Origin of the sequence: Citrobacter sp. TBCP-5362 (assembly GCF_005406305.1) — a bacterium.
GTDB classification, from domain to species: domain Bacteria; phylum Pseudomonadota; class Gammaproteobacteria; order Enterobacterales; family Enterobacteriaceae; genus Citrobacter_B; species Citrobacter_B koseri.
Genome location: NZ_CP040234.1, coordinates 1,093,491 through 1,324,176, shown reverse-complemented (window position 1 = coordinate 1,324,176; position 230,686 = coordinate 1,093,491). Strand labels below are relative to the sequence as shown.

Sequence of the window (230,686 nt, the reverse complement as noted above, 5' to 3'; positions counted from 1 at the left end):
CAGTGGATGCAGGATGCCATACCTGGCGAAGGCGAGATTGATATCACCAGTGGGGCGATTGACGCCATCGAGCGTCTGCTGTGCGCCCATTTGCTGCCGGGTGACAGCGTGGCGGTGGAAGATCCCTGCTTTTTAAGCAGCATCAGTATGCTGCGCTACGCCGGGTTTTCCGCCATCCCCGTCGGCGTCGATAGCGAAGGTATGCAGCCTGAGATGCTGGAACAGGCGCTGAAAAATGGCGCCCGCGCCGTCATTTTAACCCCGCGCGCCCACAATCCTACGGGGTGCAGTTTGAGCGCCTCCCGCGCCGCCGCGCTACAGAACATTGTGGCGAAATACCCGCAAGCGCTGGTTATTATCGACGACCACTTTGCCCTGCTCTCTTCATCTCCCTGGCACCCGGTGATCGCCCCGGAGACGCTACACTGGTCAGTGGTTCGCTCGATGTCAAAGACGCTGGGGCCGGATCTGCGTCTTGCCATTGTCGCCAGCGATCCCGCCACCTCAGCCAGACTGCGCCTGCGCCTTAATTCCGGCAGTCAGTGGGTCAGCCATCTGTTGCAAGATTTAGTGCATGCCTGTCTGAGTGACAAAAACTATCAGCGAACGCTGGCGCAGACCCGGCAATTTTATGCTTCGCAGCAGCAGAAGCTGGCCTGCGCGCTCCAGCGAACCGGTCTTACACACGCCCCCGGCGATGGGCTGAATGCGTGGTTGCCGTTGAAAAGCCACAGCCAGAGCATCGCGTTTATGCTGGCGAAAGCGGGCTGGCTGGTACGGGAAGGCGAAGCATTTGGCGTCAACGCGCCCGCCCACGGTCTGCGCATTACGCTGTCGACGCTGGGCGACGGCGATATCAACAAACTGGCGGCTGATATTCATCAGGCGTTAAAACGTTAACAGGAGAGAAAAAGTGCGAGTTCATTTTGTCGTTCATGAGTCTTTCGAATCTGCCGGAGCCTATCTGCAATGGGCTGAGGATCGCGGTTATCCCCTCTCCTGGTCCCGCGTGTATGTCGGTGAACCTGTTCCCGCCAATGCGGATGGTTTCGATATGCTGGTGGTGTTTGGCGGCCCGCAGTCACCGCGTACTACGCTCGAAGAGTGCCCGTATTTTGACTCTTTAGCGGAGCAGCGGCTTATTAATCAGGCGATCTCTGCGCGTCGTATTGTGATCGGCATCTGTCTTGGTTCCCAGTTGATTGGTGAGGCGCTGGGCGCAAAAGTACGCCAGAGCCCGGAAAAGGAGATCGGCCACTACCCGATTACGCTAACGGAAGCCGGGAAACAGAATCCGCTGCTCGCTCATTTCGGCTCTCCGCTTGTGGTCGGGCACTGGCACAACGATATGCCAGGGTTAACCGATCAGTCGGTCGTTCTCGCGACAAGCGAAGGATGTCCGCGCCAGATCGTGCAATACGGTAACGCCGTTTACGGTTTTCAGTGCCATATGGAGTTTACCGCCGAGGCGGTAGAAGGGCTGATCCAGCATTCAGAACAGGAACTGGCTGCGGCAAAAGGGAAGCGCTTTATTCGCTCGAACGCCGAAATGCGCGAGTGGAATTATCAGGAGATGAACGAGAAACTGTGGCGCTTCCTCGACCTGCTGGTGGAGAAACGTAACGCTTGACGTTGCAGGCCGGATGAGACGCTTTGCGTCGTCATCCGGCGATCGTACTTTACGGTTGCCGGATGGCGCTACGCTTATCAGGCCTACAGGCTAAATCCCTGCCCCCTGGCTGAAGTGTTCTTCGCCAAAGACGCCGGTAGAAAGATAGCGATCGCCGCGATCGCAGATGATCGCCACCACCACGGCCCCCGGCGTCGCACGGGCGACGCGTAACGCACCGGCAACCGCGCCGCCGGAACTCACGCCGCAGAAAATACCTTCGCGTACCGCCAGTTCGCGCATGGTGTTTTCCGCCTCGCTCTGGTGAATATCCAGCACCTGATCCACAAGCTGAGCATTAAAAATACCCGGCATATATTCTGCGGGCCAGCGACGAATCCCCGGAATGCTGCTGCCCTCTTCCGGTTGCAGGCCAACAATCGTTACCGGTTTTTCCTGTTCACGCAGGAAGCGCGACACACCGGTAATCGTACCGGTTGTTCCCATACTGGAGACAAAGTGGGTGATGCGACCTGAGGTTTGCTGCCAGATTTCCGGCCCGGTCGTGGTGTAGTGCGCGTAAGGGTTGTCGGGATTGTTAAACTGGTCGAGCAGCTTACCTTCGCCGCGTTCGGCCATTTCCAGCGCCAAATCGCGCGCGCCTTCCATCCCTTGCTCTTTAGACACCAGAATCAGATCCGCGCCATAGGCGCGCATCGCCGCGCGGCGCTCCTGGCTCATGTTGTCCGGCATCAGCAGTTTCATGCGATAGCCTTTCAGTGCGGCAATCATCGCCAGCGCAATACCGGTATTGCCGCTGGTCGCTTCAATCAGCACATCGCCGGGCTTAATTTCCCCGCGTTTTTCCGCCTGGACGATCATCGACAGCGCCGCCCGGTCTTTCACTGACCCGGCAGGGTTATTGCCTTCCAGCTTGACCCAAATTTCACTGCCGTTATCCGGCGCCATCCGCTGCAATTTCACCAGAGGCGTATTGCCAATTGTTTGTTCTAATGTGTTCACTTCTCTGTCCAGTAAAAAGCCCGGTGGCGCTTCGCTTACCGGGCCGACGCAGATCATATTGTAGGCCGGGTCAGCGCAGCGCCACCCGGCAAAACTACGTGATATTAACCTATCAGGCCGATTCTGCCAGAGCAAGCTCCTCTTCGCGCGTCTCAATGCGCTGGTTGCCGTTGTACAACCGCGCATTTTGCAGCCCGACAAACAGCCGCTCGCCGCGCTGTGGGGGATTATCCCCCTGCATCACCACCGTCAGCGGTTCGTTATACCACCCCAGAGGCTGCACGACTAATTGGGTGTAGTGACCTTTCGGACTGGCCTCCAGCACCTGTACCGGCAGCGGGGAATCCAGACTGGTGCGGCGGCTGACATCCACCTCCCACGGACGCAGGAACAGATCGACCGCTCCCTGGTACGCTGGCGTATACCCCAGCGGCCAGCGATGCGCGCCAACGTGGAACTGACCGCCGCGAACAGTCCCCTGCAAACGGTTCACTTCGCCCATAAACTCCAGCACAAAGCGGGTGGCGGGTTCACGCCACACCTGATCCGGCGCATCGGCCTGTTCAATGTTGCCCTGGCTCATCACCACCACGCGATCCGCCACTTCCGTAGCCTCTTCCTGATCGTGGGTGACAAACACGCTGGTGAATTTCAACTCTTCATGCAGCTGACGCAGCCAGCGGCGCAGCTCTTTACGCACCTGCGCATCAAGCGCGCCAAACGGTTCATCCAGCAGCAGGATCTGCGGCTCAACCGCTAACGCGCGCGCCAGCGCCACGCGCTGTTTCTGCCCGCCGGAAAGCTGTGCCGGAAAACGCTCCGCCAGATGGGCCAGTTGCACCATTTCCAGCAGTTTCGTCACTTTCGCTTTAATGGCCGCCGCATTCGGACGTTCGCGACGCGGCAGAACCGTCAGGCCAAAGGCGATATTGTCGAACACCGTCATATGACGAAACAGCGCATAGTGCTGAAAAACAAAGCCGACTTTACGATCGCGCGCGTGCAGACGGCTTACGTCTGTACCGTGAAAACGAATGTGCCCGCTGGTCTGATGCTCCAGCCCGGCAATAATACGCAGCAGCGTGGTTTTACCGGAACCGGACGGCCCCAGCAAGGCAACCATCTGACCTGAAGGAATATCCAGCGAGATATCGTTCAGCACCTGGGTGCGACCAAAAGACTTCTTAATATTGGCAATCTCAATGCTCATGATTTTCCTCCTGTTGCGCGCGTTTTTCCTGATTTTCCAGGCGCCATTGCAACATACTCTTCAAAAACAGGGTAATAATCGCCATCAGCGTCAGCAGCGCGGCGGCGGTAAAGGAGCCGACGGTGTTGTAGTCCTGCTCCAGTAATTCAATCTGTAACGGCAGCGACAGGGTTTCGCCGCGAATCGAGCCGGAAACCACCGACACCGCGCCGAACTCGCCAATGGCGCGCGCGTTGGTCAGCACCACGCCGTACAGCAGCGCCCAGCGAATATTAGGCAACGTAACGCGACGGAACATTTGCCAGCCGGAAGCGCCAAGCAGAATCGCCGCTTCATCTTCCTGACTGCCCTGACTCAGCATAACCGGCACCAGTTCACGCACCACAAACGGACAGGTGACGAAAATAGTGACCAGCACCATTCCCGGCCAGGCGAACATAATTTGCAGGTTGTGTTCATCCAGCCAGTCGCCCAACGGGCCGTTCGAGCCGTAAAACAGCAGGTAGACCAGACCGGCCACCACCGGCGAGACGGCAAACGGAATATCCAGCAGCGTCAGCAGCAGCTGGCGACCGGGAAAATTAAAGCGCGTTACCAGCCACGCCAGCAGTACGCCAAACACCAGGTTTACCGGTACGGCAATCAGCGCAATCAACACCGTCAGCCAGATCGCGTGCAGCATGTCCGGGTCGGCCAGGTTCTGTAAGACCGGCATCAGCCCTTTGCTGAAGGCCTGTACGAAGATATAAATCATCGGCACCAGCAAAATAAACGCCGAAACCAGCATCCCGGTGCCAATCAGAAACCATTTTCCCCAGTTAATGCGGGGGGCGTCATAACGCTTCAATTGGGTAACTTCCGCCATTAGTGACCTACCACACGTCGACCAAAGCGACTTTGCAGGGTGTTAATCGAGAACAGCAGCAACAGCGACGCCGCGAGGATCACCGACGCAATCGCGCTGGCTGCCGGATAGTCAAACTCCTGCAAACGAACAAAAATCATCAGCGAGGTCACTTCGGTTTTCCACGCGATGTTCCCGGCAATAAAAATCACCGCGCCGAACTCGCCGAGGCTTCGGGTAAACGAGAGCGCAATACCCGCCACCAGCGCAGGAGACAGCTCCGGCAACACCACTTTACGGAAACTTTGCAGGCGCGTTGCACCGAGCGTTTCCGCCGCTTCTTCATATTCCGGGCCTAACTCTTCCAGTACCGGCTGCACCGTGCGCACCACAAACGGGATGCTGGTAAAAGCCATCGCTACCGCGATGCCAAGCCAGGTGTAAGTCACTTTGATATCAAACTTCGCCAACCATTCGCCGTAAAAACCGTTCACGGAAAACAATGACGCCAGCGTCAGACCCGCCACCGCCGTCGGCAGGGCAAACGGCAGATCCATCAGCGCATCCAGCAGCGTACGTCCCGGAAAGCGATAGCGGGTTAAGATCCACGCCATCAGCAGGCCAAATACGCCGTTGAAGATCGATGCCACAAACGCCGACAACAGCGTGACCTTGTAGGCCGCTACCACCTGCGGGTTGGTGATAACCTCCCAGTATTGCGCCCAGCTCATTTGCGCCAGCTGCATCACCAGCGCGCTCAACGGAAGCAGCAATATCAGGCAGACGAACAACAGGCTGGTTCCGAGGCTTAAGGTAAAGCCGGGCAGCACACGTCTTGTCGATACTGCGAACATTACTTACGCCCCGCCGCCAACAGTTTGTCCAGCTCGCCGCCGCTGCCGAAGTGGGTTTTCATCACTTCCGGCCAGGAGCCAAACTGGTCTTCCACGCGGAACAGTTCGGTCTGTGGGAATTTATCTTTCAGTTTGTCCATCACTTCCGGGTTATTCACGCGGTAGTAGAAGTCAGTGATGATGGTCTGCGCCTGCGGGCTATAGAGCCAGTTCAGGTAAGCCTTCGCCGCTTTTTCAGTACCGTTGGCCTGTACGTTTTTATCCACCCATGCCACCGGGAATTCGGCCAGAATATTGGTTTTCGGGATAACGACTTCAAATCCCTGTGCTTCATACTGTTTACGGATGTTATTCACTTCCGATTCAAAGCTAATCAGCACATCGCCCAGGCCGCGTTCCGCAAAGGTGGTGGTCGCGCCGCGACCGCCGGTGTCAAACACTTCGACGTTCTTCAGGAACTGGGTCATAAACTGCTCGGTTTTGGCTTTGTCGCCACCGTCAGCTTTATCCGCCGCGCCCCATGCAGCCAGATACGTGTAACGGGCGTTGCCTGAGGTTTTCGGGTTCGGAAAAATCAGTTTTACATCGGAACGCACAAGGTCATTCCAGTCATGGATATTTTTCGGATTCCCTTTGCGCACCAGGAATCCCATCGTGGAATAGAACGGTGAGCTGTTATTCGGCAAACGGCTTTGCCAGTCGGCAGGGATCAGCTTGCCTTTGTCATGCAGGATCTGCACATCCGTGACCTGGTTATAGGTCACTACGTCAGCTTTCAGCCCTTGCAGGATCGCCAGCGCTTGTTTTGACGAACCAGCGTGAGACTGCTTGATAGTCAGCTTATCGCCGCCGTTATCTTTCGCCCACTGCTGTTCAAACGGCGGATTAAGGGCGGCAAACAGTTCGCGAGAAACGTCGTATGAGCTGTTCAGCAGCTCTGTTGCCTGCGCCTGCGTGGCCAACAACAGCATCGCGCTCAGCGCCAGGTATCTTTTTTTCAGTAAGTTAACAGCCATTGCGCACCCTTATAAATTTGATGACTTTCTTATGGTCATAATATTTATAACGGGTACGAAAGGAGTAACGGTTTTATATACCGTTTGATGATTTGAAAGTCGAAAAGGGAATAAGAGAATCCCTCCCCACATGCGGTGAGGAGGAAAGCGGCGTCAATCAGACGCCCACGCTCACGCTTTCAGGCAGCGTGCTGCCGCCATCAATCACGTTTTGCGTCCCGGTCAAATAGCTGGACTCATCCGACGCCAGGAAGGCCGCCAGTTCACCCACTTCGAGCGGACAGGCCAGACGGCGCATCGGGATCGCTTTCGCCATTTCGGTGAGTACCGATTCAGGATCGTCAGGATTAGACTGACGGGCAATATTTTCCGCCATCGGCGTGCGGACATAACCCGGACAGATTGCGTTCACACGAACGCCGGACTGCGCATACTCCACGGCCAGGGACTTGGTGAGTCCGATAATCGCCGCTTTAGACAGGGCATAAGCCGTTTCGCCTGGATCGGCCACCATATCCCCGGTCACGGAGGACATCATGACGATACGCCCATCTTTGCGTTCAACCATTTCCGGCAGAACGGCTTTTGTGACGTTCCAGACGCCTTTGATATTAATATCGATATGGAAATCGCGATCTTCTTCGCTCATGTCGAGGAAGTTGCCCAACCGGCAAACACCCGCATTGTTGACCAGAATATCAATTTTACCTTCTATCTTTTTCGCGCGCGCCACTGCCGCCGCGACCGATGCAAAATCCCTGACATCCGCTTTGATGGCGGTACAACGATGACCGCGTCCGCCCAGCTCATCCGCCAGTTTTTCCGCCTCATCGGAGATATCCAGCAAAATTAAATTCGCGCCGTGGCGAGCAAACACTCTGGCGATCCCCTCGCCAATGCCCTGTGACGCGCCGGTAATCAATGCCGTTTTGCCCGTGAGTTTACCCATTTCAATGTTCTCCTTTTCAGTCTGTTGCAGCGCATAAGCGGTGCGTCTTATGCGCTACTCTCGTCTCCAGCGAAACTACGATGAAGCCTTACACTCCATTAACATTGAAAATACAGAAAAAACAAATAAGTGCTGCGGAACAGCTCACTAATTAGGGTAAATCTTACGTAAAAGTCCCTAGCTCCTGCCCAAAAGATTAATCAGCTCGCTGCTGCGCTCAATCATACGAAGCGACTCAACATCATTGAGCTGCACCATGCCAACAAACAGCAGATCGGTCACCGAGTTCTGCGCGGTTCGGGTGGACATAGACGAACTGCGCCATTCGGTCTCACCGGATACGGTATCCAGCGTGTAATCGGCCAGCCGCCGCAGCGGAGAGTCCGTCAAAGAGGTGATCGCAATCACCGTCGCCCCCTGCTTACGCGCCGCTTCAGCGCAAAGCACGATCTCCTTTTTCGACCCGCTGTAGGAAATGGCTATTTGCACGTCCCCTTCCTGCAAGGCCTGAGCAATGGTTGCCTGCACATGGGTATCGACCTCGCAGGCCACGCGATAACCAATTTTCATCAGCTTGAAGGATAAATCCCGTCCTACCAGCGCCGAACCGCCGACGCCCGTAATCTGAATAAGCCGGGCCTTGCTGATCAGGTTAATCACCTGCTTCAGGCGATCGAAATCCATCAGACTACAGGTTTCCTCCAGCGCGAACATTTTTTCTCTGTTCAGCTTACGGGCAATCACCTCCAGGCTGTCTTCACTGGTAATCGTACTGTGCAGATGCAGCGCCGTGTCATGTTTCTTTTCCCGGTTGACGCTGTACTCCTCAATGAGCGCCATTCTGAGCTCGGTGAATCCCTTCGCGCCAAGTTTCTGGGCAAATTTCACAATACTGGACTGGCTGACTTCCAGCTGCTTCGCCAGATTGCGGGAAGAAACGGTTTTTAGCTCGCTGACATGGGCCAAAAGAAAGCTGGCAATTTTCTGTTCATTTTCCGTTAACTCTCCCTCTGCATTACGCATTTTCGCCAGATACAACATCGCTCTTCCGCTCCCGTCATCATGGAATCATTAATTCCAACGCACTGTTCGCAGGATAACACAACGCGGGTGAGAATTTGATAGCCCTCACAATATTTGTATTACGATTCAATGATTCTATTGTAAATATTTTTATGGAATATATGATTCCTTGCGTCTTTCATAGCAACAAAAAACTACACACAGAAAAGGATAATCATAATGAAACGTACTCTGAAGTCCCTGGCAATCTTTACTCTTCTCGCAACCAGCGCCAGCCATGCCGCCGTGATCTACCAGGCCAATGACGGATCGAATATCGATCTCTACGGGCGTCTCGGATTCAATATCTCTGACAAGAAATCAGGCGACACCTCGGGCGATTTTGACGCGCGTATCGGTTTCTCCGCCCGCCAGGCGATTAATGACAAGCTGGCCGTTATTGGTTTTACGCAGTATCAGGTAAATGCCGCAGAGTACGCGAACAACATCAGCGCGGAAAACCCGAATGACTTCACCGCGCGTTACGTCTGGGCAGGGATCGATTTTGCCGAATACGGCAAGCTGACCGGCGGGCGCGTGTCATCCGGCCTGATCATGTTCACAGATATCGGCGATGTGTTCGCCAGCTCCGATGTCGCAATGGCCCGCCAGGCAAACTTTGTTGACCCGACGGCGGTACAGGTTTTCCGTCAGGACGGCACTATTCAGTACCAGAACACATTCGGCAATTTTGATTTCTCTACCGCCTATATTCTGGGCAACAACACCTCCGATCTGGATTACGGTTATAATGCCGCCCTTCGCTATACGCTTGATATGGGCGATTTTGGCCGCCTCCAGCCGGTGATTGCCGGTCAGACAGAGAAAGCGAGCCATGACGATACATCCACGCTGTCGGATAATAATGTCGATAAGTACACCTTTTATGGCATCGGCACCCGCTACTACCTGGGCGATTTCATGTTCGGCCTGCTCTATGCCCAGGATAAAGTGACCTACCTCGACGGTTCTGCGGACAGCACCGATAAAGATTACGAAGCAACGCTGGTCTGGAACGTCAGCCCGGACTGGGCGTTACGTACCGGCTATCGCCATCTGAAAAATGAGGACGGCGACGGGCTGAAACTTCGCGATACCACCTTTGAAGCGCAGTACAAACTCACCGTTCGCAGTTCCATATTTGCGTCTTACTCCTGGCGTAATGGTGAAGAAGGGAAAAAACGGACGAACGGCAATGATGTCTCCTTTGGCGGCAGCAACCCGGCTGATGACTATTTCCACCTTGGCTTACGTTACGAATTCTGATTCCCCTTTTCCGGGAGAGTAAAAATGAAGAAATATTTTGTGTCCGCCGCAGCACTGTTGTTTTGCAGCCAGGCTTTTGCCGCTCCGCATCTCTTTATTGGCGATAACGTCAGCGTGCTGGCGGCCCGTTCGGCAAAAGTCAGTATTTTTAGTAAAGACGTGGCGCTGCCAGACGGCGCTCAAAAAATGGTGGTGAAGTTCGACAGTCCGGCAAATCCTGAATCGGTGAACAATAACCGGGGCCGCGTGACGTCTAACCCGTATATCATCTCGTTTAACGCTTCCGGCAATGTGGATCTGCAACTGTCTGCGGGAAAACCGCTGGACGAAAAAGAAGCCAGCCAGATGGCGCAAAAACCGGTATTCACCCTGACGGCTGCCGGGAAACCCGTACCGTTTGATATCAAAATTCTCGACCGTGACAGCATCACCGTGTTCACCGACCTGAGCGCCATCGTCAACGATGACAGCACGATGATACCTTCTCCGGCGCGCTCCGCTTCCCCGGCGACGCCCGCCACTTCGCATGACCAGCTCTCCCAGCTACAGCAACTGTATCTGAAAGCTGACGACACCCAGAAAAAAGCATTCCTGAAATGGGCGCTAAACCTGTAAGGCTGTAAGTAATATGCAACTTGAAAATATGATTACCGAAGGTGTTAACCGCGCCTCTTTTGAGATTGACCGGGCTTCCACCCTCGATATGTGCCGCATCATTAATGATGAAGATAAAACGGTTCCACTCGCCGTGGAGCAGGTTCTGCCCGAGATCGCCGCGGCTATCGACATCATTTATGCGCAGGTCAGCGCTGGCGGGCGGCTGATTTATACCGGCGCCGGAACGTCCGGTCGCCTGGGTATCCTTGACGCCAGCGAATGCCCCCCGACCTATGGCGTGGAATCAGGCCTGGTTATCGGTTTGATCGCCGGTGGCGAGCGCGCGATACAGCATGCGATTGAAGGCGCGGAAGACAACCGCGAGCTTGGGGTCAACGACCTGAAGTCCCTCGCACTCAATGAAAAAGATGTGGTTGTGGGCATTGCGGCCAGCGGTCGCACGCCATATGTGATTGCCGGTCTGGAATATGCCCGTACGCTCGGCTGCCGGACGGTCGGGATCTCCTGTAATCCAGGGAGCGCCGTAGCAAAGGCGGCGGAGCTTGCCATCACGCCCGTTGTCGGCGCCGAAGTGGTGAGCGGTTCTTCCCGTATGAAGGCGGGCACCGCGCAGAAGCTGATTCTCAACATGCTGTCCACCGGACTGATGATTAAATCCGGCAAGGTGTTTGGCAACCTGATGGTGGATGTTGTCGCCACGAACGAAAAACTCAACGTGCGTCAGGTAAATATTGTGAAAAATGCGACAGGCTGCACCGGGCAACAGGCTGAAGCCGCGCTGATGGCCTGTGGCCGTCACTGCAAAACCGCTATCGTCATGCTACTGAAAAACCTCAACGCAACAGAAGCCAGTCTGCATCTTGAGCAACATGGCGGCTTCATTCGCCAGGTACTGGAAGAGGAATAAAGCGAATGGCAAAAGAAATCAGTAATGATCTCCTGAATACGATTATCTCCCGGGTCGGTGGCCCGGGTAATATTGCCACCTGCGGGAACTGCATGACCCGTTTACGCCTGGCGGTACATGACAGCGATCGGGTCGATCCGGCGATTAAAACGCTCGAAGGCGTGAAAGGCGTGGTCCTCTCGAATAACCAGGTGCAGGTCATTTTTGGCCCCGGTAAAGCGCAGCGGGCGGCAGATGCCATGAATGCGCTACTGAGCGACAACAGCGGCACCGTCACGCAGGCGGCAGATATCGCCGCCAAAACCAAAAGCCAGCTAAAAGCTAAACAAACTTCAGGCATTCAGCAATTCCTGTCGAAGTTCGCCACTATTTTTACGCCGCTCATTCCCGGTTTTATTGCTGCGGGTCTGCTGCTGGGGATTGCCACGCTGCTGGGTACAGTATTGCACGTTCCGGCCGATGCGCAAGGTATACTTCCCGACGCCCTGAACTTTATGAAAGTGTTCAGTAAAGGGCTGTTTACCTTTCTGGTCATTCTTATTGGCTATAACGCCGCGCAGGCTTTCGGCGGCACCGGCGTTAACGGGGCGATCATCGCCTCGCTGTTCCTGTTGGGATACAACCCTGCCGCCACCACGGGCTATTTCTCCGGTATTGAGGACTTCTTTGGCCTGCCGATCGACCCGCGCGGCAACATTATCGGCGTACTGATCGCCGCCTGGGCCAGCGCGCGTATTGAGGGCTTTATCCGACGCTTTATGCCCGACGATCTGGACATGCTGCTGACCTCCATGTTAACCCTGCTGGTCACCGCCGCACTGGCTTACCTGATCATCATGCCGCTGGGCGGCTGGCTGTTCGAAGGGATGTCATGGCTCTTTATCCACCTCAACAGCAACCCGCTGGGCTGCGCCGTTCTGGCGGGTCTGTTTCTTGTTTCGGTGGTGTTTGGCGTCCATCAGGGCTTCATTCCCGTCTATCTGGCATTAATGAGTAGCCAGGGATTCAACAGCCTGTTCCCTATTCTTTCTATGGCGGGCGCAGGTCAGGTCGGCGCCGCACTGGCGCTCTACTGGCGAGCAGAAAAACACAGCGTGTTACGCAGCCAGGTTCGCGGGGCGATTATTCCCGGCTTACTCGGTGTTGGCGAACCGCTGATTTACGGCGTTACGCTGCCACGAATGAAACCGTTTATCACCGCCTGCCTCGGCGGCGCTGCCGGGGGGCTGTTCATCGGCTTAGTGGCCTGGTCGGGTCTGCCGATGGGCTTAAACAGCGCCTTTGGTCCATCCGGTCTGGTGGCGCTGCCGTTAATGACGTCCGCGCAAGGTATTCTGCCCGCAATGGCGGTATATGCCGGAGGAATGCTGATTGCGTATCTTGGCGGATTTATTTTTACCGCTCTCTTTGGCTGCCGTAATGTGAATCTGGACTAATACCATGAAAATGACATTACTTTTTGCTTCCCTGCTGGCGCTCAGTTGCACTGCCAGCGCCGCGCCATTTCCGGTATTGACTGACGCCGCGCCGGAAAAAGCAGGATTTAATATTGAACGGCTTAACGCGCTGGATAACTGGATAGCGCAACAGGTTGATGCCGGTTATCCGAGCGTTAACCTGCTCATTATTAAAGACAGTCATATTGTTTATCGTAAGGCCTGGGGTCAGGCTAAAAAATATGACGGCAGCGTCCTGATGTCTCATCCCGTCAAGGCAACCACTGACACCCTGTACGACCTGGCATCAAATACAAAAATGTATGCCACGAACTTTGCCCTGCAAAAACTGATGTCAGAGGGCAAATTACAGCCGGACGATCTTATCTCGAAATATATTCCCGGTTTTGGCGATCGTCCGGGGGATGCGATTAAAGGGAAAAGCACGTTACGCATTGCGGATCTGCTGCATCATTCCGGCGGTTTCCCTGCTGACCCGCAATACCCGAACCAGGCCGTCGCGGGCGAGTTGTATTCGCAGGATAAAGCCACCACGCTGGAGATGATCAAACGCACGCCGCTGGCGTACCGCCCCGGCACGAAACACATCTACAGCGATGTGGATTATATGCTGCTTGGGTTTATCGTGGAGTCCGTGACGGGCCAGCCGCTCGATCGTTATGTTGAAGAGAACCTCTATCGCCCGCTCGGTTTAACGCATACGGTCTTTAACCCGCTACAGAAAGGCTTCCGCCAACAGCAGATCGCCGCGACGGAACTGAACGGCAATACCCGGGATGGCGTGATTCATTTCCCCAATATCCGCACGACCACCCTATGGGGCCAGGTGCATGATGAAAAAGCATTCTACTCGATGGGCGGTGTTTCAGGACATGCGGGACTGTTTTCGAATACCGGCGATATTGCGGTACTGATGCAGACCATGCTGAATGGCGGAGGGTACGGTAACGTGACGCTGTTCAGCCCGGAAACCGTGAAAATGTTCACGCAATCCTCGCCGGAGGATGCCACGTTTGGTCTCGGCTGGCGTGTTAACGGCAATGCGTCCATGACGCCGACATTCGGCACGCTGGCCAGCGCGCAGGCATACGGCCATACCGGATGGACAGGGACGCTGACCGTTATCGACCCGGCTAATCAGATGGCGATTGTGATGCTGAGCAACAAACCGCACTCGCCCGTCGCCGACCCGCAAAAGAACCCGAATATGTTTAACAGCGGGTTGATGCCGATAGCCACATACGGTTGGGTGGTGGATCAGATATACGCGGCGTTAAAACATGAGTAACCGATAAGGCAGGGCTGCCGGGGGCGTTTCGCTTGCCCGGCCTACAAAAAGTCTCTGTAGGCCGGGTAAAACGACGCCGCCATCCGGCAAAAGAAATTACAGCGCCATCAATCTGTCCAGAGACGGTGCGAAGTAATAGCCGCCCGTCACTGGCTTCGTGAAGCGCAGCATGGCGTCACGCTTCCCGTCGGTATCGCCAAACATGCTCAGCAACTGCTGCTCAATATTGTACAGACGCGCGCAGTAAGCGCAGAAATAGAGGCCGTGGGTGCCGCTGGCCGTACCGTATGGCAGGCTCTGGCGCACAATTTTCAGCCCTTTGCCGTCCTCTTTCAGATCCACGCGGGTCAGGTGAGACGTGACCGGACGGTCATCGCCATCGATCTCTTCGTTGGCTTCTTTAGTACGACCAATCATCATCTCCTGGTCGTGAACGCTCATGCGGTTGAGCTGCGTCAGGTTGTGTTCCCAACGCTGAACGAACACGTAGCTGCCGCCCGCATCCACGCCGTCTTTGATGACCGCGACTTCGCGGCGAACCTCTTCTCCCGCCGGGTTTTCCGTCCCGTCAACGAAGCCGCTGAGATCGCGTTCTTCCACCCAACGGAAACCGTGGACTTCTTCCTGCACCTCGATGCACTCGCCAAAAGCCGCCATTGCCGCCTGCGCGACAGAGAAGTTCACGTCGTGACGCAGTGAAAGAATGTGGATCAGCACATCGTACTGGGTTGCCGGCGCCAGACCTTTACCGTAAGGGATAAAATCTTTCAGCTCTTCAGCCCCAACGCCGCCGCTCAGGGCGCGCCAGGTGTTGTTGCCAAATGCGACAACCGCGCCCAGATGCGCGTCAGGGAATTTCGCTTCGAAGGTTGCCAGTTTATCGGCAAACGCTTTGCTGGCCGCACGCAGGGCATCGACATCCCCTTTTACATTGGCTTCAATCCAAATCGCCGCGCGGCAGTGTTCTGGCAAAATGCCACTTTGAACCTGAGACATTGTTCCTCCTGAAAAATAAGAATGCCACGGCTGCGTGGCATTGATGGGCGTATTGTACCCGTTTTTTCAGCGAGGCGGTTTGTTCAGACGCAAATTAACGGCGCCAGATGATTTTGCTCACTTTCCAGTTCTTCAGCGTGTCGTCAGGAGGCATTAACCCTTCCGGGCCGTTCCACTCGCCGGAGAACAGATAGCTAATATGTTGACTGTCTTGTGCTTTACACTCGACCGACGCGCTGTCATCGCCCGTCGCTTTCTGGCAGTTACCGAAGGCTTTGCTGTAAAGGTCGCTAAACGGCGTACCGATTTCAACGCCTGCCTGCGATGGAATATCGCTGTCCAGCACATCAATACGGCTGATGGTTCCCTGGTCGCCATTGATAACCAGCGCAACCTTGTCCTCTTTCATCGCTTCAAAAAAACGCACCACGTTGCCGTTCTGGGTTTTCATTCCGCTACGCAGGCGATAGTCGCCATCCAGCGCGTCAGTAATCGCTTTTTCATCCAGCGGCGTGGACGCAGTTAATGCCCCAACGCCCTGCTCAGTGACCTCTGTCGACGAGCCAAACCAGTTCCACGGATTCGCAGCAGACCAGTTCACCGACGAGAGGGTTGAACAGCCGCTCAGCACCAGCGGCATTGCGCATAAAATCAAACGCAGCGATTTCATCTCACTTCCTTTCTTTATTAATCAACGTTGTTTGGAGTCCGGTTTCGCCAAAAAGTGCCGTTATTCTTTTACCGGCGCAAAGCAGGCGCGTACACGGCGGTTAGAGAGCAACCAGATAAGCGCGACAATATCGGCCACCACCAGCGCCAGCCCGATGCCGTTTACCGGTTCACCGTACAGCCACAGTACCGGTTGCCAGCAGAGCAGAACGCCCTGCGCCAGAATCAACAAGCCGCGCAGCCCGCGCCACAGCACCGGGAAAGCGTCGCGCCGCCCGCTCAGTAAAAACGCCAGTACCGCCGGGACGCCGGGCAACAACCCCAGCCAGAACGTATCGTGATCGGGATAAAACAGATTCAGCAGCGTATTGCCCTGCTCGCGGGAGGAGCCAGCAATCACAAACAGCACCCAGGTACGCGCCTGAAGCAGCAGCACGCACCAGAACAGAAAAGGCAGGCGCAAGCGCCCATGACCGTCGTAGTCAGCAGGATGAAACTCAGTACTCTTCATCTTCAATCAGACGCTTGCCCAGACTTAACGCGTCCGAATGTTCATAACCCAGGCGCTCGTACATGCCCAGTACAATGTCGTTGTCTTCCCGCACCATGATTTGGATTTTCGGGCAGCCGCGAGCAATGAGCTTTTTCTCCAGCCGGTTCAACAGCGCATTGGCGATGCCACGACCGCGAAACTCCGGGTGTACGCCAAGATAATAGGCAGAACCCCGATGGCCGTCATAGCCGCCCATGACCGTACCGACCACCTCGCCATTCACCTCAGCGACCAGGAACAAGCTGACGTCATGGTTCAGCTTACGTTCGATATCCATTTCAGGATCGTTCCACGGACGCAGCAAATCGCAGCGCTCCCAGAGGGTGATCACCTCTTCGAAATCTTCCTGGCGAAAAACGCGTATCTCCATGGTATTGAGACCCTTTTCAAGGTTAAAACTCCGATTATGGCGCGAACGACTGATTTAGCCAATATCTGACGCGAAACGGCGAAAAAAATGGCATAATGACGGATTGTCACGTATTGAAATGAAAAGTAAAACAATTCTCATCACGAACAGTCGTAACGGATTACGCGATACGATATAACATCTGGAACTCAATTTTCACAACTCAGGCTGTATGAGCACTTTTAAACCCTTAAAAACTCTCACATCGCGCCGCCAGGTGCTGAAAGCCGGGCTGGCGGCTCTGACGCTGTCGGGCATGTCGCACGCCATCGCTAAAGAAGAAGCGCTAAAGACCGGTAATGGTCACAGCAAACCGAAGGCCAAAAAAGCAGGTGCCAGACGCATTGTTGTTCTCGACCCCGGCCACGGCGGTATCGACACCGGCGCGATTGGTCGCAACGGCTCGAAGGAAAAACACGTCGTGCTGGAGATCGCCAAAAACGTGCGCGCGATTTTGCGCAACCAGGGGATTGATGCGCGCCTGACACGCACGGGCGACACCTTTATTCCCCTGTACGATCGCGTGGAAATCGCCCACAAGCACGGCGCGGATCTGTTTATGTCCATCCACGCAGATGGCTTTACCAACCCCAGCGCCGCAGGAGCCTCGGTGTTTGCGCTTTCTAATCGCGGCGCCAGTAGCGCCATGGCGAAATACCTCTCCGACCGTGAAAACCGCGCCGATGAAGTCGCGGGGAAAAAAGCGACCGATAAAGATCATCTGTTGCAGCAGGTGTTGTTCGATCTGGTGCAAACCGACACCATCAAAAATAGCCTGACGCTGGGATCGCATATTCTTAAGAAGATCAAGCCAGTGCATCGTCTGCACAGTCGCAATACGGAACAGGCGGCGTTTGTGGTGCTAAAATCACCGTCAATTCCCTCCGTACTGGTAGAAACCTCATTTATCACCAACCCGGAAGAGGAGCGTCTGTTAGGCACCACCGCATTCCGGCAGAAAATCGCCACCGCGATAGCCAATGGCGTGATCAGTTATTTCCACTGGTTTGATAACCAGAAAGCACACTCGAAGAAACGGTAATCATGAAACCCGATGCACAACGCGTAAAACAGTTCCTGCTCAGCCTTCAGGATGATATTTGCCAGCAGTTAGCCGCCGTTGATGGCGCTGATTTTGTTGAAGATAGCTGGCAGCGCGACGCGGGTGGCGGCGGGCGCAGCCGGGTACTGCGTAACGGCGGTGTCTTTGAGCAGGCTGGGGTAAATTTCTCCCATGTTCACGGCGACGCGATGCCCGCCTCCGCGACGGCACACCGCCCGGAGCTGGCTGGGCGCAGTTTTGAAGCGATGGGCGTGTCGCTGGTGGTGCATCCGTTGAATCCGTACATTCCAACCAGCCATGCCAATGTTCGCTTTTTTATTGCGGAGAAGCCCGGCGCGGAGCCAGTCTGGTGGTTTGGCGGCGGTTTCGACCTGACGCCCTATTACGCGTTTGAAGAGGATGCCATTCACTGGCACCGCACGGCGCGGGATCTGTGCCAGCCCTACGGCGAGGACGTCTATCCGCGCTATAAAAAATGGTGCGACGATTACTTTTTCCTGAAGCATCGCGATGAGCAGCGCGGTATTGGCGGGCTTTTCTTCGACGATCTGAACACGCCGGATTTCGACAGCTGCTTTCGCTTTATGCAGGCGGTAGGCAAAGGCTATACCGATGCTTTTCTGCCAATTGTCGAGCGGCGTAAAGCAATGGCCTGGGGCGAGCGCGAGCGTCATTTCCAGCTTTATCGCCGGGGCCGCTATGTGGAGTTTAATCTGGTGTGGGATCGCGGCACGCTGTTTGGCCTGCAAACGGGCGGACGCACCGAGTCCATTTTGATGTCGATGCCGCCGCTGGTGCGCTGGGAGTACGACTGGCAGCCGGAAGAAGGCAGCCCGGAAGCGGCGCTGAGCGAATTTATCAAAGTCCGCGACTGGGTGTAATTTACCTGGCCGCGTTTTGCCTGATGACGGCTAACGCCTTATCCGGCCTACAACTGCAACGGTAGCGCCCGTAGGCCGGATAAGACGCAAAGCGTCGCATCCGGCACAATAATGTCATCACATCCACTGGCGCATACGCTGATGCAGCGTCAGCGACGGTTTTTCGGCAAACAGCTGCTGGTAATCGGTCGCGAACTGCCCCAGATGCCAGAACCCCCACTGCATTGCCGCCTCTTTGACCGTCGAACTTTGCGACCACGGACTGATCAGCTCCCTTCGCACCGCGTTTAATCGAATCCGCTTCAGCCACGCGTTCGGGCCAATCCCCAGAATCGCGTGAAACGCGTTTTGCAACGTGCGGCGGCTGACGTGCAGCTGATTACACAGATCGAGCACCGTCAGCGGCTCCGACATATTCTCCAGCACGTATTCCCGCGCGCGGGACAGCAATTTTCGATAGCTCTGATGGCTGACGCTTTCTGCCGTTATAATCGGCTGCGCTTCTTCCAGCATCGTCCCCATCGCCAGCAGCAGGTTATCCCCCAGCACTTTACGCACCGCATGCTGATGCAGGTTTTCCGGGTTCTCGCTGAACGTCGCCAGCGCCTGCTGGACAAAGCCCCACAGCGCCGCTTTATGCTGCTCTTTCACCTCCAGCGCAGACTGGTTACGCAGCATATGCAACACCCTTTCCGGGTGATGCAGGAAATTGGCCTGCCGGGTAAGCACCTCCTCCGAGATAACCACGCCAAGGATGGTGTAATCATCCGGCGTGCTCAGCTCAAACTCCGTCCCGCCAGGACGGGTGGCGATCTCCGCGCTGCCAATGCACTGCGTGCCGATAAAACCTTGCTCGCCGCGCGTTGCCGGAATACCGAACCAGAAGGAGTTCGGCCAGACCAGGCAAGACTGACGCAGCGCCAGACCGGTGTACTCACGGAACACCTGAATTTCATCCAGCAGGATTTCCGTGAATTCCCCATGAAATTTACCGGGATGCAGCTGATCGTAAATCTGCTGCCAGGCGGTTATCGTCAGGGCGTGCTCATAGACGTCCGTTGTCAGCCGCTGGTGAACATTATCCACCTCAACCAGAGGCGTAAGTTTAACGTCTTCGGGTAACGCTTCATGATAAAGATGGTGCAAGTTTGCTGTACGAGTCTTTTTCATGATCTTCAAAGCCGGGGCGCAACGTCCCCGGCACCTCCGACAGGTTATACTTTCTTCAGACGATAGCGACTACTGCGTTTACGCAACGCCCCGTCAGAAAAGAGTTGCTCCAGCGCATTTCTGGCGCGCTCCAGTGACCAGCCAAAATGCGCGGCCACCTCCCCTGCCGTCATTCCCTGACGTACTGATGCTAATAACGCCAACAGCGCTTCTGAGGATTCAGAGGTAACAGGCGCATCTGGCGTCTTTCCGACTTTCGTTGGCTGGCGCTTAAAGCCGCCGATCAGCCACTGGGTGTCGTCTTCCGGCCGCCCAATTTCTTTGCGGCTGATAACACGGCCCGTGCGTTGTGCTGCGGCGCTTCCGGCATCCAGCGCCGCGCGACACGCCGCCAGATCGCCCTCCACCACCAGCGTCAGCCGGCCGGGATCGAGCACTTCGTGGCTGAGCAATCGCACATTGGCGGCTTTCAGCATGGCGTCCGCCGCATCAACGGCGGCAACCATGCCATCCACTTCCAGTAATCCCAGTGCATTGATCATCGCTACCTCTCTTACGCGCGCTGGACGGGATTACGGGCAATATCCAGAACGGCATCGGTAAAGGCGTTGCAGGCAGCTTTACAGGCGGCCTGGCTCCCCGTTAAAAACGCCGCAGAGTAGTTGGTTTCTGACGGCGGCGGCACGTAAGTCACCAGTTGGACATCGGCGGATTTCATCGCCGCATCAATGCCAAACGTCGCTTCCAGCGGCGGCGCCACCAGATAAGCGATAGGATCGCCCAGCGCGATGCCTGAGGTTGATGAGAGATAAGACCCGGTACGCGAAACCACATGCGCCAGGAATGCAGTATCTTCCGCATCGTTGGCCCACTGGAACGCTGCGCCGCCTTCAATATGCGCCACCATCGCATCCAGACCCGCCCGCACTTCCGCCGGGTTCGGGCCGCCCAACATAATCAAGACTTCACCGGCCGTCGGCGACGGCCCGTGGGCCGCTCCGGCATACAGTGAACGGCCATACACCACTTCCACCATCGCCTGTTTTGTCGCTTCGTCTGCCGCAATATACGTTACGTCATCAGAGTCTGCCGTGATGAGACCGAGGCTACGTATATGTGACGGTAATTTAAGCTCACGCGCGAAACCGTCATTCACCGAGGCAATCACGCGCATTGCGGTGACCGACGGTCGAATCAAATCTAATGCTGGCATGTTGCCTCCTTAACGGGTCATATTGATGCCGGATGCTTTCTGCTCCAGCATACGTTTCGCCAAATCCACAATTACCGCTGCGGCTTCAACCGGCGGCGTGCCGCCCTGGTGAATATTCGAAATACAGGTACGATCCGCTTCAACGGTGGTTGCCACCCGTGGTGAGTAAACCGCATAGCAGGAGAGGCTTTCCGACTGACCTAAGCCAGGACGCTCGCCCACCAGCAGAATCACCACTTTCGCGCCGAGAATTTCGCCGATCTGATCTTCAATCTTCACGCGGCCATAGCGTACAAAGAACGGCGTCCCGACTTTCAGCCCCGCCTGTTTCAGGCCAGAGAGCAGCGGCGGCAGGATCTCTTCGTAGTTGGCGGTAATCGCATCCGTCGATAAACCATCGGAAATCACCACCTGGACATCCGGGCTGGCGACACACTGCGCTTTCAGCGCGTCAATGGCCTCCTGGCTCAGACGACGCCCCATATCCGGGCGGGTCAGGTAGAGGTTTTTATCGCTGATTTCCGAACGCACTTCCAGCAGCCCCTGTGCTTTCACCCACTCTTCCGGCACCTCTTTCAGGACGGTATCTTTCGAACGAGAGTGATCCGCCAGGAAGCGCAACAGCGCCAGGGTGCGCGGACGTGGGCCCGCGCGACCGGTACACACGCGCGCAGCGGTGCTGCGGCGCAGTTCGGCCAACACATCCGCGCGATGCGGATTCTCCACGCCTACCCAGGCTTTCGCCTCAGCCGAACCTAAATCCAGCGCGCAGCTTTCCGCCGCTGAAGGCGCTGAAGGTGCGGCACATTGTTTAGCGCTACAGGCTGGCGCGGATTCTGCGGGGGCCTGCGGCTGCGACTCGCCCATTGACGCCATTACACTGCGTACAATTTCTTCAATCTGTTTTTGATCCATCGTATGTCATCCCCGCGTCATCAAAAGAACAGTGACGGATCGCCCGCCCGCTTGGTCAGGCGACCGTTTTCCATAATGCCCATCGTTTCCAGCCAGCGCTCAAACTCCGGCGACGGACGCAGGTTGAGTAACTGACGTACCGTTGCGGTATCGTGGAATGCGGTGGTCTGGTAGTTGAGCATGATGTCGTCGCCGAGCGGCATGCCCATAATGTAGTTACAGCCTGCGGTGGCGAGCAGAATCATCAGGTTTTCGTTGAGGTTCTGATCGGCGTCGGCGTGGTTGGTGTAGCAGCAGTCGCAGCCCATTGAGATGCCGCTCAGCTTGCCCATGAAGTGATCTTCCAGACCGGCGCGAATAATCTGCCGGTCGTTGTAGAGATACTCCGGCCCGATAAAACCGACCACCGTATTCACCAGGAACGGATCGTAGTGCCGCGCCAGGCCGTAGTTACGCGCTTCCATCGTCACCTGGTCGGCGCCGAAGTTGGCTCCAGCCGAAAGCGCAGAACCCTGCCCGGTTTCAAAGTACAGGCAGTTTTCCCCGGCGATACGGTTGAACTCCGCGCCGACCGCACGCGCTTCATCCAGCATCGCCAGCTCCACGCCGAACTCTTTTAATCCTTTTTCGCTGCCGCAAATACTCTGGAAAATCAGCCCGCCCGGCGCGCCGCGACGAATGGCTTCAATCTGAGTGGTGACGTGCGCCAGCACGCAGCCCTGCGTCGGAATATTGAACTTGTCGATCACCCCGTACACGGTATCCAGCACGCGGCTTAAGTTTTCCACGTCGTCCGTTACCGGGTTAACGCCAATCACCGCATCGCCCGCCCCGAAAGAGAGCCCTTCATAGATTTGTGCGGCGATACTCTGTACATCGTCACGGGTATCGTTCGGCTGCAAACGGCAGCTAAAGGTGCCCGGAATACCGATGGTGGTATTGGCCTTTTTGATCACCGGCATTTTCTTGCCACCGTAGATCAGGTCGGCGTTGGAGCAGATCTTCGCGACCGCCGCCACCACTTCCGAAGTCAGCCCTTTACGCGTAAACGCAATGTCATCCACGGAAGTTTCATCACTCAGCACATATTCGCGCAGCTCACTGATGCTCCAGTTTTTAATGCGGTTATAGGCCGTTTCATTGACGTCGTCCTGAATCAGACGCGTCACGCAGTCCTCTTCATAGGAAATCACCGGGTTGTTGCGAATATCCGCCACCGACATTTCCGACAACACCTGTTTCGCGGCAACGCGCTCCTGTGAGCTTTCAGCCGCAACACCTGCCAGCACATCCCCCGAACGCAGTTCGTTGGCTTTTGCCAGCACCTCTTTTACATCCTTAAACTGATAAACATTGCCGAACAATGTGGTCTTTAGTTTCATAAGTCGTTCCCTCAGGAAGGAAATGCGAGTGATTTCACCGTCACCGGCACAACCGATCCGCCAAAAAGAGGCGTACCAATGTCGATATAGTCCCCCGCCCGGACGCTCACTTCGTCAATGACCGCCAGCGGGTGTTGCTGTAACTGTGGGCGCAATAACATGCCCAGGGCTTTGCCAAAGTCCTGCTCGGCCACCACCAGCAGGGGATGCGGATTGGGAAAACGCGCGGTAAACGCCAGCAGCGCGTCGATGACCGTGAGTAATGCCGCGTAGCGCACCGGAAGCCGGGCGGGAAGCGCCAGCACGTATGCGTCAGTGCCAGGGTCGAGATCGAGCTGAGTCAGCGCCTGTTCCCAGGCGGCCACCAGTTCGTTTTCATCTTGTGGAATCGCCACCGGCAGGTTGCGCAGCGGAAGCGCAACCCCCTCCAGCCAGATGGTGCTGCCGGACAGCGACAGCGTGTGCGCCCCCGCGCCAATCACCGTGGCGCGCACGGTTTGCGTCGGGAACTGCACGTTCATCTCACGCAGGCGCGGGTGCTCATGCAGCGCCGTCGCCAGCAGCGGGCCGACATCAGAAAAGCAGAACGGATCGGCAGGCTGATTGCGGTAGCACTCCCCGACTCCGCCGGAAAGGGTGATCACCTCCGGTTTCACCCCTGCGGGCAGTAATCCGGTTTGCATCAGCGCCTGCGCCAGCGGCGAAGGCTCGCCGTCAATGATTTCGACAATCAAATCCGCCATCCGCCGCACAACCTGCGCCAGCTGTGTGGCATTGAGCGAGCGGGCGTCAGTGCCCGCGCCGAACACCGCCTCAACGATCATCTGCCCCGGTTTATGCGCATGCACCACCCGCCCCTGGCCGTCCGTTTCCAGCAATCTGCCGCCCACGTTCAGACAGGCGGAGCCGCTCACTTTTCCGGCGTCAAACAGAACATAGTTCGAAGTGCCGCCGCCGATGTCGATGTTGAGCACGCGACACAAACGCTGTTCAGACAGGGTCTGCGCCCCCGCGCCGTGCCCGGCAATCACCGATTCCAGATGCGGCCCGGCGCTGGCGACGACAAAATCGCCGAGAGACTGCGACAGCGCCATCACTGCCGGACGCGCATTGCGGGTTTTCGCGCTTTCGCCGGTAATGATGATCGCCCCGGAATCCACCGTCTCCGGCGCAATCCCCGCCGCCTGATACTGATCCAGAATCAGCGCCTTAAGTTCGGCCTCTTTCAATCCGCCCTGCTTATCCACAGGGGTAAAAAAGACCGGGCTTTGCCAGCTAATTTCACGTTTGATAAATTCGTAGCGCGGCACCTGCGACACTGCCGCACGGTTAACCAGCTCAAGGCGTGAGAAGATCACCTGAGTGGTGGTGGTGCCGATATCGATACCGACGCTCAGTAGCTGGCGAGTGTTCACGACTGCGCCTCCACTTCCGTTTCTGCCGGAACGTCTTCATCTTTGGGCACCAGCATCATCGCCACGCCAATCGCCGTCACGCCGCCGATCAGCTTGCCGACAATCATCGGGAAGATCATCGCGTTCATGTTGGCGGCCGCAAAGCCTAAGTGGTCGCCCAGCGCAAAGGCAGCGGAGACCGCAAAGGCGCAGTTGATCACTTTGCCGCGGGTATCCATCTGCTTCATCATGCCAAACATCGGAATATTGTTCGCCAGCGTCGCGACCATGCCGCCTGCCGCCATATTGTTGATTTTTAACAGGCCGCCAACGCGCATCAGCGGTTTTTCAAACCAGCGGGTCAGCAGAAGCACCATCGGATAGGCGCCGAGCAGAACGCAGGAGATGGAGCCGATCACTTCAATGGCGCGCATCACTTCGCCAGGCTGGTCGCCAGGGGACATGAAGATCGGGTCAAGGCCTGGGATCAGCTCCCATCCCAGCAGGAATTTAATCACCGCAGCCGCCAGACCAATGGTGATCAACGCCACCAGGAATTTAGCGAAGATCTGGAAACCGCTGATCATTTTCTCCGGGATAAATTTCAGCCCCAGCGCAACCAGCACCGCGACGATGATCACCGGGATCATGTTCATCAGGATCAGCGCGAAGGTGAACTCCACCGGTTGCCCGTTGATCTCCACGCCGGAGTACATCGCCACTAAACCACCGGCGATACAGCCAATGGGAATGGTAACAATCCCCGCCAGCACGCCCAGCGCCAGGTAGCGGCGGTCAGACGGCTCGATAATGCCGAGCGCCACCGGAATGGAGAAGACGATCGTCGGCCCCATCATCGCCCCCAGGATCAGGCCGGAGTACAGCCATGCCGCCACATCGCCGCCCGCCAGTTCTTTGGCGAGGAAGAAGCCGCCCATATCGCAGGCCAGCAGCGTTCCGGCGAACATCGACGGGTTCGCGCCGAGCATTTCATACAGCGGGATAATCACCGGCCCGAGCAGCTTCGCCAGCACCGGCGCCAGGGCGGTCATACCGACCATCGCCAGCCCCAGCGCGCCCATCGCCATAAAACCTTCTTCAAACTGACCGCCCGACCCCTCGATGCTCTTACCGAATTTACCGAGAAAACGCGCCGAACCGCCAAACTGCGACAGGATCCTGTCCACGGCGGCAATCAGCATAAAGAACATCATGATGTACATGATGATTTCGTTAATTCCCATAGCCCTATCTCCATTTGCCAGGTGTTTCGTAGGCCTGATAAGCGCAGCGTCATCAGGCAATAGTGCCGCGTTTTTGCCGGATGGCGGAGCGAACGCCTTATCGGGCCTACATCCTGGTATGCTTTATTGTGCCGCCGCGTACAGGTCGATAATCTGTTCCTGCGTGGCGGTTCGTGGGTTACTGCGGATACAAATATCTTCCAGCGCGCCTTGCGCCCACGCGCTGTAATGCGCGGACGTCGCGCCAACATCGGCGAGGCGTTTTGTCAGCCCGGTTTCAATAATCAGTTCGCTAACTGCGCCGATCGCGTCGCGATCGTCCGCTTTCTTGTTGAGTAACGCCCGGCCGATATGGCTGAACCGTTCGCGACACACCATGCGGTTAAATCCCATCACCGTCGGCAGCAACATACTGTTCGCCTGGCCATGCGGAATATGCAGCGTCGCGCCCGGCTGGTGCGCCATCGCATGACACAGCCCCAGCCCCGCGCTGGAAAAGGCCATCCCCGCCATGCAGGACGCCAGCAGCATGTTTTCCCGCGCCGCCATGTCGTGCCCGTTCCCCACTGCTTTCGGCAGCGACTTGCCGATCATCGCAATAGCGCCAATCGCCAGGCTGTCGGTAAACGGCGTGGCATTCAGAGCGCTATACGCCTCAACCGCATGGGTCAACGCGTCAATCCCGGTCATCGCCGTTACGTGAGAAGGCACCCCTTCCGTCAGCGCCGCATCCAGAATGGCGACGTCCGGCATCAGCGAGGCATGCGCCAGAACCTGCTTGCGCCCGCTTACCGCATCAATAATCACCGTCACGTTGGTGGTTTCCGACCCCGTACCCGCCGTCGTCGGCACGGCAATCAGCGGCAGACGCGGGCGCAGTACGCTCTGCGCCGTCATATCCGCCAGCGTCTGCCCTGGGTTGGTAAAGAGCAGCGCTACGGCTTTTGCCGCATCCAGCACCGAGCCGCCGCCAAACGCCACCACGCCGTCACATTTTGATTCGCGCAGCTGCGCGACCGCCGCGCAAACGTCAGTGATCGAAGGTTCTCCCACCGGGCAGGGCCAGATGCTCATCGCCACGCCTTTCATCGCCAGACTCCGTTCAAGCCCGGCGGTCATCCCTGCCTGATGCAGAAAACTGTCAACCATGACAAACAGATGCGTCAGCCCGCGCGTTTGCGCTTCCTGCCCGCAGGCGCTGAGCGCCCCCAGGCCGCACAGCGTGACGGGCGGAACGCTGAACGTTTTTATCCGTTGCAGATTCAGGGTATCGAATGCCTGAAAGAGCGCGGTCTGCAATTCACTTTGCATAGATCCCCTCCGCTTTTTCTTTCCCGCTGTTGGCAATCGCCAGCGGCGTCATAAACAGGCTGTGTTCAGGTAAATGCACCCGCAGTTCCGGGAAGCGTTTACGGAATAGTTCATCCACGCCCGGTTGCATACAGGAGCCGCCCGCCAGCCACAGATCGGCTATACCTTGCCCTTCGATATGCCGGGCAACAATCTCCGCCATCTTTTCGTACACCGGTTTTACCACCGGCCAAATCTCCCGGGCGTTGCTGCGTTTGAACTGCTCAGCATCTTCCAGTTCGATGCGGCGGTTTCCGGCCAGCGTCAGGGAAATATGGTGTCCGCCGGTCGCTTCATCAGCGGAGTAAGTCACCTTGCCCTGCTTCACAATGGCGATCCCCGTCGTACCACCGCCGATATCCACCACGCCCGCATTATCCAGTCGCAGCAGATCCGCCACGGCGGTCGGCTCATCCAGCACATGGCTAACCTCCAGCCCGGCGGATTCCAGAACATTGATGGAGATACGCGGGTCGGTGCCTGGCGGAAATGAGGTCGCCGCGTGGGTGAACTGGCAGCCAAGCTGGCGTTCGAGCGTGTCGAGATGGCGACGCACGATGGTGACGGCGCCGAAGAAGTCCCAGACGATGCCGTCACGCACGACGTCAGCCCAGTCCAGACAAACGGCGACTGGCTGCGCATCGCGGTCGACAACCATCGACACCACATCGCACGTCCCTAAATCAATACCCAGCCACAGCGGCGAATCGCTGGCGACGGGATGCTGATTACACAGCTCAGCGGCTTTCTGGAGTCTCGGCGTCAGCCAACGTTGTTCATCGTGCGCCATCTCTTTTCTCCTTATAGACAGTCTGCGGGGCCGGTATCAGACGATGCGAAACGCATCCACCAACACGCAGCGACGCAGACGCACGAAGGTGCGCGCGCTGGTCACCCCTTCCCCGGTTGGCGTAGTAATGGTCATGGTGGTCCAGCCTTCGCCGCCCAGACCAAGCCCGGCGATACACGGCCCGTTCTTGACGAAGATGCTGGTATCAATGGCGTTTGCCATCCGGTTCATGTTGTCGATGTTGCGCGAGTGCATCGCCGCCGTATGGTGGCAACCGCCTTCCAGCGTGACCGCCAGCTCAATGGCCTCTTCTACGTTGGCAACCCGCACCACCGGCAGTACCGGCATCATCAGTTCCGTGACCGCGAACGGGTGCGTGGCAGGCGTTTCCACAAACAGCAAGCGCGTTTGCTCCGGCACCGTCAGCCCAATCGCGGCGGCGATTTTGGCGGCATCACGCCCAACCCAGTCGCGGCTGACCGTTCCTTTGCCACGCTCGTCGATATTTTTCAGCAATACCGGCTGAAGCTGTTCGGCCTGTGCGGCGGTGAGTTTCACCGCATGCTGCCCTTCCATCAGGCGCATCAGTTCATCGGCAACGCTATCGACAACAATCAGCACCTTCTCGTCGGCGCAAATGATGTTGTTATCGAAGGATGCGCCTTTGACGATGGACTGCGCGGCACGCGCCAGGTCAGCGGTTTCATCCACCACCACCGGCGGGTTCCCGGCGCCTGCGGCAATCAGACGTTTGTTGGTGTGTTTACGGGCAGCCTCAACGACCGCTTCGCCGCCGGTCACCACCAGCAGACCGATACCGGGATATTTAAAGAGGCGCTGGGCGGTTTCGATATCCGGGTTCGCAACGGTCACCAGCAGGTTAGCCGGGCCGCCTGCGGCAACAACCGCCTGGTTAAGCAGCGTAATGGCGCGCTGAGAAACCTTTTTCGCCGCCGGATGCGGCGCAAAGACCACGCTGTTGCCTGCGGCAATCAGGCTGATGGCATTGTTAATCACGGTTGCCGCCGGATTGGTGGACGGCGTGACCGACGCCACAACCCCCCACGGCGCATTTTCAATTAAGGTCAGACCGTTATCGCCGGTCAGTACCTGCGGCGAGAGGCATTCCACGCCCGGCGTACCGCGCGCCTGCGCCACGTTTTTCGCTAATTTATCTTCGACGCGTCCCATGCCGGTTTCTGACACGGCAAGTTCCGCCAGTTCTCTGGCGTGCTTTTCACCCGCCTCACGTATCGCATGAATAGCGAGCTGGCGCATGGCCACGCTCTTCAGCCCCTGCTGAGCCACTTTCGCTGCGGCAACGGCGTCATCCAGGGAGGCAAAGACGCCCATTTCATGAACGGCGGCGGCAGGTTGACTGCTGTCTTTCATTTTCAGCAATACCGCTTTTACCACCTGTTCAATATCCTGTTGATTCATGATGTTCAGTCCTATTTATGGAAAACGACTTTCCCGCCAGCCACCACTTCATCGACAATACCAATCACGCACAGATCGACAGGTGAGGATTCGCTCCGATGCGCCTGGCGGGCAGAACTGCCGCTAACCAGCAGCACCCACTCCCCGGTTCCCGCCCCAATGCTGTCGATTGCAACGGCGCACTGCCCGTCGGGATTCCCTTCGGCATCAATCATTTTCACCATCAGCAATTTGTCATGCGCGAGTCCTTCATGGCGCACCGTACAAACAATTTGTCCTGTGACGACTGCCAGCTTCATACCCGCCTCCATGTGTTGTGTGTTGCGTGCCGAAACTGTAGGCCGGATAAGCGAGGCGCCATCCGGCATCGATGCCATCTCATTGCCGGATGGCGACGCGTTTGCGTCTTCTCCGGCCTACACGATCAGACGTAGCCATCCAGCTTAGATATTGCTGTCACCTTTGAAGCTGATCGGGAACACCTCTTCCAGATCGCCGTGCGGGCGCGGAATGACGTGTACGGAAACCAGTTCGCCAATGCGCTGCGCCGCTGCGGCGCCGGCATCAGTAGCGGCTTTGCACGCTGCCACATCGCCACGCACCATCGCGGTGACCAGACCGCCGCCAATCTGCTTCACGCCAACCAGTTTCACGCGTGCTGCTTTAACCATCGCATCAGAGGCCTCAATCAATGCAACCAGGCCCCGGGTTTCAATCATTCCTAATGCTTCCATTGTGTTTTCCTCTTCGGTAAGGGGGTCCAGACGGGACCTTTATACAACCAGTGTTTGCGAGTCGAGTTCACGACTCACGTCAGTCTGGCGCGGCACTGCTGCCACCAACGCCAGTTCGATAATTTCCTGTACGCTACAGCCTCGGGAGAGATCGTGAAGCGGTGCGGCAAGCCCCTGAATCAGCGGCCCAACGGCGCGATATCCTCCCAGACGCTGGGCGATTTTGTAGCCAATGTTGCCCGCTTCCAGTGACGGAAAGACCATCACATTGGCTTTGCCCTGTAACGGACTGGCGGGCGCTTTTTGCGCGGCGACGTCCGGGACGAAAGCGGCGTCAAACTGCAACTCGCCGTCAACAATCAAATCCGGCGCGCGCTCACGAACGATCTCTGTCGCCTGCTGCACATTGGCGACATTGGGGTGACGCGCGCTGCCATGACTGGAGAACGACAGCATGGCGACCCGAGGCTCCTCTCCGGTAATGGTTCGCCAGGTCTGCGCGCTGGCGATGGCGATATCCGCCAGTTGCGCCGCCGTGGGTTGCGGCACCACGCTGCAATCGGCGAATCCCAGCGCCTGCCCGGTGTACTGCGGCAGCATCAGGAAGATCGACGACAGCGTTTTGCAGCCCGGCTGCAAACCGATCAGGCGTAGCCCTGCCCGCAGCACGTTCGCTGTCGAAGAGAGGTTGCCGGCAATGCACACATCGGCATGACCGGCGCTCACCATCGCGGCGGCGAACATCAGCGGGTCGTTCAGTTTTTCCAGCGCATCCGGCGGTGTTTTCTCTCCCGCCCGCGCCAGCCAGCGCCCGGCGAACACCTCGCGTATAGACAGATTGCTCTGTGGGTCAATCACCTGAATGCCATCCATCGCGATACGGTGAGTGAGCGCAAACTGGCGTAGCGCAAACGGGCTGGTGACAAGAACCGGTCGCGCCAGACCATGCCGTTGCAGATAGTGCGCCGCCTTCAGGACACGGACATCCAGCGCATCCGGGAAGACCACTCTGGCGGGCGTGCGTAAGGCCTGTTCGCGGCAACGTTCAATGATCATTGCTCCCCTCCCAGTCGCTGTTGAATCTGGCTGACGGTGAGCGGATGCTTCGTCACGCACAAAATCATCATCACGTAGACCGTACTGGAGAGGCGGTTCAACGCCTGTAGAAGATCCGGGCGCAGCACGTCAAAATTGCGGGTGATAAAGACCTGAGCGGCCACGACTTCCGTCTCACGCACTTTGGTACGCAGCAGATTCAGCAGCGCGGCATCGCGGCCGTGGCTGGCTTCCGGCACCAGATGATCGTGATCGAGATAGCGCAGCGGCTGATGGGACAGACGATGCAATTCGTCTTCGTTTAGCCCCACAATGGCCTGCGCGGCCAGCGGTTCATCCATCGCATCGGCACGCATGATGTTGCCCAGGCGGGACCGAATGTCAGCAAGCCAGGGTTGCCACTGCTCCGGCAACTCAATTTGCAGCCACACCACCAGCGCGATGGTGCTGTCCAGCGCGGCGCGAAATCCCAGGCGCGGATCGCTTTTCGCAACCATTTTGTCGGCGGTCAGGTGGGTCAGCGTATCGGGCTTTTTCGCCACCGGCTGGCGACACAGTTCGCAGCACGCCTTAGGGTGCGTATCGCTGCTGGTCAAACCGTGCACCGGCTGTAATTGCTGCTCATCGTCATCGACAAAAAGACGGCCTTGCTCATCCAGAAACTTGATGCGCAAATGGCGGCTTTCCAGCAATTCCCGGGCAGATGGCGTCAGGCGAGCGTCAGCGGGAAGATGGATCTCCGCCCCTTCGCTGAGCGTATGATTCGCTCTGAGCCATGCTTCGGTAATGAAATCCTTCATACATCCGCCTTAGCAGGACTGCCAGTTCGCAGGCCAGGCAACGTACAAGAAGCGCACGGTCGACGGTGTGCCAAACTCAATGCTGGAGCCTTTCGGGATAAACATCACGTCCCCGGCTTTCGCGATCATGGTTTCGCCTTCATGACGCACATGCAGTTCGCCCTCCAGTACCATATCGATCTCGTCGTAGTTCAGCGTCCACGGGAAAAACGCGTTATCCCACTGCATGAACCCGGCAGCCATGCTGCTGCCGTCCTTGTCGGTGACCAAATCCGTTAAGCCGACGCAGTGGGGCTGCGCGCCGTCGAAGCGACCAAACTTCACGCTGCTGCCGTCGATCACTTTTACGCCGCCTTTGCCGGTGACCGACTTAAAGCCCGGCTGCATGTCAGCCTGCTCCAGCGACTGTTTTTCCTTCATCACTTTGTCCATCAGCTGCGCGACCAGGCTTTCGGTAAATTGCCCTTCCGGCAGTTGCGCGATGATGGTTTCACGAATGCGCTGACTTTCGGTTTTCGCGTCTTCCACCGGCGCGACAGCCGGTGCCGATTCGTCGCATTCCACGATCGTGAAGTCCAGCAGTTCCGCAACTTCGCGGGCTTCCGGGGTAATGATGCTGGCGCGCAGAACAACCGACATTTCCTGTTCGCCGCGTGCGTGAGCCGCACGAATATCGTTAGCTGTGATGAGTTTCTTCACCTGCGCCTTCCTCCTGTTCGGTGAGTGCTGCCAGATAATCCACCAGGTGCTGCACACTTTGCGGGTCATGGCTGTTGAGCTCGAAAATCGGCTCCTGAAATCCCAGCCCGCTCAGTAGCTGTCGCGCGGCGGCGACGTCGGCATCCGGCATGTCCGTTTTGCTGATGACGGCGATGTGTCGTTTACTGGCGCCAATATCCAATAACCCGGCGGGTAAGCGACTTTCGCGGTCATTTGCCGCATGTACATAAATCAGCGTATCCACATCCTGTAGCGTGGTAATTAAGGCGTGATACCAGCGAGGATGGCTAAAATATTCTCCCGGCGTATCGATATCGCCGTTGTCATTAAATTCCACGGCTTGTGTTTTTCGGGCGAGGGAATAATTTCCCTGCAAGGCGTTAAAAAGCGTTGTTTTCCCCGCGCCAACGGTGCCGACAAACGCAATACGTTTCATTGCCGCCCCCCAATTAACTTTTTGTTAATTCGCACAACGTGAAATTTAATAAGCGTCCCAGCCCGCTGACCGTTTGCAGTAGGGCTTCTTCGACGGCGCCAACGGAGCCATAAATCACCAGCGCGCCGCTGAATCTATCGAGAAAACCGATATGAACATCGGCGGCTTTCATGGCTAAATCGCCCGCGATCATCGCCGTTTCCCCTGGCGTTAGCGTCATGATGCCGATGGCGCCCGCTTCGGGAACGCCGATCTTTTTCGCCAGTTCTTCACCCGGGTGGGCAATCAGATGCGCCAGCGTGACCTGTTTCCCCGGCACAAATTCCTGAATAATGCGTTCTTTATCCATTGCTCACCGCCTCCGCTGAAACTGACCTCATCGTGGCAATTTTTTGTCAGAGTAAATAACAAAATTCGGCAAGCAGATTTAAAAGGTGAAGTAGATCACTAAGAAAGGAGGAAATAAAAAAGCGCGGGGAACCCCGCGCCGGAATGAATTAAAGTGAAATTACAGTGGCTGCGTTTGCGCTTCGACCACCGCCAGCGCCACCATATTAACGATACGGCGAACAGAAGCGATCGGCGTTAATACATGCACCGGTTTGGCAACGCCCATCAATACCGGCCCTACCGTCACGCCTTCCGAGCTGGAGACACGCAGTAAGTTGTAACTAATACGCGCGGCCTCCACGTTAGGCATAATTAAAATATTCGCCGCCCCTTTCAGCGGGCTGTCCGGCATCCTGTCGTTGCGAATACTTTCGACCAGCGCGGCATCACCGTGCATTTCGCCGTCAATCATCAGCTCAGGCGCGCGTTCGCGTACTAACTCCAGCGTCTGACGCATTTTGCAAGCGGCGACCGACTTAGATGAACCAAAGTTGGAGTGCGACAACAGCGCCACCTTCGGCTCAATACCAAAGCGGCGCACCGTTTCCGCAGCCATTAACGTAATTTCCGCCAGTTGCTCCGGCGTCGGATCGTCATTGACATAGGTGTCGGCGATAAAGGTGTTGCCGCTCGGCAACAGCAAGGCGTTCATCGCCCCCGCCGCGTGGACGCCCTCACGGTAGCCAAACAGTTCCTGCACCACGCTGAAGTGTTCGTGGTATTCGCCGATGGTGCCGCAGATCATCGCATCCGCTTCACCGCGCAGAACCATGATCGCGCCAATCACCGTGGTATTGCTGATCACCGCCCGCTGCGCCTGTTCCTGCGTCACGCCACGGCGTTTCATGATCTTATAGTATTCACCCCAGTACTCTTTGAAGCGCGGATCGGATTCATTGTTGACGATCTCAAAATCCACACCCGATTTGATCTGTAGCCCCAGCTTCTGAATGCGCATTTCGATCACGCTCGGGCGACCAATCAGGATCGGTTTCGCCAGACCTAACGTAATCAACTCCTGCGTCGCATGCAGGACACGTGCCTCTTCCCCTTCCGCCAGCACCACGCGCTTCGGCGCTTTACGGGCCAGAGAGAAGATTGGCTTCATGAACAGGTTGGTTTTGTAGACAAATTCGGTCAGCTTATCGATGTAGGCATCGAAATCAGCGATCGGCCGCGTCGCCACGCCGGAATCCATCGCCGCTTTCGCCACGGCAGGCGCAATCTTCACAATCAGGCGCGGGTCGAACGGTTTTGGAATGATGTATTCCGGGCCGAAGCTCAAGTCCTGATCGCCATAAGCGGAAGCGACCACTTCGCTTTGTTCGGCGTGCGCCAGTTCGGCAATGGCGTGTACCGCCGCCAGTTTCATCTCTTCGTTGATCGCGGTTGCGCCGACATCCAGCGCGCCACGGAAGATGAACGGGAAGCAGAGCACGTTGTTGACCTGGTTCGGATAGTCAGAACGTCCGGTACAGATGATGGCGTCTGAACGCACCTCTTTCGCCAACGGCGGCAGAATTTCCGGCTCCGGGTTCGCCAGCGCCAGGATCATCGGCGCACGCGCCATTTTTTTCACCATCTCCTGGGTCAGCACTTTCGGGCCGGAACAGCCCAGGAAAATGTCCGCCCCGTCGATCACATCATCCAGCGTGCGTTTGCCGTCATCCACCACCGCATAGGCCGCTTTGGTCTCCACCATGTTGGGTTCGCGATCTTTATAGATAACGCCTTTCGAGTCACAGACCACGATATTGTGTTTCTGCATCCCCAACGCCACCAGCAGGTTCATACAGGCGATTGCCGCCGCCCCTGCACCGGAAACCACCATCCGCACGTCAGAGATATTTTTTTCCACCACGCGCAGGCCGTTAAGAATAGCGGCGGTGCTGATAATCGCCGTTCCGTGCTGGTCATCATGGAATACCGGAATATTCATGCGCTCACGCAGTTTCTGCTCGATATAGAAACATTCAGGCGCTTTAATATCTTCGAGGTTAATCCCGCCGAACGTCGGCTCCAGCGCGGCAACGACATCAATGAATTTATCCGGGTTATGTTCATCGACTTCAATATCAAACACGTCGATGCCCGCGAATTTCTTAAACAGAACGCCCTTACCTTCCATCACCGGTTTACCGGCCAGCGCGCCGATGTTGCCCAGGCCGAGTACCGCCGTTCCGTTAGAGACCACCGCGACCAGGTTGCCGCGAGCGGTGTATTTGTAAGCCGCCAGCGGGTCTTTTTCAATTTCAAGACACGGCGCCGCTACGCCTGGCGAATAGGCCAGCGCCAGATCGCGCTGTGTGGCAAGGGGCTTGGTCGGGGAAACCTGGATTTTACCTGGAACGGGAAATTCGTGGAAATCGAGGGCGCTTTGTTTTAATTGGTCATCCATCTTGTTGTTCCTTTCACGTATCGATCAAAAAAGTGGCGCGGGTAACCTCTGGTGCGCCGCACATTATCACCTCCCTGCGCGGCATAAACTTTGAAGGTAGCCATACTCTCACTACTCAAAGAAAGAATTTGTTATCAATTTATAGCATCCATGTTACCCGCTTAAACCCGCATTACCATGCCTGTCTGCTATGCTTTTTTGTTGTGTACTGCATGAATTTCTCAGAAGTGTGAATCAACGCACTCACCTAACGCTTTACTTTTCAAGGAGTATTTCCTATGAACCAGTTAGACGGCATCAAACAATTCACCACTGTCGTGGCAGACAGCGGCGATATCGAATCCATTCGCCATTATCAGCCTCAGGACGCCACCACCAATCCCTCACTGCTGCTAAAAGCGGCTGGCCTTGCGCAATACAGCCATTTGATTGATGACGCGATCGCCTGGGGCAAGAAACGCGGTAAAACCCAGGAGCAGCAGGTCGTCGAGGCCAGCGATAAACTGGCCGTCAATTTCGGTGCGGAAATTCTGAAAATCGTCCCCGGACGGGTCTCTACGGAAGTGGACGCGCGCTTATCCTTCGATAAAGAAAAAAGTATGCAGAAGGCCCGCCACCTGGTTGACCTCTACCAGCAGCAGGGCGTGGAAAAATCGCGCATTTTAATTAAGCTCGCGTCAACCTGGGAAGGGATACGGGCGGCGGAAGAGCTGGAGAAAGAAGGCATCAACTGTAACCTGACGCTGCTGTTCTCTTTTGCACAGGCGCGCGCCTGCGCGGAAGCGGGCGTTTTTCTGGTTTCGCCGTTTGTCGGGCGTATCTATGACTGGTATCAGGCGCACAGCCCGATGGACCCCTACGTCGTGGAAGAAGATCCGGGGGTGAAATCGGTACGTAATATCTATGACTACTTCAAACGTCACCGCTACGAAACCATCGTCATGGGGGCCAGTTTCCGTCGCACCGAGCAAATCCTGGCGCTGACAGGCTGCGACCGCCTGACCATTTCTCCCAACCTACTGAAAGCGCTACAAGAAAAAGAAGAGACGGTGATCCGCAAACTGGTGCCGTCATCGCAGACGTTCCATCGCCCGACCCCGATGACCGAAGCGGAATTCCGCTGGGAACATAATCAGGACGCGATGGCCGTTGAGAAACTGTCGGAAGGTATCCGCCTGTTCGCCGTTGACCAACGCAAACTGGAAGACCTGCTCGCCGCCAAACTGTAAACCTTGCCACGGAGTGATTTATGTCCCGAAAAGACCTTGCCAATGCCATTCGTGCGCTCAGTATGGATGCCGTACAAAAAGCCAATTCCGGTCATCCCGGCGCGCCGATGGGCATGGCGGATATTGCCGAAGTGCTGTGGAATGATTTTCTCCGCCACAACCCGACCGACCCCACCTGGTATGACCGCGATCGCTTTATTCTTTCCAACGGCCACGCGTCAATGCTGCTCTACAGCCTGCTGCACCTGACCGGCTACGATCTGCCAATCGAGGAGCTGAAAAACTTCCGTCAGCTCCATTCAAAAACGCCGGGACACCCGGAAATCGGCTATACGCCAGGCGTTGAAACCACCACCGGGCCATTAGGTCAGGGACTGGCGAATGCCGTCGGTCTGGCGATTGCCGAACGCACGCTGGCCGCGCAGTTTAATCAGCCCGATCATGACATCGTCGATCACTACACGTATGTCTTTATGGGCGATGGCTGCCTGATGGAGGGGATTTCGCACGAAGTCTGCTCGCTGGCGGGTACGCTGGGGCTGGGCAAGCTAATCGGCTTCTACGATCACAACGGCATCTCAATTGATGGCGAAACCGAAGGCTGGTTTACCGACGATACCGCCAAACGGTTCGAAGCGTATCACTGGCATGTAGTGCATGAGATCGACGGACACGATCCCGAAGCCGTGAAGAAAGCGATTCTTGAAGCGCAGAGTGTGAAAGACAAACCGTCGTTGATTATTTGCCGGACGGTAATCGGCTTCGGCTCACCGAATAAAGCCGGGAAAGAGGAGTCTCACGGCGCGGCGCTGGGAGAAGAAGAGGTGGCGCTGACCCGCCAGAAACTGGGCTGGCATCACCCTGCTTTTGAGATCCCGAAAGAGATTTACCGTGCCTGGGATGCGCGTGAAAAAGGTGAAAAAGCGCAGCAGGCATGGCAGGAGAAGTTCGCGGCGTATCAGAAAGCGTATCCCGATCTGGCAAGAGCGTTTACCCGACGAATGCGCGGCGAGTTGCCAGAGTCCTGGGAAACCACGACGCGAAAATACATTGCTGAATTGCAGGCCAACCCGGCCAAAATCGCCACCCGCAAGGCATCGCAAAATACGCTGAACGCCTACGGCCCAATACTGCCGGAACTGCTCGGCGGCTCGGCGGATCTCGCGCCCAGTAACCTGACTATCTGGAAAGGTTCGACGTCGCTGAAAGAAGATCCGGCCGGGAATTACATTCACTACGGCGTGCGCGAATTTGGTATGACGGCCATTGCCAACGGCATTGCCCACCACGGCGGATTCGTGCCTTACACCGCGACCTTCCTGATGTTTGTGGAATACGCCCGTAACGCGGCGCGAATGGCGGCGTTGATGAAAGCCCGGCAGATCATGGTTTATACCCACGACTCTATCGGGCTGGGTGAAGATGGGCCGACGCACCAGGCCGTGGAGCAACTGGCCAGCCTGCGTCTGACGCCAAATTTCAGCACCTGGCGTCCGTGCGATCAGGTTGAGGCGGCAGTCGGCTGGAAGCTGGCGGTTGAGCGCCATACCGGCCCGACGGCGCTGATTCTCTCAAGGCAGAATCTGGCGCAGGTGGAGCGTACCCCGGAGCAGGTGAAGGAGATCGCCCGTGGTGGTTATGTGCTGAAAGACAGCGGCGGTAAGCCGGATGTAATCCTGATTGCTACCGGGTCTGAAATGGAAATCACTCTGCTGGCGGCGGAAAAGCTAACCGGAGAAGGCCATAACGTCCGGGTGGTGTCCCTGCCTTCGACGGATATTTTTGATGCTCAGGATGAGGCGTATCGCGAATCCGTGCTGCCGTCGAACGTTGCCGCTCGCGTGGCGATTGAGGCAGGCATTGCCGACTACTGGTACAAATATGTCGGGCTGAAAGGCGCGATTGTCGGGATGACGGGATATGGCGAATCGGCCCCGGCCGAAAAACTGTTCCCTTATTTCGGCTTTACGGTCGAGAATATCGTCGAAAAAGCGCATAAGGTGCTTAAAGCGTAAAAATGGATGAGTGGGTCGGAAGCCGGATGGCGACGCGATGCGTCTTATCCGGCCTACAAAATGGGCCGTAGGCCCGGTAAGCGTTAGCGCCACCGGGCGCCCCTAACGTGTGATCCACAACGTGGGCCAGGCATCTGGCCCATGCCAGTTATCGCAGCTTGGCTCTTCGGCATAACGCACCAGACGAAAACGCTGGCCGTCAAAACGCCAGCGCGTCTGGATACCGCAATCGGCCAACCCACGCCCTTTTGCCAGCGTGATTAATTCCCGGGATTTCTCGTCAAAAACCGCGTTCATCAGCTCCATATCATTGCTTTCAGCCCCGGAGTTAAAGGGCAAACGCAACCGTACGGCGCGGGAGGCGAATGGTTTTTTGCGTGAGACAATCCACGCGAGATCGACCGTATTATAGGCTCCGGCTTCGCAACCGGTCATCAGCAGGGCTTTGTCATCGGTCAGGGCCGCGACGCGCACTTCCCGGCGCATCGGGTCAAGCGAGCAGTGAATACTGTTCATCCGCCAGTTACCGTAATCCAGCAGATCGTTGCGTTCATCATAAGAAAGCGGCGTCGGCGTTGGGTTGACGATAGCCACGCCTTTCAGCGCTGGCGCGGGCGGCACGCTGAGCGGTGGATCATTCCCTTTATCAATCCACGCAGTTTCGCTGCCAACGCGTTTTTGCTGTGCGTCGATAAACAACAGCGCAGCTTTAAGCCCCACCAGAGAAATCGTCTGTTTTCCCTTTTTCAGGGTAATCGCCTGGGCTTCCTGAATGGTCTGTAAAAACGCAGCAATGGTGACGGTGTCATCCGTCATCAGATGCCAGGGCGTAATGCGCCATTGCCCGGCATTTAGCGGCAGCGGTTTTTCATCCAGCAGCAGACGCGGCGCAATCTCCGCCTCTTTCGCACCGGGCGAGGTCAGCCCCCCCAAATCAATGCGAAGTACCGCATCGGTATGCGCCCCGGCGCTGCGGCTTAACGTCATCACCAGCCCGCGATGTTCGCCGGTATTACGCGCCACGCAAAAATTCTGATTGTTACAAGTGACCTGCCAGTCAGAAAAAGTCTGCTGCGCTGGCGCCGCCCACGTCAGCGACGTCGGCAGCAGGCCGAGCAGGAAAACGAAAATAACGCGATTGCGCATGGACGGTACAACCCCAGAAGAAAAACGAAACGGCTTTAGGCGGTATCTTCCTTGCGCGACTCCTGTGGCTCAATCAGATTTGTCGGATAGCGACATCATTATGTAAAGAAATATAAACCTTATTTATCAATCCATTAGCGAGGAAGAATGCAAATAATTGAGCAATAACACGGTCTTACCGTCTCGTATCTCACCGGTTTTGATCATCGCCAGCGCCTGTGTCAATGGCAGTTCCAGTACCTCAATATCTTCATCTTCCACACCGCCGCCTGCGTTTGCCCGCTGGCTGTCGCTGTATTCTGCAATGAAGAAGTGAATCAGTTCCGTCACGCCGCCAGGCGACATGTATAACTCAAACAGTTTACGCACCTCACCCACTTCATAGCCGGTCTCTTCAATCGCTTCTTTGCGAATGCACGCTTCCGGCTCGTCGTTATCCAGCAGCCCGGCGCAGGTTTCTATCAACTGGCCGCTTTCATTGCCGTTCACCCAGGTGGCAACGCGAAACTGGCGGATGAGCACCACGGTCTGCTTTTCACGGTTATACAGCAGGATCGTTGCGCCATTGCCGCGATCGTAAACCTCGCGCTTATGGCGAATCACATCGCCATTTTTACGGGTCAGATCGTAGGTAATATTGCGCAGGATGAAGTAATTATCAGAGAGAACTTTGTCTTTGATGAGAGTAATTTTTTGCGACATACCGGCTCCACAGCGTAAGAAGACAGGTAATCTTACGCCGCAAGGCCGGTTTTGTCTGCGCGCTATCATGCTGCTCGCGCCGAATGGAGACTTATCCGGTTTGCATGATCCCCAGCCACTGAATAATCCCCTGCGCGGCGTGACGCCCTTCCGCCATCGCCGTCACCACCAGATCGGCGCCGCGCACGGCGTCACCGCCCGCGAAGATTTTAGGATTACTGGTCTGGTAACGGAACGCGCTTTCGACATTTGCCGCAATGCGCCCCCAGTCGTCCACTTTCACACCGTGCGCTTCCAGCCACGGCATACCATGCGGATGAAAACCAAACGCCATAATTACCGCATCAGCGGGCATGACAAACTCGCTGCCCGCGATGGGCATCGGGCGGCGACGCCCCTGCGCATCGGGTTCGCCAAGCTGAGTACGTAAAAAACGCACGCCGCTGACGCAACCGTCGGCATTCAGCACCAGCTCAACCGGCTGTACGTTAAATTCAAAGTTCGCCCCCTCTTCCCGCGCGTTTTTTACCTCTTTTTTCGACCCCGGCATATTCGCCTCGTCGCGACGATATGCGCAGGTCACCTGGCTTGCGCCATGACGCAGCGCGGTACGCACGCAGTCCATCGCGGTATCGCCGCCGCCCAGCACCACAACATTAAGCCCGGCGGTGTCGATAAAAGGTTCGTCAGGCAATTCATCCAGCCCCATAACCTGTTTCGTGTTGGCAATCAGGAACGGCAGCGCATCATATACGCCCGGCGCATCTTCGTTTGGCAGGTCGGCTTTCATGGAACGGTATGTGCCGACGCCGACAAAAACCGCATCGTACTCATCCAGCAGCGACGCCAGCCTGACGTCTTTGCCGACTTCGCAGTTCAGTTCAAAATGAATTCCCATCGCGCTGAAGATTTCGCGACGGCGCGCCAGCAGTGATTTATCCAGCTTAAAAGAGGGAATGCCAAAGGTCAGCAGGCCGCCAATTTCAGGGTGGCGATCGAACACGGTCGTGCTCACGCCATGACGCGCCAGCACATCTGCGCAGGCCAGCCCGGCCGGGCCCGCGCCAATAATCGCCACACGTTTATCCTGCTGCTGAACGCCGCTCAGGTCTGGCCGCCAGCCTTTGTCCAGCGCCCGGTCGGAAATGTAGCGTTCAATATTGCCGATCGTCACCGCGCCATACTCATCGCGCACCGTACAGGCGCCTTCGCACAGCCTGTCCTGCGGGCATACGCGCCCGGTAATTTCCGGCAGGCAGTTAGTCTGGTGCGACAGCGCCACCGCATCGTCAATGTTTCCCGCTTTTACCAGCTCAATCCACTGCGGAATATGGTTGTGCAGCGGACACGTCCACTCGCAGATACTGTGTTCACCGCACTTCAGGCAACGGGCCGCTTCGCGTTCAGCCTGCGCGGTACGAAACGGCAGGTAGATTTCATCAAAGCTGGTTTTTCGCGCGTCAATCGCCAGCTTATCCGGCTCGCCGCGTGGGGGCGTCGCCCGCATCTGTTCGACTTTATTGAGCGCACCAGGAGTGACTCCCGTCGCACAGGCATGCCAGGGCTGATTTTCCTGACGCGCGGTGCGCAGACGCCGCGCTTTCGACAGCCGGGTCAGCGACGCTTCCGTTACCAATTGCAACGCATCTGCCGGGCAGTTTTCAACACAGGCCGGGCCGCCTTCGCGATCCAGACACAAATCGCATTTGTGCGCCGTGGCTTTGACCTGATCCTGGCCTGTTGGCGTGAGGATTATCTGCATTGTGCCGAAGGGACAGGCAACCACGCAGGATTTACAGCCGATACATTTTTGCTGGTTGACCTGAACGCTGTCTTTGACATGACGGATTGCGCCATTTGGGCAGCTCCTGGCGCAAGGCGCATCCTCGCAGTGGTGGCAGGTTACCGCGCTGCGCTGATGCTGATGTTTGATCACCGTAATTCGGGGCTGAAAATGCCGCTGGTGCAGTACGTGTTGCTCATCATTGTGGGCCATTACGCAAGCGACCTCACAGGCATGGCATCCCAGGCACTGTTGGCTATTGGCCATAATAAAACGATTCATGGCGTCCTTCTGTTTTGGTGGCAAAAACCTTATTCTTTATATGAATGTTATTAACCGACGCCGAAGGGGTCGGCAATGTTCATTTGCCCAGGACGCACAACTATTTATCCAGAACCTGTGGCAGATCAATTTATTTCATCGCTGGTGAAATTGCGTTTCAGTTACACTTGCCAATATTTATCCGTTCACTGTGAGCATATTTTTCGGGGATTACGCGCGTGGTCGTCAAACGCCCTGTCTCGGCCAGCCTGGCCCGGGCCTTTTTTTACATTGTGCTGCTGTCGATTCTCTCAACCGGTATCGCCCTGCTGACGCTGGCGAGCAGTTTGCGGGATGCCGAGGCCATTAACGTGGCCGGTTCACTGCGTATGCAGAGCTACCGACTGGGTTACGATCTGCAAAGCGGCAGTCCGCAATTGAACGCGCACCGTCAGCTTTTTCAGCAAGCGCTCAACTCTCCCGCGTTAAGTAACCTGAACGCCTGGTACGTTCCGCAGACGGTTAAAAGCCGTTACGGGCAACTGCATGCGAACTGGCTGGAGATGAACACGAGACTGGTGGATGCGGATATAAAGTGGTATCGCGCCAATATCAATAACTATGTCGATCAGATCGATCTCTTCGTTCTGGCGCTGCAACACTATGCCGAGCGTAAGGTGATGCTGGTGGTCGGCATATCGCTGGCGGGCGGCATCGGGATCTTCACGCTGGTCTTTTTCACCCTGCGGCGTATTCGCCAGCAGGTAGTCCAGCCGCTTAACCAACTGGTCGCCGCCAGCCAGCACATTGAACATGGTCAGTTCGACATCCCGCCGCTGAATACCCACTTGCCGAATGAGCTGGGGCTGCTGGCCAAAACATTTAGCCAGATGTCGAGCGAGTTGCATAAGCTGTACCGCTCTCTCGAGGCTTCGGTAGAAGAAAAAACCCACGATCTGCACGAAGCCAACCGCCGTCTGGAAGTGCTGTACCAGTGCTCACAGGCGCTCAATACCAGCCAAATCGACGTTCACTGTTTCCGCCATATTTTACAGATCGTCCGCGAACATGACGCCGCTTACTATCTGGAATTAACCGTGGGCGATAACTGGCGGATCAGCGAAGGAGCGGAAAGCGCTGATTTGCCCATGCAGATTCTGCCGGTCACGATGCAGGAAACGGTCTACGGCGAACTGCACTGGCAAAGCCCCAACGTCAGCGCCTCCACCCCGCTGCTGCACAGCGTATCGACCATGCTGGGGCGCGGTTTGTACTTTAATCAGGCGCAAAAACATTTCCAGCAACTGCTGCTGATGGAAGAACGCGCGACTATCGCCCGCGAGCTGCATGACTCACTGGCGCAGGTGCTCTCCTATTTGCGCATTCAGTTGACGCTGCTGAAGCGCTCAATTCCAGAAGATAATCTCCCCGCGCAAAGCATCATGGCGGATTTCTCCCGGGCGCTGAACGACGCTTATCGTCAGTTGCGCGAGCTGCTGACCACCTTCCGCCTGACGTTACAGCAGGCCGACTTACCTTCTGCGCTGCATGAAATGCTGGATACCCTGCAAAGCCAGACCTCCGCGAAACTGACGCTGGATTGCCGTTTACCGACGCTGGCGCTGGATGCGCAAATGCAGGTGCACCTGTTACAAATCGTTCGCGAGGCGGTGCTGAATGCGATTAAACACGCCAGCGCCACGGAGATCGCCGTTAGCTGCGTCACCGCCCCCGATGGCAACCATACGGTCTATATTCGGGATAACGGCGTTGGCATTGGCGAACCGAACGAACCAACGGGACACTACGGTCTGAACATTATGCGCGAGCGTGCGGAAAGACTTAGCGGCACGCTGAATTTCTCGCAACCGTCAGGGGGCGGGACGCTGGTCAGCATCAGTTTTCGCTCATCGGAAGATGAAGAGGGTCAATTAGCGTAAAGAACGGCAAAGCACCGCACGGCGGGAATACAGACAGGGCGGCACTGGCACAAAATGTATGCTGTAAACGTGCATGATAATTTACATTATCTTCTTTTTTTCTCCACGTTTGACACGTACCTTGCCGCTACAGTGAAGCAGGTCATACCCAATAATTATACGCAGAAACACGAGGTCCTCCTTTAATGGCGAATTTCTTTATCGATCGCCCCATTTTTGCCTGGGTGCTGGCAATCCTGTTGTGTCTGACGGGAACCCTGGCCATTCTCTCTTTGCCCGTAGAGCAATACCCCGACCTGGCGCCGCCAAACGTCCGCATTACCGCGAATTATCCGGGGGCATCCGCGCAGACGCTGGAGAATACCGTCACTCAGGTTATCGAACAGAATATGACCGGCCTCGATAATCTGATGTATATGTCGTCGCAAAGCAGTGGGACGGGCCAGGCAACGGTGACGCTCAGTTTTGTGGCCGGAACCGACCCCGATGAAGCCGTCCAGCAGGTACAAAACCAGCTGCAATCGGCAATGCGTAAATTGCCGCAGGCGGTACAGAACCAGGGCGTCACGGTCCGTAAAACCGGGGACACCAACATCCTGACCATTGCGTTTGTCTCCACCGACGGTTCAATGGATAAACAGGACATCGCCGACTATGTCGCCAGTAATATCCAGGACCCGCTCAGCCGCGTAAACGGCGTGGGGGATATCGACGCCTACGGTTCGCAATATTCGATGCGTATCTGGCTGGACCCGGCCAAACTCAACAGCTACCAGATGACCGCGAAAGATGTCACGGATGCCATCGAATCACAGAACGCGCAAATTGCCGTCGGGCAGCTTGGCGGCACGCCTTCGGTCGACAGGCAGGCGCTCAATGCGACAATCAACGCCCAGTCGCTGCTGCAAACGCCCGAGCAGTTCCGTGATATCACGCTGCGCGTCAACCAGGATGGTTCAGAGGTCAAGCTGGGCGATGTGGCGACCGTCGAAATGGGCGCTGAAAAATATGATTATCTCAGCCGCTTCAACGGTAATCCGGCCTCCGGTCTGGGGGTAAAACTGGCCTCTGGCGCCAACGAAATGGAAACCGCCAAACTGGTGCTTAACCGCCTGGACGAGCTGGCCGAATACTTCCCGCACGGTCTGGAGTATAAGGTGGCGTATGAAACCACCTCCTTCGTCAAAGCCTCGATTATCGATGTGGTGAAAACCCTGCTGGAAGCCATCGCGCTGGTGTTCCTGGTGATGTACCTGTTCCTGCAAAACTTCCGCGCCACGTTGATCCCCACTATCGCCGTACCGGTGGTATTGATGGGGACGTTCTCCGTCCTGTATGCCTTCGACTACAGCATTAACACGCTGACGATGTTCGCGATGGTGCTGGCGATCGGCCTGCTGGTCGATGACGCCATCGTGGTGGTGGAAAACGTCGAGCGCATCATGAGCGAGGAAGGTCTTTCGCCGCGCGAAGCCACCAGAAAATCGATGGGGCAGATACAAGGGGCGCTGGTTGGTATCGCGATGGTGCTGTCAGCCGTATTTGTGCCGATGGCTTTCTTTGGCGGTACGACCGGGGCTATCTATCGCCAGTTCTCCATCACGATTGTCGCCGCGATGGTGCTCTCCGTGCTGGTGGCGATGATCCTGACGCCCGCCCTGTGCGCCACGCTGCTAAAACCCCTGCACAAAGGCGAGCATCACGGACAGAAAGGCTTCTTCGGCTGGTTTAACCGGACGTTCAACCGCAACGCTGAACGCTACGAGAAAGGCGTTGCGAAGATCCTGCATCGCAGCCTGCGCTGGATACTGATCTACGTTCTGTTGCTCGGCGCGATGGTGGTGCTGTTCCTGCGTCTGCCGACCTCCTTCTTGCCGCAGGAAGACCGTGGGATGTTTATTACCTCGGTACAGTTGCCAAGCGGCTCCACGCAGCAGCAGACCTTAAAAGTGGTGCAGGAAGTTGAAAAATATTACTTCACCCAGGAGAAAGACAACGTCATGTCCGTCTTCTCGACGGTGGGATCGGGGCCTGGCGGGAACGGTCAAAACGTGGCGCGCATGTTTGTCCGCTTAAAAGACTGGGACGAACGCAACGCCACGACCGGCACCTCGTTTGCCATTATTGAACGCGCCACGAAAGCCTTTAACAAGATTAAAGAAGCGCGCGTTTACGCCAGCAGTCCACCGGCAATCAGCGGTCTGGGCAGTTCCGCAGGGTTTGATATGGAACTTCAGGACCACGCGGGCGCCGGTCACGATGCCTTAATGGCCGCACGCGATCGGTTGATTGAGCTGGCGGCGCAGGACAGTGCGCTGACCCGCGTGCGTCACAATGGTCTGGACGACAGTCCGCAGTTGCAAATTGATATCGATCAGCGCAAAGCCCAGGCGCTGGGCGTCTCTATCGACGACATCAATGACACGCTGCAAACCGCATGGGGCTCCAGTTACGTCAATGACTTTATGGACCGGGGTCGCGTGAAGAAGGTCTATGTACAGGCGGCGGCGAAATACCGCATGCTGCCGGACGATATCAATCTCTGGTATGTGCGTAATAAAGACGGCGGCATGGTGCCTTTCTCCGCCTTTGCGACGTCACGCTGGGAAACGGGCTCTCCGCGTCTGGAGCGCTATAACGGCTACTCGGCGGTCGAGATTGTCGGCGAAGCGGCGCCTGGCGTCAGTACCGGTACGGCAATGGATGTAATGGAGTCGCTGGTTCGCCAGTTGCCAACGGGATTTGGGCTTGAATGGACGGCGATGTCTTATCAGGAACGCCTCTCTGGCGCGCAGGCACCTGCGCTGTACGCCATTTCGCTGCTGGTCGTTTTCCTGTGCCTGGCCGCGCTGTATGAAAGCTGGTCGGTTCCGTTCTCGGTTATGCTGGTGGTGCCGCTGGGCGTCATTGGCGCGCTGCTCGCCACCTGGATGCGCGGCCTGGAAAATGACGTTTACTTCCAGGTCGGGTTGCTAACGGTGATCGGCCTTTCCGCGAAAAACGCAATCCTGATTGTCGAATTCGCCAATGAGATGAACGAGAAAGGCCACGATCTGCTGGATGCCACGCTGCATGCCTGCCGCCAGCGTTTACGCCCAATTCTGATGACCTCTCTGGCCTTTATTTTCGGGGTGCTGCCGATGGCGATTAGCAACGGGGCGGGTTCCGGGAGCCAGCATGCCGTCGGGACAGGCGTCATGGGCGGGATGATCTCCGCCACCATCCTGGCGATTTACTTCGTACCGCTGTTCTTTGTGCTGGTGCGTCGCCGCTTCCCGCTGAAACCGAAGCCGGAATAAGACACAAAAAAGGCGACTTACTTTGAGTCGCCTTTTTCTTATCCTTTTCAGGATCAGGATATCTTCCAGAAATTTATTTGCGAAGCATAACTTCGATAAAATCTTTCCAGTTCCCCAGTTCACGTTCAATCATAACAACCTCTCTTATTATTATGGCTATTCTACGAAAAGATTATCCTCAAGAGAAGATAATTTAACCGATTGCAGTGATTACATCCTCCGGTGAATGGGGTTCATGGCATTACTATGACCCTGTAACCATAAATTTTATGTGACTTACTGCAATATTTTGAAACATTAATCCACTTCTGAAAACCGCGCTCATTTCAGTTAAGAAACAGCCTATTGCAGCTCGCTGGATTTATACTTCCCGATGGGATGCTTATTAAGCAACATTTCAGAATTATTATTCACAAGAGTTCAACAATGTTATATTTACCGTTTATTATGTCATGATAAATAACCGGTATATGGCAGTTCCGCACTGACGGATACCACGATAATATTGCTTAATTATTCGTAATTCGCGTAAAAGGATTCAACATGATCACCGTCTACGGCATCAAAAATTGTGACACGATTAAAAAGGCGCGACGCTGGCTGGAGGCTCACGGTATTGACTACCGCTTTCACGATTACCGCGCAGACGGAATCGATGCCGCGTTATTGAATACGTTTATTGCGGAGTCAGGCTGGCAGCCCTTGCTGAATACGCGCGGAACGACATGGCGTAAACTTGATGAAGCCACGCGTAACGGCATCACGGATGCGGCGTCCGCCGCAGCATTAATGACTGAAATGCCAGCAATTATCAAACGCCCATTGCTCTGCGCGACCGGGAAGCCTATGCTGCTGGGTTTTAGCGAATCCAGTTATCAGCAGTTTTTTGATGAGGTGTAGTCTATGTCGTGCCCGGTTATTGAGCTGACACAGCAGCTTATTCGCCGCCCTTCCCTGAGTCCAGATGACGCAGGATGCCAGGCGTTAATGATTGAACGCCTGCGTGCAATCGGTTTTACCGTTGAGCATATGGATTTTGGCGATACACAGAATTTTTGGGCATGGCGCGGACAAGGCGAAACGCTGGCTTTTGCCGGGCATACCGATGTCGTACCTGCGGGTGATGTCGATCGCTGGATCAACCCGCCTTTTGAACCGACAATCCGCGACGGAATGCTGTTTGGCCGTGGTGCGGCAGACATGAAAGGCTCTCTGGCGGCGATGGTCGTTGCGGCTGAACGTTTTGTCGCCCAGCATCCAGATCATCAGGGGCGTCTGGCGTTCCTTATCACCTCGGATGAAGAAGCCAGCGCGAAAAACGGCACCGTGAAGGTGGTCGAAACGCTGATGGCGCGTAACGAACGTCTGGATTATTGCCTGGTCGGCGAACCGTCCAGCACTGAAATCGTCGGTGATGTGGTCAAGAATGGCCGTCGCGGGTCGCTGACCTGTAACCTGACGATCCACGGTGTGCAGGGGCACGTCGCTTATCCCCATCTGGCGGATAACCCGGTGCATCGCGCAGCGCCGATGTTGAATGAACTGGTGGCGATCGAGTGGGATCAGGGAAATGAATTTTTCCCGGCGACCAGTATGCAGATTGCCAACATTCAGGCTGGCACCGGCAGCAATAACGTCATTCCGGGCGAGCTGTTTATTCAGTTCAATTTCCGCTTCAGCACCGAACTGACCGATGAGACTCTCAAAGAGCGCGTTCACGCGCTGCTGGATAAACATCAATTACGCTACACGGTGGACTGGTGGCTTTCCGGCCAGCCGTTCCTGACGGCGCGCGGCAAGCTGGTGGATGCGGTGGTGAACGCCATTGAGCACTATAATGAGATAAAACCGCAGTTACTCACTACGGGTGGAACGTCCGACGGGCGCTTTATTGCGCGTATGGGGGCGCAGGTAGTCGAACTCGGGCCGGTCAACGCCACCATTCATAAAATTAATGAATGTGTTAATGCAGCCGATCTGCAACTGCTTGCCCGCATGTATCAACGTATCATGGAACAACTCGTCGCCTGACGCGTGTTCCTGTAAGAGGAAATAAGCATGGACTGGCTGGCAAAATATTGGTGGATTCTGGTGCTGGTGTTTTTGGTGGGTGTACTGATCAATGTGATCAAAGACCTCAAGCGGGTCGATCACAAAAAATTCCTCGCCAATAAACCGGAGCTGCCCCCGCATCGTGATTTTAACGATAAGTGGGACGATGACGACGACTGGCCGAAGAAAGATCAGCCAAAGAAATAGTCAGATAAACCTGTAGGCCTGATAAGCGTGTCGCCATCAGGCAACATACCGTCTGAATGCCGGATGGCGGCTTCGCCCCTATCCGGCCTACGGTTCAGTTCCGGCTTATATCATTTCGATAATATCATCATCATTCGGCTTACCGCCGCTCAACGCTTCATCAAAGTAGTGTTTCGGCACGGTATAGCGCAAATGGTCGAGCGCAAACTGCATACTGCGATCGTCAATCGCATGGCCTAAATCCTCGACGATATCCAGCGTCACATCGCCTCCGGCACGGACTAACGCTTCCTGTGCGGCAACCGCATGAGATAACTCAATCACCCGGTCTTCACCGCCGTGAATCAAATGTACCGTTGTGGCGGTCGTGGCGATTTCCGGCAAGCTGGCGTAGCGTCCGTTGAAAGCAATCACGCGCGATGCCAGACCCGGCTCGGCTTTGATGCTTTCAAGAGACATAATCGCCCCCTGCGAAAACCCAATCAGCGCGGTAGCCTCCGGCCCAACGCCGCTCTGTTTCTGCCAGTAGCGAACCGTCTCGATAAACACCGGCATAATCGCATCAACCCGCGCCTGGCGGTTCTCTTCCGTCACATCCTGAACCGAAAACCACTGACGCCCAGGCGCCGGGCCACAAGGTTCCGCGCCGCCAATGCTGACCACCAGCGCCTCTGGAAATAACGGTGCGAACCAGGAGCCAATTTCTCCCATTGAGACCGGGTTATCGCCCACGCCATGAAACAGCAACAGCAGTTGTTTCGCGGGTTTATCGGGGCTTTGAACAACAAAATGGTCATGTTTCATGGCGATCTCCTTAACTGATAAAACAGATTCTACGCCGCTTAATCACAATGACCATGCCAGGAAATTGAAGGAGTTAGTGAAAAAATTGCCATTGCAAAACGCGTTCGCGTAACCGCTGCGCCCGTTCGTCATCCAGTGCGGTAAGCGCATGGGCGACTTCCCGGCGCTGGGCGATAAGCAGCGCTTTACGCCCAGACAAACCCAGCCGGATACACAGATTCGCGTCGCTGCACTTCTCCTCCAGGCGTCCACGCAGCGCGGGGAGCGCCAGCTCGCTACGCTCAAGCAGTCGACTCAGACAGCCTAACGACGTGAGCAACGGTCGATGGGCAAACGCAAAGCCCGCCAGTTCATCCCAGTCATCATCATTAAGCGTAGACGCTTTCAGCGGGATAACCGGGATCGCTTCGCCGTTCCAGCAAGCAAGGATCTCCGCATCCCGGCGCAGACGCTGGTGCTCGCGGTGCGCCAGTTGCGCGCCAGCCTCGCTGATGGGCAGCAAAGCCATCGCCGTATAACAGCCGCTGCTCGCCTCCTTGTGGTTCCCCATCCGCACCAGCACAAAACCGCAACGCTGCCAGAATCGCCAGAGTTCGGCGGTATAACCAAAACTGACGGAGAGATAGTCGCACTGGCTGGCGCCGCCGTATGCTTCAGCGATCAGCTGCTGCCCAATCCCTTCCCGCTGGCGGGCCGGGTGGACGGCAATACGGCTCACCCGACGCCCGGTCAGCGTCGCCGCCAGCGGATCGCCACCATGAGCGGCCAACGACTGCGCGACAAGATTCCCGCGCGGACGACGATAGCCCGCCCACACGGCCTGGCTCAGCGCGGCCGATAATCCGCCCTCTTCCACCAGCCAGGCGGCCCCCGCCACTCGCTCAGCCGTAAAAGCGCCGAGAAAATGCTGCCCCGGCGCATCCATCATGCGACGCAGATCGAGCGGAGAGGTGCGGTAATGCGCGCCGGAAAGCATCTGATACACCGCCAGCGGCTGCGCCGGCCCGGTATGCCAGAGCGTCTGCGTAAAAGCGGAGAACCGAATCGCCCCCTGCGGCGCATGGGCAAACGTCTCGTCGTCGAATATCAGCGCTTCGCCGACCCATTGTTCCAGCGGACACCCCTGCGCCCAGCGAACAGGCTGTCGCAGTTCAAAACGCCGGAGATGAGGAAAACGGGCGCAGAACTTCAGCAGAAAACCGCGTCCCGTCCCTTCATAGCCCTGAACGGTGGTGGTCAACAATATGCGTGAAAAACGCAACGCCAGGCGATGCAGCAGCGGCGCGGGGATTGCCGCCGCCTCATCGACAATCAGCCAGTCGGCCGTCTCCGTGCCCGCCAACAGCGCATCAGGAGCGAGAAAGCGAAATTTCTCACCGGCAAACTGCGCCAGCACGTCCGTCGCCGCTTTCGACGGCGCAGTTACAATGGCCGTCCCGCTCATCCGCGAAATTAACTGCCCGGCCAGCGCCGATTTACCCCGCCCTCGCGCCGCCGTAACGGCGGCCACGCCGGGTGGCATTCGCAGCAGGTGCTGCAAAATCGCGGCCTGCTCAGGCTGCGGTTCACCCGTAGCGGGTTGCCAGTGGGGACGGGCAGGAAAGCGCGGCCATGAAAACGGTTGAGACTGCTGCCAGTGCAACGTCTGCTCGTCACGGGCCATCACGCGTTTGAGGTGCTGGATAAAATGTGGCGTTGCAACAGGCTGCGGGCAGTCGCTCCAGCGCAGCGAGTCCGCATCGGGACGGGATTCCCATGCAGAATACGGCGGCGTCAGCAGCACCAGCCAGCTTCCGGCTCGCAGCGTGCCGCTCAGCGCCGCAAATGCCGAGGCATCAAACCCTAACTGCGCATCAAAAACCGCGTGGCGGAACTCGCGTCCCAGTAGCGTTTGTAACGCCTGCGGCGTACAGTGCGGCGCGGCGGGCGCATCGGTTGCCACCCACAGCCAGTCGCCAGCCAATGCTTCTCGCAGCGCCAGCGCCCGTTCACGACACCAGGACGCATCGCCGCTGAGCACCAGCAGCCGACGAATCCCTTCCTGCGCCATTTGTGCGGTTAGCGCCCGCAATGCGTCATTGTCAGACATCCCTGCCCCGGTATGTTAAAAACCTTTGCCGAAGGTATTACATTGCGCCGGATCGCCGCTATCAAAACCGCGTTTAAACCAGGTATAGCGCTGCTCGGAAGTGCCGTGAGTGAAGCTGTCCGGCACCACGCGTCCCTGACTTTGTTGTTGCAGACGATCGTCGCCAATCGCCTGCGCCGCATTCAACGCTTCTTCCAGATCGCCGGATTCCAGCACGCCCTGTTGCTGCATGTTGTGCCCCCAGACGCCCGCGAAGCAATCCGCCTGTAGCTCCATACGTACGGAGAGTCGGTTCACTTCCGCTTGCGATGCGGTCTGTTGCAGCTGACGGACCTTCGGTTCGATGCCCAACAGTTTTTGCACATGGTGCCCCACTTCGTGGGCGATAACGTAACCCTGGGCAAAATCGCCATCCGCGCCCAGTTTGTTTTTCATGTCATCGTAGAAGGAAAGATCGATGTAGACCGTGCCATCCGCCGGGCAATAGAACGGCCCCATCACGGACTGACCCGCACCGCATCCTGTGCGCGTCGCGCCACGGTACATCACCAGCTTAGGCTGCTGATATGTGCGCCCCATTTTCTCAAACTGCTGGCCCCAGGTATCTTCTGTGGTCGCCAGAATGACGGAGGTAAACTTCGCGGCCTCGTCGTCATTTGGACTGATCGAACGCGTCGTTTCCTGCTGAGAAATCGGCTGCCCGGTCATTAAACCGGTAAGATCCACCCCGTAATAGCCCGCCACCAGTACGACAATCAGCAGAATGATTCCGCCTTTGCCGCTGGGCAAACGAAAACCCGGCCCGCCCATTGACGGGCCGCCGGAGCTATTGCGTCTGTCTTCTACATTGTCACTTTCACGACGCCCTTGCCAGCGCATAATCACCTCAACATACTATTCATTATGATGATGATCGTAGGCGGTTCAGCGCAAGATTACCATTAGAATAATGGTGGTAGAGAAAAACCGGAGAGCGTTGACTCTCCGGTTGATGCTGACGGGGGAAGAATTAATCTAACTGCACACCCAGGCGACGTGCGACGGTTTCATAGGCTTCGATCAGGCCGCCCAGACTCTGGCGGAAACGGTCTTTGTCCATTTTATCCAGCGTCTCTTTGTCCCACAGGCGGCTGCCGTCCGGGGAAAATTCATCGCCCAGCACGACTTCGCCTTTGTACAGACCAAACTCCAGTTTGAAATCGACCAGGATCAGACCAGCATCGTCAAACAGCTTTTTCAGCACGTCGTTAGCTTTGTAGGTCAGTTCTTTCATGCGCGCCAGATTCTCTTTGCTCACCCAGCCGAAGGTTTCGCAGTAAGAATCGTTGACCATCGGATCGTGCATCGCATCGTTTTTCAGGAACAGGTCGAACAGCGGCGGGTTCAGTTCGATGCCTTCTTCAATGCCCAGACGCTTGACCAGAGAACCAGCCGCACGGTTACGCACCACGCACTCGACCGGCACCATATCCAGCTTTTTCACCAGACACTCGGTATCGGACAGCAGCTGCTCCATCTGGGTCGGGATGCCCGCTTCTGCCAGTTTGGTCATGATGAAATGGTTAAACTTGTTGTTCACCATCCCTTTGCGATCAAACTGTTCAATGCGCGCGCCATCCCCTGCTGACGTATCATTGCGGAATTCGAGCACCAACAGGTCCGGGTTTTCCGTGCTGTATACGGTCTTCGCTTTACCACGATACAACTCAGCTTGCTTTTGCATCTTTATTACTCCTGGTGTGAATTAACGATAAAAATTCATTTTCTGCCACACTTTGCCGGATGGCGGCGTTGCCTTATCCGACCTACAGCCTGGGGCGAAATTACGGTAAAAATTGCGTTTTTCTGCTGACGCACACGTTTGCGTATCATATCAGAAAAAAGGGCTGGATTGCTCCAGCCCCTCAATTTTTACTTGCTGAACGCTGCCTGGAAGACGGCAACCAGCGCGTCGTTCTGGCTCTGCGTCAGGGTATGCCCCTTCGGATCGATAAACTGTAGGCTACTGCGGTTGTCTAAATCGCCCACCTGCAATTTATAGTCGCCGGACGACAGCCCCGGATCGGTTGCGCCCAGATCCTGCCAGCCGCTGTCAGACAGCGGTTTGTAGGTCACTGCCAGGCTGCCCTGAGAACGCGTGCTATCGGTCACTTTCATGCCCACTTTTTCAAGCGCGGCTGGCAGACGCTGCCACACCACGTTGAACGGCCCACGGACGACCAGCATTGGCAAACCGGTGTCATCTGCGGCGCTCTGCACATCCATCGTGGCGGCAGAACGGTTTTGCGCGGCGTTCGCAGCGTCGGTGGCGGTTTTATCCAGACCCGCCGAGATTACGTTCATCATCTCAGCGCTATAACGCTGTAGCGAAGCGGCATCTGCGGCAGGCTTGCCAGCCTGTTCCAGATTCACCAGTTTCACCGTTACAGCCTGCTGATAACCCTGCGGTTTCACCGAGATTTGATAACGTCCACGGTACTGCTGGTCTTCATCCAGACGGTTCCATTCAACCCAATCGGTCGTCAGGGTCTGGCTGGCGTCATCACGTTTTTCAATCGTGTAGTTTTTGGACTGAATCACGCTGACAACCTGCGGCCACAGGTTGGTATTGCGACCATTTTCCACCAGCAAGGTTGCGGTATCACCCGTAAACTGGGTACGCGCGCCGGTCACCAGCGCTAACGGCTGAGCAGGCGGACGAATGTCCAGCGCTTTGCCGACAGCGCCGCTGCCGTTGGTCACCGGAATGTTATAGTCGCCCGTCGTTACCGGCAGAATCATCCCTGCTGGCGCATGAAGTTCAGCAAGCGGTGCGGCTTCCAGATAGGATTCATCACCGCTCACCTGGCGCTTGTAGCGCGAGTCAGAGCTACAGGCCGCGAGCAGCATAATGAGCGAAACACCCGCAACCCTGGCCAGGCGCGACTTTTGTACTGAGTAAGCCATCAAATCTCCCTAAACTTTACAGCAAACCGGCATGCTTGAGCGCCGCTTTGACAATCTCACGACCCGTATCGGTGATCGGCGTCATCGGCAAGCGCAGCGTATCGGTCGCCACAAGTCCCAACTCCTTACATGCCCATTTCACCGGGATCGGATTGGGTTCGACAAATAGTTTGTTATGTAACGGCATCAGACGCTGATTAATCACCCGCGCGTCGGCAAAACGACCTTCCGCCGCCAGTTTGCACATTTCCGCCATATCACGCGCCGCAACGTTCGCGGTAACGGAAATCACGCCATGACCGCCGAGCTGTATGAAGTCCAACCCGGTCGCATCATCACCGCTGAGCAGAATAAAATCGTCTGAAACCAGCTCTTTGATCTGGTGAACCCGACTTAAGTTCCCTGTCGCCTCTTTGATTGCAACAATATTTTTTACTTTCGCCAGACGGCCGACGGTTTCCGGCAGCATATCGCAGCCTGTACGGGACGGCACATTATACAGAATTTGCGGCAGGTCAGTATGTTCAGCGATGGCTTTGAAATGCTGGAACAGACCTTCCTGAGTCGGGCGGTTGTAGTAAGGCGTCACTGTCAGGCAACCGACAACGCCGCTGTCGTTGAAACGCTGCGTCAGGCTAATGGCCTCCGCCGTCGCGTTCGCGCCCGTTCCGGCGATAACCGGAATACGCCCGTCCGCCAGCTCCAGCGTCATCATGACCACATCGCCATGCTCGTCATGGCTCAGCGTGGCGGATTCGCCGGTGGTGCCAACAGAAACAATCGCCGAGGTACCGCTGGCGACATGATAATCAATCAGTTTTTTCAGGCTTGACCGGCAGACATTACCTTTTTCATCCATCGGTGTAACAAGCGCGACAATACTTCCCGTGAACATGGGCCATCCTCTGTGCAAACAAGTTTCTCAATGGTACGTTTGGTACGACAATAAAAGCAAGAGACCATAGCCCTTCTGATTATTGTATGCAGGTTTTTTTTATGCTTTCCTTATGATTACCTCACCTCTCAAAGGAAGAACCGGTTTGACATCGTCATCACAACATTACCTGGTTATCACTGCGCTGGGTGCCGATCGCCCGGGAATTGTGAATACTATCACCCGCCATGTCAGCAGTTGCGGTTGCAATATCGAAGACAGCCGACTGGCCATGCTGGGCGATGAATTCACGTTTATCATGCTGCTGTCTGGTTCCTGGAACGCCATCACCCTGATTGAATCAACCTTGCCGTTGAAAGGCGCAGAGCTGGATTTGTTGATTGTGATGAAGCGCACCACCGCTCGCCCCCGTCCGGCCATGCCCGCAACGGTATGGGTACAGGTCGAGGTGGAAGATTCTCCGCATTTAATTGAACGTTTTACCGCGCTTTTCGACAGCCATCAGATGAACATCGCTGAGCTGGTCTCCCGCACGCAACCTGCTGAAAATGAAAAGGCTGCACAGCTGTTTGTTCAAATCACCGCGCACAGTCCGGCATCCCATGATGCCGTAAATATTGAGCATGCCTTTAAAGCACTATGTACAGAACTCAATGCGCAAGGCAGTATTAACGTTGTTAATTACTCACAACATGATGAACAGGATGGAGTTAAGTAATGAATCCACTGAAAGCCGGTGACATCGCACCGAAATTTAGCTTGCCGGATCAAGACGGAGAACAAGTAAATTTGACCGACTTCCAGGGACAGCGCGTACTGGTGTATTTCTACCCTAAAGCCATGACGCCCGGCTGTACCGTACAGGCCTGTGGTTTACGCGATAACATGGACGATCTGAAAAAAGCAGGCGTAGACGTGTTGGGGATCAGCACCGATAAACCTGAAAAACTGTCTCGTTTCGCCGAAAAAGAGCTGCTTAACTTTACGCTCCTGTCCGATGAGGATCATCAGGTCTGCGAGCAATTCGGCGTCTGGGGGGAAAAATCCTTTATGGGGAAAACCTACGACGGCATCCATCGCATCAGCTTCCTGATCGACGCTGACGGCAAGATCGAACACGTATTTGACGACTTTAAAACCAGTAACCACCACGATGTAGTGCTGAACTGGCTGAAAGAAAACGCCTGATTTGCGTTTTGCCGGATAAAGCCTGATGCGACGCTAACGCGTCTTATCAGGCCTGATTCGCACAACCCCGTAGGCCGGATAAGGCGTTTACGCCGCCATCCGGCATACGCGTCGTTTATTCAAACGTTCCTTTCACGCACGCTTTACCGTCTTTCACCACCGCTTTGCCTTTCGCCCACAGATGGCTGACTTCCAGCGCCTGATTCAGCACCAGAATGTCGGCGTCACAACCTGCCGCCAGACGTCCTTTATGCTCAAAGCCGAGAAATTCCGCAACGGTGCGGGTAAGCGGGCGCAGCGCCTGCTCCAGCGGCAGTTTATGCTGCGTAACTAACTGACGCAGCGTGCCGATCAGCGACTCAAAACCCGCCACGCCAATGCCCGTCAAATTCCCATGCTCATCAAATTCCGGCTGGCTGCCGTTGCCATCAGAACTCAGGGTAATGCGCGACAGCGGAACCTCATGGCGCAAGGCTGTCACGATGGCCGTCGCCGGATCGATCGGTTCATCAATGCTGCTGGTAATATCGATGTAGCCACCATCAAGCGCGTACTCCAGCGCCGCCTGGAACAGCGGTTCGGCACGGTTAACATGCGTCGGCAACAGTTTCGTGATAGGGACATCGGCGTTGGCGAGAATATCGTACAGCGGTTCCAGCATGTGTGGGCTGTCGCCCATATGAAAGACGCTGATTCCCGGCTTCTGGCCCAGTAATCCCCCCACGCGGGACTGCGCCGCCATTGTCGCCAGCGCGGCGGAATTCGGCGCAGAAGAACGATGATCGGAGACGGCGCATTTCACGCCAATCACTTTATCAATCAACGCCACATCGCGATCGACGCTCCCGGTGATGGTTGGCGAAGGCAAAGAATACGCCCCCGTTAACATCCATGCGCTGATCCCTTCATATTCCAGCGCACGCGTTTTCGCCAGCAGAGATTCAGGATGACGGGTGATGCCGTCCGTTCCCAGCAGCCCGACAACGGAGGTAATACCGGCTTCAACCAACCGTGACAGCCGCACCTCTGGCGTACGGGTATGCGGCCCGGCTTCGCCGCCACCGCCGATGAGATGAACATGCTGATCGATAAATCCCGGGCAGACGATATCACCGTGAAGATCGATCTGCTGGCAACCGGGGAAGTCTTTCGCAGCGATAGTCGGCGCAATAGCGACAATTTTGCCGTTGGCAACCAGAATGTCCTGCTGGCCCAGATCATCCGGGGCATATACGTGTCCGCACTGAAAAAGCGTCAGATTAAGAATGGAACAGTCCATGATAGTCCTTTTTAAACAATAGCCTGCATTACCCAAATAGAGACCAGGGCATTAATCACGCACACCGCAATAATATGTGGGTAATAACGTGGATGAACGCCCGCCGTTCCCAGGCAGCGCCCTACATTCTGAACCGGGTTGCCCATCAGGTAAATGGCGGGTAACAGCACAGTGGCATCGTGACCGGACAGCGCGCCAGTAACCACCAGGCTGGCGCAGACGCCCACGCCGCCGCCCATACTCATCACCGCAGCCAGCAGAACGGTCGCCGATTCTCCCGGCAAACCCCATAGCGCCATTACCGGTTCACACACTCGCCCGACGATATCCAGCAACCCCGTCACCTTCAGCGCCTGAATAATGACAAAGGCCATGACGACGTTGGGCAACAGGCTGGTGGTGGCGATGGTAAAACCGCGCCGCGCGCCGTCGATAAACAGATCCATAACATTTTTACGTACCTGTGCGCTCATTTCAGGCCTCCTGTTTCATACGACGATGTTCAAGCTGCGCGATCCACACCCGCAACAGGTTCGCACCGATAAATTTGAAGACTAAAATGACCGCCAGCGGCGTAATAACCGGTACGGTTATCGTGGCAAATAGCGCGGCGCCTGATGAGAAGTAGTTCGTCAGAATCGCGCTGCCGCTTGTCTGCCAGCAGGCGAAAATTGCCCGTTCCTGTTCGGTAATCACCCCCTCTTCCGCCAGTTCTTTGGTCATCCCGGCGGCGGCATCCGTATTTTGCAAATTGGCGATAAGCGCCAGAGAGCAAATGCCGGGGATGCCCAGGATCGGCCTGAGTATCGGCGTCATCAACTGCTGTGCGGCGCGCAGTCCGCCCAGCCCTTCCGTCACGGAAATAATGCCGAGCGATAAAATAACCGATGGCGCCAGCTCCAGTGCGAATAAAAAGCCGTCTCTCGCCCCGGTACCGCCAGTGCCGCGAAATGAAACCGCCGTGTCGCCTGCTGCGTTAACCAGGCCAAACGCGCCATTGAGCACGGTAAAATCAAACACTCGCCACCATTCCGTACTTTTCGCGAACATGCCTGAAAAAAGGATAATGGTAATAAAAAAGGCGAGATAACCGCCCCACCCCACTTTTTGCTGCGTGTGCATCTGATGACCCATTTTTTTCTCCGGTTGGTCTTGTCCTTGTGAGATTAAAAAACCATCTATACCGGTAAGTTGAAAGCAAAAAAGGAGGGCGGGACAGCACATTCGGAAAACGTTCAGGAAAGGAGAAAGCGGATAAAACGTGGAACGCCCGATGACGTTGCGCCACCGGGCAGAGTGATAATCGTGCTTAACCGTCGCTGACCTGTCCGTCCGGCCAGGCATGTACCACGGCTTTAATTAACGTCGCCAGCGGGATGGCGAAGAACACGCCCCAGAAGCCCCACAGGCCGCCGAAAATCACCACCGACAGAATAATCACCAGCGGGTGCAGGTTGACGGCTTCTGAAAACAGTACCGGCACCAGCAGGTTTCCATCCAGCGCCTGAATGATCAGATACACGGCGAAGCAGCTCCAGAACTCCGTTCCGAGGCCAAACTGGAATAACGCCACGCCAATCACCGGAATGGTCACCACGAACGCGCCGATGTAGGGGATTAATACCGAGAATCCAACCAGAACCGCCAGCAGCAGCGAGTAGTTGAGACCAAAGAGCAGGAAGCCAAGCCAGGTCGCTACGCCAACCACCACCATCTCCAGCACTTTGCCGCGAATATAGTTGGTGATCTGCTGGTTCATCTCCATCCAGACCTGCCCGGCCAGTCCGCGATTGCGCGGCAGAACCCGGCGCACGGCATTCAGCATCTGCTCTTTATCTTTGATCAGGAAGAAGACCATCAGCGGCACCAGCACCAGATACACCGCCAGCGTCAGCAACCCGACCAGAGAGGCCAGGGAGTATTTCACGACCGAATCACCTAACGTCAGCATCCGGGTGCGCATATTTTCCGCCATCGCATCAATGATCCCGGCATCCATTAGCGCCGGGTAACGACGGGGTAACGTGGCGGCATAATCAGAGAGCTTATTGAGCATACCCGGCATATCGCGAATCAAATAGATCCCCTGCTGCCAGGCCACCGGCATCACGACAAACGCCATCAGCAGTAAAATGCCGACAAACACAATCAGTACGATTGAGGTGGCCCAACGCCGGGAGCAGCCAATCGCCTCCAGACGGACCGTAGGCCACTCCAGCAGGTAAGCGAGGACAATAGCCACCAGCAACGGCGCCAGAAGCCCACTGAAAAAGAAAAGGATGCCAAAACCAGCAACCAGGATAACCAGCAAGGCGATCGCCTCCGGGTCGCTAAAACGACGGCGATACCACTGCATCAACATCTCAAGCATAGAAACCGTTCCCTGAACCTCAATAGCGGGATTGCGATCCCGAATTGTATCTAAATGTCACAAAAAAGACTTCGCTTTTTGTTGCTGATTCAGGAAACTGAAAAGTCATTTGAGCGGGGTATTCACCACCGGGTTTCGCAGTTACACTCCCTGTGCTGGCGTGGCGGAACGATACGTCGCGGCATCGGTCAAATGGCTATATTAAAGAAAACAGGACAGAGGTCTATGTTCAGGCTGTTGAAGAAAAACCTGGTTGCTACCCTCATCGCTGCGCTGACTATCGGTCAGGTAGCCCCCGCGTTTGCAGATTCCGCAGACACGCTACCGGATATGGGGACCTCAGCAGGAAGCACGCTTTCTATCGGTCAGGAAATGCAAATGGGCGACTATTACGTTCGCCAGTTGCGCGGCAGCGCGCCGTTGATCAACGATCCGCTATTGAGTCAGTACATCAACGCGCTGGGGATGCGTTTAGTCTCTCATGCAGACTCCGTGAAAACGCCGTTCCATTTCTTTTTGATTAACAACGACGAAATCAACGCCTTCGCCTTTTTCGGCGGCAACGTTGTGCTGCATTCCGCGCTCTTTCGCTATTCCGATAACGAAAGTCAGTTAGCCTCGGTGATGGCGCACGAAATTTCCCACGTAACCCAACGCCATCTGGCGCGCGCGATGGAAGATCAAAAGCGCAGCGCTCCGCTGACCTGGGTCGGCGCCTTAGGCTCTATTCTTCTGGCGATGGCCAGCCCACAGGCCGGTATGGCAGCGCTGACCGGTACGCTGGCGGGAACGCGTCAGGGGATGATCAGCTTCACCCAACAAAACGAACAGGAAGCAGACCGAATCGGTATTCAGGTGCTGCAACGTTCAGGATTCGATCCGCAAGCGATGCCGACGTTCCTGGAAAAACTGCTCGACCAGGCGCGCTACTCCACGCGTCCTCCCGAAATTTTGCTGACGCACCCCCTGCCGGAAAGCCGTCTGGCGGATGCCCGCAACCGTGCAAACCAGATGCGCCCGGTGGTAGTAGAGTCGTCGGAAGATTTTTATCTGGCGAAGGCGCGTACGCTGGGGATGTACAATTCTGGCCGTAATCAGCTTACCAGCGACCTGCTCGACGCATGGGAAAAAGGAAACGTGCGCCAACAGCGTGCGGCGCAATATGGCCGGGCGCTACAGGCGATGGAAGCCAGCAAGTACGACGAAGCTCGCAAAGCGCTGCAACCGTTGCTGACGGCTGAACCGAATAACGCGTGGTATCTCGACCTGGCGACCGATATCGATCTGGGGCAGAAGAAAACCAGCGAAGCGATTAACCGTCTGAAAAATGCCCGCGATCTGCGCGCAAACCCGGTATTGCAGCTAAACCTGGCGAATGCTTATTTACAGGGCGGGCAAGCCAGAGAAGCCACGACCATCCTCAATCGCTACACTTTCAACAATAAAGACGACGGCAACGGCTGGGATCTCCTGGCGCAGGCTGAAGCGGCGCTCAATAACCGCGATCAGGAACTGGCGGCGCGCGCCGAAGGCTACGCGCTGGCCGGGCGACTGGATCAGGCGATCTCTATGCTCAGCAGCGCAAGTTCTCAGGTCAAGCTGGGCAGCCAGCAACAGGCGCGTTACGATGCCCGTATCGACCAGCTGCGCCAGTTGCAGGAACGCTTTAAGCCATACACTAAAATGTAGTATTCGTTCTGTTGCCGGGTGGCGACGCTATCGCGTTTTATCCGGCCTACAGTTCGCGCGAAAGGAGAAATCATGTCTGATGCAGTAAAAATCTACCACAACCCGCGTTGTTCAAAGAGCCGCGACACGCTGAGCCTGCTGAAATCTAACGGCGTTGAACCGGAAGTGGTGCTTTACCTGGAAACACCTGCCGACGCAGCGACGCTGCGTGAACTGCTGCGTATGTTAGGGATGTCCAGCGCACGCGAACTGATGCGCCAGAAAGAAGATCTCTACAAGTCTCTCAATCTGGCCGACAGCCACCTGAGCGAAGAGGCGCTGATTCAGGCGATGGTGGAAAACCCGAAACTGATGGAGCGACCGATTGTCGTCGCCAACGATCAGGCTCGTATTGGCCGCCCGCCGGAGCAGGTGCTGGAAATCGTGAGCTAATCCATGCGCCGCAGCGCTTCCAGAAAGTCCTGCGGCGTACAATCCCCCAGTTTTTTCTGTGTCTTACCACGGTTGTAGCATTCACATAAGCGGATAAGCAGCTCGCTGGCAGATTCACTATTTAGCCGGGGAACAATCTCATTCAGCGGTATTGTCACCGGCACCCAACCGGGAATCGTACCGGTTATTTGGCATGACATGCCGCGCGTCGCCAGGTGCGTTTTTAGCTGCGGGCATATGCGATCAGAAATATTTGTCTCAATAGATTGTATATCAGCCGGGCAGGTTTCCAGCAATTCATCCAGCCAGACCACGACCCGCTGCGGTGAAATACCCGCATACAGTCGGGCAAAGCACCAGCCGCTCATCGGCTCGCGCGCCCAGAACAAATGATGTTCGCCACCGTCGTCCATATGCAACGAGAGTGGAAGGTGATACAGCGCCAGATGATTCGGCAGTATCCCGGATTTTAACGCTTTTTTCCCTTGTAACGACGCCCGCTGTCGCCGAGGTGTCGCCGGTTTAAGATAACGATTCAACGTCGCGCGCGACACAACAATGCCCAGCACCTCGTTCACCAACAATAAGAGGTCATCCAGTGGCGCACCTGTTGCGTCACGCAAGGCGTTCACCAGAATAACCTGCTCTTGTCTCATTGCTTTGTATATCGTCTTCGGCGTAGTTTGCCCATCACTAACCCGATCACGATGTCGCCATCGCCTCACTGTCGTAACAGAAATCCCAAGCTCGGCGGCAAGCTCTCTGTCGCTTTTTTCAGACTGCTGAAGATAGCGACGAATACGCGGTGTGGTAGTGGCATTGGCGTGCAATTTTATTTCCATCGCAAGAACCCCTGTCGATTTTTAGATAATTAATCTTATGAGATTTATATGTTAATCGCGATTACATTGTGAGCTATTTCACCTTTCGTTCACACGCCTTCGCAGATAATCCTCATGCATAGCACACACAACGTGAGTTAATCTTGTACGGAGTTCACAATGAACAATGTTCTGGGATTTCTTGAAGCAAAACTGATGCCTCTGGCAGCGAAAACCGCTCAGCAGCGGCATCTCGGCGCGATTCGTGGCGCATACGTTTCGTTTATGCCGTTTATTATCGTCGGCTCGATTCTGCTGGTGATCTCTTCGTTTCCGAATCAAAACTATCAGCAGTTTATGTCTCAGGCTTTTGGCGAGAGCTGGAGTGCGATTATTGAGATCCCGTTTAACGCGGTGTTCTCAACGATGTCGCTGTTTATCAGTTTCCTGGTCGCATTTCGTCTGGCGGAACACTACGGCGAAGATCGCATCTCCTGCGGCATTCTGGCGCTGGTCTGTTTTCTGATCCTTACACCGTTTATCAAAGTGGCGGAAAACGGCGGTATTACCGTGATCCCCGTAGAATGGATTGGCACAAAAGGATTGTTCGTCGCGATGATCGGTTCACTGCTATGGACTGAACTTTTCTGCTGGCTAAAGCGTAAAAATCTGGTGATCAAAATGCCAGAAGGTGTGCCACCGGCGGTGCAAGAATCTTTTGCCGCGCTGATCCCCGCTTTACTGGTCATGATACTGGTACTGAGCATTCGCATCTTGTTTGAAAACACCCATTACCAGACCATCCATCAGTTTATTTACGAAGTGGTCGCCACACCGGTTCGTCATTACGGCACCTCTTACTTTGGCGCGCTGATGACAGTGTTCAGCATCACTATTTTGTGGTCGGTCGGTATTAACTCCGGCTCAATGGTTAACGGCATCATCCGTCCGCTGTGGATGGAAAACCAGACCGACAACATTGCGGCTATTCAGGCTGGCACCACACCCCCACACATCATTACAGAACAGTTTTTTGACATGATTTGGATGGGCGGCGCGGGCGCAACGTTGTCGCTGGTGTTAGCCATGCTTTTCTTTGCGCGCAGTAAAAACATGCGGGAAGTGGCGCGGCTCGGTGCCGGAGCGTCCGTGTTCAACATCAACGAACCGATTCTGTTCGGTCTGCCGGTGATAATGAATCCGATAATGCTGATCCCCTTCAACCTGGTGCCGCTGGTGCTGGTCACCGTACAGTATACCGCGATGAAGCTCGGCGCAGTCGCCGTCACCACGGGCGTCTTTATTCCGTGGACGCTGCCGCCAGTCATTAGCGGTTTTATCGTTACCGGACATATTAGCGGCAGCGTCATGCAGCTCATTAACCTGCTGATTGGCGCAATGCTGTATCTGCCCTTTATGCGGATCGTCGATAAACAGTACCGCGCGGCGGAACTGGCTGCCGTAACGCAGCCCGATGCACCACTTGCAAAACAGGAGTAAACCATGTGGGGAATTATCGCAACCTGGCGAATGGCGCTTGAAGGTGTGGCGGAATCCGCGTCTGCACTGGCTGCGGGAAACCCGGTCGCAATGGCGGTGGTAGACGCCGTCGCAACCGTTGAGGACTTTCCGTTTTATAAATCCGTGGGCTATGGCGGACTGCCTACTGAAAATGGCGAGGTCGAACTGGATGCCGCCTATATGGACGGCGATACCCTGGCGTTTGGGGCGGTCGGGAATCTGGTGGATATTGCCAACCCGGTGCGCGTCGCACATGCGTTAAGCCGTCAGCGCTATAACTGTCTGCTGGTTGGCCAGGGTGCGCGTGAATGGGCACTGAGCCAGGAGTTTGCGGATAAAACCATGCTCACCGACAGAGCCATCCAGCACTATCAAAAACGCTGCCGGGAGACGCTGGATAAAGGCTTAAGTCCATATAACGGCCACGATACGGTCGGCATTATTGGTCTGGATAAACTGGGGTCGATGAGCGTTGCCACCTCCACCAGCGGCCTGTTTATGAAAAAACGCGGACGCATTGGCGACTCTCCGGTTATTGGTTCCGGCTTCTATTGCGACAGTGAAGTCGGCGCGGCAACGGCAACGGGCGTCGGTGAAGATCTGATGAAAGGCTGTGCCAGCTATGAAATTGTTCGTCGCATGGCGCAGGGAATGACACCGCAACAAGCGGCTGATTCTGTCGTGTTTGAGCTGGAAGATAAATTGATGTCGCGATTTGGTCGCACAGGCGACCTCTCGGTGGTCTGCATGAACCGTAAAGGCGAGTTTGGCGCAGCCACTAACATCAAAACATTCTCGTTCGTTGTCGCTACCGCACGCCAACCGCTCACCGTATTTCGCGCCGAACGCCAGCACGAGAAGACCCATTATCACCCCGTCGATGAAGAATGGATGCAAGACTATGCCGCACGGATACGTGCTCCAGTCGAGGAAGAGAAATGATTTCATACCAACTGATTTGCTCACCCGCAGAGGTTCAACCACAAGGCCATCTTATCGCGTCTCCTGGCTGTTCTTTATTGCGGGATTCCGCTCTGCTCGCGGAAATGCGCGTACTGGCGCAAGATAAAGTAGCGGATACCCGCTTCGGCTGCGCGCCTTTTACGCGAATTACCCTGTTGCCTGATGCGCTCTGGCAGGACAGCCTGACCGAAGGTTTACTCAATGCGATACGACCGCTGCTGGCTTCGCCGATCAGTGAAAATGTGCTGATTGATGTCACCGAAATAAATGACACTGTACTGGCGCTGCTGCTGCGTTTTCTGTTCAATCAGGCGTATACGCTCAATGATTTACAATTGAAAAAAACGGATGCCACCGCTACCCGCATCCGCCATATCACTGCGTTCTGCCAGCCAGAACAATACGAGAAACGTGAAAAAGTGTTCAGGCAGCAGCAGGCTATTGCCAACGGCATGGTCGCTGCAAGGCGGCTGGCGGATACCCCCTCCGATTGCTGTACGCCGCAGTTCGTGGTCAACGAGGCACAAACCCTGTGCGCCTCTTTTCCTGCGCTGCACTGTGAAGTCCTTGATGAACAACAAATCGTTGAACAAGGTCTCGGACTGCTCCATGCGGTTGGCAAAGGAGCGACCTGTCCACCGCGTTTGCTTGCCATTCATTACAACGGCATAAGTGACGGCCCGGTACGCTGCTACATAGGTAAAGGGATAACGTTTGATACCGGTGGCCTGTGGTTGAAAGAGGGCGCGGGTATGTACACCATGAAATATGACATGTGTGGCGCAGCCAACGTGTTGGGACTGCTCCTGACGGTTGCGGAGTTAAAACTGCCCGTACGCATAATGGGCGTACTGGCGCTGGCCGAAAACGCGATCGGCCCGAACGCAATGCAGCCAGGCAGCGTTGCTCGCGCCTGCAACGGTATGACAGTGGAAATCAATAACACCGACGCCGAAGGACGGCTGGTGCTGGCCGACGCCATTGCATGGACGAGCCAACGACAACCGCAGGCCCGTTATATCATCGACATGGCAACCTTGACCGGTGCGGTGGTGAAAGCGCTTGGCTACGAACTCAGCGGGCTGATGACTCAGGACGATGCGTTAAGACAGGCGCTAACAGAGGCTGGACGGCAGTGCGGAGATGAAGTCTGGTCTTTACCTCTGGATGCACGACTGAAAAAGCAGACCGAAAGCGCCATAGCCGATCTCTGTAATACGCCGACGAACAATGCGGCAATCAGCGCTTCCGCAGCCTGGTTACTGCATCATTTTTGCCCGTCGGATATCCCGTGGGCACATCTGGACATTAGCGGTACGGCGCTATGGCGAGAAAACGGCAGAAGCGTCGCATCCGGCAGGCCGATTCCACTGCTGGTTGAGCACTTACTGGAAGATATTGCCTGAGTTTTTTTGCCCGGCCACCGGGCAAAAACGGCAGCGTTACAGCGTCAGAATCTCTTTAACGAACGGAATGGTGAGTTTACGCTGTGCGGTGATTGAGGCGTGATCGAGCTGATCCAGCGTAATAAATAGCGTACGCATCTCGCGATCCAGCCGCTTCAACAGAAAACGCCCGACATCTTCCGGCAGTTCAAACCCACGCAGTCTGGCGCGCAGTTGTAACGCCTGGAGTTTGTCTTCATCAGAGAGAGGTTGCAGCTTGTAGATTTGCCCCCAGTCCAGACGAGAAGCCAGATCGGGTAATCCCAGCTTTAGCTGACGTGGAGGGCGATCGCCGGTGATCAGCAGGCGCGTTTTTCCCGACTCAAGGATGCGGTTATAGAGATCAAAGATCGCCATTTCCCACAGTTCATCTCCGGCGACACATTCAATATTGTCAATACACACCAGCGACAAATGTTCCATGCCGTCAAGCACTTCCGGTACAAACCAGGTGCGCTTATCCAGCGGCACATAGCCTACCGCGTCGCCGCGTTGCGACAGTTCAGCACACGCCGCGTGCAGCAGATGGCTACGGCCCGCGCCTTCACGCGACCAGAGATAAATATATCCGCTATGTTCCTGACGCAGCACGTTTTGCAGTGCAGCCAGTAAAGAGGCGTTATCCCCCGGCCAGAAACTTGCGAAAGTTTCGTCGTCAGGAAGATAAAGTGGCAGAGAGAGCTGTGCCGGAGTGTTCAGAGATACCTCAATCCAGGATTCCATAAAATCGCGATGAGTTTACCACAGAATTCCATCACGATAGAACCGGGCAGCAAGCACTGCCCGGTTTCAGGATTATTGCTGCGGCGTATCCGCGTCTTTCGCATCCAGCACCACTTCTTCCGGGCGCAGGACGCTGATCAGTTTGAAGATCAGGCTCAGGCCGATCCCAACAATGGTCGCCAGCGCCATTCCTTTCAGTTCAGCCGCGCCAATATGCACTTTCGCGCCGCTGACGCCGATGATCAAAATCACCGAAGTCAGGATCAAGTTCTGCGCTTTGTTGTAATCGACTTTTGATTCAATCAATACACGAATACCGGATGCGCCGATCACGCCGTACAGCAGCAGCGATACGCCACCCATTACCGGCAGCGGGATTATCTGAATCGCAGCGGCCAATTTACCCACGCAGGAGAGCAGAATGGCAAAAATCGCCGCGCCACCGATAACCCAGGTGCTGTACACGCGGGTGATCGCCATAACACCGATGTTTTCACCGTAGGTGGTGTTCGGCGTAGAACCGAAGAACCCGGAAATCATCGTTGATAACCCGTTGGCAAACATCGAACGATGCAGGCCAGGGTCACGAACCAGATCCTTTTTAACGATGTTCGCCGTCACGACCAGGTGGCCTACGTGTTCGGCAATCACCACCAGCGCCGCTGGCAGGATTGTCAGAATGGCAAACCATTCAAAGCGCGGCGTATAGAACGTTGGCAGCGCGAACCAGTGCGCTTCGGCAATCGGCGCGGTATCCACCACTCCCATCGCAAATGACAGCGCATAGCCTGCCAGCACGCCGATCAGGATCGGGATAATGGCCAGGAAACCCCGGAACAGCACGGAGCCAAAGACCGTCACCGCCAGGGTCACAAGGGAGATGGTAATGGTTTTGGTATCCGGGGATTGTCCTTCAGCAGGCAGCAACCCGGCCATTCCCGCAGCCACGCCCGCCAGTTCCAGACCGATAACGGCAACGATTGCGCCCATCGCCGCAGGCGGGAACATCACGTCCAGCCAGCCGGTCCCGGCTTTCTTCACGATAAAAGAGACCAGGCAGAACAGCACGCCGCACATGATAAAACCACCCAGCGCCACTTCATACCCCAGCGGCAACAGCAGCAGAACCGGCGAAATAAAGGCAAAGCTCGACCCTAAATATGCAGGAATTTTACCTTTACAAATAAAGAGATACAGCAACGTACCGATGCCGTTAAACAGCAGAACGGTAGCCGGGTTAATATGAAACAGGACTGGCACCAGCACGGTTGCGCCAAACATGGCGAACAAATGCTGCAAACTAAGCGGGATTGTCTGTAAAAGCGGCGGTCTTTCACTTACCCCGATAGCACGGCGCGTCATAGTGTTTTCCTCTGAGTGTTGTATGTTATGGGTGTTTTATTCAAAAAAAAGCCGACTCTTAAAGTCGGCTCTTTATTATTCATTCACTTACTTCGTACCAAAGATCTTATCGCCGGCATCGCCGAGGCCCGGAATAATGTATCCGTGCTCGTTAAGTCCCTTATCAATCGATGCGGTGTACAGCTCAACATCCGGGTGCGCTTTCTCCAGCGCCGCAATGCCTTCCGGCGCAGCAACCAGCACCAGCACTTTAATGCTGTGGCAGCCTGCATTTTTCAGCAGATCGATCGTCGCAATCATTGAACCGCCGGTTGCCAGCATCGGGTCAACCACCAGCGCCATACGCTCATCGATGTTGGATACCAGTTTCTGGAAGTACGGAACGGGCTCCAGCGTTTCTTCGTTACGGTAGATACCCACCACGCTGATACGCGCGCTCGGCACATGCTCCAGGACGCCTTCCATCATGCCCAGACCGGCACGCAGGATAGGAACCACGGTGATTTTTTTACCTTTGATTTGTTCGATTTCAACCGGGCCATTCCAGCCGTCGATGGTTACCGTTTCGGTTTCCAGGTCTGCGGTCGCTTCATAGGTCAGCAGGCTGCCTACTTCCGAGGCGAGTTCACGAAAGCGTTTGGTGCTAATGTCGTTTTCACGCATCAGACCCAGCTTGTGTTTGACGAGTGGGTGTTTGACTTCCACGATCTTCATACTCTTCTCCTTTCCTCAGACGAGTGGCAACCACAAAAAAATCGCCGGATTATACCGCTTTTCCTCTCTGGCGCAACACAACGTATGCTTGACATGGATCAACCAAAGTGACATACGTCTGGAGAATGAGTATAAAACACGCCCCGCACAGATGGCGGGGCTGAATAACAACGTATTGAATCTTAAATATTTTCTCCGTTGTTTTTAATTACATTTTGATACCAGGCAAAAGATTTCTTCGGATGGCGCGCTAACGTCCCGCTGCCGTCATTATTTTTATCGACATAGATAAAGCCATAACGTTTTTTCATCTCGCCCGTCCCCGCCGACACCAAATCAATGCAGCCCCACGGGGTGTAGCCCATCAAATCAACGCCATCTTCCACAACGGCTTTTTTCATTTCACGAATGTGCGCTGCGAGATAGTCGATACGGTACCGATCGTCAACGGAACCATCTCCCTGCTGAATATCTATCGCCCCAAAGCCGTTCTCGACAATAAACAGCGGTAGCTGGTAGTGATCCCAGAACCAGTTGAGCGAGTAGCGTAACCCCACAGGATCGATCTGCCAGCCCCAGTCCGACTTCTGCACATACGGATTGGAGACCAGACTTTTCGTTTCGTCGTAATCGAGCTGTGGGTTATCTGCGGTCGCTTTCGTGGCAAAAGACATGTAATAGCTGAAACCGATATAGTCCACACAGCCCTGTAACAGCGCCGCGCGATCTTCATCGGTGATATCCAGTGCAAAGCCCCGACGCGCAAAGTAGTTGAGGATATGCTGCGGATATTTCCCTCGCACATGCACATCCGTAAACCAGTAGCGACGGTGCATCGCGTTCATCGCCATCATCATATCGTCCGGCGCGCAGGTCAGCGGATAGATCGGACACATGGCGATCATGCAGCCAACCTGCAATGCCGGGTTGATCTCCCGCGCCGCTTTCACCGCCAGCGCGCTGGCGACCAGCTCATAGTGCGCCGCCTGATACATCACCGGTTCACGATCTTCGCCCGGCAGGTATTTCAGCCCCGAGTTGGTAAACGGCGCGAAATCTTCGTGATAATTGGCCTGGTTGTTGATCTCATTGAAGGTCATCCAGTATTTCACTTTGTGCTGATAGCGGGTAAATACCACTTTCGCGAAGCGCACGAAGAAATCGATCAGCTTACGGTTACGCCAGCCGCCATATTCCGTGACCAGATGGTAAGGCATTTCAAAATGCGACAGCGTAATCACCGGCTCAATACCGTACTTCAGGCATTCATCAAACAGGGCGTCATAAAACTGCAAACCCGCTTCATTCGGCTGTAATTCATCCCCCTGCGGGAAAATGCGCGTCCAGGCGATAGAGGTGCGAAAACATTTAAAGCCCATCTCGGCAAAGAGCTTAATATCGTCTTTGTAGCGGTGATAGAAATCGATAGCCTCATGGTTGGGGTAATTTTTCCCGGCGATCACACCGTCGGTAATTTCCCGCGGAACGCCATGCGCACCGGCGGTCATCACATCCGCCACGCTAATCCCCTTTCCGCCTTCCTGCCAGCCGCCTTCTAACTGGTGAGCGGCAACGGCGCCGCCCCACATGAAATTCGCTTTAAATCCAGACATACGTTTCCCTCATTGTAATTGCAATGTTAACGCCGCTACGCTGACAACCCGAAGCAAAACAGAAACCGGTTTCAGTACGATACTGTGCATAACTGGCGCAGGTTTCAAGCACGGTAATGAACCCGGTTTCATTTTCGTGGAGCAGTTCAAACAAATGGGTACACAACGGTAAAACGCTGAAAAATTCGGCAGATAAAAACGGATGCAGAGCAGGCTCGCAAACGTTTGCTTTCCCTGTTAGAATTGCGCCGAATTTAATTTTCACCGCAAGTAACGCGTGGGGACCTAAGCAGTGACCGACAAAACCTCTCTTAGCTATAAAGATGCCGGTGTTGATATTGACGCTGGTAATGCTCTGGTTGATCGAATCAAAGGCGTAGTGAAGAAAACTCGCCGCCCGGAAGTCATGGGTGGTTTGGGTGGCTTCGGCGCGCTGTGCGCATTGCCGCAAAAATATCGTGAGCCTGTACTGGTTTCCGGCACTGACGGCGTAGGGACAAAACTGCGTCTGGCGATGGATCTGAAACGCCACGACACCATCGGGATCGACCTGGTGGCGATGTGCGTCAACGATCTGGTCGTTCAGGGCGCGGAGCCGCTGTTCTTCCTGGATTACTACGCGACCGGCAAGCTGGACGTCGATACCGCCGCCAGCGTGATCAACGGTATTGCCGAAGGTTGTCTGCAATCAGGCTGCGCGCTGGTCGGCGGCGAAACCGCTGAAATGCCAGGGATGTATCATGGCGAAGATTACGATGTCGCCGGTTTCTGCGTCGGCGTGGTGGAAAAATCAGAAATTATCGACGGTTCCAAAGTGGCCGATGGCGATGTGTTGATTGCCCTTGGTTCCAGCGGCCCGCACTCCAACGGCTATTCTCTGGTGCGCAAGATCGTTGAAGTCAGCGGCTGCGACCCGGAAAACACCGAGCTGGAAGGCAAACCGTTAGCCGATCACCTGCTGGCGCCAACCCGCATTTATGTGAAGTCCATTCTGGAACTGATTGAAAAAGTCGATGTGCACGCCATCGCCCACCTGACCGGCGGCGGTTTCTGGGAAAATATTCCTCGCGTATTGCCGGACAACACCCAGGCGGTGATTGACGAATCTTCCTGGCAATGGCCAGCCGTCTTCAACTGGCTGCAAACCGCGGGCAACGTCAGCCAGCATGAAATGTATCGCACCTTCAACTGCGGCGTCGGGATGGTGATCGCCCTGCCGGAAGCGGAAGTGGATAACGCCCTCGCCCTGCTGAAAGCAAAAGGTGAAAACGCCTGGAAAATCGGTATCATTAAAGCCTCTGATTCCGAACAGCGCGTGGTTATTCAATGATGAATCTTGTGGTGCTTATTTCCGGCAACGGAAGCAATTTGCAGGCGATTATCGATGCCTGCAAAGAGAAAAAAATCAAAGGCACCCTTCGGGCAGTATTCAGTAACAAGGCCGACGCGTTCGGCCTTGAACGCGCGCGTGAGGCCGGAATTCCGGCACATGCGTTAACGGCCGATCAATTCGCCAGCCGTGAAGCGTTTGACCGCGAACTGATGCGTGAAATAGACGCTTACGCCCCCGATCTCGTGGTGCTGGCGGGCTATATGCGCATCCTGAGCCCCGCGTTCGTCGCCCACTATGAGGGGCGTCTACTCAATATTCACCCTTCCCTGCTGCCAAAATACCCGGGGTTGCATACGCACCGTCAGGCGCTGGAAAACGGCGATGAAGAACACGGAACCTCTGTCCATTTTGTTACCGATGAACTCGACGGCGGCCCGGTTATTCTGCAAGCGAAGATTCCGGTCTTTGAAGGCGACAGCGAAGATGAAATTACGGCCCGCGTTCAGACGCAGGAACACGCTATCTATCCGCTGGTCGTCAGTTGGTTTGTGGATGGCCGTCTGGAAATGCGTGATAACGCCGCCTGGCTGGATGGCAATCGCCTGCCGCCGCAAGGCTATGCCGCCGAGTAATAACATTCCCTCGCAGGACGGGTAAGCGAAGCGCCATCAGGCAATCCAACGTTTCAATGCCGGGTGGCGCGTCAACGCTTTATCCGGCCTACGCCTCAGGAATTCCCCTCATCTCTTTGCTTATCTGACGGTTTATTGTCATATTTTTCTGGCACAGTTGGACATCTGAGCGCAATGCTCGCCATAATAATCAGGCAGTGTCCCGTGAATAAAACGGAGTGTGAGTTGTAATGGGTCAGGAAAAACTATACATCGAGAAAGAGCTAAGTTGGTTAGCGTTCAACGAACGCGTGCTCCAGGAAGCTGCGGATAAATCAAATCCGCTTATTGAACGCATGCGCTTCCTGGGCATCTATTCCAATAACCTTGACGAGTTCTATAAAGTTCGTTTCGCCGAACTGAAACGTCGCATCATAATCAGCGAAGAACAGGGTTCTAATTCTCATTCTCGCCATCTGCTAGGTAAGATCCAGTCCCGGGTACTAAAAGCCGACCAGGAATTCGACAGCCTGTACAACGAATTGCTGCTGGAAATGGCGCGTAATCAGATCTTCTTAATCAACGAACGCCAACTGTCGGCCAACCAGCAAAGCTGGCTGCGGCATTATTTTAAACACTACTTACGCCAACACATCACGCCAATTCTGATCAATCGCGAGACGGATTTAGTTCAGTTTCTGAAAGATGATTACACCTATCTGGCCGTAGAGATTATTCGTGGCGATGCTATCCGCTACGCGCTGCTGGAAATTCCATCCGACAAAGTGCCGCGTTTTGTGAATCTGCCGCCGGAAGCGCCGCGTCGCCGTAAGCCGATGATCCTGCTGGATAACATTTTGCGCTACTGCCTGGACGACATCTTCAAAGGCTTCTTTGACTACGACGCGCTGAATGCCTACTCAATGAAGATGACCCGTGATGCCGAATACGATTTGGTGCACGAGATGGAATCAAGCCTGATGGAGCTGATGTCCTCCAGCCTGAAACAACGCCTGACCGCCGAGCCGGTGCGTTTTGTTTATCAGCGCGATATGCCAAACGCGCTGGTGGAAGTGCTGCGTGAAAAGCTGACCATCTCCCGCTACGACTCCATCGTACCCGGCGGCCGGTATCACAACTTCAAAGACTTCATTAGCTTCCCCAACGTGGGCAAAGCCAATCTGGTGAACAAGCCGCTGCCGCGATTGCGCCATCTTTGGTTTGATAAAGAGAAGTTCCGCAACGGGTTCGACGCCATTCGCGAGCGCGACGTTCTGCTCTATTATCCGTACCACACTTTCGAACATGTGCTGGAATTGCTGCGCCAGGCCTCCTTTGACCCCAGCGTGCTGGCGATCAAAATCAACATCTACCGTGTGGCGAAAGATTCACGCATCATCGACTCGATGATTCACGCCGCCCATAACGGCAAGAAAGTCACCGTGGTGGTAGAATTGCAGGCGCGATTCGATGAAGAGGCGAATATCCACTGGGCGAAGCGGCTGACTGAAGCAGGCGTACATGTGATCTTCTCGGCGCCAGGCCTGAAAATTCACGCCAAACTGTTCCTCATCTCGCGTAAAGAAGGCGATGAGGTGGTGCGTTATGCGCACATCGGCACAGGGAACTTCAACGAAAAAACGGCACGCCTGTACACCGACTATTCCTTACTGACCGCCGATGCGCGTATCACGAACGAAGTCCGTCGCGTGTTCAACTTTATCGAGAACCCTTACCGCCCGGTGACGTTCGACTATTTGCTGGTCTCTCCGCAGAACTCACGACGCCTGCTGTACGAGATGATCGATAAAGAAATCGCCAACGCCCAGCAAGGTCTCCCCTCCGGCATTACGCTGAAGTTGAATAACCTGGTGGACAAGGGGCTGGTCGACCGTCTGTACGCTGCATCCAGCTCGGGTGTGCCGGTCAATCTGCTGGTTCGTGGGATGTGTTCGCTGATTCCAAATCTGGAAGGCATTAGCGACAATATCCGCGTGATCAGTATCGTGGATCGCTATCTCGAACATGACCGGGTTTATATTTTTACCAACGGCGGCGATAAGCAGGTGTATCTTTCCTCCGCTGACTGGATGACGAGAAATATCGATTACCGTATCGAAGTTGCTGCGCCGCTGCTCGACCCGTGCCTTAAGCAACGCGTGCTGGATATTATTGACATCCTGTTTAGCGACACGGTAAAAGCCCGCTACATAGATAAAGAACTGAGTAATCGCTACGTGCCGCGCGGAAATCGTCGCAAGGTGCAGTCGCAACTGGCGATTTACGACTACATCAAATCACTCGAGCAACCTGACTAACGCTATGCCAATACATGACAAGACACCCCGGCCGCAGGAGTTCGCGGCGGTCGACCTCGGTTCGAACAGTTTTCATATGGTCATTGCCCGCGTGGTGGATGGCGCCATGCAGATCATCGGTCGGCTGAAACAGCGCGTACATCTGGCGGATGGTCTCGGCGAAGACAATATGTTAAGTGAAGAAGCGATAGAACGCGGGTTAAGCTGCTTATCGTTATTCGCCGAACGCCTACAGGGATTTTCCCCGTCAAGCGTGTGTATCGTAGGCACCCATACCCTGCGCCAGGCGCTGAACGCCACCGATTTTCTGAAGCGCGCGGAGAAGGTCATCCCCTACCCGATCGAAATCATTTCCGGTAACGAAGAAGCCCGCCTGATTTTTATGGGCGTGGAGCATACGCAGCCGGAAAAAGGCCGCAAGCTGGTGATCGATATCGGCGGGGGTTCGACGGAGTTAGTCATCGGTGAAAACTTCGAGCCCAAACTGGTCGAAAGCCGTCGCATGGGGTGCGTCAGTTTCGCACAAATCTATTTTCCTGGCGGCGCCATCAGCCCGGAAAATTTCCAGCGCGCCCGAATGGCCGCTGCGCAAAAACTGGAGACGTTAACCTGGCAGTTCCGCATTCAGGGCTGGAACGTCGCGCTGGGCGCGTCCGGCACCATCAAAGCCGCCCATGAAGTGCTGCTGGAAATGGGTGAGAAGGACGGCTTCATTACGCCAGAACGACTGGATAAACTGATGGCGGAAGTGCTCAGGCACCGCTCCTTTGAAGCGCTGAGCCTGCCGGGCCTGTCTGAAGAGCGAAAAGCGGTCTTTGTTCCGGGTCTGGCCATTCTGTGTGGCGTTTTTGATGCGCTGGCAATCCGCGAACTCCGCCTTTCCGACGGGGCGCTGCGCGAAGGCGTGCTGTACGAAATGGAAGGCCGCTTCCGTCATCAGGATGTGCGCAGCCGTACTGCCAAAAGCCTGGCGAATCAGTATAACATCGACAGCGATCAGGCCCGGCGCGTGCTGGAAACAACCATGCAGATGTATGAACAGTGGCAGACGCAACAGCCAAAGCTGGCGCATCCACAGCTGGAAGCGTTACTGAAGTGGGCTGCAATGCTGCATGAGGTGGGGCTGAACATCAACCACAGCGGCCTGCACCGCCACTCTGCCTATATTCTGCAAAACAGCGATTTGCCGGGTTTTAACCAGGAACAGCAACTGATGATGGCGACATTAGTCCGTTATCATCGTAAAGCCGTTAAGCTGGATGACTTGCCCCGCTTTACGCTGTTCAAGAAAAAACAATTCCTGCCGTTGATTCAGCTATTGCGCCTGGGCGTTCTGCTGAATAATCAGCGCCAGGCCACCACAACGCCGCCAACGCTACGGCTAAAAACTGACGACAATCACTGGACGTTGCGCTTCCCGCATGACTGGTTTAGCCAAAACGCGCTCGTCCTGCTCGATCTGGAAAAAGAGCAGCAATACTGGGAAGCGGTCACGGGCTGGCGTCTCAAAATCGAAGAAGAGAGTTCGCCCACTATCGCGGCGTAATTTCGCCTCAGGCATCAGACAATGGTGCCTGTACCTCTTCCAGCGTCGCCGCCAGCGGCCTGGGTTCGCCAAGCAAATAGCCCTGAAGGTAATCGATCCCCAACGCGCTCACCGCGCTACGAATTTCTTCGCTTTCCACATATTCCGCCACCACTTGCATATTCTTCATTCGCGCCAGATGGCAAATGGACGCCACAATCTGGTAATCGAGACTGTTAGAGACGATATTGCGAATAAAGCTGCCATCGATCTTGAGAATATTCGCGCTCACATTTTTCAGCCGCGCATAACTGGCATAACCGGTTCCAAAATCATCAATCGCTATCTGGCAACCTAACTGTTGCAACTGTGACAACGTTGCCTGACCCTGTTCGGCATTGGTGAACGCATTGCTTTCGGTCACTTCAAAGATCAGTTGCCACGCTTCAACTTCGTACTGGCTCAGCAGGTTACTGACATCAATCGGAAACTGGGCGCGGCATACCGACGTTGGTGACAGATTGATGGCAAACCGGTGGGCTGGCAGCTTATCCCGATTCTGCGCCATAAAGCGCAGGGTATTTTCAATCACCCACAGATCGATGCTGGACGACAGGCCAAATTCGTGAGCAACGGGCAGAAAACCATCGGGATTGATCATGCCGCCATTATCGTCTTTCAGTCGCAGCAGTATTTCATGGTAAACATCGCCGCGAATGCCTGAAATCGGCTGCGCCATCAGGCAAAAATGATCGTGCTCCAGCGCATACTGCAAGCGGTTCATCATCGCCACTTTATCTTTCAGGTCCCGCTGCAAATGCATTGCGCCACGCCGCTGCATATTCTCCGGTTTGTTGGTCATCAGAGAAAGATCGGCGATGGTACTTAATTCGCCTAATAACAGATAGATATGGCTGACCGGAGAGCGCACATAGCAGTAGCTGACCCCAATCTGCGGCTGGAGCGGCATATCATCCCACATAAAACGGAATTGCTTGATATGGTTGTCCAGCGCTTCAATGCGCTGTTGATGCGACTCCATATTCAGACGCAGAATCAAATCATGCCCCGACAGCTGATACACGCATTCACCGGGCGCCAGCAAGGTGTTTATCCAGTGGGAGAGCTTTTGCTTGTACTGAATCCGCAGCATAACGCCATAGTTCTTCCCCAGTAATTCCAGGCCGGGCACGCGTAAAAAACAGAGTGCTGACCAGGGCGAATTTTTCAGCGCGCGATTTAGCGCCCGCAGGTTAGGCAGATGCACGACGGGATCAAGATACGCGAGCCGACGCGCCCGACCGCTGACGATTCTCTGGCGCGTCGCCAGCACCGCCATATAGCTCACAATAAAAGAGAAAACCAGGTAGCTTGAAGACGTAATAGTGAGTTGTGTGTCATACCCGGAATAATAAGGCATGTAGCTCTGGTAATAATGAATTGCGGTAATGAGAACAGCCGACCATATCAGCGAAATAAATCGATAACCGTAGCGCATCGCTCCCCATAGCATTACCGGCAATAATAATGACAAGGTATAGTTAGTGCTAAATATTGAACTATTTTCATTCAATGGCATGCAAAGCATTGTCATGAGCAATGTCAGCACGAGCAACCAGATAACAACCTCTTTCTTTGTGACTTTCTTATCAAACTGTTGTTTCAGTTGCGCATAATATCCACGCAGGTACAGAGGATTGCGGACAGTGCGAATAATAAAATAACACAGCGGAACGCCGATAAGATTTCCCACCAGCAAAGCCTGATAGTTAATCAATGTATTGATATTAAAAGGCATTACGCCCATCATGCTTGATTTGCTCGCATACATTCCCAGGAAGGCGGCAAATTGAAAAAGCACCAGAAATAACGTCGCCGGGCAAAACACCTGCCAGAACATCCGCTGAAACATCAGATGAGCATCGCCATGAGACACCTGATTACGCCGGGGAGTAAACACGCGATACCCGCCCCAGCAGAGCACGACCGGGATAATGAAATGTCCGATAATGGAGAGCGTCTCATACAATCCCACTATCGGATAACGATTCCAGAAGATTGCGACCGCAATGCCCGGTAATGCCGCCCAGTCAAAAAATGACATCAGGCTGATGGTGAATGCCAGAGGAAGATAAAAAAGCGTGACATTGCCGGAACCCGTATTGGTATGCGCGTAGGTATTGGCAATGCTTAATATGGGCAACAGCAAAGAGGGTAAAATGAGAGGTAGCACCCACCATTTATCTCTGATTTTGATATAGGTCTGATTTAGTTTCATAGATGCTCAGCAAAAACCCTCGCTTCCTGCAAGGTGCTTCAGACAGGCATCCCACCTGACTTTAAAATAATAATAAAAACAACGTCACAATATGTGTCTTGATTCTAGTTATCAACGGGAAGCAACATTTGATATATATCAATCAATTTCCTTCTCATTAACTAATAATTACGTTTTTTCTGCTTCGTTATCATTAATTTATTATTAATGTAAATACTAAAATTATCTTCCATAACAATAAGAGATAAATCAACTGACGTATTTTTACATAATCGACAATTGACCATTCCTTTACAATGTGCCTTAATGTACCCATCGCCCACTATGCTGGGCATACCCTAAGGAACCTTTTGTGAGTCAGGCAACCAGTATGCGAAAACGACATCGATTTAACAGTCGAATGACCCGTATCGTACTGTTTATCAGTTTTCTCTTCTTCTTCGGACGCTTCGTCTACTCTTCTATCGGTGCCTGGCATCATCATCAGGATAAAAAAGAAGCTCAACAGTCCACTCTCTCAGTCGAGACGCCTGCTCAACGCTAAACTTTTCCTGCTCACATAGACATACTGTTTTCTGGATTGCATATGCATTCGCCGGACAGATAGCGCTGTGCCTCGGTCGGGTAATGGAATGGATTCTGGAAGATGACGTTGTAAGCGGTATCGTCGCCTGATTGTTCAGGCGGCAATCAGACGCCTGAACAACAACTGCTGTATATCCTGCCGATGTGACAAAATCGCATGTGCTGTCACTAATGCGCCGTCTACTGAATACAAAACTCGATAGCCTTCAGCGTGGTTAAACTCCCGGTACTTTGCACAGCCAATTTTCAGCAGTTCAGGGCAAATCTGGCATCCCAGCGGGAACTGGCCAACGGTACTCTCAAACTGCGTCAGTATATCTGCAATAACCGGACGCGGTTCAACATCAACATGGCGCAGAAAACCCGCTATTGTATCGATGCAGTGCTTTACCGTAAGCGTGTACTCAAAGGTCACCAGCTGTTCCATGGAAGTCCCTTAACGTTGAGTGCTCTGCGTTTAATCCGCAAGTCCATCCAGCAATTGGTCTTTTGAGAATACACGCCCTTCAGCTTTATCTTTCTCTGACAGGGTAAGCAGCTTCAGCAACGCAATAGCGTTTTCCCGCTCCTGCTGCTGGTCATAGGATTCTATAACATAAGCAGGGACACCATTTTGCGTGACCAGGATCGGTTCTGACAGATCAAGCGTTGCTGCGTTCTTTTTAACGTAGCTAATTGTCTCTACTTTCATGATACGCCCCACCTAATAATCATTGGTCACTTTTCGGTTCAAATATAGACCACATTTAGACTAACAACAAGTATTCATCTTTTTCCTGCTGTCGAGGCTTGCTAATGTGGAGCGGCCAGCAAACGCTCTTCGACAATACCGTCACCTGTACCGTCAAAAGATGTGAGGTAGAGTGAATAGACATGAATACATAAAAACAAAAACCCTCTGCAATTACAGAGGGCTAATGATGAATCTGAATAGATATGATGAGCTATGAACTAGCTATACATCATTCCCACTCAATGGTTGCTGGCGGCTTACCGCTGATGTCATACACCACGCGGGAGATGCCGTTGACTTCGTTGATGATGCGGTTAGAGACGCGGCCGAGGAAATCATACGGCAGGTGCGCCCAGTGCGCGGTCATAAAGTCGATGGTTTCTACCGCACGCAGGGAGACAACCCAGTCGTATTTACGGCCATCGCCCATTACGCCAACGGAGCGAACCGGCAGGAACACGGTGAACGCCTGGCTCACTTTGTTGTACAGATCCGCTTTGTGCAACTCTTCGATGAAGATAGCATCCGCACGACGCAGCAGGTCGCAGTACTCTTTCTTCACTTCGCCCAGTACGCGAACGCCCAGACCCGGCCCCGGGAACGGATGACGGTACAGCATGTCGTACGGCAGGCCCAGTTCCAGACCAATCTTGCGCACTTCGTCTTTGAACAGCTCTTTCAGCGGCTCAACCAGACCCATCTTCATCTCTTTCGGCAGGCCGCCCACATTGTGGTGAGATTTGATGACGTGTGCTTTACCGGTGGCGGAAGCGGCGGACTCGATAACGTCAGGATAGATAGTGCCCTGCGCCAGCCATTTCACGTCTTCCAGTCTGAACGCTTCTTCATCGAAGACTTCAACGAATACGCGACCGATGATCTTACGTTTCGCTTCAGGATCGTTTTCGCCTTTCAGCGCGGTCAGGAAACGTTCTTCCGCCGGAACGTGAACAATGTTGAGGCCAAAATGATCGCCGAACATGTCCATTACCTGCTCGGCTTCGTTCAGACGCAGCAGGCCGTTATCAACAAATACGCAGGTCAGGTTTTTACCGATGGCGCGATGCAGCAGCATCGCGGTAACGGAAGAGTCAACGCCGCCAGACAGGCCGAGGATCACTTTGTCGTCGCCAACCTGTTCACGGATGCGATTTACCGCATCGTCGATGATCTTCGCCGGAGTCCACAGCGCTTCACACTGGCAGATATCACGCACAAAGCGTTCCAGCATGCGCATACCCTGACGGGTGTGCGTGACTTCCGGGTGGAACTGCACGCCGTAAAAACGTTTTTCCTCGTTAGCCATAATGGCGAACGGGCAGGTTTCGGTGCTGGCAACGGTGACAAAGTCAGACGGGATAGCGGTAACTTTATCGCCGTGGCTCATCCACACGTCCAGCAGCGGCTTACCGTCTGCGGTCAGGGAGTCTTCAATGCCGCGAATCAGCGCGCTGTCGGTTCTCACTTCCACCTGCGCGTAACCGAATTCACGTTCATTGGATGCTTCAACATGGCCGCCCAGTTGCATCGCCATCGTCTGCATGCCGTAGCACACGCCGAATACCGGCACGCCAGCTTCAAACACATACTCCGGCGCGCGCGGGCTGTTTTCTTCAGTGGTGCTTTCCGGGCCGCCGGAAAGAATAATACCGCTTGGGTTGAATTCGCGAATTTGTGCTTCCGTAACATCCCACGCCCACAGTTCGCAGTAAACGCCGAGTTCACGCACGCGACGCGCAACCAGCTGAGTGTACTGAGAACCAAAATCCAGGATGAGAATGCGATGTTTATGAATATTTTCCGTCATTGACGCTAATTCCGAGGCAAGTGAAACAGATTAAATAAATCGCCCGACACGAGGTCGGGCGAAGAAAATCAGGAGCCCAGACGGTAGTTCGGGGACTCTTTGGTGATGGTCACGTCATGAACGTGGCTTTCCTGAATACCCGCACCGCTGATGCGTACAAACTCCGCTTTGGTACGCAGCGCGTCGATAGTACCACAGCCGGTCAGACCCATACAGGAGCGCAGGCCGCCCATCTGCTGGTGAATGATCTCTTTCAGGCGGCCTTTATACGCTACGCGGCCTTCGATACCTTCCGGCACCAGTTTGTCTGCCGCGTTATCGCTCTGGAAGTAACGGTCAGAGGAGCCTTTGGACATCGCGCCCAGAGAACCCATACCACGGTAGGATTTGTAAGAACGGCCCTGGTACAGTTCGATTTCGCCCGGGGATTCTTCAGTACCCGCCAGCATGGAACCGACCATTACCGCGCTTGCGCCTGCGGCGATCGCTTTGGCGATATCGCCGGAGAAACGAATACCGCCATCGGCGATAACCGGAATGCCCAGGCCTTCGAGTGCTTCTACTGCATCAGAGACAGCAGTAATTTGTGGAACGCCTACGCCTGTGACGATACGGGTCGTACAGATAGAGCCAGGACCGATACCCACTTTCACCGCGCTGACGCCAGCGTCTGCCAGCGCGCGCGCGCCTGCGCCGGTTGCTACGTTGCCGCCGATGATTTGCAGATCCGGGTATTTGGCGCGGGTTTCACGAATGCGTTGTAGAACGCCTTCGGAGTGGCCGTGAGAGGAGTCGATCAGCAGTACGTCAACGCCAGCGGCAACCAGCGCGTCAACGCGCTCTTCGTTGCCCGCGCCCGCGCCGACTGCCGCGCCAACGCGCAGACGACCCTGCTCATCTTTACAGGCGTTCGGTTTACGTTCCGCTTTCTGGAAATCTTTTACGGTGATCATGCCGATCAGATGGAAGCTGTCATCCACAACCAGCGCTTTCTCAACGCGTTTTTCGTGCATTTTGGCAAAAACCACTTCACGCGCTTCACCTTCGCGCACTGTGACCAGGCGCTCTTTCGGCGTCATATACACGCTGACAGGCTGGCTCAGGTCGGTGACAAAACGCACGTCACGACCGGTAATGATACCGACCAGCTCGTTATCTTCGGTGACAACCGGATAGCCAGCAAAACCGTTACGTTCGGTCAGTTCTTTCACTTCACGCAGCGTGGTGGTTGGCAGAACGGTTTGCGGGTCGGTGACCACGCCGGATTCATGTTTCTTCACGCGGCGAACTTCTTCCGCCTGACGCTCGATAGACATGTTTTTGTGGATAAAACCGATGCCGCCTTCCTGTGCCAGGGCGATTGCAAGGCGCGCTTCCGTCACGGTATCCATTGCTGCGGAGAGCATAGGGATGTTCAGACGAATGGTTTTCGTCAACTGCGTGCTGAGGTCGGCAGTATTCGGCAGAACGGTGGAGTGAGCGGGAACGAGGAGGACGTCGTCAAACGTCAGAGCTTCTTTAGCAATACGTAGCATGGGCAATATCTCTAACCTGGGGGTGGATAAATATTGCCGTGGCATTATACAGAGCGAAACCGATTGCATCCACACTTTTTTGCAAATAATGCTTGCGATCCCCTGTGGGCGGGTTACTATCGACTGAATAACTTGCTGATTTAGAATTTGATCCCGCTCACATGTTATCCTCTCAGACCTCCTCAATCTTTACCGTAAGCCGCCTTAATCAGACGGTTCGTCTGCTGCTTGAGCAGGAAATGGGGCAAGTATGGATCAGCGGTGAAATCTCTAATTTCACGCAGCCCGCCTCCGGCCACTGGTACTTTACGCTAAAGGATGACACCGCCCAGGTACGCTGCGCGATGTTCCGTAACAGCAACCGCCGCGTCACTTTTCGCCCGCAGCACGGGCAACAGGTGCTGGTTCGCGCCAATATCACCCTGTATGAGCCGCGCGGCGACTATCAGATCATCGTTGAAAGCATGCAGCCTGCGGGTGAGGGCCTGCTCCAGCAGAAGTATGAATTACTGAAAGCAAAATTGCAGGCTGAAGGGCTGTTCGATCAGCAGTATAAACAACCGCTCCCCTCGCCCGCTCACTGCGTCGGGGTGATCACCTCAAAAACCGGTGCCGCTTTACATGACATTCTTCATGTACTGAAACGCCGCGATCCCTCCCTGCCGGTTATCATCTACCCGACCGCTGTTCAGGGTGATGACGCGCCGGGCCAGATTGTTCACGCCATTGAACGGGCTAACGCCCGAAATGAATGCGACGTGCTGATCGTCGGGCGCGGCGGCGGTTCACTGGAAGATCTGTGGAGTTTTAACGATGAACGCGTCGCGCGGGCGATTTTCGCCAGCCGCATTCCGGTCGTTAGCGCCGTCGGCCATGAAACCGACGTTACCATCGCCGATTTTGTTGCCGACCTGCGCGCGCCGACGCCTTCCGCAGCCGCCGAGATAGTCAGCCGTAATCAGCAGGAGTTGCTGCGCCAGATTCAGTCCGCGCAACAACGCCTCGGGATGGCGATGGATTACTATCTGGCAAACCGCAACCGCCGTTTTACGCAGCTTTTCCATCGGTTACAACAGCAACACCCGCAACTGCGCCTGGCGCGCCAGCAGACAATGCTGGAAAGATTGCGCCAGCGGATGAACTTCGCGCTGGATAATCAACTCAAGCGCGCGGCCTCGCGCCAGCAACGTGTCCTTCAGCGTTTAAACCAGCAAAACCCGCAGCCGCGAATTTATCGCGCGCAAACGCGTATTCAGCAACTGGAGTATCGTCTGGCCGAGAACGTGCGCGCACGTCTGAGCGCCACACGCGAACGCTTTGGCAATGCGGTAACGCATCTTGAAGCCGTCAGCCCGCTCTCCACGCTGGCGCGCGGTTATAGCGTAACCACGGCGACGGACGGCAAGGTGCTGAAGCAAACCAGACAGGTGAAAGCCGGTGATGTGCTCACCACCCGGCTGTCAGACGGCTGGGTGGAAAGCGAAGTGAAAGGCGTGACGACCGCGAAGAAAACGCGCAGGAAAAAGACGGATTAAAGCGGCACAAACTCCACGCGCTTTTTAGAGATCAGCCCATGACCATTCTGGCAGAAATAATCCACCGCGCCGCAGGCTTTTAACACCTGGAGCGGCTTATGGCAATCCGGGCAGCGCGCTTCAAGTTCAATATCTTTATTGCAGCTGTCGCAATGCGCCGCACCGTTTTGCGGTTCCAGTTCTGCATGGCAATCCGGGCAGGTAATCGACACGGTAACTCCTTTGATATGTTGCGGGCTGAGCATCAAAACCCATGACCAATAAATCCCTGAACGCCTGTTCCCGTCTCGTTCGTTGAACTGCCGGGGCGTCACTCACGTCCCGGCCAGGTCGGATGTTGCATCAGGCGTTAGTGACCGGCTTCTGCTCATTTTTAGTCTGTGTATTTTCCAGCATACGACGAACCGGAACAATAAGCACGATCAGCACCGCAGCGCAAATCAGCAGGGCGACGGAGCAACGCGCGAAGAGGTCCGGCAGCATATCGAGCTGATCGGCCTTCACATGGCCGCCAATCAGGCCCGCAGCCAGGTTACCCAGCGCGCTCGCACAGAACCACAGCCCCATCATCTGACCGCGCATTCTTTCCGGCGCCAGCAACGTCATGGTCGCCAGACCAATCGGGCTCAGGCACAGCTCGCCCAGCGTCAGCATCAGAATGCTGCCTACCAGCCAGAACGGTGATACGCCCGCCCCGCCGTTATTCAGCACGTTCTGCGCCGCCAGCATCATCAGGCCAAAGCCCGCCGCCGCACACAGAATACCGATAACAAACTTGGTGATGCTACTCGGGCGAATGTTCATGCTCGCCAGCTTTGGCCATGCCCAGCTGAACACCGGCGCCAGCAGGATGATAAACAGGGCGTTGATCGACTGGAACCATACGGCCGGGATCTCAAAATCGCCGATCATGCGGTTAGTGTAGTCGTTGGCGAACAGGTTGAATGAGGTCGGCTTTTGCTCAAACGCAGACCAGAAGAATGCGGCTGAAACCAGCAGGATAAAGCAGACCAGCAGTCGTGCGCGCTCTTTACGGTTCAGGCCCGCAAAAACAAACAGGTAGATAAAGTAGAGCGCAACAGACGCCGCAATCACGTACACCAGCATGCTGGCTACCGCGACCGGGTTAATCACAATCACGCCCTGAGCGATCAGCGCAACGATAACCACCACGCCTACTGCCAGCGCCAGCAGCCATGCGCCCACGCCGTTTCTCTTCACTACCGGGCTGTTCCAGGTGGAGTCCAGCCCCACTTCGCTGTCGTAGCGTTTCATTGCCGGAACGGCAAACACGCGGAAGATGATCAACGCCACCAGCATCCCGATGCCGCCGATACCAAAGCCCCAGTGCCAGCCGTGGCTTTTAATCAGCCAGCCGGAGATCAGCGGCGCAATGAACGACCCCATATTGATGCCCATATAGAACAGCGAGAAACCGCCGTCACGACGCGCATCGCCTTTTTTATACAGCGTCCCCACCATGACCGAGATACAGGTCTTGAACAGGCCAGAACCGAGCACGATAAACATCAGGCCGATAAAGAACAGGTTGTCGCCCATCACGGCAGAGAGCGCAATCGACAGGTGGCCGAGCGCAATCAGAATCGAGCCGTACCAGACCGCTTTCTGCTGGCCGAGCCAGTTATCCGCCAGCCAGCCGCCCGGCAATGCCGCGAGATACATCGTACCGGCAAAGATACCGACAATCGCAGAGGCGTTTTCACGCGCCAGTCCCATGCCCCCGTCATAGACGGTCGCAGCCATAAACAGGATCAGTAACGGACGGATGCCGTAAAACGAGAAACGTTCCCACATCTCGGTGAAGAACAGCGAACCGAGCGGATAAGGATGGCCGAAGAACGTTCGGCTTTCTTTTTGATTAACAGAGGATTGCATAATTCTCCCGAAAAGGTATGTCGTTGTGCTTATAAACACCGCAATGCACGCCGACCAGTTACGTATCTGGCCGATTTTTTTACATGCGGCGAAGGGTTATTTAACCATTTGATAACCTGGAGCCAGTTTTGTCTAGTACCAACCCCTGGACTTTAAGATGAAAATTCGACAATTGTCTACTTTCTTAGATTTAAAGTTGGAAGAAAACGAATAGTCATTGACATCACACAGGGAAACCATCGGCTGGAGCAAAACAAAAAAACCCGCGACAGGCGCGGGTTTTATCAACGTCAGCGACGATTATTTGCTTTTTAATGTGAATGGCAAATAAGCCAGTTATCGATTGTTATAAAAGAGTTTTTTAATAAACACATCTAATTGTGTACACCCGTGTGTACATTAAAAAACAAAGTGCTTACTTAATTCGCTCTATTTTTAATCAATTCCAAACGCTACGCGGTAGGGCGTTCATTCCAAGCATCATGAGCCAGTAAATTACCATCTTTATACAGATGGGTAATTTTTTCATAGTTCAGGGCCACTTCTTCCATATGGCCGGTTCCCGGACAGCCTCGCGTATCATGCATAGCTGGACTGACCGAAATAACTTTCACATTTTCCAGAGTAATCCGGTAATACTCCGCCTCTTGTCCGGCGTAGTTAATGTGATAAAACTTGAATTCGGCTGATTTGAGCGTCTGACCGGTCGCTGCCGCCTTAAACAGATACGGCGATGCGCTATCAAGCTCTTTGGTAAACTGGAAAGGTGAATGCTGGCGTGTTCCCGTCACCTTCCCTGTCATTGGGTCGGTAGGGATAGTTAAATATGGTGTAACCCTCGAAGCTCAACACTTCCTTCACGGTCTTGTACATCGGAAGATCCACGGATCATTGCACCGCCATCGTCGGTCAAAAACAAGTGTACTGGTACTGCCATTTATAAAGCTCCTTGCTTACGATTAGTCGTATAACCATTTCCCGGCTTTAGCTGATTCGATCAGCATGCCAATAGTGAAATCAGGTACGGGGACAGGTTCCGTTTTCTTGAACGGATTCCACGAAAAAGGAAGGTTCGGAAAGTAAGTTTCGATTTTAAACCCTCCCCGTTCAACATTGAATTTCTTGAAAAAGTCATTCATCAGGTCTTCGGCTTCAAGTTCGTCAATGCTCAAATCAGTATCGAGATCAGTCTCAGGCGTTAATGTCACCCGTTTTATATTGAACAGATACGTTCCAGCGTAAGGCCGTACAAGCTCATAAATGCGCTGCTCAATGCTGTCTACCATAACTTATCGTTACCTCGCGCTATGGTGTTGTAATCGCGTATGGTGCGGTAGGTGATTTGCGACACATCAGAAGCAAGGATAATTTGACCAATCAGGGGAATTGAACGCCCAACAAACGGCGCAATGTTACGAACCATAACACGGCGAGCCGTCCACGGTGTATAGCCTCCTAACCAAGTAGGAAGCGAGATACCAAAGGGGAATTTGCTTTTCTTAAATACCGCTCGAGCAGCCTTTGAAGCGTAAGAGGTTCCTTTCGTCGCATTGGCAAATTTGCCCCTCGTACCTAAATTGTTTCTTCCCGATACGAGGGCAACCACCGCACCAAAATCAGCCACGCCGATCCCAAATTGGCTAGCGGTATTCTCACAAAAAATCATAAATAGAAGTTCGGCAGCACTTAAATTCGACTTTCCAGCGTAGAAGTATGTTCCGTTTAATTCCTCAACCGTATCCACAGCCAATTCCTTTTTTTGTGCAAAGGGCAATCATAACGGCCAATATTAAGCCATTCCAGAGCAACAGATTGATTTACATCAAGCACCAAGCGCATTCAGGAGCACACACCACCTTTTGCTTTTTGCCAGCAGGACATACATACCACCAGCGCGGATCTTTCCGGATTGGGATAGGTTGACACTTTCCGGGAAAACTCGCATTTAACCTTAGGAAATCTTAGGAGGCCGGTTGACACTTTTCGCGAATTGACCTTAACAAATCTAAACATCCCTCACCTGACACTCCCCCCGAAAACGCAGCAATGGCGCGGCTTCGTCCGGCTTTATACGTTTCCAGCGATCGGCCAAAGTGTAAAGCTATCGGTTTCGTTTTTCGGGGAAGGTTGATACTTTTCGCCGTTTTCCCAATAACCCTGGCATTTCTAAGCATCGTAGGTTGACACTTTTGCGGAAAATCCGGGGTTTTATGGCAGCGTTAACGAGGATAAATTAATTCGGGGCCTGCAATCACAGGGGCTGTGGCCGGGTTGACGCTTTTTCGTGGGAAAGTGAAAAGTGTCAACCTGTGCGTTTCGTATCTCAGGAACGGTTTACACTTTGCCACCGGGCGACGTTGACACATATCACCTGTGCACCTTTTCGCGCCAGAGTGAAAGAGCCTTAATCCCCTCCGGATTCCAGTCCGCCATTTCATCAGGGTAATCCGTGGAGGTGTAAAACAGTTCGCGCCTCAGGGTCAACAGCAGCAGCGCCACATTCTCTTTCAGGTCATAACGCTGAAAATAAAATTCAGCATCCTGCGTATCAATATAAATACCTTCATCCTCCAGAAGCGCCACCTCATAGCCCAGTTCATCAGCTGCGGCGACAGCCACTGATTGATCGCCACAGCATCGAATGCTGTGATTTTCTCACCTAGCTTTGTTGGCTTCGGCAAAGTGCCGTCACGTACCTTGCGATCCAGAGTAGAAAGGCTCATACCCAGCATTTCAGCCAAACGATAGCGGCGGATGTAGCCGGTTGTAGGAATTGCAGACTGTGTGGAAGGTTGGTTTTTCATATGCCCCGTTACCTCTTGCTGGTGGTTGATGACTTGTAACGGAATAAATTGAAGACTGATTTGCCTCAAGGCGATAGGGTGCATATCCAGCTATGCACCATTATTTGTATTAGTCGGAATTGATCACTAATGAAAATGCCGTGTACTTATCTGGTTTAGGCGGTTGTAATTTTGATTTTTTTATCCAACGTTTGATTGAGTCTTTACTCACCGAGCCGTTGAAGTATTGATGTAGTTTCGAGAGCATTTCGTTTTTACTTGCCGCCGGATACTTCTCCCAAGTGTCTTTAAGTATTCTTATGGCTTTTGCATAATTGGGATTCCGTGGTTGTGATGAATTTTTTCGCTGCTTCAGTCGCTCAACAACCTTGCCAGAATGATAAACAAAGTGTAACTGTCCTAATTTCATGTTTTCATTGTAGAAAGCAATTTTTAACAGATTATCAGCAACGGAATCAAGCCCCATGAAATGCATAATGCAGGCCGAAAGAACTAAATCATTGCTTTCTTCTAATTTAAAAATATCGCCAAATGATCCATACTCAACACCAGAAAATTCATTTATCAAATCAATTACTTCTGGTTTTGATATTTCATCTCGAAGATAAAACCTAAATCCTTTATTTAACTCTTCAAGAACAGTTCTCTTTTCATTTGTTGTAACAAATCCCCGCGAACCTGATGCTGTTTCCATTATGTAAAAATCTGCGCTTTGGGAGAACTCCACGGCTTCATCAGCTATTCTTTTATTCACATTATTTACGTAATTGACAACTGGATGATTCGTTTTTTCCCCTGTTTTTTTGCTCACGAATGCACACATACTTTCATCCCTTTATTCAGCCAAACGCAAAGGCATTACGTTATATGTTTCACCTCGTTCCAACGCTACCAGCAAATCAGCCCACTGAGTCAGCGCCGCCTTGCGCTCGTTGAAATACTCATGCCGGTTACACCCTTGTGTACACGCTAATCATGCACTTTGTTGATTCTTTATGATAGCTCTTGATATGAAAAAAGCCCGACGCAATGCGGGCTTCAGGATTTTTTGACAGCAGATGATTTTCAGTAAATCGTCATTTGCTTTTCTTAATGTGCTTAATCAGACGTTTACGCTTACGCATCTGAGTCGGGGTCAGCGTATTGCGCTTATTCGCATACGGGTTTTCCCCTTCTTTAAACTGAATACGGATAGGCGTTCCCATCACGTCCAGCGATTTGCGGAAGTAGTTCATCAGATAGCGCTTGTAAGAGTCCGGCAGGTCTTTCACCTGGTTGCCGTGAATCACCACGATTGGCGGGTTATATCCCCCGGCGTGGGCATATTTAAGTTTCACGCGGCGACCGCGAACCAGCGGCGGCTGGTGATCTTCAACCGCCATAGTCATGATGCGGGTCAGCATGGCGGTGCTGACGCGACGGGTTGAACTGTCATACGCTTCACGTACGGACTCAAACAGGTTGCCCACGCCGCTGCCATGCAGCGCAGAGATAAAGTGTACGCGCGCAAAGTCGATAAAGCCCAGACGGAAGTCCAGCGTCTCTTTCACCTGCTCTTTCACTTCCTGGGTCAGGCCGTCCCATTTGTTCACGACGATGACAAGTGAGCGCCCACTATTAAGGATAAAGCCCAGCAGCGACAGATCCTGATCGGAAATCCCTTCGCGCGCATCAATAACCAGCATCACCACGTTGGCATCTTCAATCGCCTGCAACGTTTTAATGACGGAGAATTTTTCTACCGCATCGGTGACTTTCCCACGCTTACGTACGCCTGCGGTATCAATCAGCACGTATTCACGCTCATCGCGTTCCATCGGAATATAGATACTGTCGCGCGTCGTTCCCGGCATGTCATAGACCACTACGCGGTCTTCACCCAGAATACGGTTAGTCAGTGTGGACTTACCTACGTTCGGACGGCCGACAATCGCCAGTTTGATTGGCAGATCCTGAGGGTTGAAGTCATCTTCCGGCTCCTCTTCCCCGTTCTCTTCCGCTGCCAGTTTCGCCCAGTATTCGGCGTCTTCATCCACCTCTTCCTGCGGGGCGACGTCGTCCATCCACGGCAGCAGAACATGCTCCAGCAGGCTGAGCACGCCACGACCGTGAGAAGCTGCAATCGGGTGAATTTCACCTAAACCCAGCGCATAGAAGTCGACAACCGCCTGATCGGGATCGAGCCCGTCAGTTTTGTTTGCCACAAGGAACGTGGGTTTTTCGCGGGAGCGCAGATGTTTGGCGATCGCTTCATCCGCTGGCATCAGGCCAGCACGCGCATCCACCATGAACAGCACAACATCAGCCTCTTCAATCGCCAGCAGCGACTGTTCCGCCATGCGGGTTTCCACACCGTCTTCGGTGCCATCAATACCGCCGGTATCAATACAGATAAACTCGCGGCCTTCAATCTCCGCACGACCGTACTTACGGTCACGAGTCAGACCCGGGAAATCCGCAACCAGCGCATCTCGGGTGCGAGTTAGACGGTTAAATAACGTGGATTTTCCGACGTTAGGGCGCCCGACAAGCGCGACCACAGGTACCATGTTTAAAGCCTCATTTAAAAAATCATCAAACAACGCGCGCGATTTTTGCGCCGTTGTTAAAAACAGTAAAACGGCCCCTGCACCAGGAGCCGTTTTTCAAAGCGTGCGGCCGTGACGATTAACGCGTAATAGAGTACAGCGTACCGTCTTTCGCCTGGATCAGCAGTTTGCCATCGGCAGAGACCGGTTCGGTCAGGAAGCCGGAGCTATCCACTTTTTGCTGAGCCACAAAACGACCGTCCTCAACGTTAATCCAGTGCATATAGCCTTCGCTATCGCCTACCACCAGATTGCCATTATACAGCGCAGGCGATGTCAGCAGGCGGTGCAGCAGATCGCTTTGCGTCCACAGCGTCACGCCGCCGTCGGTGGTCAATGCCAGAATACGGTCGTTCTGATCCACCAGGTAGATACGATCGCCGTCAACGATGAAATCATTCACCGAGCCCAGCTCACGTTTCCACATAATCTGACCACTGCGCAGATCCAGCGCCGTCAGGTTACCATTATAAGCCAGCGCGTAAACGACGCCATTGACGATAACCGGCGTGGTATCGACATCGCTCAGACGGTCGATTTCAGTCGAACCGGTCGCCTGGGAAATACGCTGTTGCCAAATCATCTGGCCCTGCTGCATCAGCACGGCGCTGACGCGACCGTTATCACCACCCACAATGGCGGCGCCATACGCGGTAGCCGGAGCGGACTCACCGCGCAGCGAAAGCGACGGCATGTCGAGGTTCACGGTCCATTTGATCGCGCCGTCCGCCTCATTCAGCGCCTGCAACTGACCGTTGCTGGTATGAATAAGCACCAGGCCATCGCTGACAACCGGGCGAGATAACGCTTCACCGGCGACTTTCGTCTGCCATGCCGTCGTACCGTCAGCCGCGTTCAACGCATAAACCTGCGCTTTTTCGCTGCCAATATAGACATGGCCGCCGGAGACCGTTACGCCGCCAGACAGCAACGCAGGCGCTCTGGAGAACCAGCCGTCTTTCTCCGCCAGGTTCACGGACCAGACTTCTTTCCCGTCATCCGCGTTTACCGCTTTTACGGTGCCTTTACGGTCAGCCGCGTAGACCACGTTATCGGCATACGCCGGGTGCAGGTTGGAATAGAACTCGCCGATACCGCTACCTACAGACGTACTCCATGCGGTAGACGGCGTAAACTGGTTTTCCACCGTCGGCAACGGGGACATTTTGACAACATCTTCTTCGCCACTAAACAGTGAACAACCGCTCAATAACGTAACAGAAAGCAGTCCTGGCAGAAGTAATTTACGCAATTGCATCGGGTCCCTCTCAGATGGACAAATTATTGATTTTCATCTGCATCATTTCACTCAGCGCCGGGCTGGCATCGCTTTTCACGCCTGCTTCCCATGCGCTGCGCGCGCCTTGTTTATCGCCTTTGCTCAACAACGCTTCGCCACGCAGATCGGCGACAATCGCAGCCCATCCTTCACCTTTTACGGTATCGAGCGTTTTCAGCGCGGTATCGGCCTGCTTGAGCTGCACCTGAACGCGGGCAAGACGCAGATTAATCACCGCTTTGAGGTTCTCATCGCTGGTGGCCGCCAGTCCTTGCTGTAGCTGGGCTGCGGCTTTCTCAAGTTCATTTTGATCAACAAACTGCTGCGCCAGTTCCATAGAAGCTAACGCGCCGTAGGTATTTTTATTCTCCGTGGCGAATTTCTCCGCAGCGGAGATGCTATCCGGTTTGCCCGCGCTCACCGCGGTCACCGCATTTTGATATGCCAGAGAAGCAGAGCGTGCGGACTCCGTCTGATGACTGGTCCAGTAGCGCCAACCGAGCAGCGCGCCAACCCCTAAAATCACCCCAACAGCCAGCGCTTTGCCATTTTCAGCAAAGAAGCGTTTAATCGCATCAACCTGGTCGTTTTCGTTCTCGTAAATTTCCACGCTGTCCTTCTCCTTAACCCAATAACGTGCGCAAATGTGCGGTCACACTATCCTGTGCGACTGCCGTTTGCTCACCAGAGCGCAAATCCTTCACTACAACGGTGCCGTCAGCCACTTCGGACTCACCCAGCACCAGTGCAACGCGGGCGCCCCATTTATCGGCACGGGCAAACTGTTTCTTAAAGTTGCCGCCGCCGTGGTTAGTCATCAGTTTCACGCCCGGATTTTCATCACGCAGGCGCTCCGCCAGTGTCATCGCCGCAGACTGCGTATCCGCGCCTGAGGCTACCAGGTATATATCGACAACAGGATCGGCATTAAATTCCAGATTAACTGCCTGAACTAACAAAACAAGTCGTTCCAGACCCATCGCAAAGCCCACCGCCGGGGTTGCGCGACCGCCAAGTTGCTCCACCAGACCGTCATAACGACCGCCGGCGCACACCGTGCCCTGAGACCCCAGACTGTTGGTTACCCATTCAAATACGGTGCGGTTGTAGTAATCAAGGCCGCGAACCAGACGCTGGTTGACGGTGTAAGCGATACCCGCCGCTTCCAGCAGTTTGCACAGACCGGCAAAGTGCTCGCGGGAGTCGTCATCCAGATAGTCGCCCAGAGCAGGCGCATCGTTGAGCAGCGCCTGAACGTCCGGGTTCTTGGAATCCAGCACGCGCAGCGGGTTGGTATACATGCGGCGTTTGCAGTCTTCGTCCAGCTTCTCTTTATGCTGTTCAAGGTATGCCACCAGCGCATCACGATAGTTGGCGCGCGCGTCAAGCGAACCGATGGAGTTCAGCTCCAGATTCACATGTTCAGCAATACCCAACGCACGCCACCAGCGCGCGGTCAGCAGAATCAGCTCCGCATCAATATCCGGCCCTTGCAGACCGAAGGCTTCGACACCCAACTGATGGAACTGACGATAACGCCCTTTCTGCGGACGCTCGTGGCGGAACATCGGCCCGATATACCACAAGCGCTGTTCCTGATTGTACAGGAGACCATGTTCGATACCGGCGCGTACGCAACCCGCCGTCCCTTCAGGACGCAACGTCAGGCTGTCGCCATTACGATCCTCAAAGGTGTACATCTCTTTTTCAACCACGTCAGTGACTTCACCGATAGCGCGTTTGAATAACGGGGTCTGCTCTACAATCGGCAAACGGATTTCACTGTAACCGTAGCTGCCGAGCACGTTTTTGAGTGTGCCTTCAATGCGCTGCCAGATGGCGGTTTCGCCAGGCAGATAATCGTTCATGCCGCGAATGGCTTGAATGTTTTTTGCCACGTTTATTCTCTTTCTGAATATAAAAATGAACCCTCAGCGCTTCCCAAACGATACGGGAGCCATGCGGGTTCAATCATACACGGGAAGCGCGCCGCTTCCCATCGCGTTATTATTTTTCAACCTGCTGCACGTCGATTCGACGCGCTTCGTCCATAATGCTGGCCTTCGCGCGGATACGGGCTTCAAGCTGCGTAATCATATCATCGTTGTCGAGTCTGTCTTTACGCACGCCGTCTTCATACAGGCCACTTTTTTTGTTGCCGCCCGTTACGCCCAGCGTCGAAACCAGCGCTTCGCCCGGCCCGTTCACCACACAGCCGATGATGGAAACGTCCATTGGCGTGATGATGTCTTCAAGGCGTTGTTCCAGCGCGTTGACCGTGCCGATGACGTCGAACTCCTGACGGGAACAGGTTGGGCAAGCGATAAAGTTGATCCCACGCGCACGAATGCGCAGCGATTTCAGAATATCGAAGCCCACTTTAATTTCTTCTACCGGATCGGCCGCCAGAGAGACGCGCAGCGTATCGCCAATGCCTTCCGACAGCAGTAAACCGAGGCCAATTGCCGATTTCACCGCGCCGCTGCGCGCGCCGCCCGCTTCGGTGATCCCAAGATGCAACGGTTGTTCGATCTGTTTCGCCAACAGACGATAGGATTCTACCGCGAGGAAAACATCCGAGGCTTTCACGCTGACTTTAAACTGATCGAAGTTCAGGCGATCGAGATGATCCACATGGCGCATCGCCGATTCCAGCAGCGCCTGCGGCGTCGGCTCACCGTATTTTTCCTGTAGATCTTTTTCCAGCGATCCGGCGTTTACGCCGATACGGATAGGGATATTTTTATCGCGAGCGCAGTCGACAACGGTACGAATACGCTCTTCGTTACCGATGTTGCCTGGGTTGATTCGCAGGCAATCCACGCCATATTCCGCCACTTTCAGCGCAATGCGATAGTCGAAGTGGATATCAGCAACCAGCGGGACATTAACCTGCTGCTTGATCAGTTTAAACGCCTCTGCGGCATCCATTGTCGGCACGGAGACGCGGACGATATCCGCGCCAACACGCTCCAGCGCTTTAATTTGATTGACCGTCGCTTCCACATCCGTCGTGCGCGTATTGGTCATTGACTGTACGGCGATGGGGGCACCATCGCCAATCGGCACATTCCCAACGTAAATACGTTTCGATTTTCTACGTTGAATTGGAGCCTGGTTATGCATGAAAAATCTCCCGCGTTGCCCGTCTGTTACTGCGCCGGTGATTGTTCGGCATTAAGGGTCAGACGCGCAACCTGGTTAGTTCTGATAAAACGGCTCAGATCGACAGGTTTTCCTTGATACTGGATCTGTACCGCAGCCGGGGCGCCAATTTTAAGCTTATAAGGCGCCTGACCGGTTAGGTTTAAATTGCCATCTTTACGCTGCATTCCGCTAAACAGTTTTTTCCCTGTCGCATCGGTGACTTCCAGCCAGCAATCGGCGGTAAAGTTCATCACCAGCGCGTTCTGATCGACCGCTGACGTAGCCACGCCCGCCTGATCGGTCGGCAATGACGCCGTATCACCCGTCGCGGCAGGCGCCGTGGTTGCGGTATCCACATTCGCCTGAGAAGGCGCAACGACCGCATTCTGCTGAGCGTCTGCGGCAGGCGCCGTGGTCGTCGCGGACGCATCCGGCGTCTGCGGCACGGCGTTTGTCGCCGTAGAGTCAACAGGCGCAGTTGGCGCTGGCGTCGAATCCTGGCTTGCGGCTTCGCTGGTGTCCAGCGGTACGCTCTGGGCGCTATCGCCGCCAGCATTCAGTTCAGCAGAGGATTGATCGACCATCGTGGTGAGTTCTTCCTGCTGCGCCTTATGGTTTTGCCACCACCAGGCCCCCGTCAGGCCAACCACCACAAACAGCACCAGCCAGGTGAACGTCATCAACCAGCCATCGCGCTTTTTACGACGCTTACCTAAAGAGAAACTCTGCATTGGCGCGACTTTGGAAGGACGAACCGGCGCCTGTTTTTCCAGACCGGGCAGCAGTTCTTCTTCAGGGATGTGCACCAGACGCGCATAAGAGCGGATATACCCGCGCAGAAACGTTGAAGCGAGATCGGCCGGGGCCTTATCTTCTTCAATATCGCGTACCGTGGAAACCTTCAGGCAAAGTCGCTCTGCAACCGCCTGCTGGCTGAGTCCGAGTTGTTCACGGGCATTGCGCAGACGAACGCCGGTGGATTGTGCTTCATTTTGGTCGTGCGTGGCTTCAGTATTCATTCGCTACAGCTGCTGGTACGTAAATTGGGGTTCAGGCGCCGGTGAGACACAATGCCCACCCGCACCGCGAAACATCTGGTCAGTTAACCTTAGTTGGACAGTATAAGACTGTCAGGCTACTTATGACAAAACAGCTTAATCCTTAAGGCTAAACTATTGTTGCACCGCTACATACTGCCCTAAAGTTGACAAAAACGCACCGTTAATATTGACCAGATAAGTACAACTTGAGGCATCATTCAACCAACATTGCGCCACTGTACACAAAACACACAATGGCGCAAGCCGTATCAGACCGCCTTAATGTCGATAGCCTCACCTTGCATACGCTTACGCAGAGTACGTTTGGTACGGTCAATCACATCCCCGGCAAGCTGACCACAAGCGGCATCAATATCGTCGCCGCGTGTTTTACGCACAATGGTCGTGAAACCATAGCTCATCAACACCTTAGAAAAACGATCGATGCGGCTGTTGGAACTCCGGCCATACGGCGCGCCCGGGAACGGGTTCCACGGAATCAGGTTAATCTTACACGGCGTATCTTTCAGCAGTTCCGCCAGCTGATGCGCATGTTCCGTTCCATCGTTGATGTGGTCCAGCATGACGTATTCAATTGTGACGCGTCCCTGATTCGCATTGGATTTCTGCAAATAACGGCGAACCGCGTCGAGGAACGTTTCGATGTTGTACTTTCTGTTGATCGGTACAATTTCATCGCGAATTTCATCGTTCGGCGCATGCAAAGAGATCGCCAGCGCAACGTCAATCATGTCGCCCAGTTTATCCAGAGCCGGAACAACGCCTGACGTCGACAGCGTAACGCGGCGTTTAGACAGACCGAAACCGAAATCATCCAGCATGATTTCCATCGCCGGTACAACGTTGGTCAGGTTCAGCAGCGGTTCACCCATGCCCATCATCACCACGTTGGTGATCGGACGTTGCCCGGTGACTTTCGCCGCGCCGACAATTTTCGCCGCACGCCACACCTGGCCGATAATTTCAGAGACGCGCAGGTTACGGTTAAAGCCCTGCTGCGCAGTTGAGCAGAATTTACACTCCAGCGCGCAACCAACCTGCGAAGAGACGCACAGCGTGGCGCGATCGTCTTCCGGGATGTAGACCGTTTCCACGCGCTGATCGCCAACGGCAATCGCCCATTTGATGGTGCCATCTGAAGAACGCTGTTCTTCCACCACCTCTGGCGCGCGGATTTCCGCCACCTCTTTCAGTTTGCCACGTAACACTTTGTTGATGTCGGTCATCTCATCAAAGTTATCGCTGCAATAGTGGTACATCCACTTCATCACCTGATCGGCGCGGAAGGGTTTTTCACCTAATTCTTTAAAAAACTCCCGCATCTGCTGACGGTTCAGATCCAGCAGGTTAATTTTTCCATTTTTATCAGGAACAACCGGGGTGATGATTTCAGACGTGACAATTTGTTCAGACATATTCTATTCCGGCCTCGTTATTACACGTTATGGCCCCTGGAGGGTTGAAAAAAGAAGCGCCCCAGTGAGCGGTGCTCGTCCTGGGGCGCTGCATTGTACAAATTCTATCGCAAGGATGCCACGCCTGCGCGGAACATTAGCGAAAATAATGTGTAAAGGCAGAGCAGCGTCGTAGACCTGATAAGTCGTAGGCCGGATAAGCGTCAGCGCCATCCGGCATTGCGCGACTGCCTGATGGCGACGCAGATGCGTCTTATCCGGCCTACATACTACATCACTGATTTATTAACGAGTGCGCGGGCACACTTCGCCTTCACCAAAGAAATAGGCGATTTCACGCTGAGCGGATTCCAGAGAATCTGAACCGTGGGTGCCGTTTTCGGTGAAGCTGTCCGCGTAGTCGGCACGCAGGGTGCCCGCCAGCGCGTTAGCCGGGTTGGTTGCACCCAGCAGGTCGCGGTGACGCTGCACGGCATTTTCGCTTTCCAGTACGGAAACCACGATCGGGCCAGAGGTCATGAACTCGACCAGACCGTCGAAGAACGGCTTACCATCGTGCTCGGCATAGAAACCGCGCGCCTGCTCAACGGTCAGGTGCAGCATTTTCGTACCGACAATTTTGAACCCTGCTGCTTCAAAGCGCGCAAAGATGTTGCCAATAACGTTTTTTGCCACCGCATTTGGTTTGATGATGGAAAAAGTACGTTCAATCGCCATGATTACCTCTGTAATGTGTTCTGCTGTTGTATATATGCTTGTACGACCTGGCGCGGATTATAAAGAGCATCCGGGTTATTGCCTATGGATGAAGGTAACATTTTTTTAAAATAAGATGAGTATTAGCAACAAACTATTGCTATCAGGTCTATTGCAGAGTAAATCGCAGCGCAGAAATCTGTCCAGCAGCATCCATAACCAGTAATTGATACTCGCCTTTTTCGGCAAGATGTAACGTAATATTCCGCTCGCGTTCTCCCAACGGCTCACCATTGAGGAACCACCAGCGCGCCCCCGCGCCACCACTGCTCTGAATCGATAAATCCACCCCGGAAGCGCCGGGTAACCGTTTCACTATCGCGTCATCACGCACGCCCGTTAACTGTAGAGGTAAAGGCGCATCCTGCCCCAGCGGCGGGCAGGTCGTCGAAGCCGTCGGCAGTCGCGCAGCGCGGCGTTCAGCAGCGGGCAACCAGGGCTCCAGCGGCAACGGCCAGACAATCAACGTCTGCTCCCGCGCCTGAGCACAATCGGCGGCGACGCGTTTTCCGTCATTATCCAGCCAGACAGGAAAACGAATGCCGCTAATCCCTTCCTGTTCAGGTAACAGCAGCGTCGGCGGTTGGCTGTTCTCCAGCAGCCAGGTCGCCAGTCGACGGCGGCAGTTATTGTCTCCCGCCGAAAGCGCCTGTCCGCCCGGCCAGCAGATAACGCCCCGGCTCACCGACGCCGGACGCGGATCTTCAGGCTGCGTCGCGGCGCGCGCCATCAGCATATTATTCACCTGATTAAGCAGCGGCACCGCGCTGGCAAAACCAAACTGTCCGGCAACGGGTGTGCCGTCGGGCCTGCCCGTCCAGATGCCAGTCACATAGCGGGAGCTAACGCCTATCGCCCATGCGTCGCGATAGCCATAGCTGGTGCCGGTTTTCCAGGCGAGCGGCACTACGCGCGGCAGGGCGCTATCCGGTAACGGCTGCGCTTCATCGGCCATCACCCGCCGGATGATCCACGCCGCGCCCGGCGACATCAGCGGACGCTCCTGCAACGAATCCCCTGGCTGCAAGCGCAATGTTGCCGCCTTGCCATGACGGGCGAACGCGCTGTATGCCGCCACCATCTCGTCAAGCCTTGCGCCCGCGCCGCCCAGAATCAGGGAAAGATTAGGGGCCGCGCCCGCAGGCAGATACAGCGGCAGGCCAACGTTACGCAGTTTTGCCGCAAAACGTTTTGGGCCATATGCTTCCAGCACCTGTACCGCAGGCAAATTTAACGAACGCACCAGCGCTTCGCTCATGCTGACGGGGCCATGAAACCCGCTGTCAAAGTTTCCCGGACGATAATCGCCGGTACGGCGCGGCACATCCTGTAACAACGAGGCGGGATGGATCAACCCGTCATCCAGCGCCAGCCCATAGACAAAGGGTTTAAGCACCGATCCCGGCGATCGGATTGCAGTGACCATATCCACATGACCAAAACGACTGTCATCATTCATATCCACCGATCCAACCCAACCACGCACGCTCATATCGGTATGATCGACAACGATCATCGCCAGCGAACTGCGCGCCGGAAGCCGTCCCTTCCAGTTTTGCGCCAGCTCTTCAAGCTGACGCTGCAACCCGGCATCCAGCGTAGTGACGATTTTGTCACTGTTGCTTTTGCCCAGCATCATGCGTGAGAACAGCGGCGCCAGTTGCGGCATTTGTCGGGGCGCCAGCCAGACGGGTTCTTCGCGGGCCTCCTGAACATGCCGGGCCGACCATACGCCCTGCGCCGCCATCCGCTCCAGCACTTTATTGCGCGCCGCTTGCGCGCGTTCCGGCCAGCGATCGGGACGCAAACGGCTCGGCGCCTGCGGTAAAACCGCCAGCAACGCCGCTTCCGAATAGCTCAGTTGCGCCGGTGGTTTACCCAGATAAGCCCAACTGGCGGCGCCGATGCCCTGCAACGTTCCGCCAAACGGCGCACGGTTCAGATACAACGTCAGAATATCGCGCTTGGACAGGTGCCACTCCAGCTGGAGCGCGCGCCAGAGCTGGCGAAATTTACCGCCAAAGGTTCGCGGATGCGGGTCCAGCAGTCGCGCCACCTGCATGGTCAACGTACTGCCGCCGGAAATCACGCGTCCTGACGACAGATCCTGCCAGGCGGCACGCAGTACCGAAAACGGATTCACGCCCGGATGCCGCCAGAACCAGCGGTCCTCGTAATTGATTAACGCGTCAAGATAGCGGGGAGAAACGTCTTCAATCGTCACGGGATAGCGCCAGATCCCCTCAGCATCGGCAAAGCGCCACAGCGGTGTGCCGTCATGCGCCACCACCACCCGTGCCGGATTGACCTCATGCAGCGGCAGCGGCCAGATTTTGTCCGCCATCCAGACTGCCAGAATCATCAGAAATGGAGCGATGGCCAGCCAGCGCCAGCCACCGCGTAGACTGCGCAGGACGATCATTTATGGCGTGACAATCAAAAGCCCCTCGGTTGATCCCGTCGCCCGCCACTGTGGAACATACATTGACTCCACCTGCGGGACAGGAACCTGATAGGTTCCCGGCGTCACCGCGCGCGCCAGATACACCAGCGTCACCGGCTGCCCCTGGTTAACCGCCACCGCCGCGACAAAGCGATCGTCACGGAATTCCATATGCTGAATATCCGCCTGCTGCATCTGATTTAACAGGTTTTGCACTTCACTGCCGCTGTCCTGCAGGCTGGCGCTGCTGTTTGCCAGGTTCTGGTTTTCCAGCTCCAGACCGGCAGGCAGCAGGTCGACCACCAGCGCGTCTGGCACGTTTTGACTCGCTTTCACTTCGAGCCAGACCAGCACCAGTTCACCGCTGCGCAGGGAACTGAGCGATTTACTCTGACCATCGGTTCCCAGAATCTGGCGCTCGATGTGCAACACATTGCTGGCAGGTACGGGCGCCGTTTGCGGGTATCCGCTGCTGTCCAGACGCAGCCACAGCGGTTGGTCGCCGCTGTTGGTCACCTGCAACGCGGAAAGCCGATCGGCATCCAGATTACGCGTTTGCGCTTTATCGCCCGTCAACGGCTGGTCAGCGAGCGAGGTCTGCGTCTGCCATGTCCCCGGCAGATCCTGTAACGTGCGCGCAGCAAGGAACAGCGCATTACTCTCCTGCGTCGAAAGCCAGCGCTGACCAAATGCCTGTTCAGAAAGCGTCGTCAGCAGCGTATTTTGCGCCTCGGGTTGCAGTTTATTTTCTTCCAGCAGCGACAGCATAAGCGCGTTATCACGCAACGGGCTACCGTAATCCGCCATCCATTGCTGCGCGTCACGGCGCGGCGTGTTCAGCGCCAGCATCAGCGCCTGTTCACTGCGGCTGGCATCGCCCATATTTTTCAGCGCAATGCCCAGTTGCAGAAGCGGCAAGCCCGACGCGGCCTGGCTCCGGCGTTCCCAGATTTCACGCAGCGCGCCAAGCGGCGCTTTTTGCTGACGCGCCAGCACCAGTCCCGCATACGCCTGAACAGCAAATTTGCTGGCCTGGGTATCGTCGCTATAGCGAACCGACATCATGCCCGGGTCCTGCAAATAGCGCAGCAGGCGTTCATTTCCCCGGTTAATCGCATCGGCCGGAACGCTGTACCCTTGCTCGCCAGCACGCACGAGGAAATCCATCGCGTATGCGGTAAGCCAGTATTCTTCCGGCCCGTTGTTATCCCACAGGGCAAAACCGCCGTTATCACGCTGCATTTGCAGCATCCGGGAGATCCCCGTGTCGACTGCCGCACGGCGTTTTTCATCAGTATCGCCCGCGATCCCCAACGCCTTCAGTTGCGCCGCGTTGGTATAGAGCGACGGGAACAGGCCGCTGGCGGTTTGTTCCAGACAACCATACGGATAAGCCTTCAGCTCCCGAATATAACGCGCCAGGTTCAGCGACGGTTTGCCGCTAAGCAACAGCTGCCCCTGCAACGTTACCGGCGAGAAGTTCTCCAGATTTTGGGCGGGCGCATGCCAGGTTTCCCCCGCCTGAAGCACCGTTCCGCTATTTACCGTCTGCGCAGGCCAGGCCGGACGGATGCCAATTTTCCACTGCTTATGCTGAGCGGGAAGCGTCTCGCCAGGCAGGTTCAGGCCGGTCAGCGTGGCCTGCAATTCTCCCTCGCCAAACCCTTCTTTTGCGCGTACCGGGATAAACAAGGTCGTACGCACGCCCGGCGCCAGGTTTACCGGAGCAGGTTGCTGACTCACCAGTTCCAGTAACCCACTGGCGGCGAGTTCAATCGTCAACGTCTGCGGTTTGTCTGTCAGGTTAGTGACATCCAGCGTCAGGCGCGAAGTATCGCCGCCCGCCATAAAGCGCGGCTGATTCAGCTCCGCAATCACCGGAGCGGCAACAATCACCTTGCTTTCACTGCTGCCGAAGTCCTCTGCCGTCCATGCCTGGGCCATAACGCGTAACTCGCCGTTAAAATCACCAATCGGCAACGTAACGGAACCTTCGCCCTGCTCATTGAGCGTAACCGGCAACGCCTGCTGCGCCACGATGTTGACATGGTTGACCGGCGGTTTGCCGCCGCGTTTGAGTTCATCGCCGTCGCCGCCAAAACGCAGCGTCGCCAGACGTCCCTGCCCTTCAATCACCTGACCGTAGATATCATAAATATCCGCGCCATAGCGTTTTTGCCCGAAGAATGCCTGCCACGGATCTGGCGTAACGTAATCGGTGATATTCAACACTCCGCTGTCCACCGCAGAGAGCAGTACGTTGATCTGTTTTGGCGTTTCGCCATGTTTAGCGCTGGCTTTGACGTTCACCGTCAGCGGCTGGTTTGGACGCATTTTAGCCGGGCTTTCCAGCGTCAGATCCAGACGACGATTTTCATCCCCCAACGGCAGGTGCAGCAGCCCAACCGCGCGTTTCGGCGTCGCTGAACGCGACTTATCGCCCGGACGCACGACCAGCGCGCTCAGGTAGAGATCGTGTCGATTCCAGGCTTTATCGACGGGAATCGACAGGTCGAGGCCCTCGGCAGGTACATCTATTTCCTGCCACCAGAGCGGGCCGTCGCTTGATTCCACCATCGCGTAGCCTTTACCCGCCACCGGCGCGGCGACATGCAGTTTGATGGTGTCCCCAGGACGATAGGTGGGTTTATCCAGCTTCAGGGTGACGCGATCCGGGCGCGCCGCGCCGCTGCCGTCGCTGTTATCCTGCCAGCTGTAACCTGCCCAGAAGCGCACGCTGCTGATCGCATCGTTCGGGGCTTTCACTTCGAGACGATACGATCCCCAGTCAACCGGGAAGCTCACCTTGCCCGTTTCATCGGCGCTGAGATCCAGCGTCTGCTCCCCTTCAACCAGATCTTTTTGATCAAACTGCGACTGCCAGCCTTCGCTTTCCGACCAGTTCCAGTAGTAATCGCGCCGTTCACGGATCAAACGAACCTGCAAACCCGAAGCGGCTTTTTTATTGCCTTGCGCATCGGCGTAGACAATATCAAAGGCGGCGTTCCCGCCCTCATCCACGATGGGTTGGTTAACCGTGGCGTCAGTACGATAGTCATACACCGCTTTAGAGGCGAATTGCGGACGAATACCCGGCAAGGTATCGGCAGGCCAGATAGCCTGTTCCGCACGGCGAGTGACCGGGCGACCACCTGATTCCAGCAGGCTTGCCTGTAGGATCACCTGTAACGGCGAATGCGCTTCCTGCCACTGGCTGTTGGCGGAGACGTCGCCACGGCCATTTTCATCCAGCGTAAGCTGGACTTCGTCCAGACTGCGGGAAAGGTTTTCTTCTGCAATATCGCCAAACTGGAAGCCCGGCAGCGCCTGTACCGCTTCACGCTGCGGGCGCAGGAAGAGTTGCCCCTGTAACGTGTTGCCATTGGCAGGCGCTCCGTACAGGTAGTAACCAACAACGGAGAACGTCACCTCTTCCGACGGGGCTAACGGCGTTTTCTGCGCGCTGAGATTAAGCGCCATTCGCTCCGGCATAAAATCTTCGACATGGAAATCCCACATCCGGGGCTGGTTATCGCCCGTGTTCGCGCGGATGTGCCACATGCCGGTTGGCGCACCGCTATCCAGCGGATACGTAAAGCGGTATAACCCGTTTTCAGGCTGGCTGACAACGGTGCGCAGTACCTGACCGTCCGGCTTTACCACTTCCAGTTTGACGGGCTGATCGGGCAAGGTTTTACCGTCGCTGTCGCGCAGCAGTCCGTTGAGGATAACCGTTTCCCCAGGACGATACAGATCGCGCGGGCCGAACATAAAGAACTGCTTGCTGTAGCCCGGCGCGCCCGCAATCGCGAACTCCGCCAGATCCAGCGCGGGCAGTTGCAGATCCAGCAGCGTGGTTTGTCCGTCTTTTCGCGCCAGCAACAGCGCCGCCTGCTGACTATTTTCCAGCTGTACATGCCCCTGCGCATCGCTGGCGGCTTGCGCCAGCGTCTGACCTTTCTCATCAAGCAGAGCAACCTCAACCCCCTGCTGCGCTGCGCCGTTTTCCAGACTCTGCGTAAAGATATCAAGACGATTGTGATAACGGTGGGCGGAAACGCCAATGTCGCTGAGGGTAAAGAGCGTGGCAGGATTACTGTAGTTGTAATGTCCGGCCTGATTCATTACCGCAATGTACACGCCCGCCTGTTGCAGGGGCTTAATGTCACTCAGCGGCAGCAGGCGTTTTTCACGCGTATTACGCGCAGGATTGAGATCAAAACGCCCGGTATAGACCAGATCCGCCATTTTGAGCAGGTTGTCAGATTCCCAGTTCGAAAGAGCATTACGGTATTCCCACTGGCTGACGAATGCCGCCAGCGACTCAGGCTTCACGCGAAAGAAGTTTACATCCACCTCGTTCACGTTCAGCGCCATGACCGGCAAGCCTTCCACCACTTTTCCCGGCAGCAGCGAGCCACGGCTGGCAAAGCCGACGCTCGGCTGAACGTCTCGCGTGGTAATGGTTTTTTCATACGCGCGGCCAAAAGCGGCTTTATTCAGCGCCGTTAAATCACGTTCAACGGACACCACCAGATCGCGGTTGGGTTCCAGGTGGCGCAAGCGCAGCTCTTTCAGATTCGGCGACAGCTCCCAGGCGCCATCAACCTTGCCGCTTTTTTTATCGACCACATGTACGGTGCGGGCAAAATCTTGTTCAGGATCTAACGGAATGGAGAACGTCAGCACCAGCGTCGCCGCGCCGTCCAACTGGACTTCGGAGGCGTCCAGCAGCGTCAGTTCTTTACCTTCGCTCTGTTGCGCCAGCTTTTGCAGTTGTGCCGAATCTTTCGTCGGAGCGGATTGCGCGGCGGGCGTCTCATCGTTTTTCACCGCCGTTGGCGCGTTATCATTGTTATCGCACCCCGCCAACGCCAGCATAAGCATGCAAGCGGCTACGCGTATGTGTTTCATTCTTTCATCCCTGGCCACAGTGGCCCGTTAGCAACGTAGAGTAACTATTATGCGTGAGATTTCCCGTTGTGAAAGCCAGTATTCGTTATATAAGTTCTGATTTTTTCATCAGAAATGTGGTTTCACCAGCCAAATCAGCCTCTTTTACTTGTCCCTTTGCGGTAAACGTCCGACAATTTGGCATTATTATGGCAAAAGATGGAGACGCCTATGTCCACCTCCTGGTTTGTCGCCGCCGACTGGCTGGCAGAGCATATCGACGATCCGCAAATTCAAATTATCGACGCCCGCATGGCACCTCCCGGACAAGAAGACAGGGATGTTGCGAGTGAATATCGTTCAGGCCACATCCCCGGAGCACTCTTTTTCGATATTGAAGCGCTCTCCGATCACACCTCGCCGCTGCCGCATATGATGCCGCGCCCGGAAGCCTTCGCCGTGGCGATGCGTGAACTGGGCGTACACCAGGACAGACATCTGGTGGTCTACGATGAAGGCAACCTGTTTTCCGCCCCGCGCGCGTGGTGGATGCTGCGAACGTTTGGCGTAGAAAACGTCTCAATTCTTGCCGGTGGTCTGGCGGGCTGGCAGCGCGATGAGCTGCCGCTTCAGGAAGGCGAAGTGGAACTCCCGGAAGGGGAATTTGACGTTAAATTCACGGCGGAGAAGGTTGTGCGTCTGACCGATGTACTTCTGGCGAGCCATGAAAGAACCGCGCAAATCGTTGATGCCCGCCCGGCGCCACGGTTTAATGCCGAAGCCGATGAACCGCGTCCGGGTCTGAAGCGTGGCCATATTCCCGGCGCGTTGAACGTGCCCTGGACGGAGCTGGTGCGTGAAGGGGAATTAAAAACGACCGATGAACTGGACGTCATTTTCTTCAGTCACGGCGTCAGTTTTGACAGACCGATTATCGCCAGCTGCGGTTCAGGTGTCACCGCGGCGGTCGTGGTGCTGGCGCTCGCCACGCTGGATGTGCCCAATGTCGCGTTGTATGACGGCGCATGGAGCGAATGGGGCGCGCGTAATGATTTACCGGTAGAACCGGCCTAACGTTTTGTAATGTGCCGGATGGCGCTTGCGCTTATCCGGCCTACAGTGCGGGTTGTCCCGGATGACGTTAACGCCATCCGGCTACCGGGATCAGATAATCCGATTCTGTTTGAAATCGCGCAGGAACCCGCCCCAGCGGCGCTCGTAGAACGGCGCGATGTGCTCGGTAATAAAGTGGCTGATGCCCTGCTCACCTTTTTTCACCTGACAGATATCAATCGGTTCATCGCCGGGCAAGGTATCAGTCGCCACGCTGCCCGCCGCATGAATGATCTCCTCGATGTCGCCATCCGCTTCGATGCCAATCAACAGATTCGGCTGGGCGTCATTGCTCTCTTTAATGGTGCAAAGAAAGGCGCGCTTAACCAGTTTGATGGTTTTAAACAGCGTGGTCAGGGAGTCAATCATCTGCGCAGGTGGTTCCGCCACCTCAGACAGAATCAGCGATTCACCGCCTTCCAGCACTTCCTGTGTACTCAGCGGATTGCCCTCTTCGCCGAGCAGATGGCTGATCTCACGCGGCATAAACTCTTTGCCGGTAGGCAGTTTTGCGTTCAGGAAGAGCGTTTCGCCGAGCGTCATTTCAAATAACGTGCGCACCGGCATCACCACAAATGCCTGCTCGTCTTCTACCGCCTGCTGCAAGGCTTCCAGAGAGGTAAAAAACGGGATGACCGTCGTGCCGTCTTCTTTTTCCCAGTGCTGCAAATCCAGCGCGCTATCGTCAACAATCGCTTCGCCTTCAGCCGCTGTGCCAGGCACCCAGACGGTGGACTCCAGTAAGGTACGGAAAAATGCCGGACGATGCGCGGGTTCAGTCGCCGCCTTCTCCAGCAGGGTTTCTAATTCGTTTTTTGTTTCGGACATAAGGATCACAATAGAGATGCGTGTAGGGCGGGTAAGCGAAGCGCCCCCGCCGTTATCTTGCCGGATAGCGCTAACGCTTATCCGGCCTACATAATTATGCTGTTAACAGGTTAGCGATGGTGCGCACACCCAAACCGGTCGCCCCTGCCGACCACTGCTCAACCGGCGCTTTACGGTAGGTTGCAGAGCAGTCAATGTGCAGCCAGCCCTGCTGGTAGTTTTCGACAAAGTGCGACAGGAAGCCCGCAGCGGTGCTCGCCCCGGCAGGATACGCCGCGCTACCGGTATTGTTCAGTTCCGCAAAGTTAGAAGGCAACTGATTGCGGTGGAACTCCGCCAGCGGCAGACGCCAGAACGGTTCGTTTTCTTCTGCCGCACTCGCCAACAGACGCCCCGCCAGCGCGTCATCAAAACTGAACAACGCGTGGTAGTCGTTACCCAGCGCGGTTTTCGCGGCGCCGGTCAGCGTCGCCGCATCGATGATCAGCTCTGGTTTTTGCGCGCTGGCGTCGATCAGGCCATCCGCCAGCACCAGGCGCCCTTCCGCATCCGTGTTCATCACTTCCACGTTCTTACCGTTGCGATAATGAATGATATCGCCCAGTTTAAACGCGTTGCCGCTGATCAGGTTATCCGCGCAGCACAGGTACAGCTTCACGCGTTTGTTCAGACCACGGGTAATCGCAAATGCCAGCGCGCCCGTTACCGTTGCCGCACCGCCCATATCGGACTTCATCGAGTCCATAAATGCGCTTTGCTTGATGCTGTAACCGCCGGAGTCAAAGGTAATGCCTTTGCCCACCAGACAGGCGTAAACCGGCGCGTCTTTATCGCCGGTTGGGTTGTAATCCAGCGCCAGCAGCACCGGCGCGCGATCGGAACCCCGGCCAACGGTATGCAGCCCCATGTAGTTTTGCTCGCGCAGATCTTCGCCTTTGGTAATGCGGTAAGAGACGTGATCGCACGCGACGCTGCACAGCAGATCAACGGCACGCTGCGCCAGCTGTTCCGGCCCCAGCTCTTCCGCCGGCGCGTTAATGGTGTCGCGCACCCAGTCAATGATCGCCAGACGGTTGTCCAGTTCCTTCTGCTTCTCATCGTCAAGATCTGGCCACTCGACCTTGCGGCTGCCTTTCGGCCCTTTGTAACCCTGCCAGAATGCCCAGCTACGCTCCACATCCCAGCCAGCGCCGGTCAGTTGTACGTGTTTAATGCCCAGGCCGTCGATTTTACGCGCCGCGCGCTGGATTAAACCGGAATCATCTTTACCGTTCAGGTGCAGGGTAATGCCGTCATTATTGATGCTGTATGTGGCTTTGTCTCCCCAGCGAGCGTCAGCCGGTTGGGTGGAGAGCGTAATTTTCATCGCTTCAGTCATTGTTCTTTTCCTTCTTCGCGCATACAGGAAAACGGGCCACCCGTGGGCAGCCCGTTTATTTATTCAGCTTCGTCCAGCCAGACCAGCAGGATAGCCTCAAGGATCTTTTCATTTGATGCCTGCGGGTCATCATCAAAATCCTCAAGATCGCAAATCCATTGATGCAGGTCGGTGAAACGAACGGTCTTAGGATCGAGATCGGGGAACGCGTCGTACAGCGCCTCGCCGATTTCGCGGCTATCAGTCCACTTCAGTCCCATACTACCCTCTGTTAATGCTCGCGTGCATGGTTGATTGTGTAACGTGGGATTTCGACCACCAAATCTTCATCGGTGACGCGCGCCTGACAGCCTAAACGGCTCTCCGGCTCCAGACCCCAGGCTTTATCCAGCATATCGTCTTCGTCTTCCGTGCTTTCCGGCAGGGAATCGAAACCTTCACGCACGATGCAGTGGCAGGTCGTGCAGGCACAGGATTTTTCACAGGCGTGTTCAATCTCGATACCGTTACGCAGGGCAACGTCAAGAATGGTTTCGCCGGTCTCAGCTTCCAGAACTGCGCCATCGGGACAGAGATCCTGATGAGGCAGAATAACAATCTTTGGCATATTAAACCTCGTCCACGGAATGGCCTTGCAGCGCGCGACGAACAGATTTGTCCATGCGACGAGCGGCGAATTCCTGGGTTTGTTTGTCTACGTTTTTAATGGCTTGTTCTATCGCGTCAACATCATCGCTCTGCGCAACCTCGCTCAAGTGCGCGGCGGCATCATCAATGACCTGACGTTCTGCGGCGCTTAGCAGCGCGGCATCAGCAGCGAGCGCGCCGGTCAGGCTTTCCAGCACGCGCGCCGCTTCCACTTTTTGCTCTGCCAGCATACGGGCTTTTACATCCTGCTCGGCAAAGCTCATTGAATCCTGAATCATGGTGGCGATTTCGCTGTCCGTCAGACCGTAAGACGGTTTGACCTGGATAGACGCCTCAACGCCGGTGGATTTTTCCATCGCGGTGACGTTCAGCAGGCCATCGGCATCCACCTGGAAGGTGACGCGGATATGCGCCCCGCCCGCCGGCATCGCCGGGAGCCCGCGCAGCGCGAAGCGCGCCAGCGAACGGCAATCCTGCACCAGCTCGCGCTCGCCCTGCATGACATGGATCGACATCGCGGTCTGACCATCTTTAAAGGTGGTGAAGTCCTGCGCGCGCGCCACCGGAATGGTGGTGTTACGCGGGATCACTTTCTCCACCAGGCCGCCCATGGTTTCCAGCCCCAGCGACAGCGGAATCACGTCCAGCAGCAGCATTTCGCTGTCCGGCTTGTTGCCGACGAGGATATCCGCCTGAATCGCCGCGCCAATGGCGACGACCTTATCCGGGTCGATTGCCGTCAGCGGCGGACGACCAAAAAATTCGCCCACGCGTTCGCGCACCAGCGGCACACGGGTGGAGCCGCCGACCATCACCACCTCCAGCACCTCCTGCGCCTCAACGCCCGCATCTTTCAATGCGCGGCGACAGGCCATCAGAGTACGTTTAACTAAAGCGGCGATAAGGTCATTAAACTGTTCACGGGTGATGTCGCCCTGCCAGCCCGCCACATTGACGCTAACGGAATCGGCATCACTCAGCGCGATTTTTGCCGCGATGGCGGCATCCAGCAGTTCACGCTGGACGCGGTTATCGCTGCGATCGGCAATGCCCGCCTGCTCACGGATGTAATCGGCCAGCAGATGGTCGAAGTCGTCGCCGCCGAGTGCGGAATCACCGCCAGTCGCCAGCACTTCAAACACACCGCGACTCAGGCGTAAAATAGAGATATCGAAGGTGCCGCCGCCGAGGTCGTAAACCGCGATAACGCCTTCTTTGCCGGAGTCCAGACCGTAGGCGATCGCCGCCGCCGTAGGTTCATTGAGCAGACGCAAGACGTGCAGCCCCGCCAGACGCGCCGCGTCTTTCGTTCCCTGACGCTGTGCATCGTCAAAGTAAGCAGGCACGGTAATAACCACGCCATCCAGCTCGCCCGACAACGCTTCCGTCGCCCGCGCCGCCAGCGCTTTCAGGATATCGGCAGAAATACGTACCGGGTTGAGCAGACCTGCCGCCGTTTCAATCATCGGCAGACCATTTTCACTGGCCTGGAACTGATACGGCAGATGGGGATAGCGCGTCTGAATATCCGCCAGCGAGCGGCCCATCATGCGTTTTACCGAGCTGATGGTGTTAGCCGTGTCCTGCGCCGCGTTCGCGCGCGCCGCGTAACCGACCGTGTGGCCCTGCTGCTGATAGTGAACGACTGACGGCAACAGATGGCGACCGTCGTGATCGGCCAGCGTTTCTGCCTGGCCGCTGCGAACGGTCGCAACCAATGAGTTGGTAGTACCTAAATCGATGCCTGCCGCCAGACGACGCTGGTGCGGCGCAGCGCTCAGACCAGGCTCACTAATTTGTAATAAGGCCATATTCGCTTCCGGGAATTAAAAATCGAGCAGCTTTTCTTCGAGTTGTTCGGCGCTGCTTCGCAGTTTATCGAGAAAACGCAGTTTACGCACGGTGTCCGCCGCCACGTCCCACGTCTCGTTGTCCAACTGTTCCACCATCAGCTGATGGCGGGCATCAAACATTGTTTTCACGCGCTTGATGAAACTTTCCAGTCGCGCTTCGTCCTTTGCCTGTTCTATTTCATCAAGCTCTTCACGCAGTTCCAGCTGTTCCATCAAAAACGCGGTATCGCGCACCGTATGCTGCTCGCTGGCCAGATCAAAGCCGTGTAGTGACAGTAAATATTCGGCGCGCGTCAAAGGGTGACGCAGCGTTTGCCAGGCCTGATTAATGGTCGCGGAGTGTTGTACGGCGGCGAGTTGCTCAGCCTGTGTACCGCTGGCGAATTTATCAGGGTGATACTGACGTTGAAGATCCTGAAAACGGAGGCTCAGCGCCTGGATATCGAGTTGATAGTGGGCTGGCAAGCCAAAGAGGGTGAAGTAGTCCATAACATTCTCAGGGCATCGACTCTCTGATGTTTCAGGGAGTCAGGTAAAACAAACCCCACGCGCAGGTGACCACGGTGGGGTTATCGGTAAGCACGTTACACGTTGAAGCTTTCGCCGCAACCACACTCGTCTTTTACGTTCGGGTTGGTGAATTTAAACCCTTCGTTCAGACCTTCTTTTACGAAGTCTAACTGCGTACCGTCCAGAAATTGCAGGCTCTTACCGTCGATCACGACTTTTACGCCTTTGTCTTCAAACACGGTGTCTTCTGCCGCCGGTTCATCAACAAATTCCAGTACATAAGCCATACCTGAACAGCCGGAAGTTCTCACCCCCAGGCGCAGGCCAAACCCTTTACCACGGTTTGCCAGAAAGGTATTTACTCGCGCTGCAGCACTGTCGCTAAGTGTAATCGACATAACAACCTCAACTCTTCTTATTTTGCTTCACGTTTGCTTTTGTAATCCGCAATAGCGGCTTTAATTGCGTCTTCTGCCAGAATGGAGCAGTGAATTTTCACCGGAGGCAGTTCAAGCTCGTCTGCGATATCGGTATTTTTAATCGCTTGCGCTTCGTCCAGAGACTTCCCTTTCACCCATTCAGTGACCAGGGAGCTGGACGCGATAGCGGAACCGCAGCCGTAAGTCTTGAAACGCGCGTCTTCAATGATACCTTCATTGTTGACTTTAATCTGCAACTTCATCACGTCGCCGCAAGCCGGTGCACCCACCATGCCGCTGCCTACGTTTTCGTCGCTGTTGTCAAAGGAACCCACGTTGCGTGGATTCTCGTAATGATCGATTACTTTTTCGCTGTAAGCCATTATAAATTCTCCTGATTCCGATACCGATTAATGATGAGCCCATTCGATGCTGTTCAAATCCACGCCCTGTTTGAACATTTCCCACAGCGGGGAAAGGTCACGCAGACGACCGATGGATTTGCGCACCAGCTCAATGGTGTAGTCGATCTCTTCTTCAGTAGTGAAACGACCTAAAGAGAAACGGATAGAGCTATGCGCCAGCTCGTCATTCATGCCCAATGCGCGCAGCACATAGGACGGTTCCAGACTTGCGGACGTACAGGCGGAACCTGAAGACACCGCCAGATCTTTCAGCGCCATAATCAGGGATTCGCCTTCAACGTAGTTAAAGCTGACGTTGAGAATGTTCGGCGCGCCCTGTTCCAGGTCACCGTTCAGGTAAACTTCTTCGATATCGTTGATGCCGTTCCACAGACGGTTACGCAGCGTGCGCAGACGCGCCATCTCGGTTTCCATCTCTTCTTTCGCGATACGGTAAGCTTCGCCCATACCGACGATCTGGTGTACAGGCAGCGTACCGGAACGCATACCGCGCTCGTGACCGCCGCCGTGCATCTGCGCTTCGATACGAATACGCGGTTTACGACGCACATACAGCGCGCCAATCCCTTTCGGGCCATAGATTTTGTGGCCGGAGAAGGACATCAGGTCTACTTTCAGTTGGCTCAGGTCGATAGGCAGTTTGCCCACGCTCTGGGTGGCGTCAACGTGGTAGATAATGCCACGCGCACGGCACATTTCGCCGATGGTCGCGATATCCTGCACCACGCCGATTTCGTTGTTAACGTGCATGATGGACACAAGAATGGTGTCATCGCGCATCGCCGCTTCGAGTTCTTTCAGATCGATAATGCCGTTGCTCTGCGGCGCCAGGTAAGTAACCTCAAACCCTTCGCGCTCAAGCTGACGGCAGGTATCCAGCACGGCTTTATGCTCGGTTTTGCTGGTGATGATGTGCTTGCCTTTTTTCTGATAAAAGTTGGCCGCACCTTTAATCGCCAGGTTGTCGGATTCAGTCGCACCGGAGGTAAAGACGATTTCACGCGGATCGGCGCCAACCAGTTCTGCGATCTGGTTGCGGGCGATATCTACCGCTTCTTCAGCTTGCCAGCCGAAACGGTGTGAACGAGAGGCCGGGTTACCAAAGGTTCCGTCCAGGGTCAAAAACTGCATCATTTTCTCGGCAACACGCGGGTCCACCGGCGTGGTTGCGGAGTAATCGAGATAGATCGGTAATTTCATTGCTCTATAAACTCCGTACATCGCTTCAATGCAAGGAATCAGGCAACCGGCTGGATGTACGACCGAGTACACGGGGCGAGTAAACGCCCCGGCCTGATTCTGAAATCTATTATAATTTTTTACCCTAACTGTTTTGCGGTGCAGCAAGGCGACAAGCTTGTGAAACCCAGGCGCTTACATAAGTAAGTGACTGAGGTGAACAAGCGCGGCCAACACAGCAGCGCCCCGAAACAGGGCGGGTAAATTACGCGCGCAGTTTGACGTCGATTGCGTCTTGCGTACGAGTGCTACGTGGCGCGTCATGGGTGTGCTGACGATCAGACACATCCAGAACTTCCTGGTTATTCACCAGTTCGCCTAAGGTAATGTTGTTGAGGAAACCGGTCAGACGGTCACTCAAATCACGCCACAGCGCATGCGTCAGGCATTTATCGCCGCCCTGACAGCCGCCTTTGCCCTGACAACGGGTCGCATCTACCGACTCGTCAACAGCGCTAATCACTTCGCCAACCGCGATGCTACCTGCGTCTTTACCCAACAGATAACCACCGCCTGGGCCACGTACGCTGGAAACCAGACCATTTTTACGCAAACGTGAAAACAGCTGTTCCAGATAAGAAAGGGAAATTCCCTGACGTTCAGAAATATCAGCCAACGGTACCGGGCCCGCTTCGGAGTTGAGCGCAACGTCCAACATTGCGGTCACGGCATAACGCCCTTTAGATGTCAGTCTCATGTCTTACTTAACCTCAAACTCGCCCCTGCCCGGGGTTTTTTATTGTAAAATGGGGGTATTGCATAGCAGGGTCAAGTCTGACATTCCCGACTAAATCAGTCAACTATTTACTTGACTAATTTAGTCAGGTATTTAACCTTCAGTGCCGTTTCTGTTTGCCGGATGGCGCTTCGCTTATCCGGCCTACAATATTCGGCCTGCAAATCGTGCAGCCATCCGGCATCAACACGCTTACTTGCCTTTATTCTGCTGCTCAATAGAAGCAAGAATGCCGCGCAGGATGTTCAGTTCCTGGCTTTCCGGGCGCGCACGCGTAAACAGACGACGCAGTTTGTTCATGACCTGCCCCGGATGGCCTTCACGGATAAAGCCGGTTGAAAGCAGCGTCTGCTCCAGATGGCCGTAAAAACGTTCCAGGTCGTCCACCAGCGGATATGGCGTCTCTTCATGTTCCGCCGCCTCGTCGTTTTCCTGCGTTGCCAGCCAGGCCATACGCACTTCGTAGGCGATCACCTGTACCGCCATCGCCAGGTTGAGCGAGCTGTATTCCGGGTTTGCGGCAATCGCCACATGGTAATGGCATTTTTGCAGTTCGTCATTGGTCAGACCAACGCGCTCGCGGCCAAAGACCAGCGCAACCGGCGTATTCGCGGCTTCCGCCACGCTTTTCAGACCGCATTCGCGCGGGTCCAGCATCGGCCACGGCAGCGTGCGGGAACGCGCGCTGGTGCCGACCACCAGGCTACACCCTGCCAGCGCGTCATCGAGCGTATCGACGATCTGCGCATTGCCGATCACATCGCTGGCGCCAGCCGCCAGCGCGATAGCCTGGGAATCCGGCTTGACCAACGGATTGACCAGCCACAGGTTTGTTAAACCCATTGTTTTCATGGCGCGGGCAACAGAACCCATATTGCCGGTGTGAGAGGTTTCCACCAGCACAATTCGAATATTTTGCAGCATTGTCTTTCTTCGGCTAAAGATTATTCGGGCATATTATCATAAAACGGAGACATATTCCGAACTCGCTGCTATACTCTGCGCCGTTTTCCCGTTCTTTAACATCCAGTGAGAGAGACCGATGCATCCGATGCTGACCATCGCCGTGCGCGCAGCGCGCAAGGCGGGTAATGTAATTGCCAAACACTACGAAACGCCTGACTCAGTAGAAACCAGCCAGAAAGGCAGCAATGATTTTGTGACCAACGTCGATAAAGCCGCCGAAGCGATTATTATCGAAACGATCCGCAAATCTTACCCACAGCACACCATCATTACCGAAGAAAGCGGTGAACATGAAGGTACCGATCAGGATGTTCAATGGGTTATCGATCCACTGGATGGCACCACCAACTTTATCAAACGTCTGCCGCACTTCGCGGTATCTATCGCCGTACGCATCAAAGGCCGTACTGAAGTTGCGGTAGTTTACGATCCTATGCGTAACGAACTGTTCACCGCCACTCGCGGTCAGGGCGCACAGCTGAACGGTTACCGTCTGCGCGGCAGCACCGCGCGCGACCTGGATGGCACCATCCTGGCGACCGGTTTCCCGTTCAAAGCCAAACAGTATGCGACCACCTACATCAATATCGTTAGCAAACTGTTCACCGAATGCGCTGACTTCCGTCGCACCGGTTCTGCTGCGCTGGATCTGGCGTATGTGGCTGCGGGTCGCGTTGACGGTTTCTTTGAGATCGGTCTGCGTCCGTGGGATTTCGCCGGTGGCGAACTGCTGGTGCGTGAAGCGGGCGGTATCGTCAGCGACTTTACCGGCGGCCATAACTACATGACGACCGGTAACATCGTGGCCGGTAACCCGCGCGTGGTTAAAGCGATGCTGGCAAGCATGCGCGACGAATTGAGCGATGCGCTGAAGCGTTAATCGTTTGATGCCGGATGACGGCTAGCGCCTTATCCGGCCTACCAGGGGAGTTTCCCGTAGGCCTGATAAGCGAAGCGCCATCAGGCATTCATCCGACAACTGTGCTAAAACGGTCTTAATCCCCTGCCCACCGGCACCGCACTGACCCACATCACCACCGCCGCCACAACCAAAATCACGCCACCGGCTAACGCCAGCGTTGTCCATCCCACTTGCCGCCACAATACCGGCGTTTTATTGCCGCTTAATTTTACCGCCAGCGTGCGGAAACTGTGAACCAGCAACGCCAGAGAGGTAATGGTCAGCGAGGTTCCCGCCGCCATCGCCAGCGCCGACGCCATTCCCCAACTAAAGACGCCAATAACTTTACTGAACAGCAGCACCATAATCGCGCCGGAACAGGGGCGCATCCCCATCGACAGAATAATCATCAGCCGCGCGCGCCAGTCATCGCCATTCCTGAGTTGCTCTGGGTTCGGCAGATGCTGATGCCCACAGCCGCAATGTTCGTGGTGAACATGATGCGGCGTAAATGAGATAAATTTCGGCTTGCGCAGCAGCGCGCGAAGCGTCTTTAGCGCCCGCCAGCAAAGCAATATTCCCAGCACGCCGACTAACGCATAACTACCCTTCTCCAGCCAGAAGCTGCTCAGATGTAACTGCCTCGCCGGAAGCTGCAATACCGTCAGCACCACAACCACCAACGCAATGGCCACCAGCCCCTGCAACAACGATGAGGCCAGCGTCAGGCCGATGCTTGATTTCAGCTTTGATGGATGCGTCGCCAGCCATGTGGTAATCACCACTTTTCCATGACCCGGCCCCAGCGCATGGAGTACGCCATACAGAAAGCTAAACAACAGCAGCGAACCGCCCGCCTGCGCCGGATTCGCCGCCACCGCTTTTAATAAGGCGCTCATCTGCTGATTCATTTCCCGCTGCCAGACAATGCTTTTCACCATCACCTGCGGCCAGGCCTGCCATAACCACAGCCCGCCCGCGATGGCCAGCAACAGAAATACCGCCAGCGGCCACAGCGGCAGCCAGCGTCGGGAGCGCGGGCGTTGTTGGGAGATTACTGACATTGCACCGTTACCTTCTGCGCGAACTGTTTACCCAAATCCATATCCTCCGGCGGCGCGTCTTCTTTATCCAGCGACTGCGCAAAACTGAGCGTCTCTTCACTCGGCGTCGGCGTATGCACGCTCATGCTGCATTGTGTGCTTAACGCCTGCGGCAACGAGGCGTCCCGATCGTTGGCGTAGCTCATATCCACATAGTATGTGGGATCGAAGGTCGAAAAAGTGTAAGTCTGGCCGCTCAGCGGCTGCGGTTCAGCCAACGGCAGGACAAACGTCAACACCGCCTGGTGCGCTTCCCGTTCCATTCCGTATTCCGTCGGGCGATTTTTAAACTTGACCTTTTGTCCGTTGTGCCACATTTCGGTAAAGTAGTGCTGGCCGAGCACGTTCGCCATCACTTCCGCCGCCAGCTTTTTCCAGATCTCCGAACCGGGCTTCGCGTCTCCCGCGTCGTAAAGCAGGTCGGCGGAGGTGATTTCATCCATCGTCCAGCGCATTTTTAGCGCCACAAACCGATCGTTTTCACTCACCAGCTGCGTCTGCAATCGAATAAAGCTATGAGGGTGCGCCTGCGCTGTGAAAGATAAAACAGCGAGAAAGAGTGTTAAAGCGCTGCGTTTAACTAATTGCATCTGTTCCTCACGTTAAAAATTCTGTGATGCTCGCCAGCATTCCTGGCGTAAAGCCCTCTTATAACCATTTCCACGCACAAACTTTAGCTATCCTTATCAAACAAACTAACGGGAGACCAGACAGATGATGCCAACGCTTACTTCGCCGTCTGTACTTTCTGCTCCCCAGCGCCGCTGCCAGGTTTTACTGACGCTTTTCCAGCCGGGGCAAATCGCCACCACGGAAACATTCAGCGCGCTCAATGGCGTCGATGATGAAATTGCCCGTGAGGATATCACCGAAACAGGCCTGGAGATCCAGCGCTATCATCGACTCGCCATCACAATGGGTCAGAACGGACGCTACCGAATCGAGGGGGCTGCGCTCAACCAACGTTTGTGCCTTTTACACTGGCTCAGACGCGGCTTACGCATATGCCCGACCTTCATTACGCAACAGTTTACGCCGGCATTAAAAACCGAGCTTAAACGGAGAGGGATCGCGCGTACGTTGTATGACGATACCAATCTGCATGCGCTGATCAACCTTTGCTCGCGGCGGCTGCAAAAACCGTTTGAATGCCGGGATGTGCAGTTTCTGCGGCTGTTTTTACAATATTGCCTGCTACAGCATCATGCGGGCATCGCACCGGCGTTTAATCCGCTACAGAAACAGTGGGCGCAGTCCTGCGCCGAATACCCGCTCGCGCTGGAGATTGGCCGTCACTGGCAGCGCCGCGTCATGCAAAACGCGCCGCCCGACGAAACGCTGTTTATGGCTTTACTGTTTTCCATGATTCGCATCCCCGACCCTATCCACGACAACCATCAGCAGGATCGCCGCCTGCGCCTGGCTGTCGCCCGGCTGGTGTTGCGCTTTCAGGAAATGGGGCAGGTACGCTTCAGCGACGAACAGGGACTTAACGACCAACTCTATGTGCACCTTGCCCAGGCGCTGAGCCGAAGTTTATTCGCCATTGGTATTGATAACACGCTGCCGGAAGAGTTCAGTCGCCTCTACCCTCGGCTGGTGCGCACCACGCGTGACGCCCTCGCCGGGTTTGAAAGCGAATACGGTGTGCGTTTCTCTGATGAAGAGACAGGGCTGGTCGCGGTAATTTTTGGCGCATGGCTGATGCAGGAGAACGACCTGCACGAAAAGCAGATCGTGTTACTGACAGGCAATAACGGCGAACTGGAGGCACATATTGAGCAGCAATTACGAGAACTGACGCTCCTGCCGCTCAATATTAAGCATATGCCGACGCAGACCTTCCAGAAAGAAGGTTCGCCGCGCGGCGTGGCGCTGATTGTCACCCCATATGCCACACCGCTGCCGCTCTTTTCGCCGCCGTTGATTCATGCGGACCTGTCGCTTACCGCACACCAACAGCAGCAGATCCGCAAAATACTGGAATCATGATGACGCGGCGACGTTAGGCCGTAAGAAAATAGCAGGCAACGCCACCAATGCCATCACCCAGAATACGCCGTTCCCTAAATGCTGATACAGGAATCCGGCGAATACGGTCATGATGGCGATGCTACCGCCCATCGCCACGGCAGAATAGACCGCCTGTAGACGAATCACTTCGCTTCCCTGGCGAGCGGCGATGTAACGCATCGCGGCCAGATGGCAAACGGTAAAGGTGCCGCAATGCAGAATCTGGATCGCTATCAGCCACGGCAGCGCGGTGCTCCAGCCCATTAATCCCCAGCGGATGACGCCGCATACGGCGGAGAGCAATAGCAGATCGCGAGCGCTAAAACGGCGGAACAATTTGTTGCTCAGCGCAAAAATAACCACTTCCGCCACCACGCCCAGCGACCACAAATACCCCACTGCCGAGGCGGAATAGCCCGCCCCCTGCCAGTAAATCGCGCTGAAGCCGTAATAAGCGGCATGCGCGCCTTGCAGCAGGCACACGCAGGCGAGAAAGCGCCAGCTCTGGACGACGAGCGTACGCCAGGCAGGCCAGCCCGCGCTCTCCTGATGACGGCTTTCCCCCTGCGGCAATACGCTCGGTCGCAGCAGCATACCTAGCAGCATCGAGGCCACCCCAAGCGTCAATAGCCCCAGAATCGCCTGATAATCAAAGAGGCTCACCAGCTTCCCGGTCAACGCCGAGCCGATCACAAACGCAATGGACCCCCACAAACGCACCCGGCCATAGTCCATCGTTAACTGTTTTTGCCAGGTATTGGCCAGCGCATCGGTGAGCGGCACCAGCGGCGAGAAGAAGAGGTTAAAACCGATCATCACCACCATCAGCCACGCAACGTGCGTCCCTGCCCAGAATGCGAGGGCAAACACCAGCGTCAGCAGCGCCAGAAAGCGTAACGCAGAAATCAAGCGGGAAGGATCGCTCACCCGTGGCGCAATCAACAGGCTACCGAGGAAACGCGCCACCAGCCCAGCCCCCAGCAGGAGACCGATGGTTTCCGGCGTCAGCCCCAGGCCTTTAAGCCAGACGCTCCAGAATGGCAGAAAAATACCGTAGCTAAAGAAGTAGGTAAAATAACCGAGCGCCAGCCAGCGCGTGGAGTGCAAAACCATGATTCCCTCCCGTATGGAGGCGATAGTCTGGCGATAAATGCAGGCTGGCGCAAGAGAGCATTAACAGGCGAATAACATCTTTTTTGGCCTAAACAACAGCGATTTGCATCGCGAAATGGCACTGGTCTCCCTGAGCTAAAGCCTGGAGTCCCGGTTGCCCCGGCATGTTGTGGGCATTTACCGGGTGCGACTGCGGTTCCAGACACAAGAATGACTCCCCTTGCATTCTGAATAGCATAAGCCAGGGCGTTTGCGATAAAAGCGTGACCTTCATCACATCACGCTGCACGATCGCCCGCCCACTCCAGCCGGAATACCCTACGTTAAGCCACGCATCCTCGCCATATTGCGCGCCGGAAAAATCCGCCTGCCGGGGAATATCGCTTTGCCATTCCTGCGGCAGATGCTGCTTACCTTCCGGCCAGTAACCGCTGGCGGCAAACTGCACAGTACTGTGACGATCAAAAGCAAAGTACGGGTGGAATCCGCAACCATAAAGCATCGGTCGTTCTCCCCGGTGCGTTATCGTCAGCGAGGCATGAAGCACAGAAGCGTTCAGCTGATAGTGAAGATCCGCGACATAATCATAACCGCACGCCATTTGACGACCTGAACGCAGATGACAGGCATCCTCATGAACGGCAATCGTATCCCAGCGCCTGAGCCAACCGTCACCGTGCAGAAAGAAAACGGCATCCTCCTCATGCCGGGGAAGATTCACCGCCTCTCCCCTGAACAGAAAACGGTTTTCGGCAACGCGATTGGCGACCGGCAGCATGGGGAATAGGCCGCATTCGCCGGGTTTTACGCCGCATCCTTCACGTAAAACGGCCTGCTGATGCGCTAATGAAAACAAACTCAACAATCTGCCGCCCTGTGGATCAACACGCATCCGCAGATACGTGTTTTGTAATGTCAGCGTATCGTCCATTACCGTGCACTTCGCTGTTGAGCTGACGGGCTGGATTTCACATGCCGCGCCGCCAGTTGCTCTTCCAGCGCCTCCAGCGTCACGCCTTTCGTTTCAGGCACATTGCGCAGCACGTAGAAATACCCCATCGCGCAGATAACGCCGTAAAGCAGGAAACTGCCCGCCGCTCCCAGCCCCGCATTAAGCAGCGGGAACGTGTAGGTCAGCAGGAAGCAGGCAATCCAGAGCGCCAGCGTCCCCAGCGACATCGCCAGACCACGGACGCGGTTCGGGAAGATTTCCGACAACAGAACCCAGGTGACAGGCGCCAGCGTCAGGGCGTAAATCGCAATAGCCGCCAGCACCAGCACCAGAACCGGCCAGCCCATAATCCCCATCCCGTAAGCGGCAGCAATCAGTACATAAATCACCGTGAGTCCTGAAGCGCCAAACAGCATCAGTTTTCGGCGACCAATTTTATCGACCAGCGGCAGCGCTGCGAGGGTGAAGACGAGGTTAATAATCCCTGTGGCGACAATGGATTTTAACGTTCCGTTGATATCAAACCCTGCGGAAGCGAAGATCTCCTGCGCATAGTTGAAGATCACATTGATCCCGCACCATTGCTGGAAGACGGCCAGCACCATGCCGATGATGACAATCGGTTTAATCTGCGGCTGCAACAGCGTTGACCAGGCCACTTTGTGGTTGTCTTTCAGCAGAGTATGTTCTATTTCCCGCAACGTCTGCCCGGCATACTCCGCTGAGCCAATCCGTTGCAGCATGGCGCGGGCGCGTTCAGGTTTGCCCGCTTTGACCAGCCAGCGCGGTGATTCCGGCACAAAGAACATCAGAACCAGAAACGCCAGCGCAGGCACCAGTTCCGCGCCGAACATCCAGCGCCAGCCCATCTGCCCATTCCAGCTTTCAACAATCGCCTGCCGGGTCGCGTCGGTCGCCACCGGTTCAGCAATCATCAGGTTAATGAGCTGGGCCGCCAGCACGCCGATCACGATCGTGAGTTGGTTGACCGCCACAAAACGTCCACGCTTTTCCGCCGGGCTGACTTCCGCGATGTACAGCGGGCTAAGGGCGGACGCCAGGCCGATTCCTACGCCGCCAACGATACGGTAAATCACAAACATATCGAAATTGCTGGCGACAGCGGTTCCCCAGGACGATGCGCTGAACAGGATCGCGGCCAGAATCAGCGGCATTTTTCGCCCAAATTTATCAGCGCACCAGCCGGACATCAGTGCGCCAAAGATACAGCCGACCAGCGCGGAACTCATCGCCCAGCCGGACTGCGCGGGATCGGTAATTGAAAAATAGGCTTCGTAGAACGGTTTGGCGCCGCCAATCACCACCCAGTCATAGCCAAACAGCAAGCCGCCGCAGGCGGCAACCAGACAGATAGTCCAGACATAACCGATTCTTAAATGTGTCTGCGTGTTATTCATTATGATTCCTCTTTCAGGGAAACGCAGGGAACAGCAGGTTTCAGGTGGAGTCGCCTCCACCTGTTCAGGGTCTATTGAAATAACGGTATGTTGAGCGCATGGCGCAGCAGTTGCGCCTTGTCATGCGTCGGATTGCGTTGCAGGAGCGCGTTTAGCGCCTGCTGGCACGCCGGGATATCACCCAGCCCCAGATGGCCCAGCGCGGTAATGAACAGGCAGTGCTGCTGGTGTTTCTCCTGTGCGGGTGTATCCAGCACCACCAGATCCGGTAACGATACGGCGAAGAAATCGACGTCGGGAACCTTGTCACGCTGCGTCTCCACCCATTGCAGGAAACTCTGGAAAAGAAAGTTCGCTTCAGTACAGTCACCTGACGCTTTCAGCGCCATCCCCTGCCAGAAGAGATAATCCACCGGCTGGTCATTGTAGTAACGTCCCGCGTCCAGCGAGCTGCCTCCGCGAGTCGCGCGAGTGAAATAGCGCTGCGCCTCATCATGATGACCTTGCTGGCGCGCGCAATAGCCCAGCAAATACCAGATGTCATTATCCGTTTGTCCCGGTAAACGCCCTTCGCCGAGATTGTGCGGATAGTGCAACGCCTGCTGAAGCAAAACGGTGGCGTTTTGCGGCTCGCCACGGCGAATAGCTTCCAGCGCCTGATGGATCTGATTCAGTAAATATTGCCCGGTGGCTTTGCCCTCCCCGCCTTCCCAGGGGTGAAAAACACGTTCGCGCAACACCCCGGCGGCCGCTTCGTAGCGACCGAGGCTATTCCATACGCTAAGCAATTCCACGGTCAGATCGTCGCGATGGAAAACAATCTCTTTGCTGGCCTCCAGCCGTTGTAAACGCGCCCCGGCTGGCGCTGCCATCAGTTTGTTCAGATAATCCAGCTCAAACAGGAAGCGGGCATTCTTCGGCTCCAGCGTGACCGCCTGAGACAGGTATTTCAGCGCTTTCTGCGCATCGTGCTGTTTGTTCCAGGCGTAAATCCCCAGCAGCCGATGCACCGGCGCGAAATTCGGTTCCTGCTCCAGCGTAAACTGCCAGCAATTCACCGCCTCTTCATAACGACGTTTGCTGTACCAGAAACAACCCAGCAGATAGCGAGCGAAGGCGCAATCCGACAGCGTTTGCAGCATTTGCACTTCGTCGAGCGTGTTGGGAAAACGAACGCGGTTGTGCAAACAGTCGCGAGCCTGCGCAATAAACGGTTGCGGATCATCACTCAGCGACGCGCGCCACAGCATGGGCAGCGTCTCCTGGCTGTCGAGCAGCGTCAGCACCGCGCGGGCGGCCTCTTTTTGCCCACAAGAGACCAGCCAGCCCGCCAGCTCGCAGGCGTTGGTGCCACGGCGCCCGGTAATGGCGATAAGCGCCTCTTTCGCCGCCTCATCCTGACGGATAGCCCAGCGCGCATAATGCAAGGTGTAACTCAGCGGGTACTCAATAAGCTGCTGTGAAATATACGCCAGCGCTTCGGCTGTGCGCCCGAGTCCGGCCAGAACCAGTGCTTTCAGCCCCATCGCCAGATTATTGCTGCCATTAAAGCGCAAACTCAGATTCACTTTCTCCAGCGCATCGGCGTAATCATTCCGCTTCATGGCGATTCGCGCCAGCGACCAGAAGGCCGCGTCACGACAGTTGCCGCTCCAGCTGGCTTTGTAGTAGTGCTCACGGGCGAGGTCGTCCTTGCCCTGACGTTCCAGCGCGGCGGCCAGCAGCATACTCGCTTCCCCATCACGCGGATTTTTATTGAGCTTATGCGCCCGCTGTAAGGCAGACTGCGCACAGCGCTCTGCCTGCGCCCAGTCCGCACGATTCAGCGCCAGCGTACCCAGCGCGACATTGTTGCGATAGTCATGCGGGTCCACGTCCAGCGCTCGCTGGTAATACTCTTCTGCATAGCGGCTGGCATGGTTGTACTGCTCCAGATGCTGACCAATAAAATAGAGCTCATCAGTACAGGACAGCGCCTCTGGTAGTTCGGGCGCACAGGCCGCTTTCGGCAACGGCAAGTCCTCCGCGATATGCTCCTCATACGCCAGCAGCGTGACGCCATCACGACGGGCAACGGTCATTTTCACCCGCGCGTGGCCCGCGTCAGAAAGATCGGCGCGCCAGCTCTGACCGGGTTCCAGCGTGAGTGTTTTTTCAAAGAACGGTTGCCCCTGGGCACAAAGCGTTACCTGAACGTCATGTAGCGGCGCAACGGCATAAACGCCGGATGAAAGCTGGTTCCCTTCTCGCTCAAGGCGCAGCGCAAGCTGCGTACTGGCGTTTTGCACCATGCCCAGCTCACTGTAGGGCAGGAAATTTTGCACGAAGACTTTCTCTTCATACGGCGCAAGCCAGGTAAAATCAGGCTGGTTGTCGGTGAAGACCCCGGTCATGAGTTCAATGTACGGGCCGTTGTCATCGGTCAGGTTGCGATCCCAGGCCACGCCGAAATCACCGTATCCCCACGTCCACTGTTTTTTACCCGGCGAAATATGGTGGTCGGCCACATGCAGCAGTCCCCCTCGTTCGCCATGATGCCAGGCGCCGACAAAATCATAATCTGACTTTTCAGCCATATAAGAGGTCGGCACCGGCACATTTTTATAACGCGAGATATCCACGCCGGCGGAGTAGTCCACTTTGTAATAAGTGCCCGTCGCGATCGGAAAGGCGGAGACATCCCGTTTACCGTGGTCATATACGGCAGTAACGTCCGGCGGGAAGACGCTCTGGTGGTCGTCTCCGCCTTTCACCGCCGGGTTTGCCCACCACAAAAAATGGCGCGGCGTAGCGTTGCCGTTAAAGACTTTTCCGGTGATTTCAATTAATGCCCGATCGGGGTACAGCGTAAATCCGGTCATCACCTGCAAGCCGCGCATGGGTTCCACTTCCCCCATCCACACGGTTTGTTCTCCGCGTTCGCCCTGCTGACAGGTAAAATCCACCGGCATAAATGTGGTAGGACGGTGATGCTGCGGCCAGTTAAATTCAATCCCACCGGAGATCCACGGCCCCAGCAGCCCGACCAGCGCGGGTTTCACCACTTCGTTGTAGTAAACAAAGTCACGCTGCTGCACTTTGTCATACGCGCGATGAATACGTCCGCCCAGCTCCGGCAACAGCATGATGCGAATAAAATCATTCTCCATCCAGACTGCCTGATACTCGCGCATTTCACGTTCACCGGTCAGCGTATCGATGACGCCATAAGGATAAACCGCGCCTGAAGACCCCTGATAAACCCGCTTTTCCAGGAACATCGGGTTCGGATCTTCTTCGCCGGTTGTCCACGTAGGGAGTGAGAGTGTTTCCTGCCAGACCTTAACTGAACCGTACATGTCATTCTCCACTAAACAAACAAAAGTAAAATTTCACCTTGCTGCTATTCTGGGGCAGATAACTGGCGTTAAAATACGCAATGCTCACGCAATATAGTTAAGGGAGTTAAGTGTATGCAGCGTACAGGGTTCAATAACGCCCGGGTCAGGCAAGCCAACAAGCAGATCTTTCTGTCGCACCTGTGGCGTGAAAAACAGCTCAGTAAATCCCGGCTGGCGCAGCTCAGCGGCCTGTCGATTCCGGCGGTCAGCAATATTCTGGAGGAGTTGATCGATGAGGGAAGAATTTGCCATTCCCGGGAGACGTTAAGCCAACGAGGGCTGAGTAGCGGCAGCTATCACCTGCCCGAACAGGGAGACTGGACGCTGTGCATGAACGTGACGCCCACCAGCATCACCAGCCAGCTGGCAGATGCGCGTCTGGTCGCCGTGGGCGACTGGCGCCATGCGGAGATCAATGCCGGTTCGCCAAAAGCCTTGCTGACCGCGCTTGCCGCGCACTGGCGGGAATATCGTCAGCGCTATCCCGACGTGACCATCAATCTGGCATTAGGCGTTCACGGTCAGGTCGATCCCATTACCGGGGCGTCAAAAACCATGCCGCAGGCACCGTGGAAAACCCCGGTTGAGATTAAATATTTGCTGGAGGAGATGCTCGGCGTACAGGTGCGGTTAGACAATGACTGCGTGATGCTGGCGCTGGCGGAGAAGTGGCAAAACCCAGCGGCAAACCGCGATTTCTGCGTCATTAACGTCGATTACGGGATTGGTTCCTCCTTCGTCATCAACGACAACATCTGGCGCGGCAGTTTGTATGGCAGCGGTCAGATCGGACATACCATCGTCAACCCGGACGGGGTGGCCTGTGATTGCGGCCGCTACGGCTGTCTGGAAACCGTGGCCTCGCTCAGCGCGCTTAAAAAACAGGCCCGACGGTGGATGAAAACGCAGCCCACGGCGGATTGCGACCCAGAAACTATCACCATCGATCAACTGATTACCGCCTGGCAACAGGGCGATGTCCGCATCCAGGCCTGGGTGGAACACGCCGCCAGCGCGATTGGCCTGAGTTTATATAACTTTCTGAATATCCTGAATATTAACCAAATCTGGATTTATGGCCGCAGTTGCGCCTTTGGCGAAAGCTGGCTGAATACGCTGGTGCAGCAAACGGGGTTTAATCCCTTTGATCATGGCGATAACCCACAGGCAAGGTCCACCCGGATCGGCTTTGGCACACTCAGTCGTTCGCAACAGTTGATGGGGATCGGCTATCTGTACGTCGAATCACAGCTAAACGCGCTCTGAATATGAGTCCGACACCCTGCGATGAAAGGAGACTCGCTTGTCGAATGAAAAACCACCGGCGCGGTATTAAAATTATTCATATAACCGGGTATCAAAGTCGCGCCTGGATTCGCCCGCACGGCGTGACCCGGAAATAAAAAAGGCTTCCCGCAGGAAGCCTTTTTCACAATGCCAGGCGTATCGCTTACGCGTAAACCGGGAAGCGTGCGCAGATGTCCAGTACTTTGCCTTTGATGCGCTCGATAACCGCCTCATCGTTGATGTTGTCCAGCACATCGCACATCCAGCCAGCCAGCTCTTTGGCTTCTGCTTCTTTAAAGCCGCGACGCGTAATGGCCGGAGAACCGATACGGATACCGGAAGTAACGAACGGGCTCTTCGGATCGTTCGGTACGCTGTTTTTGTTAACGGTGATGTTGGCACGACCCAGCGCGGCGTCAGCTTCTTTACCGGTCAGGTTTTTGTCCACCAGATCCAGCAGGAACAGGTGGTTCTCCGTACCGCCGGAAACCACTTTGTAGCCACGGTTCAGGAACACTTCCACCATCGCTTTGGCGTTTTTGGCAACCTGCTGCTGGTAGACTTTGAACTCCGGTTCCATCGCTTCTTTCAGCGCCACCGCTTTACCGGCGATCACATGCATCAGCGGGCCACCCTGAGCACTAGGGAAAACGGCAGAGTTCAGTTTTTTGTACAACTCTTCGTCACCGCCTTTCGCCAGGATCAGGCCGCCGCGCGGACCCGCCAGGGTTTTGTGCGTGGTGGTGGTCACAACGTGAGCATGCGGAACCGGGTTCGGGTAAACGCCTGCGGCGATAAGACCCGCGACGTGCGCCATATCAACAAACAGGTATGCGCCAATGCTGTCGGCAATTTCACGCATTTTTGCCCAGTCAACGACGCCGGAATAAGCAGAGAAGCCGCCGATGATCATCTTCGGTTTATGAGTCTGAGCCAGCTTCGCCATCTCTTCGTAGTCAATTTTACCGGACTCATCGATGCCGTAAGGCACGATGTTGTACAGTTTACCGGAGAAGTTTACCGGAGAACCGTGAGTCAGGTGGCCACCTTGCGCCAGGTTCATACCCAGAACGGTGTCGCCCGGTTGCAGCAGCGCAGTGTAGACCGCGAAGTTAGCCTGAGAACCAGAGTGCGGCTGGACGTTGGCGTAGTCTGCGCCAAACAGTTCTTTCGCGCGGTCAATCGCCAGTTGCTCAACGACATCCACATATTCGCAACCGCCGTAGTAGCGCTTGCCCGGATATCCTTCAGCATATTTGTTGGTCAGCTGAGACCCCTGCGCCTGCATCACGCGCGGGCTGGTGTAGTTTTCGGAGGCGATCAGTTCGATGTGCTCTTCCTGACGTACTTTTTCCTGCTCCATAGCCTGCCACAGTTCGGCATCATAATCGGCAATGTTCATTTCACGCTTTAACATCCGCATCTCCTGACTCAGCTAACGATAAATTTTTGGCCTAAAAAGGCAATCCCGTGGGACAACGGCCAACAGTATAACCGAATCATTCTGCGATAACAGGTCTTGACAAAGGATTTTACGCAAACGATTACCTTCATGCTGTACAAGGCTTTGTCGAATGAAGACCTTACGAATTTCAACGGATTTCTTTTCAGGTTTGTGATGCAGATTTTTCACGTTGTAACGTTAAAAACGCAAAGTTACAAAGAACCATTTACAATACAGGGTTATTTTTTATAAGATGTATTTGACATACATCATTAAAGTCTCAGATAAAGGAAGACAGTATGCTTGACGCTCAAACCATCGCCACAGTAAAAGCCACCATTCCCCTGCTGGTTGAAACCGGTCCAAAACTGACCGCCCATTTCTACGATCGCATGTTTACCCACAACCCTGAACTCAAAGAAATTTTTAACATGAGTAACCAGCGAAATGGCGATCAACGTGAAGCGCTGTTTAACGCCATCGCGGCCTATGCCAGCAATATCGAAAACCTGCCTGCGCTGCTGCCTGCGGTAGAAAAAATCGCCCAGAAGCACACCAGTTTCCAGATCAAACCAGAACAGTACAACATCGTTGGCGGCCACCTGCTGGCAACGCTGGACGAAATGTTCAGCCCAGGCCAGGAAGTGCTGGATGCCTGGGGTAAAGCGTATGGCGTTCTGGCCAATGTCTTTATCAATCGCGAAGCGCAAATCTACAGCGAAAACGCCAGCAAGAATGGCGGCTGGGAAGGCACTCGTCCGTTCCGCATCGTCGCGAAAACGCCGCGCAGCGCCCTGATTACCAGCTTTGAATTTGAACCGGTCGATGGCGGCCCGGTCGCAGAATATCATCCGGGTCAATACCTGGGGGTCTGGCTGAAACCGGAAGGCTTCCCGCATCAGGAGATCCGTCAGTATTCCCTGACCCGCAAGCCGGATGGTAAAGGTTATCGCATCGCAGTTAAGCGTGAAGATGGCGGTCAGGTTTCCAGCTGGCTGCACAACCACGCAAGCGTCGGCGATATCGTCCACTTAGCCGCTCCGGCTGGTGATTTCTTCATGGATGTCGCAACGGACACGCCTGTTTCTCTGATTTCCGCAGGCGTAGGCCAGACTCCGATGCTGGCTATGCTGGATACGCTGACCAAAGCCAACCACACCGCGCAGGTGAACTGGTTCCACGCGGCGGAAAACGGCGACGTGCATGCGTTCGCAGATGAAGTGAGCGAGCTGGGTAAAACCCTGCCGCGCTTTACCGCACATACCTGGTATCGCGAACCGACAGAAGCCGATCGTGCGAATGGCGCGTTCGACAGCACAGGTCTGATGGATTTAAATAAACTGGAAAGTGCGATCAGCGATCCGGCAATGCAGTTTTATCTGTGCGGTCCGGTCGGCTTTATGCAGTTTGCTGCGAAGCAGCTGACAGGGCTGGGCGTGAAAAGCGAAAACATTCATTACGAATGCTTCGGCCCACATAAAGTGCTGTAATTAAGTCATGCCTGATGGCGCTACGCTTATCAGGCCTACGGGATTTTGTAGGCCGGATAAAGTGTTTACACCGCCATCCGGCAAGCACGACGCGGTTTAAATTGCCGCGTCGTCTTCTTCGCCGGTACGAATACGAATCACGCGCGCAACGTCAAAGACGAAAATTTTACCGTCACCGATTTTCCCCGTCTGCGCGGTACGAATAATGGTGTCAACGCAGGTATCCACAATATCGTCGGTCACCACGATTTCAATTTTCACCTTCGGCAGAAAATCCACCATATATTCCGCGCCACGGTACAGCTCGGTATGACCTTTCTGACGCCCAAAGCCTTTCACTTCGGTAACCGTCATACCGGTAATGCCTACCTCAGCCAGCGCTTCACGGACGTCGTCCAGCTTGAAGGGTTTAATAATCGCATCAATCTTTTTCATGCTATTCCTTGAAAAGGTCGCCTGTCTTTTAATCTGATAAACGTAACATAATTCACGCTACTTTACGGCATGAAAACTACTCTTTGAAATCGTTTGCATCCAACTCATGGCGCGAGAGCAGCTTATAAAATTCCGTCCGGTTACGCCCTGCCATTCTCGCCGCATGGGTGACATTCCCTTTGGTGATTTGCAGCAGTTTACGCAAGTAGTTAAGCTCAAACTGATTACGCGCCTCAACAAACGTCGGCAGCGCCGTATTTTCGCCTTCCAGCGCCTGCTCTACCAGCGCGTCGCTGATGACCGGCGAGGAAGTTAACGCCACGCACTGCTCAATAACGTTCACCAACTGACGCACGTTTCCCGGCCAGCTTGCGGTCATCAGACGCTTCATCGCATCCGTTGAAAACGCCCGCACAAACGGTTTATGCCGCTCTGCTGACTGGCGCAGAAGATGATTCGCCAGCAGCGGAATATCTTCCGTACGCTCCGCCAGCGTCGGGATCTTCAGACTCACCACGTTCAGACGGTAATATAAGTCTTCGCGAAATTCACCCCGCGCCATCGCCTTAGGCAGATCGCGGTGCGTTGCGGAGATAATGCGCACATCAATATCGATATCGCGATTGCTGCCAAGCGGTCTGACTTTGCGCTCTTGCAGAACGCGCAGCAGCTTAACCTGTAACGGCGCGGGCATATCGCCGATTTCGTCAAGAAACAGCGTGCCGCCTTCCGCCGCCTGAAATAACCCTTCGCGATTGCTGACCGCGCCGGTAAACGCCCCGCGCGCGTGGCCAAACAGTTCGGACTCCAGTAGCTGTTCCGGCAGCGCGCCGCAGTTAATGGCGATGAAAGGTTTACTGCTGCGCGGGCTGGCGTTATGGATAGCCTGCGCGAAAATCTCTTTCCCGGTGCCGCTTTGCCCGTTAATCAGCACGCTGACATCCGATTGCGCCACCATCCGCGCCTGTTCCAGCAGGCGTATCATCAACGGACTGCGCGTAACGATTGATTCGCGCCAGCTGTCGTCCATTGCCGGCGCCGACTGTTCAAGCGCGTCATCAATGGCCTGATACAGCGCATCTTTATCGACCGGTTTGGTCAGAAAGCTAAACACGCCTTTTTGCGTCGCCGCCACCGCATCAGGAATAGAGCCGTGTGCGGTCAAAATGATGACGGGCATGCCAGGCTGGACTTTCTGGATTTCCGTGAACAGCTGCATGCCATCCATTTCATCCATCCGCAGATCGCTAATGACCAGATCCACTTTCTCGCGATTCAGTACGCGCAGCCCTTCCTGACCGCTTTCCGCCGTCACGACGCTGTAGCCTTCGCTGGTCAGGCGCATCCCAAGCAGTTTCAACAGCCCCGGGTCATCGTCCACGAACAGCAGATGTGCCGGTTTGCGGCTTATCATGGCGTTACCTCATCTTGTGGCAGTGTGGAAGATGCGCCGTCGTCAGGCGCTGCGGGTTTGTCATTTCCGTGTGTCGCGTCAGGATTGTAGTTGCCTGCGGGTTTGCGCGTGGAGAGCTGACGCTCAATATCAGTCAGATTCTCCAGCTTGCGCGTCGTGAGATCGAGCTGCGCCTGTAAGTGCTGATGCTGCTGACGCAACGTATCAAGCTCGCTATCCGACGCTTGCTGGAGTTTACTGTAACGCTGGCGCTCTTCGGCAAGCTGTAACTGTAGCGCCTGACCGTCGCGCCAGAGCTGATAGAGCGGGCGCACCTGAGCGGGAATTTGCGCGCTTAGCGCATCGAGGCGAGTGACCATATCGCGCCGTTCAAGGGGCGTAATTTTAGCATCCGCCAGCAGAATCCCGCGTTTGAACGTGTTCTGCCAGCTGCCATCTTCCAGCGCCCGCGCTTCATTGCGTGACTGAACAGGCAACAGGCGATCGGCACAATCAATTGCCCGCTGCCAGTAAAGCGGATTGTTATCCGTCGATGGCCCTTTGAGTAACCAGATATCCGAACAGTCGGTAGAGAGATAATCCGCCAGCTGATACGGTGGAATTTTTTCCTGCGACGCATCATTTACGACATGCTTCGCGGCATGTGGCGCGCACCCCATCAGCACCAGGCAAGGCACACTCGCTAACCATCCTCTTCGGGGAAATAATCGCTTCAGAACTCGAACAAAAACGTGTGGCATACTCACCAGGCTTAGCTTCATTTTTAGTGGTTTTTCGATGCAGATAGCGGCAGTTCTATACGAAAGCAAACTTCTTGCGCATTCTCATCGACCAGATACAGTTCCCCCTGCATACGACGGATGCAGTCCCTGGCGATACTTAACCCTAATCCGCTCCCCTTCACCGCACCTTTACGCTGATGGCTTCCCTGGAAAAAGGGTTCAAAAATCATGGCCCTTTCCGCTTCCGGGATCGGCGTGCCCGTATTGATCACATCAATGTGCGCCTTTGAACCATATACATTGCTGCGAATACAAATGTTACCGGATTCAGCGCCATAGTGCACCGCATTGGAATAAAGATTGTCCAGCACGCTCATTAATAGCATCGGCTCGGCCAGACAGCTGTCGATAGCCAGCCTGACCTCGGTATGCATCATTTTAGCGCGCGCAGGCAAACTGTGAGCGGAAACCACCATATCCACCAGCGGTTCAAGCTCCACGGTTTCCATCTCAATCGCGCTGTCCGCCAGTTTCCTGTTGTAATCAAGCAGTTGCTCAATCAACTTCTGTAAGTTGCGGCTGCTATCGTCCAGAATGCCGACGACCTCTTTTTGCTCCGGCGTCAATGGCCCCACGACCTGATCGGCCAGCAGCTCTGTCCCTTCGCGCATACTGGCCAGCGGCGTTTTCAGCTCATGCGACAGGTGACGTAAAAACTGATGCCGTTGGGATTCCAGCCAGGACAGACGTTCACTCAACCAGATAATGCGCTGCCCCACCGAACGCAGCTCGCGCGGCCCGGTAAACGACACGGTATTCCCCAGAGAGCGCCCTTCTCCCAGCCGGTTAATCATCCGTTCTATCCCTTTCACCGGCCCAATGATCATCCTTGTAAAAAGCAGTACCATCGCCAGACTGACCAGAAACAGCACCAGCGCCTGCCAGCCAAAGAATTGTCCGCGCTCTGCGATTTCCTGCTGTAACTGCTGCCCGCGCGAGAACACCACCGTGCGCGTTGCCTGCACCATTTCCGTATTGGCGTTAGCAAAAGCCTCCAGCCGCGCGGCGGCGGTAGCGTCAGGGCCGCTATTTTTACACTGTAATTGTGCAAGACCGTTCAGATCATCGCGTAGCGCCTGGTAAAGTTTAGCGTCCGGCAATACTCCCGCATGTGCGTCCAGCATTTCGCTGTAGCGTTTTCGCTGGCTCTGATACACCTTCGCCAGCGTACGGTCGTCGAGCACGCAATATTGCCGGTAGCTGCGCTCCATCTCCAGCGCCACGTTGGTCATCGCTTCGCTACGCCGGGCATCTATCAGCGTGGTGCGGTTAGTCTGCGCCGCCTGGGCGCTGAGCGCGTTGAGACTTTGCCAGGCCTGCCAGGCCAGTACCAACAAAGGCAACAGAATCAGCAGAAATGCCAGCATAACCAGTTGTCGCAAGGACCGGGGGAAAACAGACCAGCGCTTCAAGGCGTTACTCTCATCGGATAAGGATACAAGGATGCTAACCGAGGGGAACATCAGATACAACAAAGCCGGGATTAACCCGGCTTTGTTATGGAATAAGGCGGTGCCTAACTCGACGTTTCGCCCGGTGGTTGATAAAGCGACGCTATTATCAGAAGTTGGACGGCAGGCACCTTGTTGTGCGTCATTCGAAGTTTATGTAGCGCTTCCCGAAGGGGCTGACATAAGAAGGTGAATGAGCCACTGGTTACTATTATGCAGTAAGTGTGCCAATTTTAAAAACAAATAATTAACATTATGATTTTATTTAGTTTTATAGAGAAATCATCACCGTTACAAAACGAACAAAATTTCAGCAAGGTGTCGCCATTCAGAGACATCTAAAAACAAACCTTACGCCATCTTTGTAAATCAATGAGTTAAATGTCTCCTTTTGGCGACACAAACAATCTGCTGATGTCGGCATTTCCCGACACCTTTATGGTTGATGGCAGGGCAAAAAATATTGCCATCCAGTGAGCGGAATTATTCTGAAGAGAGAACATAGTATCCCAGAGTATTATGCCGTTCACTTTATGTCCCGCATTTCTCTGGCGCTTCATCACCCGTGAACGCGTTAAGGGGGCTATCGCTGCCCCCTTAACAATCCCCGCTCCCGGCAGGAAAATTGTTGCTTTTCGCAATACCCTCCGCTTATTCCTCCAGGCTACCGGGGCGGGCGCGAGGTAGCATCCCTGCAAAGCGCGCCCTGAACCCGCATCCATGCGGGTTCCTCCGGCCTTACGGAAACACGTCGGCAATTTTCAGCCGGATCTGCCCACACCTGACCATTTCTGCGGTTTGTTTTTTTAACAGCAAAACCGGTGCAACTGAAAATCAGGGCATTACAGCAATGCCCCTGTTCCGGCTGAAAATCGATGAGACGTTGACGGCTGACCGGGTCCGCCCGCAGGGACGCGGGCGGAGGGGACGGCCTGCCGGGACGCAGGCTCGACCCCGACCCGAAAGGCAGACGGAATAAGGCGAATAAACCGCGCAGCGGCGATTTTCCTTGCCGGAGAGCCAGGGTTGCAAGGGAGGCGGCGGTGAGCCTCCCTTGCACGTTCACGGGTACTGAGTCTTCAGAGAAATGCGGGACATAAAGTGAACGGAAAAATTTACCAGAATAAAAAGGTTCTCCGTTTAACGGATAAATACACGCCCTTCACGGAAGCTTCCTTGCCGGATGGCGGCTTCGCCTTATCCGGCCTACGCGTATGTCCAGGCCCGATAGCGCTTTGCTTATCGGGCCATTTACGTGCGGATTAACCTAACTGCTTACGCGCATTGCGGAAAATACGCATCCACGGGCTGTCTTCGCCCCAGTTTTCCGGGTGCCAGGAGTTGCTGACGGTGCGGAAGACGCGCTCCGGGTGCGGCATCATAATGGTGGCGCGACCGTTCTCCGTGGTAACGGCGGTGATGCCGTTTGGCGATCCGTTCGGGTTGGCCGGGTAGTTTTCCGTAACCTTACCGAAGTTATCGACATAACGCAGCGCAACCAGACCTTTGCTTTCCAGCCCTGCCAGATGCGCATCGTCACGCACTTCAACGCGCCCTTCACCGTGGGACACCGCGACAGGCATCTGTGAGCCAACCATTCCCTGCAACAGCAGAGACGGGCTTTGGGTCACTTCCACCAGGCTGAAACGCGCTTCAAAACGGTCAGAATGGTTACGCACAAAACGCGGCCACAGCTCGCTCCCCGGAATCAGTTCACGCAGGTTAGACATCATCTGGCAACCGTTACATACGCCAAGCGCCAGCGTCTGCGGGCGGTGGAAGAACGTTTCGAACTCGTCGCGTACGCGATTGTTGAACAGAATCGATTTCGCCCAGCCTTCACCCGCGCCCAGCACGTCACCGTAAGAGAAACCGCCACAGGCAACCAGTGCCTGGAAATTACCCAGTCCAATACGGCCAGCCAGCAGATCGCTCATATGCACATCAATCGCGTCAAAGCCCGCGCGATGGAACGCCGCCGCCATCTCAACGTGGGAGTTCACACCCTGTTCGCGCAGTACGGCAACCTTCGGACGCGCGCCGGTAGCAATATACGGCGCGGCGATATCTTCATTGATATCGAACGACAATTTCACGTTCAGACCCGGGTCGGCATCGTTGGTTTTTGCGTCATGTTCCTGATCGGCACATTCCGGGTTGTCGCGCAGGCGCTGCATCTGCCAGGTCGTTTCCGCCCACCAGGTACGAAGCGTGGTGCGGCTTTCGCTGAAGACGACCTGCCCGTTGGATTCAATCACAAAACGGTCGCCGGAAACGGCCTGACCTAAATAGTGTACGCAGTCACTCAGACCGTGCTTCGCCAGCAGCGCCTCGACCGCTTCGCGATCGGCCGCCCGCACCTGAATCACTGCGCCCAGCTCTTCGTTAAACAGCGCCGCCAGACGATCGTCGCCAGATGTTGCGATATCGACCTGGATGCCGCAGTGACCGGTAAAGGCCATCTCGGCAAGCGTGACCAGCAGGCCGCCGTCGGAACGATCGTGATACGCCAGCAGTTTACGCTGCGCCACCAGCGCCTGAATCGCATCGTAGAAGCCTTTCAACTGCGCCACATCGCGCACGTCTGCCGGTTTGTCGCCCAGTTGACGATACACCTGCGCCAGCGCCGTTGCGCCCAGCGCGTTATGCCCCTGACCCAAATCGATCAGCAGCAGCGCGTTATCTTCGGTCGAGAGCTGCGGCGTGATGGTATGACGCACATCTTCCACGCGGGCAAACGCGGAAATCACCAGCGACAGCGGCGAGGTCATTTCGCGTTGCTCGTTGCCTTCCTGCCAGCGGGTTTTCATCGACATAGAGTCTTTGCCCACCGGGATCGTCAGGCCAAGCTGCGGGCAGAGTTCTTCGCCTACCGCTTTCACCGCGTCATACAGACCGGCATCTTCACCCGGATGACCGGCCGCCGCCATCCAGTTTGCGGACAGCTTGATGCGTTTGATATCGCCAATCTGGGTCGCGGCGATGTTCGTCAGCGCTTCGCCAACGGCCAGACGGGCGGAAGCGGCAAAGTCCAGCAGCGCTACCGGCGCACGTTCACCGATAGACATCGCTTCACCGTAGTAGCTGTCGAGGCTGGCGGTGGTCACCGCGCAGTTCGCCACCGGCACCTGCCACGGGCCGACCATCTGATCGCGCGCCACCATACCGGTCACGGTACGGTCGCCGATGGTCACCAGGAATGTTTTCTCCGCCACGGTCGGCAGATGCAGAACCCGTTTAACCGCATCAGCAATCGTGATATCAGCACGATCCAGCGCATCGCCTTTCGCTGTCAGCGTCTGCACGTCGCGGGTCATTTTCGGCGTTTTACCCAGCAGCACGTCCAGCGGCAGATCGATCGGTTGATTATCGAAATGACGGTCGTTCAGGGACAGATGCTGTTCTTCGGTGGCCTCACCGATCACCGCATACGGCGCACGCTCACGCTTGCACAACTCATCAAACAGCGGCAACTGGTCGGCGGCCACAGCCAGCACATAACGCTCCTGAGACTCGTTACACCAGATTTCCAGCGGGCTCATACCCGGCTCATCGCTGAGGATATCGCGCAGCTCAAATTTACCGCCGCGCCCGCCGTCGCTCACCAGCTCCGGCATCGCGTTGGAGAGACCGCCTGCCCCGACGTCGTGAATAAACAGGATCGGGTTAGCATCGCCTAACTGCCAGCAGCGGTCGATCACTTCCTGGCAGCGACGTTCCATTTCCGGGTTATCACGCTGTACGGAGGCAAAATCGAGATCCGCATCCGACTGACCAGAAGCCATAGAGGACGCCGCCCCGCCCCCCAGACCAATGTTCATCGCCGGCCCACCGAGCACGATCAGCTTCGCGCCAACGACGATCTCGCCTTTCTGTACGTGATCGGCGCGGATGTTGCCGATCCCGCCCGCCAGCATGATCGGCTTGTGGTAGCCGCGCAGCTCTTCGCCGTTGTGGCTGTTTACTTTTTCTTCGTAAGTACGGAAGTACCCGTTCAACGCCGGGCGACCAAATTCATTATTAAACGCCGCGCCGCCCAGCGGGCCTTCGGTCATAATGTCCAGCGCGGTAACGATACGCTCTGGTTTACCAAAATCTTCTTCCCACGGCTGCTCAAAGCCCGGAATACGCAGGTTAGACACGGAGAAGCCCACCAGACCCGCTTTTGGCTTCGCGCCGCGTCCGGTTGCGCCTTCATCACGAATCTCACCACCGGAACCAGTCGCCGCGCCCGGCCACGGCGAGATCGCCGTCGGGTGGTTATGGGTTTCCACCTTCATCAGGATATGCGCAGGCTCCTGATGGAAGTCATAGCGACCGCTCTCGTGGTCAGCGAAGTAGCGTCCCACGTCAGAACCTTCCATCACCGCCGCGTTATCTTTATAGGCAGACAACACATGATCCGGCGTGGTTTCAAAGGTGTTTTTGATCATCTTAAACAGCGACTTCGGCTGCGGTTTCCCGTCGATAACCCAGTCAGCGTTAAAAATCTTATGGCGACAGTGTTCGGAGTTTGCCTGCGCGAACATATACAGTTCGATATCGTTCGGATTGCGCCCCAGCTTCGTGAAGGCGTCTTGCAGGTAATCAATTTCGTCATCCGCCAGCGCCAGACCCAGACGCAGGTTGGCGTCAGTCAGCGCCTGACGCCCTTCACCCAGCAGATCCACACTGGCAACCGGCGCAGGCTGGTGATGAACAAACAGTTTTTCCGCATCAGATAAAGAAGAGAACACGGTCTCCATCATCCGGTCGTGCAGTTCAGCGGCAATCGTCTGCCACTGTTCAGCCGTGAGCGTAGCGGCTTCAACGTAGTATGCAACGCCGCGCTCCAGGCGGCTTACCTGTTGCAGACCGCAGTTATGGGCGATATCAGTCGCTTTGGAAGACCAGGGGGAGATGGTGCCAGGACGCGGCGTGACCAGCAGCAGCTTTCCTTCAGGGGTATGGCTGCTTAAGCTCGGCCCATATTTCAGCAAACGTGCAAGTTGCGCGTGCTCATCCTCGTTTAAGGGGGCGCTCAGGTCAGCAAAATGGACATACTCAGCGTAAATATTGTGGACCTGAAGATTGGCCGCCTGAAAACGCGCCAGCAGTTTGTTAATACGGAATGCAGACAGTGCAGGCGAACCACGCAGAATTTCCATCATAAGTCTCTCGTCTTCGAAGCGCCTGAGGCGCTTTAAGTGTGCGCAAGGGGGGAAACGGGCGACATTATAAAGAATCTGACGCCCCGACGAAACCGTTTGCGTCGAAATAAAATCGCCTCCTTTTCTTATCATACGGTGCGGCCAATCATTCTAATTAGTTGCCAACTGGCGCATTGTTGCGCAAAATGCCGCACATTCATGATGATTTTAACCCACCAAAATGACATTAGCAGGCTGAGATTACGCACGATTCAGAGAATTAACTAATTGAAAAAATTAAAGATTAATTATCTGTTCATCGGCATATTGACTCTGCTGCTGGCAGCGGCCCTCTGGCCATCAATCCCCTGGTTCGGCAAAGCCGACAATCGTATCGCCGCGATCCAATCGCGGGGAGAGTTACGCGTCTCAACAATAGAGTCGCCGCTGACCTATGCCCGCATTAACGGAAAAAAATACGGTCTGGATTACGAACTGGCACAGCAGTTCGCCAGCTATCTTGGCGTAAAGCTGAAAATTACCGTACGCCAGAATATCAGCCAGCTATTTGACGATTTAGATAACGGCAACGCCGATCTGCTGGCGGCAGGACTGGTTTACAACAGCGAGCGCGTGAAGAACTATCAACCCGGCCCGACCTACTATTCCGTTTCGCAACAGCTGGTTTACCGGGTAGGACAATACCGGCCTCGCACGCTGGCCACGGTGAATGAAAGCCAGCTCTCTATCGCGCCTGGGCATGTCGTGGTGAATGACTTGCAGGCGCTGAAAGAGACAAAATTTCCCGATCTGAGCTGGAAAGTCGATGACAAAAAAGGGACGGCGGCGCTGCTCAGCGAAGTCATCAGCGGCAATCTGGACTATACCATTGCCGATTCTGTCGCGATCAGCCTGTTCCAGCGCGTACATCCTGAACTGGCCGTCGCGCTGGATGTCACCGATGAGCAGCCTGTCACCTGGTTTAGCCAACTGGACGATGACAACACGCTTTCCGCTGCGCTGCTCGATTTCTTCAACGCTATTAATGAAGACGGCTCACTGGCGCGTATGGAAGAGAAGTATCTGGGGCACGGCGACGATTTTGATTATGTCGATACCCGCACCTTCCTGCGGGCCGTGGACGGCGTACTGCCCGATCTCCAGCCGTTGTTTGAAAAATACGCGCAGGAGATAGACTGGCGCCTGCTGGCCGCAATTTCCTATCAGGAGTCACACTGGGACCCGCTGGCCACCTCCCCGACGGGCGTTCGCGGTCTGATGATGCTCACCAAAAACACCGCGCAAAGTCTGGGGCTGACGGACCGTACCGATGCGGAACAGAGCATCAGCGGCGGTGTGCGTTATATCCAGGATATGATGGGCAAAGTGCCTGAAACCGTGCCGGAAGAGGAGCGTATCTGGTTTGCGCTCGCCGCCTATAACATGGGCTATGCGCATATGCTTGACGCCCGTGCGTTGACGGTCAAGACCAGGGGCAACCCGGATAGCTGGGCCGATGTAAAACAACGGCTGCCGCTGCTCAGCCAGAAACAATATTACAGCAAGCTGACGTACGGCTATGCGCGCGGGCATGAAGCCTACGCTTATGTGGAAAATATTCGGAAGTATCAGATTAGCCTGGTCGGCTATCTGCAAGAAAAAGAGAAGCAGACGGCAGAAGCGATAAAGCTGGCGCAGGATTACCCGGCAGTGTCTCCGACCGAGTTTGACACGGAGACATTTCCTTTCTCTTCTTTCTTATCGCAGCCGTCATCGAACTACCTGTCACACTCTCCTTCTTTGCCGTTTTCACTGAAGAAGAAAGACGAAAACTAATCTCACAGGGCTGGACGCTTTCGCGTGGCCGCCCTACAACGATTCTTGCGAAGATTTTTTAGCGCTTTGATCTCCTGGCGACGCATGCGGAAGAAATCACTGAGCAGCGCTGCGCACTCATCGCGTAACACACCTTCGGTGATCTCTACGCGGTGGTTCATGCCCGGATGATGCAATACGTCCATCAGCGACCCTGCCGCGCCGGTTTTCGCGTCGCGAGCGCCAAATACCACCCGACCAATACGGCTGTGTACCATTGCTCCCGCGCACATCACGCACGGCTCCAGCGTCACGTAAAGCGTGGTATCCAGCAAACGGTAGTTCTGAAGCACCAGCCCGCCCTGACGTAGCGCCATGATTTCAGCGTGCGCAGTGGGATCATGATGACCTATCGGACGGTTCCAGCCTTCGCCAATGACGCGATTGTTATGCACCAATACCGCGCCAACCGGCACTTCACGCTCATCCCAGGCGCGTTTTGCCAGCGTCAACGCATGACGCATCCAGTATTCGTGGCTAAATTCAACATCAGACAAAGGAGACACTCCGGTAATAAAAGCGGGCGCATTATACATGGGCGCTATCGTTAACTCTATTCGAGTTGCTGGAGCTCCCCTCGCGGCGTGACGCGCCAGCGATGCTGGCAAAAATAGAGAAGCGGGTTATCCTGCTTACTGTCGCTGTAGCCGCTGTACAGACGTAACGGCGCACCAATCTGGCGTTCCAGTTGGGCAACCTTCTCGTGCCCCAGACAGCGCATAGTCAGCAGCCAGCCGCCGTAGCCACGCCGCATCTGGCTGGCGATCAGGTTCACGCGCGGCAGCCAGAGCGTATCGAAATAGACCTGTTCCACCAGCGATTGCGGAGAGCCGGTAATCAGCCAGATATCAGCGTCAGAGCTTAACAGATAGGTCGTCAGGCGCTCCTGAACAACCGGAAACGCCGTGACGTTATCGCGAAACCAGCGAACGAAATCCGCCTGATGCGCCTTGAGCCGCGCTTCACTGTGACCGAAGGTACAACCCCATAACAGCAGGCTCATCGGCCAACGCGCCGCCCGACCTTTAATCAACAAGCCAATCCCAATAACCGGCAATAACGGCAGCACGAGCAACGCATTCAGCGGCTGGCGACGCAACAGATAACGCAGGAAACTGCCAAACATATCCTGCTGGTGCAACGTACCGTCCAAATCAAAAAATACGACACGACGCTCGTGATTAACCAAACCCTACTCCTCTGGATTGTTGAAGCCCAATAGCCGGGTCAACCGAAACCCGGCGATAATCGTTACCAAATAGACTAACAGATAGAACCTCAATTTTCCGGTAACGTTAGCGTTCTAACGCCGCCCGTAGAAATCCCTGGTGAGCGGACAATTTCGCCCTTGCGTCTTCGGCATTCAGCCCGGTAAGCGCCATCAGAATGGCCGGCTTAACCTCGAAATCTGTCTGCTTAAGCAGCGCTTCGGCCTCTTCACGCGTAATCCCGGTAGCCTCAACCACCATCCGGCACGCTCTGTCGACGAGCTTAACGTTGGTGGCTTTCATGTCCACCATCAGGTTCTGGTACACCTTGCCGAACTTCACCATCGCCCCGGTGGAGATCATATTGAGCACCAGTTTTTGCGCAGTACCGGATTTCAGTCGCGTCGAACCGGTTAGCGCCTCCGGCCCAACGACCGGCGAAATGGCGATGTCAGCCTCACGCGAGATGGGAGAATCGGGATTACAGGAGATAGCCACCGTGACACAGCCCACCTGACGCGCGTATTTCAACCCGCCAATGACGTACGGCGTACGACCGGACGCCGCCAGCCCGACAACCAGATCCTGCGCGGTCACGTTAAGCGCCAGGAGATCGTCCTCCCCTAACTGCTGACTGTCTTCCGCGCCTTCCACCGCTTTCAGCAGCGCGCCGGGCCCGCCGGCAATCAGCCCGATCACCAGCCCGTGCGGTACGCCAAACGTTGGTGGGCATTCGGAGGCGTCCAGAACGCCAAGGCGTCCGCTGGTGCCTGCGCCCATATAAATAATGCGCCCTCCCGCCTTTAAGGCGTCGGCGGCGGCATCTACCGCACGGGCAACGTCTGGCAGCGTCTCTTTTACTGCTTGCGCTACAAGCGTATCCTGTTGATTAAAACGATGAACCAGCTCAAGCGTAGGGAGTGCGTCAAGATCCATAGTCTGTGGATTGCGGGTTTCTGAAACTAACGAGCCGAGATTCATTTTTGTTCCTTAGGAATTTTTAATTCATAATAACTATAATAATGGAATATTATATTCTTTCGGGCGAGGGAAAATCTTTTTATGATCCCCGTCATGTTTTTCGCCAGGAGTCCTCATGAACTGTTTGATTCGTATACGTCAGCGTTATCCGGACCTCGCACAAAGCGATAAAAAGCTTGCTGATTATATTCTTGCTCAGCCGGATGATACACGGCATCTCAGCTCACAACAGCTTGCCGTTGAGGCGGGCGTCAGTCAGTCCAGCGTGGTGAAATTCGCGCAGAAACTGGGCTTTAAAGGCTTTCCGGCACTGAAGCTGGCGATCAGCGAAGCGCTGGCCAGCAATCCAAATCCTCACTCTATTCCGGTACATAATCAGATCCGGGGCGACGATCCGATGCGGCTTGTCGGCGAAAAATTGATCGAGGAAAATGTCGCCGCAATGCACGCAACGCTCGATGTTAACAGCGAAGAGAAATTGTTCGAAAGCGTCATGATGCTGCGCAATGCCCGGCGTGTTGTCATAACCGGTATTGGCACATCGGGCCTGGTGGCGCAGAACTTCGCCTGGAAGCTGATGAAGATAGGATTCAATGTCGTCGCCGAACACGATATGCATGCGCTGTTAGCCACCGTGCAGGCGCTGGCGCCGGACGATCTCCTGCTGGCTATCTCCTATAGCGGCGAGCGCAGAGAGTTGAATATGGCGGCGGATGAAACGTTGCGGGTGGGAGGAAAGGTTCTGGCGATCACCGGCTTTACACCGAATGCCCTGCAACAACGCGCCACCCGTTGCCTGTATACGATCGCCGAAGAGCAGGCCACGCGCAGCGCCGCAATATCCTCTACGCATGCGCAGACGATGTTGACGGATTTGCTCTTTATGGCGCTGGTACAGCAGGATTTGGGGCGCGCGCCGGAGCGTATTCGCCACAGTGAGGCCCTGGTAAAAAAACTGGTCTGAGCAAAGAATGCGCGTATAATGCCCGCCCGGTTTGTGATGTTTTGAGAGTTTCCTGATGGCCCTGTTAATCACTAAAAAGTGTATCAATTGCGATATGTGCGAGCCTGAATGCCCGAATGAGGCGATTTCAATGGGCGACAGCATTTACGAGATTAACAGCGACAAATGCACCGAATGCGTGGGCCATTACGAAACGCCGACCTGCCAGAAGGTGTGCCCGATCCCCAATACCATTCTCAAAGACCCGGCGCATGTCGAAACGGAAGAACAGCTGTGGGATAAGTTTGTTCTGATGCATCACGCGGATAAGCTGTAACCCTCCCTGATGGGATGACGCCAGGCCGGATGGCGGCGTAAACGCCTTATCCGGCCTACAAAGTCCGAATCTAGCTTTCGATGATCACCGTCGCACAGGCGTAATGACGTTCATCCGCTAATGTCACATGCATATGCGCCACGCCCAGCCTCTCCGCCAGTTTCAACGCCTCGCCCCACAAACGCAAACGCGGTTTACCCAGCTCATCGTTAAACACTTCAAACTGATTGAACGCCAGCCCATTGCGAATGCCGGTGCCGAACGCTTTTGCCGCCGCCTCTTTTACCGCGAAACGCTTGGCGAGAAAACGCACCGGTTGCTGATGCATCTCCCAGATAGCCCATTCGTTGTCGCTAAGCACGCGTCTTGCCAGGCGCTCTCCAGAACGGGAGATCACCGCCTCAATGCGGGCGATCTCCACAATATCCGTGCCTAACCCCAGAATCGCCATTAGCCGCGCGCTTCCAGCATCAGGCGTTTCATCTCGGAGACCGCCTCTTTCAGGCCGCTCATGACCGCCCGCCCAATAATGGCATGACCGATGTTCAGTTCATGCATTTCCGGCAGCGCGGCAATGGCCTGCACATTGTGATAGGTCAGGCCATGACCGGCGTTCACTTTCAGCCCCAGGCTTGCCGCAAACGTCGCCGCTTTGGCGATGCGCGCCAGTTCCTGCGCTTGCTCAGCATCCGTTTTAGCATCCGCATAACAGCCGGTATGGATTTCAATGTACGGTGCGCCAACGTCCGCAGCGGCTTTTATCTGTTCTTCATCGGCATCAATGAACAGCGATACCAGAATACCTGCATCTGCCAGCCGTTTGCAGGCATCACGCATTTTGTCACGCTGACCCGCGACGTCCAGCCCGCCTTCGGTGGTCACTTCCTGACGTTTTTCCGGCACCAGGCAGCAAAAATGCGGCTTCGTCTCAACGGCAATCGCCAGCATCTCTTCAGTCACCGCCATTTCCAGATTCATACGCGTATCCAGCGTCTGGCGCAAAATGCGTACATCACGGTCGGTAATATGGCGACGATCCTCGCGCAGGTGTACGGTTATACCATCCGCCCCCGCCTGCTCGGCGATAAACGCCGCCTGTACCGGGTCCGGGTAAGCAGTACCACGCGCATTACGTAAAGTGGCAATATGGTCAATGTTGACGCCTAACAGTAATTCAGCCATGACAATCCTCGTTAATCATTATTCGTATTTTCTGCCCGCCCTGGCCGTTTCGGCATAAATTGTCGAAACAGTTCCCGGCTTTTTAACGGCTTACCACCAAGATACGGCTTTAGCGCCATGCGGGTAAAGCGTTTCGCCGCGCGCAACGTATCAACATCAGGAAATTCTCGTGCATCCAGCGCTTTCAGATGCCGCCCGGTAAAGGTGCTGTTATCAATGACCACGCTGGCCATGAATCCCTTCTCTTCGCGATAGCGGTAGGTCATGGTGTCATCGACCGTCTCGCCGCTCCCTGCGCAATGCAGAAAATCCACGCCGTAGCCCAGATGCCCCAGCAGGGCGAGTTCGAAACGGCGAAGCGCAGGTTCGGGCGAACCGGTCGCGCCAGCCAGCGACTGAATACAGTTCAGGTAATCAAAAAAGAGTTCAGAGAAGCGCGTTTCGTATTCCAGAACGCGGGAAAGCAGTTCGTTGATGTACAAACCGCTATAAAGCGTGATGCCGCTTAAGGGGAGCGCCAGAGAGACCGCTTCAGCGCTGCGTAAGGTTTTCACCTCGCCGCGCCCGCCAAAGCGGAGCAACAGTGGCGTAAAAGGTTGTAATGCGCCTTTCAGACTGGAACGTTTAGAGCGTGCGCCTTTGGCAACCAGACGCACGCGCCCCGACTCTTCCGTGAAGACGTCCAGCATCAGGCTGGTTTCGCTCCAGGGGCGACTATGCAGGACGAAAGCTCTCTGCCAGCCTTCCACGTAGTGCTAACTCAGAGGTCGTCTACATAACCGAGACTGCGCAGCGCACGCTCATCATCGGCCCAGCCGGATTTCACTTTCACCCACAGTTCCAGGTGTACCGGCGCTTCAAACATTTCCTGCATGTCTTTTCGCGCTTCGATACCGATGGTCTTGATTTTGGCTCCTTTGTTGCCAATGACCATCTTCTTCTGCCCTTCGCGCTCAACGAGGATCAGGCCGTTAATATCATAACCGCCGCGTTCGTTAGAAACGAAACGTTCAATCTCAACGGTCACGGAATACGGCAGTTCGGCACCGAGGAAACGCATCAGTTTTTCACGGATGATTTCAGACGCCATAAAGCGCTGTGAACGATCGGTGATGTAATCTTCCGGGAAGTGATGAGTCGCTTCCGGCAGGTGTTTACGCACGATACCAGCGATGGTATCCACGTTCATGCCAGTTTCCGCAGAAACAGGCACGATATCGAGGAAGTTCATCTGGCTTGCCAGGAATTGCAGGTGCGGCAGCAGATCGGCCTTTTCCTGTACGTTATCCACTTTGTTAACGGCCAGAATGACCGGCGCTTTACCATCGCGCAGTTTATTCAGCACCATCTCGTCGTCCGGCGTCCAGCGGGTGCCTTCCACGACAAAAATGACCAGCTCAACGTCGCCAATCGAGCTGCTTGCCGCCTTGTTCATCAGGCGGTTGATGGCGCGTTTTTCTTCCATGTGCAGCCCCGGCGTATCAACATAGATAGCCTGGTACGCCCCTTCGGTATGGATACCGACGATACGGTGACGCGTGGTCTGTGCTTTACGGGACGTGATCGAGATCTTCTGTCCGAGCAGCTTGTTCAACAGGGTGGATTTGCCTACGTTCGGACGTCCGACGATGGCAATAAATCCGCAATAGCTTTTATCTTCGCTCATTCCAGCTCCAGTTTTTTCAGCGCCTGTTCGGCGGCAGCCTGCTCCGCCTTACGACGGCTCGAACCCGTGCCAACCACCGGTTCACTCAGGCCGCTGACCTGGCAGTGGATAGTAAATTCCTGATCGTGTGCTTCGCCGCGCACCTGCACCACCAGATAAGACGGCAGCGGGAGATGACGACCCTGCAAATATTCCTGCAAACGCGTTTTCGGATCTTTTTGTTTATCGCCCGGGCTGATTTCATTCAGGCGCGTTTGATACCAGTTAAGGATCAACTTCTCGACGGTTTGAATATCGCTGTCGAGAAAAACGCCGCCGATTAACGCTTCTACGGTATCCGCCAGAATAGATTCACGACGGTAGCCGCCGCTTTTCAGTTCACCTGGCCCTAAACGTAGGCATTCACCCAGATCAAATTCACGGGCCAATTCCGCCAGCGTATTGCCGCGCACCAGCGTGGCGCGCATACGGCTCATATCACCTTCGTCCACACGCGGGAAGCGGTGATAAAGCGCGTTGGCGATAACAAAGCTCAAAATCGAGTCGCCTAAAAATTCTAAACGCTCATTGTGTTTACTGCTGGCGCTGCGGTGGGTTAATGCCTGCTGCAACAGCTCCTGATGAGTAAAAGTGTAGCCCAGCTTCCGTTGAAGCCGATTAATTACGATGGGGTTCATGCGATACCAATAAATGAATGCGTCAACAATTCAGCACACGAAACAGACCTGAGGAAACCAACGCTGTTTAGTGTGCCGTGGCAACCTGACGGCGCCAACCTAAAACTTCGGGGGAATATTCTATACACAACGACAGGGGATGTCGTTAGTCTGCGGAGATTTATCCAATAAATAATTCATGTTGTCGCCGCAATGACGACAACATGAACGATTATCAGAAATTAATGGATCCCACCAATACGGCTTAAGCGTACGCCGGTCGGCCATTCACCTTCCTGTTTGTCGAAACTCATCCAGATCGCGGTCGCTTTACCAACCAGATTCGCTTCCGGTACAAATCCCCAGTAACGGCTGTCCGCGCTGTTATCGCGGTTATCACCCATCATGAAGTATTGTCCTGGCGGTACGATCCAGGTCGCCAGTTGCTGCCCCGGCTGACGGTAATACATCCCCGCCTGATCCTGCGCGATCGGTACGGTCAGAATACGGTGGGTTACGTCTCCCAGCGTCTCTTTACGCTCCGCCAGACGAATGCCGTTATCTTTCGTTTCGTTTAACGGCACTTCGAAGAACCCACTGCTGGCTTCTCCCCCATTACGGCGGGCAAAGGTCTGCACGAAATCGCTGGGCTGAACGTCGGAGTAAGTCACCGGCAGCGCGTTTTCACATGCCTGACCGGAACGGCACCCTGGCTGTACAGTAACCTCTTTGGCTACCGGATCGTACGTCACTTTGTCACCCGGCAGGCCGACAGCGCGTTTAATGTAGTCCAGGCGCGGATCTTCCGGGTATTTAAAGACCACGATATCACCGCGTTTCGGATGACCCGTTTCAATCAACGTTTTCTGGTAAATCGGATCTTTAATTCCATAGGCGAATTTCTCCACCAGAATAAAGTCACCGATTAACAGCGTCGGCATCATCGAACCCGACGGGATCTGGAAAGGTTCATAAATAAATGAACGCACCACCAGCACAATCGCCAGTACCGGAAAAACCGAAGCCCCTGTTTCCAGCCAGCCCGGCTTAGGCGCCACTTTTTTCAACGTGGCTTTATCCAGTGAATCACCCGCAGCGGCCTGTGCCGCTGCCTGACGTTCCCGACGTTTTGGCGCGAAGATAAATTTATCAACGCACCATAAAATGCCCGTCACCAGTGTGGCAATCACCAGAATCAGGGCAAACATATTCGCCATGCCAACTCCTTAGGATTATTTGCTGTCTTTACCGACATGCAGAATGGCGAGGAACGCTTCCTGAGGCAGTTCGACGTTACCGATCTGCTTCATTCGCTTCTTACCTTCTTTCTGTTTCTGTAGCAGCTTTTTCTTACGGCTGATATCACCGCCGTAACACTTGGCCAGAACGTTTTTACGCAACTGCTTCACGGTAGAACGCGCAATAATATGCGTGCCAATCGCCGCCTGAATCGCAATGTCGAACTGCTGACGAGGGATCAGCTCTTTCATCTTCTCCACCAGCTCACGACCACGGCTCTGCGAATTACCACGGTGAGTGATCAGCGCCAGCGCATCGACACGTTCGTTGTTGATCAGCACGTCGACGCGCACCATGTCGGACGCCTGGAAGCGCTTGAAGTTATAATCCAGCGACGCATAACCACGAGACGTTGATTTCAGGCGGTCGAAGAAATCGAGCACCACTTCCGCCATCGGGATTTCATAAGTCAGCGCCACCTGGTTACCGTGGTACACCATGTTGGTCTGGACGCCGCGCTTCTCGACACACAGCGTAATGACGTTGCCCAGGTATGCCTGAGGCAGCAGCATGTGACACTCGGCAATCGGCTCGCGCAGTTCATAGATGTTATTCAGCGGCGGCAGCTTGGACGGGCTATCGACATAGATAATTTCTTTCGCCGTGGTTTCCACTTCGTACACAACGGTCGGCGCGGTGGTGATCAGGTCCAGATCGTATTCACGTTCCAGACGCTCCTGAATGATCTCCATGTGCAGCAGACCCAGGAAGCCACAGCGGAAGCCGAAGCCCAGCGCGGTTGAACTTTCCGGCTCGTAGAACAGAGAGGCGTCGTTCAGGCTCAGCTTGCCGAGCGCATCCCTGAAGTTCTCATAGTCATCAGAACTCACCGGGAACAGACCGGCGTATACCTGCGGCTTCACTTTTTTGAAGCCCGGCAGCGCTTTCTCTGCCGGGTTACGCGCCAGCGTTAATGTATCGCCAACCGGGGCGCCATGAATGTCTTTAATTGCGCAAACCAGCCAGCCTACCTCGCCGCACTTCAGTTCGGTACGGTCAATCTGCTTCGGCGTGAAGATCCCCAGACGGTCAGCGTTATAAACCTGCCCGGTGCTCATCACTTTGACTTTGTCGCCTTTACGCATGGTGCCGTTTTTAATACGCACCAGCGACACTACGCCGAGGTAGTTATCGAACCAGGAGTCGATAATCAGCGCTTGCAGCGGGCCTTCCGGATCGCCTTCCGGCGGCGGGATATCGCGCACCAGGCGTTCCAGCACATCCTGTACGCCTACGCCGGTTTTTGCCGAGCAGCGAACGGCATCGGTCGCATCAATGCCAACAATATCTTCGATCTCTTCAGCCACACGCTCAGGATCGGCGGCTGGCAGGTCAATCTTGTTCAGAACCGGCACCACTTCGAGATCCATTTCCATCGCGGTATAGCAGTTCGCCAGCGTTTGCGCTTCGACGCCCTGCCCGGCGTCAACCACCAGCAGTGCGCCTTCACACGCCGCCAGTGAGCGGGAAACTTCATATGAGAAGTCAACGTGGCCTGGGGTGTCGATAAAGTTCAGTTGATAGGTTTCACCATCAGCCGCTTTGTAATCCAGCGTCACGCTTTGCGCTTTGATAGTAATACCGCGCTCACGCTCAAGATCCATTGAGTCGAGAACCTGCGCTTCCATTTCACGGTCAGACAGGCCACCGCAGATCTGGATAATGCGGTCAGACAGCGTCGATTTACCGTGGTCGATGTGAGCAATGATCGAAAAGTTACGTATGTTCTTCATATAGAGTAATTATTGTGCCTTACGCCTGCCTGAGCAGGCTCTTAGAAGTCGCTGTTCTGAGCTTAACGTCTGTTTAACTGAAACGCCGCATTCTACACTACAACACTGAGGCGAGGAAATGTTCATACAGCAAGGATAGCGGGAACCGGAAACGGCATCGCTTTTCTAATGTAAAACGTCGTAAGGGAAGCATGATGCCCGATAGCACGAGCTTATCGGGCCTGGAGAGTCTGCTTATCGTTCCCAGGCCGGATCAGGCGAAGCCGCCATCCGGCAAAAATATCACGGGTTCGTTTCGGAAGATGATGTTTCAACGCGAACCAGACCAGGAGGAAGAGCAACGTTAAGAATGACCGGCTGCCAGGCCTCGCGTTCAGCCAGTTTACGCGAGTAGCCGCGCGCAATCAGAACCCCCCCGACGCCGCCCAGCACCGCGCCGCTCAACGCGGCAATATCAGAACCAAACAGTACCTGGAACAACGCCGCGAAGATAAACAGCCCAACCAGCGGCGACAGGTAAACCAGCATTGCTGACCCCAGCAGGCTGCCTTCGGCAATGCCCAGTTCCACTTTTTGACCAGGCGCCAGCGGTTCAGCACTTGGCACCACAATAGTATGTGTGGTTTGCGGCCCGAGTTTATTCAGCACACGACTGCCGCATCCGGCCCGTGAGGCGCAACTGCTGCACGATGCTTTGACGTCGCAGCTCACCAGTGCCTGGCCATTTTGCCAGGAGACAACGGTCGCCCACTCTTTAATCATTGTGCCGCCCCGAACTTAATATTGTCCGCAATGCGTTTCGCGGTTTGCGGCGGAAGTTCGCCGACAATCGTAATTTCAGCGTTTTCACGCACGCTGGTGCTGACCGTTCTGCGCCCGGTTCGCAGCATCTGATCGGTGCTGTTCTGCGTCGCACGATTCACGTTCACAGAGAAACTGAACAGGCCGTCAGAATAGAGGCGTGACTCGATAGGCAGATTATCCATTGTAGGCAGCGGGCGTCGGCTGCTGGAGACTTCGCTAAACCCTTGCGGCAACCACGTCGGGCTCCAGTTGAACTTCGCCTTTTCCCCCACAGGAACAGAAAGCAATGGCGGCAAATTCGCTTTTGCCAGCATCTGCATGCTATTACCGACGTCCTGATTCACGGCGAAGGAAATCACGCGGAACTGCTCCAGCGTTTCCCCATCCCGGTCAAGGAGATCCACCCGCATCGGCAGCTTTGTTTCGGTATCCAGCCATACGATATAGCTGTAACGGGTGCCGTCGCGCGCGACAACACGAATGACTTCACACAGCCTGTCGGCAATGCGGGTGCGGCCTACGGAAATAAAGTCATACCAGGGAGAAAGACGTTTAAAGTCGGCATAGATAAGGGACGGCAGAGAATCGACAATATAGTCGCCGTTCAGGGTGAACGGTTCGAGCCCAGGTTCGAAGTAGCTGATTTCGTTACCACGCTGCACCACTTCCCGGCGCGGGCCATCCATTTGCAACAGTTGTGCAAGAGGACGATTGTCCAGGCGTGCATGTCGATAACGCAGAGACTCAACGCCTTGTTTATTGATGCTGACGAATGACAGCTCGTAATTCAGTGACTGGCTGGCCAGATTCATCTGCTGCAATAACGCCCCGGACGCAGTATTGGCCGAGGCGTTAACAGAGAAGAACAGGCTACCCGCCACAAGTGACATGGCAAACCAAAGTTGCTTCATTACTGCGATTGCGTTCCTAAAGTTTGAATTCCTGGCACCTGTACAGCGGCTTGCTGTGTTTGCGCCTGCTCAAACTGAAGCTGTTCGGAGTGCAGTCGGCGTTGCAGTTCGTAATCCTGCAACATGGCATTAATGCGACGACGCTGCTCCTGCACCTGCTGTTGCTGACCGCCGTTAGCCGTCGAGTCAGAAGGTACTCCCAGGCTCACCGGACTGGCTTTGCCCATCATCGGTAATGTATTGAATACCGGCGTTTCGGGCTGCTGGGACGTTTCAGATTGTCCATTATAGTGCTGGACGCCAACAATAACTGCAAGTGATACGCATGCAGCCACACCCATTTGAGTGAGCTGCGCCGCCCACGGACGCATTTTCTGCCAGAATGGCATTTTCTGCCACTGGTGCGGTGCGGGCTGGGCCTCAGGAATCAGCGGCGCCGTCTGGCGTACCGGCTCATTTTCGATGGCGGCCATTACGCGGGCGGAAATATCGAAATGGAGAACGTCAGCGGTATCACCCCGCATGGAATCGCGGATCAGGTGATAACTCTCCCATGTTTTTTGCATTTCCGGGTCGTGAGCCAGTTCTTTCAGCAGCTCACTGTCCAGCGTTTCGCCATCCATTAAAGCGGAAAGTTTTTCTTTCTGCATGCCTAATACCTTTTCCAGTATCCCGCTATCGTCAACGCCTGATAAGCGGTTGAACTTTATTATCAATAGCTTCCCGCGCACGGAAGATACGTGAACGCACCGTACCCACCGGACAATCCATGATAGCGGCTATCTCTTCATAGCTCAGGCCATCCAGCTCCCGCAAGGTTATTGCCATGCGTAAATCCTCGGGGAGGGACTCAATAGTTCGGAAAACTATCTGTCTCAGCTCTTCTGACAACATTAAGTTCTCAGGGTTCGAAATTTCTTTCAATGCGCCGCCACTTTCGAAGTTTTCTGCGTCAATCGCATCAACATCGCTGGAAGGCGGCCTGCGTCCCTGAGCAACCAGGTAATTCTTCGCCGTATTGACGGCAATACGGTACAACCAGGTATAAAAAGCGCTATCCCCCCGGAAAGAATCCAGCGCGCGATAGGCCTTAATAAATGACTCTTGCACCACATCGGGAACATCGCCCGACGGTACATAGCGGGAAACCAGGCTCGCCACTTTATGCTGGTAGCGCACTACCAGTAAGTTAAAGGCTTTCTGATCTCCCTTCTGGACCCGTTCAACCAGGACCTGGTCCGTTAACTGCTCGCTCATCCGAGGTAAAGTCTCCCCAAACCAAATTTCCACGCGCTCTCGAAACGCCACTCCATAAACTGCACTATGAGCAAGCAACAGCTTAGAGTGTCTCTTTTTCGTAAAGTTCCGTTACGCATCTGTTTTTGTTTGTCATGTTGTAGACAGATCATTATCTCTCATTATAAGTCTACAGAGTCTGAACAACGCACTATCTGTATAGAAATGCCCTTTTAGCCGCTTGAAGAGTAACCCAACAGCCACTTTATTTCATCACATAATCTGGCGCTAACGGCCTGCTTCGCAAAATATTTTCTTTGTTTTACTTCCCCTTGAATTTTCCTTTAATGTTTAGCCATTGCAACACATTCAAAAATAAAACGTGCTGTATCGCGCAGTATGGTGCTATGCTGCCCAAATACTGTTTAGTAAATTAAACAAACACTATGACTACGACTCCTGAACTTTCCTGTGACGTGCTGATTATTGGCAGCGGTGCTGCCGGACTCTCTCTGGCGCTGCGCCTGGCTGAAAAACATCAGGTGATTGTCCTGAGTAAAGGCCCGGTGAGCGAAGGCTCAACGTTTTATGCTCAGGGTGGCATTGCCGCCGTTTTCGACGAGACGGACAGTATCGATTCGCATGTTGAAGATACGCTGATCGCCGGGGCCGGTATTTGCGATCGCCACGCGGTGGAGTTTGTCGCCAGCAATGCCCGCTCTTGCGTACAGTGGCTTATCGATCAGGGGGTATTATTTGACACCCAGGTGCAACCGAACGGGGAAGAGAGCTACCATCTGACCCGTGAAGGCGGCCATAGCCATCGCCGTATCCTGCATGCGGCTGACGCCACCGGCAAAGAAGTGGAAACTACCCTGGTCAGCAAGGCGCAGAACCATCCGAATATTCGCGTACTGGAGCGGAGTAACGCCGTCGATCTGATCATCTCCGATAAAATCGGCCTGCCAGGAACACGCCGCGTCGTCGGCGCCTGGATCTGGAATCGGAATAAAGAGTCGGTCGAAACATGTCACGCGAAGTCAGTCGTTCTGGCGACAGGCGGGGCATCGAAAGTGTATCAGTACACCACCAACCCGGATATCTCTTCCGGCGACGGTATCGCGATGGCCTGGCGCGCCGGGTGCCGCGTCGCGAATCTTGAATTTAATCAGTTCCATCCTACCGCGCTGTACCATCCTCAGGCACGAAACTTTCTGCTGACGGAAGCGCTGCGTGGCGAAGGGGCACATCTCAAGCGCCCGGACGGCACGCGCTTTATGCCTGATTTTGATGAGCGTGGCGAACTGGCTCCGCGCGATATCGTCGCCCGCGCCATTGACCACGAAATGAAGCGTCTCGGCGCAGACTGCATGTTCCTCGACATCAGCCATAAACCGGAAGCGTTTGTGCGTCAGCACTTCCCAATGATTTATGAAAAATTGCTGGGATTGGGAATCGATCTAACTAAAGAGCCGGTGCCGGTCGTACCTGCCGCCCACTACACCTGCGGCGGCGTGATGGTCGACGATTTTGGACGAACCGATGTGGACGGCCTGTATGCCATTGGCGAAGTAAGCTATACCGGCCTGCACGGCGCGAATCGCATGGCGTCCAATTCTCTGTTGGAGTGCCTGGTGTATGGCTGGTCAGCGGCAGAGGATATCGACAGACGTATGCCGTATGCCCGTAGCGTTAGTACGCTTCCGGCCTGGGATGAAAGTCGCGTTGAAAACCCGGATGAGCTGGTCGTGATCCAGCATAACTGGCATGAGCTACGTCTGTTTATGTGGGACTATGTCGGCATTGTGCGCACCACCAAACGTCTGGAGCGCGCCCTGCGACGCATTACGATGCTGCAACAGGAAATCGACGAATATTACGCTAACTTCCGCGTATCGAATAATCTGCTGGAGCTGCGCAACCTGGTGCAGGTCGCGGAACTGATTGTGCGCTGCGCGATGATGCGTAAAGAGAGCCGTGGCCTGCACTATACGCTGGATTACCCCGCATTGCTGCCGGAATCCGGCCCGTCGGTGCTTTCGCCGCTCAACGCTTACATGAACAAATAAAACGCCTGGGTCAGCGCCGTGTACCCTTCAGAGTAAAGCTGGTCTGGCCCACGAATCACCAGGCGATCGCTAAAGCATTCCCCCGTTCGCGGGGAAAATGCCAACAGTACCCGATGAGGCAATCGCGACTCCGTTTCGGCTACGTCGGTACGTAAACGCAAATGCCAGCCCATGCTTAACGCCTGCTGCGTGAAGATGTTGCCAGTCTGTTCCGGCAGCACCACGCAGAAGAATCCCTCTTCCGTAATACATTCAGCCGCGGTGGTAAGTAACGCTTCGTGATTGAGCGTGGTGGTATAACGCGCCTGCTCTCGCTGCGGCGTTGCGCATTCCACCCCTTGTTCATAATAAGGCGGGTTGCTGATGATAAGATCAAAGCGCGCGGTCTGGCGCGGCACCCACTGCCGGACATCTTCCGTATGCACCGTTATCCGCTGCGGCCACGGTGAGTGGGCGATATTCTCCTGCGCCTGCGTCGCCGCTTCGCTGTCCAGTTCAACGGCATCAATGGTGACGCTTTCGTCGGTACGCTGCGCCAGCATCAGCGCCAGCAGACCACTGCCGGTACCAATATCAAGGATCCGCGTTACGCCTGCGACTGGTGCCCATGCTCCCAATAAAATACCATCAGTACCGACTTTCATCGCGCAGCGATCGTGCGCCACAAAAAACTGCTTAAAGGTAAATCCATTACGACGAAGTGTGGATGTAGACTGGGACATGAAAGAACAACCTTCCTGGAAAAACGGCAATAGCGTAGGGTGAAAACAATACCTGAGAAGCGATATCCATACAAACAGATGAAGATTGCAGCCGTAACGTCTATAATCAGCGCCCCACACAGAGGTAGAACATGACTGTAACGACTTTTTCCGAACTTGAACTCGATGAAAGCCTGCTGGATGCCCTCCAGGATAAAGGCTTTACTCGCCCGACCGCCATTCAGGCTGCCGCCATTCCGCCTGCGCTCGATGGGCGTGATGTACTCGGTTCTGCGCCGACAGGCACCGGTAAAACGGCGGCATACCTGCTGCCAGCGTTGCAGCACCTGCTCGACTTCCCGCGTAAAAAATCCGGTCCGCCGCGTATTCTGATCCTTACGCCGACCCGCGAACTGGCGATGCAGGTTGCCGATCACGCCCGTGAACTGGCGAAACACACCCATCTGGATATTGCGACAATCACCGGCGGCGTGGCTTATATGAACCATGCCGAGGTGTTCAGCGAGAACCAGGATATTGTGGTCGCCACCACGGGTCGCCTGCTGCAATATATTAAAGAAGAAAACTTTGACTGCCGCGCGGTTGAAACGCTGATTCTTGATGAAGCCGACCGTATGCTGGACATGGGCTTCGCCCAGGATATCGAGCATATCGCAGGTGAAACCCGCTGGCGCAAACAGACCATGCTGTTCTCCGCTACGCTGGAAGGCGGCGCGATTAACGATTTTGCTGAACGTCTGCTGGAAGATCCGGTCGAGGTCTCAGCGACCCCGTCTACCCGCGAACGCAAAAAGATTCATCAATGGTACTACCGTGCCGATGACATCCAGCACAAAACGGCTTTGCTGGTACACCTGTTAAAACAACCTGAAGCCACCCGTTCTATCGTCTTCGTGCGTAAACGTGAGCGTGTACATGAGCTGGCAGGCTGGCTGCGCGAAGCAGGCATCAATAACTGCTATCTCGAAGGCGAGATGGTACAGGGCAAGCGTAACGAAGCGATCAAACGTCTGACCGATGGCCGCGTGAACGTGCTGATCGCGACCGACGTCGCCGCTCGCGGGATTGATATCCCTGATGTAAGCCATGTTTTTAACTTCGATATGCCACGCAGCAGCGATACCTATCTGCACCGTATCGGCCGTACCGGACGTGCAGGGCGTAAAGGAACGGCGATTTCCCTGGTAGAAGCGCATGACCATCTGCTGCTGGGAAAAGTGGGTCGCTATATTGAAGAGACGCTGAAAGCGCGCGTCATTGATGAATTGCGTCCAACCACTCGTGCGCCAAGCGAAAAACTGACCGGCAAGCCGTCCAAGAAAGTGCTGGCTAAACGTGCTGAGAAGAAAAAACAAGAAAAAGAGAAGCCGCGCGTGAAGAAACGTCACCGTGATACCAAAAACATTGGTAAACGCCGCAAGCCTGCTGGTACGGGTACGGACGCGCAGAAGCAGTCCAACGAAGAGTAAAAAAAACGCCGGGGCTAACCCGGCGTTTTTATGTTATCAGTCAGCCTTACAGGCTTTCAGTAAAGGTACGAGCGATAACGTCGCGCTGCTGTTCCGGCGTCAGGGAGTTAAAACGCACGGCATAGCCAGAAACACGGATGGTCAGCTGCGGATATTTTTCCGGGTGCTTAACGGCATCTTCCAGCGTTTCGCGACGCAGAACGTTAACGTTCAGGTGCTGACCGCCTTCAACGCGAACTTCCGGTTTTACTTCCATCGGAATTTCACGGTATTCGATTTCACCCAGTTTGTTCACTGCAACCACTTCATCTTCGGCAAAACCGGCTTTCGCCGCGATGCAACGAGCTTCGCCTTTTTCGCTGTCCAGCAACCAGAAAGAATTCAGCAGGTCGTCGTTAGCGGCTTTAGTAATCTGGATACCTGTAATCATGTGATGCCTCCCCGGCAAAAGTGTTTGATTATGATCGGCCTGTTCCCGGCCAATTGGTAAAACCATTGTTGCTTGAGTGTATATATACCCCTCACACACCCTTGATTCTTTGATTTAAATCAATAAAAACCACACCACAAAGAGGGTGTTACATGGAATTTATTGTTTTACATCAACTTACGCCACGTCCACACATAAACTTTTTACATAAATTTTCAACTATCTTTAAGGGGTAGCCGGGTTTGTGACGCACGCGATTTTGCACCATAGAAAGAAGCAGTTAAGCTATGCAAATTGAAAAATTCGCAGGAGAGCGAGATGGCCACCGATTTAACCTGGCACGATGTGCTGGCAGATGAGAAGCAGCAGCCCTATTTTGTTAACACACTCCATACCGTTGCGGGCGAACGTCAGTCAGGAATGACAGTCTATCCTCCACAGAAGGATGTATTTAACGCGTTTCGCTTCACTGAACTCGGTGATGTCAAAGTGGTGATTCTGGGGCAAGACCCTTATCACGGCCCTGGGCAGGCGCATGGTCTGGCGTTTTCTGTTCGTCCGGGTATTGCCACACCGCCTTCTCTGCTGAACATGTATAAAGAACTGGAAACGTCCATACCGGGCTTTACCCGCCCTGCTCATGGGTATCTGGAGAGCTGGGCGCGTCAGGGGGTATTGTTATTAAATACCGTGCTGACCGTCCGCGCAGGCCAGGCGCATTCTCACGCCAGTTTGGGATGGGAAACCTTTACAGACAAAGTGATCAGCCTTGTTAACGAACATCGTGAAGGGGTTGTCTTTTTACTCTGGGGTTCGCACGCACAAAAGAAAGGGGCGATTATCGATCGCCAGCGCCATTACGTGTTGAGAGCGCCGCATCCGTCGCCGTTGTCGGCACATCGGGGATTCTTTGGCTGTAACCATTTTGTATTGGCGAATCAGTGGCTGGAGCAGCACGGCGAGAAGCCGATTGACTGGATGCCGGTATTACCGGCAGAGAGCGAATAAGTTTTTGCTTTGCGCCGGGTGGCGGCTTCGCCTTACCCGGCCTACGAATCATTACCATAGGCCTGATAAGCACAGCGCCATCAGGCGCTTACGCCGAGTACCCGGCCTACGAATAATTACCGTAGGCCTGATAAGCGCAGCGCCATCAGGCGCTTATGCCGAGTACCCGGCCCACGAATCATTACCGTAGGCCTGATAAGCGCAGCGCCATCAGGCGCTTACGCCGAGTACCCGGCCTACGAATCATTGCCGTAGGCCTGATAAGCGCAGCGCCATCAGGCACTTACACCTGATTATGCTTTATTCTGACGCCACCATTCGCCCAGCAATACGCCGGTTGCGACAGAGACGTTGAGGTTTTCAACATTTCCGGTGCCATCAATTTTCACGCACAGATCGCCAGGTTCACGCGCGGCTTCCGGCAGGGACTCCAGCTCACGCCCTAACACCAGCACCATTTTCGCTGGCAGCGCCGTACTAAACAACGGTTTGCCCTGATCGCTGGACGTGGTGACGATCGTATAACCCGCCTGACGGAAATCATCCAGCACATCCACAATGCTGTCGCCCGTGATCGGCTGAACATGCTCTGCGCCGCCTTCCGCCGTACGGATCGCCGCACCGGATTCAAGAAGCGCCGCGTCCTGTACCACCACGCCTTTTACGCCAAAGTGCGCACAGCTACGCATCATGCCGCCAAGGTTGTGCGGGTTAGCCACATCTTCCAGCGCCAGCACGCAATCCTGCGCGTCCGCCTGGCTTACCCACTGCTTAACGGTCGTACCGTTACGCTTTTTAATCAGGAAACAAACGCCGCCGTGGTGCTCAGTTCCAGAGGCTTTCGCCAGTTCAGCTTCATCCACAACGTGGTACGCTTTGCGGTTAGCCGCCATCCAGCGTAACGCTTCTTTAAAGCGAGGGGTCACGCTCTGAATGAACCATGCGCGAACAATCGCATCCGGGCGACTCTGGAACAGGGCCTGACAGGCGTTTTCGCCGTAGACACGGGTCTCTTCCGCACGCTGACGACGTAAAACTTCAGGGTCGATAAAACTTTTACCGCTGATTCCACCGTGATCGGCTTTCTCAGGCGTGTCATCGCCTGGCGCACGGGAAACGGTACGCCACGGTGAGTCTTCACGCTTACGATCGCGAATCTGACCGCTTCTTTCATCACGAGCATCGCGGGCGGGGCGACGGCCACCGTCAGTACGAGACTTTCCTGGACGACCTCCCCCTTTCCCGGTACGCGGGTTATGGGTGCGTTTATCAGAGTCATCATCACTGCGGACATACATCACTTTGACCTTGCCGCTTTTGTTCTTTAATTCATCGTTCATGCTTTTCTCCACCAGCGCTGCGCGAAGCGCGAAGATTACCCGATGTGCACCCGGTTAGCCATTATTTCATTTAAAAGCTAATGACTATTGTACTCATTGAATAAAACACATTGTTGTTTAAAACAGTCTCATCGATAATATGTAACATATTGGAAACATATCGGCGTGATTGCCGGAAAAGTCTACCCTACTCATCCAGAGGTTAGTTATGAATACCGTTTGTACCAGCTGCCAGGCAATCAACCGCATTCCCGATGATCGTATTCAGGATGCGGCAAAATGTGGACGCTGTGGTCACGACCTGTTCGATGGAGAGGTGATTAATGCGACCGGTGAAACGCTGGATAAGCTGCTGAAAGACGATCTCCCTGTGGTGGTCGATTTCTGGGCGCCGTGGTGCGGCCCATGCCGTAACTTTGCCCCGATTTTTGAAGATGTCGCGGAAGAGCGCAGCGGTAAGGTGCGTTTTGTGAAAGTTAACACAGAAGCGGAACGTGAACTCAGCGCCCGTTTCGGTATCCGCAGCATCCCGACCATCATGATCTTTAAGAACGGCGAAGTCATCGACATGTTAAATGGCGCGGTTCCTAAAGCGCCATTCGACAGCTGGCTGAACGAATCGCTGTAATCTCCACGGGGCGCATCTTGTGCCCCGTTTTCACCTCTGCGACAATAGCGTTTTTCACTGTATTCTTCCATGACTGATAACGCTGTTCTCCAGTTACGCGCCGAACGCCTCGCACGCGCCACGCGTCCTTTTCTTGCCAGAGGAAACCGCATTCGTCGCTGTCAGCGCTGTCTGCTCCCGTTGAAACTCTGCCTGTGCGATACCCTCTCGCCTTCTCAGGCGACAAGCCGTTTTTGTCTGGTGATGTTTGATACCGAGCCAATGAAACCCAGCAATACGGGGCGTCTGATTGCCGATATTCTGCCGGAAACAACGGCCTTTCAATGGTCGCGTACCGAACCGCCGCAGGCGCTGCTCGATCTGGTTAACAACCCGGATTATCAGCCGATGGTCGTATTCCCCGCCTCCTATGCCGGGGAAGAGCGCGAGGTCATTTTCACGCCACCAGCCGGAAAACCGCCGCTGTTTATCATGCTCGACGGCACCTGGCCGGAAGCGCGCAAAATGTTCCGTAAAAGCCCTTATCTCGATAACCTGCCGGTTATTTCCGTTGATTTATCGCGTCTTTCCGCCTATCACCTGCGAGAAGTTCATGCCGAAGGGCAGTATTGCACTGCCGAAGTGGCAATAGCGCTGCTGGATCTGGCGGGCGACACGGCTGCGGCAACCCATTTAGGCGATCACTTCTCACGCTTTAAAACGCGCTATCTGGCAGGAAAAACGCAACATCAGGGAAGCGTCACAACAGAAACAGCAGAAAGCGTTTAAAATCATTCGGTCACTTCTGCGTAAGGGAGACCGGCATGAGTCAGAGAGGACTGGAAGCACTACTGCGACCAAAATCGATAGCGGTGCTAGGGGCGTCGATGAAGCCCAATCGCGCAGGTTACCTGATGATGCGTAACCTGCTGGCAGGAGGCTTTAATGGCCCGGTATTACCTGTAACGCCCGCATGGAAAGCCGTCTTAGGCGTCCTGGCCTGGCCCGACGTCGCCAGTTTGCCTTTTACACCGGAGCTCGCCGTTCTGTGCACCAACGCCAGCCGTAATATCGCGTTGCTGGAGGCGCTGGGGGAAAAAGGCTGTAAAACCTGCATTATTTTGTCGGCGCCCGCAGCGCAGCACGCTGAACTTCTGGCATGTGCCCAACGCTATAAAATGCGGCTACTCGGCCCAAACAGCTTGGGTTTACTCGCCCCCTGGCAAGGGCTTAACGCCAGTTTCTCTCCGGTTCCGATCAAGCGTGGAAAACTCGCTTTTATTTCGCAATCCGCCGCCGTCTCCAATACGATTCTCGACTGGGCGCAACAGCGGGAGATGGGCTTTTCTTATTTTATCGCGCTTGGCGACAGTCTGGACATTGATGTTGATGAACTGCTGGATTATCTGGCGCGCGACAGCAAAACCAGCGCCATTTTGCTCTATCTCGAACATCTGAGCGACGCGCGACGCTTTGTCTCCGCCGCCCGTAGCGCGTCACGAAATAAACCCATTCTGGTGATTAAAAGCGGTCGCAGCCCGGCGGCGCAACGTTTGTTAAATACCAGTGTCGGCATGGACCCGGCATGGGATGCCGCCATCCAGCGTGCGGGGCTTTTACGCGTGCAGGATACTCACGAACTCTTCTCGGCGGTCGAAACGCTGAGTCATATGCGGCCATTACGTGGCGACAGGTTGATGATCATCAGCAATGGCGCTGCGCCCGCCGCGCTGGCGCTGGATGAGCTGTGGTCGCGCAACGGCAAGCTCGCCACCCTGAGCGAAGAGACCCGACTTAAGCTAAGCGAAGCGCTACCTGCTCACGTCGATATCGCCAACCCGCTGGATTTGCGTGATGATGCCAGCTGTGAACACTACGTCAAAACGCTGAATATCTTACTCGCCAGCCAGGATTTTGATGCGCTGATGGTGATCCACTCACCCAGCGCCGCCGCACCAGGCACCGAGAGCGCACACGCGCTCATTGAAGCGGTAAAACATCATCCCAGAGGGAAATTCGTCACCTTACTCACCAACTGGTGCGGCGAGTTTTCCTCTCAGGAAGCCCGCAAAATGTTCAGTGAAGCGGGATTACCTACCTATCGAACACCGGAAGGCACCATCACTGCCTTTATGCACATGGTGGAATACCGGCGTAACCAGAAGCAATTACGGGAAACCCCGGTGTTGCCAGACAACCTGACCTCAGACACGGCTCAAGCGCATAACCTGTTACAGCAGGCGATTGCAGAGGGCGCAACGTCGCTGGATACCCATGAAGTTCAGCCTATCTTGCAGGCGTATGGGTTACACACGCTTCCTACCTGGATTGCTGGCGACAGCGCGGAAGCTGTGCATATCGCCGAGCAAATTGGCTACCCGGTAGCGTTAAAACTGCGTTCGCCGGATATTCCGCATAAATCGGAAGTTCAGGGGGTAATGCTCTATCTGCGCACGGCAACGGAAGTTCAGCAAGCCGCGAATGCCATTTTCGATCGTGTAAAAATGGCCTGGCCTCAGGCGCGCATTCACGGTCTGTTAGTCCAGAGTATGGCGAACCGTGCCGGCGCGCAGGAACTTCGCGTCGTCGTCGAACACGACCCGGTCTTTGGGCCGCTGATTATGCTTGGCGAAGGCGGCGTAGAGTGGCGACCCGAAGAGCAGGCCGTCGTCGCGCTGCCGCCGTTAAACATGAATCTGGCGCGCTATTTGGTTATTCAGGGAATCAAAAGTAAAAAAATTCGTGGCCGGAGCGCGCTACGCCCGCTGGATATCACAGGGTTAAGCCAGCTGCTGGTACAGGTCTCGAACCTGATTGTCGATTGCCCGGAAATTCAGCGTCTGGATATCCATCCCCTGCTGGCTTCTGCTGGCGAGTTTACCGCGCTGGACGTCACGCTGGATATCGCCCCTTATGATGGCGACAACGAGAGCCGACTCGCTATTCGCCCCTATCCGCAGCAGCTTGAAGAGTGGGTTGAGATGAAAAACGGCGAACGTTGCCTGTTTCGCCCTATCCTGCCGGAAGATGAGCCTTATCTACAGCAGTTCATTTCTCAGGTGACAAAAGAGGATTTGTATTACCGTTATTTTAGCGAGATCAATGAATTTACTCATGAAGATTTAGCCAACATGACGCAGATCGACTACGATCGGGAAATGGCATTTGTTGCCGTGCGCCATATTGATCAAACTGAAGAGATCCTCGGGGTAACGCGCGCGATCTCCGACCCGGATAACATTGATGCGGAATTTGCCGTGCTGGTTCGCTCAGATCTCAAAGGGTTAGGATTAGGCCGGCGATTAATGGAAAAATTGATTGCTTATACCCGAGATCACGGACTGAGACGCCTGAATGGCATTACGATGCCAAACAATCGCGGCATGGTGGCACTGGCCCGAAAGCTCGGGTTTGATGTTGATATCCAGCTCGAAGAGGGGATTGTTGGGCTGACGCTGAATCTGGCCCAATACGAGGAATCGTGAGTAAGGTACTGGAAATGTTGACCACTTTAACGGGTACTGGTGTTATCATTGCTCGCTTATGTCGTCTGCATAGCACAGAGGACCCTTCAATGAACAGAGAAGAAATGCACTGTGATGTTGTCAAAATTTAAGCGTAATAAACATCAACAACACCTTGCCCAACTACCTAAGATCTCTCAGCCAGTTGATGATGTAGATTTCTTTTATGCTCCCGCTAATTTCAGGGAGACTCTGCTGGAGAAGATAGCCAGCGCGACGCAGCGTATTTGCATTATTGCCCTGTATCTTGAACAGGATGACGGCGGCAAGGGCATACTCGACGCGCTCTATGAGGCTAAACGGCAGCGTCCTGAGCTGGATGTTCGGGTACTTGTCGACTGGCATCGCGCTCAGCGTGGACGTATTGGCGCAGCCGCGTCCAATACTAACGCTGACTGGTATTGCCGAATGGCGCAAGAAAACCCAGGCATCGATATTCCTGTCTACGGCGTGCCGATTAACACGCGTGAAGCGCTTGGCGTACTGCATTTTAAAGGCTTTATCATTGATGATAGCGTCCTTTACAGCGGCGCCAGCCTGAACGACGTCTATCTGCATCAGCATGATAAATATCGTTATGATCGTTACCAGTTGATTCGTAATGCAAAGATGGCCGACATCATGTATGAGTGGGTCACGCAGAATCTGCTTAACGGTCGCGGCGTAAATCGCCTGGACAGTGCCCAGCGTCCGAAAAGCCCGGAGATTAAAAACGACATTCGTTTGTATCGCCAGGAATTGCGCGATGCGTCATACCATTTCCAGGGCGATGCCGACAACGAGCAACTTTCCGTTACGCCACTGGTTGGGCTGGGAAAATCGAGCCTGCTGAACAAGACCATTTTCCATCTTATGCCCTGCGCAGAGCATAAGCTCACAATTTGCACACCTTATTTCAACTTGCCTGCGCTGCTGGTTCGCAACATCATCCAACTGCTGCGCGAAGGGAAAAAGGTTGAGATTATCGTGGGTGATAAAACCGCCAACGACTTTTATATCCCTGAGGATGAACCGTTTAAAATCATCGGCGCGCTTCCCTATCTCTACGAGATTAACCTACGTCGCTTCCTCAGCCGTTTACAGTATTACGTCAACACCGATCAGCTCGTAGTGCGTTTGTGGAAAGATGACGACAATACTTATCACCTGAAAGGAATGTGGGTTGATGATAAGTGGATGCTGCTCACCGGGAACAACCTTAACCCGCGAGCATGGCGTCTGGATCTGGAAAACGCAATTCTGATTCACGATCCAAAACAGGAACTTGCTCCCCAGAGAGAGAAAGAGCTGGAGCTTATCCGCACTCACACCACGGTTGTTAAGCATTACCGCGATCTACAAAGCATCGCTGACTATCCGGTCAAAGTCCGTAAGCTCATTCGCAGACTCCGTCGTATTCGAATCGACAGATTAATCAGCCGTATTCTGTAAATCAAAAAGCCCCGTCCCTGCGACGGGGTTTTTCCTGTGAGGGTCACGGTGCGTTTCCTTATACTTTTTGGCATGTTGTTGCTCTCAGGCTGTAGCCATATGTCCAATGACAGCTGGAGCGGGCAGGATAAAGCGCAACACTTCATTACATCAGCCATGCTTTCCGCCGCCGGGAATGAGTATGCCCGGCATCAGGGAATGAGCCACGATCGCAGTGCAACCGTTGGGCTGCTGTTCTCCATTAGTCTCGGTGCGTCAAAAGAGATGTGGGACAGCCGCCCCGGAGGGAGCGGCTGGAGCTGGAAAGATTTCGCCTGGGATGTCGCAGGCGCAACCACAGGTTACGCCGTCTGGCAAATGGCGCGGAACTAGAGACGTAACCCTTTTCCCTTGCGGTGCAGCATCAGCGACACCAAAAATGCCACGATAGCCATAATGGTCACATACCAGAAGAATGATGTCTCCATACCAACGGACTTCAGAGACAGCGCAACATATTCCGCAGAGCCGCCGAACAGCGCATTCGCCACCGCATAGGAAAGCCCTACCCCCAATGCCCGCACCTGGGCAGGAAACATTTCCGCCTTCAGGATCCCACTGATTGAGGTGTAGAAACTCACGATCAACAGGGCGCACATCACCAACCCAAAGGCTGCGTAAGGTGAAGTGACATTCTGTAATGCTGACAGAATAGGTACGGTAAATAGCGCAGCCAGAGCGCCAAAGCAGAGCATTGATGTCCGTCGGCCGATTTTATCTGAAAGAGCGCCAAACAGGGGTTGAATTATCATGTAGACAAACAGTGCTGCCGTCATGATTCCGCTGGCGACATTGGCATGCATACCGGCGGTATTCACCAGATACTTCTGCATATAGGTTGTGAAGGTATAGAAACACAGCGAACCCGCAGCGGTAAATCCCAGTACCATGATAAACGCTTTACGGTTACGCCATAGTCCTTTGAGCGATCCAGCCTCTTTCAGCGCGCGGGTTTCTTGTTTTGAGGTTTCATCCAACTGTCGACGCAACCAAAGCGCGACAACGGCCAGTACGGCACCCAATGCAAAAGGAATACGCCATCCCCATTCTCTGAGGGAAGATTCCTCCAGCGTTTGCTGCAAGATAACCACAACCAGCAGTGCCAGTAACTGACCACCGATCAGAGTGACATACTGGAACGATGCGTAAAAACCTTTGCGGCCTTCAACAGCCACCTCACTCATATAGGTCGCGCTGGTTCCGTATTCTCCTCCAACAGACAGCCCCTGAAACAGACGAGCCAACAGCAGAAGAGCCGGAGCCCAGGTGCCGATCGTGGCATACCCTGGCAGGCAGGCAATGACTAACGAGCCCATACACATCATGCAAACAGAGAGAAGCATTGATTTCTTACGACCATGCTTATCGGCAATCCGACCAAAAAGCCAGCCGCCAATGGGACGCATCAGGAAGCCTGCGGCGAAAACTCCGGCGGTCTGTAAAAGCTGAGTGGTGGTATTTCCCGAAGGAAAAAAGATGTGCGCAAAGTAGAGAGAGCAGAAGGAATAGACATAGAAATCAAACCACTCGACCAGATTCCCTGATGATGCCCCTACAATTGCCCATACGCGACGACGGGTGTCACTGCTTGCCAGCGACCCGTTTACAGTTACACTGCTTTCAGTCATTAGAAATATACTCCCGCCAAAGATCCACCCGAGCTCGTCGGTGCTTTTCACTGTCTTTTTTAGTGAATGAAATGTTATATAATTGTTATTATTTATTTTGTGATAGAGATCGATATTTTAGTTAGCAGGAAAACGATTTAGGAGTATACGGAGGGAATAGTCATCCGGCAGAACAGCGCATATATGCCGGATGGCGGTGTGAACACCTTATCCGGCCTACAGACTGTGTGCAAAATACCCGGGATGTTTTTACAGGCGGGATAAGGCGCAGCCGACATCCGGCTGCACCCGGAAGCATGAACGCAAAAAGGCCATCCCTCAGGATGGCCTCTTCACTTAATTAATGCCTGGCAGTTCCCTACTCTCGCATGGGGAGACCCCACACTACCATCGGCGCTACGGCGTTTCACTTCTGAGTTCGGCATGGGGTCAGGTGGGACCACCGCGCTACGGCCGCCAGGCAAATTCTGTTCGTCTAATGCCTCTCGCATTAAACACTAATCTGTAATCAAAGCTGAATATTGTTTGTGTCTCTCAGTCCGCCAAAACACCTTCGGCGTTGTAAGGTTAAGCCTCACGGTTCATTAGTACCGGTTAGCTCAACGCATCGCTGCGCTTACACACCCGGCCTATCAACGTCGTCGTCTTCAACGTTCCTTCAGGACTCTCAAGGAGTCAGGGAGAACTCATCTCGGGGCAAGTTTCGTGCTTAGATGCTTTCAGCACTTATCTCTTCCGCATTTAGCTACCGGGCAGTGCCATTGGCATGACAACCCGAACACCAGTGATGCGTCCACTCCGGTCCTCTCGTACTAGGAGCAGCCCCCCTCAGTTCTCCAGCGCCCACGGCAGATAGGGACCGAACTGTCTCACGACGTTCTAAACCCAGCTCGCGTACCACTTTAAATGGCGAACAGCCATACCCTTGGGACCTACTTCAGCCCCAGGATGTGATGAGCCGACATCGAGGTGCCAAACACCGCCGTCGATATGAACTCTTGGGCGGTATCAGCCTGTTATCCCCGGAGTACCTTTTATCCGTTGAGCGATGGCCCTTCCATTCAGAACCACCGGATCACTATGACCTGCTTTCGCACCTGCTCGCGCCGTCACGCTCGCAGTCAAGCCAGCTTATGCCATTGCACTAACCTCCTGATGTCCGACCAGGATTAGCTGACCTTCGTGCTCCTCCGTTACTCTTTAGGAGGAGACCGCCCCAGTCAAACTACCCACCAGACACTGTCCGCAACCCGGATTACGGGCCCACGTTAGAACACCAGCCATTAAAGGGTGGTATTTCAAGGGCGGCTCCATGCAGACTGGCGTCCGCACTTCAAAGCCTCCCACCTATCCTACACATCAAGGACCAGTGTTCAGTGTCAAGCTATAGTAAAGGTTCACGGGGTCTTTCCGTCTTGCCGCGGGTACACTGCATCTTCACAGCGAGTTCAATTTCACTGAGTCTCGGGTGGAGACAGCCTGGCCATCATTACGCCATTCGTGCAGGTCGGAACTTACCCGACAAGGAATTTCGCTACCTTAGGACCGTTATAGTTACGGCCGCCGTTTACCGGGGCTTCGATCAAGAGCTTCTCCCGAGGGATAACCCCATCAATTAACCTTCCGGCACCGGGCAGGCGTCACACCGTATACGTCCACTTTCGTGTTTGCACAGTGCTGTGTTTTTAATAAACAGTTGCAGCCAGCTGGTATCTTCGACTGATTTCAGCTCCATGAGTAAATCACTTCACCTACATATCAGCGTGCCTTCTCCCGAAGTTACGGCACCATTTTGCCTAGTTCCTTCACCCGAGTTCTCTCAAGCGCCTTGGTATTCTCTACCTGACCACCTGTGTCGGTTTGGGGTACGATTTCGTGTTACCTGATGCTTAGAGGCTTTTCCTGGAAGCAGGGCATTTGTCACTTCAGCACCGTAGTGCCTCGTCATCACGCCTCAGTGTTAAAGTGCACCGGATTTGCCTGGAGCACACACCTACACGCTTAAACCGGGACAACCGTCGCCCGGCCGACATAGCCTTCTCCGTCCCCCCTTCGCAGTAACACCAAGTACAGGAATATTAACCTGTTTCCCATCGACTACGCCTTTCGGCCTCGCCTTAGGGGTCGACTCACCCTGCCCCGATTAACGTTGGACAGGAACCCTTGGTCTTCCGGCGAGCGGGCTTTTCACCCGCTTTATCGTTACTTATGTCAGCATTCGCACTTCTGATACCTCCAGCATGCCTCACAGCACACCTTCAACGGCTTACAGAACGCTCCCCTACCCAACAACGCATAAGCGTCGCTGCCGCAGCTTCGGTGCATGGTTTAGCCCCGTTACATCTTCCGCGCAGGCCGACTCGACCAGTGAGCTATTACGCTTTCTTTAAATGATGGCTGCTTCTAAGCCAACATCCTGGCTGTCTGGGCCTTCCCACATCGTTTCCCACTTAACCATGACTTTGGGACCTTAGCTGGCGGTCTGGGTTGTTTCCCTCTTCACGACGGACGTTAGCACCCGCCGTGTGTCTCCCGTGATAACATTCTCCGGTATTCGCAGTTTGCATCGGGTTGGTAAGCCGGGATGGCCCCCTAGCCGAAACAGTGCTCTACCCCCGGAGATGAGTTCACGAGGCGCTACCTAAATAGCTTTCGGGGAGAACCAGCTATCTCCCGGTTTGATTGGCCTTTCACCCCCAGCCACAGGTCATCCGCTAATTTTTCAACATTAGTCGGTTCGGTCCTCCAGTTAGTGTTACCCAACCTTCAACCTGCCCATGGCTAGATCACCGGGTTTCGGGTCTATACCCTGCAACTTAACGCCCAGTTAAGACTCGGTTTCCCTTCGGCTCCCCTATACGGTTAACCTTGCTACAGAATATAAGTCGCTGACCCATTATACAAAAGGTACGCAGTCACCCCATAAAAGAGGCTCCCACTGCTTGTACGTACACGGTTTCAGGTTCTTTTTCACTCCCCTCGCCGGGGTTCTTTTCGCCTTTCCCTCACGGTACTGGTTCACTATCGGTCAGTCAGGAGTATTTAGCCTTGGAGGATGGTCCCCCCATATTCAGACAGGATACCACGTGTCCCGCCCTACTCATCGAGCTCACAGCCTGTGCATTTTCGTGTACGGGACTTTCACCCTGTACCGTGCGACTTTCCAGACGCTTCCACTAACACACAAGCTGATTCAGGCTCTGGGCTCCTCCCCGTTCGCTCGCCGCTACTGGGGGAATCTCGGTTGATTTCTTTTCCTCGGGGTACTTAGATGTTTCAGTTCCCCCGGTTCGCCTCGTTAGCCTATGTATTCAGCTAACGATAGTGTGACGAATCACACTGGGTTTCCCCATTCGGACATCGCCGGGTCAAGGGTTCATATCACCTCGCCGGCGCTTTTCGCAGATTAGCACGTCCTTCATCGCCTCTGACTGCCAGGGCATCCACCGTGTACGCTTGGTCGCTTAACCTCACAACCCGAAGATGTTTCGTGAAACACTTCGTGTTGCGAAAATTTGAGAGACTCATACACACTTTACGTGTGTCGTTTCAATTTTCAGCTTGATCCAGATTTTTAAAGAGCAAATATCTCAAACGTCACCCGAAGATGAGTTTTGAGATATTAAGGCAGGTGACTTTCACTCACGAACCAGCAAGTGGCGTCCCCTAGGGGATTCGAACCCCTGTTACCGCCGTGAAAGGGCGGTGTCCTGGGCCTCTAGACGAAGGGGACACTGAAGTCTCAATCGCAAGACGCCTTGCTTCTTTCTTTTCATCAGACAATCTGTGTGGGCACTGCAAAGGCAGGTTCTTTAAGGTAAGGAGGTGATCCAACCGCAGGTTCCCCTACGGTTACCTTGTTACGACTTCACCCCAGTCATGAATCACAAAGTGGTAAGCGCCCTCCCGAAGGTTAAGCTACCTACTTCTTTTGCAACCCACTCCCATGGTGTGACGGGCGGTGTGTACAAGGCCCGGGAACGTATTCACCGTGGCATTCTGATCCACGATTACTAGCGATTCCGACTTCATGGAGTCGAGTTGCAGACTCCAATCCGGACTACGACATACTTTATGAGGTCCGCTTGCTCTCGCGAGGTCGCTTCTCTTTGTATATGCCATTGTAGCACGTGTGTAGCCCTGGTCGTAAGGGCCATGATGACTTGACGTCATCCCCACCTTCCTCCAGTTTATCACTGGCAGTCTCCTTTGAGTTCCCGGCCTAACCGCTGGCAACAAAGGATAAGGGTTGCGCTCGTTGCGGGACTTAACCCAACATTTCACAACACGAGCTGACGACAGCCATGCAGCACCTGTCTCACGGCTCCCGAAGGCACATTCTCATCTCTGAAAACTTCCGTGGATGTCAAGACCAGGTAAGGTTCTTCGCGTTGCATCGAATTAAACCACATGCTCCACCGCTTGTGCGGGCCCCCGTCAATTCATTTGAGTTTTAACCTTGCGGCCGTACTCCCCAGGCGGTCGACTTAACGCGTTAGCTCCGGAAGCCACGCCTCAAGGGCACAACCTCCAAGTCGACATCGTTTACGGCGTGGACTACCAGGGTATCTAATCCTGTTTGCTCCCCACGCTTTCGCACCTGAGCGTCAGTCTTCGTCCAGGGGGCCGCCTTCGCCACCGGTATTCCTCCAGATCTCTACGCATTTCACCGCTACACCTGGAATTCTACCCCCCTCTACGAGACTCAAGCCTGCCAGTATCAGATGCAGTTCCCAGGTTGAGCCCGGGGATTTCACATCTGACTTAACAGACCGCCTGCGTGCGCTTTACGCCCAGTAATTCCGATTAACGCTTGCACCCTCCGTATTACCGCGGCTGCTGGCACGGAGTTAGCCGGTGCTTCTTCTGCGGGTAACGTCAATTGCTGCGGTTATTAACCACAACACCTTCCTCCCCGCTGAAAGTACTTTACAACCCGAAGGCCTTCTTCATACACGCGGCATGGCTGCATCAGGCTTGCGCCCATTGTGCAATATTCCCCACTGCTGCCTCCCGTAGGAGTCTGGACCGTGTCTCAGTTCCAGTGTGGCTGGTCATCCTCTCAGACCAGCTAGGGATCGTCGCCTTGGTGAGCCGTTACCCCACCAACAAGCTAATCCCATCTGGGCACATCTGATGGCAAGAGGCCCGAAGGTCCCCCTCTTTGGTCTTGCGACGTTATGCGGTATTAGCTACCGTTTCCAGTAGTTATCCCCCTCCATCAGGCAGTTTCCCAGACATTACTCACCCGTCCGCCACTCGTCAGCGAAGCAGCAAGCTGCTTCCTGTTACCGTTCGACTTGCATGTGTTAGGCCTGCCGCCAGCGTTCAATCTGAGCCATGATCAAACTCTTCAATTTAAGTTTGATGCTCGTGAATTAAACTTCGTAATGAATTACGTGTTCACTCAGAGACTTGGTATTCATTTATTGTCCGAAGACATTAAGAATCCATGTCACTTTGAGTGCCCACACAGATTGTCTGATAAATTGTTAAAGAGCAGTGCCGCTTCGCTTTTTCTCAGCGGCGCGGGGTGTGCATAATACGCTTTCCCGCTTGAGAGTCAAGCATTTATTTTTGCTTTTCTCTGCCGGCGTTCATCGCTGAACCCCGCTGACCCGGCGGCCTGTGTGCCGTTGTTCCGTGTCAGTGGAGGCGCATTATAGGGAGTTATTCCGGCCTGACAAGGGGAAATTAGAAAAAACTTATCAACCGTTCGTTTTTTGGACGTTTTGCATATCACCCTTTTATTTTTGCCTGGTTTTTAAACAAAAACGAGCCCGAATGGACCCGTTTTTTATTCTTTGTGACTTACTGCACTGCCACAATGCGATCGTCATTCGCCTCCAGACGAATCGCTTTACCCGGAATCAGCTCACCAGACAAGATTTGCTGCGCCAGCGGGTTTTCAATCTGCTGCTGAATTGCACGTTTCAATGGACGCGCCCCGTAAACCGGATCGTAACCATTCGCGCTCAGCAGTTTCAGCGCATCATCAGAGATATGGATTTCATACCCGCGCTCTTCCAGACGTTTGTACAGACGCTGCAACTGGATCTGTGCAATAGAAGCGATATGTTTTTCACCCAACGGATGGAATACCACGACCTCATCTATACGGTTAATGAATTCCGGGCGGAAGTTGTGGCTGACCACACCAAGCACCAGTTCTTTCATATGGCCGTAATCCAGCTCACCGAAACGCTCCTGGATCAGATCGGAACCGAGGTTTGAGGTCATAATGACAACCGTATTGCGGAAGTCGACCGTTCTCCCTTGCCCGTCCGTCAGACGGCCATCATCCAACACCTGCAACAGAATGTTGAATACATCAGGATGCGCTTTCTCAACTTCGTCCAGCAGTATGACGGAATAAGGACGACGACGTACCGCTTCCGTCAGATAACCGCCCTCTTCATAACCCACATATCCCGGAGGCGCGCCAACCAGACGAGACACGGAGTGTTTTTCCATGAACTCAGACATGTCGATACGCACCATCGCGTCATCGCTATCAAACATAAAGTTTGCCAGTGCCTTGCACAGTTCGGTTTTACCTACCCCGGTCGGCCCAAGGAACAGGAACGAACCAATTGGACGATTCGGGTCGGCCAGTCCCGCACGGCTACGGCGAATGGCATTCGATACCGCTTCAACGGCCTCATTCTGCCCAATCACGCGGCTGTGTAATTCCTGCTCCATACGCAGCAGTTTTTCACGTTCGCCTTCAAGCATTCTGGCAACCGGAATCCCCGTCCACCGCGCCAGCACTTCAGCTATTTCCGCATCCGTCACTTTATTGCGTAACAGACGCATGGTTTTACCTTCAGATTGAGTCGCCGCTTCCAGCTGTTTTTCCAGCTCGGGGATTTTGCCGTACTGAAGTTCAGACATCCGCGCCAGATCGCCCACACGACGCGCCTGTTCGATGGCGATTTTCGCCTGCTCCAGCTCAGCCTTAATGGTCTGCGTACCGGACAGAGAGGCTTTCTCTGCTTTCCACTCTTCTTCTAATTCAGAGTACTGGCGTTCTTTATCATCCAGTTCCTCGTTGAGCATATCGAGGCGTTTTTTGCTCGCCTCATCAGACTCTTTCATTAACGCCTGCTGTTCCAGCTTGAGCTGAATAATACGGCGGTCGAGCCTGTCCAGTTCTTCCGGCTTGGAGTCAATCTGCATACGGATGCTGGATGCCGCTTCATCGATCAGGTCGATGGCTTTATCCGGCAACTGGCGATCGGAAATGTAGCGGTGAGATAAGGTTGCCGCCGCCACAATCGCTGGGTCAGTAATCTGCACATGGTGGTGCAGCTCATAACGTTCTTTAAGACCACGCAGAATAGCGATGGTATCTTCCACAGACGGTTCCGCGACGAACACTTTCTGGAAACGACGTTCCAGCGCCGCATCTTTTTCAATGTACTGGCGATATTCGTCTAGCGTCGTGGCGCCCACACAGTGCAGTTCTCCACGCGCCAGCGCCGGTTTCAGCATGTTCCCGGCATCCATTGCGCCGTCGGCTTTACCCGCGCCGACCATCGTGTGTAATTCATCGATAAACAGGATGACGTTGCCTTCCTGTTTGGCGAGATCGTTCAGCACGCCTTTCAGACGCTCTTCAAACTCACCGCGATACTTCGCCCCGGCCACCAGCGCGCCCATATCCAGCGCCAGTACGCGACGGCCTTTCAGCCCTTCCGGCACTTCGCCATTAATGATTCGCTGCGCCAGCCCTTCGACAATCGCCGTTTTACCGACCCCCGGTTCACCGATTAATACCGGGTTATTTTTAGTACGGCGTTGCAGTACCTGAATGGTACGGCGAATTTCTTCATCACGACCAATCACCGGATCGAGCTTGCCCTGCTCCGCGCGCTCGGTCAGGTCGACGGTATATTTTTGCAAGGCCTGACGTTGGTCTTCAGCCCCTTGATCGTTCACGCTTTCACCTCCGCGCATTTGTTCAACTGCCTGAGTGATATTGGCGGTGGTCGCCCCGGCCGATTTCAGTAGGTCGGTCAGCGTGCCGCGAGACTCAAGCGCAGCCAGAACGAACAGTTCCGACGAAATAAAGTTGTCCCCACGTTTTTGCGCCAGCTTGTCGCAAAGATTCAGTACACGCACCAGATCCTGAGACGGCTGTACGTCGCCGCCGGTGCCTTCCACCTGCGGTAAACGGCTCAGCGCCTGATCAATACTCGTGCGTAACTGGCCAGCATTAATGCCAGCGGACGTTAATAAAGGACGTACCGATCCCCCTTCCTGATTCAGTAAGGCGCTCATTAAATGAAGAGGTTCGATGAATTGGTTGTCGTGCCCCAGTGCGAGCGACTGGGCATCGGCAAGAGCAAGCTGGAATTTATTAGTAAGACGATCCAGACGCATAACTCCTCCCATAACAGGTCAAAATTGCTACTGGAGATTAAATGAGGTCATCCCTCAATTATTCAAGGTGAATGACCTGAATTATGTGAAAAGAAAATTACACGTACCGGATCGTCTTGATTCTTTAGGTTATATCAGCCAAATAAAACTTGCCATACGACCTGTGATCTTGTCGCGACGATAAGAGAAGAAAGTCTCACTTTCGCTGTAGGTACAGCGATCGCCGCCATAGACGCTTTCAACTCCCACATTCGCCAGACGTTGACGCGCAAGCTGATAAATATCCGCCAGATATTTTTCGCCGCGCGCCTGAAATGCGCTGCTCGCCTTCGCATCTTTTGCGATAAACGCGTCACGCACTTCAGCCCCCACTTCAAAAGCAGCAGGGCCAATAGCCGGACCCAGCCAGGCGATAATGTTTTCAGGTTTATCGGCAAAGCAGGCGACCGTCTCTTCCAGCACACCTTCACATAATCCGCGCCAGCCCGCATGAGCCGCCGCCACTTCCGTTCCCGCGCGATTACAAAACAACACGGGCAAACAGTCCGCCGTCATCACCGCGCAAACGGTGCCGGGGGTATTGCTGTACGACGCATCCGCACGTTTGGATGCATAAGGCTCGCCGGTGAGTTTCAGCACGTCCTTGCCATGCACCTGTTCAAGCCAGACGGGTTTTGACGGCAAATTGCCCGCAGCAAAGAGTCTCTTGCGATTCTCTTCCACATGTTCCGGGTTATCGCCGCAATGGGCGCCCAGGTTCAGAGAATCGTAAGGCGGTAAGCTGACACCGCCTGTACGTACAGAACTACAGGCTGCAACCCCCTCCGGGATTGGCCACTGCGGAACAATTAGCTTACTCATAGCCAGTCTACATCATCCTTATGTTCTTCGAAGTCAGCGCGCATCACGTCAATCAGCTCCACCATATCCTGCGGAATCGGCGCATGCCATTCCATTTCAATACCGGAAATCGGATGGTAAAGACGCAGCATCGTCGCGTGCAGCGCCTGGCGATCAAACTGACGCAACGTGGAGATAAACGCTTCTGATGCCCCCTTCGGTGGACGCGGACGACCGCCATACACCTGATCGCCCACCAGCGGATGCGTGATATGCGCCATGTGCACGCGGATCTGGTGCGTACGTCCGGTTTCCAGACGCAACCGCAGACGCGTATGCACACGGAAATGTTCCATGATGCGGTAGTGAGTCACCGCCGGTTTCCCCATTGGATGCACTGACATATGGGTTCGTTTGGTCGGATGACGGCTGATCGGTTCATCTACCGTACCGCCCGCCGTCATATGTCCGATCGCGACCGCTTCATACTCACGGGTGATTTCACGCAGTTGCAAAGACTCCACCAGTCGCGTTTGCGCCGGAACCGTTTTCGCCACCACCATCAGACCTGTGGTGTCTTTATCCAGACGATGCACAATACCCGCGCGCGGTACGTCAGCAATCGGCGGGTAGTAATGCAACAGAGCATTCAGTACCGTACCATCAGGATTACCGGCGCCAGGGTGAACCACTAAATCGCGCGGTTTGTTGATGACAAGGATATCGTCATCTTCGTAGACGATATCCAGCGGGATATCCTGCGGCTCAAAGCGGATCTCTTCGTCGATTTCCGCGTTAATGGAAACCTGTTCGCCGCCCAATACTTTTTCTTTCGGTTTATCGCAAAGTTTACCGTTGACCAGCACGCGCCGATCGAGAATCCATTCTTTTATGCGCGAACGTGAATAATCCGGGAACATTTCGGCCAAAGCCTGATCTAAGCGTTGACCGAGTTGGTTTTCGGATACCGTTGCGGTGAGTTGTACTCGTTGTGCCATATACAGCTTCTTCGTTTAACGTTGGGTTTTACGGCTTTGCCGTTTAATATAGTGTGCTATTGTAGCTGGTCTTAACCGGGAGCAGGAACAGAGAATCTCCCGTAAAACATTTTGAGGAAAGTCAAAACGTCATGACGCGCATGAAATATCTGGTGGCAGCAGCCACGTTGAGCCTGTTTTTGGCGGGTTGCTCTGGTTCAAAGGAAGAGGTGCCCGATAATCCGCCTAACGAAATCTACGCGACTGCCCAGCAAAAGCTGCAGGACGGTAACTGGAAACAGGCAATAACGCAATTGGAAGCGTTGGATAACCGTTATCCATTTGGACCGTATTCTCAGCAGGTGCAGTTGGATCTGATCTACGCCTACTACAAAAACGCCGATCTGCCGTTAGCTCAGGCCGCCATCGATCGTTTTATTCGCCTCAATCCGACGCACCCGAATATTGATTATGTCATGTATATGCGCGGTCTGACCAATATGGCGCTGGATGACAGCGCGCTGCAAGGTTTCTTCGGCGTCGATCGTAGCGATCGCGATCCGCAGCACGCCCGAGCTGCATTCAATGATTTCTCAAAACTGGTGCGTAGCTATCCGAACAGCCAGTACACGACCGACGCCACCAAACGTCTGGTCTTCCTGAAAGATCGTCTGGCGAAGTATGAATACTCCGTTGCCGACTACTACACCGCTCGCGGCGCATGGGTTGCCGTGGTAAACCGTGTGGAAGGTATGCTGCGCGACTTCCCGGATACGCAGGCGACGCGCGACGCTCTGCCGCTGATGGAAAACGCTTATCGTCAGATGCAGATGACGACTCAGGCTGACAAAGTGGCGAAAATTATCGCCGCTAATGGTCGCAACACCTGATTGCGTACTGAACGCAAAACGGCAGCCCTAAGGCTGCCGTTTTTTTATCCATTTTACGCTGTTGCTGAAGCGGTTTCAGTACAACGCATCCCGTCAAATATGGCTCCCTTTCGGCTATTCCTCAAGTAAAAAATCCGTTGTTCCTGCGATAACTCACAAAAAGGCTTCCTTGACAAAAAGTGACAAAATAATGTGATTTAAATCACGCTTTTTGACATTGGGAACGGTATGCTGGAATCACCAAGACGGGAAAGACAAGAGGTAAAATTTATGACAATGAACATTACCAGTAAACAAATGGAAATTACTCCGGCAATACGCCAGCATGTCGCAGACCGTCTCGCCAAACTAGAAAAATGGCAAACTCACCTGATTAATCCACATATCATTCTGTCTAAGGAGCCACAGGGTTTCATCGCTGATGCCACCATCAATACCCCGAACGGACATCTGGTCGCCAGCGCAAAACACGAAGATATGTACGCCGCCATTAACGATTTGATCAACAAGCTGGAACGGCAGCTCAATAAAGTGCAGCACAAAGGCGAAGCCCGTCGTGCCACAACTTCAGTAAAAGACGCCAACTTCGTCGAAGCAGAAGAAGAGTAGTCCCTTACATTGAGTGTATCGCCAACGCGCCTTCGGGCGCGTTTTTTGTTGACAGGATTAAAACAGTACGGGTACTTTACTGAAGTCGCTCAAGGAAACTGACATGAAACTTATCCCGTTCTTCTTCGCATTCTTTTTTACCTTCCCCTGAATGGGAGGCGTTTCGTCGTGTGAAAAAGAATGCGAAGACGAACAATAAGGCCTCCCACACGGGAGGCCTTTTTTATTGATAACAAGAAAGGCAACACTATGACATCGGAAAACCCGTTACTGGCGCTGCGAGAGAAAATAAGCGCTCTGGATGTAAAATTACTGGCCTTGCTGGCGGAGCGTCGTGAGCTGGCCGTTGAAGTCGGGAAAGCGAAGCTGCTTTCTCATCGCCCGGTGCGTGATATCGATCGCGAGCGCGACCTGCTGGACAGGCTGATCGCGCTTGGCAAAACCCATCATCTGGACGCGCACTATATTACTCGCCTGTTCCAGCTCATCATTGAAGATTCCGTCCTTACCCAGCAGGCGCTGTTGCAGCAACATCTGAACAAAATTAACCCGCATTCAGCGCGTATTGCCTTTCTTGGACCAAAAGGGTCGTACTCGCACCTCGCTGCGCGCCAGTATGCCGCCCGCCACTTTGAACAGTTTATTGAAAGCGGCTGCGCAAAATTCGCTGATATCTTTAATCAGGTCGAAACCGGGCAAGCGGACTACGCCGTCGTGCCGATTGAGAACACCAGTTCAGGCGCGATCAACGACGTCTACGATCTGTTGCAGCACACCAGCCTCTCTATCGTGGGCGAGATGACCATTACCATCGACCATTGCGTGCTGGTTTCAGGGACGACCGATTTAAACACCATTGAGACGGTCTACAGCCACCCGCAGCCGTTCCAGCAGTGCAGTAAATTCCTTAACCGCTATCCGCACTGGAAGATTGAGTACACTGAAAGCACCTCTGCGGCAATGGAAAAAGTGGCGCAGGCGAACTCTCCACGCGTAGCGGCGCTGGGTAGCGAAGCCGGTGGCGTGCTGCATGGGCTACAGGTGCTGGAACGAATCGAAGCCAACCAGACGCAGAATATTACCCGTTTCGTGGTGCTGGCGCGCAAAGCCGTCAATGTTTCCGACCAGGTCCCGGCGAAAACCACGCTGCTGATCGCCACGGGTCAACAGGCAGGTGCGCTGGTTGAGGCGCTGCTGGTGCTGCGCAATCACAACCTGATCATGACCAAACTGGAGTCTCGTCCGATTCACGGCAACCCGTGGGAAGAGATGTTTTATCTCGATATCCAGGCCAACCTGGAATCACCGGAGATGAAAAAAGCGCTGAAAGAGTTGGGGGAAATTACCCGCTCGATGAAGGTACTGGGCTGCTACCCCAGCGAGAACGTTGTGCCTGTCGATCCGAACTAACTGATCCGAACTAACTGTTTGATAATGCCGGATGGCGCTACGCTTATCCGGCCTACGATTCATGCAATTTTGTAGGCCGGATAAGACGCACCTGCGTCGCCATCAGGCATCTCACTTATTGTCGGCTATCGTTAGCCTGGCGTAACAGCGTGCGACTTTCGTTCTGGAAGCGTTTGGCGTAATCACCAAACCAATGCTCGACCTTGCGGAAACTGTCGATAAAGGCCTGCTTGTCGCCCTGCTCCAGCAAACCAATCGCGTCGCCAAAACGTTTATAGTAGCGTTTGATCAGCGCCAGGTTATTTTCCGACGACATAATAATATCGGCATATAGCTGCGGGTCCTGCGCAAACAGTCGCCCAACCATCGCCAGTTCGAGACGGTAAATCGGTGACGACAGCGCCAGCAGTTGTTCCAGCTGGACATTCTCTTCCGCCAGGTGCAAACCGTAAGCGAACGTCGCAAAGTGACGCAGCGCCTGAATAAACGCCATATTCTGATCGTGCTCAACGGCGCTAATCCGATGCAACCGCGCGCCCCACACCTGAATTTGCTCAAGGAACCACTGATACGCCTCCGGCTGACGACCATCGCACCAGACAACCACCTGCTTTGCCAGACTGCCGCTGTCCGGGCCAAACATCGGGTGTAAGCCCAGTACCGGGCCATCGTGCGCCGCCATCATCGCCTGTAGCGGTCCGTTTTTAACCGATGCAAGATCGACCAGAATACAGTCCGCAGGCAAACGCGGTAATTTCGCGATCACCTGCTCCGTGATATGAATCGGCACACTTACGATCACCATCCCGGCATCGGCCACGATCTCCTGCGCCCGTCCCCAGTCCTGTTGCTCAAGTATGCGTACCTGATATCCCGACAGCGTGAGCATTTTTTCAAACAAACGGCCCATCTGACCGCCGCCGCCGACGATAACCACCGGGCGCAGAGAAGGACAAAGCGTCTTAAACCCTTTGTCATTCTCACTGGAGTAAGACTCACGCATCACCCGACGCAAGACGTCTTCAATCAGATCGGGAGGAACGCCAAGCGCTTCCGCCTCCGCACGGCGTGAAGCCAGCATAGACGCCTCACGCTCAGGCACGTAAATCGGCAGCCCAAAGCGGCTTTTCACTTCACCGACTTCGGCCACCAGCTCCAGGCGCTTAGCCAGTAAATCCAGCAGCGCCTTATCCACTTCATCTATTTGATCGCGTAACGCGGTCAACTCAGCAACCATAACCAACCTCTTATGCTACACGCGCCACCAGTTGGCCGTTCAGGTCCTGATGAATTTCACGCAGCAGTGCATCCGTGGCTTCCCAGCTGATACACGCATCCGTAACAGACACGCCGTATTTCATTTCACTGCGCGGTTGCTCGGAGGACTGGTTGCCTTCGTGAATATTACTTTCAATCATCAAGCCAATAATGGAACGGTTGCCGTCTTTGATCTGCGCGACCACAGACTCTGCCACGGCAGGCTGGCGACGGTAATCTTTATTCGAGTTACCATGGCTGCAATCTACCATCAGAGACGGGCGGAGTCCTGCCTGTTCCATCTCTTTTTCACACTGCGCGACATCTGCCGGGCTGTAGTTTGGCGCTTTCCCACCGCGCAGAATGACATGGCCATCCGGGTTGCCCTGCGTTTGCAGCAGAGCGACCTGCCCCGCCTGGTTGATACCGACAAAACGGTGTGACTGAGCAGCGGCACGCATGGCGTTAATCGCCGTCGCCAGGCTGCCATCCGTCCCGTTTTTAAAGCCAACGGGCATGGAAAGGCCAGAGGCCATTTCACGGTGGGTTTGGGATTCGGTCGTACGCGCGCCGATTGCCGACCAGCTAAACAGATCGCCCAGGTATTGCGGGCTGTTTGGATCTAACGCTTCCGTCGCCAGCGGCAAGCCCATGTTCACCAGTTCCACTAGAAGTTGACGCGCAATCTTCAGGCCGGTTTCCACATCAAACGAGCCATCCATATGAGGATCGTTAATCAACCCTTTCCAGCCGACAGTGGTACGGGGCTTTTCAAAATAGACGCGCATTACCAGGTAGAGGCTATCGCTGACCTCTGCGGCAAGAGTTTTAAATCGACGAGCGTATTCCAGAGCGGTTTCAGGATCGTGGATAGAACAAGGGCCGCACACCACCAGCAGGCGCGGATCGCGACCGGCGATGATGTCAGAAATCGTTTTACGTGACTGGGCGATTTGCGCCTCTTGCGACAAACTCAGCGGGAACGCCGCTTTGAGTTGCTCCGGGGTCATCAGAACCTGTTCGTCGGTAATGTGTACGTTGTTCAGCGCGTCTTTTTGCATGATGGCGATCCTGTTTAGCTCGTTTGCGATAAATGATCCTCACAGAGGATGGCGTAACGATAACATAATCGGTAAAGATTTCAATCCACATTACGTAAATTTTACTTTACACAAACCATTTATCTCGCAATTAACGCCATTCAAATCGTACATAAAAATTTACACCATTATATTTGCGAATCCACTATGCTTTGAAAAACACAGGAGAACAGGCAATGAAGCGTTTCGCAGGCGCCTTATTTGTTTTATTCATCAGCGGATGTCAGATCGATCCTTACACGCATGCTCCCACCTGGACCGCGACCGACTGGTATAGCGCCGGTATCGAAGATGCGATTTCAGGCGTTGCCGTCAAAGATAACGAAACACTAGCTGACGCCTGGAACGATCCTGACGTGGAGCGAACGCAATATCTTAAGGGCTACGCCGAAGGCCAGCGAAAAACCTGCCAGTTAAACTTTGTCCACGCCCGAGGACTGGCCGGGAAAACATTTCCCGCCAGTTGCGACACGGTTGAAAACGCCCGTCAATTGCATGATGCCTGGCAAAAAGGCGCAGACGAAGGTGTTCGCTCAATGCGGCTAAATTAATTAAGACCTTACCAATAAATAAGTATGGGATTTAACTTAAGGAAATACCATTAATCGGCATGGTGTAATGACTGACAGGCAAAATAATGTTATTTTGCTGCAAACAATCACGGATGTATTTTGATGCTTTTTGACTGACGCTGGTGGGCACCTGTTTATGAGCTTTTCTCACCGACTCATACTCCTGCTAACGCTATTACTGGCAGGATTACCACTGTATGCTCAGGGCATCACAGAAGAAGCGAAATCTGTACGCTCAATCGTTTCCGGTATCGTCAGCTATACACGCTGGCCTGCATTATCTGGCCCTCCACGGCTATGTATTTTCGCCTCGTCTCGTTTTGCCGATGTGCTGAACGACAACAGCGCCAGGTCATTACCTTATCTGCCCGTCATCATCCGCACGGAGCAGGAAGCTCTGACAGCCCGTTGCGATGGCTTTTATTTCGGCAGTGAATCTCCGGCGTATCAGGTAGAATTAACGAATAAATATCCGTCTAAGGCATTGTTATTAATTGCCGAACAAAATACTGAATGCATTATTGGCAGCGCATTTTGTCTGATCATAAACAATGATGAAGTCAGATTTTCCGTAAATCTGGATTCCCTGTCACGCAGTGGCGTAAGAGTGAACCCCGACGTATTGATGCTTGCACGGAATCAAAAGCATGGATAAGGATTTTTTCCCTACAACGCGCCCGACCTTTAAGCGTACATTACGCCGGATCAACATGATCAGCGTACTGGTCACCATGTTGCTGATCTGGCTGCTGCTTTGCGTCGCCTCTGTCCTGACGCTGAAACAATATGCGCAAAAAAATCTGGATCTGACTGCCGCGACAATGACCCATAGTCTTGAGGCCGCATTGGTGTTTTCCGATGGCGTCGCCGCGACAGAAACGCTGGCCGCGCTGGGGCGCCAGGGGCAGTTCTCGGCCGCAGAGGTCCGCGATAAAAACCAGAAGGTAATCGCCTCCTGGTATTATGACGCACAAGCGTCGGACGATAAGCTCAATGGCCTGATCAGCCAGTGGCTTTTCCCGCTGCCGGTGACTCAGCCCGTCTGGCACAATGGCAAAATTATCGGCGAGGTCTGCCTGACCGCGCGTGACAGCTTGATTGGTCATTTTATCTGGCTCTCGCTGGCGGTTCTTACCGGGTGTATTTTGCTCGCATCCGGCATTGCGTTAATGCTCACGCGTTATTTGCATAATGGCGTGGTGGACGCGCTGCAAAACATCACCGATGTGGTACATGATGTACGCACGAACCGTAACTTTTCACGTCGCGTTTCTGAGGAACGCATTGAAGAGTTCCATCTTTTTGCCCAGGATTTCAACAGCCTGCTGGATGAGATGGAAGAGTGGCAACTGCGGCTACAGGCTAAAAACGCCCAGCTTTTGCGTACCGCGCTGCACGACCCCCTTACTGGTCTTGCTAATCGTGCCGCCTTTCGTAACAGCATAACCGAGTTGATGAACGACAGCTCCGCCCGTAGCTGTTCGGCGCTGCTATTTCTGGACGGCGATAATTTCAAATTCATTAACGATACATGGGGGCATGCCGCAGGAGATCGCGTTTTGATCGAGGTCGCCCGGCGACTGGCGGAGTTTGGCGGCAATCACCACCAGCCATATCGACTTGGCGGAGATGAATTCGCCATGGTGCTTTACAACGTGCATTCGGAGTACGAAGTTAAACGCATTTGTTCGGCATTATCGCAAGAATTTAATCGCCCTTTTGATCTGCATAACGGGCATCTGGCGAGTATGACGCTGAGTATTGGTTTCGCGCTGACGTGGGAACATGCTTCCGCAGAAAAATTACAAGAGTTGGCCGATCGTAATATGTATCAGGCCAAACATCAGCGTTCTGAACGTTCAATTAAATAACAGGAATAGATATATGCTAAAGCGACTTTTCTCCCCGATCATTCTGATAGCGTTGATTCTGGCGGGTTGCCAGACGCCGCAGGGGAAATTTACGCCCGAACAAGTTGCGGCAATGAAATCCTATGGATTTACTGAATCAGCAGGCGACTGGTCTCTGGGGCTGTCTGACAACATTTTATTTGATAAAAACGACTATAAGTTACGCCCGGAAAGCCAGCAGCAAATCCGTGAGATGGCCTCCAGGCTGGCAGCCACCGGGCTGAAACATGCCCGTATGGATGGCCATACTGACAACTACGGCGAAGACAGTTATAACGAGGCATTGTCGCTCAAGCGCGCCAATGTGGTTGCTGACGCCTGGGCCGAAGGCGCCAACATCCCTCGTAGCAATCTGACGACGCAGGGTTTAGGTAAAAAACACCCGGTCGCCAGCAATCAGAGCGCGAAAGGTCGTGCTGAAAACCGCCGCGTTGCCGTCGTCATCAGCACGCCGTAATGTTAGTCAACTGGCTGTGCAAGGGTGGCGCGAGACGTGCTGAACCAGCGCAGCCAGTCGATAACGATAAATACCAGCAGACTGCCTCCCAGCACCGGCATCGCCATCCCCAGGGCGGCAGCCAGCACCAGAACCCCGCACCTTCCCGGCCAACCTAACGTAAGCCAACACTGCATCAGCGTTTGCGCCGGGTTAACGCCTGACCTGGCCGGTCGGCGAATCCACCACAGACGGTAGCCGATAATAATCATCAGGCAAAGCCCAATGCCAAAGGCGATCAGCAGTAACTGATTTGGCAGACCAAACAGTATGCCCATATGGAAATCGACGCCCCAGCGCGTCAGCTTTGCCATAAGCGGAAAGTCAGCAAAATGCGTCCGGTCGATAACATGCAGGGTTGCGGCGTCTACTGATACCGCATCAACCTGTGTCGGCCAGCGACGATCAATTTCAGTTACCGTCCAGCCATGTTGCGCATCTTTGGCCGGACGAATCTCCAGCTTTTTAGCATCAATTCCCGCCGCCTGCGCCATATGCAGAACCGCATCAAACTGGCTGACATCCATATGCATAACCGGCATTTCCTGCCCGGCATGATGATCGGCATGTTCATCAACAGGGTGTTCGTCGCCATAAAGCTGCGTATTCACCTGCGGCGTCAGCCAGCCAAAAGCCGCACGCATTTTATCCACGTTGCCTCCGGCCCACTGGGACCAGGTTAAACCGGTTGCCGAGAACAGCAGCATCCCCGCCAGCAATAACCACCCCAGCATTACGTGTAAACGCCGGTTATTTTGCACCCGATTATTCAGCCGACGTTTTGGTCGGGTGAAATACCAGAGCATGATGCCGCCAGTCGCCGCAACCCACATCCAGGAGGCCGCCAGCTCGCTGTAAATTCGCCCGATATCCCCCAATAGCAAAGAGCGGTGAGCATAATCAATCCACTGACGCAGGGGCAAAATGCCACTGGTGCCATAGACCGTCATATCGCCTTTCACCGCCAGCGTCACTGGATCGATGAAAATCGCCCGGTTCTCAGAAGCGGCAAGTCCGGGGTCGGCAAACATCACCCGCGTCGTTGCGCCCTCTTCAAGAGCGGGACGAACGGCATGCAGTCGTAAATGCCCTCCCGTCACCTGTTGGGCAACGGCGATTTGCGCCGCCAGCGGTTGCCGCTCTCCTTGCTCTGTGCCCTGTAGCGCCGGTGCATAGAGCGCCTCTTCCAGTTGCGGCGTCGCAACGTAGAGCGTACCAGTTAAGGCCGCTACAAAGATAAATGGCCCGACAAACAGACCTGTGTAGAAATGAAAACGTCGCAGCAGGGTTATCCATGCCGCGCGCGGAGTGCAGGTCGTCATACTTTTCCTCAGAGAAAGCACACATGTGTCGTGACGCTTATGCGCACAAACGTATTGTTAGATTCAGGAAACAGCAGACCTGCGCGGCGGCGCGCGCGTATCGGGATAAAGCCAGGGGAAGAAATGCCAGTGTTTAACAACCGGGCGTGGCGGCGTCAGCTTTTGTCTGAGCAGCATCCCGGACAACAGGATGACCAGCGCCAGTATCAGGCCAGGAACATGGGTCAGGAGGACGCAATACCCGCACGCTTCACCGTGATCGACAGGCATCGGCATTGATGAAGACTGCCCATGATGTCCAACATGTTCAGCCATCATGCTCATGTCATGATGCATACCAGGCATGGCGCTCATGGGATCTTTTTGCAACGAGACGGAGATAAGCGGCGCCACCACGATCAGCAGGATCGCAAACATCGCGAGCCATGTCGCGTTGCGTTGATACGCAGGCTGACGAAATGTACCGATAACCACTGCCCCTCCCGTAACGAACGGGCATTGTAAATGATTTATGAACTAATGGTTAACGTTGTGAGCTTCACGATGATAAAAAAAGGGCCAGCCAACTGGCCAGCCCTTTCTTACAGGATGTCGCCTGAGCGATATCTTAGTTAAGACGCTCTTTAATACGAGCAGCCTTACCAGTACGCTCACGCAGGTAGTACAGTTTAGCTTTACGAACGGCACCACGACGTTTAACAGCAATGCTGTCAACTACCGGAGAGTGAGTCTGGAAGACACGCTCAACGCCTTCGCCGTTGGAAATTTTACGAACAGTGAATGCAGAGTGCAGACCGCGGTTACGAATAGCGATAACCACGCCCTCGAATGCCTGCAGACGTTTTTTGGAACCTTCAACAACCCATACTTTCACTTCCACGGTATCACCCGGACGGAAGGAAGGTACGTCCTGCTTCATCTGCTCTTGTTCAAGTTGCTTAATAATGTTGCTCATAATTTAATCTCTTATCCTGGGTAAACTGATATTTGGGGGTCTCAGACCAGCCCATCATGTTTATGTTGCTGTTGTGCGTGTTCCGTTTTGAACTCCGCCAGCAACCTTGCTTGCTCTTCAGTCAGAGCCAGGTTTTCCAGAAGTTCAGGTCTTCTAAGCCAGGTTCGGCCCAGCGACTGTTTCAAACGCCAGCGACGTATCTCAGCATGGTTTCCTGACAGCAATACTGCCGGTACTTCCATCCCTTCCAACACTTCAGGTCGAGTATAGTGTGGACAGTCCAGTAATCCGTCGGCAAAGGAATCTTCGATTGCCGAAGCCTCATGACCCAGAACCCCCGGAATGAACCGGGAAACGGAGTCAATCAGCGTCATTGCTGGTAACTCACCACCACTGAGTACGTAATCGCCGATTGACCATTCTTCGTCAATTTCGGTTTGAATCACGCGCTCATCTATTCCTTCGTAGCGACCACACACCAGAATCAGTTTCTGATTCGTTGCCAGTTCGCTGACGCCCGCTTGATCAAGCTTGCGTCCCTGAGGTGACAGATAGATCACCTTAGCGCCTTCACCCGCCGCGCTTTTTGCTGCATGAATGGCGTCCCGCAAGGGTTGCACCATCATTAACATCCCCGGTCCGCCGCCGTAGGGACGATCGTCCACGGTACGGTGCCGGTCATGCGTGAAGTCACGAGGACTCCAGCTCTGGATGCTCAGCAGGCCATTTTTTACTGCCCGGCCAGTTACCCCGTAATCGGTAATTGCGCGGAACATTTCAGGAAACAGGCTAACGATACCTATAAACACAAGCCAATCCCCATAACGCCGACTTTTACCGTTTATCCGGTGGTTTAAAAACCAGGATCCCAATCTACTTCGATAGTACGAGTAGCGAGATCGACTTTCTTGATAACCTGCCCATCGAGGAACGGCACAAGACGTTCCTTGATACCAAACGCATCTTTCAGGTTTGCCTTGATGACGATGACGTCATTCGAACCGGTTTCCATCATATCGACGACTTTACCGAGATCGTAGCCTTCAGTGGTCACTACCTGGCAGCCCATAAGGTCTTTCCAGTAGTAAGAACCATCCTCCAGCGCTGGCAACTGCGAGGAATCCACGACAATTTCGCAATTGGTCAGTAGATTCGCCGAATCACGATCGTCAACGCCTTTCAGCTTGATGATCAGATCCTGATTGTGGTGCTTCCAGCTTTCCAGCTGTACTTGCTGCCACTGACCCGCCTTCTGGATAAACCAGGGCTGATAGTCAAAAATGCTTTCGGCGTCTTCGGTGGAAGAAAACACTCTGAGCCACCCACGAATACCGTAAGACGACCCCATTTTCCCCAAAACGATGGGTTCAACGGGCGCTTGCGCAGTGAGTTGCTTGCTCATCATGACCACCGTGACAGATTAAGCTGCTTTGTTTGCTGCTTTGATCAGCGCTGCAACGCGATCAGAAATAGTCGCGCCCTGGCCAACCCAGTGAGCGATGCGATCCAGATCCAGGCGGGTGCCTTCTTCTTTTTCGCTGGCGATCGGGTTGAAGAAGCCAACGCGCTCAATGAAGCGACCGTTGCGTGCATTACGGCTGTCGGTAACAACAACCTGGTAGAACGGACGCTTTTTAGCGCCGTGACGAGCTAAACGAATAGTAACCATAACATCCTCTTGTGTGAATAAAACACCCAGGCCCCATCGAGGAACGGAGCCCGGGTGTCATATTAAAAGCCCGAAAATTTTACTGATTTCTGGGGAAAATGCAATCAGCAGTTGATAACTCTGCTATAAAAGGCCGTCGGCGGTGCAGGCAGTTCGGTGCCGGCGTGCGCGCAGCCACCGGAGCGTACACGCAGTACGTGAGGATGGCGAGCACACCCCGGTGCCGAAATGGCAAACAAGCCAGGCTGATTAACGACCCGGGAAGCCTGGCGGCATCATACCCTTCATGCCACGCATCATCTTCGCCATCCCGCCTTTCTTCATTTTCTTCATCATGCGCTGCATGTCGTCGAACTGTTTCAGAAGACGGTTAACGTCCTGTACCTGCATGCCACAACCGGCTGCGATACGGCGTTTACGGGAACCTTTGATGATTTCTGGCTTCGCGCGCTCTTTCAGCGTCATCGAGTTGATGATCGCCTCCATCCGCACCAGCACCTTGTCATCCATCTGCGATTTCACGTTGTCAGGAATCTGGCCCATGCCCGGCAGCTTGCCCATCAGGCTCGCCATACCGCCCATGTTTTTCATCTGGTTGAGCTGTTCGAGGAAATCGTTCAGATCAAAGCCGTCGCCTTTTTTCAGTTTGCTGGCTAATTTCTCAGCCTGCGCGCGGTCAACTTTGCTTTCAATATCTTCGATCAGCGACAGCACGTCGCCCATGCCGAGAATACGGGACGCGATACGATCCGGGTGGAACGGCTCCAGCGCTTCGGTTTTCTCGCCAACGCCGAGGAATTTAATCGGCTTGCCGGTGATATGACGAATAGAGAGCGCGGCACCGCCACGGGCGTCACCGTCGACTTTCGTCAGCACCACACCGGTCAACGGCAGCGCTTCGTTAAACGCTTTCGCGGTATTCGCGGCATCCTGACCGGTCATCGCATCGACCACAAACAGGGTCTCTACCGGATTAATAGAAGCGTGGACCTGTTTGATTTCGTCCATCATCGCTTCATCGACGTGCAGGCGACCGGCGGTATCCACCAGCAGCACGTCGTAGAATTTGAGTTTCGCTTCTTTCAGCGCGGCATTGACGATATCAACCGGCTTCTGACCGACGTCAGACGGGAAGAAATCGACGTCAACCTGCTGCGCCAGGGTTTCCAGCTGTTTGATCGCCGCCGGGCGATAAACGTCGGCAGAGACGACCAGCACTTTCTTCTTGTGCTTCTCGCGCAGGAATTTACCCAGCTTACCGACGCTGGTGGTTTTACCGGCGCCCTGCAAGCCCGCCATCAGCACAACGGCTGGCGGCTGTGCGGCCAGATTCAGGGTCTGGTTCTCTTCGCCCATCGCCGCAACCAGTTCGTTGCGCACAATCTTGACGAACTCCTGCCCCGGCGTCAGGCTCTTGTTAACTTCATGACCAACCGCTTTCTCTTTTACGCGATTGATAAACTCTCGCACTACAGGAAGCGCAACGTCAGCCTCCAGCAGCGCCATGCGCACTTCGCGCAGCGTCTCTTTAACGTTGTCTTCAGTAAGGCGTCCACGGCCACTGATATTGCGCAGCGTGCGCGACAAACGATCGGTTAAATTATCAAACATTGTCTCTCGCCTGGGGTGGAAACGGTTGGTCGCTAGCGCGACACATATACAGAATTTTGTCGCAGTATAACATGAAGCCGCCTTTGTTGTTATGCAACGGTTGGAGCAGCGGTCACGTAACGCTATACTGCTTCTCTCTCACTGGCCAACTGTCGACACTCCTATGCCCGTTTTTGCTTTACTCGCTCTTGTCGCCTATTCCATCAGCCTCGCGCTGATCGTTCCTGCTTTGCTGCAAAAAAATAGCGGCTGGCGGCGTATGGCTATCCTTTCTGCGGTCATCGCGCTGGTGTGCCATGCTTTTGCGCTGGAAGCCCGAATCCTGCCCGGCGGCGAAAGCGGTCAAAACCTGAGCCTGCTGAACGTCGGTTCGCTGGTCAGCCTGATGATTTGTACCGTCATGACAATTGTCGCTTCACGCAATCGCGGCTGGCTGCTGCTGCCTGTTGTCTACGCCTTTGCGTTAATTAACCTGGCCTTCGCCACGTTCATGCCGAACGAGTACATCACCCACCTCGAAGCCACGCCAGGTATGATGATACACATCGGCCTGTCGCTGTTCGCTTACGCCACATTGATCATTGCCGCACTGTATGCGTTGCAGCTGGCATGGATCGACTATCAGCTCAAAAACAAAAAGCTGGCGTTCAGTAATGAAATGCCCCCGCTGATGAGCATTGAGCGCAAAATGTTTCACATCACGCAGATTGGCGTGGTGCTGCTGACGCTCACGCTGTGTACTGGCCTGTTTTACATGCATAACCTGTTCAGCATGGAAAATATCGACAAAGCCGTTCTCTCTATCGTGGCATGGTTTGTCTATATTGTTCTGTTGTGGGGACATTACCACGAAGGCTGGCGCGGACGTCGGGTCGTATGGTTTAACGTCGCGGGCGCAGGCATTCTGACGCTGGCCTATTTCGGCAGCCGCGTATTGCAGCAGTTTGTAAGCTAAGTCTTAAAGGAGCACCCCCTGGAACATATCTCCACTACCACGCTGATCGTCACACTGATCATCATGGTGGTTATTTCAGCCTATTTTTCCGGTTCCGAAACCGGCATGATGACGCTGAACCGCTATCGTCTTCGCCACCTGGCAAAACAGGGCAACCGTCCGGCAAAGCGCGTGGAAAAACTACTGCGCAAGCCGGACCGACTGATAAGCCTGGTTCTGATTGGTAATAACCTGGTCAATATTCTCGCCTCAGCCATCGGCACCATCGTCGGTATGCGCCTGTACGGCGATGCGGGCGTGGCAATTGCCACCGGCGTACTGACGTTTGTCGTCCTCGTATTTGCGGAAGTGCTGCCGAAAACCATCGCCGCGCTGTACCCGGAAAAAGTGGCCTACCCCAGCAGTTTTCTGCTGGCGCCTTTGCAGGTGCTGATGATGCCGCTGGTCTGGTTGCTTAACACCATTACCCGGCTGCTGATGCGCATGATGGGCATTAAAACGGATATCGTCATCAGCGGCTCTCTGAGTAAAGACGAACTGCGCACGCTCGTGAATGAATCCCGCTCGCAAATCTCCCGCCGCAACCAGGACATGCTGCTCTCAGTGCTGGATCTGGAAAAGGTCAGCGTGGATGACATCATGGTGCCGCGCAACGAAATTATCGGCATTGATATCAATGACGACTGGAAATCGATCGTCCGCCAGCTTTCTCACTCGCCGCACGGGCGCATTGTGCTTTACCGCGACTCGCTGGATGACGCCATCAGCATGCTGCGCGTGCGCGAAGCCTGGCGGTTAATGTCCGAGAAAAAAGAGTTCACTAAAGAGACCATGCTGCGCGCCGCCGATGAGATCTACTTCATCCCGGAAGGCACGCCGCTCAGCACGCAGCTGGTAAAATTTCAGCGTAATAAAAAGAAAGTCGGGCTGGTGGTCAACGAATACGGGGATATTCAGGGGCTGGTGACGGTCGAAGATATTCTGGAAGAGATTGTCGGCGACTTCACTACCTCGATGTCGCCAACGCTGGCGGAAGAGGTCACGCCGCAGAATGACGGTTCAGTGATTATCGACGGCAGCGCCAACGTGCGGGAAATCAACAAAGCCTTTAACTGGCACCTGCCGGAAGACGATGCGCGGACGGTAAACGGCGTGATTCTGGAAGCGCTGGAAGAGATCCCCATCGCCGGAACGCGCGTGCGCATTGGCCAGTACGATATCGATATTCTCGACGTCCAGGACAATATGATTAAGCAGGTTAAAGTCTTGCCGGTGAAACCGTTGCGGGAGAGTATCTCAGAGTAATGCTGTAGGCCGGGTACGGCGAACGCCGCCACCCGGCACTACGGATGGCAAATTACGCCTTCGCCTTCGCCACCGTTACCATCGCCGCGCGAATAGTACGACCGTTCAGCGTATAGCCTTTCTGCATAATGCCCAGCACGTTACCCGGGGTAACATCCTCAGACTCCACCATCGCAATCGCCTGATGCACGTTCGGATCCAGCGGTACGTTGGTGTCAGCAATCACCTCTACGCCGAACTTACGCACGACATCCAGCATGGATTTCAGCGTCAGCTCAATGCCTTCGACCATTGACGCCATATCTGGATTCGCTTTATCCGCCACTTCCAGCGCACGATCCAGGCTATCGATAACCGGCAACAGCTCATTGACGAATTTTTCCAGCGCGAACTTATGCGCCTTTTCTACGTCCAGCTCGGTACGACGACGCAGGTTTTCCATTTCCGCTTTGATACGTAACACGCTGTCACGTTCGCGATTCTGGGCTTCAGCAAGCTGCGCTTCCAGATTCGCAATTTTTTCATCGCGCGGATCCACCTGCTCAGCAGAAGCGTCTGATTCAACCGCCTCAACTTCTTCGTGCTGATCCATGATAATTTCTTCCGGGGCTTGCCCCTCAGGCGTTTTCTGTTCTTTACTACTCATGAATTTCTCCGCGTTTTTTTTCGCATTCATCTCGCTAACTTCGCTTATTATGGGGATCAGATTCAGGGTTTCAAGGGAAGCACTCACATTGTCATCAATCTTCGCTACAAGGACCTCGAGAAAATGAACAATCATTTCAAGTGTATTGGCATTGTGGGACATCCACGTCACCCCACTGCACTGACGACACATGAAATGCTCTACCGCTGGCTATGCACAAAAGGTTACGAGGTCATCGTGGAGCAGCAGATCGCCCACGAATTACAGCTGAAAAATGTAAAAACCGGCACGCTGGCGGAAATTGGTCAACTGGCGGATCTCGCCGTCGTTGTCGGCGGGGATGGCAATATGCTCGGCGCGGCGCGCACGCTGGCGCGCTATGACATCAAAGTGATCGGCATTAACCGTGGCAATCTCGGCTTCCTGACCGACCTTGACCCGGACAACGCCCTGCAACAACTCGCAGATGTACTGGAAGGCCATTATATCGCCGAGAAACGTTTTTTACTGGAAGCTCAGGTCTGCCAGCAAAACTGCCAGAAACGCATCAGTACCGCCATCAATGAAGTCGTGCTGCACCCGGGAAAAGTGGCGCACATGATTGAATTTGAAGTATATATCGACGAAACCTTCGCCTTTTCTCAGCGTTCCGATGGCCTGATCATCTCTACGCCGACCGGTTCCACCGCCTATTCACTCTCGGCGGGCGGCCCCATTCTGACGCCGTCGCTGGACGCCATCACGCTGGTGCCGATGTTCCCGCACACCCTATCCGCACGCCCGTTGGTCATTAACGGCAGCAGCACGATTCGTTTGCGTTTCTCACACCGCCGTAGCGACCTCGAAATCAGTTGCGACAGTCAGATTGCCCTGCCCATACAGGAAGGCGAAGATGTATTGATCCGCCGTTGTGACTACCATCTGAACCTGATACATCCTAAAGATTACAGTTATTTCAACACATTAAGCACAAAACTAGGCTGGTCAAAAAAATTATTCTAATTTAACGCCGCCCTCTTTACTGTATAAAAAACCAGTTTATACTGTATGTAATTACAGTTATGGTTTTTCATACAGGAAAACAGCTATGTTGGCACAACTGACCATCAGCAATTTTGCTATCGTTCGTGAACTTGAGATCGATTTCCAGAGCGGAATGACCGTCATTACCGGTGAAACCGGCGCGGGTAAGTCTATTGCGATTGATGCGCTCGGCTTGTGTCTGGGTGGCCGTGCAGACGCCGACATGGTGCGGGTGGGAGCAACCCGCGCAGACCTGTGCGCCCGCTTCTCACTGAAAGATACGCCAGCAGCGCTGCGCTGGCTGGAAGAAAACCAACTGGAAGAAGGGCGTGAGTGCTTACTTCGCCGCGTCATTAGCAGCGACGGTCGCTCCCGCGGCTTCATCAACGGCACCGCCGTGCCTCTCTCCCAGTTACGGGAACTGGGCCAGTTGCTCATTCAAATTCACGGCCAGCATGCGCATCAGCTACTGACCAAGTCTGAACATCAAAAATCCCTGCTCGACGGCTACGCCAACGAAGCGCTTCTGATTCAGGAAATGTCCTCACGCTATCAACTGTGGCATCAAAGCTGCCGCGATCTGGCGCATCATCAACAGCAAAGCCAGGAACGCGCCGCACGTATGGAGCTGCTGCAATATCAGTTGAAAGAACTGAACGAATTTAACCCGCAGCCCGGTGAGTTTGAGCAAATTGATGAAGAATATAAACGACTGGCAAACAGCGGCCAGTTGCTGACGACCAGCCAGAATGCGCTGACGTTGCTTGCTGATGGCGAAGACGTCAATCTGCAAAGCCAGCTGTACACGGCAAAACAGTTAGTCACCGAACTGACGGGCATGGACAGCAAACTGTCTGGCATTCTGGATATGCTGGAGGAGGCCACAATCCAGATAACTGAGGCCAGCGACGAACTGCGTCACTATTGCGACCGTCTGGATTTAGACCCCAATCGCCTGTTCGAACTTGAGCAGCGCATTTCTAAGCAGATTTCACTGGCGCGTAAACATCACGTCAGCCCGGAAGCGCTGCCGCAGTTTTATCAGTCACTGCTCGAAGAACAGCAGCAGCTTGACGATCAGGCCGACTCACTGGAAACCCTGACGCTGGCGGTGAACAAACATCGCCAGCAGGCGCTGGAAACGGCAAAAGCGCTGCATACTCAGCGTCAGCATGACGCGCAGGAACTGGGGCAGTTGATCACCGAAAGCATGCATGCGCTGTCGATGCCACATGGCCGGTTCACTATTGATGTAAAATTTGATGAGCATCATCTGAGCAGCGACGGTGCCGACCGCGTAGAGTTTAAAGTCACCACAAACCCGGGTCAGCCATTGCAGCCAATCGCAAAGGTCGCTTCCGGGGGCGAACTGTCCCGTATCGCGCTGGCAATCCAGGTCATTACCGCCCGTAAAATGGAAACCCCGGCGCTCATTTTCGATGAAGTCGATGTCGGTATCAGCGGCCCTACTGCGGCCGTTGTCGGTAAACTGCTGCGCCAGTTAGGTGAGTCGACTCAGGTAATGTGCGTCACCCACCTTCCGCAAGTTGCCGGTTGTGGTCATCAGCACTTCTTTGTCAGCAAAGAAACGGACGGCGCCATGACCGAAACGCATATGCAGCCGCTGGATAAACGCTCGCGATTACAGGAGCTGGCTCGTTTACTTGGCGGCAGCGAAGTGACGCGTAATACCCTCGCAAATGCGAAAGAACTGTTGGCTGCGTAAACTTTTTTGACCCTTTAAGGTCTGAGTACAAAACAAAATCGCCGTAAGACCCGACACCAAAAGGTTTTAAAGTGGTGAAAGGTCTATTATCATCGGCATATTACATATGAGCCGCGTACTGCTCGGGCCCGAAAAGGAATCAAATCACTATGCGCTGTAAAACGCTGACTGCTGCCGCAGCAGTACTACTGATGTTGACCGCAGGCTGTTCCACTCTGGAGCGAGTGGTTTACCGCCCTGACATCAACCAGGGGAACTATCTGACCGCTAACGATGTCGCCAAAGTGCGCGTCGGTATGACGCAACAGCAGGTTGCTTATGCTTTGGGTACACCGATGATGTCCGATCCTTTTGGCACTAACACATGGTTCTATGTGTTCCGTCAGCAACCGGGTCATGAAGGCGTAACGCAACAAACCTTAACGCTGACCTTTAACAGCAACGGCGTGTTGACCAACATCGACAATAAGCCAGCGTTGACCGACAACAAGTAAGATTGTTTTCTGGTGTTAAAAAAGGTGCCATTGGCACCTTTTTTAATTATTGACGAACCTGAACCCGCTTTGCCGAAAGAATGTAGGCCTGATAAGCGTTCAGGCATCCATGATTATTTATTTGCCGATTTCTCCGCTCGCTGCCTGCGCAACTCTTTCGGATCGGCAATCAGCGGTCGATAGATCTCTACCCGATCGCCGTCATGAACCACGTCGGCAAGTTTTGTCGGGCGGCTATAGATACCGACTTTGTTTTTAGCGAGATCGATATCGGTGCGCAGTTCCAGCAAACCGGAAGCACGAATCGCTTCTTCAACCGTCGCGCCTTCCTGCAACGTCACACGCTGTAAATACTGTTTCTCGGGCAGCGCATACGCCACTTCGACGACAATTTTAGCCGACACTGTAAACCTCTTTGGCCCGAACGGTAAACGCCTGCACCATATTAGAAGCCAGCTCTTTAAAGACGCGGCCAAACGCCAGTTCAATTAACTTGTTGGTGAACTCAAAATCGAGGTGGAACTCGATGCGGCACGCTTCCTGGCTGAGCGGCGTAAATTTCCACCCGCCAATCAATTTTTTGAAAGGGCCATCGACCAGATGCATCAGGATGCTCTGGTTATTCGTCAACTGGTTACGTGTCGTGAATGTTTTGCTGATCCCTGCCTTAGACACATCCACGGCCGCCGTCATCTGACCCGGCGTCGATTCCAGCACACGGCTGCCGACGCATCCCGGCAAAAACTGAGGGTAGGACTGAACATCATTCACTAACTTATACATCTGTTCCGCGCTATAAGGGACTAAAGCGGTCCGGCTAATCTGAGGCATAGCAATTTCCATCAACATAAATCGAACAAATAATACCATTTATCCCCAGGTAAAAAAAACGCTATACCTCAACAGGGCCTACGCAGGTTCATGCTAAGATAACGCCTTATCCCCCGCAGGATGAAATGGGGTGTTTTTCGATTTCAGATTACCTATACTGAGCGGCATTATGACGAAGAAAAAAGCACACAAACCTGGCTCAGCCACTATTGCGTTGAATAAGCGCGCCCGACACGAATACTTTATTGAAGAAGAGTTCGAAGCTGGACTCGCCCTGCAAGGTTGGGAAGTTAAATCCCTGCGCGCGGGCAAAGCAAATATTAGCGATAGCTATGTCCTTCTCAGGGATGGCGAAGCGTACCTGTTCGGCGCAAACTTTACGCCAATGGCCGTCGCCTCAACGCACGTCGTGTGCGACCCCACTCGCACCCGTAAACTGCTACTGAACCAACGCGAACTCGACTCCCTGTACGGACGCGTCAATCGTGAAGGTTATACCGTCGTCGCGCTTTCACTGTACTGGAAGAACGCCTGGTGCAAAGTGAAAATCGGCGTTGCAAAAGGTAAGAAACAGCATGATAAACGCTCAGACCTGAAAGAGCGTGAGTGGCAACTGGATAAAGCCCGCATCATGAAGAATGCAGGCCGCTAAACGTTCCCTGATAACACCGCTTTCGTTGCTGGCTATTTAAGCAAATCGTTCCATCACGCGAAATGAGCGGTAAATCCTTGAAGATAAGGAAAATCGGGGGCTGGTCACGCGTGTCACAACTCTGTTATACTTAACGTAACACATTGGGGCTGATTCTGGATTCGACGGGATTTGCGAAACCCAAGGTGCATGCCGAGGGGCGGTTGGCCTCGTAAAAAGCCGCAAAAAATAGTCGCAAACGACGAAAACTACGCTTTAGCAGCTTAATAACCTGCTCTGAGCCCTCTCTCCCTAGCTTCCGCTCTTAAGACGGGGATCAAAGAGAGGTCAAACCCAAAAGAGATCGCGTGGATGCCCTGCCTGGGGTTGAAGCGTTAAAACTAATCAGGCTAGTTTGGTAGTGGCGTGTCCGTCCGCAGGTGCCAGGCGAATGTAAAGACTGACTAAGCATGTAGTACCGAGGATGTAGGAATTTCGGACGCGGGTTCAACTCCCGCCAGCTCCACCAAAATTCTCCATCGGTGATTACCAGAGTCATCCGATGAAGTCCTAAGAGCCCGCACGGCGCAAGCCCTGCGGGCTTTTTTGTACCCTCAATTTGTCCCGCGTAGTCCGAAGAGAACTAATTAAATCCGAACCTTTTAGGCCCATTGATAGGCCCAACGAAAAGCTCTATTGTTTTCGTTGGGCCTAAACGCATGGAGACTCCCCATGGCAAGAAAAACCAAGCCGTTAACTGATACGGAAATCAAAGCCGCCAAACCTAAAGATGCTGATTACCAGCTGTATGACGGTGACGGGCTAACTCTGTTAATCAAGTCCAGTGGCAGTAAGCTTTGGCAATTCCGTTACTATCGGCCTCTGACCAAGCAGCGAACCAAACAGAGCTTCGGTGCCTACCCTGCCGTCTCGCTTTCTGATGCACGTAAACTCAGAGCTGAATCTCGAGTTTTATTGGCAAAAGACATTGATCCTCAGGAACATCAGAAAGAACAGGTGAGGAATTCTCAAGAGGCCAAAACCAACACTTTCCTGTTAGTTGCGGAGCGGTGGTGGAATGTGAAGAAAGCCAGCGTGACGGAGGACTATGCCGACGATATCTGGCGCTCGCTTGAAAGAGATGTTTTCCCGGCAATCGGTGATATCAGTGTCACTGAGATTAAGGCTCATACTCTGGTTAAAGCAGTTCAGCCGGTTCAGGCAAGAGGTGCATTAGAGACTGTTCGCCGCCTTTGTCAGCGTATTAACGAAGTCATGATTTATGCGCAGAACACAGGCTTGATTGATGCAGTTCCCAGCGTAAACATAGGGAAAGCGTTCGAGAAACCGCAGAAGAAAAACATGCCTAGTATCCGCCCGGATCAACTACCGCAACTAATGCAGACTATGCGCACGGCAAGTATCAGCCTGTCCACACGATGCCTGTTCATGTGGCAGCTTCTCACCATTACCCGCCCTGCCGAAGCTGCTGAAGCTCGATGGGCTGAGATCGATTTTGATGTTAACGAATGGAAAATTCCTGCAGCCCGAATGAAGATGAACCGGGACCATACGGTTCCACTATCTGATGGGGCTCTCGCTATTCTAGAAATGATGAAGTCTCTCAGCGGTGGTCGAGAATTTATTTTTCCCAGTCGCATCAAACCAACCCAGCCAATGAACAGCCAAACGGTGAATGCAGCACTCAAGCGTGCTGGCTTAGGAGGCGTACTCGTATCACACGGTTTACGTTCTATCGCCAGTACGGCACTCAATGAGGAAGGATTTCCACCTGATGTCATTGAGGCTGCACTTGCTCATGTGGATAAAAATGAGGTACGTCGTGCCTATAATCGTAGCGATTACCTTGAGCAGCGACGCCCAATGATGCAGTGGTGGGCAAATTTCATTACAGCGGCAGAACGAGGAAGTCTAATTGAAGATGGATATAAAGGTATTCGATTATTAGCTTCTGGACTCTGAGTTGTGAACGGTGCTGCACGTTCACAGCTCAGAGCTACTGCCGCTGCCTGAATCCGGGTTTTACGTTAGCCCTGTTAATTCTCACCCGCTCTCACTCAATTAATGCGATGATAAATAATCCGCGTATACTCATACCAATTCAATCAGATAACACTTTGCTGACACTGTAACGCATCCAATATGACAAAATTTAGCGAGACCCTTATTCATCAGGACGTGCGTTTCCTGAACGTCCGCACCCTGCTTGACAGGGTAGATTCAGGACGCCTTGATGCCAAGCCACCTTATGGCTCAATGCCTGCTTTATCCATCGCCATTCGTTCTCAGATGATTGAGTCATTGATTCTGGGGCTGTCAACTGAAACGTTCTGGGCGGAGCAGGATGGTTTAGGCAGGACAATGCTACTGTCCGGATTTGAGATGGTTTCAGCGATAGCCGCCTTTGCCTGGGGCCGGTTTGCCCTGAAAGACCTTCGGGTGTTAAAGCACCTTGAAGGTCTTTCTTTTGATAATATTGATTACGCTGACAGACGGCAATTTGAACAGATGGAACTGATTTTCATAACCATTTCCTACGATTCAAATCCTTTACTGAAGTGCATGCTGGTCGAGAAAATCAACAGACCAAGGCATGGTTCAAACGCAGCTCAGTTTGCCCGAAATATTATTTTCCCTGCGTGCGCGGAAAAGATATTGGACCTGGCAACATATTGTCTTGAGCGGCACGATTTTTCAGGACTTCCCGCTGAAAAAAACATGAACAGGCTGTTGCTGCGGATGCAGACCGATCTGTTTTACGGCCTTCTAATCTGCTTTGTGAAAAGCCACTGGTGGGACATCAGTGGGCATCATGATTTGGGACATGATGCGTTTTCACGTAGCCGCGCACTGGAACGCTTGTATTCGCATGACATCGCGCCGTCTGACGATCTGGATTATGCGTTAAACAAGCTGGCAATGATGCTGGATGAAGGCAACTGGGAGGCTCAACAAGCATTCAACAACATTGTCGATTCTGTCCGGTTGATTCTAAATGCACGCACATTCGGTGCACGCACTGTCGGGAAAAATTATATCACTCGTATTAAACATTCTGATCCTGATGAGTACAGCCTTCTCGATTATCTTTATGAAAATTTCACTGGCAGAGTGCCGCCGCTGAACTTAACCCGATCCATGACCATTCACGATCTTGCTGGAATTCCCTGATAATGATCAAGCAATTACATCTAAAAAATTTCAAATGTTTCACTGAACAACAATTTGAGTTTTCGCCGCTGACAGTTTTTTGTGGCTCGAACTCTGCTGGTAAATCCACGGCTATACAGTCTCTTCTGAGTATTGTTCAGAACAGTGATGCGATGGCAAATGGGAAGTTCAGACTGGATGGAAAGCTGTTCAGCTTTGGAAAACTTAAAGATCTGTTATCGCATCATCCGGTTGATAACGAAATTATCATTAAAACCGACTCTTTCAGCGTGACGTTGATCGCTGATGATCTTAACAGTAAAGAGTGTCTCATTCAGGACGGACATATCACGGATCTGGGGTACCTGACATCCCTGCTGAAAAATGATTTTGTCTATCTGTGTGCTGAACGATTTGGCCCCCGTTCGAGCTTTGAGATAGGTACCCGTGAAGACACTCTGGAAATGGGGATATTTGGTGAGTTTGCGCTTGCAAACTATCACAAATATCAGGATAAGCCTGCACCAAACCAGGCATTTGCCAGTGTAGTCTGCGCCCATCTATTCGCCGAGCATGATGCAACCACGCAAGTTGTGTATACAGATGCTCTGGTCCGTGAAGCGATGAATAAAGTATGCCCAGGGTTCGCAATGCAGGTGAATGAGGCGGAGGAGATAGACAGGATATACAATCTTTACACCTCGGGTTCAGAGAACATCAGACCAATCAACGTTGGATTTGGCGTAAGCTATGTGCTCCCTATTATTATCAGCGCTGCGTTAATTCATCCGGGCGGCACGCTGATTGTGGAAAACCCGGAGGTTCACCTCCATCCCCGCGCGCAATCCTCTCTGGTTCAGATACTCTGTGCGCTTTCACAGACGGGCGTACAAGTTATTATTGAAACCCACAGTGATCACATCATTAATGGCATTCGTGTCTTCGCAAAGGATAATTCCTTTGATGAACGGGAAAACATCATTCATTCAGTGACGGACAAAGGGGGGAAACGGCAGGTTAAACCCATTCACATTGATAAGGATGGCAACCTGACCGCCGTTGATGAGGGATTCTTTGACCAGATTACTAAAGACTTGATGAGGCTGTTCTGATGGATATATCCATTAATGACTTGTCTTTTAAAGGACAATTTACCTCCTTCAGCGAGATTGAAGCGTGCGTGAATGATCTTATGGCTGTCACTCAGGTGGCAGAGGAGCTTGCCGGGTATAAACCTATTCGACGTACGCGTGGGCTGGCTGAGCGGATGCTGACGAGGACAGAGAGCCTGCGGTCTTATATGAACAGTTTGTACGGCACTGGACGCGCTGCGGATGAAAAGCTGCTTCAATCTATTCTGCTGACATTCGTCAAAGGGCCTTTTATACCAGATGATGCCTTCGATGATCAGGTCCGTGGCGCTGTGAGTATCTGCGGTGATGTCGTGGACGATACGGCCCTGCATGCCTGCTTTTCGCGAAAGGATGAATCTGTTCATGCGGTGATTTCGGCGCCACTCCATCCGTATGATTCAGTTCCAGAGATCCGGGTTGCCGGCAACGGCTGCACGCAAGTGCCAGTACTTAATTTTGTTTCAAGCACACAGTGTACTTCTTTGCTGAGGTGTTACGATGCCAATCCAAAGCATGAACTCAAAACCGATAAGCTTGTTAATAACAATGTACATACGAAAATGGATCTGGACAGTGACACTGCTCTGGCCTGTCTTAGAGACGGTATGCAGGTTATCGGGGATCGGTATGTCTATGGATATTACAATGAGAAATGGTATGAATTTCGGCCTCATGAAAACGGGCGTTACCATGGTTTCCCGATAGTGGATCCGGGCAATGAAGGCACACTCAATCGCATTATCCGTGTATTTGGTGAGCCGCCTTACTCCCCTGCAGGATACCAGTTCTGCCTAGCATAATCGACGTTCGGTTTTATCAGGCATAGGGCAGTTGGTCAGTGGGAAGGGACCTGTAAACCAACGTCTGTATAATCGGCACATGCTCCGTAAGCCATCACCCAATCTGAACGGCCTCGTATATAGTTGAACAATTTACTCATACTGATAACGATGTCTAGTTTCGATATTTTGCCTAGCTCAGATCTTTTATAGTTTCAGAAGAATGCGATCATGGATTTAATGTTGGATATATCCATTGCTTTTTTTAAACGTAGCAACTGCAGTGAGGCTGGCACGGTGCAGAATGCGCGTGGGGGGTCTACGGTGCAAATGGCCACGTGCAGCAGAATAGGTACCGTTGCGGCAGGCCGCTCTGATGCGAAGGCACGGCAGAGATTGCCGATGGTTTTGTTGTTGATGCCGTGCTAACAGGCCTACTTCACTTAATTCCAGCTGCTACTTAGCCACTACTGATAATGGTGCTAACACTGCTCACAGGTCATTTACTTCCGGTTCGTCATGATGTGCCGGAGAGCACTAAGAATTGAAATATTATTTCAAATCAATAAGTTAAAAAATAACGCTTACTCCCATGTTGATAAAAATGAGGTATGTCGCGCTCACAACCGAAGCGACTATCTTGAGCAACGTCGCCGAATGATGCAATGGTGGGCTGATTTTATGAATAAGGCCGACAGTGGGAGCATTGTTGAAAATGGAAAAAGGGAGTTCAAACTTGTAGTCTGAGCCTCTAGCGGGATTGGTTTTATTAGCGAGTTTTTACAGATAAAGTAAGGGGCTCTTGAGCCCCTTACTCATTTTTTATAACAAATAATCAACCTAGGATCTGGCTTGTACCGAAGTTACGGTAACCGTCATTTAAGTCTTTGGTGTTGTATTTCGTCAGGTAAGCGATTCGTAACAGAAAGTCATAATAATCATCACTTAACGTTAACGCAGCGTCCCGAGTGAACCAAGCGGTATGATTCTTCGGGAAATGAACCCGGCTGGCATAGTCAGGGTAATCAAGCCCTATTGCGCTGCACCAAGCCTTCTGTATCCGGGTTCCCATATTATCAGCATCCACTTTAGTGTAATTCCCAAGATAGGCATAGGCCTCTCTGTCAAACAGCAGAACCAGATGGTAGTGAGGGCGTTCCCCGGTAAAACGTTCCCTAGCCCAGCTATAGCCGAGCGGTGTAGGCTCACCCGCCCTGCCAGAACGCTTGTGCTCTTCCCGCAACTGGCTTTTAAGGGATTCTATTGCCCGAGTAATGGCCTTCTCATCATCGTTCTGAAAGCAGAGCGGCAAGTCTGGCTCTCCAGGCACGTGGGACTGAGCAAACCTCAGGTCAGCGCGTAATGCGAATATCCGGTTATAATTTTCCAGATAGTTAGATATTACAGCAAGCAATCTACGAAGCATATAGCTTGATATACGAGAATCATATTTTTCTTCAGCATCCTGTTTTAGGAATTTGAACTCTCTATCAGTTAACTCATAAGGTGACTTCATAATAATATCTTTTTGTAAAATTCATTAGGTAATGGGTAGCAAATAGCCACCCATACAATTAGGCATACAGGCGCCCTTGCAGGGATGTATTATCTCTGCTGATATACAGGCTTGATTATTACATTGGCGTATCCCAATGTTTAGTGTATTGGTGCAAGGGTATGTACCAATCACAGGTATACAGGTATATCACAGGTATATTACATATACCGACTAATCAATATTGATAATAATCCATCCCAAAACAGTGCAACCCGCAGCACAACAAGGGTCACGTGAAGAATAACCTTTTGATAATCACTCTGAAGTTATTCATACATGGCTAACTTGCTTAGTGTCAGTGATCCAGCTTGGTATATGGGCGTATTGGTTTTCTCTGCCAGTTCAATAGGATCCATTTTTGAACCAATAAATTTTACACAGTTTACGCCTGCTTCTTCGTATAATTGCACTTGTCCTTTCGACTCAAGCCTTTCTAGGGCTGGCATCAATCGCGCAGAGCATCTGGTTGAAAACGGCCCTTTTTTTATAATGATATTTCTATTAAAAATGTAAGAGCCATTTTTAACAAGATTTGATTCCATCCAGAATGATAATTTTTCCTCATCACTAAGTTCTCTTGTGGAATCAATTTTTGTAATGGAATGATTGACAAACCAGTCAGTCAGATTCAAAGCAGATAACAGATTTTCACTTGTGATTTCTGTCGAATCAGGGTCACCAGTAACCTGAATAATACCTGCAATCCTGAGGCTCTGCTCGATAAAACGAGCGGCTATATCGTCATAGTGATACAAGGCACCGCCAGGTTTCATCTGCTGCTGCAAACTCAACGATGTTTCATCCATTAGATCCTGTGCGTCCGGGGCAAGGGTAAGTGCAATATACTCATCGCCATTTTCTCTTCGCTTAACACCGGCTTCCATAAGCTGTGACATGACAGAATACAGCTCCTGAAGCAGGCTTTCATCCTTGGCACTGTGATCATTAATGGTGTATGGCTCTGTAATCTGCTCCATATCTATCATCAGGGTACGAGCCAGCAATCCTGTGAATCTGATATTGGCCCTTTTCCGTTTGCTGGAATTGTCATACGGATGAGGCTGCATCATTAATAAAGATGAAAATACATAATTTTCAATAACAAAGCTTTCCCGTGACACCCTGTTAATGGTGACTTTATCCCAACACCAGAATGTATTGAAAGGTGTGGGGTCGTTGTACAAACTACTCGTATACACACCTGCTGCTTCATCGTTAAAAAGAGCCTTATTCTGATATCCCATCCCGATTTCTTTAGTGAGCGCTTCGCTTGTCGGGTTTGTTAAAATAATGGATTTCCTTACTGGTTTCTGCGGTTGGCGGAGGATACACTCTTCAAGTTTTCTGCGTGTTTCAGCTGTACCGCCCCCGTGACTCAGCGCTTTTTTGTAAAGCTTGTTTAATACTTTAAACTCTGCCTGCCAGATAATAACCCTTCGTTCATACTCCTCAAGCTCGACACAATACTCGTCTTCAAATCGCCGCTCCCGTTGCTCAACAGGAATCTTGAGCAATCTGTATATTCTTGACTTACCACTACCAGATCTGGAGAGCAGCAACATGTATAACGCAAGAGGAAAACGCTGTTTATTGCCCAGTTGAACGCAAAACATATCCTGGCAGGCCAACCCCAAAAATGCTAATAACGTAACGACGATAATCTCAACAGACACACCTGTGATGTGGTGGAGGTACAAAGCCCATCGTCTGATGTGGCGAGGCAGTCGATCAAATCTCAGATTAAGCTCTTGATTAACTTTGCCTTTACTGATTTTCTTCATGGCATTATCCTTTGTTTTTTTGCAAAAAAATTAAACTGTTCGGGAAGCGATCCACTCGTCTACAGAAGTAGATCGCCAACCGATAGATGCGGCCCCAAGCCGGATCGGTTTAGGAAAATCAGCATCGTAGTACCGGGATTTCGGATTCAATTTTTCGTAGATGCTGGATCGGGATATTCCCAAGAATGCCGTCAATTCAGCCATACGCAGAATGCGCAGAGGCTGGTTAGAATGGTTCGTTTGTTCGCATGGCTTTAACATTGTAGTTCCCCTTATTGGACGTCTTAGTCAGCGCTCGAACTCTCTCATACCATCTGAGATACTGTCCCCGTCAAAAAACGGAAACCAACCGGAGGGAACGTGGGGACTCATGCTTTTGCTGATATGATGTATCGTCTTTACCAGTGCTTTGGCCTGTTTGAAAAGGACGACGAACGGCGTGAAGTGCGTGGAAACAGCAGTTTTTCCTTTCATCAGAATTTTTTTGATCAAGGCTATAACGATGTAATAAGAATAATTGACAGCAATGAAGTCTTCAGCCTCGAAGAAAGACGCGAAGTTTTTTACAAATACGAGCAACTATATAACGCGCTAATGCATATTCCGGTCTTTTCTCATCTAGATAATCGCCAAATCACAAAGCGATACCTTCAGGTCGCATTGCCTCCCATAGTAGCATTAGACGTCTATAATTCGCTTTACCCTGATGATGAAATGCATTTCTATTACCATATTCATCATTTTTTGATCAGCACACACTGCCCACACGAAAGCGCTGATAAAAGAAAGATTTATTCAGGAGTGAAACAATACCTACGGGAATATATTCGCACACTTGATTTTCACTACACGGATCATCTGGCATCACTTATTAATTTCATTAATAATATTAAAGCAAGTAGTGGACAGAAGGAAGCGACTATAAAGAGAGTAATAAAAAATTGCCGTTCAGAATATAATGAAAGCTACATTTCTGAAAAGAACATAAAAGTCAACTCACTAAATTTAAATAAAATTGAAAAGGCTTATCTGTCGCTTAACGTGCTGCTTGCATTCGAGCGCAAGACCTCAGCGGTCACCGCGGTATCCATGCATTACCGACACACAGTGAACAATGGCATTAATTATAACAATAGTTATGGTATTTTGTGTCGATATATCTACTCTAAGGGGTATGACGAAAAACTGTTACATTACATTACTCTTCCATTTTATAATGTGGCTGTCCGGCCCGTTTCGGTAACTATAGAGAAAAAAGCGTATCGTTATGTACACGAATTAAAATGGCTTATTTTTAACACCAGGAATACCACCAAATACTCTAAATGGGATTTAGCCGAAATAGCATCTTGTTTCAAATCTGCATCTAACTCAGATGTACTGATACCCTATTCACAACTTTTGCAAACCATCATTTTTCTCAGTCAGGGTAAAACAGATGAAGCATTCCGACTTGTAAACAAAATTCCATTAACTACATTACCGATTGGTTACCTGCCCTCAGCCTTTTCAGTTATCAAACTGGCATTAAAAGTGAAACTGGAAAGAAAAAAAATAAGAAACAAAACATTACTGTCCGTAATAAACAGCACCTTGAGCAATCAAGGTGCTGTTACCGAACTTATTGCTGTGACTCAGGGAGAAACTGATAGTAATCTTGCATTATGCGCAGATAACATGACGATTATGCGAGCAATAAAAATGTACAACCACATGATAAGAAAGGTAAGTTATTCATTTGAAGGTTCACTATCTGATGTATGTCCGCAATCTATATTCGGTATTCTTGATGAAATAGAATGTGCACTGGGCAAATTAAATATCCTTATTCGCGAAACAGGTGATAGCATTGACAGCAATGAACTCGCCAAGCTTATAGTGAAAAATAAAACACTAACAGCTCGTGAATTGAATGAAAACCTGGTTGGAATACTTGATAAATGCACACTTTATAATTTCCTGAGTAGCATCAACGTTTTTATTAATTATCTGAGATGCCCTGGAGAAGAACTAGGACACATTAGGATATTGGTCGGAGCGACAGAAAAACCAAGACGTCTTCGTGAAAAGATATGTGAAGCTTTGAAGATTGCATCCGAAAAAAGTAGATAAGGAAACTTAAGGAAAAGGGAAATGCATCCAGACGTCAACTAAAAAGTACTGGTTCAGTCAGAAAAAGTAAATGACACTTTATTTTTCCCCTGCTACAGCTGCTACACGTAGCAGCTGTAGCAGGGTTCAGAGATAAATGAGGATGTTATTTATTTCAGCTCACGGGTTGATCATATTTCATGCCTACTGGCATTTTCTGATTCGACTGGCGTATCTGGCGAAAACCAGAACTAAGGATGTCCAAAGTGGTCACCTTAACTTTGTTGAAAGCAGTGTCCACGCTTAGGCGATTAGCCTGTTAATTGACATATTTCTCAGTAAAAATCCGATATTGTGCCTCAGCCCCCTGCTACAACCTGCTACAACCTGCTACAACCTGCTACATGTAACATGTTGTAGCAGGCTTCAAAAATCAAGTGAGATCTCTGTGCCATTTGTTGTTCTACGGTAAGAATGGCTAGAGGATTGTTACCTACATCACCATTTGCACATCTTCTTACTTATCAGGGACATCTTTTATCTCAAATAACTCGATTAATCATCCTGCAGCTAATAAAATTCAATTTTTAGTCGTTATCTGATTGCGAGATTGATGGTTCGCTTCCCTGTACACATGCAGTGCTTATGCAGCTGAGGGCGGTAGCTTGGAGCGCGGTTATGACTTGCTGACTATGACACTCGTTTGACTAGCGCATTTGAGTCCATTCTTAACAGAAAATGGGGTTATTCTCATCTTGGCATCACTGATGCAATGGGAATAAAAATTTATATCAAAAGTCAAACACAATTTATCAATTAATGAATTGTTCTTACATAGCACGAGGTTTGGTTTATGCACACCATCTACGGAGATACTATTAACGATCTAATGATGAAGGTCATAGAAAAAGTGCTCTTTGAGGGTGTCAACATACCGACTAGGAATGGGAATGCTATAACTATCTATGATGTTAGTATGATCCTGCAGAATCCAAGATCAAGGCATTTAAGTTTAGTCGGTCGAAAAAACAACATATTCTCAACTTTCGCTGAGGCAATGTGGGTTTTTGCAGGGGATAATCGGATTCATCCATATTTAACTTTTTTTCTGCCAAGAGCTCCTAAATATTCAGATGATGGGATCATTTGGCGAGCTGCTTATGGAGAAAGGCTTTACGCTCATGGGCAACTAGAGAACGTTGTACAACAATTCAAAAATGACGGAATTTTTACTAGGCGAGCCGTTATCAGTTTATACATGCCTGATAGAGACACTAATGACAGTCTTAGAAAAAAATACAACTTAGAAAATAGCGTTGACATACCCTGTAATAATTTAATTCATTTCTTTATCACTCCGGATAAGAAACTAAATATTAAAATAATCCAAAGAAGTGGGGACTTAATATTCGGTGTAAGCAATATTAATATTTTTGAATTTAGTTTACTGCAAGAGATTGTACTATCTATATTACAGCGAGAAGTTGATAGTCAAATCAAACTAGGATATTTGCATCATTCAATAACAAACCTGCATATTTATGAAGATAGGATAGAGCAAGCTAGAGATATTTTTAACTGTAAGGAAATACAAATAACCGATTTAGTCAATAATGATGAAATTTCATTCCCATCATCATTACTTGGTATAAAAATGTTATTCTGTGAAATAGTCTCATTTCTTGATTCGAAGATAACAGGCTCACCGCATAGTGTTAAAACTTTAACTCAGGAAGTTACTAAGCTAAAAAATATATTTGATAAACACTCTGTGAAAATAGAAAACAATCTATTATGGGGATATGCAGAAGCTGCTTTATCATATATATATCAAGTTAGATTTGGTGAGCCAATAGCACTGAGCACAAAATTAAGTTATGAGTTCAGTTTAAGCGTAAATTCAAACTACTTTAATAAATCCAACAAGGGAAATCTATGAAAATTGCTTTCATGGGTATATCAGGTAGTGGGAAAGATTTTCTCGCAAATTATCTGATACATAATCATGGCTATACACGATTATCATTTAGTGATCAACTAAAAAAATTAGCGCATTACATTTACCCATGGTTCGAAAAAGATTATCCTTCTGAAGAAAAAACACTCCCACTAAATATTTCCTTATCTACTGGTGAACTAATCAGTTGTTCCCCAAGAGATATATGGTTAAGCCTAAATAAGTTAAGAGAGATTGAAGATAAGATATTTATTAGAATGCTATCGGAAGAGTTAAACCTCTTAGAGTCAAATAGTAAGCTTAATGAAAGAAGAATAATAATTACTGATATAAGATCTAATGAAGAATTCATATGGTGTAAGGATAATCATTTCACTGTAATCTATATAGAAAGGGAAGCAAATGATTATAAAAAATATGAGATTGATAATCATGTAATTGAGAATAAAGAAAAGGCCGATTATCACTTTCATAACAATACAAGCGGAATAGATAGTTTCAAATTTTTCTTTGAAGAGGAACTATCTAATGGATAATAAAAACGATCAACTATTTTGTAATGTCAATGACATTAAAATAAAAACCGCCAAACCAATATTGAATGAAAATGTTATAAGAGAATGGTTTTATCATCAACGAGAAAGAACCTCTATATATTACAAGAAGGAAATACTTAAACACCCACCTTATTGGACTGATGATGAAATTTTGAGGAGCTATAAATTCGTTAATACCAAGAGAACATGGGATAGAGAAACAAAATGGCTGTTGGCTAATGTAATTAATAATAGCAATGTGAGTTACGAAAATAAAATACTCAATTCATTTCTCTTTAGGGTAATAAACAAAAGTGAGACCCTACATGAAATTAATGCTCCTTTTGATTTTTCGAGAATGACCGTTATTGATATTGATCATACCATTAGAGAAATAACTCATGACATGTCAATAAAGAATCCAGAGTATGTTTTTTTTAGCGCCGCGTATATACTTGGCGGACCTAAAGTTAATTTCGGGAGATTTTTAGAAGAAAAAGAGCATAAAACGGAAATGAACATGATTATCAGGATGATCAAGTTTGTTTTTTATAACCAAGATAAAATAGTAAAGGGCGTAAAATTAGCGGCAAATCAGTTAGAAGTATTCAATCATCTTAAATCATTCGCGGGGATTGGCGATTTTCTTGCTTATCAAATATTTGTAGATTTAACATACATAGTTGACTTTCCATTTACAGAAATGAATTTTGTTATTTCTGGCCCTGGCTGTGAAAGAGGGATTAATTGGATTTTTTCTGATAGAGGAGGAATGAATAGCGAAGAATGTTTATTTTGGTTCACTATAAACCAAAGCAATATTGCAGAAAAATATAATGAAGAGTGGGAAATGGATAAAATATTTCACTTTTTGCCTGAAGAAGAAAGAATATATACGCTAATGGATATGGAAAATAGTGGTGCCTGTGAAATAGATAAAAGATGTAGAACAAAGTTTGGTGGCAAAAGGCCAAAGCAAAAATATCATTATCATAATAATATGAGGCTATTTTAATAACTGATAGTTCAATAGTTCAATGGTTCAATGGTTCAATGGTTCAATGGTTCAATGGTTCAATGGTTCAATGGTTCAATGGTTCAATGGTTCAATGGTTCAGAAAGGGTTTTAAAATGCCTAAAGAAATTAAGAAAAATGTTTTTGTTAGTCATCATCACAAAGATGACGCCAGTGTCGATGGTGTTTCGCGGTTAGCTGCAGCAAAAGGTTATCACCTACGAAATAGCTCTGTCAGGATGAAACCTGAAAATCAGAGACGTGCTGATGAAAAGAAAATTAGTGATAGAACTATAGCTCGTTTGCTCAGAATGAAAATGAGATGGGCTGGTCAAGTTATAGTAGTTATCGGGAAAGAAACACACACAAGACCATGGGTGAATTGGGAAATTCAAGCAGCTCATCAGCTTGGTAAACCTATTATAGGTGTCTATGAAAATGGTTTAAAAGGTGATGTAAAACTACCTGAAAACCTTGAAAAATATGCAACATCTATCGTTTCCTGGAGAAGCGATGCAATTATCAGTGCACTTGAGGGTAAAACAAGTTTTCAAAAACCTGATGGTACTGATAGGGATAAAGTACAAGGGGGAAATGTAGTATGTTAATAGAAAACAACTCTTATCTTTATGCCTATTCAATAACCCGAGACTTTGGTTTTGCGCCTAACCCATTTCATGGAGTTTGTACCTTAGCAACATGCAAACCTAGAATTAGAAAGGCTGCTAACATTGGCGATTGGATTCTGGGGATTGGCGGGGCTAATTTAAAATACGTTAAAAAAAAGTGTATTCTACTAATGAAGGTGACTGAAAAAATAAGTTTTAATGATTATTGGGAAGACAATAGATTTGCCATCAAAAAACCAGCGAGAAATGGTAGTCATGTGCAGATTTTGGGAGATAATATCTATCATCAAGATGACAATAATGATTGGATTCAAGAAGATTCACATCATAGCAATGCTGATGGCTCATTCAATATGACAAATCTTGAACGTGATACTCGTACTGACCAGGTGCTGATTTCAAGACATTTTTATTATTTTGGTGATAAAGCAGTTGATATAGACTTAGACTCAATTGGCTATCACAGAATTAGAGATTATATAAAGCTTTCCTTAGATCACTCTATCCCTGCAAATGATCTTATTAAAAAAATAGACGCTGAGTTTCATAGTGATAAAAATATAGTTATATCTGATCCATGCCAGTTCTCTGATTTCTATAAACGTGTAGATCAGGGAACTGGTGTGCTCTCTTAATAAGCACTCACACTATGGCTCTGGATATTATTTAATAATCCTAAACTTTCATTCAGAAACTGGCAATCTTGCAATGTTTAGTAATTCAAGATTCTACAGTGAAACTTGCCATGCAATTCGATTAAATAGCGCTTTGCATTATGATTTTGACTTGGCATTTCTGGTAGCTGTCCTATCAAAAAGACGGTTAATTCGAATAGGGGCAACGCCTTTTCCTGCCCCCTAACGACTTCTTCCTATACCCACGGGAGCGTAGCCGATCAACCCCAAGACACCTCATGACTTGTCAATTGGCTTGAGAGCATAGAGGTTTGATTAGATAACGATCGAATAAAGATGCGAAATCCACGTCTTCCAGACGGCCTCCATCTAAGTAGCCATGATCCCTTGCCAGGCTCAGTGCTGCGCCTCCAGGGGCGGCGACCGGTAGAATTATTGCGTCAGGATGAAATTGCTTAAAGAGCTCATACTCAACCTGAACTCCCTCCATACCCCCGACAAAGACTGCGCCAACTAAGTCACATCGAGACAACATTTCCTTCCGCATAAGATGTAGGCTGCCAGCTAGATCATCAGTCACTGCATCGGTGTAAACGACATTGTCGAATCGCTCATTTTCTTCAGGATACTGGCCTTCGAAAAAGCGGCTCTGGTACAATACAACAGAGTGTGTGTAATCGACGCCCAGATCTTCGCAAATGCTCCAGATCATGGGTGTTATGGCAGGGTGCCCCCCCCATACGATTTTCATTTTTCTTACGACCGCGATGGCTAACTCACGTACAGCACACTGAATCAGGAACGGATCAGCAGTTTCGTAATAATCACCTCGCCCATTGACTGGGACGCTTGCTGAGAGAAAAATAGAATCCACTTTTTTTAAACCTCCCAATCTGCAAACTGCCAGCCGGCCTCGCATGCTTTCACCCACTTAGTTGCCTGGATGTGCGAGCCGAGCCAATCCATATGATTCAGCCACTGAGGATGTAGACCCACGTGGTCATACAGTATAGCAACTGATTCATCTGGATAGTTCATTGAGGCTTGATGCATGGTTGATGACGTCGGGACCCCGACCGTCGGGTAGACCACTATAATTCGTCCTGTGGGCAGACGAACTTTGATTTCCCGCCCCACTCCCATACCAATGACTTCACCACCTATTGCCTCAATTCCAATGCGCAAGTTGCTGACTAGGTTGATAGTCCTCACTGCATGACTTTTGCTGCGCACCGCCTCAAGTTGTAGACAAATGCGGTCGATAGCGGAATTCTCGATACGTCCTGTTCCGCCGTCCAACTCGCCCTCAGCTAACTCAGCAAGGCTTGCAGTACCCAATCCACGAGACTGCTTAGTTTCAGGCCAAGCGACTCGAAGAACACTGATACCTTTCGCGAGAGCCCTCCCAAACTCAGCTGATGTCCAACGACTATTAAAATAGTCAGGAGTATCTAGCATCAACAGCACGTCAGAATCGCAGAGTCTATGCCACAACATGGTCTGAAAATCTTCTGCTGGCGCAATACTATGAGTATCAAGGAATACGTCGAAATGGCGTGCTGATAGAGCATCGAACATCTGCAGCGCGGCAACTCTGGCCTCATCCCGACGGTAGCTTACGAAGACCCTTCGTTGTTTCGGAAGCAATCCAGCGCATTCAAGAAGAGCTATCGAGACTCGCTTAGCACCACCATTTGCGTAGGCCAGACAGTTCAGCGGTCGCAGCAGCTCAGGAATCTCCGCAGATACATGTCGTAGATCGGATACAATTGGAATTACAGGAGTACCGCTGCGAAGCAAGCTTGGTAAACTTGGGTGATCTACGCCCTCTCCTCCAAAAAAGACAACCGCGCTCGATCGCAACTGATTTGGTGTAAACATACCAGGAGCTATTTCCCAACTGATCTCCTGACCGAGTCGTAGCCCGTACATCTCCACTGCAGTTTTAACCGCTTCCTCCAAATCGCGAAGTTGCGCGTCTGAAGGGGAGCCTATAACAGCAAGCTGATAGATAGGAAGCATGGACGCCCTTATATGCAATTACAGTTATCGTCAAAAGGTGTGGTTTTTCATCTGAATCGAGGTGCCTCTAGTAGCTTCGTATCAACCCCCAGTTCCACATAAAGCTTATCAATATGCTCGAATCCGCGGATCCGTCTAATGCTATCGTGAGCATCCGGCTGGGAGTAGGTACTTATCCATCCAATAAACTGCTCATAATCCATCGAGTAAGTGGACTGCGGGAGTAAGTATCTAAACTCAACAGGTTTATTATCAAACACCGCCTCATTCAATTTCCCATAACTCTCCAATCCCCCAAGTTCGAATTGCTTGCGCTCTGTCCGTTTTACATTTTGTGCAAACATAAGTTCGGAGAAAATCCAGGGAGAGGAAAGTCGCTCCTTATCCGACATGTATTCATCAATCTTGATCGAACTTTCCGTGCCTAAGAAAACGAAAAGCTCAGAACGATGGATCATCTGCTGGAGCGCTGCGTTTAGGATTAGGTGAACATTAGTTGTCGTTCTGTTCCTCAGTGCGTAGCTATAATTTTTCCAACCCGAAGGGATACAAAATTTGTTATCAATCTTCTGAAGCAACTCATCAGCGTAGCCCCAAACGCATGAATCGACGAAAGGCTTCAGGCCAATTTTTTCTAGGCTTAAAGCAATACGGATTGCCTGATCTTTATCGTTATGTGAGTGGGATATGAATACATCAATCTCCGTCTCTGGAAATACGCTTTGCTGGATTTTCTCTGCATCCAGCAGGTTGTTACCATTCAGCAGGTACTCTTCAAGCCTGATGGCAATGTTGTCTTTTTTCGCTTTGTAGGATGCGACGTCAGAATCACTCCATTCTGAATCGGACGCAACGACATTTTCAATTTTCAAGTCCAAGAACATACAACCCTCATTTATTTAAGGGAGCTTAGGATTATGCGAACTGATTCCTCGCAAAGTGCCGGTTAAAAACGCTCCCATTCATCGGCATGACGACCATCAAAAAACCTTGAGCGCACTTCAGCAAAGTGTTCTTTTGCTGCTTCATTCCCACGCGCAGCCATTTCCTGAATTGCCTCTCTGTCATCAAGCTTGATTTCGACAGGGGTTTGTTGGTTGATGCGCAAATGACGAGTGGGTCCCAGGAAACTTTCAGCAAGTGCGAGTGCCCCGTGCTCCTGTGCAGCAAAAAACAGGTCAGCGCTATGAGGTGCCCATCCGGCTTTGCCCTTCCCCAACTGGTCAGTAAAATCGCTTTCACTGCTGAGTGTTCCAATGCTCAGCACATCGATACGATCCAATGGAATTTTTAGGTATCTGACAGCTTCCGCAAGCGCAGGCAAAATAGGATTGTTTGCCCAAACTCCCCCGTCAAGGAACGTTTCGAGGGCGATTGGCCCCTCCCATGCCGACTCGTCGAAGAATGTTGGTGCAGCTGACGAAGCCAATGCCGCATCGACGGCAGAGATATCGCGATACGCAGTACGATCTGGACTGTGAGGCGTTACTATCGCTTCTGCTTGTCCCTGTTTAGCTCTTACCGTAGGTATGACCAAACGACAGCATGAATCTGCAGCCAGTGTCTTTTTACCGTACACCTCTGTAAGTAGCTGTCGCAAGGTGGTTGAATCATGCTTGGATTTGAGCCAATGTCTCAGCTTTCGATCCTTAGGAAAAATTTTGGGGCCCTTTTCTTCGTAAAAAGCCAGAATTTCACTTGGGTTCAGGCCAAGGGCTAGACCGATGGCAAGGATAGCGCCTGTCGATGTACCTGCAACTAAATCGAAATGAGAGATGATGCCATTTCCTCCACCAGCTTTGAGCATATCGTCCCACTTGGCCAGCACAGCTGCAGTAAATGTGCCTCTCAGTCCACCACCGTCTAAAGCCAAAATTCGGAAATTTCGGCCTTGAGTTACATTCCTTCGTGAGAGGGGCAAATTTTTGAGCTGCTCGACAATCAGATCGACAACCAAATCAACATTAGTGCCACGCGCAATGACCTCGTTAGCCTCTTGACCCAGTCCGTTTTTTAGGCGTCTTATTAGCGACGGATCTTCATTGAGATAGCCAGCAATCGCGCCGCCAAACCCGGCTGCGACGAATCCAGGCTTTCCAAGCTCCAGCATGGTGTCTAGTTCATTGGGCACACCCGCATTCGCTTTATTGACATCCCACCAGGCACCACCAACACAGACAATCGCATCAGAGCGATCAGCCATCCAATCACGCATGGGAGTCAAACCACTTATCGGATTTCCATCTGCGGACTCTGCCGGAACTATCTCGACAGCCGCATACATTCGTTGATCATCGATTTCAGCAGCATACTGAGCTGTAGCGAAGCTTTTTGCTCGAACCAGAGTGAGCGCACATTTGTCCCCACCTGCATCAATAAAACCTTCTGCTGCCCTCTTTAGAGGAGCGTTAAACGAAGGGTGGCTGCCATGTACTATCGTTCCCCCTTCTGCAAAGATCTTTGCCGCAAACTTACTCACAAAATGGTCAATATCTTCGTTTTGCTCTTTGTTCGAGCCCGAAAGGTGGATTCGCACGCCCGCCAGGCGTTGTTTAACTAGCATTCTAGGTATCCATATTTGTATAGATGCATGATTATCTGCTCTAAGCCGAATAGCTCAGTCAGGATACGGCGTCTCATATCAGTCCGTTCATCTAGAGCTCCCCAGAATCATAAAAACGTACAAACGTAGGAGCTCACGTTGACTAGCGACCAGCAAGTCCAGCAGCTGTTTCAATCCATCCAGATATGTTTTCTCTGCCGTTCTGAGCTGCGTAATCGTATCTCAGGGCATGGTCTGAAATTTTTGTTACGCCCAAGGTAGTGGGGGCTTTAAACCACAGATCGGATGCAGGAATAGCTAAGGTGTAGTCCTCGTATTTTACCCATTTACCGTTTTTAATTTCAGCAAAATAAATTTGCCCGTTCGAACAGTAAACTCCGACTTCGGAAAGTGGATCGATTCCTTTTTTCCCCAAAATATTCGCATTGTTTTTTACGCCATGAATGTCAACAGTCAGCAGACCATTTCCCTTCAAAACGCTGCGTACAATTTCGTATCGAACCCAACGCCTGCTAGCAGTGTACTGACCAGCCAAAACACAAGTAACTGACGTGTTTTTTAGTCCATCGCGTAGAAAATTTTTTAGGGCGTTGTCGCTTTCCTTCTGTGATGCTTCGAAAACGCTAGCATCATAGAATCCCACTGATTCTTTATCTCTGCCCACAACCCAACTGTTTCTGACATTCCACGCGCGCCATACATCTTCTTGATAGTGAAAAGAAAAGAATGTTTTTCTCGGCATGATTTGCTTCCTTTCGTATGAATTTCGATCTACATAATCCCCGCATCCATTGACGGCGACCACTAAAAATACCGTGAGGAAAGGTAAGGATACTGAACTACATCGACAAAGGCTTAATGTTCGTAAGGTATCACTATTCATCCTCCTGCAACATAACTCCGGCACTTAATAATGTCGAATAGCTTGCAACTTCATGAGTATTCTTGCGGAGTTGTGAAAATTGAAGGGGCACATGCGATGACAATCCTACGCGATTCAGCGCTCTCTGAAATGAAAATGCAACTCGGCTGACTTGTTCCCTACACATTGACTCAACTTTGTTAGTAACTTCCGCTGTTGGCACAGAACTGGCTATTAGCATTGTAAAAATATTCAGATATATATCATTCAACTGAACATACCTCATCAACGGCAGAACCTCACGGTTCTGCCGTTTTTATATTCATTTTTAGAGGAGCAATAATGAAACAATTTGACGGTTTGCAGTCATTTCATCAATCGCTTTCCGGCCTGCCACAGTGGGCGTCTGAACGTATTCTGCACCAGGTAAGCCAGTTAACCAACTATGTGCCAGTGATCGGTATTATGGGCAAAACCGGAGTAGGTAAATCATCCCTTTGCAATGCTCTTTTTGCCGATAAGGTGTCACCTGTCAGCGATGTTACTGCCTGCACTCGCGACCCCTTATGCTTTCGCCTGCAGGTGGGCGAACATGCTATGACTATCGTCGATTTACCTGGTGTTGGTGAAAGTGAAAGACGCGATGTTGAATATGCCGAGCTCTACAGCCAGCAGCTTCCCCGGCTCGATCTAGTGCTGTGGTTGATCAAGGCCGATGATCGAGCGCTGGCGGTGGATGAACATTTTTACCGTGAAGTGATTGGTGAGGCATACCGGCATAAGGTGTTGTTTGTTATCAGTCAGTCCGACAAGGTTGAACCCACCTGCGGTGGTGAAAAGCTGTCTACAGAGCAGAAACAAAATATCAGCCGCAAAATCTGTCTATTGCATGAGTTATTCCAACCTGTAAACCCTATCTGTGCGGTGTCGGTTCGTCTGCAATGGGGACTGCGGGTAATGGCGGAGCGTATGATTCGTTGCCTGCCACGCGAGGCCAGCAGTCCGGTGGCGGTACAGCTTAGTGCTCCACTTCGTACCGATGCCGTTAATAAAAAAGCCCGTGACGATTTTGGTGAAACGGTCGGCTCGGTACTGGACACCATAAGTTCCATGCCCCTGATACCGGCCCCGGTTCGGACAGTCATCCAGTCTGTACGAGACATCGTGGTATCAGTCGCTCGTGCAGTCTGGAATTTCTTCTTCTGAAAATTAACCCTTCTAACCCGTAGTTTCCTGAGCCCTGCCGCGACTTTGCGGCAGGGCTTTTTGTATTTATTTTCCATCATGAGGAGTCTGCTTATGACCCGTCTGGCTTCGCGCTTTGGCGCAGTAAATCTTATCCGTCGTGACCGTCCGTTAACCCGCGAAGAGCTGTTTCGTGTAGTGCCCAGTGTCTTCAGCGAGGAGAAGCATGCGTCACGCAGCGCAAGGTATACCTGGATACCAACCATCACCGTTCTTGAAAACCTTCAGCGCGAAGGCTTTCAGCCTTTCTTTGCCTGCCAGACCCTTGTTCGTGACCCTGGGCGTCGCGAGCATACAAAGCACATGCTGCGCCTGCGTAGGGAGGGGCAAATTACCGGCAAGCAGGTCCCGGAAATTATTCTGCTCAACTCCCATGATGGCACCAGCTCGTATCAGATGCTGCCGGGATTATTTCGTGCGGTGTGCCAGAACGGACTCGTCTGCGGTGAGTCGTTTGGCGAGGTGCGGGTGCCGCACAAAGGAGATGTCGTGAGTCAGGTGATTGAGGGGGCGCATGAAGTGCTGGGTATTTTTGACCGTGTGGAAGAGAAGCGGGATGCCATGCAGTCGCTGATGTTGCCGCCACCTGCACAACAGGCTCTGGCACAGGCTGCACTGACGTACCGTTTTGGTGAGGACCACCAGCCGGTGACAGCACCTCAGATACTCTCCCCACGCCGTTGGCAGGATGAGAGCAATGATCTGTGGACCACATACCAGCGTATTCAGGAGAACCTGATTAAGGGCGGGCTCAGTGGCCGGAGTGCAAAAGGCGGGCGAACACATACCCGCGCCGTGCGTGGTATCGACGGAGATGTGAAGCTCAACCGGGCTCTCTGGGTGATGGCGGAAGCTATGCTGAGTGGGTTTCAGTCCCGAGAGTGTTATCGCCATGTTAACAAAGGACACTCCCTGTCCGTTTCCCCCTCATTGGATTGAGTGTTTTATCACCGCATTTCACGGTGTGCCGCGTCGGGCCTGCTTCCGGAGGCAGATAAAAAATAGTTCATTCCATGTCCATACCCTGTCCACCCCCCTCTTTAGAATCATTTCATATTCAGTCAGTTAACTATTACGGAGATTTAAGATGGCACAGGCAGAGCGCCGTCATGACCGGCTGGCTGTCAGGCTGTCACTGATAATCAGCCGCCTGGTTGCAGGTGAAACGCTGAACATGGCGCGGCTGGCTGCAGAGTTTGGTGTGTCAGTCCGTACCCTGCGACGGGATTTTCGCGAACGGCTGATGTACCTCGACCTGGAGTATCGACGGGGGCAATGTCGCCTGCGCAGCACCAGTGGGGGCGTACAGGGCGAGCTTGATGCGCTGACCTTCGCGCACCGGGCCGGACTGGCCGATATTTTTCCGGGGCTGGACCGGCGTCTGGCGGGCATGCTGCTCACTGCGGGAGGGATGCCGTGTCTGGTATGGCAGCCACCACAGTCTGTGTCGCCGACCATCTCACTGGTGTTCTACCGTCTCGTCAGTGCCATTACCGCCTGCCAGCGGGTACTACTGCTGGCCGAGGGAGAGCGCTGTGACGGGCTGGCTCCGTACCGCCTGATATCACTCGACGGCTGCTGGTACCTCACCGGTGAACTTAACGGGCATATCACCGTGCACCCTCTGGCGACCATCCATGCGGTGACAGTCCTGAACACCACTTTTACCCCGCGAAAACGTCTCAGCCAGTTAACCACACAGGCGGGCTTTATCCGGGCTCTTCCGCACTTCAGTTGTATTCGCGAAGTCCTGTCTCCTGGGCCCTCTGAGGAGGAGCATGGCTTAATTACCTCTGTTAAGAAGGAAAAACAATGACCTGGCATTACGAGAAAAATGGCATACGTCACGACAATGTGACCGAAGACGACATCACTGGCCTGATTGCGCGCGGTGAACTCACCGCTGCCACGCTGGTGTGGCGACAGGGCATGACGGACTGGCAACCGGTCTCCGCCACCCCGCTGGCTTCAGCGCTGCTCCATTGCACTACACCACCAGCGCTGCCGGGGAACCGCATTCCGGGTGGAGTGGTATGGACGCTGGCATTTGCTCCCTTCATTGGTTATGCGCTCGAGCTGTGGACTGCAGGGCTGAACGGAATGTCTTTTGACGAGGCATATGAGGCTGTCTCGGGCGGGCAGTACTGGTTTATCACGCTGCTGCTCAATATCGCTCTGGGGTATCTCGATGAACGACGCCTGCGTAAGGCCGGAGTGGACACCGCCACGTTCGGCAAACTGGCCTGGCTGGTGCCGTTCTATCTGTGGCGGCGGGCGAAAACTCTCGGTCAGAAACCAGCTTACTTCTGGGTATGGCTTGTGATGCTGGGGCTGACCGTCTGGGCCTGAATGACCGCTACCTGATTCTTTCTCTGTTAAGGACCAACGTAATGAAAACACTGATTAAAGTACTGGGTATTACCGGCAGCCTTCTGCTCTGTGCGGGCGCTCAGGCTCAGCCTTATAATCGGACCCTACCTGCGGTAGTTAATGACAACAACGGGAACATTTTCTGGTGCGATGCGCATCGTCAGGTTACTGGAAAATGCGAAGCCATGTCTGTTGACCGCCTGGGCGGGATGGTCACGGTGCGTTCAGCCCCCTTTAAAGACTGCGAAGGCGGCCTGTGGGGCTGGATAACTATCATGCACAACGATGTGTCGAAGGGATTCACCATTACTCCGGACAAGAAATTCGGTCTCACCGTAAAAGACCTGTGCCGTCCGGGCACGGTAGTGACCTTTAAGCCCAACCAGAAGAAGCCTGAATATGACGACCTGGTGGCACTTTACCAGGGCAAAGAGCTGTTTCGTTACCGTCGCTTCTGATAACACCCGATATCAACCTACCTCATTTTGCCCGACAGCGGGCTGGATTAATTCAGGAAGAAACCATGCTGAAAATAATGATCTCTGCTGTACCCGCCCTCATTCTGTCACTTGCCGCATTCAGTGCCGGTGCCGCTCAGCTTCCGGCAAGCCTGATGGATAAAGACAATCCCGGCCAGGAGTACTGGTGCCAGGGAAACGACATCAATACCTCCATATGCTCACTGAGCGGTGTCAGCGACGACCATAAATTTGCCCTGATTCAGGACCTGCCGGGCCCGGCCTGTGAGGACCTAAGCTTCGGGGTTATCGACCTGGTGCGCCAGACCGGTGTCAACATTTCTTACGACGGTGGTGACTGTAAGGGCGATGTACAGGCCGGGTTTGTGCGCAGCACGAAAGATAATGCCCTGTATGTGAAAATTGTACGGGGCAGCAAAACCCTGCGGCTGTATAAGGTACAAACCGGTTACTGATAATCACCCCACACCTGCATACACTCATAGCCCCTGACGCTTCTGCGTCAGGGGCTTTTGTTTTTAAGGTACACCGAATGCCTGAATCTCACATGCTGCCACCGGGACCTTTTACCCGACAGCAGGCCG

At 53.6% G+C, this 230,686-nt stretch carries 210 protein-coding genes, 1 tRNA gene, 3 rRNA genes, 1 other RNA gene, 6 pseudogenes and 1 other annotated feature (2 of these 222 only partly in view); of the genes and pseudogenes, 78 read left to right on the top strand and 143 right to left on the bottom strand.

The window, feature by feature from the left end; genetic code table 11:
• Both ptsJ and FD428_RS06410 read left to right on the top strand, forming a co-directional pair.
• Positions 1-900: the 3' portion of a transcriptional regulator PtsJ gene (gene ptsJ / locus FD428_RS06415; RefSeq protein ID WP_114848622.1), read on the top strand. The gene continues 393 nt to the left of window position 1, outside the view; the window shows 900 of its 1,293 coding nt (coding positions 394-1,293); its start codon lies off the left edge, out of view; it ends in the stop codon at positions 898-900.
• 13 nt (positions 901-913) lie between these two features.
• Positions 914-1,630 (top strand): type 1 glutamine amidotransferase, encoded by a 717-nt coding sequence (locus FD428_RS06410; RefSeq protein WP_114848621.1) that lies wholly within the window; start codon positions 914-916, stop codon positions 1,628-1,630.
• A gap of 90 nt (positions 1,631-1,720) precedes the next feature.
• Here FD428_RS06410 and cysM read toward each other — a convergent pair whose 3' ends face one another.
• From cysM to murR, 7 genes are all read right to left on the bottom strand, one after another.
• Positions 1,721-2,632: a cysteine synthase CysM gene (cysM, locus tag FD428_RS06405; protein ID WP_024130134.1), complete on the bottom strand. Its 912-nt coding sequence runs from the start codon at positions 2,630-2,632 to the stop codon at positions 1,721-1,723.
• A 112-nt stretch (positions 2,633-2,744) separates the two neighbouring features.
• Positions 2,745-3,842, bottom strand: coding sequence for a sulfate/thiosulfate ABC transporter ATP-binding protein CysA (gene cysA / locus FD428_RS06400; protein ID WP_071258012.1), 1,098 nt, complete (start codon positions 3,840-3,842; stop codon positions 2,745-2,747).
• Positions 3,832-4,707: a sulfate/thiosulfate ABC transporter permease CysW gene (gene cysW, locus FD428_RS06395; protein ID WP_012131359.1), complete on the bottom strand. Its 876-nt coding sequence runs from the start codon at positions 4,705-4,707 to the stop codon at positions 3,832-3,834. The genes cysA and cysW overlap by 11 nt, the downstream gene beginning before the upstream one ends.
• Complete coding sequence (gene cysT / locus FD428_RS06390) at positions 4,707-5,540, bottom strand: sulfate/thiosulfate ABC transporter permease CysT (protein WP_012131358.1); 834 nt, start codon at positions 5,538-5,540, stop codon at positions 4,707-4,709. The genes cysW and cysT overlap by 1 nt, the downstream gene beginning before the upstream one ends.
• Positions 5,540-6,556 (bottom strand): thiosulfate/sulfate ABC transporter substrate-binding protein CysP, encoded by a 1,017-nt coding sequence (gene cysP / locus FD428_RS06385; protein ID WP_049009733.1) that lies wholly within the window; start codon positions 6,554-6,556, stop codon positions 5,540-5,542. Before cysP ends, cysT begins: the two co-directional genes overlap by 1 nt.
• A 157-nt stretch (positions 6,557-6,713) precedes the next feature.
• Complete coding sequence (gene ucpA / locus FD428_RS06380) at positions 6,714-7,505, bottom strand: SDR family oxidoreductase UcpA (protein ID WP_012131356.1); 792 nt, start codon at positions 7,503-7,505, stop codon at positions 6,714-6,716.
• Between the two features lie 177 nt (positions 7,506-7,682).
• The gene (gene murR / locus FD428_RS06375; protein ID WP_012131355.1) at positions 7,683-8,546 is read right to left on the bottom strand and encodes an HTH-type transcriptional regulator MurR; all 864 of its coding nucleotides are present in this window, start codon (positions 8,544-8,546) and stop codon (positions 7,683-7,685) included.
• A gap of 201 nt (positions 8,547-8,747) precedes the next feature.
• Between murR and FD428_RS06370 the strand changes: the two genes are divergently transcribed.
• The 5 genes from FD428_RS06370 to pbp4b are packed head-to-tail and all read left to right on the top strand — an operon-like array spanning position 8,748 to position 14,103.
• Positions 8,748-9,833: a porin gene (locus tag FD428_RS06370; RefSeq protein ID WP_012131354.1), complete on the top strand. Its 1,086-nt coding sequence runs from the start codon at positions 8,748-8,750 to the stop codon at positions 9,831-9,833.
• Between the two features lie 24 nt (positions 9,834-9,857).
• Positions 9,858-10,448 carry a DUF2057 family protein gene (locus FD428_RS06365; RefSeq protein WP_114848620.1) on the top strand — a complete coding sequence of 197 codons (591 nt, stop codon included), beginning with the start codon at positions 9,858-9,860 and terminating at the stop codon, positions 10,446-10,448.
• Between the two features lie 13 nt (positions 10,449-10,461).
• A complete protein-coding gene (gene murQ, locus FD428_RS06360; protein ID WP_114848619.1) occupies positions 10,462-11,358 on the top strand; it encodes an N-acetylmuramic acid 6-phosphate etherase in 897 nt (298 codons plus the stop codon).
• 5 nt (positions 11,359-11,363) lie between these two features.
• Complete coding sequence (gene murP, locus FD428_RS06355) at positions 11,364-12,794, top strand: PTS N-acetylmuramic acid transporter subunit IIBC (protein WP_114848618.1); 1,431 nt, start codon at positions 11,364-11,366, stop codon at positions 12,792-12,794.
• 4 nt (positions 12,795-12,798) lie between these two features.
• Entirely contained in the window at positions 12,799-14,103 is a 1,305-nt protein-coding gene (pbp4b, locus tag FD428_RS06350) for a penicillin binding protein PBP4B (RefSeq protein WP_058667847.1), read from the top strand.
• A 96-nt stretch (positions 14,104-14,199) separates the two neighbouring features.
• Here the strand turns inward: pbp4b and yfeX are convergent, their stop codons facing one another.
• The 4 genes from yfeX to FD428_RS06330 form a co-directional block, all read right to left on the bottom strand.
• Complete coding sequence (yfeX, locus tag FD428_RS06345; RefSeq protein ID WP_101744324.1) at positions 14,200-15,099, bottom strand: porphyrinogen peroxidase; 900 nt, start codon at positions 15,097-15,099, stop codon at positions 14,200-14,202.
• Positions 15,100-15,193: 94 nt separating this feature from the next.
• Positions 15,194-15,769 carry an RpoE-regulated lipoprotein gene (locus FD428_RS06340; RefSeq protein ID WP_024130133.1) on the bottom strand — a complete coding sequence of 192 codons (576 nt, stop codon included), beginning with the start codon at positions 15,767-15,769 and terminating at the stop codon, positions 15,194-15,196.
• A gap of 60 nt (positions 15,770-15,829) precedes the next feature.
• Complete coding sequence (locus tag FD428_RS06335; RefSeq protein WP_114848617.1) at positions 15,830-16,279, bottom strand: DUF2919 domain-containing protein; 450 nt, start codon at positions 16,277-16,279, stop codon at positions 15,830-15,832.
• Complete coding sequence (locus FD428_RS06330; RefSeq protein ID WP_012131345.1) at positions 16,266-16,691, bottom strand: GNAT family acetyltransferase; 426 nt, start codon at positions 16,689-16,691, stop codon at positions 16,266-16,268. Before FD428_RS06330 ends, FD428_RS06335 begins: the two co-directional genes overlap by 14 nt.
• A gap of 211 nt (positions 16,692-16,902) precedes the next feature.
• Here FD428_RS06330 and amiA point away from each other — a divergent pair, with 211 nt between their 5' ends.
• Together amiA and hemF are read left to right on the top strand one after the other, a co-directional pair.
• On the top strand, positions 16,903-17,772 hold the full coding sequence (amiA, locus tag FD428_RS06325; RefSeq protein ID WP_012131343.1) for an N-acetylmuramoyl-L-alanine amidase AmiA: 870 nt from the start codon (positions 16,903-16,905) through the stop codon (positions 17,770-17,772).
• A 2-nt stretch (positions 17,773-17,774) separates the two neighbouring features.
• Positions 17,775-18,674, top strand: coding sequence for an oxygen-dependent coproporphyrinogen oxidase (gene hemF / locus FD428_RS06320; RefSeq protein WP_101744322.1), 900 nt, complete (start codon positions 17,775-17,777; stop codon positions 18,672-18,674).
• Between the two features lie 117 nt (positions 18,675-18,791).
• On the opposite strand, the gene eutR is transcribed toward hemF, so the two are convergent.
• From eutR to maeB, 18 genes are all read right to left on the bottom strand, one after another.
• On the bottom strand, positions 18,792-19,844 hold the full coding sequence (gene eutR / locus FD428_RS06315; RefSeq protein WP_012131341.1) for an HTH-type transcriptional regulator EutR: 1,053 nt from the start codon (positions 19,842-19,844) through the stop codon (positions 18,792-18,794).
• Between the two features lie 44 nt (positions 19,845-19,888).
• The gene (gene eutK, locus FD428_RS06310) at positions 19,889-20,386 is read right to left on the bottom strand and encodes an ethanolamine utilization microcompartment protein EutK (RefSeq protein ID WP_012131340.1); all 498 of its coding nucleotides are present in this window, start codon (positions 20,384-20,386) and stop codon (positions 19,889-19,891) included.
• Positions 20,387-20,397: 11 nt separating this feature from the next.
• Positions 20,398-21,057 carry an ethanolamine utilization microcompartment protein EutL gene (eutL, locus tag FD428_RS06305; protein WP_047462132.1) on the bottom strand — a complete coding sequence of 220 codons (660 nt, stop codon included), beginning with the start codon at positions 21,055-21,057 and terminating at the stop codon, positions 20,398-20,400.
• A gap of 9 nt (positions 21,058-21,066) precedes the next feature.
• Positions 21,067-21,972, bottom strand: a complete 906-nt coding sequence (gene eutC, locus FD428_RS06300) for an ethanolamine ammonia-lyase subunit EutC (RefSeq protein ID WP_012131338.1) — start codon at positions 21,970-21,972, stop codon at positions 21,067-21,069.
• Positions 21,973-21,992: 20 nt separating this feature from the next.
• Positions 21,993-23,354, bottom strand: coding sequence for an ethanolamine ammonia-lyase subunit alpha (gene eutB, locus FD428_RS06295; protein ID WP_012131337.1), 1,362 nt, complete (start codon positions 23,352-23,354; stop codon positions 21,993-21,995).
• Positions 23,355-23,365: 11 nt separating this feature from the next.
• The gene (gene eutA / locus FD428_RS06290) at positions 23,366-24,769 is read right to left on the bottom strand and encodes an ethanolamine ammonia-lyase reactivating factor EutA (protein ID WP_114848616.1); all 1,404 of its coding nucleotides are present in this window, start codon (positions 24,767-24,769) and stop codon (positions 23,366-23,368) included.
• Positions 24,766-25,992: an ethanolamine utilization protein EutH gene (gene eutH, locus FD428_RS06285; RefSeq protein ID WP_047462122.1), complete on the bottom strand. Its 1,227-nt coding sequence runs from the start codon at positions 25,990-25,992 to the stop codon at positions 24,766-24,768. Before eutH ends, eutA begins: the two co-directional genes overlap by 4 nt.
• Positions 25,993-26,115: 123 nt before the next feature.
• A complete protein-coding gene (gene eutG / locus FD428_RS06280) occupies positions 26,116-27,303 on the bottom strand; it encodes an ethanolamine utilization ethanol dehydrogenase EutG (protein ID WP_012131334.1) in 1,188 nt (395 codons plus the stop codon).
• Complete coding sequence (gene eutJ, locus FD428_RS06275; protein ID WP_012131333.1) at positions 27,293-28,132, bottom strand: ethanolamine utilization protein EutJ; 840 nt, start codon at positions 28,130-28,132, stop codon at positions 27,293-27,295. The genes eutG and eutJ overlap by 11 nt, the downstream gene beginning before the upstream one ends.
• Positions 28,133-28,168: 36 nt before the next feature.
• Positions 28,169-29,572 carry an aldehyde dehydrogenase family protein gene (locus FD428_RS06270; RefSeq protein WP_012131332.1) on the bottom strand — a complete coding sequence of 468 codons (1,404 nt, stop codon included), beginning with the start codon at positions 29,570-29,572 and terminating at the stop codon, positions 28,169-28,171.
• An 11-nt stretch (positions 29,573-29,583) separates the two neighbouring features.
• Positions 29,584-29,871 carry an ethanolamine utilization microcompartment protein EutN gene (eutN, locus tag FD428_RS06265; protein WP_024130131.1) on the bottom strand — a complete coding sequence of 96 codons (288 nt, stop codon included), beginning with the start codon at positions 29,869-29,871 and terminating at the stop codon, positions 29,584-29,586.
• Positions 29,872-30,015: 144 nt separating this feature from the next.
• A complete protein-coding gene (eutM, locus tag FD428_RS06260; protein WP_000387720.1) occupies positions 30,016-30,306 on the bottom strand; it encodes an ethanolamine utilization microcompartment protein EutM in 291 nt (96 codons plus the stop codon).
• Positions 30,307-30,345: 39 nt separating this feature from the next.
• Positions 30,346-31,362, bottom strand: a complete 1,017-nt coding sequence (pta, locus tag FD428_RS06255; RefSeq protein WP_114848615.1) for a phosphate acetyltransferase — start codon at positions 31,360-31,362, stop codon at positions 30,346-30,348.
• The gene (gene eutT, locus FD428_RS06250; protein WP_012131329.1) at positions 31,359-32,162 is read right to left on the bottom strand and encodes an ethanolamine utilization cob(I)yrinic acid a,c-diamide adenosyltransferase EutT; all 804 of its coding nucleotides are present in this window, start codon (positions 32,160-32,162) and stop codon (positions 31,359-31,361) included. The genes pta and eutT overlap by 4 nt, the downstream gene beginning before the upstream one ends.
• 9 nt (positions 32,163-32,171) lie before the next feature.
• Positions 32,172-32,861, bottom strand: a complete 690-nt coding sequence (eutQ, locus tag FD428_RS06245) for an ethanolamine utilization acetate kinase EutQ (RefSeq protein WP_012131328.1) — start codon at positions 32,859-32,861, stop codon at positions 32,172-32,174.
• Positions 32,839-33,318: an ethanolamine utilization acetate kinase EutP gene (eutP, locus tag FD428_RS06240; RefSeq protein ID WP_012131327.1), complete on the bottom strand. Its 480-nt coding sequence runs from the start codon at positions 33,316-33,318 to the stop codon at positions 32,839-32,841. Before eutP ends, eutQ begins: the two co-directional genes overlap by 23 nt.
• 13 nt (positions 33,319-33,331) lie before the next feature.
• Positions 33,332-33,667, bottom strand: a complete 336-nt coding sequence (gene eutS / locus FD428_RS06235; RefSeq protein WP_012131326.1) for an ethanolamine utilization microcompartment protein EutS — start codon at positions 33,665-33,667, stop codon at positions 33,332-33,334.
• Between the two features lie 159 nt (positions 33,668-33,826).
• On the bottom strand, positions 33,827-36,106 hold the full coding sequence (maeB, locus tag FD428_RS06230; protein ID WP_012131325.1) for an NADP-dependent oxaloacetate-decarboxylating malate dehydrogenase: 2,280 nt from the start codon (positions 36,104-36,106) through the stop codon (positions 33,827-33,829).
• Between the two features lie 278 nt (positions 36,107-36,384).
• Here maeB and tal point away from each other — a divergent pair, with 278 nt between their 5' ends.
• Together tal and tkt are read left to right on the top strand one after the other, a co-directional pair.
• On the top strand, positions 36,385-37,335 hold the full coding sequence (gene tal / locus FD428_RS06225; protein WP_114848614.1) for a transaldolase: 951 nt from the start codon (positions 36,385-36,387) through the stop codon (positions 37,333-37,335).
• A gap of 20 nt (positions 37,336-37,355) precedes the next feature.
• Entirely contained in the window at positions 37,356-39,350 is a 1,995-nt protein-coding gene (tkt, locus tag FD428_RS06220; protein ID WP_012131322.1) for a transketolase, read from the top strand.
• A 102-nt stretch (positions 39,351-39,452) separates the two neighbouring features.
• Here tkt and FD428_RS06215 read toward each other — a convergent pair whose 3' ends face one another.
• The 3 genes from FD428_RS06215 to aegA form a co-directional block, all read right to left on the bottom strand.
• Positions 39,453-40,496 (bottom strand): DUF1176 domain-containing protein, encoded by a 1,044-nt coding sequence (locus FD428_RS06215; RefSeq protein WP_114848613.1) that lies wholly within the window; start codon positions 40,494-40,496, stop codon positions 39,453-39,455.
• Positions 40,497-40,622: 126 nt separating this feature from the next.
• The gene (nudK, locus tag FD428_RS06210; RefSeq protein WP_049009707.1) at positions 40,623-41,198 is read right to left on the bottom strand and encodes a GDP-mannose pyrophosphatase NudK; all 576 of its coding nucleotides are present in this window, start codon (positions 41,196-41,198) and stop codon (positions 40,623-40,625) included.
• A 91-nt stretch (positions 41,199-41,289) separates the two neighbouring features.
• Positions 41,290-43,263, bottom strand: a complete 1,974-nt coding sequence (gene aegA / locus FD428_RS06205) for a formate-dependent uric acid utilization protein AegA (RefSeq protein WP_104868365.1) — start codon at positions 43,261-43,263, stop codon at positions 41,290-41,292.
• Positions 43,264-43,481: 218 nt separating this feature from the next.
• Here aegA and narQ point away from each other — a divergent pair, with 218 nt between their 5' ends.
• Positions 43,482-45,182 carry a nitrate/nitrite two-component system sensor histidine kinase NarQ gene (gene narQ / locus FD428_RS06200; RefSeq protein WP_104868364.1) on the top strand — a complete coding sequence of 567 codons (1,701 nt, stop codon included), beginning with the start codon at positions 43,482-43,484 and terminating at the stop codon, positions 45,180-45,182.
• A gap of 185 nt (positions 45,183-45,367) precedes the next feature.
• Positions 45,368-48,481 (top strand): multidrug efflux RND transporter permease AcrD, encoded by a 3,114-nt coding sequence (gene acrD, locus FD428_RS06195; protein WP_012131312.1) that lies wholly within the window; start codon positions 45,368-45,370, stop codon positions 48,479-48,481.
• A gap of 73 nt (positions 48,482-48,554) precedes the next feature.
• Here the strand turns inward: acrD and ypfM are convergent, their stop codons facing one another.
• Complete coding sequence (gene ypfM, locus FD428_RS06190; protein WP_001386977.1) at positions 48,555-48,614, bottom strand: protein YpfM; 60 nt, start codon at positions 48,612-48,614, stop codon at positions 48,555-48,557.
• A gap of 410 nt (positions 48,615-49,024) precedes the next feature.
• On the opposite strand from ypfM, the gene FD428_RS06185 reads away from it, so the two are divergent.
• The 3 genes from FD428_RS06185 to FD428_RS06175 are packed head-to-tail and all read left to right on the top strand — an operon-like array spanning position 49,025 to position 50,740.
• Positions 49,025-49,381 carry an ArsC family reductase gene (locus tag FD428_RS06185; protein WP_012131310.1) on the top strand — a complete coding sequence of 119 codons (357 nt, stop codon included), beginning with the start codon at positions 49,025-49,027 and terminating at the stop codon, positions 49,379-49,381.
• 3 nt (positions 49,382-49,384) lie between these two features.
• Entirely contained in the window at positions 49,385-50,512 is a 1,128-nt protein-coding gene (gene dapE / locus FD428_RS06180; protein WP_012131309.1) for a succinyl-diaminopimelate desuccinylase, read from the top strand.
• A 27-nt stretch (positions 50,513-50,539) separates the two neighbouring features.
• On the top strand, positions 50,540-50,740 hold the full coding sequence (locus tag FD428_RS06175; RefSeq protein WP_012131308.1) for a YpfN family protein: 201 nt from the start codon (positions 50,540-50,542) through the stop codon (positions 50,738-50,740).
• Positions 50,741-50,845: 105 nt separating this feature from the next.
• On the opposite strand, the gene ypfH is transcribed toward FD428_RS06175, so the two are convergent.
• From ypfH to dapA, 6 genes are all read right to left on the bottom strand, one after another.
• Positions 50,846-51,544 carry an esterase gene (gene ypfH, locus FD428_RS06170; protein ID WP_012131307.1) on the bottom strand — a complete coding sequence of 233 codons (699 nt, stop codon included), beginning with the start codon at positions 51,542-51,544 and terminating at the stop codon, positions 50,846-50,848.
• A 73-nt stretch (positions 51,545-51,617) separates the two neighbouring features.
• Positions 51,618-53,633 carry a tRNA(Met) cytidine acetyltransferase TmcA gene (locus tag FD428_RS06165; RefSeq protein ID WP_114848612.1) on the bottom strand — a complete coding sequence of 672 codons (2,016 nt, stop codon included), beginning with the start codon at positions 53,631-53,633 and terminating at the stop codon, positions 51,618-51,620.
• Positions 53,634-53,648: 15 nt separating this feature from the next.
• Positions 53,649-54,512: a neutral zinc metallopeptidase gene (locus FD428_RS06160; RefSeq protein ID WP_024130129.1), complete on the bottom strand. Its 864-nt coding sequence runs from the start codon at positions 54,510-54,512 to the stop codon at positions 53,649-53,651.
• A gap of 130 nt (positions 54,513-54,642) precedes the next feature.
• Positions 54,643-55,356 (bottom strand): phosphoribosylaminoimidazolesuccinocarboxamide synthase, encoded by a 714-nt coding sequence (gene purC, locus FD428_RS06155; protein ID WP_012131304.1) that lies wholly within the window; start codon positions 55,354-55,356, stop codon positions 54,643-54,645.
• 188 nt (positions 55,357-55,544) lie between these two features.
• Positions 55,545-56,579 (bottom strand): outer membrane protein assembly factor BamC, encoded by a 1,035-nt coding sequence (gene bamC / locus FD428_RS06150; RefSeq protein WP_012131303.1) that lies wholly within the window; start codon positions 56,577-56,579, stop codon positions 55,545-55,547.
• Between the two features lie 16 nt (positions 56,580-56,595).
• The gene (gene dapA / locus FD428_RS06145) at positions 56,596-57,474 is read right to left on the bottom strand and encodes a 4-hydroxy-tetrahydrodipicolinate synthase (protein ID WP_012131302.1); all 879 of its coding nucleotides are present in this window, start codon (positions 57,472-57,474) and stop codon (positions 56,596-56,598) included.
• Positions 57,475-57,619: 145 nt separating this feature from the next.
• On the opposite strand from dapA, the gene FD428_RS06140 reads away from it, so the two are divergent.
• Together FD428_RS06140 and bcp are read left to right on the top strand one after the other, a co-directional pair.
• Positions 57,620-58,192, top strand: a complete 573-nt coding sequence (locus tag FD428_RS06140) for a glycine cleavage system transcriptional repressor (RefSeq protein WP_024130128.1) — start codon at positions 57,620-57,622, stop codon at positions 58,190-58,192.
• Complete coding sequence (bcp, locus tag FD428_RS06135) at positions 58,192-58,662, top strand: thioredoxin-dependent thiol peroxidase (RefSeq protein WP_012131300.1); 471 nt, start codon at positions 58,192-58,194, stop codon at positions 58,660-58,662. Before FD428_RS06140 ends, bcp begins: the two co-directional genes overlap by 1 nt.
• Before the next feature lie 115 nt (positions 58,663-58,777).
• On the opposite strand, the gene iadA is transcribed toward bcp, so the two are convergent.
• From iadA to FD428_RS06115, 4 genes are all read right to left on the bottom strand, one after another.
• Positions 58,778-59,941 (bottom strand): beta-aspartyl-peptidase, encoded by a 1,164-nt coding sequence (iadA, locus tag FD428_RS06130; protein WP_114848611.1) that lies wholly within the window; start codon positions 59,939-59,941, stop codon positions 58,778-58,780.
• An 11-nt stretch (positions 59,942-59,952) separates the two neighbouring features.
• Positions 59,953-60,414: a YjiG family protein gene (locus FD428_RS06125; protein ID WP_047462074.1), complete on the bottom strand. Its 462-nt coding sequence runs from the start codon at positions 60,412-60,414 to the stop codon at positions 59,953-59,955.
• A gap of 1 nt (position 60,415) precedes the next feature.
• Positions 60,416-61,075, bottom strand: coding sequence for a nucleoside recognition domain-containing protein (locus FD428_RS06120; RefSeq protein WP_024130126.1), 660 nt, complete (start codon positions 61,073-61,075; stop codon positions 60,416-60,418).
• Between the two features lie 175 nt (positions 61,076-61,250).
• Positions 61,251-62,312 (bottom strand): AI-2E family transporter, encoded by a 1,062-nt coding sequence (locus FD428_RS06115; RefSeq protein ID WP_012131296.1) that lies wholly within the window; start codon positions 62,310-62,312, stop codon positions 61,251-61,253.
• A 225-nt stretch (positions 62,313-62,537) separates the two neighbouring features.
• Between FD428_RS06115 and bepA the strand changes: the two genes are divergently transcribed.
• Positions 62,538-64,001 (top strand): beta-barrel assembly-enhancing protease, encoded by a 1,464-nt coding sequence (gene bepA, locus FD428_RS06110; RefSeq protein ID WP_024130125.1) that lies wholly within the window; start codon positions 62,538-62,540, stop codon positions 63,999-64,001.
• Between the two features lie 72 nt (positions 64,002-64,073).
• Positions 64,074-64,433, top strand: a complete 360-nt coding sequence (gene arsC / locus FD428_RS06105; RefSeq protein ID WP_114848610.1) for an arsenate reductase (glutaredoxin) — start codon at positions 64,074-64,076, stop codon at positions 64,431-64,433.
• On the opposite strand, the gene FD428_RS06100 is transcribed toward arsC, so the two are convergent.
• A complete protein-coding gene (locus FD428_RS06100; RefSeq protein ID WP_114848609.1) occupies positions 64,430-65,275 on the bottom strand; it encodes a helix-turn-helix domain-containing protein in 846 nt (281 codons plus the stop codon). The two genes, arsC and FD428_RS06100, sit on opposite strands and share 4 nt — an antisense overlap.
• 159 nt (positions 65,276-65,434) lie before the next feature.
• On the opposite strand from FD428_RS06100, the gene celB reads away from it, so the two are divergent.
• The 3 genes from celB to FD428_RS06085 are packed head-to-tail and all read left to right on the top strand — an operon-like array spanning position 65,435 to position 69,144.
• Positions 65,435-66,754, top strand: coding sequence for a PTS cellobiose transporter subunit IIC (gene celB / locus FD428_RS06095; protein ID WP_047462068.1), 1,320 nt, complete (start codon positions 65,435-65,437; stop codon positions 66,752-66,754).
• 3 nt (positions 66,755-66,757) lie between these two features.
• A complete protein-coding gene (locus FD428_RS06090) occupies positions 66,758-67,717 on the top strand; it encodes a N(4)-(beta-N-acetylglucosaminyl)-L-asparaginase (RefSeq protein WP_114848608.1) in 960 nt (319 codons plus the stop codon).
• Positions 67,714-69,144: a M17 family metallopeptidase gene (locus tag FD428_RS06085; protein WP_114848607.1), complete on the top strand. Its 1,431-nt coding sequence runs from the start codon at positions 67,714-67,716 to the stop codon at positions 69,142-69,144. The genes FD428_RS06090 and FD428_RS06085 overlap by 4 nt, the downstream gene beginning before the upstream one ends.
• 36 nt (positions 69,145-69,180) lie before the next feature.
• Here the strand turns inward: FD428_RS06085 and FD428_RS06080 are convergent, their stop codons facing one another.
• From FD428_RS06080 to FD428_RS06065, 4 genes are all read right to left on the bottom strand, one after another.
• Positions 69,181-69,882 carry a DnaA inactivator Hda gene (locus FD428_RS06080; protein WP_213164963.1) on the bottom strand — a complete coding sequence of 234 codons (702 nt, stop codon included), beginning with the start codon at positions 69,880-69,882 and terminating at the stop codon, positions 69,181-69,183.
• Between the two features lie 96 nt (positions 69,883-69,978).
• The gene (uraA, locus tag FD428_RS06075) at positions 69,979-71,268 is read right to left on the bottom strand and encodes a uracil permease (RefSeq protein ID WP_012131287.1); all 1,290 of its coding nucleotides are present in this window, start codon (positions 71,266-71,268) and stop codon (positions 69,979-69,981) included.
• A gap of 87 nt (positions 71,269-71,355) precedes the next feature.
• The gene (upp, locus tag FD428_RS06070) at positions 71,356-71,982 is read right to left on the bottom strand and encodes a uracil phosphoribosyltransferase (protein ID WP_012131286.1); all 627 of its coding nucleotides are present in this window, start codon (positions 71,980-71,982) and stop codon (positions 71,356-71,358) included.
• Positions 71,983-72,164: 182 nt separating this feature from the next.
• Entirely contained in the window at positions 72,165-73,595 is a 1,431-nt protein-coding gene (locus FD428_RS06065; RefSeq protein ID WP_114848606.1) for a 6-phospho-beta-glucosidase, read from the bottom strand.
• Positions 73,596-73,887: 292 nt separating this feature from the next.
• Here FD428_RS06065 and purM point away from each other — a divergent pair, with 292 nt between their 5' ends.
• The 4 genes from purM (at position 73,888) to ppx (ending at position 79,403) form a co-directional block, all read left to right on the top strand.
• Positions 73,888-74,925 (top strand): phosphoribosylformylglycinamidine cyclo-ligase, encoded by a 1,038-nt coding sequence (gene purM, locus FD428_RS06060; protein ID WP_024130122.1) that lies wholly within the window; start codon positions 73,888-73,890, stop codon positions 74,923-74,925.
• A complete protein-coding gene (purN, locus tag FD428_RS06055; RefSeq protein ID WP_077956824.1) occupies positions 74,925-75,560 on the top strand; it encodes a phosphoribosylglycinamide formyltransferase in 636 nt (211 codons plus the stop codon). Before purM ends, purN begins: the two co-directional genes overlap by 1 nt.
• A 230-nt stretch (positions 75,561-75,790) precedes the next feature.
• Entirely contained in the window at positions 75,791-77,857 is a 2,067-nt protein-coding gene (ppk1, locus tag FD428_RS06050; protein WP_012131280.1) for a polyphosphate kinase 1, read from the top strand.
• 4 nt (positions 77,858-77,861) lie between these two features.
• Positions 77,862-79,403 (top strand): exopolyphosphatase, encoded by a 1,542-nt coding sequence (ppx, locus tag FD428_RS06045; RefSeq protein ID WP_012131279.1) that lies wholly within the window; start codon positions 77,862-77,864, stop codon positions 79,401-79,403.
• Between the two features lie 7 nt (positions 79,404-79,410).
• On the opposite strand, the gene FD428_RS06040 is transcribed toward ppx, so the two are convergent.
• Positions 79,411-81,660 (bottom strand): sensor domain-containing phosphodiesterase, encoded by a 2,250-nt coding sequence (locus tag FD428_RS06040; RefSeq protein ID WP_071258057.1) that lies wholly within the window; start codon positions 81,658-81,660, stop codon positions 79,411-79,413.
• A gap of 164 nt (positions 81,661-81,824) precedes the next feature.
• Positions 81,825-81,893, bottom strand: a pseudogene (locus FD428_RS21940) (hypothetical protein); the annotation flags it as partial.
• A gap of 119 nt (positions 81,894-82,012) precedes the next feature.
• Between FD428_RS21940 and FD428_RS06035 the strand changes: the two are divergent.
• The gene (locus FD428_RS06035; protein WP_012131276.1) at positions 82,013-82,204 is read left to right on the top strand and encodes a YfgG family protein; all 192 of its coding nucleotides are present in this window, start codon (positions 82,013-82,015) and stop codon (positions 82,202-82,204) included.
• Between the two features lie 135 nt (positions 82,205-82,339).
• On the opposite strand, the gene FD428_RS06030 is transcribed toward FD428_RS06035, so the two are convergent.
• The 4 genes from FD428_RS06030 to guaB all read right to left on the bottom strand — a co-directional run bounded on the left by FD428_RS06030 (position 82,340) and on the right by guaB (position 86,320).
• Positions 82,340-82,672: a type II toxin-antitoxin system RelE/ParE family toxin gene (locus FD428_RS06030; RefSeq protein ID WP_012131275.1), complete on the bottom strand. Its 333-nt coding sequence runs from the start codon at positions 82,670-82,672 to the stop codon at positions 82,340-82,342.
• Positions 82,673-82,702: 30 nt separating this feature from the next.
• On the bottom strand, positions 82,703-82,936 hold the full coding sequence (locus FD428_RS06025) for a type II toxin-antitoxin system Phd/YefM family antitoxin (protein WP_004853132.1): 234 nt from the start codon (positions 82,934-82,936) through the stop codon (positions 82,703-82,705).
• 271 nt (positions 82,937-83,207) lie between these two features.
• Complete coding sequence (guaA, locus tag FD428_RS06020; protein WP_058667885.1) at positions 83,208-84,785, bottom strand: glutamine-hydrolyzing GMP synthase; 1,578 nt, start codon at positions 84,783-84,785, stop codon at positions 83,208-83,210.
• A 68-nt stretch (positions 84,786-84,853) separates the two neighbouring features.
• Positions 84,854-86,320 (bottom strand): IMP dehydrogenase, encoded by a 1,467-nt coding sequence (guaB, locus tag FD428_RS06015; RefSeq protein WP_012131273.1) that lies wholly within the window; start codon positions 86,318-86,320, stop codon positions 84,854-84,856.
• A 161-nt stretch (positions 86,321-86,481) separates the two neighbouring features.
• Here guaB and xseA point away from each other — a divergent pair, with 161 nt between their 5' ends.
• Positions 86,482-87,855 carry an exodeoxyribonuclease VII large subunit gene (xseA, locus tag FD428_RS06010; RefSeq protein WP_110493956.1) on the top strand — a complete coding sequence of 458 codons (1,374 nt, stop codon included), beginning with the start codon at positions 86,482-86,484 and terminating at the stop codon, positions 87,853-87,855.
• On the opposite strand, the gene FD428_RS06005 is transcribed toward xseA, so the two are convergent.
• From FD428_RS06005 to FD428_RS05920, 19 genes and pseudogenes are all read right to left on the bottom strand, one after another.
• Positions 87,852-88,067, bottom strand: coding sequence for a zinc ribbon domain-containing protein (locus tag FD428_RS06005; RefSeq protein WP_047463957.1), 216 nt, complete (start codon positions 88,065-88,067; stop codon positions 87,852-87,854). The genes xseA and FD428_RS06005 overlap by 4 nt on opposite strands.
• 130 nt (positions 88,068-88,197) lie before the next feature.
• Positions 88,198-89,751: a peptide MFS transporter gene (locus FD428_RS06000; RefSeq protein ID WP_012131270.1), complete on the bottom strand. Its 1,554-nt coding sequence runs from the start codon at positions 89,749-89,751 to the stop codon at positions 88,198-88,200.
• Positions 89,752-90,203: 452 nt separating this feature from the next.
• Positions 90,204-90,688 (bottom strand): annotated as a pseudogene (locus tag FD428_RS05995) (Hcp family type VI secretion system effector).
• Between the two features lie 22 nt (positions 90,689-90,710).
• Positions 90,711-91,037 (bottom strand): DUF1493 family protein, encoded by a 327-nt coding sequence (locus FD428_RS05990; protein WP_071258060.1) that lies wholly within the window; start codon positions 91,035-91,037, stop codon positions 90,711-90,713.
• Positions 91,031-91,495, bottom strand: a complete 465-nt coding sequence (locus tag FD428_RS05985) for an STM2901 family protein (RefSeq protein ID WP_071258062.1) — start codon at positions 91,493-91,495, stop codon at positions 91,031-91,033. The genes FD428_RS05990 and FD428_RS05985 overlap by 7 nt, the downstream gene beginning before the upstream one ends.
• Before the next feature lie 623 nt (positions 91,496-92,118).
• The gene (locus tag FD428_RS21720) at positions 92,119-92,370 is read right to left on the bottom strand and encodes a hypothetical protein (protein WP_162790488.1); all 252 of its coding nucleotides are present in this window, start codon (positions 92,368-92,370) and stop codon (positions 92,119-92,121) included.
• Positions 92,361-92,555, bottom strand: a pseudogene (locus FD428_RS05980) (helix-turn-helix transcriptional regulator); the annotation flags it as partial. The pseudogene FD428_RS05980 and the gene FD428_RS21720, both read right to left, overlap by 10 nt.
• A 109-nt stretch (positions 92,556-92,664) precedes the next feature.
• Complete coding sequence (locus FD428_RS05975; RefSeq protein WP_071258064.1) at positions 92,665-93,378, bottom strand: hypothetical protein; 714 nt, start codon at positions 93,376-93,378, stop codon at positions 92,665-92,667.
• A 12-nt stretch (positions 93,379-93,390) separates the two neighbouring features.
• A pseudogene (locus tag FD428_RS21815) lies at positions 93,391-93,507 on the bottom strand (site-specific integrase); the annotation flags it as partial.
• Between the two features lie 124 nt (positions 93,508-93,631).
• Positions 93,632-95,104: a ribosome biogenesis GTPase Der gene (gene der / locus FD428_RS05965; protein WP_047462015.1), complete on the bottom strand. Its 1,473-nt coding sequence runs from the start codon at positions 95,102-95,104 to the stop codon at positions 93,632-93,634.
• Positions 95,105-95,222: 118 nt separating this feature from the next.
• Positions 95,223-96,401: an outer membrane protein assembly factor BamB gene (bamB, locus tag FD428_RS05960; RefSeq protein ID WP_047462014.1), complete on the bottom strand. Its 1,179-nt coding sequence runs from the start codon at positions 96,399-96,401 to the stop codon at positions 95,223-95,225.
• A gap of 10 nt (positions 96,402-96,411) precedes the next feature.
• Entirely contained in the window at positions 96,412-97,032 is a 621-nt protein-coding gene (locus tag FD428_RS05955) for a YfgM family protein (protein WP_012131267.1), read from the bottom strand.
• Positions 97,033-97,045: 13 nt separating this feature from the next.
• Positions 97,046-98,320, bottom strand: a complete 1,275-nt coding sequence (gene hisS / locus FD428_RS05950) for a histidine--tRNA ligase (protein WP_024130119.1) — start codon at positions 98,318-98,320, stop codon at positions 97,046-97,048.
• Between the two features lie 109 nt (positions 98,321-98,429).
• Positions 98,430-99,548 carry a flavodoxin-dependent (E)-4-hydroxy-3-methylbut-2-enyl-diphosphate synthase gene (ispG, locus tag FD428_RS05945; protein ID WP_012131265.1) on the bottom strand — a complete coding sequence of 373 codons (1,119 nt, stop codon included), beginning with the start codon at positions 99,546-99,548 and terminating at the stop codon, positions 98,430-98,432.
• Between the two features lie 26 nt (positions 99,549-99,574).
• The gene (gene rodZ, locus FD428_RS05940; protein WP_012131264.1) at positions 99,575-100,588 is read right to left on the bottom strand and encodes a cytoskeleton protein RodZ; all 1,014 of its coding nucleotides are present in this window, start codon (positions 100,586-100,588) and stop codon (positions 99,575-99,577) included.
• Between the two features lie 290 nt (positions 100,589-100,878).
• Entirely contained in the window at positions 100,879-102,045 is a 1,167-nt protein-coding gene (locus tag FD428_RS05935) for a bifunctional tRNA (adenosine(37)-C2)-methyltransferase TrmG/ribosomal RNA large subunit methyltransferase RlmN (RefSeq protein WP_012131263.1), read from the bottom strand.
• Positions 102,046-102,330: 285 nt separating this feature from the next.
• Entirely contained in the window at positions 102,331-102,762 is a 432-nt protein-coding gene (gene ndk / locus FD428_RS05930; protein ID WP_012131261.1) for a nucleoside-diphosphate kinase, read from the bottom strand.
• 148 nt (positions 102,763-102,910) lie between these two features.
• A complete protein-coding gene (pbpC, locus tag FD428_RS05925) occupies positions 102,911-105,223 on the bottom strand; it encodes a peptidoglycan glycosyltransferase PbpC (RefSeq protein WP_114848605.1) in 2,313 nt (770 codons plus the stop codon).
• Complete coding sequence (locus FD428_RS05920) at positions 105,224-110,158, bottom strand: alpha-2-macroglobulin (protein ID WP_114848604.1); 4,935 nt, start codon at positions 110,156-110,158, stop codon at positions 105,224-105,226. It lies immediately after the preceding gene.
• Between the two features lie 210 nt (positions 110,159-110,368).
• On the opposite strand from FD428_RS05920, the gene sseA reads away from it, so the two are divergent.
• Positions 110,369-111,211 carry a 3-mercaptopyruvate sulfurtransferase gene (sseA, locus tag FD428_RS05915; RefSeq protein ID WP_058667898.1) on the top strand — a complete coding sequence of 281 codons (843 nt, stop codon included), beginning with the start codon at positions 110,369-110,371 and terminating at the stop codon, positions 111,209-111,211.
• A 90-nt stretch (positions 111,212-111,301) separates the two neighbouring features.
• On the opposite strand, the gene sseB is transcribed toward sseA, so the two are convergent.
• From sseB to trmJ, 11 genes are all read right to left on the bottom strand, one after another.
• The gene (sseB, locus tag FD428_RS05910) at positions 111,302-112,078 is read right to left on the bottom strand and encodes an enhanced serine sensitivity protein SseB (protein ID WP_114848603.1); all 777 of its coding nucleotides are present in this window, start codon (positions 112,076-112,078) and stop codon (positions 111,302-111,304) included.
• 94 nt (positions 112,079-112,172) lie between these two features.
• Complete coding sequence (gene pepB / locus FD428_RS05905; RefSeq protein WP_049010618.1) at positions 112,173-113,456, bottom strand: aminopeptidase PepB; 1,284 nt, start codon at positions 113,454-113,456, stop codon at positions 112,173-112,175.
• Positions 113,457-113,515: 59 nt separating this feature from the next.
• Positions 113,516-113,716: a Fe-S cluster assembly protein IscX gene (gene iscX, locus FD428_RS05900; RefSeq protein ID WP_012131252.1), complete on the bottom strand. Its 201-nt coding sequence runs from the start codon at positions 113,714-113,716 to the stop codon at positions 113,516-113,518.
• A gap of 11 nt (positions 113,717-113,727) precedes the next feature.
• On the bottom strand, positions 113,728-114,063 hold the full coding sequence (gene fdx / locus FD428_RS05895; protein ID WP_012131251.1) for an ISC system 2Fe-2S type ferredoxin: 336 nt from the start codon (positions 114,061-114,063) through the stop codon (positions 113,728-113,730).
• A 1-nt stretch (position 114,064) separates the two neighbouring features.
• Positions 114,065-115,915, bottom strand: coding sequence for a Fe-S protein assembly chaperone HscA (gene hscA, locus FD428_RS05890; protein ID WP_110493950.1), 1,851 nt, complete (start codon positions 115,913-115,915; stop codon positions 114,065-114,067).
• Between the two features lie 15 nt (positions 115,916-115,930).
• Positions 115,931-116,446, bottom strand: a complete 516-nt coding sequence (hscB, locus tag FD428_RS05885; RefSeq protein WP_114848602.1) for a co-chaperone HscB — start codon at positions 116,444-116,446, stop codon at positions 115,931-115,933.
• 95 nt (positions 116,447-116,541) lie between these two features.
• Positions 116,542-116,865, bottom strand: a complete 324-nt coding sequence (gene iscA, locus FD428_RS05880; protein ID WP_004104506.1) for an iron-sulfur cluster assembly protein IscA — start codon at positions 116,863-116,865, stop codon at positions 116,542-116,544.
• A 17-nt stretch (positions 116,866-116,882) separates the two neighbouring features.
• Entirely contained in the window at positions 116,883-117,269 is a 387-nt protein-coding gene (iscU, locus tag FD428_RS05875; RefSeq protein WP_002913991.1) for a Fe-S cluster assembly scaffold IscU, read from the bottom strand.
• A 27-nt stretch (positions 117,270-117,296) separates the two neighbouring features.
• Positions 117,297-118,511: a cysteine desulfurase gene (iscS, locus tag FD428_RS05870; protein WP_024130117.1), complete on the bottom strand. Its 1,215-nt coding sequence runs from the start codon at positions 118,509-118,511 to the stop codon at positions 117,297-117,299.
• Between the two features lie 244 nt (positions 118,512-118,755).
• Positions 118,756-119,247, bottom strand: coding sequence for a Fe-S cluster assembly transcriptional regulator IscR (gene iscR, locus FD428_RS05865; RefSeq protein WP_012131246.1), 492 nt, complete (start codon positions 119,245-119,247; stop codon positions 118,756-118,758).
• 231 nt (positions 119,248-119,478) lie between these two features.
• Positions 119,479-120,210 carry a tRNA (cytosine(32)/uridine(32)-2'-O)-methyltransferase TrmJ gene (gene trmJ, locus FD428_RS05860; protein WP_071258072.1) on the bottom strand — a complete coding sequence of 244 codons (732 nt, stop codon included), beginning with the start codon at positions 120,208-120,210 and terminating at the stop codon, positions 119,479-119,481.
• 118 nt (positions 120,211-120,328) lie between these two features.
• On the opposite strand from trmJ, the gene suhB reads away from it, so the two are divergent.
• Entirely contained in the window at positions 120,329-121,132 is an 804-nt protein-coding gene (gene suhB / locus FD428_RS05855) for an inositol-1-monophosphatase (RefSeq protein ID WP_024130116.1), read from the top strand.
• A gap of 104 nt (positions 121,133-121,236) precedes the next feature.
• Here suhB and FD428_RS05850 read toward each other — a convergent pair whose 3' ends face one another.
• Positions 121,237-122,217 carry a nickel/cobalt transporter gene (locus FD428_RS05850; RefSeq protein ID WP_114848601.1) on the bottom strand — a complete coding sequence of 327 codons (981 nt, stop codon included), beginning with the start codon at positions 122,215-122,217 and terminating at the stop codon, positions 121,237-121,239.
• Positions 122,208-122,846 (bottom strand): DUF1007 family protein, encoded by a 639-nt coding sequence (locus tag FD428_RS05845; protein ID WP_114848600.1) that lies wholly within the window; start codon positions 122,844-122,846, stop codon positions 122,208-122,210. Before FD428_RS05845 ends, FD428_RS05850 begins: the two co-directional genes overlap by 10 nt.
• Positions 122,847-122,970: 124 nt before the next feature.
• Between FD428_RS05845 and csiE the strand changes: the two genes are divergently transcribed.
• Positions 122,971-124,248, top strand: coding sequence for a stationary phase inducible protein CsiE (gene csiE / locus FD428_RS05840; RefSeq protein ID WP_114848599.1), 1,278 nt, complete (start codon positions 122,971-122,973; stop codon positions 124,246-124,248).
• On the opposite strand, the gene FD428_RS05835 is transcribed toward csiE, so the two are convergent.
• The 4 genes from FD428_RS05835 to FD428_RS05820 form a co-directional block, all read right to left on the bottom strand.
• Positions 124,243-125,382: a 3-phenylpropionate MFS transporter gene (locus FD428_RS05835; protein WP_114848598.1), complete on the bottom strand. Its 1,140-nt coding sequence runs from the start codon at positions 125,380-125,382 to the stop codon at positions 124,243-124,245. The genes csiE and FD428_RS05835 overlap by 6 nt on opposite strands.
• An 88-nt stretch (positions 125,383-125,470) precedes the next feature.
• Positions 125,471-126,313, bottom strand: coding sequence for an aldose 1-epimerase (locus FD428_RS05830; RefSeq protein ID WP_114848597.1), 843 nt, complete (start codon positions 126,311-126,313; stop codon positions 125,471-125,473).
• A complete protein-coding gene (locus FD428_RS05825; RefSeq protein ID WP_114848596.1) occupies positions 126,313-127,752 on the bottom strand; it encodes a sugar porter family MFS transporter in 1,440 nt (479 codons plus the stop codon). The genes FD428_RS05830 and FD428_RS05825 overlap by 1 nt, the downstream gene beginning before the upstream one ends.
• A gap of 71 nt (positions 127,753-127,823) precedes the next feature.
• Entirely contained in the window at positions 127,824-131,090 is a 3,267-nt protein-coding gene (locus FD428_RS05820; protein WP_114848595.1) for a DUF5107 domain-containing protein, read from the bottom strand.
• Between the two features lie 114 nt (positions 131,091-131,204).
• Between FD428_RS05820 and FD428_RS05815 the strand changes: the two genes are divergently transcribed.
• Positions 131,205-132,398: an ROK family transcriptional regulator gene (locus tag FD428_RS05815; RefSeq protein ID WP_047461977.1), complete on the top strand. Its 1,194-nt coding sequence runs from the start codon at positions 131,205-131,207 to the stop codon at positions 132,396-132,398.
• A gap of 184 nt (positions 132,399-132,582) precedes the next feature.
• Here the strand turns inward: FD428_RS05815 and glyA are convergent, their stop codons facing one another.
• The gene (gene glyA / locus FD428_RS05810) at positions 132,583-133,836 is read right to left on the bottom strand and encodes a serine hydroxymethyltransferase (RefSeq protein ID WP_049009096.1); all 1,254 of its coding nucleotides are present in this window, start codon (positions 133,834-133,836) and stop codon (positions 132,583-132,585) included.
• Between the two features lie 326 nt (positions 133,837-134,162).
• Here glyA and hmpA point away from each other — a divergent pair, with 326 nt between their 5' ends.
• Positions 134,163-135,353 (top strand): NO-inducible flavohemoprotein, encoded by a 1,191-nt coding sequence (gene hmpA, locus FD428_RS05805; RefSeq protein WP_012131231.1) that lies wholly within the window; start codon positions 134,163-134,165, stop codon positions 135,351-135,353.
• A gap of 96 nt (positions 135,354-135,449) precedes the next feature.
• On the opposite strand, the gene glnB is transcribed toward hmpA, so the two are convergent.
• The 5 genes from glnB to purL form a co-directional block, all read right to left on the bottom strand.
• The gene (gene glnB, locus FD428_RS05800; protein WP_002914032.1) at positions 135,450-135,788 is read right to left on the bottom strand and encodes a nitrogen regulatory protein P-II; all 339 of its coding nucleotides are present in this window, start codon (positions 135,786-135,788) and stop codon (positions 135,450-135,452) included.
• A 76-nt stretch (positions 135,789-135,864) separates the two neighbouring features.
• Positions 135,865-137,199 (bottom strand): two-component system response regulator GlrR, encoded by a 1,335-nt coding sequence (gene glrR / locus FD428_RS05795; protein ID WP_305764158.1) that lies wholly within the window; start codon positions 137,197-137,199, stop codon positions 135,865-135,867.
• Entirely contained in the window at positions 137,199-137,942 is a 744-nt protein-coding gene (gene qseG, locus FD428_RS05790; protein ID WP_048902375.1) for a two-component system QseEF-associated lipoprotein QseG, read from the bottom strand. Before qseG ends, glrR begins: the two co-directional genes overlap by 1 nt.
• A gap of 23 nt (positions 137,943-137,965) precedes the next feature.
• Positions 137,966-139,396 carry a two component system sensor histidine kinase QseE/GlrK gene (gene qseE / locus FD428_RS05785; protein WP_047461964.1) on the bottom strand — a complete coding sequence of 477 codons (1,431 nt, stop codon included), beginning with the start codon at positions 139,394-139,396 and terminating at the stop codon, positions 137,966-137,968.
• Positions 139,397-140,697: 1,301 nt separating this feature from the next.
• Positions 140,698-144,585, bottom strand: a complete 3,888-nt coding sequence (purL, locus tag FD428_RS05775) for a phosphoribosylformylglycinamidine synthase (RefSeq protein WP_112001754.1) — start codon at positions 144,583-144,585, stop codon at positions 140,698-140,700.
• 267 nt (positions 144,586-144,852) lie between these two features.
• On the opposite strand from purL, the gene mltF reads away from it, so the two are divergent.
• Positions 144,853-146,400 carry a membrane-bound lytic murein transglycosylase MltF gene (gene mltF / locus FD428_RS05765; RefSeq protein WP_104868333.1) on the top strand — a complete coding sequence of 516 codons (1,548 nt, stop codon included), beginning with the start codon at positions 144,853-144,855 and terminating at the stop codon, positions 146,398-146,400.
• A 2-nt stretch (positions 146,401-146,402) separates the two neighbouring features.
• Here mltF and tadA read toward each other — a convergent pair whose 3' ends face one another.
• The 4 genes and pseudogenes from tadA to murQ (FD428_RS05750) form a co-directional block, all read right to left on the bottom strand.
• A complete protein-coding gene (tadA, locus tag FD428_RS05760) occupies positions 146,403-146,975 on the bottom strand; it encodes a tRNA adenosine(34) deaminase TadA (protein WP_114848592.1) in 573 nt (190 codons plus the stop codon).
• A 17-nt stretch (positions 146,976-146,992) separates the two neighbouring features.
• Positions 146,993-147,628, bottom strand: a complete 636-nt coding sequence (gene yfhb / locus FD428_RS05755; protein WP_012131221.1) for a phosphatidylglycerophosphatase C — start codon at positions 147,626-147,628, stop codon at positions 146,993-146,995.
• Positions 147,629-147,631: 3 nt separating this feature from the next.
• Positions 147,632-147,733, bottom strand: a pseudogene (locus FD428_RS21810) (PTS N-acetylmuramic acid IIB subunit / PTS N-acetylmuramic acid IIC subunit); the annotation flags it as partial.
• Position 147,734: 1 nt separating this feature from the next.
• Positions 147,735-148,628, bottom strand: coding sequence for an N-acetylmuramic acid 6-phosphate etherase (murQ, locus tag FD428_RS05750; RefSeq protein WP_114848591.1), 894 nt, complete (start codon positions 148,626-148,628; stop codon positions 147,735-147,737).
• A gap of 115 nt (positions 148,629-148,743) precedes the next feature.
• Between murQ (FD428_RS05750) and FD428_RS05745 the strand changes: the two genes are divergently transcribed.
• Together FD428_RS05745 and yfhL are read left to right on the top strand one after the other, a co-directional pair.
• Complete coding sequence (locus FD428_RS05745) at positions 148,744-149,592, top strand: MurR/RpiR family transcriptional regulator (protein WP_012131219.1); 849 nt, start codon at positions 148,744-148,746, stop codon at positions 149,590-149,592.
• Positions 149,593-149,647: 55 nt separating this feature from the next.
• Positions 149,648-149,908: a 4Fe-4S dicluster ferredoxin YfhL gene (gene yfhL / locus FD428_RS05740; RefSeq protein ID WP_012131218.1), complete on the top strand. Its 261-nt coding sequence runs from the start codon at positions 149,648-149,650 to the stop codon at positions 149,906-149,908.
• 70 nt (positions 149,909-149,978) lie between these two features.
• On the opposite strand, the gene acpS is transcribed toward yfhL, so the two are convergent.
• From acpS to rseD, 12 genes are all read right to left on the bottom strand, one after another.
• Entirely contained in the window at positions 149,979-150,359 is a 381-nt protein-coding gene (gene acpS / locus FD428_RS05735) for a holo-ACP synthase (RefSeq protein WP_114848590.1), read from the bottom strand.
• A complete protein-coding gene (gene pdxJ / locus FD428_RS05730; protein WP_114848589.1) occupies positions 150,359-151,090 on the bottom strand; it encodes a pyridoxine 5'-phosphate synthase in 732 nt (243 codons plus the stop codon). The genes acpS and pdxJ overlap by 1 nt, the downstream gene beginning before the upstream one ends.
• 11 nt (positions 151,091-151,101) lie before the next feature.
• A complete protein-coding gene (gene recO, locus FD428_RS05725; RefSeq protein ID WP_024130108.1) occupies positions 151,102-151,839 on the bottom strand; it encodes a DNA repair protein RecO in 738 nt (245 codons plus the stop codon).
• An 11-nt stretch (positions 151,840-151,850) separates the two neighbouring features.
• On the bottom strand, positions 151,851-152,756 hold the full coding sequence (gene era / locus FD428_RS05720; RefSeq protein WP_012131214.1) for a GTPase Era: 906 nt from the start codon (positions 152,754-152,756) through the stop codon (positions 151,851-151,853).
• Positions 152,753-153,433, bottom strand: coding sequence for a ribonuclease III (gene rnc, locus FD428_RS05715; protein WP_024130107.1), 681 nt, complete (start codon positions 153,431-153,433; stop codon positions 152,753-152,755). Before rnc ends, era begins: the two co-directional genes overlap by 4 nt.
• Positions 153,434-153,654: 221 nt before the next feature.
• A complete protein-coding gene (gene lepB / locus FD428_RS05710; RefSeq protein WP_012131213.1) occupies positions 153,655-154,629 on the bottom strand; it encodes a signal peptidase I in 975 nt (324 codons plus the stop codon).
• A gap of 15 nt (positions 154,630-154,644) precedes the next feature.
• Complete coding sequence (gene lepA / locus FD428_RS05705; protein ID WP_047461945.1) at positions 154,645-156,444, bottom strand: translation elongation factor 4; 1,800 nt, start codon at positions 156,442-156,444, stop codon at positions 154,645-154,647.
• Between the two features lie 282 nt (positions 156,445-156,726).
• The gene (rseC, locus tag FD428_RS05700; RefSeq protein ID WP_114848588.1) at positions 156,727-157,206 is read right to left on the bottom strand and encodes a SoxR-reducing system protein RseC; all 480 of its coding nucleotides are present in this window, start codon (positions 157,204-157,206) and stop codon (positions 156,727-156,729) included.
• Positions 157,203-158,159 carry a sigma-E factor regulatory protein RseB gene (rseB, locus tag FD428_RS05695; RefSeq protein WP_012131210.1) on the bottom strand — a complete coding sequence of 319 codons (957 nt, stop codon included), beginning with the start codon at positions 158,157-158,159 and terminating at the stop codon, positions 157,203-157,205. The genes rseC and rseB overlap by 4 nt, the downstream gene beginning before the upstream one ends.
• The gene (rseA, locus tag FD428_RS05690) at positions 158,159-158,809 is read right to left on the bottom strand and encodes an anti-sigma-E factor RseA (RefSeq protein ID WP_114848587.1); all 651 of its coding nucleotides are present in this window, start codon (positions 158,807-158,809) and stop codon (positions 158,159-158,161) included. The genes rseB and rseA overlap by 1 nt, the downstream gene beginning before the upstream one ends.
• Before the next feature lie 31 nt (positions 158,810-158,840).
• Entirely contained in the window at positions 158,841-159,416 is a 576-nt protein-coding gene (rpoE, locus tag FD428_RS05685) for an RNA polymerase sigma factor RpoE (RefSeq protein ID WP_006176728.1), read from the bottom strand.
• Entirely contained in the window at positions 159,413-159,568 is a 156-nt protein-coding gene (gene rseD / locus FD428_RS05680; protein WP_123907454.1) for a rpoE leader peptide RseD, read from the bottom strand. The genes rpoE and rseD overlap by 4 nt, the downstream gene beginning before the upstream one ends.
• 273 nt (positions 159,569-159,841) lie before the next feature.
• Here rseD and nadB point away from each other — a divergent pair, with 273 nt between their 5' ends.
• Positions 159,842-161,464 (top strand): L-aspartate oxidase, encoded by a 1,623-nt coding sequence (gene nadB / locus FD428_RS05675; protein ID WP_049009471.1) that lies wholly within the window; start codon positions 159,842-159,844, stop codon positions 161,462-161,464.
• Here the strand turns inward: nadB and trmN are convergent.
• Entirely contained in the window at positions 161,449-162,186 is a 738-nt protein-coding gene (gene trmN, locus FD428_RS05670; protein ID WP_071258085.1) for a tRNA(1)(Val) (adenine(37)-N(6))-methyltransferase TrmN, read from the bottom strand. The genes nadB and trmN overlap by 16 nt on opposite strands.
• A 131-nt stretch (positions 162,187-162,317) precedes the next feature.
• On the opposite strand from trmN, the gene srmB reads away from it, so the two are divergent.
• The gene (srmB, locus tag FD428_RS05665) at positions 162,318-163,655 is read left to right on the top strand and encodes an ATP-dependent RNA helicase SrmB (RefSeq protein WP_012131206.1); all 1,338 of its coding nucleotides are present in this window, start codon (positions 162,318-162,320) and stop codon (positions 163,653-163,655) included.
• Positions 163,656-163,701: 46 nt separating this feature from the next.
• On the opposite strand, the gene grcA is transcribed toward srmB, so the two are convergent.
• Positions 163,702-164,085 carry an autonomous glycyl radical cofactor GrcA gene (grcA, locus tag FD428_RS05660; protein WP_012131205.1) on the bottom strand — a complete coding sequence of 128 codons (384 nt, stop codon included), beginning with the start codon at positions 164,083-164,085 and terminating at the stop codon, positions 163,702-163,704.
• 318 nt (positions 164,086-164,403) lie between these two features.
• Between grcA and ung the strand changes: the two genes are divergently transcribed.
• Complete coding sequence (gene ung, locus FD428_RS05655; protein WP_047461918.1) at positions 164,404-165,093, top strand: uracil-DNA glycosylase; 690 nt, start codon at positions 164,404-164,406, stop codon at positions 165,091-165,093.
• 293 nt (positions 165,094-165,386) lie between these two features.
• On the opposite strand, the gene FD428_RS05650 is transcribed toward ung, so the two are convergent.
• Positions 165,387-166,433, bottom strand: coding sequence for a tRNA/rRNA methyltransferase (locus FD428_RS05650; RefSeq protein ID WP_012131203.1), 1,047 nt, complete (start codon positions 166,431-166,433; stop codon positions 165,387-165,389).
• A gap of 208 nt (positions 166,434-166,641) precedes the next feature.
• Here FD428_RS05650 and trxC point away from each other — a divergent pair, with 208 nt between their 5' ends.
• The 5 genes from trxC (at position 166,642) to FD428_RS05625 (ending at position 172,367) form a co-directional block, all read left to right on the top strand.
• A complete protein-coding gene (trxC, locus tag FD428_RS05645; RefSeq protein ID WP_047461913.1) occupies positions 166,642-167,061 on the top strand; it encodes a thioredoxin TrxC in 420 nt (139 codons plus the stop codon).
• A 69-nt stretch (positions 167,062-167,130) separates the two neighbouring features.
• A complete protein-coding gene (tapT, locus tag FD428_RS05640; RefSeq protein ID WP_049008797.1) occupies positions 167,131-167,829 on the top strand; it encodes a tRNA-uridine aminocarboxypropyltransferase in 699 nt (232 codons plus the stop codon).
• Positions 167,830-167,864: 35 nt separating this feature from the next.
• A complete protein-coding gene (gene pat / locus FD428_RS05635; RefSeq protein WP_114848586.1) occupies positions 167,865-170,525 on the top strand; it encodes a protein lysine acetyltransferase in 2,661 nt (886 codons plus the stop codon).
• A 114-nt stretch (positions 170,526-170,639) separates the two neighbouring features.
• Positions 170,640-171,995 (top strand): CDP-diacylglycerol--serine O-phosphatidyltransferase, encoded by a 1,356-nt coding sequence (gene pssA / locus FD428_RS05630; protein WP_012131199.1) that lies wholly within the window; start codon positions 170,640-170,642, stop codon positions 171,993-171,995.
• A 48-nt stretch (positions 171,996-172,043) separates the two neighbouring features.
• Positions 172,044-172,367 carry a YfiM family lipoprotein gene (locus FD428_RS05625; RefSeq protein ID WP_048902421.1) on the top strand — a complete coding sequence of 108 codons (324 nt, stop codon included), beginning with the start codon at positions 172,044-172,046 and terminating at the stop codon, positions 172,365-172,367.
• Here FD428_RS05625 and FD428_RS05620 read toward each other — a convergent pair.
• The 8 genes from FD428_RS05620 to rluD form a co-directional block, all read right to left on the bottom strand.
• Positions 172,364-173,662 carry an MFS transporter gene (locus FD428_RS05620; RefSeq protein WP_024130104.1) on the bottom strand — a complete coding sequence of 433 codons (1,299 nt, stop codon included), beginning with the start codon at positions 173,660-173,662 and terminating at the stop codon, positions 172,364-172,366. The two genes, FD428_RS05625 and FD428_RS05620, sit on opposite strands and share 4 nt — an antisense overlap.
• A 345-nt stretch (positions 173,663-174,007) precedes the next feature.
• Positions 174,008-174,123: ribosomal RNA gene (gene rrf, locus FD428_RS05615) — 5S ribosomal RNA — on the bottom strand.
• 102 nt (positions 174,124-174,225) lie between these two features.
• Positions 174,226-177,132 (bottom strand): 23S ribosomal RNA (locus tag FD428_RS05610).
• 187 nt (positions 177,133-177,319) lie between these two features.
• Positions 177,320-177,395, bottom strand: a tRNA-Glu gene (locus tag FD428_RS05605).
• An 85-nt stretch (positions 177,396-177,480) separates the two neighbouring features.
• Positions 177,481-179,022: ribosomal RNA gene (locus FD428_RS05600) — 16S ribosomal RNA — on the bottom strand.
• Together the 16S, 23S and 5S rRNA genes with 1 tRNA gene alongside form the textbook arrangement of a ribosomal RNA operon.
• A 451-nt stretch (positions 179,023-179,473) precedes the next feature.
• The gene (gene clpB, locus FD428_RS05595) at positions 179,474-182,047 is read right to left on the bottom strand and encodes an ATP-dependent chaperone ClpB (protein ID WP_024130844.1); all 2,574 of its coding nucleotides are present in this window, start codon (positions 182,045-182,047) and stop codon (positions 179,474-179,476) included.
• 129 nt (positions 182,048-182,176) lie between these two features.
• Positions 182,177-182,908: a purine nucleoside phosphorylase YfiH gene (yfiH, locus tag FD428_RS05590; RefSeq protein WP_110493935.1), complete on the bottom strand. Its 732-nt coding sequence runs from the start codon at positions 182,906-182,908 to the stop codon at positions 182,177-182,179.
• Positions 182,905-183,885: a 23S rRNA pseudouridine(1911/1915/1917) synthase RluD gene (gene rluD, locus FD428_RS05585; RefSeq protein WP_047461899.1), complete on the bottom strand. Its 981-nt coding sequence runs from the start codon at positions 183,883-183,885 to the stop codon at positions 182,905-182,907. The genes yfiH and rluD overlap by 4 nt, the downstream gene beginning before the upstream one ends.
• A 131-nt stretch (positions 183,886-184,016) precedes the next feature.
• Here rluD and bamD point away from each other — a divergent pair, with 131 nt between their 5' ends.
• The 4 genes from bamD (at position 184,017) to pheA (ending at position 186,773) form a co-directional block, all read left to right on the top strand.
• Positions 184,017-184,754 (top strand): outer membrane protein assembly factor BamD, encoded by a 738-nt coding sequence (gene bamD, locus FD428_RS05580; protein ID WP_012134683.1) that lies wholly within the window; start codon positions 184,017-184,019, stop codon positions 184,752-184,754.
• 270 nt (positions 184,755-185,024) lie between these two features.
• Positions 185,025-185,363 (top strand): ribosome-associated translation inhibitor RaiA, encoded by a 339-nt coding sequence (gene raiA, locus FD428_RS05575; protein ID WP_024130845.1) that lies wholly within the window; start codon positions 185,025-185,027, stop codon positions 185,361-185,363.
• A gap of 102 nt (positions 185,364-185,465) precedes the next feature.
• Positions 185,466-185,590, top strand: a sequence feature (Phe leader region).
• Complete coding sequence (gene pheL / locus FD428_RS05570; protein ID WP_101706155.1) at positions 185,467-185,514, top strand: pheA operon leader peptide PheL; 48 nt, start codon at positions 185,467-185,469, stop codon at positions 185,512-185,514. Its footprint overlaps the feature before it by 48 nt.
• A 22-nt stretch (positions 185,591-185,612) precedes the next feature.
• Entirely contained in the window at positions 185,613-186,773 is a 1,161-nt protein-coding gene (pheA, locus tag FD428_RS05565; RefSeq protein ID WP_047461896.1) for a bifunctional chorismate mutase/prephenate dehydratase, read from the top strand.
• 115 nt (positions 186,774-186,888) lie between these two features.
• Here the strand turns inward: pheA and tyrA are convergent, their stop codons facing one another.
• Positions 186,889-188,010, bottom strand: a complete 1,122-nt coding sequence (gene tyrA, locus FD428_RS05560; RefSeq protein WP_047461893.1) for a bifunctional chorismate mutase/prephenate dehydrogenase — start codon at positions 188,008-188,010, stop codon at positions 186,889-186,891.
• Between the two features lie 10 nt (positions 188,011-188,020).
• Positions 188,021-189,091, bottom strand: a complete 1,071-nt coding sequence (aroF, locus tag FD428_RS05555) for a 3-deoxy-7-phosphoheptulonate synthase AroF (protein ID WP_047461890.1) — start codon at positions 189,089-189,091, stop codon at positions 188,021-188,023.
• Positions 189,092-189,306: 215 nt separating this feature from the next.
• On the opposite strand from aroF, the gene FD428_RS05545 reads away from it, so the two are divergent.
• The 4 genes from FD428_RS05545 (at position 189,307) to FD428_RS05530 (ending at position 192,069) form a co-directional block, all read left to right on the top strand.
• Complete coding sequence (locus tag FD428_RS05545) at positions 189,307-189,681, top strand: DUF2799 domain-containing protein (protein ID WP_047461887.1); 375 nt, start codon at positions 189,307-189,309, stop codon at positions 189,679-189,681.
• A 157-nt stretch (positions 189,682-189,838) separates the two neighbouring features.
• Positions 189,839-190,357 (top strand): YfiR family protein, encoded by a 519-nt coding sequence (locus FD428_RS05540; protein ID WP_047461885.1) that lies wholly within the window; start codon positions 189,839-189,841, stop codon positions 190,355-190,357.
• Positions 190,350-191,573, top strand: coding sequence for a diguanylate cyclase DgcN (dgcN, locus tag FD428_RS05535; protein WP_012134690.1), 1,224 nt, complete (start codon positions 190,350-190,352; stop codon positions 191,571-191,573). The genes FD428_RS05540 and dgcN overlap by 8 nt, the downstream gene beginning before the upstream one ends.
• 13 nt (positions 191,574-191,586) lie before the next feature.
• Positions 191,587-192,069, top strand: a complete 483-nt coding sequence (locus FD428_RS05530) for an OmpA family protein (RefSeq protein ID WP_058667979.1) — start codon at positions 191,587-191,589, stop codon at positions 192,067-192,069.
• A 2-nt stretch (positions 192,070-192,071) separates the two neighbouring features.
• On the opposite strand, the gene FD428_RS05525 is transcribed toward FD428_RS05530, so the two are convergent.
• The 7 genes from FD428_RS05525 to ffh all read right to left on the bottom strand — a co-directional run bounded on the left by FD428_RS05525 (position 192,072) and on the right by ffh (position 197,665).
• Positions 192,072-193,430: a PepSY domain-containing protein gene (locus FD428_RS05525; protein WP_114848790.1), complete on the bottom strand. Its 1,359-nt coding sequence runs from the start codon at positions 193,428-193,430 to the stop codon at positions 192,072-192,074.
• Positions 193,431-193,493: 63 nt separating this feature from the next.
• Complete coding sequence (locus tag FD428_RS05520) at positions 193,494-193,847, bottom strand: DUF2946 domain-containing protein (RefSeq protein ID WP_112002527.1); 354 nt, start codon at positions 193,845-193,847, stop codon at positions 193,494-193,496.
• A 190-nt stretch (positions 193,848-194,037) separates the two neighbouring features.
• Positions 194,038-194,385, bottom strand: a complete 348-nt coding sequence (gene rplS / locus FD428_RS05515) for a 50S ribosomal protein L19 (RefSeq protein WP_012134695.1) — start codon at positions 194,383-194,385, stop codon at positions 194,038-194,040.
• 41 nt (positions 194,386-194,426) lie between these two features.
• The gene (trmD, locus tag FD428_RS05510) at positions 194,427-195,194 is read right to left on the bottom strand and encodes a tRNA (guanosine(37)-N1)-methyltransferase TrmD (RefSeq protein WP_024130850.1); all 768 of its coding nucleotides are present in this window, start codon (positions 195,192-195,194) and stop codon (positions 194,427-194,429) included.
• Positions 195,195-195,238: 44 nt separating this feature from the next.
• The gene (gene rimM / locus FD428_RS05505; protein WP_024130851.1) at positions 195,239-195,787 is read right to left on the bottom strand and encodes a ribosome maturation factor RimM; all 549 of its coding nucleotides are present in this window, start codon (positions 195,785-195,787) and stop codon (positions 195,239-195,241) included.
• Positions 195,788-195,805: 18 nt separating this feature from the next.
• Positions 195,806-196,054: a 30S ribosomal protein S16 gene (rpsP, locus tag FD428_RS05500; RefSeq protein WP_012134698.1), complete on the bottom strand. Its 249-nt coding sequence runs from the start codon at positions 196,052-196,054 to the stop codon at positions 195,806-195,808.
• A 249-nt stretch (positions 196,055-196,303) separates the two neighbouring features.
• Positions 196,304-197,665 carry a signal recognition particle protein gene (gene ffh, locus FD428_RS05495; RefSeq protein ID WP_012134699.1) on the bottom strand — a complete coding sequence of 454 codons (1,362 nt, stop codon included), beginning with the start codon at positions 197,663-197,665 and terminating at the stop codon, positions 196,304-196,306.
• A gap of 163 nt (positions 197,666-197,828) precedes the next feature.
• On the opposite strand from ffh, the gene FD428_RS05490 reads away from it, so the two are divergent.
• Together FD428_RS05490 and FD428_RS05485 are read left to right on the top strand one after the other, a co-directional pair.
• Entirely contained in the window at positions 197,829-198,620 is a 792-nt protein-coding gene (locus FD428_RS05490) for an inner membrane protein YpjD (protein WP_114848789.1), read from the top strand.
• Positions 198,621-198,638: 18 nt separating this feature from the next.
• Complete coding sequence (locus FD428_RS05485; protein ID WP_047461874.1) at positions 198,639-199,925, top strand: HlyC/CorC family transporter; 1,287 nt, start codon at positions 198,639-198,641, stop codon at positions 199,923-199,925.
• Positions 199,926-199,977: 52 nt separating this feature from the next.
• Here the strand turns inward: FD428_RS05485 and grpE are convergent, their stop codons facing one another.
• A complete protein-coding gene (gene grpE / locus FD428_RS05480) occupies positions 199,978-200,571 on the bottom strand; it encodes a nucleotide exchange factor GrpE (protein WP_024130852.1) in 594 nt (197 codons plus the stop codon).
• Positions 200,572-200,694: 123 nt separating this feature from the next.
• On the opposite strand from grpE, the gene nadK reads away from it, so the two are divergent.
• The 3 genes from nadK (at position 200,695) to bamE (ending at position 203,814) form a co-directional block, all read left to right on the top strand.
• Positions 200,695-201,573, top strand: coding sequence for an NAD(+) kinase (nadK, locus tag FD428_RS05475; RefSeq protein WP_024130853.1), 879 nt, complete (start codon positions 200,695-200,697; stop codon positions 201,571-201,573).
• An 85-nt stretch (positions 201,574-201,658) separates the two neighbouring features.
• Positions 201,659-203,320, top strand: a complete 1,662-nt coding sequence (gene recN / locus FD428_RS05470; RefSeq protein ID WP_049011866.1) for a DNA repair protein RecN — start codon at positions 201,659-201,661, stop codon at positions 203,318-203,320.
• 149 nt (positions 203,321-203,469) lie between these two features.
• Positions 203,470-203,814, top strand: coding sequence for an outer membrane protein assembly factor BamE (gene bamE / locus FD428_RS05465; protein WP_012134705.1), 345 nt, complete (start codon positions 203,470-203,472; stop codon positions 203,812-203,814).
• Between the two features lie 113 nt (positions 203,815-203,927).
• Here bamE and FD428_RS05460 read toward each other — a convergent pair whose 3' ends face one another.
• The gene (locus FD428_RS05460; protein ID WP_012134706.1) at positions 203,928-204,218 is read right to left on the bottom strand and encodes an RnfH family protein; all 291 of its coding nucleotides are present in this window, start codon (positions 204,216-204,218) and stop codon (positions 203,928-203,930) included.
• Positions 204,208-204,645 (bottom strand): type II toxin-antitoxin system toxin RatA, encoded by a 438-nt coding sequence (gene ratA, locus FD428_RS05455; protein ID WP_024130854.1) that lies wholly within the window; start codon positions 204,643-204,645, stop codon positions 204,208-204,210. The genes FD428_RS05460 and ratA overlap by 11 nt, the downstream gene beginning before the upstream one ends.
• A 169-nt stretch (positions 204,646-204,814) precedes the next feature.
• Between ratA and smpB the strand changes: the two genes are divergently transcribed.
• The 7 genes and pseudogenes from smpB to FD428_RS21800 all read left to right on the top strand — a co-directional run.
• Positions 204,815-205,297 carry an SsrA-binding protein SmpB gene (smpB, locus tag FD428_RS05450; RefSeq protein ID WP_012134708.1) on the top strand — a complete coding sequence of 161 codons (483 nt, stop codon included), beginning with the start codon at positions 204,815-204,817 and terminating at the stop codon, positions 205,295-205,297.
• 145 nt (positions 205,298-205,442) lie between these two features.
• Positions 205,443-205,805, top strand: a transfer-messenger RNA (tmRNA) gene (ssrA, locus tag FD428_RS05445).
• A gap of 203 nt (positions 205,806-206,008) precedes the next feature.
• Positions 206,009-207,259, top strand: a complete 1,251-nt coding sequence (locus FD428_RS05440; protein ID WP_114848788.1) for an integrase — start codon at positions 206,009-206,011, stop codon at positions 207,257-207,259.
• A gap of 180 nt (positions 207,260-207,439) precedes the next feature.
• Positions 207,440-208,468: a hypothetical protein gene (locus FD428_RS05435; RefSeq protein WP_137675733.1), complete on the top strand. Its 1,029-nt coding sequence runs from the start codon at positions 207,440-207,442 to the stop codon at positions 208,466-208,468.
• A gap of 2 nt (positions 208,469-208,470) precedes the next feature.
• A complete protein-coding gene (locus FD428_RS05430; protein WP_114848786.1) occupies positions 208,471-209,559 on the top strand; it encodes a DUF3696 domain-containing protein in 1,089 nt (362 codons plus the stop codon).
• The gene (locus FD428_RS05425) at positions 209,559-210,380 is read left to right on the top strand and encodes a hypothetical protein (RefSeq protein ID WP_114848785.1); all 822 of its coding nucleotides are present in this window, start codon (positions 209,559-209,561) and stop codon (positions 210,378-210,380) included. Before FD428_RS05430 ends, FD428_RS05425 begins: the two co-directional genes overlap by 1 nt.
• A gap of 561 nt (positions 210,381-210,941) precedes the next feature.
• Positions 210,942-211,106: pseudogene (locus FD428_RS21800) on the top strand (integrase); the annotation flags it as partial.
• Between the two features lie 88 nt (positions 211,107-211,194).
• On the opposite strand, the gene FD428_RS05415 reads toward FD428_RS21800, so the two are convergent.
• The 3 genes from FD428_RS05415 to FD428_RS05405 form a co-directional block, all read right to left on the bottom strand.
• Complete coding sequence (locus FD428_RS05415) at positions 211,195-211,875, bottom strand: inovirus Gp2 family protein (protein ID WP_114848783.1); 681 nt, start codon at positions 211,873-211,875, stop codon at positions 211,195-211,197.
• A 308-nt stretch (positions 211,876-212,183) separates the two neighbouring features.
• Positions 212,184-213,698 carry a DUF3987 domain-containing protein gene (locus FD428_RS05410; protein WP_114848782.1) on the bottom strand — a complete coding sequence of 505 codons (1,515 nt, stop codon included), beginning with the start codon at positions 213,696-213,698 and terminating at the stop codon, positions 212,184-212,186.
• A gap of 30 nt (positions 213,699-213,728) precedes the next feature.
• Positions 213,729-213,902: an AlpA family transcriptional regulator gene (locus tag FD428_RS05405; protein ID WP_233603703.1), complete on the bottom strand. Its 174-nt coding sequence runs from the start codon at positions 213,900-213,902 to the stop codon at positions 213,729-213,731.
• 156 nt (positions 213,903-214,058) lie between these two features.
• Here FD428_RS05405 and FD428_RS05400 point away from each other — a divergent pair, with 156 nt between their 5' ends.
• The 6 genes from FD428_RS05400 to FD428_RS05370 all read left to right on the top strand — a co-directional run bounded on the left by FD428_RS05400 (position 214,059) and on the right by FD428_RS05370 (position 220,561).
• A complete protein-coding gene (locus tag FD428_RS05400) occupies positions 214,059-215,810 on the top strand; it encodes a hypothetical protein (protein ID WP_114848780.1) in 1,752 nt (583 codons plus the stop codon).
• A gap of 832 nt (positions 215,811-216,642) precedes the next feature.
• Complete coding sequence (locus tag FD428_RS05390; RefSeq protein WP_137675732.1) at positions 216,643-217,728, top strand: thymidylate synthase; 1,086 nt, start codon at positions 216,643-216,645, stop codon at positions 217,726-217,728.
• Complete coding sequence (locus tag FD428_RS05385; protein WP_114848625.1) at positions 217,725-218,282, top strand: adenylate kinase; 558 nt, start codon at positions 217,725-217,727, stop codon at positions 218,280-218,282. Before FD428_RS05390 ends, FD428_RS05385 begins: the two co-directional genes overlap by 4 nt.
• Positions 218,275-219,297 (top strand): nucleotide kinase domain-containing protein, encoded by a 1,023-nt coding sequence (locus FD428_RS05380; protein ID WP_114848626.1) that lies wholly within the window; start codon positions 218,275-218,277, stop codon positions 219,295-219,297. The genes FD428_RS05385 and FD428_RS05380 overlap by 8 nt, the downstream gene beginning before the upstream one ends.
• 116 nt (positions 219,298-219,413) lie before the next feature.
• Complete coding sequence (locus FD428_RS05375; protein WP_023321452.1) at positions 219,414-219,905, top strand: TIR domain-containing protein; 492 nt, start codon at positions 219,414-219,416, stop codon at positions 219,903-219,905.
• Positions 219,899-220,561, top strand: a complete 663-nt coding sequence (locus FD428_RS05370) for a hypothetical protein (RefSeq protein ID WP_114848627.1) — start codon at positions 219,899-219,901, stop codon at positions 220,559-220,561. Before FD428_RS05375 ends, FD428_RS05370 begins: the two co-directional genes overlap by 7 nt.
• A gap of 286 nt (positions 220,562-220,847) precedes the next feature.
• Here the strand turns inward: FD428_RS05370 and FD428_RS05365 are convergent, their stop codons facing one another.
• The 5 genes from FD428_RS05365 to FD428_RS05345 form a co-directional block, all read right to left on the bottom strand.
• Complete coding sequence (locus FD428_RS05365; protein WP_114848684.1) at positions 220,848-221,435, bottom strand: hypothetical protein; 588 nt, start codon at positions 221,433-221,435, stop codon at positions 220,848-220,850.
• A gap of 5 nt (positions 221,436-221,440) precedes the next feature.
• The gene (locus FD428_RS05360) at positions 221,441-222,583 is read right to left on the bottom strand and encodes a toll/interleukin-1 receptor domain-containing protein (protein ID WP_109081535.1); all 1,143 of its coding nucleotides are present in this window, start codon (positions 222,581-222,583) and stop codon (positions 221,441-221,443) included.
• A gap of 47 nt (positions 222,584-222,630) precedes the next feature.
• Complete coding sequence (locus FD428_RS05355; RefSeq protein ID WP_114848628.1) at positions 222,631-223,467, bottom strand: toll/interleukin-1 receptor domain-containing protein; 837 nt, start codon at positions 223,465-223,467, stop codon at positions 222,631-222,633.
• 62 nt (positions 223,468-223,529) lie between these two features.
• The gene (locus FD428_RS05350) at positions 223,530-225,146 is read right to left on the bottom strand and encodes a CBASS cGAMP-activated phospholipase (RefSeq protein WP_114848629.1); all 1,617 of its coding nucleotides are present in this window, start codon (positions 225,144-225,146) and stop codon (positions 223,530-223,532) included.
• Positions 225,147-225,288: 142 nt separating this feature from the next.
• Positions 225,289-225,888: a TIR domain-containing protein gene (locus FD428_RS05345; protein WP_047174767.1), complete on the bottom strand. Its 600-nt coding sequence runs from the start codon at positions 225,886-225,888 to the stop codon at positions 225,289-225,291.
• Between the two features lie 462 nt (positions 225,889-226,350).
• Here FD428_RS05345 and FD428_RS05340 point away from each other — a divergent pair, with 462 nt between their 5' ends.
• The 7 genes from FD428_RS05340 to FD428_RS05310 all read left to right on the top strand — a co-directional run.
• Positions 226,351-227,214: a GTPase family protein gene (locus FD428_RS05340; RefSeq protein WP_114848630.1), complete on the top strand. Its 864-nt coding sequence runs from the start codon at positions 226,351-226,353 to the stop codon at positions 227,212-227,214.
• 93 nt (positions 227,215-227,307) lie between these two features.
• Positions 227,308-228,192: a DUF932 domain-containing protein gene (locus tag FD428_RS05335; RefSeq protein ID WP_233603705.1), complete on the top strand. Its 885-nt coding sequence runs from the start codon at positions 227,308-227,310 to the stop codon at positions 228,190-228,192.
• Between the two features lie 148 nt (positions 228,193-228,340).
• Positions 228,341-229,069 carry a DeoR family transcriptional regulator gene (locus FD428_RS05330; RefSeq protein ID WP_114848631.1) on the top strand — a complete coding sequence of 243 codons (729 nt, stop codon included), beginning with the start codon at positions 228,341-228,343 and terminating at the stop codon, positions 229,067-229,069.
• Complete coding sequence (locus tag FD428_RS05325; protein WP_114848632.1) at positions 229,066-229,602, top strand: DUF4339 domain-containing protein; 537 nt, start codon at positions 229,066-229,068, stop codon at positions 229,600-229,602. Before FD428_RS05330 ends, FD428_RS05325 begins: the two co-directional genes overlap by 4 nt.
• 41 nt (positions 229,603-229,643) lie before the next feature.
• Entirely contained in the window at positions 229,644-230,081 is a 438-nt protein-coding gene (locus FD428_RS05320; RefSeq protein ID WP_047028252.1) for a hypothetical protein, read from the top strand.
• Positions 230,082-230,146: 65 nt separating this feature from the next.
• Complete coding sequence (locus tag FD428_RS05315; RefSeq protein WP_114848633.1) at positions 230,147-230,557, top strand: hypothetical protein; 411 nt, start codon at positions 230,147-230,149, stop codon at positions 230,555-230,557.
• 77 nt (positions 230,558-230,634) lie between these two features.
• Positions 230,635-230,686, top strand: partial view of a DUF905 domain-containing protein gene (locus tag FD428_RS05310; RefSeq protein WP_114848634.1) — the 5' portion only. It continues 185 nt past the right edge of the window; the window shows 52 of its 237 coding nt (coding positions 1-52); its start codon is at positions 230,635-230,637; its stop codon lies beyond the right edge, outside the window.

Bases quoted from the DNA above. Each gene is read 5' to 3' on its own strand.
- cysA (WP_071258012.1), bottom strand. From the start codon at position 3,842: ATGAGCATTGAGATTGCCAATATTAAGAAGTCTTTTGGTCGCACCCAG.
- cysW (WP_012131359.1), bottom strand. From the start codon at position 4,707: ATGGCGGAAGTTACCCAATTGAAGCGTTATGACGCCCCCCGCATTAAC.
- cysT (WP_012131358.1), bottom strand. From the start codon at position 5,540: ATGTTCGCAGTATCGACAAGACGTGTGCTGCCCGGCTTTACCTTAAGC.
- cysP (WP_049009733.1), bottom strand. From the start codon at position 6,556: ATGGCTGTTAACTTACTGAAAAAAAGATACCTGGCGCTGAGCGCGATG.
- ucpA (WP_012131356.1), bottom strand. From the start codon at position 7,505: ATGGGTAAACTCACGGGCAAAACGGCATTGATTACCGGCGCGTCACAG.
- murR (WP_012131355.1), bottom strand. From the start codon at position 8,546: ATGTTGTATCTGGCGAAAATGCGTAATGCAGAGGGAGAGTTAACGGAA.
- FD428_RS06370 (WP_012131354.1), top strand. From the start codon at position 8,748: ATGAAACGTACTCTGAAGTCCCTGGCAATCTTTACTCTTCTCGCAACC.
- FD428_RS06365 (WP_114848620.1), top strand. From the start codon at position 9,858: ATGAAGAAATATTTTGTGTCCGCCGCAGCACTGTTGTTTTGCAGCCAG.
- murQ (WP_114848619.1), top strand. From the start codon at position 10,462: ATGCAACTTGAAAATATGATTACCGAAGGTGTTAACCGCGCCTCTTTT.
- murP (WP_114848618.1), top strand. From the start codon at position 11,364: ATGGCAAAAGAAATCAGTAATGATCTCCTGAATACGATTATCTCCCGG.
- pbp4b (WP_058667847.1), top strand. From the start codon at position 12,799: ATGAAAATGACATTACTTTTTGCTTCCCTGCTGGCGCTCAGTTGCACT.
- yfeX (WP_101744324.1), bottom strand. From the start codon at position 15,099: ATGTCTCAGGTTCAAAGTGGCATTTTGCCAGAACACTGCCGCGCGGCG.
- FD428_RS06340 (WP_024130133.1), bottom strand. From the start codon at position 15,769: ATGAAATCGCTGCGTTTGATTTTATGCGCAATGCCGCTGGTGCTGAGC.
- FD428_RS06335 (WP_114848617.1), bottom strand. From the start codon at position 16,279: ATGAAGAGTACTGAGTTTCATCCTGCTGACTACGACGGTCATGGGCGC.
- FD428_RS06330 (WP_012131345.1), bottom strand. From the start codon at position 16,691: ATGGAGATACGCGTTTTTCGCCAGGAAGATTTCGAAGAGGTGATCACC.
- amiA (WP_012131343.1), top strand. From the start codon at position 16,903: ATGAGCACTTTTAAACCCTTAAAAACTCTCACATCGCGCCGCCAGGTG.
- hemF (WP_101744322.1), top strand. From the start codon at position 17,775: ATGAAACCCGATGCACAACGCGTAAAACAGTTCCTGCTCAGCCTTCAG.
- eutR (WP_012131341.1), bottom strand. From the start codon at position 19,844: ATGAAAAAGACTCGTACAGCAAACTTGCACCATCTTTATCATGAAGCG.
- eutK (WP_012131340.1), bottom strand. From the start codon at position 20,386: ATGATCAATGCACTGGGATTACTGGAAGTGGATGGCATGGTTGCCGCC.
- eutL (WP_047462132.1), bottom strand. From the start codon at position 21,057: ATGCCAGCATTAGATTTGATTCGACCGTCGGTCACCGCAATGCGCGTG.
- eutC (WP_012131338.1), bottom strand. From the start codon at position 21,972: ATGGATCAAAAACAGATTGAAGAAATTGTACGCAGTGTAATGGCGTCA.
- eutB (WP_012131337.1), bottom strand. From the start codon at position 23,354: ATGAAACTAAAGACCACATTGTTCGGCAATGTTTATCAGTTTAAGGAT.
- eutH (WP_047462122.1), bottom strand. From the start codon at position 25,992: ATGGGAATTAACGAAATCATCATGTACATCATGATGTTCTTTATGCTG.
- eutG (WP_012131334.1), bottom strand. From the start codon at position 27,303: ATGCAAAGTGAATTGCAGACCGCGCTCTTTCAGGCATTCGATACCCTG.
- eutJ (WP_012131333.1), bottom strand. From the start codon at position 28,132: ATGGCGCACGATGAACAACGTTGGCTGACGCCGAGACTCCAGAAAGCC.
- FD428_RS06270 (WP_012131332.1), bottom strand. From the start codon at position 29,572: ATGAATCAACAGGATATTGAACAGGTGGTAAAAGCGGTATTGCTGAAA.
- eutN (WP_024130131.1), bottom strand. From the start codon at position 29,871: ATGAAGCTGGCAGTCGTCACAGGACAAATTGTTTGTACGGTGCGCCAT.
- eutM (WP_000387720.1), bottom strand. From the start codon at position 30,306: ATGGAAGCATTAGGAATGATTGAAACCCGGGGCCTGGTTGCATTGATT.
- pta (WP_114848615.1), bottom strand. From the start codon at position 31,362: ATGATCATTGAACGTTGCCGCGAACAGGCCTTACGCACGCCCGCCAGA.
- eutT (WP_012131329.1), bottom strand. From the start codon at position 32,162: ATGAAGGATTTCATTACCGAAGCATGGCTCAGAGCGAATCATACGCTC.
- eutP (WP_012131327.1), bottom strand. From the start codon at position 33,318: ATGAAACGTATTGCGTTTGTCGGCACCGTTGGCGCGGGGAAAACAACG.
- eutS (WP_012131326.1), bottom strand. From the start codon at position 33,667: ATGGATAAAGAACGCATTATTCAGGAATTTGTGCCGGGGAAACAGGTC.
- maeB (WP_012131325.1), bottom strand. From the start codon at position 36,106: ATGGATGACCAATTAAAACAAAGCGCCCTCGATTTCCACGAATTTCCC.
- tal (WP_114848614.1), top strand. From the start codon at position 36,385: ATGAACCAGTTAGACGGCATCAAACAATTCACCACTGTCGTGGCAGAC.
- tkt (WP_012131322.1), top strand. From the start codon at position 37,356: ATGTCCCGAAAAGACCTTGCCAATGCCATTCGTGCGCTCAGTATGGAT.
- FD428_RS06215 (WP_114848613.1), bottom strand. From the start codon at position 40,496: ATGCGCAATCGCGTTATTTTCGTTTTCCTGCTCGGCCTGCTGCCGACG.
- nudK (WP_049009707.1), bottom strand. From the start codon at position 41,198: ATGTCGCAAAAAATTACTCTCATCAAAGACAAAGTTCTCTCTGATAAT.
- aegA (WP_104868365.1), bottom strand. From the start codon at position 43,263: ATGAATCGTTTTATTATGGCCAATAGCCAACAGTGCCTGGGATGCCAT.
- acrD (WP_012131312.1), top strand. From the start codon at position 45,368: ATGGCGAATTTCTTTATCGATCGCCCCATTTTTGCCTGGGTGCTGGCA.
- FD428_RS06185 (WP_012131310.1), top strand. From the start codon at position 49,025: ATGATCACCGTCTACGGCATCAAAAATTGTGACACGATTAAAAAGGCG.
- dapE (WP_012131309.1), top strand. From the start codon at position 49,385: ATGTCGTGCCCGGTTATTGAGCTGACACAGCAGCTTATTCGCCGCCCT.
- FD428_RS06175 (WP_012131308.1), top strand. From the start codon at position 50,540: ATGGACTGGCTGGCAAAATATTGGTGGATTCTGGTGCTGGTGTTTTTG.
- ypfH (WP_012131307.1), bottom strand. From the start codon at position 51,544: ATGAAACATGACCATTTTGTTGTTCAAAGCCCCGATAAACCCGCGAAA.
- FD428_RS06165 (WP_114848612.1), bottom strand. From the start codon at position 53,633: ATGTCTGACAATGACGCATTGCGGGCGCTAACCGCACAAATGGCGCAG.
- FD428_RS06160 (WP_024130129.1), bottom strand. From the start codon at position 54,512: ATGCGCTGGCAAGGGCGTCGTGAAAGTGACAATGTAGAAGACAGACGC.
- purC (WP_012131304.1), bottom strand. From the start codon at position 55,356: ATGCAAAAGCAAGCTGAGTTGTATCGTGGTAAAGCGAAGACCGTATAC.
- bamC (WP_012131303.1), bottom strand. From the start codon at position 56,579: ATGGCTTACTCAGTACAAAAGTCGCGCCTGGCCAGGGTTGCGGGTGTT.
- dapA (WP_012131302.1), bottom strand. From the start codon at position 57,474: ATGTTCACGGGAAGTATTGTCGCGCTTGTTACACCGATGGATGAAAAA.
- bcp (WP_012131300.1), top strand. From the start codon at position 58,192: ATGAATCCACTGAAAGCCGGTGACATCGCACCGAAATTTAGCTTGCCG.
- iadA (WP_114848611.1), bottom strand. From the start codon at position 59,941: ATGGACTGTTCCATTCTTAATCTGACGCTTTTTCAGTGCGGACACGTA.
- FD428_RS06125 (WP_047462074.1), bottom strand. From the start codon at position 60,414: ATGAGCGCACAGGTACGTAAAAATGTTATGGATCTGTTTATCGACGGC.
- FD428_RS06120 (WP_024130126.1), bottom strand. From the start codon at position 61,075: ATGGGTCATCAGATGCACACGCAGCAAAAAGTGGGGTGGGGCGGTTAT.
- FD428_RS06115 (WP_012131296.1), bottom strand. From the start codon at position 62,312: ATGCTTGAGATGTTGATGCAGTGGTATCGCCGTCGTTTTAGCGACCCG.
- bepA (WP_024130125.1), top strand. From the start codon at position 62,538: ATGTTCAGGCTGTTGAAGAAAAACCTGGTTGCTACCCTCATCGCTGCG.
- arsC (WP_114848610.1), top strand. From the start codon at position 64,074: ATGTCTGATGCAGTAAAAATCTACCACAACCCGCGTTGTTCAAAGAGC.
- FD428_RS06100 (WP_114848609.1), bottom strand. From the start codon at position 65,275: ATGGAAATAAAATTGCACGCCAATGCCACTACCACACCGCGTATTCGT.
- celB (WP_047462068.1), top strand. From the start codon at position 65,435: ATGAACAATGTTCTGGGATTTCTTGAAGCAAAACTGATGCCTCTGGCA.
- FD428_RS06090 (WP_114848608.1), top strand. From the start codon at position 66,758: ATGTGGGGAATTATCGCAACCTGGCGAATGGCGCTTGAAGGTGTGGCG.
- FD428_RS06085 (WP_114848607.1), top strand. From the start codon at position 67,714: ATGATTTCATACCAACTGATTTGCTCACCCGCAGAGGTTCAACCACAA.
- uraA (WP_012131287.1), bottom strand. From the start codon at position 71,268: ATGACGCGCCGTGCTATCGGGGTAAGTGAAAGACCGCCGCTTTTACAG.
- upp (WP_012131286.1), bottom strand. From the start codon at position 71,982: ATGAAGATCGTGGAAGTCAAACACCCACTCGTCAAACACAAGCTGGGT.
- FD428_RS06065 (WP_114848606.1), bottom strand. From the start codon at position 73,595: ATGTCTGGATTTAAAGCGAATTTCATGTGGGGCGGCGCCGTTGCCGCT.
- purN (WP_077956824.1), top strand. From the start codon at position 74,925: ATGAATCTTGTGGTGCTTATTTCCGGCAACGGAAGCAATTTGCAGGCG.
- ppk1 (WP_012131280.1), top strand. From the start codon at position 75,791: ATGGGTCAGGAAAAACTATACATCGAGAAAGAGCTAAGTTGGTTAGCG.
- ppx (WP_012131279.1), top strand. From the start codon at position 77,862: ATGCCAATACATGACAAGACACCCCGGCCGCAGGAGTTCGCGGCGGTC.
- FD428_RS06040 (WP_071258057.1), bottom strand. From the start codon at position 81,660: ATGAAACTAAATCAGACCTATATCAAAATCAGAGATAAATGGTGGGTG.
- FD428_RS06030 (WP_012131275.1), bottom strand. From the start codon at position 82,672: ATGGAACAGCTGGTGACCTTTGAGTACACGCTTACGGTAAAGCACTGC.
- FD428_RS06025 (WP_004853132.1), bottom strand. From the start codon at position 82,936: ATGAAAGTAGAGACAATTAGCTACGTTAAAAAGAACGCAGCAACGCTT.
- guaA (WP_058667885.1), bottom strand. From the start codon at position 84,785: ATGACGGAAAATATTCATAAACATCGCATTCTCATCCTGGATTTTGGT.
- guaB (WP_012131273.1), bottom strand. From the start codon at position 86,320: ATGCTACGTATTGCTAAAGAAGCTCTGACGTTTGACGACGTCCTCCTC.
- xseA (WP_110493956.1), top strand. From the start codon at position 86,482: ATGTTATCCTCTCAGACCTCCTCAATCTTTACCGTAAGCCGCCTTAAT.
- FD428_RS06000 (WP_012131270.1), bottom strand. From the start codon at position 89,751: ATGCAATCCTCTGTTAATCAAAAAGAAAGCCGAACGTTCTTCGGCCAT.
- FD428_RS05990 (WP_071258060.1), bottom strand. From the start codon at position 91,037: ATGGTAGACAGCATTGAGCAGCGCATTTATGAGCTTGTACGGCCTTAC.
- FD428_RS05975 (WP_071258064.1), bottom strand. From the start codon at position 93,378: ATGTGTGCATTCGTGAGCAAAAAAACAGGGGAAAAAACGAATCATCCA.
- der (WP_047462015.1), bottom strand. From the start codon at position 95,104: ATGGTACCTGTGGTCGCGCTTGTCGGGCGCCCTAACGTCGGAAAATCC.
- bamB (WP_047462014.1), bottom strand. From the start codon at position 96,401: ATGCAATTGCGTAAATTACTTCTGCCAGGACTGCTTTCTGTTACGTTA.
- ispG (WP_012131265.1), bottom strand. From the start codon at position 99,548: ATGCATAACCAGGCTCCAATTCAACGTAGAAAATCGAAACGTATTTAC.
- rodZ (WP_012131264.1), bottom strand. From the start codon at position 100,588: ATGAATACTGAAGCCACGCACGACCAAAATGAAGCACAATCCACCGGC.
- FD428_RS05935 (WP_012131263.1), bottom strand. From the start codon at position 102,045: ATGTCTGAACAAATTGTCACGTCTGAAATCATCACCCCGGTTGTTCCT.
- ndk (WP_012131261.1), bottom strand. From the start codon at position 102,762: ATGGCGATTGAACGTACTTTTTCCATCATCAAACCAAATGCGGTGGCA.
- pbpC (WP_114848605.1), bottom strand. From the start codon at position 105,223: ATGATCGTCCTGCGCAGTCTACGCGGTGGCTGGCGCTGGCTGGCCATC.
- FD428_RS05920 (WP_114848604.1), bottom strand. From the start codon at position 110,158: ATGAAACACATACGCGTAGCCGCTTGCATGCTTATGCTGGCGTTGGCG.
- sseA (WP_058667898.1), top strand. From the start codon at position 110,369: ATGTCCACCTCCTGGTTTGTCGCCGCCGACTGGCTGGCAGAGCATATC.
- sseB (WP_114848603.1), bottom strand. From the start codon at position 112,078: ATGTCCGAAACAAAAAACGAATTAGAAACCCTGCTGGAGAAGGCGGCG.
- pepB (WP_049010618.1), bottom strand. From the start codon at position 113,456: ATGACTGAAGCGATGAAAATTACGCTCTCCACCCAACCGGCTGACGCT.
- iscX (WP_012131252.1), bottom strand. From the start codon at position 113,716: ATGGGACTGAAGTGGACTGATAGCCGCGAAATCGGCGAGGCGCTGTAC.
- fdx (WP_012131251.1), bottom strand. From the start codon at position 114,063: ATGCCAAAGATTGTTATTCTGCCTCATCAGGATCTCTGTCCCGATGGC.
- hscA (WP_110493950.1), bottom strand. From the start codon at position 115,915: ATGGCCTTATTACAAATTAGTGAGCCTGGTCTGAGCGCTGCGCCGCAC.
- hscB (WP_114848602.1), bottom strand. From the start codon at position 116,446: ATGGACTACTTCACCCTCTTTGGCTTGCCAGCCCACTATCAACTCGAT.
- iscA (WP_004104506.1), bottom strand. From the start codon at position 116,865: ATGTCGATTACACTTAGCGACAGTGCTGCAGCGCGAGTAAATACCTTT.
- iscU (WP_002913991.1), bottom strand. From the start codon at position 117,269: ATGGCTTACAGCGAAAAAGTAATCGATCATTACGAGAATCCACGCAAC.
- iscS (WP_024130117.1), bottom strand. From the start codon at position 118,511: ATGAAATTACCGATCTATCTCGATTACTCCGCAACCACGCCGGTGGAC.
- iscR (WP_012131246.1), bottom strand. From the start codon at position 119,247: ATGAGACTGACATCTAAAGGGCGTTATGCCGTGACCGCAATGTTGGAC.
- trmJ (WP_071258072.1), bottom strand. From the start codon at position 120,210: ATGCTGCAAAATATTCGAATTGTGCTGGTGGAAACCTCTCACACCGGC.
- suhB (WP_024130116.1), top strand. From the start codon at position 120,329: ATGCATCCGATGCTGACCATCGCCGTGCGCGCAGCGCGCAAGGCGGGT.
- FD428_RS05850 (WP_114848601.1), bottom strand. From the start codon at position 122,217: ATGTCAGTAATCTCCCAACAACGCCCGCGCTCCCGACGCTGGCTGCCG.
- FD428_RS05845 (WP_114848600.1), bottom strand. From the start codon at position 122,846: ATGCAATTAGTTAAACGCAGCGCTTTAACACTCTTTCTCGCTGTTTTA.
- csiE (WP_114848599.1), top strand. From the start codon at position 122,971: ATGATGCCAACGCTTACTTCGCCGTCTGTACTTTCTGCTCCCCAGCGC.
- FD428_RS05835 (WP_114848598.1), bottom strand. From the start codon at position 125,382: ATGGTTTTGCACTCCACGCGCTGGCTGGCGCTCGGTTATTTTACCTAC.
- FD428_RS05830 (WP_114848597.1), bottom strand. From the start codon at position 126,313: ATGGACGATACGCTGACATTACAAAACACGTATCTGCGGATGCGTGTT.
- FD428_RS05825 (WP_114848596.1), bottom strand. From the start codon at position 127,752: ATGAATAACACGCAGACACATTTAAGAATCGGTTATGTCTGGACTATC.
- FD428_RS05820 (WP_114848595.1), bottom strand. From the start codon at position 131,090: ATGTACGGTTCAGTTAAGGTCTGGCAGGAAACACTCTCACTCCCTACG.
- FD428_RS05815 (WP_047461977.1), top strand. From the start codon at position 131,205: ATGCAGCGTACAGGGTTCAATAACGCCCGGGTCAGGCAAGCCAACAAG.
- glyA (WP_049009096.1), bottom strand. From the start codon at position 133,836: ATGTTAAAGCGTGAAATGAACATTGCCGATTATGATGCCGAACTGTGG.
- hmpA (WP_012131231.1), top strand. From the start codon at position 134,163: ATGCTTGACGCTCAAACCATCGCCACAGTAAAAGCCACCATTCCCCTG.
- glnB (WP_002914032.1), bottom strand. From the start codon at position 135,788: ATGAAAAAGATTGATGCGATTATTAAACCCTTCAAGCTGGACGACGTC.
- qseG (WP_048902375.1), bottom strand. From the start codon at position 137,942: ATGCCACACGTTTTTGTTCGAGTTCTGAAGCGATTATTTCCCCGAAGA.
- purL (WP_112001754.1), bottom strand. From the start codon at position 144,585: ATGATGGAAATTCTGCGTGGTTCGCCTGCACTGTCTGCATTCCGTATT.
- tadA (WP_114848592.1), bottom strand. From the start codon at position 146,975: ATGTATAATGCGCCCGCTTTTATTACCGGAGTGTCTCCTTTGTCTGAT.
- murQ (WP_114848591.1), bottom strand. From the start codon at position 148,628: ATGAATCTCGGCTCGTTAGTTTCAGAAACCCGCAATCCACAGACTATG.
- FD428_RS05745 (WP_012131219.1), top strand. From the start codon at position 148,744: ATGAACTGTTTGATTCGTATACGTCAGCGTTATCCGGACCTCGCACAA.
- yfhL (WP_012131218.1), top strand. From the start codon at position 149,648: ATGGCCCTGTTAATCACTAAAAAGTGTATCAATTGCGATATGTGCGAG.
- acpS (WP_114848590.1), bottom strand. From the start codon at position 150,359: ATGGCGATTCTGGGGTTAGGCACGGATATTGTGGAGATCGCCCGCATT.
- pdxJ (WP_114848589.1), bottom strand. From the start codon at position 151,090: ATGGCTGAATTACTGTTAGGCGTCAACATTGACCATATTGCCACTTTA.
- era (WP_012131214.1), bottom strand. From the start codon at position 152,756: ATGAGCGAAGATAAAAGCTATTGCGGATTTATTGCCATCGTCGGACGT.
- rnc (WP_024130107.1), bottom strand. From the start codon at position 153,433: ATGAACCCCATCGTAATTAATCGGCTTCAACGGAAGCTGGGCTACACT.
- lepB (WP_012131213.1), bottom strand. From the start codon at position 154,629: ATGGCGAATATGTTTGCCCTGATTCTGGTGATTGCCACACTGGTGACG.
- lepA (WP_047461945.1), bottom strand. From the start codon at position 156,444: ATGAAGAACATACGTAACTTTTCGATCATTGCTCACATCGACCACGGT.
- rseC (WP_114848588.1), bottom strand. From the start codon at position 157,206: ATGATTAAAGAGTGGGCGACCGTTGTCTCCTGGCAAAATGGCCAGGCA.
- rseB (WP_012131210.1), bottom strand. From the start codon at position 158,159: ATGAAGCAACTTTGGTTTGCCATGTCACTTGTGGCGGGTAGCCTGTTC.
- rseA (WP_114848587.1), bottom strand. From the start codon at position 158,809: ATGCAGAAAGAAAAACTTTCCGCTTTAATGGATGGCGAAACGCTGGAC.
- rpoE (WP_006176728.1), bottom strand. From the start codon at position 159,416: ATGAGCGAGCAGTTAACGGACCAGGTCCTGGTTGAACGGGTCCAGAAG.
- rseD (WP_123907454.1), bottom strand. From the start codon at position 159,568: ATGATCTGTCTACAACATGACAAACAAAAACAGATGCGTAACGGAACT.
- nadB (WP_049009471.1), top strand. From the start codon at position 159,842: ATGACTACGACTCCTGAACTTTCCTGTGACGTGCTGATTATTGGCAGC.
- trmN (WP_071258085.1), bottom strand. From the start codon at position 162,186: ATGTCCCAGTCTACATCCACACTTCGTCGTAATGGATTTACCTTTAAG.
- srmB (WP_012131206.1), top strand. From the start codon at position 162,318: ATGACTGTAACGACTTTTTCCGAACTTGAACTCGATGAAAGCCTGCTG.
- grcA (WP_012131205.1), bottom strand. From the start codon at position 164,085: ATGATTACAGGTATCCAGATTACTAAAGCCGCTAACGACGACCTGCTG.
- ung (WP_047461918.1), top strand. From the start codon at position 164,404: ATGGCCACCGATTTAACCTGGCACGATGTGCTGGCAGATGAGAAGCAG.
- FD428_RS05650 (WP_012131203.1), bottom strand. From the start codon at position 166,433: ATGAACGATGAATTAAAGAACAAAAGCGGCAAGGTCAAAGTGATGTAT.
- trxC (WP_047461913.1), top strand. From the start codon at position 166,642: ATGAATACCGTTTGTACCAGCTGCCAGGCAATCAACCGCATTCCCGAT.
- tapT (WP_049008797.1), top strand. From the start codon at position 167,131: ATGACTGATAACGCTGTTCTCCAGTTACGCGCCGAACGCCTCGCACGC.
- pat (WP_114848586.1), top strand. From the start codon at position 167,865: ATGAGTCAGAGAGGACTGGAAGCACTACTGCGACCAAAATCGATAGCG.
- pssA (WP_012131199.1), top strand. From the start codon at position 170,640: ATGTTGTCAAAATTTAAGCGTAATAAACATCAACAACACCTTGCCCAA.
- FD428_RS05620 (WP_024130104.1), bottom strand. From the start codon at position 173,662: ATGACTGAAAGCAGTGTAACTGTAAACGGGTCGCTGGCAAGCAGTGAC.
- clpB (WP_024130844.1), bottom strand. From the start codon at position 182,047: ATGCGTCTGGATCGTCTTACTAATAAATTCCAGCTTGCTCTTGCCGAT.
- yfiH (WP_110493935.1), bottom strand. From the start codon at position 182,908: ATGAGTAAGCTAATTGTTCCGCAGTGGCCAATCCCGGAGGGGGTTGCA.
- rluD (WP_047461899.1), bottom strand. From the start codon at position 183,885: ATGGCACAACGAGTACAACTCACCGCAACGGTATCCGAAAACCAACTC.
- bamD (WP_012134683.1), top strand. From the start codon at position 184,017: ATGACGCGCATGAAATATCTGGTGGCAGCAGCCACGTTGAGCCTGTTT.
- raiA (WP_024130845.1), top strand. From the start codon at position 185,025: ATGACAATGAACATTACCAGTAAACAAATGGAAATTACTCCGGCAATA.
- pheA (WP_047461896.1), top strand. From the start codon at position 185,613: ATGACATCGGAAAACCCGTTACTGGCGCTGCGAGAGAAAATAAGCGCT.
- tyrA (WP_047461893.1), bottom strand. From the start codon at position 188,010: ATGGTTGCTGAGTTGACCGCGTTACGCGATCAAATAGATGAAGTGGAT.
- aroF (WP_047461890.1), bottom strand. From the start codon at position 189,091: ATGCAAAAAGACGCGCTGAACAACGTACACATTACCGACGAACAGGTT.
- FD428_RS05545 (WP_047461887.1), top strand. From the start codon at position 189,307: ATGAAGCGTTTCGCAGGCGCCTTATTTGTTTTATTCATCAGCGGATGT.
- FD428_RS05540 (WP_047461885.1), top strand. From the start codon at position 189,839: ATGAGCTTTTCTCACCGACTCATACTCCTGCTAACGCTATTACTGGCA.
- dgcN (WP_012134690.1), top strand. From the start codon at position 190,350: ATGGATAAGGATTTTTTCCCTACAACGCGCCCGACCTTTAAGCGTACA.
- FD428_RS05530 (WP_058667979.1), top strand. From the start codon at position 191,587: ATGCTAAAGCGACTTTTCTCCCCGATCATTCTGATAGCGTTGATTCTG.
- FD428_RS05525 (WP_114848790.1), bottom strand. From the start codon at position 193,430: ATGACGACCTGCACTCCGCGCGCGGCATGGATAACCCTGCTGCGACGT.
- FD428_RS05520 (WP_112002527.1), bottom strand. From the start codon at position 193,847: ATGTTTGCGATCCTGCTGATCGTGGTGGCGCCGCTTATCTCCGTCTCG.
- rplS (WP_012134695.1), bottom strand. From the start codon at position 194,385: ATGAGCAACATTATTAAGCAACTTGAACAAGAGCAGATGAAGCAGGAC.
- rimM (WP_024130851.1), bottom strand. From the start codon at position 195,787: ATGAGCAAGCAACTCACTGCGCAAGCGCCCGTTGAACCCATCGTTTTG.
- rpsP (WP_012134698.1), bottom strand. From the start codon at position 196,054: ATGGTTACTATTCGTTTAGCTCGTCACGGCGCTAAAAAGCGTCCGTTC.
- ffh (WP_012134699.1), bottom strand. From the start codon at position 197,665: ATGTTTGATAATTTAACCGATCGTTTGTCGCGCACGCTGCGCAATATC.
- FD428_RS05490 (WP_114848789.1), top strand. From the start codon at position 197,829: ATGCCCGTTTTTGCTTTACTCGCTCTTGTCGCCTATTCCATCAGCCTC.
- grpE (WP_024130852.1), bottom strand. From the start codon at position 200,571: ATGAGTAGTAAAGAACAGAAAACGCCTGAGGGGCAAGCCCCGGAAGAA.
- nadK (WP_024130853.1), top strand. From the start codon at position 200,695: ATGAACAATCATTTCAAGTGTATTGGCATTGTGGGACATCCACGTCAC.
- recN (WP_049011866.1), top strand. From the start codon at position 201,659: ATGTTGGCACAACTGACCATCAGCAATTTTGCTATCGTTCGTGAACTT.
- bamE (WP_012134705.1), top strand. From the start codon at position 203,470: ATGCGCTGTAAAACGCTGACTGCTGCCGCAGCAGTACTACTGATGTTG.
- ratA (WP_024130854.1), bottom strand. From the start codon at position 204,645: ATGCCTCAGATTAGCCGGACCGCTTTAGTCCCTTATAGCGCGGAACAG.
- smpB (WP_012134708.1), top strand. From the start codon at position 204,815: ATGACGAAGAAAAAAGCACACAAACCTGGCTCAGCCACTATTGCGTTG.
- FD428_RS05440 (WP_114848788.1), top strand. From the start codon at position 206,009: ATGGCAAGAAAAACCAAGCCGTTAACTGATACGGAAATCAAAGCCGCC.
- FD428_RS05435 (WP_137675733.1), top strand. From the start codon at position 207,440: ATGACAAAATTTAGCGAGACCCTTATTCATCAGGACGTGCGTTTCCTG.
- FD428_RS05430 (WP_114848786.1), top strand. From the start codon at position 208,471: ATGATCAAGCAATTACATCTAAAAAATTTCAAATGTTTCACTGAACAA.
- FD428_RS05425 (WP_114848785.1), top strand. From the start codon at position 209,559: ATGGATATATCCATTAATGACTTGTCTTTTAAAGGACAATTTACCTCC.
- FD428_RS05415 (WP_114848783.1), bottom strand. From the start codon at position 211,875: ATGAAGTCACCTTATGAGTTAACTGATAGAGAGTTCAAATTCCTAAAA.
- FD428_RS05410 (WP_114848782.1), bottom strand. From the start codon at position 213,698: ATGAAGAAAATCAGTAAAGGCAAAGTTAATCAAGAGCTTAATCTGAGA.
- FD428_RS05405 (WP_233603703.1), bottom strand. From the start codon at position 213,902: ATGGCTGAATTGACGGCATTCTTGGGAATATCCCGATCCAGCATCTAC.
- FD428_RS05390 (WP_137675732.1), top strand. From the start codon at position 216,643: ATGCACACCATCTACGGAGATACTATTAACGATCTAATGATGAAGGTC.
- FD428_RS05385 (WP_114848625.1), top strand. From the start codon at position 217,725: ATGAAAATTGCTTTCATGGGTATATCAGGTAGTGGGAAAGATTTTCTC.
- FD428_RS05380 (WP_114848626.1), top strand. From the start codon at position 218,275: ATGGATAATAAAAACGATCAACTATTTTGTAATGTCAATGACATTAAA.
- FD428_RS05375 (WP_023321452.1), top strand. From the start codon at position 219,414: ATGCCTAAAGAAATTAAGAAAAATGTTTTTGTTAGTCATCATCACAAA.
- FD428_RS05370 (WP_114848627.1), top strand. From the start codon at position 219,899: ATGTTAATAGAAAACAACTCTTATCTTTATGCCTATTCAATAACCCGA.
- FD428_RS05360 (WP_109081535.1), bottom strand. From the start codon at position 222,583: ATGCTTCCTATCTATCAGCTTGCTGTTATAGGCTCCCCTTCAGACGCG.
- FD428_RS05355 (WP_114848628.1), bottom strand. From the start codon at position 223,467: ATGTTCTTGGACTTGAAAATTGAAAATGTCGTTGCGTCCGATTCAGAA.
- FD428_RS05350 (WP_114848629.1), bottom strand. From the start codon at position 225,146: ATGCTAGTTAAACAACGCCTGGCGGGCGTGCGAATCCACCTTTCGGGC.
- FD428_RS05345 (WP_047174767.1), bottom strand. From the start codon at position 225,888: ATGCCGAGAAAAACATTCTTTTCTTTTCACTATCAAGAAGATGTATGG.
- FD428_RS05340 (WP_114848630.1), top strand. From the start codon at position 226,351: ATGAAACAATTTGACGGTTTGCAGTCATTTCATCAATCGCTTTCCGGC.
- FD428_RS05335 (WP_233603705.1), top strand. From the start codon at position 227,308: ATGACCCGTCTGGCTTCGCGCTTTGGCGCAGTAAATCTTATCCGTCGT.
- FD428_RS05330 (WP_114848631.1), top strand. From the start codon at position 228,341: ATGGCACAGGCAGAGCGCCGTCATGACCGGCTGGCTGTCAGGCTGTCA.
- FD428_RS05325 (WP_114848632.1), top strand. From the start codon at position 229,066: ATGACCTGGCATTACGAGAAAAATGGCATACGTCACGACAATGTGACC.
- FD428_RS05320 (WP_047028252.1), top strand. From the start codon at position 229,644: ATGAAAACACTGATTAAAGTACTGGGTATTACCGGCAGCCTTCTGCTC.
- FD428_RS05315 (WP_114848633.1), top strand. From the start codon at position 230,147: ATGCTGAAAATAATGATCTCTGCTGTACCCGCCCTCATTCTGTCACTT.